At 67.1% G+C, this 227,672-nt stretch carries 200 protein-coding genes, 4 tRNA genes and 3 pseudogenes (1 of these 207 running past the window's edge); 137 read left to right on the top strand and 70 right to left on the bottom strand.

All coding sequences use genetic code 11. The features are described from left to right. Together P7B02_RS16000 and P7B02_RS15995 are read right to left on the bottom strand one after the other, a co-directional pair. A protein-coding gene (locus P7B02_RS16000) for an aminotransferase class V-fold PLP-dependent enzyme (RefSeq protein WP_277787349.1) crosses the window boundary here: on the bottom strand, positions 1-547 show its beginning. The gene continues 698 nt to the left of window position 1, outside the view; 547 of the gene's 1,245 nt are visible here — the first part of the coding sequence; the start codon lies at positions 545-547; its stop codon lies off the left edge, out of view. Positions 548-661: 114 nt separating this feature from the next. Further along, a complete protein-coding gene (locus P7B02_RS15995; protein ID WP_277787348.1) occupies positions 662-1,144 on the bottom strand; it encodes an Lrp/AsnC family transcriptional regulator in 483 nt (160 codons plus the stop codon). 165 nt (positions 1,145-1,309) lie between these two features. Here P7B02_RS15995 and P7B02_RS15990 point away from each other — a divergent pair, with 165 nt between their 5' ends. The 7 genes from P7B02_RS15990 to P7B02_RS15960 all read left to right on the top strand — a co-directional run bounded on the left by P7B02_RS15990 (position 1,310) and on the right by P7B02_RS15960 (position 11,835). Continuing rightward, positions 1,310-2,455: a pyridoxal phosphate-dependent aminotransferase gene (locus P7B02_RS15990; RefSeq protein ID WP_277787347.1), complete on the top strand. Its 1,146-nt coding sequence runs from the start codon at positions 1,310-1,312 to the stop codon at positions 2,453-2,455. A 182-nt stretch (positions 2,456-2,637) separates the two neighbouring features. After that, positions 2,638-5,613, top strand: a complete 2,976-nt coding sequence (locus P7B02_RS15985) for a TonB-dependent receptor domain-containing protein (RefSeq protein ID WP_277787346.1) — start codon at positions 2,638-2,640, stop codon at positions 5,611-5,613. 98 nt (positions 5,614-5,711) lie between these two features. Then, positions 5,712-6,671: an ornithine cyclodeaminase family protein gene (locus tag P7B02_RS15980; RefSeq protein WP_277787345.1), complete on the top strand. Its 960-nt coding sequence runs from the start codon at positions 5,712-5,714 to the stop codon at positions 6,669-6,671. Continuing rightward, entirely contained in the window at positions 6,671-7,618 is a 948-nt protein-coding gene (locus tag P7B02_RS15975) for an ornithine cyclodeaminase family protein (protein ID WP_277787344.1), read from the top strand. The genes P7B02_RS15980 and P7B02_RS15975 overlap by 1 nt, the downstream gene beginning before the upstream one ends. 1 nt (position 7,619) lies before the next feature. After that, positions 7,620-9,035, top strand: coding sequence for an amidohydrolase family protein (locus P7B02_RS15970; RefSeq protein WP_277787343.1), 1,416 nt, complete (start codon positions 7,620-7,622; stop codon positions 9,033-9,035). After that, positions 9,032-10,330, top strand: a complete 1,299-nt coding sequence (locus P7B02_RS15965) for an amidohydrolase family protein (RefSeq protein ID WP_277787342.1) — start codon at positions 9,032-9,034, stop codon at positions 10,328-10,330. Before P7B02_RS15970 ends, P7B02_RS15965 begins: the two co-directional genes overlap by 4 nt. Before the next feature lie 23 nt (positions 10,331-10,353). Further along, the gene (locus P7B02_RS15960) at positions 10,354-11,835 is read left to right on the top strand and encodes a S10 family serine carboxypeptidase-like protein (RefSeq protein WP_277787341.1); all 1,482 of its coding nucleotides are present in this window, start codon (positions 10,354-10,356) and stop codon (positions 11,833-11,835) included. 22 nt (positions 11,836-11,857) lie between these two features. On the opposite strand, the gene P7B02_RS15955 is transcribed toward P7B02_RS15960, so the two are convergent. Then, entirely contained in the window at positions 11,858-13,342 is a 1,485-nt protein-coding gene (locus tag P7B02_RS15955; protein ID WP_277787340.1) for a S10 family peptidase, read from the bottom strand. 235 nt (positions 13,343-13,577) lie between these two features. On the opposite strand from P7B02_RS15955, the gene P7B02_RS15950 reads away from it, so the two are divergent. The 5 genes from P7B02_RS15950 to P7B02_RS15930 are packed head-to-tail and all read left to right on the top strand — an operon-like array spanning position 13,578 to position 21,594. Next, on the top strand, positions 13,578-15,077 hold the full coding sequence (locus tag P7B02_RS15950; protein WP_277787339.1) for a S10 family serine carboxypeptidase-like protein: 1,500 nt from the start codon (positions 13,578-13,580) through the stop codon (positions 15,075-15,077). Further along, positions 15,077-17,104, top strand: a complete 2,028-nt coding sequence (locus P7B02_RS15945) for an amidohydrolase family protein (RefSeq protein ID WP_277787338.1) — start codon at positions 15,077-15,079, stop codon at positions 17,102-17,104. The genes P7B02_RS15950 and P7B02_RS15945 overlap by 1 nt, the downstream gene beginning before the upstream one ends. Beyond that, positions 17,101-18,600: a hypothetical protein gene (locus P7B02_RS15940; protein ID WP_277787337.1), complete on the top strand. Its 1,500-nt coding sequence runs from the start codon at positions 17,101-17,103 to the stop codon at positions 18,598-18,600. The genes P7B02_RS15945 and P7B02_RS15940 overlap by 4 nt, the downstream gene beginning before the upstream one ends. Positions 18,601-18,602: 2 nt before the next feature. Further along, a complete protein-coding gene (locus P7B02_RS15935; protein ID WP_277787336.1) occupies positions 18,603-20,285 on the top strand; it encodes a hypothetical protein in 1,683 nt (560 codons plus the stop codon). Between the two features lie 13 nt (positions 20,286-20,298). Beyond that, the gene (locus tag P7B02_RS15930) at positions 20,299-21,594 is read left to right on the top strand and encodes an APC family permease (RefSeq protein ID WP_277787335.1); all 1,296 of its coding nucleotides are present in this window, start codon (positions 20,299-20,301) and stop codon (positions 21,592-21,594) included. Position 21,595: 1 nt separating this feature from the next. Here the strand turns inward: P7B02_RS15930 and P7B02_RS15925 are convergent, their stop codons facing one another. Together P7B02_RS15925 and P7B02_RS15920 are read right to left on the bottom strand one after the other, a co-directional pair. Beyond that, positions 21,596-21,961, bottom strand: coding sequence for a hypothetical protein (locus tag P7B02_RS15925; protein ID WP_277787334.1), 366 nt, complete (start codon positions 21,959-21,961; stop codon positions 21,596-21,598). Between the two features lie 84 nt (positions 21,962-22,045). Continuing rightward, the gene (locus P7B02_RS15920; RefSeq protein ID WP_277787333.1) at positions 22,046-24,760 is read right to left on the bottom strand and encodes a helix-turn-helix transcriptional regulator; all 2,715 of its coding nucleotides are present in this window, start codon (positions 24,758-24,760) and stop codon (positions 22,046-22,048) included. Between the two features lie 213 nt (positions 24,761-24,973). On the opposite strand from P7B02_RS15920, the gene P7B02_RS15915 reads away from it, so the two are divergent. From P7B02_RS15915 to P7B02_RS15900, 4 genes are read left to right on the top strand one after another with little or no spacing between them, the layout of a single operon-like run. Beyond that, positions 24,974-26,599, top strand: a complete 1,626-nt coding sequence (locus P7B02_RS15915) for a hydantoinase/oxoprolinase family protein (RefSeq protein WP_277787332.1) — start codon at positions 24,974-24,976, stop codon at positions 26,597-26,599. Next, a complete protein-coding gene (locus tag P7B02_RS15910; protein ID WP_277787331.1) occupies positions 26,589-27,692 on the top strand; it encodes a DUF917 domain-containing protein in 1,104 nt (367 codons plus the stop codon). Before P7B02_RS15915 ends, P7B02_RS15910 begins: the two co-directional genes overlap by 11 nt. After that, positions 27,689-28,954, top strand: a complete 1,266-nt coding sequence (locus P7B02_RS15905; protein WP_277787330.1) for a purine-cytosine permease family protein — start codon at positions 27,689-27,691, stop codon at positions 28,952-28,954. The genes P7B02_RS15910 and P7B02_RS15905 overlap by 4 nt, the downstream gene beginning before the upstream one ends. 13 nt (positions 28,955-28,967) lie before the next feature. Then, a complete protein-coding gene (locus tag P7B02_RS15900; protein WP_277787329.1) occupies positions 28,968-29,837 on the top strand; it encodes an alpha/beta hydrolase in 870 nt (289 codons plus the stop codon). 23 nt (positions 29,838-29,860) lie between these two features. On the opposite strand, the gene P7B02_RS15895 is transcribed toward P7B02_RS15900, so the two are convergent. The 5 genes from P7B02_RS15895 to P7B02_RS15875 all read right to left on the bottom strand — a co-directional run bounded on the left by P7B02_RS15895 (position 29,861) and on the right by P7B02_RS15875 (position 37,769). Further along, a complete protein-coding gene (locus P7B02_RS15895; protein WP_277787328.1) occupies positions 29,861-31,612 on the bottom strand; it encodes an amidohydrolase in 1,752 nt (583 codons plus the stop codon). Between the two features lie 55 nt (positions 31,613-31,667). Beyond that, positions 31,668-33,773 (bottom strand): TonB-dependent siderophore receptor, encoded by a 2,106-nt coding sequence (locus tag P7B02_RS15890; RefSeq protein ID WP_277787327.1) that lies wholly within the window; start codon positions 33,771-33,773, stop codon positions 31,668-31,670. Positions 33,774-33,996: 223 nt separating this feature from the next. Further along, positions 33,997-35,457 carry a PLP-dependent aminotransferase family protein gene (locus tag P7B02_RS15885; RefSeq protein WP_277787326.1) on the bottom strand — a complete coding sequence of 487 codons (1,461 nt, stop codon included), beginning with the start codon at positions 35,455-35,457 and terminating at the stop codon, positions 33,997-33,999. A 48-nt stretch (positions 35,458-35,505) separates the two neighbouring features. Beyond that, entirely contained in the window at positions 35,506-36,105 is a 600-nt protein-coding gene (locus P7B02_RS15880; protein WP_277787325.1) for an FMN-binding negative transcriptional regulator, read from the bottom strand. After that, positions 36,102-37,769: an amidohydrolase gene (locus P7B02_RS15875; RefSeq protein ID WP_277787324.1), complete on the bottom strand. Its 1,668-nt coding sequence runs from the start codon at positions 37,767-37,769 to the stop codon at positions 36,102-36,104. The genes P7B02_RS15880 and P7B02_RS15875 overlap by 4 nt, the downstream gene beginning before the upstream one ends. 230 nt (positions 37,770-37,999) lie before the next feature. Here P7B02_RS15875 and P7B02_RS15870 point away from each other — a divergent pair, with 230 nt between their 5' ends. Further along, a complete protein-coding gene (locus tag P7B02_RS15870; RefSeq protein ID WP_277787323.1) occupies positions 38,000-39,307 on the top strand; it encodes an MFS transporter in 1,308 nt (435 codons plus the stop codon). On the opposite strand, the gene P7B02_RS15865 is transcribed toward P7B02_RS15870, so the two are convergent. Continuing rightward, a complete protein-coding gene (locus P7B02_RS15865) occupies positions 39,304-40,044 on the bottom strand; it encodes an IclR family transcriptional regulator (protein WP_277787322.1) in 741 nt (246 codons plus the stop codon). The two genes, P7B02_RS15870 and P7B02_RS15865, sit on opposite strands and share 4 nt — an antisense overlap. A 9-nt stretch (positions 40,045-40,053) precedes the next feature. After that, the gene (locus P7B02_RS15860) at positions 40,054-41,259 is read right to left on the bottom strand and encodes a CaiB/BaiF CoA transferase family protein (protein ID WP_277787321.1); all 1,206 of its coding nucleotides are present in this window, start codon (positions 41,257-41,259) and stop codon (positions 40,054-40,056) included. An 83-nt stretch (positions 41,260-41,342) separates the two neighbouring features. Here P7B02_RS15860 and P7B02_RS15855 point away from each other — a divergent pair, with 83 nt between their 5' ends. Genes P7B02_RS15855 through P7B02_RS15845 form a run of 3 tightly spaced genes read left to right on the top strand, consistent with a single transcriptional unit; the run spans position 41,343 to position 44,370 of the window. Further along, on the top strand, positions 41,343-42,812 hold the full coding sequence (locus P7B02_RS15855; RefSeq protein WP_277787320.1) for an aldehyde dehydrogenase: 1,470 nt from the start codon (positions 41,343-41,345) through the stop codon (positions 42,810-42,812). Between the two features lie 17 nt (positions 42,813-42,829). Then, entirely contained in the window at positions 42,830-43,600 is a 771-nt protein-coding gene (locus P7B02_RS15850; RefSeq protein ID WP_277787319.1) for an SDR family NAD(P)-dependent oxidoreductase, read from the top strand. A gap of 11 nt (positions 43,601-43,611) precedes the next feature. Continuing rightward, a complete protein-coding gene (locus tag P7B02_RS15845; protein WP_277787318.1) occupies positions 43,612-44,370 on the top strand; it encodes an AraC family transcriptional regulator in 759 nt (252 codons plus the stop codon). Here P7B02_RS15845 and P7B02_RS15840 read toward each other — a convergent pair. From P7B02_RS15840 to P7B02_RS15825, 4 genes are all read right to left on the bottom strand, one after another. Continuing rightward, the gene (locus tag P7B02_RS15840) at positions 44,353-45,465 is read right to left on the bottom strand and encodes a PepSY-associated TM helix domain-containing protein (RefSeq protein ID WP_277787317.1); all 1,113 of its coding nucleotides are present in this window, start codon (positions 45,463-45,465) and stop codon (positions 44,353-44,355) included. The two genes, P7B02_RS15845 and P7B02_RS15840, sit on opposite strands and share 18 nt — an antisense overlap. A 2-nt stretch (positions 45,466-45,467) precedes the next feature. Then, entirely contained in the window at positions 45,468-47,816 is a 2,349-nt protein-coding gene (locus P7B02_RS15835; RefSeq protein ID WP_277787316.1) for a TonB-dependent receptor, read from the bottom strand. 77 nt (positions 47,817-47,893) lie between these two features. After that, positions 47,894-48,841: a FecR family protein gene (locus tag P7B02_RS15830; protein ID WP_277787315.1), complete on the bottom strand. Its 948-nt coding sequence runs from the start codon at positions 48,839-48,841 to the stop codon at positions 47,894-47,896. A gap of 4 nt (positions 48,842-48,845) precedes the next feature. Further along, the gene (locus P7B02_RS15825; RefSeq protein ID WP_277787314.1) at positions 48,846-49,358 is read right to left on the bottom strand and encodes a sigma-70 family RNA polymerase sigma factor; all 513 of its coding nucleotides are present in this window, start codon (positions 49,356-49,358) and stop codon (positions 48,846-48,848) included. 189 nt (positions 49,359-49,547) lie between these two features. Between P7B02_RS15825 and pelA the strand changes: the two genes are divergently transcribed. From pelA to dusA, 6 genes are all read left to right on the top strand, one after another. Then, on the top strand, positions 49,548-50,846 hold the full coding sequence (pelA, locus tag P7B02_RS15820) for a pectate lyase (RefSeq protein ID WP_277787313.1): 1,299 nt from the start codon (positions 49,548-49,550) through the stop codon (positions 50,844-50,846). 60 nt (positions 50,847-50,906) lie between these two features. Beyond that, entirely contained in the window at positions 50,907-51,443 is a 537-nt protein-coding gene (locus P7B02_RS15815) for an RNA polymerase sigma factor (protein ID WP_277787312.1), read from the top strand. Further along, on the top strand, positions 51,443-52,414 hold the full coding sequence (locus P7B02_RS15810; protein WP_277787311.1) for a FecR family protein: 972 nt from the start codon (positions 51,443-51,445) through the stop codon (positions 52,412-52,414). Before P7B02_RS15815 ends, P7B02_RS15810 begins: the two co-directional genes overlap by 1 nt. Before the next feature lie 77 nt (positions 52,415-52,491). Next, entirely contained in the window at positions 52,492-55,446 is a 2,955-nt protein-coding gene (locus P7B02_RS15805; RefSeq protein WP_277787310.1) for a TonB-dependent receptor, read from the top strand. 15 nt (positions 55,447-55,461) lie between these two features. Beyond that, positions 55,462-56,418, top strand: a complete 957-nt coding sequence (locus P7B02_RS15800; RefSeq protein WP_277787309.1) for a glycerophosphodiester phosphodiesterase family protein — start codon at positions 55,462-55,464, stop codon at positions 56,416-56,418. A gap of 185 nt (positions 56,419-56,603) precedes the next feature. Continuing rightward, positions 56,604-57,605, top strand: coding sequence for a tRNA dihydrouridine(20/20a) synthase DusA (gene dusA / locus P7B02_RS15795; protein ID WP_277787308.1), 1,002 nt, complete (start codon positions 56,604-56,606; stop codon positions 57,603-57,605). Here the strand turns inward: dusA and P7B02_RS15790 are convergent. After that, a complete protein-coding gene (locus P7B02_RS15790) occupies positions 57,595-58,092 on the bottom strand; it encodes a TIGR02281 family clan AA aspartic protease (protein WP_277787307.1) in 498 nt (165 codons plus the stop codon). The two genes, dusA and P7B02_RS15790, sit on opposite strands and share 11 nt — an antisense overlap. 106 nt (positions 58,093-58,198) lie before the next feature. Next, positions 58,199-58,405: a DUF1289 domain-containing protein gene (locus P7B02_RS15785; protein ID WP_277787306.1), complete on the bottom strand. Its 207-nt coding sequence runs from the start codon at positions 58,403-58,405 to the stop codon at positions 58,199-58,201. Positions 58,406-58,466: 61 nt separating this feature from the next. On the opposite strand from P7B02_RS15785, the gene P7B02_RS15780 reads away from it, so the two are divergent. From P7B02_RS15780 to P7B02_RS15770, 3 genes are all read left to right on the top strand, one after another. Beyond that, positions 58,467-59,303 carry a nicotinate-nucleotide--dimethylbenzimidazole phosphoribosyltransferase gene (locus P7B02_RS15780; RefSeq protein WP_277787305.1) on the top strand — a complete coding sequence of 279 codons (837 nt, stop codon included), beginning with the start codon at positions 58,467-58,469 and terminating at the stop codon, positions 59,301-59,303. 122 nt (positions 59,304-59,425) lie between these two features. Further along, positions 59,426-60,640 (top strand): acyl-CoA dehydrogenase family protein, encoded by a 1,215-nt coding sequence (locus P7B02_RS15775; RefSeq protein WP_277787304.1) that lies wholly within the window; start codon positions 59,426-59,428, stop codon positions 60,638-60,640. Between the two features lie 41 nt (positions 60,641-60,681). Beyond that, on the top strand, positions 60,682-61,827 hold the full coding sequence (locus P7B02_RS15770; protein ID WP_277787303.1) for an acyl-CoA dehydrogenase family protein: 1,146 nt from the start codon (positions 60,682-60,684) through the stop codon (positions 61,825-61,827). A 44-nt stretch (positions 61,828-61,871) separates the two neighbouring features. On the opposite strand, the gene msrB is transcribed toward P7B02_RS15770, so the two are convergent. Then, positions 61,872-62,357: a peptide-methionine (R)-S-oxide reductase MsrB gene (gene msrB / locus P7B02_RS15765; protein ID WP_277787302.1), complete on the bottom strand. Its 486-nt coding sequence runs from the start codon at positions 62,355-62,357 to the stop codon at positions 61,872-61,874. A 53-nt stretch (positions 62,358-62,410) separates the two neighbouring features. Here msrB and P7B02_RS15760 point away from each other — a divergent pair, with 53 nt between their 5' ends. Further along, on the top strand, positions 62,411-62,731 hold the full coding sequence (locus P7B02_RS15760; protein WP_277787301.1) for a heavy metal-binding domain-containing protein: 321 nt from the start codon (positions 62,411-62,413) through the stop codon (positions 62,729-62,731). 4 nt (positions 62,732-62,735) lie between these two features. Here P7B02_RS15760 and P7B02_RS15755 read toward each other — a convergent pair whose 3' ends face one another. Then, complete coding sequence (locus P7B02_RS15755) at positions 62,736-63,209, bottom strand: heme-binding protein (protein ID WP_277787300.1); 474 nt, start codon at positions 63,207-63,209, stop codon at positions 62,736-62,738. Between the two features lie 197 nt (positions 63,210-63,406). On the opposite strand from P7B02_RS15755, the gene P7B02_RS15750 reads away from it, so the two are divergent. The 3 genes from P7B02_RS15750 to P7B02_RS15740 all read left to right on the top strand — a co-directional run bounded on the left by P7B02_RS15750 (position 63,407) and on the right by P7B02_RS15740 (position 66,930). Further along, on the top strand, positions 63,407-65,380 hold the full coding sequence (locus tag P7B02_RS15750; protein ID WP_277787299.1) for an acetyl-CoA carboxylase biotin carboxylase subunit: 1,974 nt from the start codon (positions 63,407-63,409) through the stop codon (positions 65,378-65,380). 810 nt (positions 65,381-66,190) lie between these two features. Beyond that, positions 66,191-66,589, top strand: a complete 399-nt coding sequence (locus P7B02_RS15745) for a DUF805 domain-containing protein (RefSeq protein ID WP_277787298.1) — start codon at positions 66,191-66,193, stop codon at positions 66,587-66,589. Next, positions 66,589-66,930: a DUF805 domain-containing protein gene (locus P7B02_RS15740; protein ID WP_277787297.1), complete on the top strand. Its 342-nt coding sequence runs from the start codon at positions 66,589-66,591 to the stop codon at positions 66,928-66,930. Before P7B02_RS15745 ends, P7B02_RS15740 begins: the two co-directional genes overlap by 1 nt. Here P7B02_RS15740 and lipB read toward each other — a convergent pair. Further along, entirely contained in the window at positions 66,927-67,649 is a 723-nt protein-coding gene (gene lipB, locus P7B02_RS15735; protein WP_277787296.1) for a lipoyl(octanoyl) transferase LipB, read from the bottom strand. The two genes, P7B02_RS15740 and lipB, sit on opposite strands and share 4 nt — an antisense overlap. Positions 67,650-67,713: 64 nt before the next feature. Between lipB and P7B02_RS15730 the strand changes: the two genes are divergently transcribed. The 8 genes and pseudogenes from P7B02_RS15730 to P7B02_RS15695 all read left to right on the top strand — a co-directional run bounded on the left by P7B02_RS15730 (position 67,714) and on the right by P7B02_RS15695 (position 74,495). Beyond that, positions 67,714-67,965 (top strand): FliM/FliN family flagellar motor switch protein, encoded by a 252-nt coding sequence (locus P7B02_RS15730; RefSeq protein WP_431355822.1) that lies wholly within the window; start codon positions 67,714-67,716, stop codon positions 67,963-67,965. Positions 67,966-68,016: 51 nt separating this feature from the next. After that, a tRNA-Leu gene (locus tag P7B02_RS15725) sits at positions 68,017-68,101 on the top strand. A gap of 59 nt (positions 68,102-68,160) precedes the next feature. Then, positions 68,161-69,609 (top strand): magnesium transporter, encoded by a 1,449-nt coding sequence (gene mgtE, locus P7B02_RS15720; protein WP_277787295.1) that lies wholly within the window; start codon positions 68,161-68,163, stop codon positions 69,607-69,609. Between the two features lie 81 nt (positions 69,610-69,690). Then, positions 69,691-70,240 (top strand): annotated as a pseudogene (locus tag P7B02_RS19710) (lysozyme); the annotation flags it as partial. An 885-nt stretch (positions 70,241-71,125) separates the two neighbouring features. Beyond that, positions 71,126-72,286: an acyl-CoA dehydrogenase family protein gene (locus P7B02_RS15710; RefSeq protein ID WP_277787293.1), complete on the top strand. Its 1,161-nt coding sequence runs from the start codon at positions 71,126-71,128 to the stop codon at positions 72,284-72,286. Between the two features lie 107 nt (positions 72,287-72,393). Continuing rightward, on the top strand, positions 72,394-73,035 hold the full coding sequence (locus P7B02_RS15705) for a DUF47 domain-containing protein (RefSeq protein WP_277787292.1): 642 nt from the start codon (positions 72,394-72,396) through the stop codon (positions 73,033-73,035). Between the two features lie 15 nt (positions 73,036-73,050). Then, entirely contained in the window at positions 73,051-74,046 is a 996-nt protein-coding gene (locus P7B02_RS15700) for an inorganic phosphate transporter (RefSeq protein ID WP_277787291.1), read from the top strand. Then, positions 74,046-74,495, top strand: a complete 450-nt coding sequence (locus P7B02_RS15695; RefSeq protein ID WP_277787290.1) for an NUDIX hydrolase — start codon at positions 74,046-74,048, stop codon at positions 74,493-74,495. Before P7B02_RS15700 ends, P7B02_RS15695 begins: the two co-directional genes overlap by 1 nt. Here the strand turns inward: P7B02_RS15695 and P7B02_RS15690 are convergent. Beyond that, positions 74,492-74,824, bottom strand: coding sequence for a hypothetical protein (locus P7B02_RS15690; RefSeq protein WP_277787289.1), 333 nt, complete (start codon positions 74,822-74,824; stop codon positions 74,492-74,494). The genes P7B02_RS15695 and P7B02_RS15690 overlap by 4 nt on opposite strands. Before the next feature lie 80 nt (positions 74,825-74,904). Here P7B02_RS15690 and P7B02_RS15685 point away from each other — a divergent pair, with 80 nt between their 5' ends. Next, on the top strand, positions 74,905-75,885 hold the full coding sequence (locus P7B02_RS15685) for a helix-turn-helix transcriptional regulator (protein ID WP_277787288.1): 981 nt from the start codon (positions 74,905-74,907) through the stop codon (positions 75,883-75,885). Here P7B02_RS15685 and P7B02_RS15680 read toward each other — a convergent pair. Then, positions 75,882-76,907, bottom strand: a complete 1,026-nt coding sequence (locus tag P7B02_RS15680) for a DNA topoisomerase IB (protein ID WP_277787287.1) — start codon at positions 76,905-76,907, stop codon at positions 75,882-75,884. The genes P7B02_RS15685 and P7B02_RS15680 overlap by 4 nt on opposite strands. 66 nt (positions 76,908-76,973) lie before the next feature. On the opposite strand from P7B02_RS15680, the gene rlmJ reads away from it, so the two are divergent. From rlmJ to P7B02_RS15665, 3 genes are all read left to right on the top strand, one after another. Beyond that, positions 76,974-77,798, top strand: a complete 825-nt coding sequence (gene rlmJ, locus P7B02_RS15675) for a 23S rRNA (adenine(2030)-N(6))-methyltransferase RlmJ (protein ID WP_277787286.1) — start codon at positions 76,974-76,976, stop codon at positions 77,796-77,798. A 92-nt stretch (positions 77,799-77,890) separates the two neighbouring features. Beyond that, positions 77,891-78,478 (top strand): helix-hairpin-helix domain-containing protein, encoded by a 588-nt coding sequence (locus tag P7B02_RS15670; protein WP_277787285.1) that lies wholly within the window; start codon positions 77,891-77,893, stop codon positions 78,476-78,478. An 818-nt stretch (positions 78,479-79,296) separates the two neighbouring features. Then, the gene (locus P7B02_RS15665; RefSeq protein ID WP_277787284.1) at positions 79,297-79,731 is read left to right on the top strand and encodes a DUF4112 domain-containing protein; all 435 of its coding nucleotides are present in this window, start codon (positions 79,297-79,299) and stop codon (positions 79,729-79,731) included. On the opposite strand, the gene scpA is transcribed toward P7B02_RS15665, so the two are convergent. Continuing rightward, on the bottom strand, positions 79,679-81,847 hold the full coding sequence (scpA, locus tag P7B02_RS15660; protein ID WP_277787283.1) for a methylmalonyl-CoA mutase: 2,169 nt from the start codon (positions 81,845-81,847) through the stop codon (positions 79,679-79,681). The two genes, P7B02_RS15665 and scpA, sit on opposite strands and share 53 nt — an antisense overlap. Positions 81,848-81,849: 2 nt before the next feature. After that, positions 81,850-83,667: a methylmalonyl-CoA mutase family protein gene (locus P7B02_RS15655; RefSeq protein ID WP_347276657.1), complete on the bottom strand. Its 1,818-nt coding sequence runs from the start codon at positions 83,665-83,667 to the stop codon at positions 81,850-81,852. Between the two features lie 139 nt (positions 83,668-83,806). Here P7B02_RS15655 and P7B02_RS15650 point away from each other — a divergent pair, with 139 nt between their 5' ends. From P7B02_RS15650 to P7B02_RS15630, 5 genes are all read left to right on the top strand, one after another. Continuing rightward, positions 83,807-84,814: an NAD(P)H-dependent flavin oxidoreductase gene (locus P7B02_RS15650; protein ID WP_277787282.1), complete on the top strand. Its 1,008-nt coding sequence runs from the start codon at positions 83,807-83,809 to the stop codon at positions 84,812-84,814. 80 nt (positions 84,815-84,894) lie between these two features. Then, positions 84,895-85,629, top strand: coding sequence for a DUF2793 domain-containing protein (locus P7B02_RS15645; RefSeq protein ID WP_277787281.1), 735 nt, complete (start codon positions 84,895-84,897; stop codon positions 85,627-85,629). Further along, the gene (locus P7B02_RS15640; RefSeq protein WP_277787280.1) at positions 85,626-86,084 is read left to right on the top strand and encodes a lysozyme; all 459 of its coding nucleotides are present in this window, start codon (positions 85,626-85,628) and stop codon (positions 86,082-86,084) included. Before P7B02_RS15645 ends, P7B02_RS15640 begins: the two co-directional genes overlap by 4 nt. A gap of 63 nt (positions 86,085-86,147) precedes the next feature. Continuing rightward, complete coding sequence (locus P7B02_RS15635) at positions 86,148-86,528, top strand: hypothetical protein (RefSeq protein ID WP_277787279.1); 381 nt, start codon at positions 86,148-86,150, stop codon at positions 86,526-86,528. Positions 86,529-86,687: 159 nt separating this feature from the next. Next, positions 86,688-86,987, top strand: a complete 300-nt coding sequence (locus tag P7B02_RS15630; RefSeq protein ID WP_277787278.1) for a hypothetical protein — start codon at positions 86,688-86,690, stop codon at positions 86,985-86,987. A gap of 1 nt (position 86,988) precedes the next feature. On the opposite strand, the gene P7B02_RS15625 is transcribed toward P7B02_RS15630, so the two are convergent. After that, positions 86,989-88,158, bottom strand: coding sequence for a benzoate/H(+) symporter BenE family transporter (locus tag P7B02_RS15625; protein ID WP_277787277.1), 1,170 nt, complete (start codon positions 88,156-88,158; stop codon positions 86,989-86,991). 342 nt (positions 88,159-88,500) lie between these two features. Between P7B02_RS15625 and P7B02_RS15620 the strand changes: the two genes are divergently transcribed. The 3 genes from P7B02_RS15620 (at position 88,501) to P7B02_RS15610 (ending at position 91,443) form a co-directional block, all read left to right on the top strand. Continuing rightward, entirely contained in the window at positions 88,501-89,979 is a 1,479-nt protein-coding gene (locus P7B02_RS15620; RefSeq protein WP_277787276.1) for a tyrosine-type recombinase/integrase, read from the top strand. A 134-nt stretch (positions 89,980-90,113) separates the two neighbouring features. Further along, positions 90,114-90,530, top strand: a complete 417-nt coding sequence (locus tag P7B02_RS15615) for a DUF6088 family protein (RefSeq protein WP_277787275.1) — start codon at positions 90,114-90,116, stop codon at positions 90,528-90,530. Continuing rightward, on the top strand, positions 90,514-91,443 hold the full coding sequence (locus P7B02_RS15610; protein WP_277787274.1) for a nucleotidyl transferase AbiEii/AbiGii toxin family protein: 930 nt from the start codon (positions 90,514-90,516) through the stop codon (positions 91,441-91,443). The genes P7B02_RS15615 and P7B02_RS15610 overlap by 17 nt, the downstream gene beginning before the upstream one ends. A 30-nt stretch (positions 91,444-91,473) precedes the next feature. Here P7B02_RS15610 and P7B02_RS15605 read toward each other — a convergent pair whose 3' ends face one another. Then, positions 91,474-93,342 (bottom strand): ATP-dependent nuclease, encoded by a 1,869-nt coding sequence (locus P7B02_RS15605; protein ID WP_277787273.1) that lies wholly within the window; start codon positions 93,340-93,342, stop codon positions 91,474-91,476. Between the two features lie 245 nt (positions 93,343-93,587). Between P7B02_RS15605 and P7B02_RS15600 the strand changes: the two genes are divergently transcribed. The 4 genes from P7B02_RS15600 to P7B02_RS15585 all read left to right on the top strand — a co-directional run bounded on the left by P7B02_RS15600 (position 93,588) and on the right by P7B02_RS15585 (position 95,618). Beyond that, a complete protein-coding gene (locus P7B02_RS15600) occupies positions 93,588-94,127 on the top strand; it encodes a hypothetical protein (protein ID WP_277787272.1) in 540 nt (179 codons plus the stop codon). An 82-nt stretch (positions 94,128-94,209) separates the two neighbouring features. Next, on the top strand, positions 94,210-94,704 hold the full coding sequence (locus P7B02_RS15595) for a hypothetical protein (protein ID WP_277787271.1): 495 nt from the start codon (positions 94,210-94,212) through the stop codon (positions 94,702-94,704). Positions 94,705-94,759: 55 nt separating this feature from the next. Beyond that, positions 94,760-95,113, top strand: coding sequence for an ArsR/SmtB family transcription factor (locus tag P7B02_RS15590; protein WP_277787270.1), 354 nt, complete (start codon positions 94,760-94,762; stop codon positions 95,111-95,113). Continuing rightward, positions 95,106-95,618: an arsinothricin resistance N-acetyltransferase ArsN1 family A gene (locus tag P7B02_RS15585; RefSeq protein WP_277787269.1), complete on the top strand. Its 513-nt coding sequence runs from the start codon at positions 95,106-95,108 to the stop codon at positions 95,616-95,618. The genes P7B02_RS15590 and P7B02_RS15585 overlap by 8 nt, the downstream gene beginning before the upstream one ends. A gap of 9 nt (positions 95,619-95,627) precedes the next feature. On the opposite strand, the gene arsC is transcribed toward P7B02_RS15585, so the two are convergent. The 4 genes from arsC to P7B02_RS15565 are packed head-to-tail and all read right to left on the bottom strand — an operon-like array spanning position 95,628 to position 98,032. Beyond that, positions 95,628-96,035, bottom strand: coding sequence for an arsenate reductase (glutaredoxin) (arsC, locus tag P7B02_RS15580; protein WP_277787268.1), 408 nt, complete (start codon positions 96,033-96,035; stop codon positions 95,628-95,630). A 5-nt stretch (positions 96,036-96,040) separates the two neighbouring features. Continuing rightward, a complete protein-coding gene (gene arsB, locus P7B02_RS15575; RefSeq protein WP_277787560.1) occupies positions 96,041-97,111 on the bottom strand; it encodes an ACR3 family arsenite efflux transporter in 1,071 nt (356 codons plus the stop codon). Positions 97,112-97,149: 38 nt separating this feature from the next. Further along, positions 97,150-97,668 (bottom strand): arsenate reductase ArsC, encoded by a 519-nt coding sequence (locus P7B02_RS15570; RefSeq protein ID WP_277787267.1) that lies wholly within the window; start codon positions 97,666-97,668, stop codon positions 97,150-97,152. A gap of 10 nt (positions 97,669-97,678) precedes the next feature. Further along, positions 97,679-98,032, bottom strand: a complete 354-nt coding sequence (locus P7B02_RS15565; protein ID WP_277787266.1) for an ArsR/SmtB family transcription factor — start codon at positions 98,030-98,032, stop codon at positions 97,679-97,681. 200 nt (positions 98,033-98,232) lie between these two features. Between P7B02_RS15565 and P7B02_RS15560 the strand changes: the two genes are divergently transcribed. Together P7B02_RS15560 and P7B02_RS15555 are read left to right on the top strand one after the other, a co-directional pair. Continuing rightward, positions 98,233-100,323: an acylase gene (locus P7B02_RS15560; protein ID WP_277787265.1), complete on the top strand. Its 2,091-nt coding sequence runs from the start codon at positions 98,233-98,235 to the stop codon at positions 100,321-100,323. Positions 100,324-100,377: 54 nt separating this feature from the next. Then, a complete protein-coding gene (locus P7B02_RS15555) occupies positions 100,378-101,658 on the top strand; it encodes an MFS transporter (RefSeq protein ID WP_277787264.1) in 1,281 nt (426 codons plus the stop codon). A 28-nt stretch (positions 101,659-101,686) separates the two neighbouring features. On the opposite strand, the gene P7B02_RS15550 is transcribed toward P7B02_RS15555, so the two are convergent. Both P7B02_RS15550 and P7B02_RS15545 read right to left on the bottom strand, forming a co-directional pair. Next, entirely contained in the window at positions 101,687-102,886 is a 1,200-nt protein-coding gene (locus P7B02_RS15550; RefSeq protein WP_277787263.1) for an aromatic amino acid transaminase, read from the bottom strand. After that, the gene (locus P7B02_RS15545) at positions 102,879-103,115 is read right to left on the bottom strand and encodes a DUF6356 family protein (RefSeq protein ID WP_277787262.1); all 237 of its coding nucleotides are present in this window, start codon (positions 103,113-103,115) and stop codon (positions 102,879-102,881) included. The genes P7B02_RS15550 and P7B02_RS15545 overlap by 8 nt, the downstream gene beginning before the upstream one ends. 217 nt (positions 103,116-103,332) lie before the next feature. Here P7B02_RS15545 and P7B02_RS15540 point away from each other — a divergent pair, with 217 nt between their 5' ends. The 3 genes from P7B02_RS15540 to P7B02_RS15530 all read left to right on the top strand — a co-directional run bounded on the left by P7B02_RS15540 (position 103,333) and on the right by P7B02_RS15530 (position 105,243). Continuing rightward, entirely contained in the window at positions 103,333-103,641 is a 309-nt protein-coding gene (locus P7B02_RS15540) for an ArsR/SmtB family transcription factor (RefSeq protein WP_277787261.1), read from the top strand. A 42-nt stretch (positions 103,642-103,683) separates the two neighbouring features. Next, positions 103,684-104,418 (top strand): arsenical resistance protein ArsH, encoded by a 735-nt coding sequence (gene arsH / locus P7B02_RS15535; protein WP_277787260.1) that lies wholly within the window; start codon positions 103,684-103,686, stop codon positions 104,416-104,418. Positions 104,419-104,538: 120 nt separating this feature from the next. After that, a complete protein-coding gene (locus P7B02_RS15530) occupies positions 104,539-105,243 on the top strand; it encodes a hypothetical protein (RefSeq protein WP_277787259.1) in 705 nt (234 codons plus the stop codon). Positions 105,244-105,287: 44 nt separating this feature from the next. Here P7B02_RS15530 and P7B02_RS15525 read toward each other — a convergent pair whose 3' ends face one another. Continuing rightward, entirely contained in the window at positions 105,288-105,752 is a 465-nt protein-coding gene (locus P7B02_RS15525) for a RidA family protein (RefSeq protein WP_277787258.1), read from the bottom strand. A gap of 1 nt (position 105,753) precedes the next feature. Beyond that, entirely contained in the window at positions 105,754-107,019 is a 1,266-nt protein-coding gene (locus P7B02_RS15520) for a dicarboxylate/amino acid:cation symporter (RefSeq protein WP_277787257.1), read from the bottom strand. A 358-nt stretch (positions 107,020-107,377) separates the two neighbouring features. Between P7B02_RS15520 and P7B02_RS15515 the strand changes: the two genes are divergently transcribed. The 10 genes from P7B02_RS15515 (at position 107,378) to P7B02_RS15470 (ending at position 122,953) form a co-directional block, all read left to right on the top strand. Then, the gene (locus P7B02_RS15515) at positions 107,378-109,168 is read left to right on the top strand and encodes a CIA30 family protein (protein WP_277787256.1); all 1,791 of its coding nucleotides are present in this window, start codon (positions 107,378-107,380) and stop codon (positions 109,166-109,168) included. Positions 109,169-109,261: 93 nt separating this feature from the next. Beyond that, positions 109,262-111,991, top strand: a complete 2,730-nt coding sequence (locus P7B02_RS15510) for a M14 family metallopeptidase (RefSeq protein WP_277787255.1) — start codon at positions 109,262-109,264, stop codon at positions 111,989-111,991. Between the two features lie 340 nt (positions 111,992-112,331). Then, the gene (locus tag P7B02_RS15505) at positions 112,332-113,759 is read left to right on the top strand and encodes an amidohydrolase (protein ID WP_277787254.1); all 1,428 of its coding nucleotides are present in this window, start codon (positions 112,332-112,334) and stop codon (positions 113,757-113,759) included. A 1-nt stretch (position 113,760) separates the two neighbouring features. After that, entirely contained in the window at positions 113,761-115,035 is a 1,275-nt protein-coding gene (locus P7B02_RS15500) for an amidohydrolase family protein (RefSeq protein ID WP_277787253.1), read from the top strand. A gap of 151 nt (positions 115,036-115,186) precedes the next feature. Then, a complete protein-coding gene (locus tag P7B02_RS15495; protein ID WP_277787252.1) occupies positions 115,187-118,231 on the top strand; it encodes a TonB-dependent receptor domain-containing protein in 3,045 nt (1,014 codons plus the stop codon). A 369-nt stretch (positions 118,232-118,600) separates the two neighbouring features. Then, entirely contained in the window at positions 118,601-119,716 is a 1,116-nt protein-coding gene (locus P7B02_RS15490) for an amino acid ABC transporter substrate-binding protein (RefSeq protein ID WP_277787251.1), read from the top strand. A gap of 3 nt (positions 119,717-119,719) precedes the next feature. Further along, positions 119,720-120,859 carry an ABC transporter permease subunit gene (locus P7B02_RS15485; RefSeq protein ID WP_277787250.1) on the top strand — a complete coding sequence of 380 codons (1,140 nt, stop codon included), beginning with the start codon at positions 119,720-119,722 and terminating at the stop codon, positions 120,857-120,859. A 41-nt stretch (positions 120,860-120,900) separates the two neighbouring features. Beyond that, positions 120,901-121,923, top strand: coding sequence for an amino acid ABC transporter permease (locus P7B02_RS15480; RefSeq protein WP_277787249.1), 1,023 nt, complete (start codon positions 120,901-120,903; stop codon positions 121,921-121,923). Further along, the gene (locus P7B02_RS15475) at positions 121,920-122,663 is read left to right on the top strand and encodes an amino acid ABC transporter ATP-binding protein (RefSeq protein ID WP_431355821.1); all 744 of its coding nucleotides are present in this window, start codon (positions 121,920-121,922) and stop codon (positions 122,661-122,663) included. The genes P7B02_RS15480 and P7B02_RS15475 overlap by 4 nt, the downstream gene beginning before the upstream one ends. 38 nt (positions 122,664-122,701) lie before the next feature. Beyond that, complete coding sequence (locus P7B02_RS15470) at positions 122,702-122,953, top strand: FecR/PupR family sigma factor regulator (RefSeq protein ID WP_277787248.1); 252 nt, start codon at positions 122,702-122,704, stop codon at positions 122,951-122,953. On the opposite strand, the gene metC is transcribed toward P7B02_RS15470, so the two are convergent. The 5 genes from metC to P7B02_RS15445 form a co-directional block, all read right to left on the bottom strand. Further along, the gene (gene metC, locus P7B02_RS15465; protein ID WP_277787247.1) at positions 122,910-124,076 is read right to left on the bottom strand and encodes a cystathionine beta-lyase; all 1,167 of its coding nucleotides are present in this window, start codon (positions 124,074-124,076) and stop codon (positions 122,910-122,912) included. The genes P7B02_RS15470 and metC overlap by 44 nt on opposite strands. A 30-nt stretch (positions 124,077-124,106) precedes the next feature. Further along, complete coding sequence (locus P7B02_RS15460; RefSeq protein WP_277787246.1) at positions 124,107-124,718, bottom strand: RNA polymerase sigma factor; 612 nt, start codon at positions 124,716-124,718, stop codon at positions 124,107-124,109. A 144-nt stretch (positions 124,719-124,862) separates the two neighbouring features. Beyond that, complete coding sequence (locus P7B02_RS15455; protein WP_277787245.1) at positions 124,863-125,372, bottom strand: Lrp/AsnC family transcriptional regulator; 510 nt, start codon at positions 125,370-125,372, stop codon at positions 124,863-124,865. A 7-nt stretch (positions 125,373-125,379) separates the two neighbouring features. Beyond that, positions 125,380-125,769, bottom strand: a complete 390-nt coding sequence (locus tag P7B02_RS15450; protein ID WP_277787244.1) for an ArsR/SmtB family transcription factor — start codon at positions 125,767-125,769, stop codon at positions 125,380-125,382. After that, positions 125,766-126,392 carry a peroxiredoxin gene (locus tag P7B02_RS15445; protein WP_277787243.1) on the bottom strand — a complete coding sequence of 209 codons (627 nt, stop codon included), beginning with the start codon at positions 126,390-126,392 and terminating at the stop codon, positions 125,766-125,768. Before P7B02_RS15445 ends, P7B02_RS15450 begins: the two co-directional genes overlap by 4 nt. Before the next feature lie 91 nt (positions 126,393-126,483). On the opposite strand from P7B02_RS15445, the gene P7B02_RS15440 reads away from it, so the two are divergent. The 9 genes from P7B02_RS15440 (at position 126,484) to P7B02_RS15400 (ending at position 139,099) form a co-directional block, all read left to right on the top strand. Beyond that, positions 126,484-127,398, top strand: coding sequence for an MBL fold metallo-hydrolase (locus tag P7B02_RS15440; RefSeq protein ID WP_277787242.1), 915 nt, complete (start codon positions 126,484-126,486; stop codon positions 127,396-127,398). Positions 127,399-127,405: 7 nt separating this feature from the next. Continuing rightward, positions 127,406-128,644 carry an NAD(P)/FAD-dependent oxidoreductase gene (locus tag P7B02_RS15435; protein ID WP_277787241.1) on the top strand — a complete coding sequence of 413 codons (1,239 nt, stop codon included), beginning with the start codon at positions 127,406-127,408 and terminating at the stop codon, positions 128,642-128,644. After that, positions 128,611-129,423, top strand: coding sequence for a sulfite exporter TauE/SafE family protein (locus P7B02_RS15430; protein WP_277787240.1), 813 nt, complete (start codon positions 128,611-128,613; stop codon positions 129,421-129,423). The genes P7B02_RS15435 and P7B02_RS15430 overlap by 34 nt, the downstream gene beginning before the upstream one ends. A 145-nt stretch (positions 129,424-129,568) precedes the next feature. Next, positions 129,569-130,636, top strand: a complete 1,068-nt coding sequence (locus P7B02_RS15425) for a PLP-dependent cysteine synthase family protein (protein WP_277787239.1) — start codon at positions 129,569-129,571, stop codon at positions 130,634-130,636. Positions 130,637-130,736: 100 nt separating this feature from the next. After that, positions 130,737-132,215, top strand: coding sequence for an amidohydrolase (locus P7B02_RS15420; RefSeq protein WP_277787238.1), 1,479 nt, complete (start codon positions 130,737-130,739; stop codon positions 132,213-132,215). Further along, positions 132,212-133,699, top strand: coding sequence for an FG-GAP repeat domain-containing protein (locus tag P7B02_RS15415; RefSeq protein ID WP_277787237.1), 1,488 nt, complete (start codon positions 132,212-132,214; stop codon positions 133,697-133,699). Before P7B02_RS15420 ends, P7B02_RS15415 begins: the two co-directional genes overlap by 4 nt. Before the next feature lie 40 nt (positions 133,700-133,739). Beyond that, positions 133,740-135,179 carry an amidohydrolase family protein gene (locus tag P7B02_RS15410; RefSeq protein ID WP_277787236.1) on the top strand — a complete coding sequence of 480 codons (1,440 nt, stop codon included), beginning with the start codon at positions 133,740-133,742 and terminating at the stop codon, positions 135,177-135,179. Positions 135,180-135,190: 11 nt separating this feature from the next. Continuing rightward, on the top strand, positions 135,191-136,486 hold the full coding sequence (locus P7B02_RS15405; RefSeq protein ID WP_277787235.1) for an MFS transporter: 1,296 nt from the start codon (positions 135,191-135,193) through the stop codon (positions 136,484-136,486). Positions 136,487-136,657: 171 nt separating this feature from the next. Next, the gene (locus tag P7B02_RS15400) at positions 136,658-139,099 is read left to right on the top strand and encodes a TonB-dependent receptor plug domain-containing protein (protein WP_277787234.1); all 2,442 of its coding nucleotides are present in this window, start codon (positions 136,658-136,660) and stop codon (positions 139,097-139,099) included. A gap of 107 nt (positions 139,100-139,206) precedes the next feature. Here the strand turns inward: P7B02_RS15400 and P7B02_RS15395 are convergent, their stop codons facing one another. The 4 genes from P7B02_RS15395 to P7B02_RS15380 are packed head-to-tail and all read right to left on the bottom strand — an operon-like array spanning position 139,207 to position 142,590. Next, the gene (locus P7B02_RS15395; protein WP_277787233.1) at positions 139,207-140,136 is read right to left on the bottom strand and encodes an alpha/beta fold hydrolase; all 930 of its coding nucleotides are present in this window, start codon (positions 140,134-140,136) and stop codon (positions 139,207-139,209) included. Next, entirely contained in the window at positions 140,133-141,047 is a 915-nt protein-coding gene (locus P7B02_RS15390; RefSeq protein WP_277787232.1) for a polysaccharide deacetylase family protein, read from the bottom strand. The genes P7B02_RS15395 and P7B02_RS15390 overlap by 4 nt, the downstream gene beginning before the upstream one ends. Beyond that, positions 141,044-141,802: an SDR family NAD(P)-dependent oxidoreductase gene (locus P7B02_RS15385; RefSeq protein WP_277787231.1), complete on the bottom strand. Its 759-nt coding sequence runs from the start codon at positions 141,800-141,802 to the stop codon at positions 141,044-141,046. The genes P7B02_RS15390 and P7B02_RS15385 overlap by 4 nt, the downstream gene beginning before the upstream one ends. Beyond that, entirely contained in the window at positions 141,799-142,590 is a 792-nt protein-coding gene (locus tag P7B02_RS15380) for an IclR family transcriptional regulator (RefSeq protein ID WP_277787230.1), read from the bottom strand. The genes P7B02_RS15385 and P7B02_RS15380 overlap by 4 nt, the downstream gene beginning before the upstream one ends. Positions 142,591-142,694: 104 nt before the next feature. On the opposite strand from P7B02_RS15380, the gene P7B02_RS15375 reads away from it, so the two are divergent. Next, positions 142,695-143,804 (top strand): M20 family metallopeptidase, encoded by a 1,110-nt coding sequence (locus P7B02_RS15375; RefSeq protein ID WP_277787229.1) that lies wholly within the window; start codon positions 142,695-142,697, stop codon positions 143,802-143,804. A gap of 14 nt (positions 143,805-143,818) precedes the next feature. On the opposite strand, the gene P7B02_RS15370 is transcribed toward P7B02_RS15375, so the two are convergent. After that, complete coding sequence (locus P7B02_RS15370) at positions 143,819-144,769, bottom strand: YeiH family protein (RefSeq protein WP_277787228.1); 951 nt, start codon at positions 144,767-144,769, stop codon at positions 143,819-143,821. Positions 144,770-145,198: 429 nt separating this feature from the next. Here P7B02_RS15370 and P7B02_RS15365 point away from each other — a divergent pair, with 429 nt between their 5' ends. Both P7B02_RS15365 and ggt read left to right on the top strand, forming a co-directional pair. Then, positions 145,199-148,207: a TonB-dependent receptor plug domain-containing protein gene (locus P7B02_RS15365; RefSeq protein ID WP_277787227.1), complete on the top strand. Its 3,009-nt coding sequence runs from the start codon at positions 145,199-145,201 to the stop codon at positions 148,205-148,207. A 58-nt stretch (positions 148,208-148,265) separates the two neighbouring features. Continuing rightward, the gene (gene ggt / locus P7B02_RS15360; protein WP_277787226.1) at positions 148,266-150,029 is read left to right on the top strand and encodes a gamma-glutamyltransferase; all 1,764 of its coding nucleotides are present in this window, start codon (positions 148,266-148,268) and stop codon (positions 150,027-150,029) included. Between the two features lie 33 nt (positions 150,030-150,062). Here ggt and P7B02_RS15355 read toward each other — a convergent pair whose 3' ends face one another. From P7B02_RS15355 to P7B02_RS15345, 3 genes are all read right to left on the bottom strand, one after another. Continuing rightward, positions 150,063-150,983 (bottom strand): LysR substrate-binding domain-containing protein, encoded by a 921-nt coding sequence (locus P7B02_RS15355; RefSeq protein ID WP_277787225.1) that lies wholly within the window; start codon positions 150,981-150,983, stop codon positions 150,063-150,065. A gap of 181 nt (positions 150,984-151,164) precedes the next feature. After that, entirely contained in the window at positions 151,165-151,914 is a 750-nt protein-coding gene (locus P7B02_RS15350; RefSeq protein ID WP_277787224.1) for an aspartate/glutamate racemase family protein, read from the bottom strand. Further along, entirely contained in the window at positions 151,914-152,906 is a 993-nt protein-coding gene (locus P7B02_RS15345) for a D-cysteine desulfhydrase (protein ID WP_277787223.1), read from the bottom strand. Before P7B02_RS15345 ends, P7B02_RS15350 begins: the two co-directional genes overlap by 1 nt. Positions 152,907-153,087: 181 nt before the next feature. Here P7B02_RS15345 and P7B02_RS15340 point away from each other — a divergent pair, with 181 nt between their 5' ends. Genes P7B02_RS15340 through P7B02_RS15330 form a run of 3 tightly spaced genes read left to right on the top strand, consistent with a single transcriptional unit; the run spans position 153,088 to position 157,709 of the window. Then, complete coding sequence (locus P7B02_RS15340; RefSeq protein ID WP_277787222.1) at positions 153,088-153,852, top strand: SDR family NAD(P)-dependent oxidoreductase; 765 nt, start codon at positions 153,088-153,090, stop codon at positions 153,850-153,852. 9 nt (positions 153,853-153,861) lie between these two features. Next, positions 153,862-155,178: an MFS transporter gene (locus tag P7B02_RS15335; RefSeq protein WP_277787221.1), complete on the top strand. Its 1,317-nt coding sequence runs from the start codon at positions 153,862-153,864 to the stop codon at positions 155,176-155,178. 53 nt (positions 155,179-155,231) lie between these two features. Beyond that, positions 155,232-157,709 carry a zinc-dependent metalloprotease gene (locus tag P7B02_RS15330; RefSeq protein WP_277787220.1) on the top strand — a complete coding sequence of 826 codons (2,478 nt, stop codon included), beginning with the start codon at positions 155,232-155,234 and terminating at the stop codon, positions 157,707-157,709. A 49-nt stretch (positions 157,710-157,758) separates the two neighbouring features. On the opposite strand, the gene P7B02_RS15325 is transcribed toward P7B02_RS15330, so the two are convergent. Next, positions 157,759-158,826, bottom strand: coding sequence for an aspartate-semialdehyde dehydrogenase (locus P7B02_RS15325; RefSeq protein ID WP_277787219.1), 1,068 nt, complete (start codon positions 158,824-158,826; stop codon positions 157,759-157,761). A gap of 324 nt (positions 158,827-159,150) precedes the next feature. Here P7B02_RS15325 and P7B02_RS15320 point away from each other — a divergent pair, with 324 nt between their 5' ends. Then, positions 159,151-159,561, top strand: coding sequence for a hypothetical protein (locus tag P7B02_RS15320; RefSeq protein WP_277787218.1), 411 nt, complete (start codon positions 159,151-159,153; stop codon positions 159,559-159,561). Between the two features lie 53 nt (positions 159,562-159,614). Here the strand turns inward: P7B02_RS15320 and P7B02_RS15315 are convergent, their stop codons facing one another. After that, complete coding sequence (locus P7B02_RS15315; protein WP_277787217.1) at positions 159,615-159,974, bottom strand: hypothetical protein; 360 nt, start codon at positions 159,972-159,974, stop codon at positions 159,615-159,617. Positions 159,975-160,129: 155 nt separating this feature from the next. On the opposite strand from P7B02_RS15315, the gene P7B02_RS15310 reads away from it, so the two are divergent. Next, a complete protein-coding gene (locus tag P7B02_RS15310) occupies positions 160,130-160,321 on the top strand; it encodes a hypothetical protein (protein WP_277787216.1) in 192 nt (63 codons plus the stop codon). A 167-nt stretch (positions 160,322-160,488) separates the two neighbouring features. On the opposite strand, the gene P7B02_RS15305 is transcribed toward P7B02_RS15310, so the two are convergent. Further along, positions 160,489-162,048: a hypothetical protein gene (locus P7B02_RS15305; protein ID WP_277787570.1), complete on the bottom strand. Its 1,560-nt coding sequence runs from the start codon at positions 162,046-162,048 to the stop codon at positions 160,489-160,491. Here P7B02_RS15305 and P7B02_RS15300 point away from each other — a divergent pair. From P7B02_RS15300 to P7B02_RS15230, 15 genes and pseudogenes are all read left to right on the top strand, one after another. Then, positions 161,978-163,003 (top strand): annotated as a pseudogene (locus P7B02_RS15300) (type IV secretory system conjugative DNA transfer family protein); the annotation flags it as partial. The gene P7B02_RS15305 and the pseudogene P7B02_RS15300 sit on opposite strands and share 71 nt — an antisense overlap. A gap of 9 nt (positions 163,004-163,012) precedes the next feature. Further along, entirely contained in the window at positions 163,013-163,435 is a 423-nt protein-coding gene (locus tag P7B02_RS15295; protein ID WP_277787215.1) for a CopG family transcriptional regulator, read from the top strand. Positions 163,436-163,755: 320 nt separating this feature from the next. Beyond that, positions 163,756-164,301 (top strand): hypothetical protein, encoded by a 546-nt coding sequence (locus tag P7B02_RS15290; RefSeq protein ID WP_277787214.1) that lies wholly within the window; start codon positions 163,756-163,758, stop codon positions 164,299-164,301. An 87-nt stretch (positions 164,302-164,388) separates the two neighbouring features. Then, on the top strand, positions 164,389-165,252 hold the full coding sequence (locus P7B02_RS15285) for a hypothetical protein (RefSeq protein WP_277787213.1): 864 nt from the start codon (positions 164,389-164,391) through the stop codon (positions 165,250-165,252). A gap of 209 nt (positions 165,253-165,461) precedes the next feature. Then, positions 165,462-166,448 carry a P-type conjugative transfer ATPase TrbB gene (gene trbB / locus P7B02_RS15280; RefSeq protein WP_277787212.1) on the top strand — a complete coding sequence of 329 codons (987 nt, stop codon included), beginning with the start codon at positions 165,462-165,464 and terminating at the stop codon, positions 166,446-166,448. Next, positions 166,445-166,765: a TrbC/VirB2 family protein gene (locus P7B02_RS15275; protein ID WP_277787211.1), complete on the top strand. Its 321-nt coding sequence runs from the start codon at positions 166,445-166,447 to the stop codon at positions 166,763-166,765. Before trbB ends, P7B02_RS15275 begins: the two co-directional genes overlap by 4 nt. Beyond that, positions 166,762-167,031, top strand: coding sequence for a VirB3 family type IV secretion system protein (locus tag P7B02_RS15270; protein ID WP_277787210.1), 270 nt, complete (start codon positions 166,762-166,764; stop codon positions 167,029-167,031). The genes P7B02_RS15275 and P7B02_RS15270 overlap by 4 nt, the downstream gene beginning before the upstream one ends. Position 167,032: 1 nt before the next feature. Further along, complete coding sequence (gene trbE, locus P7B02_RS15265) at positions 167,033-169,453, top strand: conjugal transfer protein TrbE (protein WP_277787209.1); 2,421 nt, start codon at positions 167,033-167,035, stop codon at positions 169,451-169,453. Then, entirely contained in the window at positions 169,453-170,121 is a 669-nt protein-coding gene (gene trbJ / locus P7B02_RS15260; protein WP_277787208.1) for a P-type conjugative transfer protein TrbJ, read from the top strand. The genes trbE and trbJ overlap by 1 nt, the downstream gene beginning before the upstream one ends. After that, a complete protein-coding gene (locus P7B02_RS15255; protein ID WP_277787207.1) occupies positions 170,118-170,312 on the top strand; it encodes a hypothetical protein in 195 nt (64 codons plus the stop codon). Before trbJ ends, P7B02_RS15255 begins: the two co-directional genes overlap by 4 nt. Before the next feature lie 64 nt (positions 170,313-170,376). Then, positions 170,377-171,525 (top strand): P-type conjugative transfer protein TrbL, encoded by a 1,149-nt coding sequence (trbL, locus tag P7B02_RS15250; RefSeq protein ID WP_277787206.1) that lies wholly within the window; start codon positions 170,377-170,379, stop codon positions 171,523-171,525. After that, a complete protein-coding gene (gene trbF / locus P7B02_RS15245) occupies positions 171,522-172,208 on the top strand; it encodes a conjugal transfer protein TrbF (RefSeq protein WP_277787205.1) in 687 nt (228 codons plus the stop codon). Before trbL ends, trbF begins: the two co-directional genes overlap by 4 nt. Next, positions 172,205-172,992 (top strand): annotated as a pseudogene (trbG, locus tag P7B02_RS15240) (P-type conjugative transfer protein TrbG). Before trbF ends, trbG begins: the two are co-directional and overlap by 4 nt. Then, positions 172,982-174,010, top strand: a complete 1,029-nt coding sequence (locus tag P7B02_RS15235; RefSeq protein WP_277787204.1) for a TrbI/VirB10 family protein — start codon at positions 172,982-172,984, stop codon at positions 174,008-174,010. Before trbG ends, P7B02_RS15235 begins: the two are co-directional and overlap by 11 nt. Further along, positions 173,979-174,203 (top strand): DUF2274 domain-containing protein, encoded by a 225-nt coding sequence (locus tag P7B02_RS15230; RefSeq protein ID WP_277787203.1) that lies wholly within the window; start codon positions 173,979-173,981, stop codon positions 174,201-174,203. Before P7B02_RS15235 ends, P7B02_RS15230 begins: the two co-directional genes overlap by 32 nt. Here P7B02_RS15230 and P7B02_RS15225 read toward each other — a convergent pair. From P7B02_RS15225 to P7B02_RS15195, 7 genes are all read right to left on the bottom strand, one after another. Further along, positions 174,200-175,051, bottom strand: a complete 852-nt coding sequence (locus tag P7B02_RS15225) for a hypothetical protein (RefSeq protein ID WP_277787202.1) — start codon at positions 175,049-175,051, stop codon at positions 174,200-174,202. The two genes, P7B02_RS15230 and P7B02_RS15225, sit on opposite strands and share 4 nt — an antisense overlap. Before the next feature lie 48 nt (positions 175,052-175,099). Beyond that, positions 175,100-175,480 (bottom strand): hypothetical protein, encoded by a 381-nt coding sequence (locus tag P7B02_RS15220; protein ID WP_277787201.1) that lies wholly within the window; start codon positions 175,478-175,480, stop codon positions 175,100-175,102. Next, complete coding sequence (locus tag P7B02_RS15215; protein ID WP_277787200.1) at positions 175,477-176,304, bottom strand: hypothetical protein; 828 nt, start codon at positions 176,302-176,304, stop codon at positions 175,477-175,479. Before P7B02_RS15215 ends, P7B02_RS15220 begins: the two co-directional genes overlap by 4 nt. Positions 176,305-176,388: 84 nt before the next feature. Beyond that, the gene (locus tag P7B02_RS15210) at positions 176,389-177,258 is read right to left on the bottom strand and encodes a hypothetical protein (RefSeq protein WP_277787199.1); all 870 of its coding nucleotides are present in this window, start codon (positions 177,256-177,258) and stop codon (positions 176,389-176,391) included. Positions 177,259-177,700: 442 nt separating this feature from the next. Beyond that, positions 177,701-178,702, bottom strand: a complete 1,002-nt coding sequence (locus tag P7B02_RS15205) for a hypothetical protein (protein WP_277787198.1) — start codon at positions 178,700-178,702, stop codon at positions 177,701-177,703. A gap of 286 nt (positions 178,703-178,988) precedes the next feature. Then, entirely contained in the window at positions 178,989-180,032 is a 1,044-nt protein-coding gene (locus tag P7B02_RS15200) for a hypothetical protein (RefSeq protein ID WP_277787197.1), read from the bottom strand. Between the two features lie 192 nt (positions 180,033-180,224). Continuing rightward, a tRNA-Thr gene (locus P7B02_RS15195) sits at positions 180,225-180,299 on the bottom strand. 101 nt (positions 180,300-180,400) lie between these two features. Between P7B02_RS15195 and P7B02_RS15190 the strand changes: the two genes are divergently transcribed. The 14 genes from P7B02_RS15190 (at position 180,401) to P7B02_RS15125 (ending at position 189,324) form a co-directional block, all read left to right on the top strand. Next, positions 180,401-180,538, top strand: a complete 138-nt coding sequence (locus P7B02_RS15190; protein WP_277787196.1) for a hypothetical protein — start codon at positions 180,401-180,403, stop codon at positions 180,536-180,538. Between the two features lie 115 nt (positions 180,539-180,653). Further along, complete coding sequence (murA, locus tag P7B02_RS15185; protein WP_277787195.1) at positions 180,654-181,940, top strand: UDP-N-acetylglucosamine 1-carboxyvinyltransferase; 1,287 nt, start codon at positions 180,654-180,656, stop codon at positions 181,938-181,940. A 2-nt stretch (positions 181,941-181,942) separates the two neighbouring features. Continuing rightward, positions 181,943-182,377 (top strand): DUF2948 family protein, encoded by a 435-nt coding sequence (locus P7B02_RS15180; RefSeq protein WP_277787194.1) that lies wholly within the window; start codon positions 181,943-181,945, stop codon positions 182,375-182,377. A gap of 43 nt (positions 182,378-182,420) precedes the next feature. Further along, entirely contained in the window at positions 182,421-183,701 is a 1,281-nt protein-coding gene (gene hisD / locus P7B02_RS15175) for a histidinol dehydrogenase (RefSeq protein ID WP_277787193.1), read from the top strand. Beyond that, positions 183,701-184,168: a UPF0262 family protein gene (locus tag P7B02_RS15170; RefSeq protein ID WP_277787192.1), complete on the top strand. Its 468-nt coding sequence runs from the start codon at positions 183,701-183,703 to the stop codon at positions 184,166-184,168. The genes hisD and P7B02_RS15170 overlap by 1 nt, the downstream gene beginning before the upstream one ends. Positions 184,169-184,172: 4 nt before the next feature. Further along, positions 184,173-184,628 carry a low molecular weight phosphatase family protein gene (locus P7B02_RS15165; RefSeq protein WP_277787191.1) on the top strand — a complete coding sequence of 152 codons (456 nt, stop codon included), beginning with the start codon at positions 184,173-184,175 and terminating at the stop codon, positions 184,626-184,628. Positions 184,629-184,664: 36 nt separating this feature from the next. Then, entirely contained in the window at positions 184,665-185,258 is a 594-nt protein-coding gene (locus tag P7B02_RS15160) for a Maf family nucleotide pyrophosphatase (protein ID WP_277787190.1), read from the top strand. Next, positions 185,255-186,301 carry a ribonuclease E/G gene (locus P7B02_RS15155; RefSeq protein ID WP_277787189.1) on the top strand — a complete coding sequence of 349 codons (1,047 nt, stop codon included), beginning with the start codon at positions 185,255-185,257 and terminating at the stop codon, positions 186,299-186,301. Before P7B02_RS15160 ends, P7B02_RS15155 begins: the two co-directional genes overlap by 4 nt. Beyond that, a complete protein-coding gene (locus P7B02_RS15150) occupies positions 186,298-186,480 on the top strand; it encodes a DNA gyrase inhibitor YacG (protein ID WP_277787188.1) in 183 nt (60 codons plus the stop codon). Before P7B02_RS15155 ends, P7B02_RS15150 begins: the two co-directional genes overlap by 4 nt. 105 nt (positions 186,481-186,585) lie before the next feature. After that, a tRNA-Phe gene (locus tag P7B02_RS15145) sits at positions 186,586-186,661 on the top strand. Positions 186,662-187,131: 470 nt separating this feature from the next. Beyond that, positions 187,132-187,926, top strand: coding sequence for a tonB-system energizer ExbB (gene exbB / locus P7B02_RS15140; protein ID WP_277787558.1), 795 nt, complete (start codon positions 187,132-187,134; stop codon positions 187,924-187,926). Between the two features lie 5 nt (positions 187,927-187,931). Next, a complete protein-coding gene (locus tag P7B02_RS15135) occupies positions 187,932-188,369 on the top strand; it encodes a biopolymer transporter ExbD (RefSeq protein WP_277787187.1) in 438 nt (145 codons plus the stop codon). A gap of 14 nt (positions 188,370-188,383) precedes the next feature. Continuing rightward, the gene (locus tag P7B02_RS15130; protein ID WP_277787186.1) at positions 188,384-189,109 is read left to right on the top strand and encodes an energy transducer TonB; all 726 of its coding nucleotides are present in this window, start codon (positions 188,384-188,386) and stop codon (positions 189,107-189,109) included. Positions 189,110-189,247: 138 nt separating this feature from the next. Beyond that, positions 189,248-189,324: transfer RNA gene (locus tag P7B02_RS15125), tRNA-His, on the top strand. Between the two features lie 236 nt (positions 189,325-189,560). Here the strand turns inward: P7B02_RS15125 and P7B02_RS15120 are convergent. The 3 genes from P7B02_RS15120 to P7B02_RS15110 are packed head-to-tail and all read right to left on the bottom strand — an operon-like array spanning position 189,561 to position 195,334. Further along, entirely contained in the window at positions 189,561-190,967 is a 1,407-nt protein-coding gene (locus P7B02_RS15120) for an efflux transporter outer membrane subunit (protein WP_277787185.1), read from the bottom strand. Next, entirely contained in the window at positions 190,967-194,182 is a 3,216-nt protein-coding gene (locus tag P7B02_RS15115) for an efflux RND transporter permease subunit (protein ID WP_277787184.1), read from the bottom strand. The genes P7B02_RS15120 and P7B02_RS15115 overlap by 1 nt, the downstream gene beginning before the upstream one ends. A 12-nt stretch (positions 194,183-194,194) precedes the next feature. Beyond that, complete coding sequence (locus P7B02_RS15110) at positions 194,195-195,334, bottom strand: efflux RND transporter periplasmic adaptor subunit (protein WP_277787183.1); 1,140 nt, start codon at positions 195,332-195,334, stop codon at positions 194,195-194,197. A gap of 134 nt (positions 195,335-195,468) precedes the next feature. Here P7B02_RS15110 and P7B02_RS15105 point away from each other — a divergent pair, with 134 nt between their 5' ends. Then, positions 195,469-196,026 carry a TetR/AcrR family transcriptional regulator gene (locus P7B02_RS15105; RefSeq protein ID WP_277787182.1) on the top strand — a complete coding sequence of 186 codons (558 nt, stop codon included), beginning with the start codon at positions 195,469-195,471 and terminating at the stop codon, positions 196,024-196,026. Here P7B02_RS15105 and P7B02_RS15100 read toward each other — a convergent pair. Beyond that, positions 196,023-196,592: a HutD/Ves family protein gene (locus P7B02_RS15100; RefSeq protein WP_277787181.1), complete on the bottom strand. Its 570-nt coding sequence runs from the start codon at positions 196,590-196,592 to the stop codon at positions 196,023-196,025. The genes P7B02_RS15105 and P7B02_RS15100 overlap by 4 nt on opposite strands. Positions 196,593-196,690: 98 nt before the next feature. Between P7B02_RS15100 and P7B02_RS15095 the strand changes: the two genes are divergently transcribed. Continuing rightward, positions 196,691-197,740, top strand: a complete 1,050-nt coding sequence (locus tag P7B02_RS15095) for an NAD(P)/FAD-dependent oxidoreductase (protein WP_277787180.1) — start codon at positions 196,691-196,693, stop codon at positions 197,738-197,740. A gap of 25 nt (positions 197,741-197,765) precedes the next feature. Beyond that, on the top strand, positions 197,766-198,929 hold the full coding sequence (locus tag P7B02_RS15090) for an acyl-CoA dehydrogenase family protein (RefSeq protein WP_277787179.1): 1,164 nt from the start codon (positions 197,766-197,768) through the stop codon (positions 198,927-198,929). A gap of 14 nt (positions 198,930-198,943) precedes the next feature. Here the strand turns inward: P7B02_RS15090 and P7B02_RS15085 are convergent, their stop codons facing one another. Next, a complete protein-coding gene (locus P7B02_RS15085) occupies positions 198,944-199,657 on the bottom strand; it encodes an energy transducer TonB family protein (RefSeq protein WP_277787178.1) in 714 nt (237 codons plus the stop codon). A 162-nt stretch (positions 199,658-199,819) separates the two neighbouring features. Between P7B02_RS15085 and P7B02_RS15080 the strand changes: the two genes are divergently transcribed. Beyond that, the gene (locus P7B02_RS15080) at positions 199,820-200,662 is read left to right on the top strand and encodes a transglycosylase SLT domain-containing protein (protein ID WP_277787177.1); all 843 of its coding nucleotides are present in this window, start codon (positions 199,820-199,822) and stop codon (positions 200,660-200,662) included. Here the strand turns inward: P7B02_RS15080 and P7B02_RS15075 are convergent. From P7B02_RS15075 to P7B02_RS15060, 4 genes are all read right to left on the bottom strand, one after another. Then, positions 200,659-201,852, bottom strand: a complete 1,194-nt coding sequence (locus tag P7B02_RS15075) for a CaiB/BaiF CoA transferase family protein (protein ID WP_277787176.1) — start codon at positions 201,850-201,852, stop codon at positions 200,659-200,661. The genes P7B02_RS15080 and P7B02_RS15075 overlap by 4 nt on opposite strands. Positions 201,853-201,917: 65 nt before the next feature. Beyond that, a complete protein-coding gene (locus P7B02_RS15070) occupies positions 201,918-202,892 on the bottom strand; it encodes a transglutaminase family protein (RefSeq protein WP_277787175.1) in 975 nt (324 codons plus the stop codon). Then, positions 202,892-203,839: an alpha-E domain-containing protein gene (locus tag P7B02_RS15065; protein WP_277787174.1), complete on the bottom strand. Its 948-nt coding sequence runs from the start codon at positions 203,837-203,839 to the stop codon at positions 202,892-202,894. Before P7B02_RS15065 ends, P7B02_RS15070 begins: the two co-directional genes overlap by 1 nt. After that, the gene (locus tag P7B02_RS15060) at positions 203,836-205,293 is read right to left on the bottom strand and encodes a circularly permuted type 2 ATP-grasp protein (protein WP_277787557.1); all 1,458 of its coding nucleotides are present in this window, start codon (positions 205,291-205,293) and stop codon (positions 203,836-203,838) included. The genes P7B02_RS15065 and P7B02_RS15060 overlap by 4 nt, the downstream gene beginning before the upstream one ends. 257 nt (positions 205,294-205,550) lie before the next feature. Between P7B02_RS15060 and P7B02_RS15055 the strand changes: the two genes are divergently transcribed. The 5 genes from P7B02_RS15055 (at position 205,551) to astD (ending at position 215,347) form a co-directional block, all read left to right on the top strand. Then, complete coding sequence (locus P7B02_RS15055; RefSeq protein ID WP_347276656.1) at positions 205,551-207,341, top strand: autotransporter assembly complex protein TamA; 1,791 nt, start codon at positions 205,551-205,553, stop codon at positions 207,339-207,341. Next, complete coding sequence (locus P7B02_RS15050; RefSeq protein WP_277787173.1) at positions 207,338-211,525, top strand: translocation/assembly module TamB domain-containing protein; 4,188 nt, start codon at positions 207,338-207,340, stop codon at positions 211,523-211,525. Before P7B02_RS15055 ends, P7B02_RS15050 begins: the two co-directional genes overlap by 4 nt. A 157-nt stretch (positions 211,526-211,682) precedes the next feature. Further along, a complete protein-coding gene (locus P7B02_RS15045; protein WP_277787172.1) occupies positions 211,683-212,933 on the top strand; it encodes a hydrolase in 1,251 nt (416 codons plus the stop codon). 3 nt (positions 212,934-212,936) lie between these two features. After that, a complete protein-coding gene (locus P7B02_RS15040) occupies positions 212,937-213,941 on the top strand; it encodes an arginine N-succinyltransferase (RefSeq protein ID WP_277787171.1) in 1,005 nt (334 codons plus the stop codon). Further along, positions 213,938-215,347: a succinylglutamate-semialdehyde dehydrogenase gene (astD, locus tag P7B02_RS15035; protein WP_277787170.1), complete on the top strand. Its 1,410-nt coding sequence runs from the start codon at positions 213,938-213,940 to the stop codon at positions 215,345-215,347. The genes P7B02_RS15040 and astD overlap by 4 nt, the downstream gene beginning before the upstream one ends. Here the strand turns inward: astD and P7B02_RS15030 are convergent. Beyond that, positions 215,344-216,087, bottom strand: coding sequence for a LytTR family DNA-binding domain-containing protein (locus P7B02_RS15030; RefSeq protein WP_277787169.1), 744 nt, complete (start codon positions 216,085-216,087; stop codon positions 215,344-215,346). The genes astD and P7B02_RS15030 overlap by 4 nt on opposite strands. A gap of 176 nt (positions 216,088-216,263) precedes the next feature. On the opposite strand from P7B02_RS15030, the gene P7B02_RS15025 reads away from it, so the two are divergent. Continuing rightward, complete coding sequence (locus P7B02_RS15025; protein WP_277787168.1) at positions 216,264-217,475, top strand: acyltransferase family protein; 1,212 nt, start codon at positions 216,264-216,266, stop codon at positions 217,473-217,475. On the opposite strand, the gene hspQ is transcribed toward P7B02_RS15025, so the two are convergent. Continuing rightward, the gene (gene hspQ / locus P7B02_RS15020; protein WP_277787167.1) at positions 217,465-217,794 is read right to left on the bottom strand and encodes a heat shock protein HspQ; all 330 of its coding nucleotides are present in this window, start codon (positions 217,792-217,794) and stop codon (positions 217,465-217,467) included. The two genes, P7B02_RS15025 and hspQ, sit on opposite strands and share 11 nt — an antisense overlap. Positions 217,795-217,954: 160 nt before the next feature. On the opposite strand from hspQ, the gene P7B02_RS15015 reads away from it, so the two are divergent. Together P7B02_RS15015 and P7B02_RS15010 are read left to right on the top strand one after the other, a co-directional pair. Further along, positions 217,955-219,085 carry a Ppx/GppA phosphatase family protein gene (locus tag P7B02_RS15015; protein WP_277787166.1) on the top strand — a complete coding sequence of 377 codons (1,131 nt, stop codon included), beginning with the start codon at positions 217,955-217,957 and terminating at the stop codon, positions 219,083-219,085. Next, positions 219,082-219,786: an RlmE family RNA methyltransferase gene (locus P7B02_RS15010; protein ID WP_277787165.1), complete on the top strand. Its 705-nt coding sequence runs from the start codon at positions 219,082-219,084 to the stop codon at positions 219,784-219,786. Before P7B02_RS15015 ends, P7B02_RS15010 begins: the two co-directional genes overlap by 4 nt. A gap of 106 nt (positions 219,787-219,892) precedes the next feature. Here the strand turns inward: P7B02_RS15010 and P7B02_RS15005 are convergent, their stop codons facing one another. Continuing rightward, positions 219,893-220,603 carry a cysteine hydrolase family protein gene (locus tag P7B02_RS15005; RefSeq protein ID WP_277787164.1) on the bottom strand — a complete coding sequence of 237 codons (711 nt, stop codon included), beginning with the start codon at positions 220,601-220,603 and terminating at the stop codon, positions 219,893-219,895. A gap of 95 nt (positions 220,604-220,698) precedes the next feature. Here P7B02_RS15005 and P7B02_RS15000 point away from each other — a divergent pair, with 95 nt between their 5' ends. The 7 genes from P7B02_RS15000 to P7B02_RS14970 all read left to right on the top strand — a co-directional run bounded on the left by P7B02_RS15000 (position 220,699) and on the right by P7B02_RS14970 (position 227,599). Further along, positions 220,699-221,568, top strand: coding sequence for a LysR family transcriptional regulator (locus P7B02_RS15000; protein ID WP_277787163.1), 870 nt, complete (start codon positions 220,699-220,701; stop codon positions 221,566-221,568). 56 nt (positions 221,569-221,624) lie between these two features. Beyond that, positions 221,625-223,088 (top strand): IMP dehydrogenase, encoded by a 1,464-nt coding sequence (gene guaB / locus P7B02_RS14995; RefSeq protein WP_277787162.1) that lies wholly within the window; start codon positions 221,625-221,627, stop codon positions 223,086-223,088. Positions 223,089-223,091: 3 nt separating this feature from the next. Then, complete coding sequence (locus P7B02_RS14990) at positions 223,092-223,487, top strand: MAPEG family protein (protein ID WP_277787161.1); 396 nt, start codon at positions 223,092-223,094, stop codon at positions 223,485-223,487. Then, the gene (locus P7B02_RS14985; RefSeq protein ID WP_277787160.1) at positions 223,488-224,759 is read left to right on the top strand and encodes an RsmB/NOP family class I SAM-dependent RNA methyltransferase; all 1,272 of its coding nucleotides are present in this window, start codon (positions 223,488-223,490) and stop codon (positions 224,757-224,759) included. A 16-nt stretch (positions 224,760-224,775) separates the two neighbouring features. After that, the gene (gene guaA / locus P7B02_RS14980; protein ID WP_277787159.1) at positions 224,776-226,338 is read left to right on the top strand and encodes a glutamine-hydrolyzing GMP synthase; all 1,563 of its coding nucleotides are present in this window, start codon (positions 224,776-224,778) and stop codon (positions 226,336-226,338) included. 48 nt (positions 226,339-226,386) lie between these two features. Further along, complete coding sequence (locus tag P7B02_RS14975; protein ID WP_277787158.1) at positions 226,387-226,827, top strand: SRPBCC domain-containing protein; 441 nt, start codon at positions 226,387-226,389, stop codon at positions 226,825-226,827. 67 nt (positions 226,828-226,894) lie between these two features. After that, positions 226,895-227,599 (top strand): glutathione S-transferase family protein, encoded by a 705-nt coding sequence (locus tag P7B02_RS14970; RefSeq protein WP_277787157.1) that lies wholly within the window; start codon positions 226,895-226,897, stop codon positions 227,597-227,599. The last annotated feature ends 73 nt before the right edge of the window (positions 227,600-227,672 follow it).

The following is a 227,672-nucleotide window of genomic DNA, read 5'->3' as shown; positions in this document are numbered from 1 at the left end:
CGCTGATCGACACTAGGCGCGTGCCGGTGGTCACGGCGGCGGCCATCTGGTCCATGTCGATCCGTCCGTCACGCGTCATGCGCAGGGTCACGACGTCGACGCCGAGGCGCTTCATCTCGCCATAGGTGTAGAACGAGCCGAAGAAGTGCAGGGCGTCGGTGACGATGCGTGCTTTCTCGTCCGGGTAGCCGAGGGCCTGCAGGACGAGGTTCTCGCCCATGGTCGTCGACTGCACGATGCTGAGTTCGTCCGGCGCCGCGCCGACCAGCGCGCCGAAAGTCGCCAGGACGTTGCGTTCCTTGGCTCCCATGTCGAGTTCGGGCGCGTCGGCGGCGCGGGTCTTGTAGCGCAGGTAGCCTTCAAGGGCCGCGCGGGCGCCCAGCGGCATGGGGTGGGTCGAGCCGGCGTCCAGATAGACATAGGGCATGGCTGCGAAGGCGGCCTTGGCCGGCAAGGGCGAGGCCGCGGGCGCCAGGGCGGCGGCCTTTTCGGCGACCATAGGGCCTGCGGCGGCTGCCGCGATCAGGGCGCGTCGGGTGAACGTCATCAGGCCTCCTAGCGCCGAAAGCCTATCGGCGGCGCCTCGAATTGTCCTTTCGTTGAGAGCGCGGCCGCGCGTCCTCAGCGAATGATTTATGCAGTTCGGCGAAGCTCCGCCGTGTCAGCGGAATTGACGCGCCTTGAGCGGCACGGCCGTGGTGCTCTTGGATTCGGCGAGGGTGACGATGGATCTTACATCCACCACCCCAGGCAGCTTCAGCAGCACCGCGAAGACGAAATCCTGGTACCAGACCACGTCGGGGGCCAGAATCTTCATCATGGCGTCCATCTCGCCGAAGACCGTCCAGCACTCGAGAATCTCGGGGATGTTCTCGACCTGACGGTAGAAGTCGGCCCGCTCCTTCTCGGTCAGGGTCGTCATCTTCACCTGAGCGAAGATCTGCATGGTGAAGCCGAGCTTCCGTGGATCGACGATGGCGACCACGGAGGTGATGTAGCCATCCTCGCGCAGGCGCTGAATCCGCCGCCAGCAGGGTGACTGCGAAAGGCCTACACGTTCGGCCAGCTCCGCCGTCGACATGGAGGCGTCGCGCTGCATGAGGGTGAGGATGCGCAGGTCGATGGCGTCGAGTTTCGCCGACATAGCTTATGTCCGTTTCTTGTTACTCGTGCATAGCGGATGCGCAATCGCTCCGCGTCAAGCAGGACAAAGACAAGAAAATCCAGTCCGACGGATTACGATCGCTGTGGTGTCGTGACGAGCGTTCTTTGGTCGCCACACAGGCAGTGAGCATAGGGGGCGGCGGCTTTGACAGTCTCGAACGTGCGGGCGCAACGCGCCGCGACCGCGCCTGGACAAAGCTACCCTCGGTGGGTCCGCACCGCCCTGACGCGCGCCGCTGAAGAGTCCGAAGCAATCATCCTCTTCGACTCCACGATCCGCGAGCCCACGGAATTGCTGGCGGGCGTGGTCCGTCGCGCCTTCGCCCAGCCGATCACGGATCGCTATGAGAGCGTCTTCTCGTCGGGCAACAGCTTCGTCACCGCGGCCGTCGCCAAGCGTTATGGCGTCGAGCCGGATCAAGTCATCAGCGCAAGCAGCGCCACCAGCGCCATCGCCATGGCGATCCGCGCCTTCGTCCGTCCGGGCGAGCGCGTTCTCGTCGAGACGCCGGGTTTTGATCTTCTTTCCACGCTGGTCCGTGAGGCCGGAGCGATCGTCGACGATCTGCCGCGACGCGCACCGGATTTCTCGGTCGATCCGGATGCGCTGGCGGCGGCCATTCGCCGGGACACCCGCCTGATCCTTCTGACCCAGCTGCACAATCCGTCAGGCGTCGCCTTGCAGCCGGAGGTTCTCGCCAGGATCGGCGAGGTGGCCGAACGGGCAGGGGTCCCGGTTGTCGTCGACGCCGTCTATGCTGACTTCATCGGTTCGCAGGCGTTCCTGCCCATGGGGCGACAGTTCATCGTCGCCAACAGTCTTTCCAAGGTTCACGGGCTTTTCACGCTGCGCTGCGGTTGGCTGACGGCCTCGCGGGAGAACATCGCGCGTATCGAGGCGGCGAATTCTCAGGGCGACCTGGCGGTCTCCAAGCTGACTCATGCGGTCGCCGCGCTGGTTCTGGAGGATCTGGCGCCGTTCGACGCGCATTGGCGATCAGCCTTGGGCGCGGCGCGATCGGTTGTGGAGCGCCATGCGCGCGACATGATCTCAGCCGGGCTGATCGAGGGCGATCTGCCGCCGTATGGCTGCATGTATTTCCCGCGCGTGATCGACGTTGACGACACCCTGGCCCTGTCGGAGCGGCTGTGGGATGAGCATCGCCTGCTCGTGGCGCCGGGGGAGTTCTTCGGCCTGCCGGGGCACATCCGCATCGGCATGGGCGGCGACGTTGAAGCCTTGGATCGAGGGCTGGCGCGATTGGCGCAAGCCCTAAGCGGTCGGGGCTGAGGAATGCGCATAGGTCATGCGTCTCGGGCCATCCGCTTGCATGACCAATTTGCGACGGTGAGGAGAGAGCGGCCACAACGCAAAGAAAATCCGTGGTCGTTGGACTAGTCTAGTTGAAGGCCAAAAACCGCACAGACGGGGGTCTGGGGTAGTCGCGGTTCTGTAGCTTTGGGGGATAAAGCATGAAGCGTTTTTCTATGCGCGGTTGGCTCTGCGCTTCTACGATGATGGTCGGCGCCGGCGTGCTTTCCGCCGTGCCGGTTCAATCCGCCTTCGCTCAGGCGGCGGATGATGTGGCGATCGAAGAAATCGTCGTCACCGGCTCGCGCATTCGTCGCGCCGAAACCACGACCGAGGCTCCGGTCGCGGTGATCGACGCACAGGCGATGCAGGACCGTGGTTTCATCCAGGTCGGCCAGGCGCTCAACGAACTGACGGCCAACATGCCGCAATTCGCCATGGCCGCCGGCAGCGGCTCGGCGGCGGGCAACGGCCAGCAGTTTCCAAACCTCTTCGGTCTCGGCGCCGGGCGCACCCTGACCCTGGTCAACGGCCGCCGCATGGTGACCTCGTCCTCGGGCCTGGGCGACCAGACGGTCGACACCAACGTCATCCCGGCGGGCCTTATCGCCCGCGTCGAAGTCGCCCAGGCGGGCGGCGCCGCCGTCTACGGCTCGGACGCCATCGCCGGGGTGGTCAACTACATCCTGCGTGACGACTTCGAAGGTCTGGAGGTCGACCTCCAGTACGGCATCTCTTCGCGCAACGATTATGAGACGCCGAGCGTGCGCGTCACCGGCGGCCGCAACTTCGCCGACGATCGCGGCAACGTGGCGTTCAATTTCGAGTGGTCCAAGACGGACTCGCTGCTCGACTATGACCGTCCGCGCTCCAACCTGGGCCGCGTGAACGTCAACAATCCGGCCAACACGAGCAATTCGGACGGCATTCCTTCGCTGATCGAGAACCTGAACTCGCGCTTTGTGAGCTTCAACGCCAACGGCGTGCTGTTCAATCCGGGCCCGCCGTTCGCCAGCTCGATCTATCGCGTCAACGGGATTCCGCAGCAGTTCAACGCCGCCGGCACGGGCCTGATCGCCTATGACATCGGCACCCTGAAAAACCCGAACGTCCCGCCTTTCACCAGCGGCGGCGACGGCAATCCCTACCAGGAGCTCGCTGCGCTGTTCACCGGCGTCGAGCGCTGGAACGGCACGGCGATCGGCCACTACGACCTCACCGACCGCGTCAAGCTGTCGGGCGAGTTCTTCGTGTCGCGCGTCGAAGGCCGTGATCCCTACGGCAATCAGGCCAGCAACACGGTCCTGAACAACGCCGCCAGCGGTTCGGGCGCCATCAGCGTCTCGCGCACAAACCCTTACCTGTCTCCGGCCGTGACCGCGGTGCTTGGCCCAGCAGGCGCGCCGCTGACCCTGTCCAAGTTCTGGACCGACCTTCTGCCGACCCGTGAGGTCATCTCGCGCACCGACACGGTGCGGGCGGCGCTCTCGCTGGAAGGCGACTTCGACTACGCTGATCGCAACTTCTACTGGAGCCTGTCCTACAGCCTCGCCCAGACGGCGGGCGAGGAAGAGGGCTACGGCGTCTATACCGCGCGCTTCAACAACGCGATCAACGCCGTTCGCAACAGCGCGGGCGCCATCGTCTGCGGCATCAACGCTGACGCGACGACCGCCAACGACGACCCCAACTGCGCCCCGATCAATCCGTTCGGCGTGGGCAACGTGTCGCCGGAAGCGCGCGCTTACTCGACGATCCGAGCTGGGGAGGAATACCTCAACACCCAAGGCGATTTCCTGGCCACCATCGGCGGCGACCTCTTCAACCTGCCGGCCGGCGCCGTGCAGTTCAGCGCCGCTTACGAGCACCGCTCGGAAGAGGCTAAGTTCAAGCCCATGACCGCCAACCGGTTGGGCCTGATCGGCTCGCAGGTGCCTACGGCGGCCACGAGCGGCAAGTACAACACCGACGAGCTCTCGGGCGAAATCCTGGTGCCCGTCCTGGGCGGCGACTTCAGCCTGCCGTTCGCCCGCTCGGTTGAACTGAACGGCGCCTTCCGCCGTGTCGATCACTCGATCGCCGGCACGGAGGACATCTGGGGCCTGGGCGGCCGCTGGGAGATTTTCCAGGGCCTGACCGCTCGCGTCTCGCGCAGCCGCAACTTCCGCGCTCCCACGCTGGAGCAATTGTTCGCGCCGCAACGCACAGCTCTCAGCAACACCGGCTTTGACCCCTGCGACGCGGACCGGATCGCCAACGGCCCGAACCCGTCGGTGCGTCTGGCTAACTGCCAGGCCCTGTTCGCCGCCAACCCCGGCTACGGTCCGCTGTCGACGTTCCAGAATCAGGCGGAGAACTTCAGCGTCGCCAACGTGACGACGGGCGGCAATCCCGACCTGCGCAACGAGGTCTCCAAGACCTGGACGTTCGGGTTCGTGTTCCAGCCGACCTTCATCCCGGGCCTGAGCATTGTCGCCGACCGCATCGAGGTGGACCTGACGGATGGCCTTTCGGCCTTCTCGCCGGAAAGCTTCATGTCGACCTGCTACGACAGCTCGCCGCAGCCGGCCGACATCTGCAGCACCTTCACGCGTGACGCCCAGGGCAACACGCTGACGGCCCTGCGGACCACCTTCAATGCGGGCAGCATCACGTTCCGCGGCGAGGTCTACAACGTCAACTACGCCTTCCCGATCGGCCGCTACTTCGGCGACCGCGATCTGGGCGAACTGGAGTTGAATCTCGAAGCCACGCGCATCGAGAAGTATGAGATGTCGGTGACCGGCGTCGACCGCACGCGGATCGACAATACGTCCTCGACCACCGACTTTGGCCCGTCTCCGGACCTGTCGGCCAAGTTCGACATGCGCTACCGCAAGGGGCCGTTCCGCTTCACCTATACGGCCAACTATCTGTCGGCGGTGAAGTTCAACGCCACCTCGACCATCGAGAACTGGCCGACCCCGAACGTGAAGGAAAACCTGCGCCACAACGTGGCCGCTTCCTACGACTTCCGGAACTATACGATCCGGGGCGGGGTCACCAACCTGACTGACGAGGAGCCGTCGTTCCCGACGCGCAGCTACGGCGACATCCTGGGCCGCCGCTACTTCGTCGGCCTGAAAGCCAGCTTCTAAGCTTGCTACGGGTCGGGCTACGGTCCGGCCCGGACTATCCGGCGACGGCGCGTCAAAGGGCGCGCCGTCCGTCTGGTTGATTAAGGGATAAGTTCAAGATGGATGCGACCATCGCCGGCCTTCGGGTTCTGGATGTCGCCGCGGTGCGGTCGGCCCTGACCTATGAGGCGGCGATGCCCCTGGTGCGCGAGGCAATGATCGCCCTGTCCACCGGCCGCGTCCGCCAAGAGTTGCGGTCCTTCATCGGCCTGGGCCCTGGGCGCACCTTCGCCATCATGCCGGCCGCCTTCGAAAGCCCCGGGGCGTTCGGCGCCAAGCTTGTCAGCGTTTTCAACGATGGTCGGGGCCGCAAGGCTCATGAGGGCCTCGTTGTCCTTTTCGACGGCGCTGACGGCGCGCCTGTCTGCCTGGCCGACGCCGGCGAGGTCACCGCTATCCGCACAGCCGCCGCCAGCGCGGTCGCCACCGACGCCCTGGCGCGGCCCGATGCGCGGCGTCTGGCGGTTCTGGGCATGGGACGTCAGGCCGAAACCCATATTCAAGCCATCGCCCTGGTGCGCGATCTCGAAAGCGTTGTGGTGTGGGGGCGTGAAGCCGGCCGAACCACGGAGTTCGCAGCGCGCATGACTCGTCTGACCGGCGTCGCTTGCATGGCCGTCTGCGACGCCCGACGGGCGGTCGAGGGGGCGGACATCATCTGCACCGTGACGGCGGCCGCCGAGCCAATCCTGCTGGGCGGCTGGGTGTCGCCGGGCGCACATGTGAACCTCGTGGGCTCCAGCGGCCCCGCCCAGGCCGAGACGGACGGCGCCCTCGTCGCGCGCAGCCGTTATGTGGTCGATCACCGCGAGCACGTCCTGGTTCACGGGGGAGAGTTCCTGCGCGCCAAGGCGGCGGGTCTGGTCGGCGACGACCACATCGCCGCCGAGATCGGCCAGATACTGTCTGGCGAAATCCCCGGCCGAACGGGGGACGAGCAAGTCACTGTCTACAAGTCGCTGGGTCATGCGGTGCAGGACATCGCCTGCGTCGCCTGGCTGAACGGGAGGGCCGCCTGATGCGTGTCATCGACCGTGAGGAAGTCGCTCGCCGCCTGACCTATGAAGTCTGCATCCCGCTGGTCCGGGACGCGATGATCGCCTTCTCCAGGGGCGAGACGCGGCAACTGCTGCGCTCGATCCTTCCGCTCGGGGCAGGGCGCATGTTCGGCATCATGCCCGGCGCGCTCGGCGAGCGGGCGGTGTTTGGCGCCAAGCTGGTCAGCGTATTCCCCGAGAACTTCGAGAAGGGCCTCCAATCCCATCAGGGCGTCGTGGTCCTGTTTGATGGCGAAAGCGGCGCGCCGGTCTGCGTCGCCCATGCCGGCGAGATCACCGCCATCCGCACCGCCGCCGCCAGCGCGGTGGCCACCGACACCCTGGCGAGGCCCGACGCTTCGCGCCTCGCCATCCTCGGCTATGGCGAACAGGCGCTGACCCACGCGCGGGCGATCAGCAAGGTGCGGGCCCTGTCGTCCATCACCGTCTGGGGCCGCTCGACCGAGCGCGCCGCCAGCCTGGCTGACAAGCTGAAAACCGAGCTTGGGATTGAGGTTGCGGCCGCGTCTTCATCTCAGGCCGCGGTCGAGAACGCGGAGATCATCTGCACCGTCAGCGCCGCGCGTGAGCCGATACTGCGGGGCGCGTGGCTGGCGCCGGGGACGCACGTCAATCTCGTAGGCTCCAGCTATGCCGGGCCGACCGAGGCGGATCACGATGTGGTCGTCGGCTCCCGCTTCATCGCCGACAGCCGCGAGGGCGTTCTGGCCCAGGGGGCGGAATTCCTGCTCGCCAAGGCGGCGGGCCTCGTGACCGATGATCATTTAGTCGGCGAGATCGGCCAGGTTCTGGCAGGCGACCTTGAAGGCCGCCAGTCGCCGGATCAGATCACCGTCTACAAGTCGCTGGGCCATGTCGTGCAGGACCTCGCCGCCGCCCAGGCGCTCTACACCCAAGGAGTTGCGTAGGATGACCATGCGTCGATGGCGGCGGGCCGCCTTGCTGGCGGGCGCGGTGCTTGCCGGATGTGCGGGCGGGGCGCTGGCCCAGCCTTCAGCGCCGCGCGCGGGTCTCGATCCCAGCTTCGGCGTCGATGCGTTTCCGTCCACCTACCGTCCGGCGCCGTCCGTGCCGACGGCGATCATCAACGCGACCATCCTGACCGCAGCCGGCCCGCGCATCGACAACGGCGTGCTGCTGCTTCGTGACGGCAAGGTGGCGGCCGTGGGTCGCGATGTGGCGGTCCCCGCGGGCGTGCAGGTCATCGACGCCAAGGGGCGCTGGGTGACCCCGGGCATCATCGATCCGCACTCGCACATCGGTGTCGGCTCCAGCCCGGGCGAGGCCAATGGCGACGGCTCCAACGAGTCCGGTCCCAACGCCGCCGGCATCTGGGTCGAGCACGCCGTCTGGCCGCAGGACCCGATGTTCGAGCGGGCTCTGGCGGCGGGCGTCACCACCACCATGATCCTTCCCGGATCGGCCAACCTGTTCAACGGCCGCACCGTGACCCTGAAGACCACCCCAGCGCTTTCGCCGCAGGGCATGAAGATGCCGGGCGCGCCCTATGGCCTGAAGATCGCCTGCGGCGAGAACCCCACGGGCGGCGGTCCCGGCAAGCCCGGCACCCGCGCGGGCGGCATGCTCGGCTATCGCACCACCTTCGCCGCTGCAGCCGCCTATGCCGATCAGGTTCGCGAGTATCGCCGCAAGGTCGCGGCCGACCAGCCCGCCCAGGCGCCGCGCCGCGACTTGGCCCTGGAGACCGTGGCCGCCGCGCTGGAAGGCCAGGTCAAGGTCCAGATCCACTGCTACCGCGCCGACGAGATGCTGCAGATGATCGATCTGTCGCATGAGTTCGGCTTCAAGATCGCCGCCTTCCACCACGCGCTGGAGGCCTTCAAGATCGCGCCGGTCCTGGCGCGTGAAGGCATCCCGGTCGCCACCTGGGCCGGCGACTGGTCCGGCTACAAGATGGAGGCCTACGACTCCATCATGGAGAACGCGGGCATCCTCGAGGCCGCGGGCGGCGTGGTCGCCATGCACTCCGACAACGTCATGATCATGCAGCACCTCAATCAGGAGGCGTCGCGGGCCATGACCGCCGCGCGCGAGGCGGGTCTGAACGTGACCTACGAGGACGCCATCCGCTGGCTGACCCTCAACCCGGCGAAAATCCTGGGCATCGAAGCGCGCTCCGGCTCGCTGGAGGTGGGCAAGGACGCTGACGTGGTGGTGTGGAGCGCCGATCCGTTCAGCGTCTACAGCCTGCCCGATCTCGTGCTCGTCGATGGTGCGGTCATGCACGACCGGAGCAAGCCGCCGTCGCAGCCGCGCTCCGATTTCGAACTGGGACTTCAGAAGCGTCCGGAGGCGTCGAAATGATCCGCCGCAAGTCCATCCTCGCCGCTCTGCTGGTCCTGGCCGCCGCATCACCTGCGGCCGCCGAAACCCTGGCCATCGTCAACGCCCGTGTCGTCAGCCTCGGCGCGGCCGGGGACCTGCCGCGCGGCGCCGTTCTCGTGCGGGACGGCAAGATCGTCGACGTCGGGGCATCCGTCCGCATCCCGTCTGACGCCCGTGTGATCGACGCGGCGGGACAGACCCTGACGCCTGGTCTGGTGGCGACCATCTCGCCGCTCGGCCTAAATGACACCATCGGCAGCGGATGGCCCGGCCGCGGCTCCACCGATCCTCGCCTGAGCGCCGGGTTCGACGTGGCCTATGACGTTGATCCGAACTCGCCGCAGATTCCCGAGGCGCGAGTGGAAGGCGTCACCGCCGCCGTGCTCGCGCCCACTCCCGCTTCGGCGGCGGCAGGCGCGCCGCGCAAGGTGTTCGGTGGTCAGCTGGGGGTGATCCAGCTTTCCGACAGCGGCGACTATCTGGTGGCTCCGCACGTGGCTGTACTGACGGCGCTGGGTGAAGGTTCGACCTCGACCGCCGGAGGCGGGCGAGGGGCCTGGCGCGGCCTGATCAAGCAATCCCTGGCCCTGGCCCGCGACTACCGCGCAGGCCGTGTGGACGAGGGCAAGCTGGAGGCCCTGTCGCTGTCCCGCGCCGACATGGAGGCCCTGGCGCCGATCGTGGACCGCCGCCAGCCGCTGGTCGTCGAGGCGAACCGCGCCTCTGACATCCGTCTCGCCCTGGCGACGGCGCGCGAGGAGAACATCCGCATCGTCATCTCGGGCGGGGCCGAGGCGTGGCTGTTGGCGAAGGAGATCGCCGCGGCCAAGGTTCCGGTGATCCTCGACGCCGAGGACAACCAGGCCTTCACCTTCGACAGCCTGAACGCCACCTATCGCAACGCCGCGATCCTCAATCAGGCGGGCGTACTGGTCGCCTTCAAGCCAGGCATCGCTCGGATCGTCTTCCTGATCCGCACGCCGCGCTATCTGGCCGGCCGCACGGTGCCCTACGGCCTGCCGTGGGAGGCCGCCTTGGCGGCGATCACCGTCAATCCGGCGCGCATCTTCGGCTTCGACGGGGCGAAAGGCTCCATCGCGCCAGGCAAGGACGCCGACCTCGTGCTGTGGAGCGGTGATCCGCTGGAGACCACCACGGTGGCCCGCAGGGTGCTGATCGGCGGCGTCGAGCAACCCATGACCTCGCGCAGCCGCCAGCTTCGCGACCGCTACATCGACGCGGTGCGTCCGGCCAAGGCCGCGCCCGAGTCCTGACCGTTCCAGACAAGGAGACCGCCATGTCCCGACCCACGCGAAGGGCGTTCGGCGCCGCCGCCTCGATCTTCTGGCTCGGCGCCGGAAGCCTTTCGCCGGCGGCGGCTCAGGCGGCCGGCGTTCCGGTCCCCGCCACCATGCGCGGGACGGTCAAGATCCGGGGACGCTCCATCGCCTATCGGGGCGTGGCGTCGGAGATCGCGCTGCCCAACGCCGTCGGCGCGCCGGGCACGACCATCTTCTCGGCGGCTTATCTGGAGGAGGGGGCGGACCCGGCCAAGCGGCCGGTGACCTTCCTGTTCAACGGCGGCCCCGGCGGCGCCACCATCGCCCTGCGCGAGGGCCTGGGACCGCGCATCACGGTCAACGCCGACAGCGCCGACGGTTTCGCCTTTGTCGATAACCCGCACAGCCTGCTGGACCAGAGCGACCTGGTGTTCGTGGACCCGCCGGGCGTCGGCTACAGCCGCTTCCTGACGCCAGGGTCCGAGCGCGAGTTCTGGGGCGTGGAGGAGGACGCGCGTGCCGTCGCCGCCTTCATCCGGACCTGGCTCGCCGAAAACGGCCGCACGGCCTCTCCGAAGTTCCTGGTGGGCGAGAGCTATGCCGGCGTGCGCGTCGGCTTTGTCACCGAGCTGCTGGCGCAGGGCGCGCAGCCGATCAAGATGAACGGCGTGGTGCTGGTCTCGCCTTCCACATCGACGCGGGGCCGCGCGCCGCTGGCGGGGCCGGCCGACCCGGCCGTACGCGCCTTGCCCAGCCAAGCGGCCGCCGCATGGTTCCATAAGAAGGGCGCTTACGGCGACCGCACCGTCGAGGCGGTGGCCGGCGACGCACATCGCTTCGCGTCTGGTCCCTATGCCGAAGCCCTGGCCAAGGGCGCCGCTCTGCCGCCAGCCGAAGCCTCGAAGATCGCCGCGCAAGTGGCCGCTTTCACGGGCTTTTCCGTCGAGGCGGTTCAGGCGGGCGGGTTGAAAGTTCCTGGCGATCGTTTCGTCCGCGAGCTGCTGTCCGACACCGGGGAGCGCATCGGCGGCTCCGACGCGCGGGCCAAGGCGCCGCGCAGCATCACGGATACGCGCAAGGCGCCCTATGACGATCCGTCCACCTCGCCCTACACGCTGAAGTACGACCTGACCAAGGCGGTGGAGGGGCTGTTCCGGAACGAGTTCGGCTATCGCCCGGCCAGCGGCTACATCCGCCTGTCCTATCCGGCCAACGAGCAGTGGAACCACAAGGTGGCGCGTGGGCCGGTGGCCATGCCGCTGATGTTCAAGGATCTGATGGCGGGTGATCCGGGCCTGAAGGTGACCCTGATGCTCGGCTACTACGACCTGACGATACCCTATGCGGGGCCGCTGGAGGAGTATCTGGCCGCCGACCTGCCCAAGGGGCGGTTCACGCACCGGGTCTATCGGGCGGGACACGCGGTGTTCTCGGACGCCGCCAGCCGCAGCCAGGCGACGGACGATCTTCGCGCCTTCTACCGCGCGGCCCTCGGCTGAGCGCCGCGCGTCGGCGGGTGGTTCAGAACCGCCCGCCGGTGACGAAGGTGCGCACGTCGTCGTTGAAGGCCTTCAAGGTCGGCTCGTTGGTGTAGGCCATGTGGCCGCCCACGTACTGACGCTGGATGACCCGGTCGCGCGGATAGTCGCTCTGGGTCACCAGATAGCGCGCCGGCCCGACCGTGGTGGTCAGGTCGAAGATGCCGGTCCCGACCATCAGGCGGAACTTCGGATTGGCCTCGAAGGCCGTGGTGATCTGCGACGGATAGTCGAAGTCGTAGAACGGCCCGCCCGGGCCCAGCGTCGGCGCCCAGGTCCAGCCGCCCGTCTGCGGGGCGGAGGAGCGGTAGTCGGACGCCGGCCAGGTCACGCCCAGGTTCTTGGCGTAGTGCTCCAGCATCATCGGGCCGATGGCCGCCATGGGCTTGAACGACGGGTCGGGCAGGCGCTCGCCCGGCTTGGGCAGCGGGCCCACATAGCGGGCGTCGTACATGCCCAGCATCAGGCCGTCGGCCTTCAGCAGTTCACGCTGGAAGGCCATCTTGGTGATCACCAGGCCGTTGGCGAGATAGTATTCTGCGCTGATCCCGGTGATGGCCTGCAGCTTCTTGGCCAGGGCCTGACGCTCGGCGGCCGGCAGGTCGTTTCCGCGAACCAGGGCCTGCAGATACTCGTCCATGCCGAAGGCGTAGGCCTCGTCGATGATCTGGTTCATCGGCCGGTCGCTGCGCTCGGCCTTGCCGTGATAGGCGGCGATGGCGGCGAGGGCGGTGATGTTGGTGGCGTAGGAGACCGCGTTCTTCGCCCGCTGGCTGGTCTCGATCATGTTCACCGCCTGGCCGAAGATGAACACGCCGTCCAGCGGCATGGTCTTGGCCAGTTGTCCCGCCATGAAGGCGGCGCGCAGGGTGCCGTAGCTTTCACCCAGCACGTACTTCGGCGAGGCCTCGCGGCCGTTCGCCTTGCACCAGGCGGTCACGAAGTCCGACACCGATTGGGAGTCGCCCTCGACGGAATAGAAGTACTCCCGCTTGCCGCCGGGCAGGACGCGGCTGAAGCCCGTCTCGGCCGGGTCGACCATGACGATGTCGGCGGCGTCGAGGACGCTGTAGGTGTTGTCGATCAGGCTCGGCGTCGGCTCAGGCGTGCGCGGGTCCTGCGCCACCGGCGGACGCTTCGGGCCCAGGGCCATCATGTGCAGGGTCTGGGAGGAACTGCTCGGGCCGCCGTTGAAGGCGAAGATGACAGGGCGCGCGGCATCGACCTTGTCGCGAACATAGGACGTGCTGACGAACCGCGCGGTCGGCGTTCCGGCGGCGTCGTGCAGGATCGTCGCGCCGACCGTGGCCGTGTAGTTGAGCTTGCGGCCGTTGAAGACGCCGCTGTGCCGGGTGACGAAGGGGCCGCCGGCCTCTGCGCTAGATTGCGCGAAAGCTCCGCTCGCCGCCGTCAGTCCCACGACCGAAGCCGCGCCCGCCAGCCATTGACGCTTGGTGATCGAAGTCATCCCGTCCCCCATTTCATCGCTTCACAATCAGCCTAGCCAAGGCGCGACGGATTTTCTTTTCGAATGGCAGGTTTGGCTGAGGGGCGTCGGCATAGGCTATGCGCGCCGACGCCTCGTTTCTGCATTGAATTTGTCACATCCACCCGGCGACGATCGTACTTCGAATAGAAATGCCGAGGCCTACGGGTAGGATGATGCAGACTCCGTGTTCACTCACGGATCGGGGGAATTTCAGATGGTGCTACGACCCGCCGTTCTCGCCGCTCTGCTGCTTTTGGGCTCTGCCGGACCCCTTCATGCGCAGGTCTCGCAGACTTCGCCGGCCGCCTCGGCCGAGCGTCGCCCTTTGTCGGCGGAGACGCGACATACGGGCCGCTTCAACGATCAGAAGGTGGCCTATCGGGCGGTGGTCGCCGAGACCTTCGTCCCGAGCGCTTCGGGCGCGGCCAAGGGCTCCATCGTCACCACCTCCTACATCCGCACGGATGTTAAGGGCGCCGCGCGGCCGGTGATGTTCATCTTCAACGGCGGGCCTGGGGCTTCGACGACCCCGCTGCACTTCGGCGCCTTCGGACCGAAGCGACGGGTGGGCGAGGGGGCCGAGCAGACGCTGATCGATAATCCGGTCAGCCCGCTCGACGCCACGGACTTGGTCTTCATCGACCCCATCGGCACCGGCTACAGCCGCCCCTTCACGCCGGAAGACGGCAAGGCCTTCTGGAGCCGCACGGGCGACGCGGCCTCGGTCCGCTATGTGATCGAGCAGTGGCTGAAGGCCCACGGCCGCGAGGCTTCGCCGCGCTATATCCTGGGCCAGAGCTATGGCACCACGCGGGCGGCCCTGATCGCCAAGGACGCGGCGGCGCTCAAGCTGGACGGGGTGCTGCTGTTCGCTCTGGTGGGCGCGAGCGAGGGGCGAGAGATGCCTTTCGTCACCAGCCTGCCCAGCTTCGCCACGGTGGCGTGGTGGCACCAGCGCATCGACCGTGGTGGACGCTCGGTCGAGCAGACCTACGACGAAGCGGTCCGCTATGCGCGCACCGACTATGTGGCCGCGCTGATCCAGGGCTCCAGCCTGCCCGCCGACGAGAAGCGCAAGGTCGCCGCGAAGATGTCGGCGATGATCGGCCTGCCCGCCGACTACATCCTGTCCAAGGATCTGCGGCTGTCGAACCGCGACTTCATGTTCGAGCTGCTGAAGGATCAGGGGCTGCGCACCGGCCAGCTGGACGGCCGCGCCACGCGCCGCCTCGACGCCCCGGCGCAGCGTCCGCCCTATGACGATCCGGGCCTGTCCTTCTCGCTGGAGAAGGCGCCGCCCGCGCCCAAGCTGGTCCGCCCCGACATCGCCGTGCCTGTGGGCAAAGGCGAGTCCACGGCGGTGGAGATCTACTTCCGCAAGACCCTCGGCTTCGAGAGCCCCGAGACCTACAACTCGCTGAACCTCGAGGTGAACGCCGCCTGGAACCATGAGGGCATGGGCGACGCCAATGTCTTCCTCGGCCAGGCCATGCAGGCTGATCCGAAGCTGCGGCTGTTCTGGGCCTCGGGCCTCTACGACATCACCACGCCCGCCTATCGCGGGCGCTACGCCCTGGATCAGGCCGGCGTGCCCGCCGACCGCCTGACCGCGGCTCAGTTTCCGGGCGGCCATTCGGTCTTCACGGAAGAAGGTAATCGCGCAGCCCTGGCCGAGGCCGTGCGCAAGTTTGTTCGGCCGCAGGGGGACCACTGATGACCTTCCGTTCCATCGCACTCGCCGGCGTCGCCGTTCTCGCCCTCGCGGGCCAGGCCTTCGCCGCCACGGAACGCTATGTGGTGATCGCCAACGGCGAGAAGGTCGGCCATCTGACCGCAGAGGTGGACGGGACGAACGTGTCCATCGACTACGCCGTCAGCAACAACGGCCGCGGCCCCAAGGCCAAGGAGAACATCACCCTGTCACCGGACGGCCGTCCGGTGAAGTGGACGATCGAGGGCTCCTCCCTGTTCGGCAATCCGGTTAACGAGACCTTCGACTGGAGCGCGGGGACCGCCAAGTGGGTCAGCGCGCCCGATCAGGGGACGGTCAAGGCGGCTCAGCCGATCTTCTACGCGCCAGCCGACGCCAGCCCGTGGATGGACGGCCAGTTCGCCCGGGCGCTGCTGAAGGCCCCGAACCGGACGCTTCCGGTTTTGCCGTCCGGCACGGCGCGCCTGGATGAACTGCGCAAGCTGACCCTGGGCGAGGGCGCCAAGGCCGTGAAGCTCACGGTCTACGAGCTCAGCGGTCTCGACCTTCAGCCCGGCATCGTCGTGCTGGACGACAAGGGCGAGCTGTTCTCGCTCGGGGGCCTTGTCCGCGAAGGCTACGAGGAAGAGTTCAAGGTCCTGCAGAAGATGAGCCAGGAGCTCGCCCTACAGAGCGCCAAGGCCGCCAGCGCCAAGCTGGCTCACAAGTTCACCGGCCCGGTCCGGATCAAGAACGCCCGCATCTTCGACCCCAAGGCCATGAAGGTCGGCGAGTTGTCGGAGGTGGTGATCTACGAGGACCGCGTCGTCAGCATCGAGGCGGCCCGCACAGGTCCCGCGATCAAGGGCGAGACGATCATCGACGCCCAGGGCGGGGTTCTGGTCCCCGGCCTGCACGACATGCACCATCACGCGTCGCTGTCGTCGAACCTGTTCAACCTCGCGGCGGGCGTCACCTCCATCCGCGACCAGGGCAATGACAACGACGAGCTGCTGGCCCGCATCAAGATGCTGGAGGCGGGCGAGATCGCAGGGCCGCGCATCGTCCGCAACGGTTTCCTGGAAGGCCGCAGCCCCTATTCGGCGCGCAACGGCTTCATCGCCGACAGCCTTGAGGACGCGTTGAACGACGTCCGCTGGTACGCCGACCACGGCTATTGGCAGATCAAGATCTACAACAGCTTCAACCCCGATTGGGTCGCGCCCGTCGCCGCCGAGGCGCATCGCCTGGGCATGGGCGTCAGCGGCCACGTGCCGGCCTTCTCCTCGCCCGACCGGGTGATCAAGGACGGATACAACGATATCGCCCACGTGAACCAGCTCATGCTCGGCTGGATCCTGTCGCCGGAAGAGGACACCCGCACGCCGCTGCGCCTGACCGGCATGGCGCGGGGGACCGATCTCGACCTGAAGTCGCCCAAGGTGCAGGCCACCGTGGCGCTGATGCAGCAGAAGGGCGTCGCGCTCGACACCACGGCCGTGATCCTGGAGCGCCTGATGCTCAGCCGCGCCGGCCAGGTGAACGCTGGCGACGCGCCGTATCTCGACCACGTGCCGATCGGTTACCAGCGCTACCGCAAGCGCGGGTTCGTCACCCTTGCCCACCCGCACGACGATGAGCGCTACCAAGGCGGTTTCGAGCGGGTGCTGGAGGTGCTGAAGCTGCTCGACGACAAGGGCGTCCAGCTTCTGCCGGGCACCGACGACGGCACGGGCTTCACCCTGCATCGTGAGCTGGAGCTCTATGTGAAGGCGGGCATCCCAGCGGCCAAGGCCCTGCGCCTCGCCACCCTGGACAGCGAGACCTACTTCGGCCGGGACCAGCAGCTCGGTTCGATCGAGCGGGGTAAACTAGCCGACTTCCTGCTGGTGTCGGGTGATCCGACTAAGGACATCTCGAACATCCGCAACGTACGCATGACCATGGTCGGCGGCGTCGCCTACTACCCGTCCGAGATCTACCAACACTTCAGCATCAAGCCGTTCGCGCCGCCGCCGCCGGTGACGCCCGCCGCCGGTGAAGCCAAATGATCCGAAACGCGATCCTGCTGGGCGCGAGTCTGGCCGCGCTTTCCGCCGCCGCCGAGGCTCAGACTTTCGAGGCTGTCTTCAAGCCGGTCCGCAAGGACGGCGAGGTCACGGCGATCGAGGTCCGCTCGACCCTGAGCGACGCGCCCGGGGCAGGGGCCTTCAGCCTGTCGGCGCCGGTGGTCTATGCCGGCGTCCCCGGCATCGCTGACCGCGTGGAGGACCTGATTGTCACCGACGCACAGGGGCAGGTGCCGCTGACTTCGTCCGACGATCCGGCGGCGCCCGGCGGCTTTCCCTACTTCCGTCATTGGAAGGCGGGCCGCGAGGTCAGCTATCCGGTGAGCATCAGCTACCGCTCGTTGGTTCAGCCGGTGGGTTCGCGCCAGGGGCCGCCCTTCGGCATCCGTCCGTCCGGCGGCGGCGTCAGCGGCGCGGGTTCGGGCTTCCTGGTGATCCCTACCCACATCCGCGGCGGCGTCTCCAAGGTCCGCTGGGACCTCAGCGACATGCCCGCCGGTTCGACCGGCATCGCCTCCTTCGGCGAGGGCGCGGCCGAGGTGAAGGGACCGCCGTCGCGGCTGATGCAGTCCTGGTACATCGCCGGTCCGGTGGGCCGTTACCCGGCCAAGGGGCAGGACCACGGCTTCAGCGCCGCCTGGCTCGGCACGTCGCCCTTCGATCCGGCGGCGGAGTCCGCCTGGGCGGCGAAGCTCTACACCTACATCGCCAAAGACCTGCGCTACCTGCAGCCGCCTCCGCCATATCGGGTGTTCATGCGCTTTCTCGACACGCCGCCGGTGGGCGGGGGCACGGCGCTGCCGAACTCCTTCATGCTGTCCCAGGCTTCCGCCCCGCGCGACCCGAAGGCGAGCGGCCCGCGCCAGACCCTGGCGCACGAGATGATGCACCAGTGGACCGGCGGCGTCGAAGCGCCACAGGGGGTCTCCAGTTGGTTCAGCGAGGGTCTCAACACGTATCTGACCGCCGTGGTGCCCAAGCGCGGCGGCTTCAGGTCCATCGCCGACTATGCGGATGAATTGAACCAGATCGCCGAGGGCTATTACGGGGTCGCCGCACGCACCTGGTCGGCCGAGAAGATCGCCAAGGCCGGCTTCGGCGACGAGCACATCCGCCACGTGCCCTATAATCGTGGCGCGCTGTACTTCGCCGACCTGGACGCCCGCATCCGCGCCAAGTCTGGCGGCAAGCGCCGGCTGGAGGACGCGCTGCAACCCCTATTCAAAGCGCGCGAAGCCGGGCAGCGGTTCGATCACGCCGCCTGGAAAGCCTTCGTGGTCCGAGAGATCGGCCCCGGCGCCGACAAGGAATTCGAAGAGCGCATTCTGGAGGGTGTTTTGTTCAAGCCGAACTCTAACGCCTTCGGTCCCTGCTTCAGCCTGACGCCGAAGACCTACACCCAGGCCGGCGAGACGCTGGAGGGCTACGCCTTCATCCGCAAACCCGGTGTCTCTGATGCCGCCTGCAAGGCCTGGTGATCATGCGCCGTCTGGTCCTCTCCGCGTTCGCCGCCCTGACATTCGCGCTTCCGGCCCAGGCGGCCGGGCCGCAGCCGCTGGAGATCGTGTTCACGCCCAAACCGGCGGCCAGCCGCATGGACGTGCGCATGACGGTGACCAGCCCGGACCTGAAGGCCGGCGAGGGCCTGGTGCGACTGCCGCTGATCCTCGTCGGCATTCCCAGCGCCCGCTATGACGGCGACACCCTGACCGCTTCGGACGAGGCCGGCCCCATCCCGCTGACCCAATCGGAGGAGCCGCCGACGCCGCAGGGCGTCTATCGCCGCTGGAATGTCGGCCGTCCCACCAAGGGCGACGTGGTGGTTCGCTACTCGGCGCCGCCGCGCGCCGTGACCGCCGCAACCAACAATGGGCCCCTGTTCGACCTGCGTCAGGAGGGGGAGGGCTTCATCGGCGCCGGCGTCGGTTTTCTGGCGACGCCCGTCGCTTCGGGTCCGTGGAAGGTGAAGCTGCGTTGGGACCTGTCGGCGGCGCCGGCTGGTTCGCGCGGGGCGTGGACCTACGGCGAAGGCGCGGTGGACACCATCCTTCCGTCCGAGGCTCTGTCCTTCAGCTACTACGCCGCTGGCGCCCTGAAGAGCCACCCGGCCGAGGCGAAGGGTTTCTCGCTTTACTGGCTGGGCGAGCCTCCGTTTGACGCCGCCGTGCTCGGTGAGCGCACCGAGGCGCTCTTTGAATCCATGTCCGCCTTCTTCAACGATCAGGGCGGCGACTATCGCGTCTTCATGCGCCAGAACCCGTACAAGGGCATGGGCGGCAGCGCGCTCGGCCGCTCCTTCATGTTCGGCTACCACCCGCCAGCCAAGCCGGGCGTGGATGACTTGCAGGGCCTGATCGCCCACGAGATGGCGCACAACTGGCCTCGCATGCAGGGCGAGCACGGCGACACCGCCTGGTACAGCGAGGGCATGGCCGAGTACTATTCAGTGATGCTGTCGCATCGCGCCGGAGTGCTGCCGGCTGACCGGCTGTTCGAGACCCTCAACGACAAGGCCGCCGCCTACTACTCGAACCCCTATCGCGGGCTCAGCAATGCCGAGGGGGCCAAGCTGTTCTGGACCGATCCTATCGCCCAGACGATCCCCTACGGACGGGGCTTCTTCTACCTGCTGAACACCGACGCGGCGATCCGCCAGGCTTCCGGCGGACGCCGCAGTCTCGATGACATCGCCAAGGCCATGCGCGCCCGTGACGTGGCGGGGCAGAGCTTCGGCCTCGCCGAATGGCTCGCCCTGGTCGGGGCCGAGATCGGCGCCGATCGCGCTCGCGCCGACTACGACCACATGGCCGCCGGCGGCCTGCTGAAGCCTGCCGATCGGTTCGCCTCGTGCTTCACGGTCGTTCCGAAATCCAGCCGCCCGTTTGAACTCGGCTTCGCGCGGGCCTCGCTGAACGATGCCCGTGTGGTCCGTGATCTCATCGCCGGTTCGACGGCCGCCGCCGCTGGCGTCCAGAACGGCGACGTGATCGTCGAGACGGATCCCGTCGATGAAGTCCGCAAGGACGAGACCCGCACGCTTCGCCTTGTGGTGCGGCGTGGGACCGAGTTGAAGACCATCACCTATCTGCCCCGGGGCGCGGCGCGCGAGGGCTACGCCTTCACGCGGGTTCCCGCGGCCCCGGCTTCGGCCTGCCAGTTCTGACAACGGACCTTCGATGACCGCAAACCTCCGCCACAGCGTCCGCCTGATCGATCTCGTCATGCTGGGGGCGGGGACCGCCATCGGCGCGGCGATCTTCACCGTCCTCGGGCCGGCGGCGAAGGTCGGCGGCTACGGCGTGCTGATCGCCACCATCCTGGCGGCCCTGCCCATGGGCCTGTTCGCGGTGGTCTATGCCTATCTGGCCTCCACCGCGCCCCGGACGGCGGCGTCCTTCGAGTGGCAGCGGCAGTTCACCAGCCCGGCTCTGGCCTTCGCCATCGTCTGGATGCGCGTGTTGTCCAACGCGGTGGTGATGATCGTCCTGGCGCGGGTGCTGATCAGCTATCTGTCGATGGTGCTGCCCCTGCCGGCGACGCCGACCATTCTCGGCTTCTTCGCCCTGATTTTCGCGCTGAACTACATCGGCGTGGCGGTGGCGGCGCGGGCGCAGACGATCCTGATGATCCTGCTGCTCGGCGCCTTGAGCATCTTCGTCTTCGCGGCGGCGCCGAAGTTTGATCCGCAGCTCTTCGTCAAGGCGACGGAGGGCGGAATCCTGCCGATCCTGGCGGCGCTGCCGCTGATGATCCAACTTTTCCTAGGCATCGAGACCGCGACCGAGGTCGGCGAGGAAGTCGCGGACGCTGAACGCAAGATTCCGCTCGGCATGGCCGGCGCGCTGACCCTGACTGTCGTCGTCTATCTGGCGGTGACCTTCGCCGCCATGAGCGCCGTGGGGCCGGAGGTGCTGGCCGTCAGCAAGGCCCCGCTGCTCGACGCCGCCAAGGCGGTGCTCGGCCCGGTGGCCACGCCGCTGATCGTCACGGCCGCGGTCTTCGCCCTGGCCAAGTCGATGAATGCGGTCTTCCTCGTCTATGCGCGCTTCCTCTTCGCCATGGGACGGGCAGGGGTCCTGCCGGCCGCCCTGGGCCGTGTGCATCCGAAGTTCGGCACGCCGCATGTGGCCAGCATCGTCGCCCTGTGCGGCTGTGTGACGGCCGTGTTCCTGCCGTCCAGCCTGCTGTTCCTGCTGCTGGCGGTGAACGTGCCGACCATGATGAAGTACTTCGGCACCTGCCTGGCGGCTTTCAATGTCGCCAAGTCGCATCCGGAGGTCCACGCAGCGGCTCGGCTGAAGTTCAGCCAGGGCACGGTGAAAGTGCTGGCCGCCTTGGGCTGCGTGGCCGCGGTTGTGATCGCCGCGCTTGGGTTCGGGACCGATTGGCGGCCGTACGGCATGCTGCTGATCTGGCTGGCCCTTGGCATGGCCTGGTATGCCTGGGGTGCGGGGAGGCGCGCGGCGGCCTGATCTACTGCACGGTTCTTGAGGGCTCGGCCACGAGCGCCATCATGATCCGTGTCGAGCAGATCGCGCAGTTCAGCGCCGTCGCGGCGCCTTGCGCGCAATCAATGCAGGCGTCGCGGCGACGCGAGCCATCTAGCAGGCCCAGCAGAAGCGCCTCGTCGGTTGACGGGCCGGCGGCGTCGCCGACCTTGAACGGGCGGTCCATGGCGCTCTCACACAGCGTCATCAGGCTGTCGAAGACGGGCGCGAGCAGTTCGGCATCCAAAGGCTGCAGAAGCGCATAGAGGCTGCGTTGAGTCGGCTGGCGCTCGTCGCGCGCCATGCGCCAGCAGCGCGCGGCGGCCGTCACGAGGCCGGCTTGATCAAGCATCACAGGCTCCATCGCGCCGAAACGATCCGGCGGGCCCGCAGTATCAAAGTTGATAATGATTCGCAACTAAGGTTGCGTAATCACCTAGCCGTGCGCAGGCGGCTCCGGCGCCGTGACAGAAGGGATCAGGCCGCGCTCGGCCGAAATGCGCACCGCGTCCCGGCGCTTGCTGACGCCGATCTTCCGGAAGACGGCCTTGAGGCGGTACTTCACCGTATCCGGCGACATGCCGATGATCCGGGCGATCTCCTTGTTGGAGTGACCGAGGCTCAGATAGTAGAGCACGTCGCTCTCGGCCTCGCTGAGCACGCTGTGGGATGCGCCGTTGCTCCGAGCGGTCGGCATGGATCTGGACAGCGCCTTCAGAAACTGGTCCCGGAAGCGGTCGATGCTTGTCCCAGAGGCCAAGGCCTCCTCCAGCAGCGGCTGAACGAAATGGCGGGCGTCGACGAACGGCCGCGACAAGTTCTGGAACATCGCGATGCCGACAGCTTCGTCAAAGGCGGCCTTGGCTTGGGCCGCCGCGCCCATGCTGCGGAAGCATGAGGCGAGCAGGATGTTGACGTCGATCAGCAGCCGTCCGGCCCCGCGCTGTTCCGCCCAGCTCTTGAGGAGCTTCAGTTCGTCCAGCGCGGCGGCGTCCTCGCCTTCATGAAGACGCAGCTGGACGCGGCATAGGGAGGCGGCCACCGCGACGGGCCGGTACTGCGGCGAGTCTTCGGCCATCCCATCGGCCAGGGCGTCCAGATCAATGGCTTCCGCGCGTTCGAGCGCCGCTTCCAGCGACGCGCCATGCAGCAGATGAAGCTCCACCCTGCAGACATCCGCCAGCAGTTCGAGCTGACGATGTCGTCGCCGCATCGCCGTCCGGCGCGCCCGCTCGATGACCTCCATTGCCTCCTCAAAAGCGCCGCCGCCGGCGAGGGCGCGCGCTTCGGTCAGGTAGGCGGCGGCATATACATCCACCCAGCCGTCGGAGCGCTCCATGTGCGGCAGGGCCCAGGCAAGCAGAGCGCGGGCCTCATCGGGCCGGTTCTGCTCGTAGAACTGCACGGCTTGAAAGGCGGCGCAGTTGGCGGCCAGGTCGGACTGCGTGCCGAAGTTGGTCAGGATCCGGCCCCAGGACTGGTCCAGGATCGTGGTCGCTTCAATCGACCGCCCCTGGGCCCGCTTGATCCGCGACTCAAGAAAGCGGGTGAAGAGGTCGCTATAGATCGACCCGAACGCCTGATAATGGTCACGCGCGGCCAGAGTGGGTTGCAAGGCGCGCTCCAGCCAGCCGCCCTCGAAGTATTTGGCGCCGAGGGTTTCGCTGATGTTCGCCAGCACCAGATGATCGTTGGCGGGCAGCTTACGCAGCAAGGCCTCGCGCGCCAGCAGATCCTCCAGCGTCACCGGCTGGTTCTCATAATCGTTCAGGGTGTCGCCCACGACCTGAACTTCCGTCTGGAGGTCGGCGGAAAAGCCGTCCTTTGGCGCATTGGCCAGGAAGCTGTCGAAGGAGGCCCGGGCTAGGCCGAGCTCGCCCACCTTGATCTGCAGATAGACCTGAGCGAGGGCGAGGCGGGGGCGCGCGGCGATCACCGACTTGGACAAGTCTGCCAGGCCGCGTTCGACGACGCCCTGAAGCCCGCGCGGGATCAGCCGCCAGCCGCCGGCCTCTTCCAGGAGCTCGGCCACCAGCATCTGGTCAGAGGCGAGAAGAGCGTGATTGATCGCATCCGCGACGCGGTCGCGCATGGCGAACCAGTGCGCGGCCCGGCGCTGAAGCTCGGCGTAGCGGTCCCGGTTCACCCGCAGCAGCCGGTCGCGCAGGTATTCCGCGAACAGTTGGTGGTAGCGATATTCTTCGCGCCCGGGCGTCACCGGCGTCAGGAACACGCCCTGCTGCTCCAACTGTTCCAGCAGCAGTCCCCCATCTGCGCGATCGCAGAGGAAGTTGACCAACTCGCCCGTCAGGCGGTCAAGGAGGGCTGTCTCCAGAACCACCTGCCGGGTCTCGTCCGGCAAGGTCATGAAGACCTGCTCGGAGAGATAGCGTGCAAGCTCGACGCTGGGTCCGGAGAAGCGGGCCATGGCCTCGTCCTGCGGCATGCCCCGCTTGAGCGACAGGCCGGTGAGCTGCACCGCGATGGGCCAGCCCTCGGTGCGTTCCAGGATCTTGTCGATGTCGTCGGCTTGCAGGCTCCGGCCGGCCCGGGCCAGCAGGGTTTCGGCCTCATGGTCCGTGAAGCGGAGGTCGGCGGCGCCGATCTCCAGAAGCTGCTCCTCGGCGGCGAGGATCGACTGGCCGATGGAGGGATAGTCACGCGAGGCGAACACGAAGTGGCAGTTGGCTGGCGCCAGCCGGACCATAGACTGCAGGAAGCTCGTCACGGCCTCGCTGTCGGCGTGGTGCAGATCGTCGAGGATCAGGATGAACGGTTGATCGACCCGGCCCAGGTCGTTGAGCAGCGCCGACAGAGCGGCGCGCAAAGGCAGGTCGCCGGTATGTCCCCTGCGAGGCCGGCTGGGATCGCTGCCGTGCACCGCCATGAGCAGGTAGCGGACCAGCCGCTTCACATCCCGGTCGTCGCGTTCGAGCGTCAGCCACGCGGTCCGAACGGCGGACTTGGGCAGACTGTCCCGCCACTGCGCCAGGAGGCTGGTCTTACCGTATCCGGCGGGGGCGTGGATGATGGTCAGGCGATGCTTCAGCGCGTCATCCAGACGCTCGAGCAAAGGGTCACGGCGGATCTGGTCCCCAATCCAGATCGGCGGGTCGAACTTCGCGGCCAATACGTCGTTCAAACGGCCCAACGGTCGCCTCGAACCTTGCCTCGTTCCAAGACAGAGAGACTACGGTCATGTGACGCCAGACGCAAAACGCCGGGCGCCGTTCAAGCGAACGTCTTACCCGTCGTGGTCATTTCATTACCCCTCCAGGCGGATTTCGCACCCGTTTTACTCATTGCACCCTTCCGTAGCGGCGGCCTCTAATTCGAGACGGGGCGAGGCCATCAGGGGGTTGGAGTGCGTATTGGTGTCGATGTAGGCGGAACGAACACCGACGCCGTACTGATTGACGGGGCCCGCATCCTGGCCTCGACGAAACAGCCGACCTCCAGCGACGTGCGCACCGGCGTGGCCGGCGCGATCGCCGCGGTTCTGGCGCAGGCTGGCGTGGCCTCTCAGGCCGTCCGCTCCGTGATGATCGGCACTACCCATTTCACCAACGCCCTGGTCGAGCGAAACAGCCTGGATCGCGTCGGGATCATCCGCCTGGCCTCGCCGTCGGGCGAGGCGCTTCCGCCGCTCACCGGTTGGCCTGAGGCGCTGGTCGAGCGCATCGGTCGCCGCCTGTTCCTCCTTCCCGGCGGCTATGAGGTCGATGGGCGCGAAATCTCCCCGCTGGATGAAGCGGCTGTTCGCGCCGCCGCCCGCGCCCTGCGCGAAGAAGGCGTCACCTCCATCGCGGTCAGCAGCGCCTTCGCGCCGATGAACGGCGCCATGGAGGAGCGCGCGGCCGAACTGATTCTCAGCGAACATCCCGAAGCAAGGATCAGCTCGTCTCACGCCATCGGCCGTCTGGGCATCATCGAGCGGGAGAACGGGACCATCCTGAACGCGGCGCTGTCCACCCTGGCGCGGCAGGTGATGGCGTCCTTCGTCGAGGCCCTTGTCGATCTGGGCGTGCGCGCACCGCTCTATATCTCGCAGAACGACGGGACCCTGACTTCGTCTGACAGCGCCGCCCGCTATCCGGTCATGACCATCGGGTCGGGACCGACGAACAGCATGCGCGGAGCCGCTTTCCTGACCGGCCTGCAGAACGCGATCGTCATGGATGTCGGCGGCACGACCTGCGACATCGGTGTCCTGGCGAAGGGCTTCCCAAGGGAGTCCTCCATCGCTGTCGACATCGGCGGGGTGCGCACCAATTTCCGCATGCCGGACATCCTGGCGATCGGCCTTGGTGGCGGCACGCGCATCCACCTCGATCCGGCGCTCTATACGGCGGATCGTCTTGATGAAGGGGCGCTTCGGATCGGCCCGGACTCAACGGGCTATCGGATCACCAGCGAGAGCCGGGTGTTCGGCGGCGACACCCTGACCGCCAGCGACGTCGCGGTCGGGTCGGGATACGCCAGCTTTGGCGACCCGCTGGCTCTGCCGGAAATGAGCGACGCCGTTCGCCGGACGATCTGGAGCCAGATGCAGGCGGTCCTGGCCAACGGTCTCGATGTGATGAAGACCGCGCCCGGCGACGCGACGATCATCGCCGTCGGCGGCGGCCACTTCCTCGTCGCCGACGACATGCCGGGCGCGAGCACTGTTGTCCGCCCGCCCCATGCGGAGGTCGCCAACGCCGTGGGGGCGGCCATCGCCCAGGTCGGCGTGCAGCTGGAGCAGATCGTGGACTACGACCACGCCCCCCGAGACGAGGCGCTGGCCCGTCTGCGCGGAGAGGCGAAGGCGGCGCTCATCGAGGCCGGCGGTGCGCCGTCCAGTTTTGAAGTCGTGGATGTGGACGAGATCTTCCTCAGCTATCTGCCGGGACGATCCGCGCAGGTCCGGCTGAAGGCGGTCTGCGATCTTGAAGAGGCGGCGGGCGGTGAAGCGCCAGCGGCTATGGCGGACATTCATCATGCGTATTGAACGGTCGGCTCTGCCGGACCTCGCATTCGGCGCGGCCTTTCTGGGCTCGGGCGGCGGCGGCGATCCCTATTACAGCCTGTTGCTGGCCGAGGCGGCGTTCGAGCGCTCGGACGGCTTTGAGTTGGTTTCTCTGGACGACGTGGCGGACGATGCGCTGCTGGCGCCGTGCGGATGGGTCGGTGCGCCGACCGTCTCCGTCGAGAAGCTGCCGAACGGTCGCGAGGCCGTGGACGGCCTGCGCCGGCTGGAGACCCTGATGGGCCGGCGCATCGACGCCGTCCTGCCCATCGAGATCGGCGGCTCCAACGGCTTGGCGCCCTTCATCGCCGCGGCGGAGATGGGTGTTCCAGTCGTGGACTGCGACGGCATGGGCCGGGCCTTCCCAGAGTCCCAGATGGCGATCTTCAACATCCGCGGCCTGTCGGCTTGTCCGTCGGTGGTCACCGCGGCCTGCGGGGCGCTGTCGGTGATCGAGACCGACGACAACAACAAGCACGAACGCATCGCCCGGGCGCTGTCCGTGGCCCTGGGCGGCATCGCCCACATGGTGGAGTATCCCTTGTCGGGCGCTCAGGCCAAGGCGACCGCCATCCCCGGCAGCATCAGCACCGCCATCGCCATCGGCAAGGCGGTCCGCGAGGCGAGGGCGGCTCAAGGTGATCCCTTCGAGGCCTTGGCGGCGGCGGTGGAGGCCACCGGCCTCTATCCTCATTGCCGCGTGCTGTTTGATGGCAAGATCGTCGACCTGGAGCGCGAGACGCGCGGCGGCTTCTCCGTCGGCAAGGTCACCGTCGAGGGGCTGAAGTCGCCCGGCCACATGACCATCGAATTCCAGAATGAAAATCTGGTCGCCTGGCATGACGGTGTCCTGCGGGCGATGGTGCCTGACCTGATCACGATCATGGACAGCGAGACCGCCGACACCATCACCACGGAACGCTTGAAGTACGGGCAAAGGGTGAAGGTGGTCGCCGCCGCCGCGCCGGCGCAGTTGCGTGACGCGGTGGCCCTGTCATTCGTGGGTCCGGAAGCCTTCGGCTACGAGACCAGCTTCATCCCGGTCGAACACCTGAACCCAGAGACCCGTTCATGAGTGCGCACGCGCCCAACGACGCCTATGCCAGCGCACCTCTGCCGGAGAGCATGACCATCCCAGGGTGGCGGGTCGCGCTGATCCTCGCCAGCTTCACCCTGTCCCTGCCGGGGTTTCTCAACTCCGCCCAGACTGGTCTGGCCTTGGGCTTCTGGCCGTCGGTCCTGGCGGCGTTCCTGTCGGGCGTGGTCCTGTGCGTGGGTGCGGCCTTCACCGCCATCGTCAGCGTCCGCACGCGGTTGACCACCTACATGCTGGTTCAGCGGTCGTTCGGGGTGAAGGGCGCGGCCCTGGTCAACTTGGTCATGGCGGTGATCCATTACTGCTGGTTCGGGGTGAACGTCTCCTTCCTGGGTGACGCGCTGGTCGCGGCCCAGACCCAGGGCTACGGCGTGCCGGGCGACTTCAACCTGTTCGTCATCGCCGGCAGCATCGTCATCGCCATCTCGACCATCTACGGCTTCAAGACGCTCGATCGTCTGGCGATGATCGCGGTGCCGCTGGTGATCGCCATCCTGTTCCTGGTCTGCGGTCTGGCCCTGCACGCGGGCGGCGTTCCCAATCTGGCGCCGGCGGCCAAGCCGCCCGTGCCCATGAGCTTCGGGGTCGCCCTGTCGGCTCTGGTCGGCAGCAACATGCTCGCCGTCGCCACCATGCCGGACCTGTCGCGCTTCATCCGCAGCGAGCGCGGGGCCGTCGCCGGAATGGTGCTGTCCTATCCCATCGCCACGCCGCTGCTGATGGTGATCTCCGCAGTGATCGCGCTGGCGACCCTGCAGACGGACATCATGCAGCTGGTGGTCGGCTATGGCCTGGGCGCGCCGGCGCTGGCCATGCTGCTGTTCTCGGTCTGGACGATGAACTCGCTGAATCTCTATTCGGCGGGGCTGTCCATGGCGGCGACGTTCCCGAAAATCCCGCAGTGGGCGTTCACGATCGGCGGCGGGGCCATCGGGTGCGCCTTCGCCCTGATGGGGATCATCAACGCCTTCATCCCGTTCCTGGTCACGCTTGGTCTGATCATTCCGCCCATCGCGGCGATCTATGTGATCGACGGCTTCACCATCTTCGGCCGCAAGGGCTCGGCGCCGGTGTTCCAAGCCTTTCGCTGGGAAGCGATCGCCGTCTGGCTGGGGTCGCTGGTGATCACCCTGCCGGCCACCGCCTATGGGGTGACCCTGACCACGGTTCCGACGCTGGACGCCACGCTGCTGGCCGCCGCCGGTTACCTGACGCTGCTGAGGTTCAAGAAACTGATCTGACCGGAGACGGCCGATGAAACGCACCCTGCTGCTGCTATGCGCCGCGGCCCTGATCGGGGCGCCGGCCGCGGCGGCGTCGCCAGCGCTCGAAGCCGGCTACGTCATGCCGGAAACCGAATGGTGGGACCTGACTGCAGACGAAGGTCAGGTCTATCGCATCTACATCTCCCGGCCGCAGGGCGAGGCGCCGAAGGAGGGGTATCCCGTCCTCTACGTACTCGACGGCAACGCCATGTTCGGCGGCTTCGCCGAGGGGCGGCGCATCCAAAGCGTCTATGCCGGCGGTGCGGACAAGATGATCATCGTCGGCGTCGGCTATCCGGGCGGGCGGCTTTATGAGGGGCGGCGTGTCGGCGATTTCACGCCCCCGATCAAGAATGCGGCCCTGGCCAGTTTTCACGCCAAGGACCCGCAAGGCGGACGCGACCGCTTCGAGAGTTTCCTGATCGACAAGCTTCGACCGGAGCTGGCCCGCCGTTATCCCGTCAACGCCGCGCGCCAGTCTCTGTTCGGCCATTCGCTGGGCGGGCTGTTCGCCATGCACATGCTGTATGCGCGGCCGGAGGCGTTTCACACCATCATCGCCACAAGCGCTGCGCTCTGGTGGGACGACCAGATGATCCTTCAGGAGGAGGAGGCGTTCCGCGCCAAGCTCGCCGCCGGCAAGGGCGCGATCCGTCCCGCACGCGTCCTGCTCGCCGTGGGCGAGAACGAGGAGATGCCGGTGATGGTGACGGAGAACCGTCTGCTCGCCCAGCGGCTGGCCGAGCTTTCACGGTACGGGCTGCGCAGCGAGTTCATGGTGCTGGACGACGAAGGGCACCTGACGGTCCCTCATCGTTCGATCACAGCCGCCCTGCGTTGGGCGAAGCAGTGGCCGTAAGCCCCGCTTCGCCCGCCGCATCGTCAGGGGCGCGCGGGCGCTAGGCCGCCGAGCTCGCCATGGACGGGGGCGCCCTTGAACAGGGTCAGCAGCACCTTGGTCTTGCCGATCTGCATTGGGTCGATCTTGAAGATGTCCTGATCCAGAACGACCAGATCGGCGCTCTTGCCGGTCTGCACCGAGCCAGTGATGTCAGCCGTCCCGTTGGCCAGGGCGGCGTTCAGGGTGTGAGCCTTCACCGCCTGGGGCAGGGTGATCGCTTCGTCGGCCAGGAGGGGTGGGGTCTCCGTCGCCTCGTAGTTCACGCGTGTCACGGCGACTTGCAGGCCCTCCAGCGGGTTGGCGGTCGCCACGGGCCAGTCGGCGCCGAAGGCGATGATCCCGCCGCCGCGCAGGATGCTGCCGGTGGGATAGATGTACTCCGAACGCTTCGCGCCGATCGCCTGCTTGGTCAGGTCCATGTACGGGTAGTTGGACGACCAGGTAGGCTGGAACTGCGCTATCACGCCCAGCTTGCCGAAGCGCGGCTGGTCCTGTGGATCGATGACATTCAGGTGGGTGATCATCGGCCGGTCCAGAGAGCCGTTGGCCTTGATCGCCGCCTCGAACGCATCCAGCCCGACACGCACGGCGCCGTCGCCGATGGCGTGGACATAGGGCTGGAAGCCGGCGGCGCCGAGGCGCGTCACGGCGGTCTTCAGCACCTCGGGATCGATCTGCAGCACACCGCGCGAGGTGGTTCCCTCATAGGGGGCGATCATCGCCGCGGTCTGTTGCGGGATGACCCCGTCCACGTAGAACTTCACGGTCTTGGCGCGCAGGCCTTGTTGAGCGGCCGCGCGGGAGGCGGCGATGATGGTGTCGACCTGCTCCAGGCCGCGCTCGTTCTCCCACTTGAAGGCCAGGGTGATGTGCGCGGGCAGGGCGCCCTTGTCGTGCAGCGCCTTGTACGCCGCCAGCATCTCGCTGCCGCCCTCGGCCGAAAGGTCGATCCCGGCGTCGTGCCAGCCCGTCAGGCCCAGGCTGTTGAACAGTTTTCCCACGTAGAGGATCGAGGCCTGCATGTCCTCGGACGACGGCTTGGGCACCAGGGGGGCGACCAGATCCATGGCCGACTCCTGGAGAGAGCCGACCGGTTCGCCCGTGGTCGGATCGCGGTTGATCTCGCCATTGGGCGGATTGGGCGTGTCGCGGGTGATGTTGGCCAGGGCCAGCGCCTTGGAGTTCACCCAGAAGGTGTGGCCGCCGACAGATCCGAAGACCAGCGGCCGGTCGGTGGAGATGGCGTCCAGCACTTCCTTGCGGGGCACGCCATTGGGCGGAAACAGGGAATCCTCCCAGCCCACGCCATGGATGGTTCCGGTTCCCGGGGCTGCAGCCACACAGCCCTTGATGATCTTCTGATAGTCCTCGACGCTGCGTCCGGCGTGGAGCGAGCAGCGGGTGAAGGCCATGCCGCCAAAGACCGGGTGGACGTGGGCGTCGCCGAAGGCCGGCAGCACCAGCCGCCCGCCCAGATCGACCACCTTCGCGCCGCGCTTCACATAGCTGTCGACCGAGGCCTTGGGGCCGACGGCGACGATCTTGCCGCCGCTGATCGCAACGGCTTCGGCCCAGGGCTGCTTGTCGTCGACCGTGTAGATCCGCGCATTGGTGAGCACGAGATCGGCCTTGGGCGCAGCCAGGGCGCCGCCTGCCGCGAAAACAAAAAACGCGGACGCCGCAGCGACCGCGCGAGAATGCTGGAACGGAACCGAGCCAGGCTTGGACTTCATTCGAAATACTCCGAGGTGGCGCCGGAGACGCCTGAGCGCCTCCGGCTTACCGTTATCAGAACCGGCGGCGCACCGAGGCGAGGACGGTACGGTCCTTCGCCGCGACGCAGGTGCCGGAGTTCGGCCCGTAGACATTGCAGATGTCGTAGTACTGCTTGTTGAACAGGTTGCTCGACGTCACCGAGAACTCCCAGTCCTGGTAGAAGGCGGTGAACATGGCGTCGAACAGCGTCACTGAAGGCTGCTTCAGGAGCATGCCGGCGTCGATCCGATCGCCCACATGGCGCACGCCGCCGCCGGCGCGGATCGTCCACTCGTTGCCGAGCTTGAACGTCTTGGTGCCCCACAGCGAAGCGAGCTCGCGGGGCTGAGCCGCGATGCGGTTGCCTGCGGTCAGGGTGGTGCTGGACTCCAGCACCTTGGCGTCGATGTAGCTGTAGGACGCGGTGACGTCGAAGTCCCTGGGCATGCGGATGACCGCTTCGGCTTCAAAGCCCTTCGAGCCGACCACGCCGCCCTGGATGAAGTTTTGAACGTTGGTCGGGTCCTGGGAGATGAAGTTGCTCTCCTCGATGTCGAAATAGGAGGCCGTGAACAGCGCGCCGCGCACCGGCTCCCATTTGACGCCCCCTTCGTACTGGCGTGCGGTCCGCGGCGTGTAGGGATTGCCGAAGAAGTCGCCGCCCGGCACGGGCAGGAAGGATTCCGCGTAGTTGAAGTAGGGGGACAGACCCTTCACCACCTCGGCGATGATCCCGCCGCGGAAAGACCACTTCACCTGATCGGCTTCATCCACGCCGTTGCGGCGCGAACCCGCTTCATCCCGGCGCAGGCCGAGGACGATATGGACGCGGTCCGCGAAGCTCATCTGGTCCTGCACGTAAAGGCCCAGCTGCGTGCTGCGATAGTCGAGGAAGTTGAACGCGCCGAACGGGAAGGGCCCGGTCGGTTGCGGGTTGTAGGCGTTGATCGGCGGCGGCGAAGGGAACGGGTAGAAGTTCAGGTACGAAAAGCCCTCGTCCTTGTTCTGCTTGAACCAGAGGTAGTCCAGGCCGACCAGGACCTTGTGCGAGATGGGACCGGTCTTGAAGGCCACATTGACGTTGTTGTCGGTGTTGAGGACCTGGCTGTTCTCGTAGTTCACATAGAACTCGCGGCGCAGCAGGGTCTCGGCGGCGTCCGCCCACGGCTCGGCCGTGTAGTTTGTGTAGACCTCCTGGTAGTCCGTGTTCATGTCGCTGTAGCGCGTGGCGCTGCGGAACGAGATGTTGTCGCTGAATCGGTGGTTGAAGATCGCGCCGATGGACGTGAACTCGGTGTCCATCTTGTTGAAATCCTTCTCGCCCTGCCAGAAGTTGAAGGGCAGCTTCTCGGCGTCGTTGTCCGCCAGGAAGGACTTGAACAGCGGCACGTAGCCGAGCGAGCCCTGCTTGTCCTTCTGGTACAGGCCGATCAGCGTGATGTCGGTCTTCGGTGTGATCTCGAACTTCACGGACGGGTTCAGGACCAAGCGGTCGTCCGGCGTGCCCCATTGGGTCTTGCCGTCGCGCCAGACGCTGACCATGCGGACGGCCAGCTTGTCGTTGAGGGGCGTGGTGTAGTCGAGCTGGCCCTGGATGCGGTCATCTGTGCCGACGACAACGCCGACTTCACCGGCGGTCTCGAAGCGCGGCGTCTTGCTGACGCCGTTCAGGACGCCGCCCGGGCCGCCGGCGCCGTAAAGCACCGAGGAGGGACCGCGCAGGACTTCCACGCTCTGGACGGTGAAGGGTTCGAGGCGCGCGCCGTAGATGAAGTCCGGCATGCGCTTCAGGCCGTCGAGGTATTGCGCCGCGTCGAAGCCGCGCGAAACCACGAAGTCGCCGCGCGAGTCCACGCTGGTCGCGGCGGCCACACCGGCCGTGTAGCGGAACACGTCCTGGAAATCGACGACGCTTCGGCTTTGAATTTCGTCGGCTGTGACGACGCTGATTCCCTGCGGCACCTCTGTCAGCGCAGCGTCGGTCTTGGTGGCGGCGGCGGCCCGTTCGCCGGTGACGACGATTTCGTCGATCTCATTGCTCTGCGCCATGGCCGCGACTGGCGCGGTCAGCGCACAGGTCGTCATAAGCGCCGCCAGCAGGCGTCCGGAAGACGTACGTCGATGGACGGTCTTAAGCATCACGATACCCCCTTTGGTCTCGATCTTGGCAATTCGCCGCATTGGCGCGCCACGTTCCCCGGAGGTATTCAACACAAGCTCTGAAGGGGCTTGTTCCTGTATTCAGGGTAACGTCGTTCAAAGATGGGTAAGTGCGTCTCACTGTCATGACGCCGCAATACCCAGTTGGATACGACCCTTTCGAGCGGCGGGGCCTACCCACCTTCAGACGATCCTACTCAGTTCAGGTCTGGCCAGCGGCGACCTTGATTCGAGCCAGGCCATCGGCGGCTTCCTCATCGGTGAGACTGGCGAAACCCAGGCGCAATCCCCGCTCTCCTTTGGAGTTGAGCGAATAGGCGTTGGACGGCGCGAACCGCACGCCCGCCGCCGCGCCGTTCGCGTCGATGCGATCCAGAACCGCGGGGTCGGGAAAGGTCAGCCAGAAGGCCAGGCCGCCGTCGGGCGTTTGATACTGGACCGTCTCGCCGAAGGTCCGCGCCAGCGCCGTATCGAAAGCCCTGCGTCGGGTGTCGTAAATGACCTGCGTCTTGCGGATGTGTCGGCGCAGTTCGCCCGAGTCCATCAGTTCGGCGACGGCTTCCTCGGTCACCAAATTGCCTTGGCGGTCCAGGGACATGACGGCATGCGCCATGGCGTCGATCACGGCTTCCGGAGCCACTACATAACCCACCCGCAGGCTGGGCAGGGTGAGCTTGGACAGTGACCCCACATAGATCACCCGGTTAGGGGCATAGCTGGCCATGGGCAGCAGAGGCTGGGACTCGAAATGGTACTCGTGGTCGTAGTCGTCCTCGATCACAGCGAAGGCGAACTGCCGCGCCAGCTCCAGCAATCGAAGCCGTCGTTCCGGGCGCAGGGCGACGGTGGTCGGGAACTGGTGGTGGGGCGTCAGGAACACCGCCCGCACCGGGTGAGCGCGGCAGGCCTTCTCGACCGCATCGACATCGATGCCGTCGGCGTCGAGCGGCAAGCCGATCACCTGCGCGCCGGCGGCCCGGAACGCCTGCGCCGCCGGAGCGTAGGTCAGGGCCTCCATCAGCACCACGTCGCCCGGTTTCAGCAGGGCGCGCGCCGCCAAGGCGACGCCCATCTGCGAACCACGGGTGAGGCAGATGTTGTTCACGCCCACCTGCAGACCACGCTGCGCCGCCAGCATGTCGGCCAGGGCTTGGCGCAGGATCAGCGAGCCGCGCGGGTCGCCGTAGCGCAGGCGGTTGCGCCGGTTCGCCTGGACGATGGCGTCGCGATAGGCGCGGGCGAGAAGGTCGGTCGGGAAAAGCCGCGCGTCCGGTGTCCCCTGATCAAAGGTCAGGGCGTCGCCGCCTGAAAGCACGAAGGGCGGTCCGTCCACGGCGTTGAAGCGGTACTCGGCGGCTCCCGGCGCCCCGGCGCCCGGCTGTTCGAAGGGCTGGTCGGGAAGGTTGGAGGCCACGCGGGTCCCGCGCGTGGCGTCGGATTGAAGCCAGCCCTGAGCGATCAGGTCCTCATAGGCGAGTACGATGGTCTTGCGGTTGACCTGCAGGGTGCGGGCCAGTTCGCGGCTGCTGGGCAGGAATGCGCCAGGCATCAGGCGCCCGCGCTGAATCTCGTGGATCAGCGCATAGACGATCTGCAGATACAGCGGCATGTCGCGCGTGGCGTCGATCCGCTCGGAAAGCGAAATGCTCCAGGGTCGCAGCACGCTGGTCTCAGCCTCTCAAATCGAGGCGCAGCTTAGGCTGCCGCTCGTCTAGGGAACAGCCGGCTCGCGCGTCTTGCGCATCAGTTCGGCCAGGGGAGAGGACTTCCCCAGATGATCCAGGATCTCGCCGAACGTGGTCGGCGTCTCGTCCTGACCGAGCTTGAACTTGGCGGTCTGGCGGACGACCCGCGCCCTGAACGCCAGGATGTGCGGCGCCAGCTCGTCGTAGCGCTCCTCCAGCCGATCAGGCGTCCAGCGGCCATGCTCCAAAGCGTCCGCCAGATCGGCCAGGGCCTTGTCGTTCTCCTCTGGAACGAAGCGGATCTCGACCTCGAAGTAGGCGAGGGCGTAGTTCCAGGTCGGTCCCCACTTCGGTTTGCTGATCCAGGACGGGGAGATGTAGGCCTGTGGTCCCATGAAGACGACTACGGCGCGCGGATCGGCCTCCAGCGCCTGGATCTGCGGGTTCGAGCGGCCGAAGTGACCGAAGAACTCCACGACCTCACCGTCGGCGTTGCGGACCGCCAGCAGGGGCAGGGGGGTGACATGCGCGGCCTCGCCGCTGCTCATCACCAGGCCGAGAATCTGTTGCTCGACGAAATCTCCGACATCGGTGGGGCGGGCCGGGACGAAAGGCGACGGCCTCATGCGCCATACCTCTGTCGGCCATTAACAATCGTCCGCAGAACTTTGATTTTTCGGAGTTTATCGACCGGCGCGGAGAGCGGGTCGGCATCGAGCACGACGATGTCCGCCAGATAGCCAACGGTCAGCTGCCCCAACCGGTCTTCCTGGAATCCGGCGTGGGCGTTGGCGGTGGTGTAGGCGGTCATGGCCTGCTCGACCGTGATCTTTTCATTGGGCAGCCAGCCGCCCGGATTAGCGTCGTCCAGGGTCTGGCGGGCGACGGCGGCATGGATGCCGGTGATGGGATCAAGCGGTCCCACGGGCCAGTCGGAGCCGAAGGTCATGCGGGCGCCGGCCTTGAGGAAGGAGCCGAAGGCATAGGTGCCGTTAAGGCGGGCCTCGCCGATCCGCTTCACCGCCCATCGGCCGTCGTCGATGGCGTGGAACGGCTGCACCGAGGCGATCACCTGCTGGCGCGCGAACCGGGGAATGGCGGCCGGCCGCACATGCTGGGCGTGTTCGATGCGGAAGCGGCGATCACGCTGCCCGTTGATACGCACGGCTTCATCGAAGACGTCGAGGACGTCGTCATTGGCCCGGTCGCCAATGGCGTGGACCGTGACCTGCAGCCCGCGTTTATCGGCGGCCAGAACCGCCCCGCGCAGATCGTCCAGCGCCATCACTCGCGTGCCGTACTGGCCCGGCGCATCCGAATAAGCTTCATGGAACAGGGCGGTGCGAGAGCCGAGCGAGCCGTCGGACAGCCCCTTCACCCCGCCCCAGCGCACCCAGTCGTCGCCGCGCCCGTGGCTGTCCACGAAGGCCGCCATCTTCTCCCAGTCCTGCAAAGGGACGAAGGAGTAGAAGCGCATGTCCGTCCCGCCGCGTTGGCGCAGGCGAAGCAGGGTGTCCTGGACGCTCCAGTTGATCTCCGGGACGTGGACCTGGGCGACCCCGTGGCTCAGGCCGTGGGCGATGCCGGCGCGCATCGCTTCTTCGTTCTCCGCCTCCGTGACGGCGGGGATGACCCGCTCCACCAAAGCCTTGGCGTTGTCGCGCAGGATGCCCGTGGGCTCACCCTTGGCGTCCCGGTCGATCACCCCGCCGGCCGGGTCGGGCGTGTCGCGGGTGATCCCGGCCAGCCGCAGAGCCAGGCTGTTGACCAGATACATGTGCAGGTCTGTGCGCGGGGCCACGAACGGCGTCTGCGGGGTCACGGCGTCGATCCAATGGCGGTCCGGCAAGGCGCCGCCCAGGCGCTGCTCATCCCATGATCCGCCATGCAGCCAGCGGCCCGCCTTCAGACGCGAGGCCGCGGCGCCGACGCGCGAGACGAACTCTGGCCGGTCCTTGGCGCTGAGCAGGTCGGGCTGGGCCAGCATGTTGGAGGCCAGCAGGAAGTGGGTGTGGTTGTCGATGAAGGCCGGCATGACGAAGGCGCCGGCCAAGTCGATCACCTCCGTCCGGGCGGTGGTCAGGGACCCAACAGCGCCTGCGCCGATGGCGGCGATCCGCCCCGCTGTGATCCCGACCGCATCGGACAGCGGCGCGCCCGGGCGGCCCGTCCAGACGCGTCCGTTGATGAGCGCGAGGTCGAGACCCGTCTCCGCCGCCCACGCGGCGACAGAGTTCGCGGAGGCGAGGGCCAAGGCGCCCGCGCCCATCAGTCGGCGACGATCGATCATGTCCAGAGATCCTTCTCCATCCACGCTGAGATGACGGATTCAACTGGTAACCTGAAACATCCAAGAATGACCATCTCAAGGGGACCAATGCCCGCGCGTCGCGTGACGTCAGTCCAGAGGTGGCCCGCCCGCGATGCAGAAAGGCGGCTGCGGGTATTGCGAGACGGGGGCTCGGTTCCGCCTCATCCTTCATTCACAAGAGGACGGCGCGAAGCCGCCGGGAGGATTCGATGGCGGGCGATCCGCGAACGGCCATCGCGCAACGGCCCATGCGCGCCCTACAGATCGTGGCGGTGGCGCTGTGCGTCACGCTCAACGCCCTCGACGGCTTCGACGTGCTGGCGATCAGTTTCGCCGCGCCGGGGATCGCGGCGGAGTGGGGCATCGAGCGCGTCGCCCTAGGCGTGGTCCTGTCCATGGAGCTGATCGGCATGGCCGTGGGGTCGGTTCTGCTGGGCGGTCTGTCTGACAGGCTGGGGCGGCGGCCGGTGATCCTGGCCTGCCTTCTGGTCATGGCGTCGGGCATGTTGCTGGCGGCGCTGTCCGGCGACGTGCTGATGCTGGCGATCACCCGGCTCTACACCGGCCTGGGCATTGGCGGCATGTTGGCGGCGACCAGCGCCATGGTGGCGGAATACTCCAATGACCGCCGCCGGGACCTCAATGTCATGCTCAATATCGCGGGCTATTCGGCGGGCGCGATCATAGGCGGACTGATCGCCTCGACCCTGTTGGCGGCCACGGGTGACTGGCGGGCGGTGTTTCTGCTGGGCGCGGGCATGACCGCAGCCCTGATCCCTTTCGCGTGGTTCTGGCTGCCGGAGTCGATCGAGTTCCTCATCGCCCGCCGCCCCTCCAACGCGCTGGTGCGGGTGAACCGCACCCTGGCGCGGTTGAAGATCGAGCCGGCGACGGAACTGCCGGCGCCGTCCGGACCGGTGCAGAAGGCTTCGTTCACGGCTCTGTTTTCGCCCGCCTATCGGCGCGTCACGATCCTGCTGACCTTGGCCTACTTCGCCCAGATCCTCAGCTTCTACTATCTGCAGAAGTGGACGGCGAAGCTGGTGGTGGACATGGGCTTCGACGCGGCTACGGCCGCCCGTGTTCTGGTCTGCGTCAGCGTCGGGGGGCTGCTGGGGGCGGTGATCCTCGGCCTGATCGCCCAACGCGCGCCGCTGAAGCCCATCGTCATCGGCTCCATGCTCATCGCCTTCGCCAGCATCACCGTCTTTGGCATGGGGCACAGCGAGATCGGCGTGCTGGCGGTCATCGTCGCCATCGCCGGCTTCTTCACCAACGGCGGGGTGGTGGGCATGTATCCCATCATGGCGCGCACCTTCCCGGCGGCGTTGCGAGCCGGCGGCACGGGCTTTGTCATCGGGGTGGGGCGAGGCGGATCGGCGGTTGGCCCGATTCTGGCTGGCGGCCTGTTCAGCGCGGGCGCGGGAACGCCGCTGGTCTCGATGGTGATGGGGGGCGGCGCGGTGGCGGCCGCCTTGTTCATCGCCCTGCTGCCGCGCCCGACGACGTCCGACTAGCTGCCCAGTTCGGCGCTGAAACGGGCCAGTGTCTCCCGCAGGATGACGGCGGTCTGCTCGCGCCGCTCCAGGCAGCGCGTGGCCGGGCCGGCGACCACCATGGACAGTCGGCGTTGCGCCAGCGGAATAGGCAGGGCGACGCCCACCAGATCCGGCACGAACTCCGCCTCGCTCTGGTGATAGCCGCGCGCCTCGGCCCGCCGCAGCTTGGCCTCGACCTCTTCGCTGCGCATCGGGGTGGTGGAGCCGTACTGTTCAAAGTCGATCTTGCGATAGATCGCCTCCCGCTCGGCCAGCGAGAATTGGGCGAGCAGGGCGCGGCCCGCCGCGCTGGCGTGGATCGGCACCCGGTCGCCGACCTTGGCGAAGTATCGGATGGGGTGGGACGATTCCGCCACGTCGATGAACATCACATGCGACCCGGCCACGGTCCCCACCGCCGTGGTCTCGCCGGTGCGGGCGCAGACCTCGGCCGCCGCGGCGCGCAGGGCCGGGGGCAGGGGTTCCGCCTCCGCGATGGCGCTGGACAGGGTCAGCCACAGGGGTGTCGGGTAATAGCCGCCCCGCGCCCGGGTCTCGTACAGGAAGCCCTTGTCGGCCAGGGTGCCGACGATGTTGAAGGTGCTCGACCGGGGCCAGCCGAGGTCATCGGCGATCTCCGCCAGGGTGGCCGGTTCACGGCGCTCGGCGAAGTACGTCAACAGATCGACGACGTTGGCGGCTTGTTTGACGTGCATGCGCTGGGCTTAGCACGATGGCCTGGCGCGCACGACGCCGTCGTCGAGCAGGCCCTGGATCGTTTCGTCGTCCAGGCCGGCCTCGCCTAGAACCTCGGCGGAATGCTCGCCCAGCATGGGGGCCTGACGGCTGATCCCCGCCGCCGTCCGCGACCACCGCGTGGGCGGCGCGGTCGTCTTCATCGGCCCTTCGCTGGGGTGGATCACATCGCTGAAGAAGCCCGTAGCGGCGAGGTGAGGATCGTCCAGCAGCGACTTCAGGTCATGCATCGGCGTCACCGGCACGCCGGCCGGGCCGAGGGTCGTCAGCCATTCCTGGGTGGTGCGGGTGCGGAAGGTCTCGGCCAGGAAGCCGTAGACGTGGTCGATATTCCGGGTGCGGTTGGCGAAGCCGTCGAAGCGTCCGTCGCGCTGGGGCAGGTCCGACATGCCGACCTCCTTCAGGAAGGCGGCCCATTGGGCGTCGTTGTAGACCACGGCGCAGATCCGCCCGTCCGCGGTCTCGAACGGCCTTCGGTCCTTCGAAAGCAGGCGCTGATAGCCGCCCTCGTCCAACGGCGGGTCGAAGCTCTGGCCGCCCAGATGATCGCCCAGCACGAAGCTGGCCATGGTCTCGAACATCGGGACTTCGACCCGCTGGCCTTTGCCCGATGACGCCCGCTCATGAAGCGCCGCGCCGATGGCCGCCGCCGCATAGAGGCCGCAGACGCGGTCCGCCAGGGCGAGGGGGGCATAGCGCGGCATGTCCTGACCCTGGCGCTCTCCCAGGGCCGCGATTCCCGTCGCTCCTTGGATCAGGTCGTCATAGGCCGGCTGGCCAGCATAGGGGCCGCCTGAGCCAAAGCCTGTCAGGGCCACCTGGATCAGGCGCGGGTTGGCGGCCTCGAGAACTTCTGGCCCCAGCCCGAGCCGCTGCAGCGCCTGGGGGCGCACGTTCGACACGAACACGTCGGCCTTGATGATCAGCGCCAGAAAGGCATCCCGCCCACGCGGCTCGCGCAGGTCCAAGCACAGGCTGCGCTTGTTGCGGTTGGCGTTGAGGAAGAGGGAGCCCATGCCCGCGTTCCGGCCGGGCCCGATAGCGCGCACCACGTCGCCTTCCGGCGGCTCCACCTTGATGACGTCCGCCCCCCAGTCACCCAGCACCTGGGTGGCGTAGGGGCCCATCACCACGCTGGTCAGGTCGACGATCCGAACGCCGGCGAGCGCGCCCATCTCGGCTTCTCCTTGAAAGCTTCGATTTGACGAAGTCACATATATGTACAAATTATTCATGTGAATGAATAGTGAGGTGGCGCATGGAACGGTTCGATCGACTGTTCATCGGCGGCGAATGGCTTGCCCCGGTGGATGGCGGCTTGGTGGAGAGCATCGACCCATCGACCGGCAAGCCGTGGGCTGTCGTGGCCATGGGCGGTCCCAAGGACATCGACGCCGCCGTCGCCGCCGCGCGTGAGGCGTTCGAGGGATGGCGGCGCACGCCGGGTCACGAACGGGCGGCGATCCTGCGCCGGTTCGCGGAGCTCTATCGCGACAATGTCGAGATGCTGGCGAGCCTGGAGACCCGCGACAACGGGCGGGCGATCCGCGAGTCGCGCATGGATGTGGGCGGTCACCCGCAGACCTGGCACTGGTTCGCCTCCTTGGCTGACAAGGCGTCGGGCCGCACCATCCCGTTCGACGACACGGTCCATGTGTTCACGACCCGCGAACCGCTGGGCGTGGTCGGGGCCATCACGCCGTGGAACGTGCCGCTGATGAGCGCCACCTGGAAGCTGGCGCCGGCCCTGGCCGCCGGCTGCACCGTGGTGCTGAAGCCGGCCGAGCAGACCCCTGTCTCCAGCCTGGCCCTGGCGCGAGTGATCGAGCAGGCTGGCTTTCCGCCCGGCGTGGTCAATGTCGTACCCGGCGACGGCGCCACGGCCGGCGCGGCCCTGGTGGCCCATCCCGGCGTCGCCAAGATCAGCTTCACGGGCGAGGGCGAGACGGCCAAGACCATTTTGCGCAACGGCGCGGACACCCTGAAGCGCTTCTCCTTCGAACTGGGCGGCAAGGCGCCGCACATCATCTTCGCCGACGCCGACGTGGAGCAGGCGCTCAACGCCGCCACGGGCTCGGCCTTCGCCCTCTGCGGCCAGAGCTGCGCCCTCGGCTCCCGCGTCCTGGTGGAGCGCTCGATCTATGAGCGGGTGGTGGAGGAGTTCACGCGCCGGGTGGGTCGCGTCCGTGTCGGGCCGCCGCTCGATCCCGCCAACCACATGGGTCCGCAGGCGCACGCCGCCCAGCTCGAAAAGACCATGTCCTATGTCGGCGTCGGCCAGGACCAGGGCGCGCGTCTGGTGGCCGGCGGCCAACGTCTGCAAGGCTCCTGTTTCGGGGACGGCTACTACGTCGCGCCCACTGTCTTCGCCGACGTGGCGCCGGAGATGCGGATCGCGCAGGAGGAGATCTTCGGTCCCGTCGCCGCCCTGATCCCGTTCACCGGCGAAGACGAGGCGGTCGCCATCGCCAACGGCACCCCCTACGGCCTGGCCGCCGGCCTGTGGACCCAGGATGTCGGCCGCGCCCATCGCGTCTCGCAGCGGATCGAGGCGGGCATCGTCTGGGTGAACACCTATCGCTTCATCCGCTGGTCCACGCCCTACGGCGGCTTCAAATCCAGCGGCTGGGGCCGCGAGAACGGGCTGGAGGCTTTCGATGAGCACTTCGAGACCCGCACCACCGTCATCAGCACCACGGGGCGGTTCGCCGACCCCTTCGCGTCCTAAGAACAGGGAGAAACCTCATGCGCCTTCAAGGCAAACTCGCGGTGGTCACCGCCGGGGCATCGGGCATGGGCAAGGCGGGCGTTCTGCGCTTCGCCCGCGAAGGCGCGCGGGTCGCCGCTATCGACATCGACATAGGCGCGCTCAACGCCCTGGCCGAGGAAGCCAAGGCCGAGGGGCTGGATGTCTTCGTGATCCAGGCGGACCTCTCCGACGAGGCGCAGGCCAAGGGCAGCATCGACAACGCCGCTGAACGTCTGGGCGGCATCGACCTGCTGTGGGCCCACGCGGGCATCCCCGGGCCAGCCTCCACCGAGGATCTGGACATGGCCGCCTATCAGAAGGCGGTGACGCTCAATGTCACCTCGGCCGTGCTCGCCTCCGGCCAGGTGGCGCGCCACATGCGCAAACGCGGCGGCGGCTCCATCCTCTTCACCGCTTCGGTTTCGGGACTGGTAGGCTCGATGTTCAGCCCGATCTACTCGTCCTGCAAGTTCGCGGTGGTGGGCCTGACCAAGTCCCTGGCCCAGCGGTTCGCGCCGGACGGCATCCGCGTGAACGTGGTCTGCCCGGGCCTGAGCGACACGCCGATGATGGCCGGCTTCGTGGGCCGCAGCGGCGATCCCGCGGAGCAGGCCGCCAACGAACAGAAGATGCTGGCCTCCGTCCCCCTGGGTCGGCTGGGCAAGGCCGACGAGATCGCCAACGCCGCCCTGTGGCTGCTGTCTGACGAAGCCTCCTTCGTCACCGGCGTCGCCCTGCCGGTGGACGGCGGCTACACCTGCCGCTGATCGGGATGGCCATGAGCGGCTTCGAACTGGCGCCGGTGCTGGCCTTCGAGGACGGATTGCCCGCCCGGCATGTCGGTCCCTCGCAGACACACGATTGCGGCCGCCTGATCCTGGCGCTGGAAGGCGTGATGACGGTGTCCGCCGAGGAGGCGAGCTGCCTTCTGCCGCCTCATCGCGCGGCTTGGATTCCGGCGGGTGTTCCGCACGACATCTCGACCCGCGAGAAGGTCCGCTTCCAGACGCTGAGCTTGAAGTTGGGTCTCGACCGTCTTCCCGCCACGACGCGGGTGTTCGAGGTCTCGCCCCTGGTGCGGGCCTTGATCGGCGAGGTCGTCTGTTTCACCGTCCGCCACGAGTTCGGCGCGCGAGAGGCGGCTCTGACCGAGCTTCTCGTAGGCGAGATGGAGCGCATGCCGCGCGTCGGCGCGACGACCAGCCTGCCGGCTGACCGAAGGCTGCGCAGGGTGTGCGAGGCGATCATCGCCGATCCCTCCGACAACCGGCCCATCGACGACTGGGCCCTGCTGGCGGGCATGGGGCGGCGCACCTTCACCCGGACGTTCCGCACGGACATGGGCATGAGCCTAGCCGCGTGGCGCCGGCAGGTGAGGGTGATGGAGGCCGCCTCGCGCATCGCCGCCGGCGAGACGATCAACGTGGTCGCCTATGAGGTCGGCTATGAGAGCCCCAGCGCCTTCATCGCCATGTTCCACCGGGTCCTCGGCGCCCCGCCGGCCGCCTATTGCCGGGAGCTACGCGCGGCGGGGTGAACTGCGGCTGCGGCGGCGCCACAGGATCAGGCCGGACACACACAGCAGCAGGGTGACGATCCCGCCGGCCAGCACGGCGATCCGTCCGGCCAGGCCGAACGCCTTGCCGGAGTGCAGGGGATACTGCCAGGCGAACACCGCGTCGCCGACCGTCTCGCCGTTGTCGTGGCGGCGGGCGACCACCCGGCCGTCAGCCATGTCAACATAGGTCCAGAGGCGTCCGATGTCGTCGAGGTCGCGCCGGTCGAACGAGCGCACGGCGTACAGGCCTTGGCGCGGCAGCAGCTGCAGGCTGTCGACCTCACCCTCGGGCGCGGCGGCGATGATCGCCTGATCGGGAGTCACCGCATCCTTCGGCGGTCCCTTGGCCGGCATCTCGTAGTGCAGGCGCTCATTCACCGGCGAGAACCGTCGCATGGCGTCGCGCGTGCTCTCGGGCCAGGCGAGCAGGACTCCGGTCAGCGCCAACATCAGGGTCACCGGCCACAGCCAAAGACCCGGAGCCCGGTGCAGGTCGAACAGGCGGCGGGTGTTGAACCCCTTGCCGCCGATCTTCAGCGCCTCCAACGAACGGCCGATGCGCGGCGCCGCGAGCATGGCGGCGGGGACATGGTCGATGGCCCAGAGGAGGGCGACCAGCCCGAGGAACCAGGCTATGACCGGTCCCGCCATCAGGTCCATGTGCAACGCGTAAAGCGTGTCCATCAGGCGCCGTCGGTCGAAATGCGCGCCGTCAGTGATCCGAAAGCCCAACAGCGCCCCGTCGCGCGGATCCACGAAGACCTGCGCGGGGAACGACTTCTGGCCGCGCTCGATGGCACCCACCAGCATGAAGCTGTCGCCCGGCCTGTTCGGCAGGTCGACGATGCGCGGCGTGAAGCCGGGAACCGAGACCTGCGACGTCTCAACGACGGTCTTGATCGAGGCCGCCGCCGGACCCGCGGCGACGGCTCGCAGGTCCGGGTTCAGCCAGCGGTCCAGCTCGTCATAGAAGACGATGGCCGAACCGGTGGCCGACAGCAGGACGAGCCATAGCGCGGCGCCCAGACCGAACACCTTGTGCCACAGCCGAAGCGCCCGTCGCGCGCGGGCCATGGTCAGAAGCGGACCGCAGCGCTCACGCGGATGTCGCGTCCCGGTTCGCGCACCCCGACCACGCCGGCGAAGTCCGGGATGGCGGTGTAGTCGGCGACGCTGGCATGGGCGCGATAGGTGACGTCGAGCAGGTTGTAGACCCCGGCCAACAGAGTCAGGCGGTCATTCCCGAACGGACGCCAGCGGCCGAACACGTCCACCACCGTATAGCCGGGCTTGTCGACGAAATAGGTCTGGGTGGCCCAGCCGATGGCGACGTTGCGCTGCAGAACCTCGATATTGTTGAGATCCTCATAGCGCGTGACGCTGGCCTCGATCCCGAAGGTGTCCGACGGCTTGTAGCCGAAGGTCAGGTTCCAGTTGTCGCCGACCGAATTGCCCAGCCCGATGTGCTCGTAGCCCTCGATCTGGTCGCCGTTCAGGTGAGACCGGTAGTGGTTGTAGTAGGCGTCCGCCGACCAGGGGCCGTAGGCGTAGCCGGCGCGCAGCTCGACCCCCTCGGCCCGGAAGCGTCCGACATTCTCGTAGTAATTGGTGGCCTGCGGAGCAGGGCCGCCGCCGACCTGATCAAGGATCACGTCGTCGATCTTCATGTCGTAATAGACCGCCGAGAAGCGCAGCCCGTCACGCTCCCAGGCCGCGCCCACCTCGAAGTTGTCGACCCGCTCGGGCTGAAGGTCCGGCGCGATGGAGATGCGCCCGGGACGCATTTCCAGGGTGAAGGCGTCGCCGATCTCCTTGCCGCGGAAGGCTTCGGCGAAGCTGGCGTTCAGGGTCAGGCCGTCGATCAGCTCATAGCGCGCGCCGGCGTTGAAGCTGACGCCGTCGCTTTTCGTCCCATTGCGATAGGTGATCTGGCTGACATCGTAGCTGTCGTAACGCGCGCCGTAGCTGAGGGTCAGGTTCGGAAGCACCGTCCAGTGATCCTGCGCATAGAGGCCCAGCACGTCGCCCTTCTCGGCGAAGCGGCCGACAGTGGGATCCCAGGCCCAGTCGCCCCAGACGCTCGGATCATCAAGGTAACGGCTGACCACGCGGTCCTGGCGGTACTCGACGCCGGCCACCAGGTCGTGATCCCCACGAACGAAGCGGCCGCGGGCGTCAAAGCCGATGCTGCGGATGGTGGCGCCATAGTGGCCCCAGCGGTCGCTGCGGTTCTGGACAAAGCGCGAGCGGGTCCAGTAGGCGGTGGCCTCCAGGTCGAGGTCCGGGGTTACGCTCCAGCCGTAGTTGGCGACCGCCGTCTGACGGCGGCCTTCGGCGTCGAACAACGGGTTGCCGGCCAGGACCGGCCAGTTCGGGCGCTGGGCGAACGCGGCTTCCTCGTCGCGCTGCTCATAGCTGACCGACAGGCGATGCCCGCCGCCCAGCTCCCCGCCGACCTTCACGAAGCCGAGCTTCTGGGTCGCCGCCGTGCCCAGCAGGGTCTCCCCCGAGCCGTCTTTCACATCGTCGCGGTTCACATAGGTGTAGGAGCCGACAATCCCGATGTCGCCGAACAGGCGCGCATAGGCCATGCCGGTGAACTTGTAGCCGTCATTGGAGAACCAGCCGGCCTTGGCCATGCCGCCGATGTCCTGACCCGGATCGAGCAGGTCGTCTGCGTCGCGGGTGCGAAAGCGGATGGAGCCGCCCACCGCGCCGAAGCCGGAGGTGGCTTCGCCCGCGCCGGCCTTCACATCGACGGTCTTCAGTAGTTCCGGTTCGATGGAGACGCGGCCGATGTGGTGGAACAGCGTTCCGCGCTGAGGCGCGCCGTCCACGGTCACGTTCAGCATGCTGTCTTCAAGGCCGCGGACATAGATCTTCTGGGCGATGCCCACGCCGCCGCCGACGATGACCGAAGGCGTCTGGCGAAACAGGTCGGCCAGGTCGTTGGCTTGGCGGAACTCGACCTGGTCTTCGTTCAGCTCCACGTCGGTGAGGGCGCCGACGACGACCAGCTGATCGACCGCGCTGTCTTCGGCCGGGGCGACCGGCGCGCCCAGGGGCGCGGAGGCCGGGCGGCGGACAACGCCGCTTTCACTTCGGACGACGCGATAGCCGCCTTCGCCGTCGGCCTGGGCCTGGAGGCCGGTGGAGGCCAGCAGGCGGTCCAGGGCGGCTCCGGTGGTGTAGGCGCCGGAAAGGGCGTTCACGCGTTGGCCGCGGACCAGGGCGGGATCGACAGCGACCACCACGCCGGCCTGGCGGCCGAGACGCGCCAGGGCCGCGCCCAGGGAGCCGGCGGGAATGTCGAAGCGGCGCTCCGCTGAAGCGCTCTGGGCGTAAGCGACCTGCGGAATGGCCGCTGTTGAGGCCAGAAGGGCCAGGGCGAAGGCGGCGGCCGTCGGCCGTGCGAAGTTGGTCATGTCGATCCCCGAGGAGTGTGTTTCGACAGGGGGACGGACGAGCCGGGCGAAAAGGGACAGGTCGCCGACAAAAATTTTCAGCGGGCGCTCAGTTCGATCTGGCGGGGCGTCTGCTCGAACCGCAGGCCGTGCGTCTTGGCGATCGCCCGCAGGGTGCGGCTGGGATCGCGCAACTGATAGCTGCCCGTGACCGTGATCTGGCCAGTAGGTTCGTCCGCCAGACGGATTGTCCGGTCGCTGTAGCGGCCCAGTTCGTGGGCGATCTCGGCCAGCGGGGTCTCATCCGCTTCCAGCCAGCCATGGGTCCAGGCCTGGGCCCGTCCGATGCTGACCCGTTGAAGCGGTTCAATCCTGTCGCTGAGAATCCGCGCGCGCTCGCCGGGACGCAGAATCCGGCAGGCGCGCGCGTCGCCGTGTGCGGGACAGACCCGCACCTGCGATTTAAGAACCGTGACCAGCGCGCCGTTCGACTGCCGCTGCACGCTGAAGATGGTGCCGAGCGCCATGGCCGTGCCTTCGGGCACACGCACCACGAAGGGCTTGCCGGCGGAGGGGGCGACCGTGGCCATCACCTGGCCGCGGTACAGGTCGATTGTCCGGCCCTGCACCCCGACCGCAGTCTCCGTGTCGAGGACCAGGCGCGAGCCGTCGGCCAGGGCCACGTTGCGGATTTCGCCCCGCGATGTGGCGTGATCAGGGAAATGCTGGCGGACGGTGAAGCTCTGAGCGGCGAACCAGGCCGCGCCTGCGCCGAGAACAAGCATGGCGACTGGCAGCACCCGCAGCCGCCGCGTCGGCCTCGTTCTGGCGGCGGACGAAATGACCTGCCTTTGCGCGTCGCCGAGATCGTCGAAGGGCCGGTTGGCGGCGCGCATCCGCTCGAAGGCCAGACGCTGCAGCGGATCGGCGGCGCACCATGCCTCGCAAGCCGCGCGCAGCTTGGCGGACGGCCGGTCCGCGTCCAGTTCAGCCGCCCACTGGGCCGCCTCCAGAACCATCTGCGGGGTAGGGCGGGCGCTGGCCATGTCCTTAGTCTTCTGGATAGGCGAACGCGTAGCAGACCGCGAAGGCGCGGGCCACGTGACGCTTCACCGTGCGCTCGTTGACGCCGAGGCGCTGGGCGATCTCCTCGTGGCCGAGGCCGTCAATCCGGCGCAGCAGGAAGGCTTCGCGCGCCTGCGGACTGAGCTGAGCCAGGATGTCCATCACGCCAGCCAATGTCTGGGCGGCTTCGGCCACGGCTTCCGGCGTGATGGTGTCGATCTCGCCGCGAAGGTCGGCCCACGCGCGGGCGACGACCGCCTCCAGATCACGCCGGCGAACGTCGTCGATCAGGAGTCGGCGGGCGACTACGGCAAGGTAGGGACGGGGATCGAGGATCGGGGCTGACGGCCGGCGGTCCAGAAGTCGGCAGAAGGTGTCCTGGACAAGATCGGATGCGCGGTCAGGGCAGCGGGTCCGCGCCCTCAGCCAGTTGCGCAGCCAAGGGCCGTGCTCTGTGTACAGGTTGGCGATGTCCAGGGCCGCGCTCTCGCCGCTCATCATGGATTCCTCAAGGCCCTGAAGGATGGCTAGCGCAATTGCGAGTCGTTAGCAACTGAGGTGAAATCGGAGACCGCCGATAGGTTGTTGCTGCCGGCTCATCCTGCTTGAGCACTCGCTTCCATCATGTAAGAAGCTTGTCGATATAATGGGAGCGGAATGAGCCGCTACTTAGTCGGGAAACGCATCATGAGACACGTCCTGAATATCGCAGCGCTCACCGCCGCCGCTCTCCTCGCCAATGCAGGCGCGGCGCAGGCGGAGGTCATCCGCCTGAATACGCCGGCGCTCGGCCTCAGCGCCGACCGCATCACCGCCCTGCCGGATGCGGAGCAGAAGCCGTGGCTCGACTATCTTGCGCGCTCCAAGGCGCAGATGGCGGCCGACCGTGCGGCCCTGGCGGCTGAATTGCCCAAGGGCGCGACCCCGCCGCCGGCCCCCAAGGCCGTGGGCGGCAACAGCTATAACATGCCGCTGGATCGTCCGGCGGAGTGGTACGCTACTGCGGAAGCGCGCGCGGTGGCCGACGCCATCGTCAGCTTCCAGACCCCGGCCGGCGGCTGGAGCAAGAACCAGGACCGCCGCATCGCCCGCCTGAAGGGCCAACGCTTCTCGAACGACGCCGAGACGATGGAGCAGAACCCGGCCAATTTCGATGCGCCGGCTGACCGCTTCTGGACCTTCGTGGGCACGCTGGACAACGACGCGACCACCACCGAGATGCGTTTCCTCGCCAAGGTCGCGGCCCACGCGCCGGGCCGCGAAGGCGACGCGTGGCGCGCCAGCGTCGTCAAGGGCGTCCACTACCTGCTGAACGCCCAGTACCCGAACGGCGGCTGGCCGCAGATCTGGCCGCTGGAAGGCGGCTTCCACGACTCGGTGACCTTCAACGACAACGCCGTCGCCAAGGCCGCCATGATCCTGCGCGACGTCGCCAACGGGACCAACGGCTTCGCCTTTGTGCCGGTGGAGCTGGAAGGCCGCGCGGCCGAAGCCACCAAGCGCGCCATCGAGGTCATCCTGGCCGCTCAGGTCCGCTACGGCGGCAAGGTCGCCGGCTGGCCCCAGCAGGTCGAGCCCTTGCGACTGGTCCCCACCAGCGCCCGCAACTACGAGCCGCGCTCGGTCGCCAGCGGTGAGACCACTGACATCCTCATCTTCCTGATGGGCGAGCCGAAGCCGTCGCCGGAAGTCCGCGCCGCGATCCGCTCCGGCGCCGCCTGGCTGGAGGCGACCCGCGTCTATGACAAGTCGTTCGAAATGACCGACCAGGGCCGCAAGCTGATCGACAAGAAGGGTGCGGGCCCGATCTGGTCGCGCAACTACGACATCGTCACCGGCAAGCCGATTTTCGGCGACAAGGACCAGACTATCCACGACGACGTGAACGGCATCTCGATCGGCCGCCGCAACGGCTATTCCTGGTGGATCAGCTCGCCCCAGGAGGCCCTGGACGCCTTCGCCAAGTGGTCGGCCGCCAACCCGTAAATTCTGCGGCGAGTTTCCATGCGTCTGCAATCCTGCCGGGTTGCACTCTAAAAGCGTCACATGCGCCTGCTAAGCGCCCGTCCCGACTTTTCGGAGGCGGGCGTGTCGCAGGACGGGATCATGGCGGCGGGATACAGGGACGCGTTGCTGCGTCTCATCCGCCGTCGTGTCCGGGACGCCTCCGTCAGCGAGGACATCGCGCAGGACACCTATGTCCGCTACCTGGGCCGCGAAGGTCCGCCCGCCGAAGAAGGCTGGGCGCTGATCCGCACCATCGCTCTCAATCTGATCCGCGATCATTTCCGGGCCGGCGCCAGACGATCGTTCGAGCCCATCGACGAGGAGCACCCTGCCGATGGACACACGCCGGAGAGCGCGGTGATGTTGCGCGAGCGCGTCGAATGGTTCAGCCGCGCCGTGGAGGCCATGCCGCCCTTGCAGCGTGATGTGTTCATACGCCGTCGCCTGCACGGTCAAAGCGCCAAGGAGGCCGCCGCCGAGCTCGGCATCACGCCCGCCGCCGTCGACGCCCATGTGGCGCGTGCGCTGGTCGCCCTGCAGAAGGGGCGCGGGCGCTCCGGGCGGGGAGGTCGATGATGGGCTTCCTGCAAAAGCTCGCCCGCAACCGCCGGGACCGTGAAGCCGCGCGTTGGCTGGCGTCCCGCAAGGGCGGCGAACCGACGGGCGACTTCGACGCCTGGATGGCAGATCCGGTCAATCGCGGCCGCTATGACCGTCTGGAATCCACCTGGGAGGACGAGGCTCTGACCCTGGCCCTGCGCCGGGTTGAGCATCGCGCCAAACCCAGCCGCCGCGCCGCGCCGCTGTCCTGGCTGGCCGTGCCGGCGGGGGCGGCGGCCATGGCCGCGCTGGTCTTCTTCGCCGGCCCGCAGGTCGAGCTCTGGACCGCCGAGGTTCAGGAAAAGACGACCCTGCCGGGACAGACGGCGCACCTCGACCTGGCCGACGGTTCGCGCATCGACTTGGCCGGGGACAGCCAGGTCCGTGTCCGCATGACGGGTCGTCGCCGTCAGGTGGAGCTGCTGCATGGTCAGGCGTTCTTCACGGTCAGCTCCGGCGTCGACCGCCCGTTCCAGGTGATCACCCACGACAGCCGCGTCGTCGTTGTCGGCACCCGTTTCGACGTGGCCGCCCTCAGCGCCGGCACGGAGTTGGCGGTGGAGGAGGGGCGTGTCCGCTTCGGCGGCCGCGGCATGTTCGACAGCAACCGCCTCGTCGAAGGCGGGCAGGGGTCTCGCGTCGCGCATGGCGAGACAGCCGCTCCAGCCAGCCTCCAACAGAAGCCGGCCGGCGGGTGGCGCAGCGGCTGGATCGAGACTGAGGACACGCCGCTGGCCGACGTGGTCGAGACCCTGAACCTGTGGTCGCCGCGCAAGGTGGCCCTGGCCGACGAGAGCCTCGGGGGCCTGACGATCACCGGCCGCTTCCGCGTGTCCCGGCCGGAGCGGATCCTGGAGAACATCGCCCGCCTGCATGGCCTGCAACTGCGCCGCGAAGGTGATGTGCTGCTTCTCGAGCGTCACGCAACTGTCGGAAAAAATTCGTGAAATCTTGTCGTCAGATTTCGACCTGACGGACGTCTTCCCCGACGAGCAGGCACGACCTGCCCCACAGGGGGATCATCATGAAACCGCATCTCTTCGGCGCCACCGCCATCGTTCTGGCCATCGCCGCGCCGGCCTACGCTCAATCCGAGCGCGTCAATTTCCAGATCCCGGCAGGTGATCTGGCCGGCGCTCTGAACGCCTTCTCCCGCGCCACCGGCATCGAGATCGTCGGCGGCTCGCATCTGCGCGGCAAGCGCACCGGGGGCGTCTCCGGCGCCATGCCGGCCCATGAAGGCCTGCGCCGTCTGCTCGCCGGCGCCGGCCTGACCTTCGAGATGCGCGACGGCTCGGTGGTGATCCTGCCTGAAACGGCGCCGAGCGCGGTGAAGACTTCCGCTCCGGCCGCGGACTTCGAGATCGACAGCCTGGTCATCACTGGTCAGCGTCGCGCCCAGGCGCAGGCCGTGGCCATCAAACGCAACGCCGAGGGCGTGGTGGACGCCATCAGCGCCGACGACATGCAGCGCCTGCCGGACCTCACCGTGATCAACGCCCTGCGCCGCGTGCCCGGCGTGTCGGTCCTGCCGGTCAGCGACAACGAACACCCCCGTGACGAGGCGATCAGCCCCGTCCTGCGCGGCCTGAACCAGGCCTATAACAACGTCACCATCAACGGCCTGCCGGTAGCCTCGGTGGGCGTGCCGCTGTCGGGCTCCGGTTCGGCTGGGCGGGGCGTGCGCCTGGACATCCTGCCGACCTCGTTCGTCAGCGACATCATCGTCAACAAGACCTTCAGCGCCGATCTCGATCCCAACGCCGTGGGCGGGGCCATCGACCTGCGCACCCGCAGCGCCTTCGACGCCAAGGGCCGCTTCTTCGCCTTCGAGGTCGGCGGGGCCCACACCAGCGACAAGAGCAAGCCGCAGCCGCAGTCGGACTTCGGCTTTCGCAGCACCGCCACGGGCTCCTTCACCTTCGGCGACGAACCCCAGTTCGGCGTCGTCGTCTCGGCCAACTATCAGAAGGTGGAGAGCAGCACCGACGCCCACATGACGTCGGACAGCACCTTCTACAATGTCTACACCGACGCCGGCGTGCGGGTGACGGACGGCTCCCTCGGCAACGGCCGCCTCGTCGCCCAGCAGGACAAGTACTGGTACAACCAGAACAACCGCGAGCGCTGGAGCGTGACCGGCAAGTTCGAGGCGAAGTTCGGCGACAGCCTGGACCTGTCGACCATGTTCGGCCGCTACACGTTCAACGACGCCTACCGCCGTAACGAAATCCTGCTGAACGGCCGCAACGCCGCCGTCGCCGCCCAGACCCCCACCAGCGGCCGCTACAGCTCCGCCTCGCTCGAGGTCGGCTATCGCGACGGCGAGACCAAGAGCATCACCGACATCGCCCAGTTCGCCGCCGACTGGCGACCGGACGCTGACAGCCTCCTGTCCGTGCGCGCCAGCGCCTCGCGGGCGAAGTCCAGCGAGCCGCACGCCATGATCAAGTACTCGGCGGGCGCGGACACCTTCGGGGTGGTGGGGGCGCTGAAGGACCTGGCCTTCACCTACGACTCCCGCCCGTTCCACTTCAGCTTCAATCTCGACAATCCGGGTGTCTATCGGAACTTGGCCCTGTACCGGGCTGACTACTGGCGCACCAACGCCCGTGACATCGAGGCCGATGTGGACGGCGTGCGCGTGGACTATCGCCGCAACTTCGAGCCCGACGATCTGGGCCTCGGCTTCGCGGTCGGTGGTCAGATGCTCAAGAACACCATGGCCTACGATTTCGAGCGCGCGCAGTACAAGCCGAACGGCCGCGACTTCAACCTCGCGGAGATCGGCCAGATCAGCAATGTGCGCCTACCGTACCACCAGCAGGGCCACCACCTGATCACCATCGACCCCAGCCTGGGGTGGAAGGTTTTCAACACCCACCGCGCCAGCATCGTCGAGAGCGACAGCCTGGGCTCCAACAACCAGGACGACTTCGAGCACGAAGAGAAGAACTACGGCGTCTACGGCATGGCCCGCTACGCCACGGCCAAGGCCAGCTTCAGCGCGGGCCTGCGCTATGACGAGACCGACCTCGACACCACCAGCCGCATCCGCGTCGGCACGGCCTGGCGTCCTTTCGAGACCGGCTCAAAGTACGACAAGCTGCTGCCGTTCGCTCAGGGCGCCTACGACTTCACCAACGATCTGCGTTTGCGCGCCGCTGTCGGCCAGACCCTCGGCCGTCCGTCGTATGAGGCCTACGCCGCCCGCGCCTCGATCACCTTCGAGCGGCCGTCGGACGAGGGCAACGCCAACGCCCTCAACGTCTCGGTCAGCCTGGGCAACCCGGAGATCCAGCCGCGTCTGTCCACCAACTACGACCTGTCGCTGGAGTGGTACCCGTCCAACGACCGCGGCGGCATCGTGGCGGCCGGCCTGTTCTATAAGGACATCGAGAACGAGATCTTCGACGGCATCTCCCAGGGCTACACCTACCAGGGCGTGACCTATGTGAACGCCACCGTGGTCCAGCCCAAGAACGCCGCCGGCGCCCGCGCTTCCGGCATCGAGACTCAGGCCAGCTTCAACTCGCTCGAGTTCATCCATCCCTGGCTGCATGACTTCGGCGTCTCGGGGAACTTCTCGGTCCTCGACGGCCAGATCAAGCTGCCCCTGCGCACCGGCACCCGCGAGATCGGAGGCCTGGTCGGCCAGCCGAAGAAGATCGCCAACGCCTCGGCCTTCTGGGCGCGGGGGCCGTTCGAACTCCGCGCCGCCTGGAACTGGACAGACCAAGCCCTGCGCGCGGTGACGCCGGATATCGCCTGGCAGGACGTCTATTGGGACGACCGTCACCAGTTCGACGTTCAGGCGCGCTACGCCGTCACCCCGAACCTCACCCTCGTGGCCGAGGTCAGCAACCTGACCCGCAGCCGTCTGACCAGCGTCACCGGCCCCGACCGCAACATGCTCAAGGACAGCTACAGCACGCCTCGCGTCGCCTGGCTGACCCTGACCTGGACGCCGGGTCTCTAAGGAAGAATCACAACCATGATGCTCGGCAAATTTCTCGGGACCGTCGCTTCAGGCGTCCTGCTCCTGACCGCGAGTTCGGCCTTCGCCGCGTCCGCTGACACAGAGCGGACCAAGGTGCTCGAACGCCGGCTGGCCGGGCCGGACGGCGAGGTCATGGTCGTGGCTCACCGGGCCTGCTGGCGCGGCGTCTCGGAGAACACCCTGGATGCGGTCAGCGCCTGCATCGCCTTCGGGGTGGACATGGTCGAGCTCGATGTGCGCCGCACGGCGGATGGCGCGCTGGTCCTCATCCACGACGAGACCCTCGACCGCACCACCAACGGCAGCGGCCCCGTCTCGGCCCACACCCTGGCGCAAATCCGGGCGCTGAAGGTGAAGGCGGAGAAGGGCGGTCCCAGCGCCCCGCTGACCGACCGCCAAGTCCCGACCTATGCCGAGGCGCTCGACCTCGCCAAGGGCCGCATCCTGATCAATGTCGACGCCAAGGCCGACGTCTATGAGGAGGCCTACAAGATGGCCGTCGAGCGGAGCGTGGGCGGCCAGGTGCTGTTGAAATCGGGAGCAGAGGCGGAACTGGTCCGTGCTCAGCCGTGGTGGAGCAAGAAGATCCGCTACAATCCCAATATCCGTCCCGATCGGCTGGGCGCCGATCCCTTGGCGGTGATCGACACCTACGCCGACCTCGATCCGGTGGGTTACGAGATCAACGTCAAGTCGATCCCGGCGGCCAAGCCTCTGGCCGACCACCTGAACAAGAGCTGCGCCCGTCTGTGGGTGAACAGCCTGAACACCGCCGAAGCCGCCTTCGACGACCGGGCCCTGGTCGATCCGAACGCCGTCTGGGGCGCGATGGTCGAGGCTGGGGTCGGCGCGATCCAGACCGACAACCCCCTCGCTCTGAAAGCCTGGCTGGCGGTCAACAAGCCGAACCTGAAGTCCTGCCGGCGGGCAGGGCGGCGCGACGCCGACTAAGGCGTCGCCGCCGTCACGGGCGCGCGTCCCCTCGTAGCGCCCGACGCGCCGCCGCCCGCAGCCCCGCGGGCGGCGGCTTCCTTACACCGCGTTTCTCCACCCTCGCGGCGAGGGGGCTGTTCGACTATATAGCGGCCCTCGCAACGAACCTTGGCGTTTCGAAGGTGGAGGAGGGCGGTTTGAACATGTCGGAAAAGCAGCCGCTCACCCTGTCCGTGGCGCCTATGATGGATTGGACTGATCGGCACTGTCGGGCGTTCCACCGCGCGCTGAGCAAGCGGGCGCTGCTCTATACGGAGATGGTCACCACGGGCGCTGTGCTGAACGGCGACCGGGATCATCTGCTGGGCTACGACGCCGTGGAGCATCCCGTCGCCCTGCAGCTGGGCGGGTCCGACCCCGCCGACCTCGCCGCCGCCGCGCGGATCGGCGAAGATTACGGCTATGACGAGATCAACCTGAACGTCGGCTGCCCCTCCGATCGGGTGCAAAGTGGCCGGTTCGGCGCCTGCCTGATGCGTGAGCCGCAGCTGGTCGCCGACTGCATGGCCGCCATGGGCGCGGCGGTGAAGGTTCCGGTGACGGTCAAATGCCGCATCGGCGTCGACGACCAGGACCCGGAGGAGAGCCTCTTCACCCTGGTGAACCTGTGCGAGAAGGCCGGCGTCACTCAATTCGTAGTCCACGCCCGCAAGGCCTGGCTCCAGGGCCTGTCGCCCAAGGAGAACCGGGACATTCCGCCCCTGGACTACCCGCTGGTTCATCGACTGAAGGCGGAGCGCCCGCACCTGACCATCGCCATTAACGGCGGGATCGCATCGCTGGACGCGGCGCAGGAGCATCTGGCCGCCGGCATGGACGGGGTGATGCTGGGCCGGGCCGCCTATCACGAGCCGGGGCTGCTGGGCGAAGTGGATGCTCGCATCTTCGGCGAGGGCGAGCCGGTCGATCCCTTCGACGCGGTTGAGGCCTACAAGCCCTACATGGCCGCGCGCCTGGGCGAGGGCGTGAAGCTGTCGGCCATGACCCGCCACATGCTGGGCTTGTTCCACGGCCAGTCGGGCGCGCGGACGTGGCGTCGCATCATGACGGTGGAGAGCGTCAAGCCCGGCGCGGGTCTGGACGTGGTGGACGCCGCCCTCGACGCCGTGCGTCCGAAGGCGGACGCGGAACGCCTTACGGCTTGAGGATCAGGCTCTGGGGCGTCGCCTCGAAGCCCGACAGCCGGCCCAGATAGCTCATGCCCAGCAAGGACGAACCGGTCCCGTTCTCGATGACCAGGGCGTCCACGTCATTGACCACGGCGCCGGCGATGGAGACCTGAGCCAGCTTCACGGCCGCCGCGCGGGTGCGGCCGTCGGCGGTGGCGACGTTGTAGTCATATGCCAGTTGGGTGGTGTCGATGCCCAGGGTCTGGGCGTCGGCGCTGGTCAGGGAGACGGCGGTGGCGCCGGTGTCGACCAGGAAGCGGACCTGACGGCCGTTGACGTCGGCCTCGGCCCAGTAGTGGCCGTCCTTGCCCTTGCGCACGGCGGCCCGCTGGCTTTCCGGGGTTGCGTTCAAGGTCGCCACAGCGGCCTTGGGATGACGAAGCTGGTCCACGGACACCACCGCCTGCGCGGCCCCCAGGGCCGTCAGTGCGCCGATCGCCGCGGTCGCCAGGTACTTGAACATCCAACGCTCCCTCTCGGCCGCTTCTGCGGCTCAAGGTGGCGGATGCTAGAGGCGGAGCGGTTTTCAAGCCGTGAACAAGGCGTTGCCGAGACCTTAACAAACGTGGTTAGGCGAGGCCGAGCTTCTCCGGTGCTATACGGCTGCGGCGGGCCGGCAGCTCGGCCATGATCGCGGCGCGCTCGTCGTCGCCCAGCCGACCCCACTGGGCGATCTCCGGCAGGGTGCGATGGCAGCCCAGGCACAGGCCGCTCTCGCCGTCGACGGCGCAGACCTTGATGCAGGGGGTGACGATCGGGCGGGGCGGGGCGTTCACAAACCCTATCTGAGGGCGCCTGCGGCGGACTGCAAGTTTGCTTCACGCGGCGGCGCGCCCTATGTCCGCGCCCATGACCGCTACGCCCTTCGACGACATCCGCGCCCTGATCTCCTCCTTCGACCCCCCGCGCTCGGACCTGGCCGAGGCGCTGGAGGCCGGGCTCGGCCGCTTCAGCGACACCGCCGCCTGGATCGCGGCCTGGACGGGCAGGGCGCGTCCCGCCGTCAACCGTCCGGTGGTGGCGCTCTACGCCGCCGCCTATGCGCCGTCGGAGACCGCCGCCGTCCGCGCGCGGCTGGAGGCCTGCTCGGCCGGCGGCGCGGTGATCAACCGCATCGCCCAGGGCAACGGCGCGGGGCTAGAAGCCTTCGATCTGGCCATCGACCGCCCGGGCGGCGACGGCGTGACCAAGCCGGCCATGAGCGAGAAGGAATGCGCCGCCACCATGGCCTTCGGCATGGAGGCGCTCGCCAAGCAGCCGGACCTGCTGATCCTCGGCGCGCTCAGCGGCCAGGCGGGCGCTGCGGCGGCCGGGCGTCTGCTTGCAGCGCTGGAGGAGGGGGCGCCTCCGCTGGAAGCTCTGCGCGACAAGGGCGGCCGCGACATGGCCGCCATCGCCGGCGCCATCCTGGCCGCCCGCAGCCAGCAGACCCCGGTGCTGCTCGACGGCGCCTGCGCCCTGGCCGCGGCGGCGGCCCTGCACGACTTGCATCCCGGCATCATCGCCCACTGCCGTCTGGCCGAGCTGCCGAAAGGGGAGGCTGCCGCCCGCACGGCCGAACGTCTGCGCCTGACCCCGCTGCTGACCATCGGCCTGGACGACGGCGAGGCCGGCGCGGCGGGTGTGGCGGCGGTGGACTTCATCCGCGCCGCCTGCCTTTCGGTGGTGCGCTGAGGTCACGTAACGTCGATCTTACGTTGACGCTAACGTCATCTAGGCAAACGATCGTTTGACCCCTATCATCGCTTCCATGACACGGCCCCCGAATGAGAGCGGCCGGCCGACGGGAGTGCATGATGAATCTCGACTTCTCGCCCGAGGACCTCGCATTTCGTGAGGAGGTCCGCGCCTTCATCGCCGAAAACTATCCGGCCAGCCTGAGGGCGGTTCAGGAAGAGGGCGAGGAGATGGCCAAGGAGGATTTCCTCTCCTGGCACCGCATCCTGGCCAAGAAGGGCTGGGTCGCTCCCGCCTGGCCGACCGAGTACGGCGGTCCGGGCTGGTCGTCCGTCCAGCGCTACATCTGGTCGGAAGAATTGGCCCGCGCCGACGCCGTGCCGATCCTGCCCTTCGGCATCAACATGGTCGGGCCGGTGATCTACACCTTCGCCACGCCGGAGCAGAAGGCGCGCTTCCTGCCGCCGACCCTGTCGGGCGACATCTGGTGGGCCCAGGGCTATTCCGAGCCGGGCGCAGGCTCCGACCTCGCCAGCCTCAAGACCAAGGCCGAGCGCTTCACCGGCGATGACGGCAAGGAATACTACCTGGTCAACGGCCAGAAGACCTGGACCACCCTGGCCCAGCACGGCGACTGGATCTTCTGCCTGGTCCGCACCGACCCCACCGCCAAGATCCAGGAGGGCATCTCCTTCCTGCTGATCGACATGAAGTCGCCCGGCGTCACCGTCCGTCCGATCATCACCCTGGGCGGCGAGCACGAGGTCAACGAGGTCTGGTTCGAGAATGTGAAGGTGCCGGTCGAGAACCGCATCTACGAGGAGAACAAGGGCTGGACCTGCGCCAAGTTTCTGCTGGCGCACGAGCGCTCCGGCATCGCCGGCGTCGCCCGCTCCAAGCGCGGCATCGAGCGCATTCGCCAGATCGCCGCTGAGGAACTGGCCGATGACGGAAACCCGCTGATCCAGGATCCGCTGTTCCGCCGCAAGATCGCCGAGCTGGAGATCGACCTGACAGCCCTGGAGTTCACCGAGCTGCGCACCCTGGCGTCCGAGCACGCCGGCAAGGGTCCTGGGCCGGAATCCTCGGTCCTGAAGATCAAGGGCACCGAGATCCAGCAGCGCATCACCGAGCTGGTGCTGGAGGCCTCGGGCAACTACGGCGCGCCGTACTTCCGGGGCTTCCCGAAGGAGGGCGGCAACGCCCTGCCGATCGGACCCGATCACGCCCGTCGCGCCGCGCCGACCTATTTCAATGTCCGCAAGACGTCGATTTACGGCGGGTCCAACGAGATCCAGCGCAACATCATCGCCAAAATGGTTCTCGGGCTCTGAGCCCGGTCCTGCACAAGAACACTCGCGTTTAGGGAAGCCTCATGGACTTCAACTTCTCCGAAGAGCAGTCGATGCTGCGCGATACGATCGCCAGCTATCTGCAGGACAAGTACGACTTTGAAACCCGCCGCAAGATCGTCTCCTCCGAGAGCGGCTGGCGGGCGGACTACTGGAAGGCCTTTGCCGAAGAGCTCGGCATCCTCGGCGCCCCGTTCTCTGAAGAACTGGGCGGCCTGGGCGGCGGCGCGCTCGACAACATGATCGTCATGGAGGAGTTCGGCAAAGCCCTGGTCATCGAGCCCTATCTGGGCACGGTGGTCATCGGCGGCGGCTTCCTCAAGCATTCCGGCCACGCCAGCGCCGCTGATCACATCGCCAGCATCGTCGCCGGCGAGATGGTCGTCGCCTTCGCCTATGCCGAGCCGCAGGGCCGCTACACTTGGTCCGACCTGAAGACCACGGCGACTAAGGACGGCTCTGGCTGGGTGCTCAACGGCCACAAGGCGGTCGTGGTCGGCGCGCCCTTCGCCAGCCACCTGATCGTCACCGCCCGCACCGGCGGCTCGCAGCGCGAGGCCTCGGGCGTGTCGGTGTTCCTGGTGGACAAGCACGCCAAGGGCGTCACCACCCGCGACTATCCCACCGTCGACGGCGGTCGTGCTTCGGAGGTCTATTTCGAGAACGTCTCGATCCCCGCCGACGCCCTGATCGGGGCCGAGGGCGCGGGCCTGCCCCTGGTCGAGAAGGTGCTGGACGAAGCCACCGCCGCTGTCTGCGCGGAAGGCGTGGGCGTCATGCGCAAGCTGCATGAGGGCACCCTGGACTACGCCAAGCAGCGCAAGCAGTTCGGCACCGCCATCAGCAACTTCCAGGTGCTTCAGCACCGCATGGTCGACATGTTCATCGAGCTCGAACAGTCGGTCTCCATGACCTACATGGCGACCCTGAAGCTGGACGAGAGCGACGCCGAGCGCGCCAAGGCCGTCTCCTCGGCCAAGGTCCGTATCGGCCGGGCCCTGAAGTTCTGCGGCCAGAACGCCATCCAGATCCATGGCGGCATGGGCATGACGGATGAGTTGGCCATCGGCCACTACTTCAAGCGCGGCACGATCATCGAGGGCCTGTTCGGCTCCGTCGATCACCACCTGACCCGCTACGAGCGCCTGAGCTTCGGCAAGGCGGCGTAAGCTGGAAATGAAAAGGGCTCGCTGAGAAGCGAGCCCTTTTTGCTTTAGAACCTATCCCCGCGCCCCAGCCTGTCCGGCAACGGCTCGCCCGCTGGGACGAACTCCAGCGACACCGAGTTGATACAGTAGCGCAGCCGCGTGGGCGGCGGGCCGTCGGGGAAGACGTGGCCCTGGTGGCTGCCGCAGCGGGCGCAGGTCGTCTCGATCCGCACCATGCCGTAGCTGGTGTCCTTGATCCCCTTCACATGGGTCTCGTCGATCGGGGCGTAGAAGCTGGGCCAGCCGGTGCCGCTCTCGAACTTGGTCTCGTGCTTGAACAGCGGCAGGCCGCACAGGCGGCAGCAATAGGCGCCGGGGTTCTTCTCGCCCAGCAGGCCGCCGCAGAACGGGGCCTCTGTGCCGTGGTGGAGCAGGACCTCGCGCTCCTCGCGGGTCAGGTCCGCCTCCAGCCGCTGGCGCTCGGCGGGGGAGGGCGGGGTCAGGTCGAAGCCCGAAGGCGAAATCGTGGGGGTGCTGGCGGTGTCTGTCATGGCATCCAATGTAGGATCGACGAGTCGACTATAGAACGAGGAAGCCATCTCAAATGATCACCGCCACCACGCCGACCATCGCTGAACGCACCATCGTCCAGACCCTGGGCGTCGTCACCGGCGAGGCGATCCTCGGCGCCAACGTCTTCCGCGACCTGTTCGCCAGCGTCCGCGACATCGTCGGCGGCCGCTCGGGCAGCTACGAAACCGTCTTGCGCCAGGCGCGCGAAACGGCCCTGCGCGAGATGCAGGACGAGGCCCGCAAGCTGGGCGGCGACGCCGTCGTGGGCGTGGATCTCGACTACGAGACCCTGGGCGCCCAGAACGGCATGCTGATGGTCACCGCCAGCGGGACCGCCGTGAAGCTGGGCTGAGCCCTTACTTGACCGCTTTCGTGCCGGCGCGGGCGATCTGCCCGTCCTGCACGGGGGTGCCGCCGCTGACGCCCAGGGCGCCGACGATCTTGCCGCCCATGACGATCGGCTCGCCGCCCTCGATGGCCACGGCCTGGGCGAAGATGGCGTTCAGGGTGCCGCCCTTGACCGCCTCATAGAAGGCCAGGGTGGGGCGCTTGAAGTGGGCCGAGGTCACAGCCTTGCGGCCAGCCACGTCCAGGGCGGAATAAGCCGCGCCGTCCATTTTCTCGCTGAGCACCACCTGGCCGTTGGGCTCGACGATGGTGGTGACGATCAGCCAGCCGTTGGCGGCGGCTTCCGCCTGGGCCGCGGCGGCGACCTTGCGCGCGTCCGCCAGGCTGATGGGCGCGCCATAGGGCAGGTTGATGGTGGACGGTGCTGCGGCGGGCGCGCCCGACTGCGCGGCGGCCTCCGTGGCCATCAGGATGGAAGCCATGGCGAATCCTAGAACAAGAGGTTTGGCGAAAAGGCTCATGGTGCGTCTCCCTTTGTTTTGTCCACCGGTGTCATGATGCTTGCCCTTGCGCAACCCTCCGCGAACCCGTCCGGGCGACGTTGGGTTAGCGTTGCAAAGGCGAAAGCCTGCCTCTACTCGACAGGACAACGAGACACCGCGCGGGAGACGGTCGGCTGATGTTTTCGAAGATTCTGATCGCCAACCGGGGCGAGATCGCGGTGCGGGTCATCAAGACCTGCCGTCGCCTGGGCATCAAGACGGTGGTGGTCTACTCGGAAGCCGACGCCGACAGTCTGGCGGTGGAGATGGCGGACGAGAGCGTCTTCATCGGCGCCGCCCCGGCCAGCGAATCCTACCTCGTCGCCGACAAGATCATCGCCGCCTGCAAGCAGACGGGCGCCCAGGCGGTCCACCCAGGCTTCGGCTTCCTGTCGGAAAAGGCCGAGTTCGCCCAGCGCTGCGCCGACGAAGACATCGTCTTCATCGGCCCCAACCCCGGCGCCATCAGCGCCATGGGCGACAAGATCGAGTCCAAGAAGTTCGCCCAGGCAGCCGGCGTCTCCTGCGTCCCCGGCCACATCGGCGAGATCGACGACACCGCCCACGCCGTCCGCATCTCCGAGGAGATCGGCTATCCCGTGATGATCAAGGCTTCGGCCGGCGGCGGCGGCAAGGGCATCCGCGTCGCCTGGACCCGCAAGGACGTGGAGGAGGGCTTCCCCGCCGTCCGCGCCGAGGCCAAGGGCGCCTTCGGCGACGACCGCATCTTCATCGAGAAGTTCATCGAAAGCCCGCGCCACATTGAAATCCAAGTGCTGGGCGACAAGCACGGCAATGTCGTCCACCTGTTCGAGCGCGAATGCTCGATCCAGCGCCGCAACCAGAAGGTCATCGAGGAGGCGCCGTCCCCCCTGCTGGACGAGGCCACCCGCAACGCCATGGGCGCCCAGGCCGTGGCCCTGGCCAAGGCCGTGAATTACGACAGCGCCGGCACCGTCGAGTTCGTCGCCGGCCAGGACAAGAGCTTCTACTTCCTGGAGATGAACACCCGCCTGCAGGTGGAGCACCCGGTGACCGAGCTGATCACCGGCCTCGACCTGGTGGAGCAGATGATCCGCTCCGCCGCCGGCGAGAAACTGAACGTCAGCCAGGACACGCTGAAGATCAACGGCTGGGCCATCGAGAGCCGCATCTACGCCGAAGACCCGTACCGCAAGTTCCTGCCCTCCATCGGCCGCCTGGTCCGCTATGACCCGCCGAAAGAAGGCGAGATGGGCGCCTATCTCGTCCGCAACGACGCCGGGGTGCGCGAGGGCGACGAGATCTCGATGTTCTACGATCCGATGATCTCAAAGCTCTGCACCTGGGCCACGGACCGCGAGATCGCCATCGAGGGCATGGCCCGCGCGCTGGAGGACTTCCATATCGAGGGCCTGGGCCAGAACATCCCGTTCCTGGCCGCCGTCATGGACCAGCCGCGCTTCCGCTCGGGCAAGCTGGCCACCGGCTACATCGCCGACGAATTCCCCGAAGGCTTCAACGGGGCCGAGCCGACCGCCTTCCAGAAGGACGTCCTGACCGCCGTGGGCTGCGCCATGCAGCGTCTGCTGGCCCTGCGCGCCGGCTCGCCAGGACGCGCCGACTGGATCGTCTTCGTCGGCCACGACGCCCGCCCGGTCCGCCTGCGCGGCGATGCGCCCCTCAGCGTCGAACTGACCGAGGAGGGCCGGGCCCTGACGCTCGAGATCGTCGACTGGCGTCCGGGCAAGCCGCTGTTCCGCGGCCGCCTGAACGGAACCGCCTTCACCGTCTCCGTCGCCCCCGCCGCCGAGGGCTTCGTCATCCGCCACCGCGCCGCCAAGGCCAAGGTGCTGGTCCTCACCCCGCGCTCGGCCGAACTGCACGGCAAGTTGCCGCCCAAGCAGGCGGCCGACACCTCCAAGATGATCATCTCCCCCATGCCGGGCCTGGTGGTCTCCATGGACGTGGCCGTAGGCCAGGAGGTGAAGGAAGGCGAGGTGGTCTGCGTGATCGAGGCCATGAAGATGCAGAACATCATCCGCGCCGAGCGGGACGGGACGGTGAAGACTGTCTCCGCCAAGGCCGGCGACCCCGTCGCCGCCGACGAGGTGCTGGTCGAGTTCGGGTGAGGGTGACCGCTGAATTTCCAAATCTCCGTCACCTAGGCCTTGTGCGTAGGCCCAGAAACGGCTGAGCTGCCTGGTGGAGTGCGGCGTTGGTTTCTGCCCTGACGGAGTTTCGGGGTCCTAGGCACAAGGCTTAGGAAGACGGATGTGGTGCGGGGAGATCACCACTCTTATCCACCCCCGTCACTCCTCCGGTACTCTCATCCCATCCCGTCGCAGGGGAGGGCGCTAGGCCGGCGATCCGAAGCGCGGCGGGATGTGGTCGAGCGGGGTAGTCGCCGGCGGTCAAGGGCCGTCGGGGGTGAGGATGAGGAACGTAAGCTCATCCATCGGACGGCGTCGTCGCGCCTCCGCCCGTCCAGGGCCTTCGGGAGTGAAGGGCCTAAGACGTCCGCGCGCTCCCCCCTCTGGAATAACGGCTACGCGCAGCGTGCGACTTCGTCGAAACGGTATCTGCTCTATCAATTCCGGGCGAAGCCCCGGACGCTCCGCCGCCCTTCCAGCCTTCATGGGGTTTCCCGTGGGGATGCGGAGCTGTGTCTAATTCAGCCCAAACGCCGTCACCCTAGGCCTTGTGCCTAAGGCCCAGAAACTCCGCCTAAACCGCGCTAACTCCGCACCCTCAGCCGCGTCCGGATCCTCGCCACAAGGGCGAGGAAAACGGAGAAAAGTTCACGCAACCCCGCTCCAAACTCCCGTCGCCCGACAAAAATTCATATGTACATATATACCAATCGCCAGCCGCAAACCCCTCCGCTTCCCCCGCTCCAGCTTCGCCCTTAAATTCCCCACGATGACTCGGAGGCGGCGCGCATGAACATCGACTGGACGGACCTTTTCCTGTCCTCCACCGGCCGTCTGGCGCGTGGGCCGTTCCTGCTGGCGATCGGGCTGCTGATCGGCGCGACGGCGATCTACGAGGCCGTGGTCGGTCCGACCCTGCACTGGCTCACCGGCTGGTTCATTTATCCGGGCCTGCTGTTCTGCGGCGCGTGCGTACTGTCCAAGCGTCTGCACGACCGGGGGCGCTCGGGCTGGTGGGCGGCGCTGATCCTCATCGCCTTCGTCGCCGCGTGGCCGTATCCGACCCGCTTCTTCGACTTCCTGTTCTGCCTGGTGCTGTTGTGGAGCGTGATCGAACTCGGCGTCATGCCGGGCGAGCAAGGCGCCAACCGCTTCGGCCCCAATCCGCTGAAGACGCAGATCGCTTGATGATCCGCTTTCTGTTCAGCTCGGACGGGAGGATGAGCAGATTGGGCTACCTAGGAGCGCTTGTGGTCTGTGGCGTCGTGATCCAGGGCGCGCTCTTCCTTTACCTCTGGTCCGGTCTTGGTAATGCCGTCGGGGGGAAGATCGCGGTCGCGTTGGCGTGTCTGATCAGCCTTTGGGTTTGGACCGTCACCACCATCAAGCGGCTGCACGATGCGGGCTTCAGGGCGTTCTGGGCGCTCCCCGGCCTATTTGGCCTAGGCTGGATCATCTCGACGATGATGCTCTTCTGGCCGGGCGAGAGGGTTGAAAATCGTTTCGGAACGAACCCTCGCTCTACCTAAACCGGCGGTTCGGCGTCCTCGACGGCCCCGAACACTTGGCGGAAGCTCGACTTCAGGGCCTCGTCGGCCTCATCCATGGTCACCGGCAGGCCCAGGTCCACTAGGCTGGTGACCCCGTGCTGCCGCTGGCCGCAGGGCACGATGCCGTCGAAGTGACTCAGTTCGGGCTCCACGTTCAGGCTGATGCCGTGGAACGACACCCATTTACGCAGTTTCACGCCCACGGCGGCGATCTTGTCCTCGCGCGACCAACCGGCGCCCTTGCGCTCGACCCAGACGCCCACGCGGCCGTCGCGCAGTTCGCCAACCACGTTGAAACGGGCCAGGGCGCCGATCACCCAGTCCTCCAGGGCCGCGACGAAGGCGCGCACGTCGCGTTCGCGTTCCTTCAGGTCCAGCATGACATAGGCCACCCGCTGGCCGGGGCCGTGATAGGTGAACTGCCCGCCGCGTCCGCTCTCGAACACGGGGAATCGGTCGGGGCTCAGCAGGTCGTCGCCCTTGGCGCTGATTCCCGCCGTGTAGAGGGGCGGGTGCTCCAGCAGCCAGATCAGTTCGCCGGCCGTTCCGTCCGCGATGGCCGCCGCCCGGGCCTCCATGGCCGCCACGGCCTCGGGGTAGGGGACCGGCCGTGTGGAGACCGCCCAGCCCACCGGCGAGCCGTCCGCGCGCCCGAATGCGGCCTTTTCCGTTAACGGCTTTAACTTCTGATCAAGCATGACGCCCGCACTCTAGCCCCTGCCGGAGGTCAAAACGACCCGAGGGATTCTTCAGGGTGAGTTGGTGAGTCAGGTCAGCGCCGTCAATGTCGAGATCTCGGTGGTTCTCGGCCGTTCGATCCTGCCTATGCAGCAGCTGCTGCGCATGGGCCGGGGCGCGGTGATTCCCCTGGACGCCCGCGCCACGGACGAGGTCTGGATTCTGGCCAACAACCACCCGGTGGCCCGCGGAGAGATCCAGATCATGGACGATCGGATCTCGATTCAGGTCACTCGCGCGGCGAATGTTTACGACTTCATGGCCGGAGCGACGTAACTCCGCTTCACAAACCAAAATCAATTTGCTACGCCCCGCGCCTCACCACGAGCGGTCGTGGCGGAATTGGTAGACGCGCAGCGTTGAGGTCGCTGTGGGGCAACCCGTGGAAGTTCGAGTCTTCTCGACCGCACCAGTGAAAAACGTAAGGAACGGCGCGTAGGGTCAAACCTAAGTTCGGATCAGGAGGTCCCCATGAAAAGGGAAGAAGCCGACCTGACCGAGGCCGAGATGCAGAAGTCCGGCATCGCCATTCCTGAGCCAGACGTCGCCGAGGATCTTGAAGACCTCGCCCTCGGCGACGACTACGCTCTCAACCCCGAATACGTCGAAATGGTCATCGACGCCGCCGACCGCGGCGACGGCGAGCGCTTGCGCGAACTGGTCGGCGCCCTGCACCCGGCCGACGTCGCCGACCTGATGGGCTTCCTCACCGCCGACTACCGCGAGGAGGTGATTCCCCACCTCGCGCCCGAATCGCTGGCCGAGGTGATCTCCGAGCTCGAGGACAACCTGCGCGAAGAGGTGCTGGAGGCGACGCCGTCCGCGACCCTGGCCCGTGCGCTGGAGGAGCTTGATTCGGACGACGCCGCCGACGTGGTCGACTATCTCGAGGACGAGAAGCGCGAGCAGGTGCTCGCCGCCATGGACGAAAGCGACCGGGCGGCCATCGAGACCAGCCTCTCCTACGCCGAGGAGACCGCCGGCCGTCTGATGCAGCGCGAGGTCTTGGCCGCGCCGCAATTCTGGACCGTGGGCCAGACCATCGACCACATCCGCTCGGCTGGCGACGAACTGCCCGAGCTGTTCTTCGACATCTACGTGATCGATCCGTCGTTCAAGCCGGTGGGCGCCATCCCGGCCTCGACCCTGTTGCGCGCCAAGCGCGGCGCCAATCTGGTCGAGATCATGGAGCCGGTGACCGAAATCACCACCGACATGGACCAGGAAGAGGTCGCCTACATCTTCGACAAGTACCACCTGATCAGCGCCCCGGTGATCGACCCCGGCGGCCGCCTGGTGGGCCAGATCACCGTGGACGACATCGTCGGCGTCATCCAGGAAGAGAGCGAGGAGGACATCCTCGCCCTTGCCGGCGTGGGCGATGCCGGCCGGGACGCGGGCGTGCTGGACGCCGCCCGCTCGCGTCTGCCATGGCTGGTGGTCAACACCATCACCGCCGCCCTGGCCGCCAGCGTCATCGGCGCCTTCCAGGCGGAGATCGGCAAGCTGGTCACCCTGGCCATCCTCATGCCGGTGGTCGCCTCCCTGGGCGGCAACGCCGGCACCCAGACCCTGGCGGTCGCGGTGCGGGCCCTGGCGAGCCGCGAGCTGAACGCCGCCAACGCCGTGCGCATCGTCATGCGCGAGATGAGCGTCGGACTTATCAACGGTGTGGCGCTGGCGGCTATCATGGCTCTTGCGGTCTTCGCGGTGTTCCACGACGGCATGCTGTGTCTGACCATCGCCCTGGCGCTGGTCATCAACCTGTTCATGGCCTCGCTGGCGGGGATTTTGGTGCCGCTGGCGCTCGACAGGTTGGGTCGGGACCCGGCGGTTTCTTCGTCGGTCTTCGTCACCTTCGTGACCGACTTCATGGGGTTCCTGTCGTTCCTGGGCCTGGCGGCCATCATCCTTCTATAATCTCAGGCGTTTAGGCCTCGTTCTTGCGACGAGGAGCCGAAACCCACCGGCTCCTGTGCCAAACTGGATCAAGTTCACCGGATGAAACCGCGTCATCAGGTCTCCCGAACCGCCATCGATCTCATCAAGGGATTCGAAGGGTGCCGTCGAAAGGCCGTCCAACTGCCCGACGGCCGCTGGACGATCGGCTACGGCCACACCCTGACCGCGCGTGAAGGCGCCGAGGTTTCCGAGCAGGACGCCGAAGCCCTGCTGATGTACGACCTGATCGCCGTATCGCACGTGCTGAACGAGCAGGTCTTCACGCCGCTCAACCAGAATCAGTTCGACGCCCTGGCGTGCTTCGCGTTCAACATCGGCGTGGACGCCTTCCGCCGCTCGGCGGTCCTGCGTCGCATCAACGAGGGCGCGTTGATCCAGGCCGCCTGCGCCATGGAGATGTGGCGCAAGGCCGACTTCGAGGGCGAGCGGATCGTCATCGACGCCCTGGTCCGCCGCCGTGCGGCCGAGAAGACCCTGTTCCTGACGCCCCAGGGCGGCAAGTGGGTGGCCGCACCGTCGCCGCTGCTGCAGCCCAAGGTGGATTACGATGCGGCCCTGACCGTGCCGGTCCAGACGCCTACCGCCGTCACCGCGATCTTCGAGAACGGCAAGGCCCGGGTGGAGCGCGACACCGCCGAGCAGCCGGTCCCCGCGCCGGAACCCCAGCCTGCCAGCGCCAGCGAGCGCGCGGTTGAAGACGTCGGCGCGCGTCTTTCCGCGATCTTTGCTGAAGAGGCGGAGCAGCCGGCGCCCGAGCCTCAGCCGGAAGCCGCCGCGGCTGTGGCGTCCGAAGCGCCCCGCAAGCCTTTCCTGTGGTCCCCCGGCGTGGCCGCCAACGCTCCGGTCGAGGATGAGCCGGAGGTCGTGCTCGCGCCCGAACCGCATCTCGACCATCCGGCCGAGGACGCGTCCGACGAGCCGATCTTCACCCTGCCGGGCATGTCCTCCTTCGATCCGCATCATGACGAGGAGCCGGACGCAGCCCGCGCCCTCACGCCGGAGGGCGAGGACGCTCAGGTCGATGTCGCCGCGCCGCATGCCTTCGAAGGGACCGAGCAGGAGCTCAAGCCGGCCGAGACCGTGGCCTATTCAGAGCCTCCGCCGCGCATCCTTCAGGTCGAGGCTGCGCCGCCGCCGGAGCATCAGGATGAGCAGCCGTTCTCCTGGATCACGCCCCAGCGCCGTGGCCGTCGGGGCAAGGACGGTGCGCCTGCCAAGGTCGGGCTGGCCATGCCGGTGATCGCTGGTGTCACCGGCGCCGTGTCCTTCGCCTTCAGCGTGCTGATGATTCCCAACGCCGCGCCGGATCCCAACGGTGATCCGACCATCGGTCTGATGATTCTGTGGGGCTTTGGGGCGGTGGGCATCGGCTTGTTCGGTTGGGCCGCCTATCGTCTTCTGACCCTGCTTGGCGGGGCCGAGAAGGACGACGACAAGGCATGATCTTGCGCGGGGCTCATGATATCCGGGTTCCATGATCCCGAATTCCGGCCCCGCACTCGATTTCGCTCTCGGTGAGACCGCCGACGCGATCCGTGAAACCACCGCCCGCTTCGCGGCGGACAAGATCGCGCCCCTGGCGGCGAAGATCGACGAGACCAACACCTTCCCGCGAGAGTTGTGGCCCCAGATGGGCGAGCTCGGCCTGCACGGGATCACGGTGGAGGAAGCCGACGGCGGCCTCGGCCTCGGCTATCTGGAGCATGTGGTGGCGATGGAGGAGGTCTCCCGCGCCTCCGCTTCGGTGGGCCTCAGCTACGGCGCGCACTCGAACCTTTGCGTCAATCAGATCCGCCGCTGGGCCACGCCGGACCAGAAGGCCCGCTACCTGCCGAAACTGATCAGCGGCGAGCATGTCGGCTCCCTGGCCATGAGCGAGGCCGGCGCCGGCTCCGACGTAGTCTCCATGAAGCTGAAGGCTGAGAAGGTCGGCGACCGCTACACCCTGAACGGCACGAAGTTCTGGATCACCAACGCACCGCACGCCGACACTCTGGTCGTCTACGCCAAGACGGGCGAGGGGAGCGGCGGCATCACCGCCTTCCTGATCGAAAAGGGCTTCAAGGGCTTCAGCGTCTCCAAGAAGCTCGACAAGATGGGCATGCGCGGTTCGGACACCGCCGAACTGGTCTTCGAAGACTGTGAAGTCCCGGAAGAGAACGTCATGGGCCCCGTCGGCGGCGGCGTCGGCGTGTTGATGAGCGGCCTGGACTATGAGCGCGCCGTGCTCTCGGCCGGCCCGCTCGGCATCATGCAGGCCTGCCTCGACGTTGTTCTGCCCTACGTCCGCGACCGCAAGCAGTTCGGCAAGGCCATCGGCTCCTTCCAGCTGATGCAGGCCAAGGTAGCGGACATGTACGTGGCTCTCAGCTCGGCCCGCGCCTACGTCTATGCCGTGGCCCGCGCCTGCGACGCCGGCAAGACCACTCGTTACGATGCTGCCGGCGCGATCCTGCTGGCGTCTGAAAACGCCGTGAAGGTCAGCCTGGAGGCCGTTCAGGCCCTGGGCGGCGCCGGCTACACCAAGGAGTGGCCGGTGGAGCGCCTAGTTCGCGACGCCAAGCTCTACGACATCGGGGCGGGGACCAATGAGATCCGCCGCTTCCTGATCGGCCGCGAACTGATCGGGGCCTGAGGCGCCTAAATGCGGCGGATGCGCTCCGCCGCATTTACATTCGGGGCGCGTGCGCCTAGAGGCTCCAGCCTTTATGACAGGTATGTGACACCTGCGGGGCTCGACTGATGATCAAGATGTTCCAGGCGCTGATGCCGAAGGAAGAGCGCTTCTTCGACCTCTTCAACCGCCATGCCCAGACCCTGGCGCTCGGCGCCCGCGCCCTGCGTGAGCTGCTCGACGGCGGTCCCGGTCTGGAAGCCGCCTGCGCCCGCGTCATCCAGCACGAGAACGAGGCCGACGATGTGGCCCGCGAAGTGCTGCAGGCCGTGCGCCGCACCTTCATCACCCCCTTCGACCGCAGCGACATCAAGGGCCTGACCGCCTCCCTCGATGACGCCATCGACCAGATGCAGAAGACGGCGAAGACCATCGCCTTGTTCGAGGTGAAGACCTTCGAGCCGAAGATGCGCGAGATGGCCGACCTGATCATCGACGCCGCCGACCGCACCGTGGCCGGCGTGGCCCTGCTGTCGAAGATGCGCGAGAACAGCGCCTCCCTGAACGCCTTCGCCGAGGCGATCATCAATCTCGAGGAGAAGGGCGACACGCTGCACGACGAGGGTCTGAAGGCCCTGTTCCTGGCCAACCAGGACCAGGCCATGAACTTCATCATCGGCCGCGAGATCTACAGCCACCTGGAGAAGGTGCTCGACCGGTTTGAGGACGTGGCCAACCGCGTCAGCGGCATCCTGATCGAACACCTCTAGGCCGGACGCGCCGTGGTGGAGCTGCTTCCTTTCGTCATCGTGCTGATCGGCATCGCGCTGCTGTTCGACTTCCTGAACGGTCTGCATGACGCCGCCAACTCCATCGCCACCATCGTGGCGACGCGCGTCCTGCCGCCGAACTGGGCGGTGTTCTGGGCGGCGTTCTTCAACTTCATCGCCTTCCTGGTGTTCGGCCTGCATGTGGCGAACACGGTGGGGACGGGGATCATCTCGCCCGATCTGATCGACAACCGGGTGATCTTCGGGGCGCTGATGGGCGCCATCTCCTGGAACGTCATCACCTGGATGCTCGGCATTCCGTCCTCCAGCTCCCACGCCCTGATCGGCGGCTTGCTGGGCGCGGGGATCAGCAAGGCGGGATTCTCCGCCGTGGTGCTGAAAGGCGTGCTGAAGACGACCTTCGCCATCGTTCTGTCGCCGACCGTTGGTTTTCTGCTCGCCCTCGTGCTGGTCCTGATCGTTTCCTGGGCCTTCCTGAAAACTTCCCCTGCACGGGCGGATGGAATCTCGCGCAAGCTGCAGTTCGTTTCGGCTTCGCTCTATTCCCTCGGCCACGGCGGCAACGATGCGCAAAAGACGATGGGGATCATCGCGGTGCTCATGTACTCGAACGGCATGATGCAGGGCGGCTTTCACGTGCCGTTCTGGGTGGTGATCACCTGCCAGAGCATGATGGCCCTTGGCACGCTCATGGGCGGCTGGAAGATCGTCCACACCATGGGCTCGAAGATCACGCGCCTGTCGCCGATGCAGGGCTTCTGCGCCGAGACGGGCGGGGCGATCACCCTGTTCGGGGCGACCTATCTGGGCATTCCTGTTTCGACCACCCATACGATCACCGGCGCCATCGTCGGCGTGGGCGCGGCGCGGCGCGTGTCGGCCGTCCGCTGGAACGTAGCCAAGAGCATCGTCACCGCCTGGGTCATCACCATGCCGGCGGCGGGCGCAATCGGCGCGGCGTTCTATTTCATCTCGGGACTGTTCGCCTGATGAAGCAGACCATGGTCATCGACGACGACGGGCAGGAGGTGGGCCAGCAGTACGGCGCGCTGCCTTTCCGTGTGCGCGATGGCCTGGAGATCCTGCTGATCACCTCGCGCGAAACCCAGCGCTGGGTCATCCCGAAGGGCTGGCCGATGGAGCGCAAGACCGCCGCCGGGGCCGCTTCGACCGAAGCCTGGGAGGAAGCGGGAGTGAAGGGCGAGGTCTTCGAAACCGCCGTCGGCGCCTATCGCTACGACAAGGTGCTCAAGAAGGGCGAGGCCATCCGCTGCCGCGTGGATGTCTTCCCCCTGCGCGTCCTGGTCCAGACGATCTCCTGGCCGGAAAGCGACCAGCGCACCCTGCGCTGGTTCACGCCGGAGGAGGCGGCCGCATCTGTCGCTGAGCCGGAGCTGGCCCAGCTGATCCGCGCCTTCACGCCGCCCGTCAGGGCCTAGGCCGCGCGACGAGCCGGTTCTTCGTCGAACAGGTCGAAATAGGCTTCCCAGGGTTCCGGCTGGCTGCGGCGCAGCTGGGCGTCGTCGATGACCCGGACCACCTGACCTTCCCGCTCGTTCCAGACGACCGTGATGTCCGCCACCCGGGAGACGCCGCCGCCCAGGGCTTCCAGCACGTCCGGCTGGGCGAGGCGCTCGGGACTGATGCGCAGCTTGGTGCGGTCGGCGCCGGCCGGCTCCTGCACGTCGGCGAAGGCCAGGACGGCGGTGATCATGTCCGAGGACAGCGGCGAGGTGGTGAAGGGACGGAAGGCGAAGAGGGCGGTCATCGGCGGCGATCCAGCTCTGCGGTTTTGCTGAGAATGAATTTGAACAGGCGCTGCGACAAAATCGGACGTATGGTGTCGACATGCGTCACGACAAGGCAGCACTACTCCTCGACCTCGCGCGCCGGCTTGCAGGATCCGCCGAAGGTTTGACCCTGGATGAGATGGCGGAGGGCCTGGGCGTCGGCCGTCGGACGGCGGAACGGATGCGCGACGCGGTCTGGGCCGTCTTCCCGCAGATGGAGGCGGTGGAGGACCCGCCGACCAAGCGTTTCCGTATCCCGTCGGGTCTCGACAGCCTGTTCCAGGCGCCGACGGCGGACGAGATGGTCGCCCTGCGCACCGCGGCCGATTCTCTGAAGGTCAGCGGCGGCACAGCACGGGCGGAAGCGCTCTACAGCCTGGAGCGCAAGCTGCTGGCCGCCATGCGCGCCCAGGCCCGCCGCCGGCTGGCCCCCGACATGGAGGCCCTGGTCCAGGCCGAGACCATCGCTGTCCACGCGGGAGCCCGTCCCATGGAAGACGCGGCCGTCCTGAGCGCCATCCGCACGGCGATCACCGGCCTGACCGCCCTGCGCTTCAAATACGACGGCGGGTCGAAGCCGGGGCGCGAGCGGGAAGTGACGCCCTTCGGCGTCATGTTCGGCCGCAGCAACTATCTGGTGGCGGGGGAGGGCAAGTCGCCCGAGCCGCGCACCTGGCGTCTGGACAAGATTCGCGACGTGGAGGTCATGCCCTGGCACGCCGCGCCGCCGGAGGGATTTTCGCTGCAGGCCTTCGCCGACCAGAGCTTCGGCATCTACCAGGGGGCGGTGGAGGATGTGGTGCTCCACATCACGCCCGAAGGCGCCGAGGATGCTTTGCGCTGGCGCTTCCACGCCAACCAGTCGGTGGAGAAGCAGGCGGACGGTTCGGTGATCGTCGCCTTCCGCGCCAGCGGCATGCTCGAGCTGGCCTGGCACCTGTTCACCTGGCAGGACAAGGTGCGGGTCGTCTCGCCGCCCGCGCTTAAGACGATGCTGGTGCAGGAGCTGGAAAAGGCGCTGGCGGCGCACCGGGCCTAGGCTGGGTCGAGCAGCTTCAGCAGTTTCAGCTCCCGATCGCGGCGCTGACCCACGGGACGGATGTCCAGGTCGCCGCGCTCGAATGCGTCGAAGACGGCCGGGTGGATGTAGCACTTGCGGCAGACGGCGGCGGTGTTGCCCAGGATGCCGGCCACGGCCTTCACACAAGTGTTGAGGGTGCTTTTCGCTTCGGTCTTGCTCTCGGGCTCAGGCTGCATCGACAGGGCTTCCGCCATGGCCAGGGTGCCGGCCCAGGTGCGGAAGTCCTTGGCGGTGAAATCCTCGCCCATGGCTTCGCGCAGATAGGCGTTCACGTCGGCGGACTCGACAGGCCGCCTCTGGCCGTCATCGTCCACGTACTGGAACAGGCGCTGGCCGGGCAGGTCCTGGCAGGCGCGGACGATGCGGGCCAGGCGACGATCCTGGAAGCCGGTCTTGTGTGGAACGCCGCTCTTGCCCCGGAACTCGAAGATCGCGCCGGTCCCGGTCAGCTTCACATGCCGGTTGCGCATGGTGGTCAGGCCGAAGCTCTTGTTGGTCTTGGCGTATTCGTCGTTGCCGATCCGGATCAGGGTCTGCTCCAGCAGGCTGACCACGGCGGCCAGGACCTTTTCGCGGGGCAGACCGCGCTTGGCGAGGTCTTCCTCAAGCCGGCGGCGCAGCTTCGGCAAGGCGCGGCCGAAGGCGGCGGTGCGGCCATACTTGTGGTCGTCGCGGATGGCGCGCCAGTCGGCATGATAGCGGTATTGCTTGCGTCCCCGTGCGTCGCGGCCCACGGCCTGGATGTGGCCATCGGCGGTGGGGGCGATCCAGACGTCGGTCCAGGCGGGGGGAATGGCCAGCCTGTTGATGCGGTCGATGACGGCGGCGTCGCGGATGACCTTGCCGTCCTTCTCCCTATAGCTGAAGCCCTTGGCCGTCCTCATCCGGCTGAAGCCGGGGTCGCCGTCATTGACGTAGGTGAGGCCCGCGGCGGCGGCGAACTCCTCCGGACAGGCGGGTGTCTTGGTTTTGCGCGGCAAGCGGGCGTCCCTTCGCCGCCGGAACGTGGTAGGCGAGGGGGCAGTTCCGCTTCCGAGACCGCCGCCTTGAACTACCGCCACGCCTTTCACGCCGGCAATTTCGCCGACCTCGTCAAACACGGCGTGCTGACCGCACTGATGAGCGCCCTGACGCGCGAGGGCGCGCCGCTGACGGTGGTCGACACCCATTCCGGCGCCGGGGCCTATGACCTGACGGGCGAGATGTCCCGCCGTTCGGGCGAGGCGGCGGCGGGTATCTTCCGCTTGATGGCGGCGGCTGACAGTCCGCCAGCCTTCCAGCCGCTGAAAGACGCCGTGGCGGCTATGAACCGGGGCGGGGAGGTCGTGCTCTATCCCGGCTCGCCGCTGCTGGTGTCCCAGGCGCTTCGCAAGGCCGACCGCTATTTCGCCTGCGAGCTGCGGGAGGACGATTGGGCGACCCTGCGTGACACGCTGAAGCCGTTCCCGAACGCCGAGGCCCTGAACACAGACGGCTATGCGGCGGCGGTCGAGCGCATTCCGGCCAAGGGGCGTGCCTTTGTCCTGATCGACCCGCCGTTCGAGCGGGGCGACGACTATGCCCAGATCGCTCGTGCCGCCGGTGCGGTCCGCCGCAAGAATCCCGAAGCGTCCCTGGCCGTTTGGGTCCCGCTGAAGGACCTGGAGACCCTCGACCGTTTCCTGCGCGAGATGGAGGACGCCGCCGATGCGTCCCTGTTGGTGGCGGAATCGCGGCTGCGGCCGCTGAACAACCCCATGAAGATGAACGGCTGCGCCATGGTCATGCTGGGCGCGCCGGAGGCCGTAGTGGAGCCGGCGACGAGCATCTGTCATTGGGTCGCCGAACGCCTTGGTGATGCGGGCGGGGAGGCGCGGATCTGGCGAACCTGACATCGCGAATCTGTCACCGTTTGGCGCCTTTTCGCATTTGCTAACTGTGTTACGCTGCGTTGCAACATGTCGGGTCTTTGGAGATCGAGACAATGGCCAGCGAATTTCCCAAGCTTTCCCCGGACGCCGAGCGCGCCCTGCATTTTCCGCTCGGGGTGGTGTCGCCCCTGTGGTGGACCTTCGGAACCGCGGCGGCTGCCGGGGCCGCCTGGTGGTGGATGACCCGATGGACGCAGGTCTCCAGCCTGTCGGCCATGCTTGAGCCGACCAATCTGGAAGCCCTGATGTCGCCCCAGGTGGAGGCGGCCGAGGCTGTGGTCGAAGCAGCGCAAGAGATCGTTGAGACCGCCGCGGCTCCGGTCGCTTCGGCTTTCGAACCCGTCGAGGAAGTCACGCTGGAGGCCCTGGAGCAGGGCGATCTGGCGGTGGAGACCGGTGCGCCGCCGCCGATCGCCGCTGAATCCACCGAACTGGCCGATGACCTGACCCGCCTGGTGGGCGTCGGGCCGAAGCTTGCTGAGGCTCTGGTCGCCCGAGGCGTCCGCACCTTCGCCGAGATCGCCGCCTGGACCGAGGAAGACCTGGAGGCGGTGGACCGCGACCTGGACCTCAAGGGCCGCGCGGTTCGTGACGCCTGGGTGGCTCAAGCCAAGCGCTTCGCCGAGGCTGTGACACACTAGGGCAAAGTCCGGTCCTTCCCCCTTGATAGGGGAAGGGCAGGGATGGGGGATGCGGCGGTTGATTCAGCGCGGCTGAGCTTCAGCAATCACCCTCACCCTCGATCCCTCTCCCATCGAGGGAGAGGGAGGCAGACATGGCTTCGCGTTCTCACGGATCAGAACCCGCAAGGTTGGAAGGGCGGCGGAGCGGCCTGACCTTTGTCAGGCGGTGGAGTTTTTGCAGTGCCGGGTTCGACGCAGGTCGTTCCGCTCCGCGCGAGCCGTTATCCGGGAGCTGTCGGTAGGCAGCGCTCTTAGCGCTTAGCCGACGAAGCCTCCGACGGGCGGGCTCCCCCAGCGTGGGATGCCCCGGTCCGCGTGAGTAACCCCCTCACGCCTGCTGCGCGCCGCCGATGTCACGTCGCTTTGGGACGTGAGCAGTGTCCGGACAGGGATCGCTCCCCTCCTTCCCACCACCGACGGTCGCGCTTCCCGCTCGACCGCATCCCCCTCACGACACAGCGCTGGCCGCGCGCCCTTCCCGTGATGGGGACGGTCAGGAGCTTACGGGAGGTGGAATGGGGGCGGATAAGTTCGCTGATCTCCCCGCCCCACATTCGTCTTCCTAGGCCTTGTGCCTAGGACCCAGAGACTCCGTAGCGGCAGGACTTGGCGCGGCGACCATCGCCGCACTCCACCAATAAGCTCAGCCGTTTCTGGGCCCTAGGCACAAGGCCTAGGGTGACGGAGTTTGGGAACCGCAGCAGTCACCGTCCCCCGGATGGGGCGAAGGATAGGTGCGTAGTGGAGCTTCCTTCCCCAATCCGCGTTCCATCAGCATGAGCAAGGAACACGCCCATCAGGCCTGGCGGCATGCGGAGACGATCAAGCGGTTGTCCGACCGTCTGGTCGGCGTCGGACCGATCGGCATCGGACTGGACGGGGTGATCGCCTGGATACCGGGCGCCAACGCCGCCTACAGCCTGGGCGTGGGCGGTCTGCTTATGGCGCATGCGGTGCGCTCACAGGCAGGTGGGGCGACCATCGCGCGGATGGCGGCCTATCTGATCGCCGACACCGCCAGTTCGGGCGTGCCGATCGTCGGCTGGGCGGTGGACACCCTGTTCCCGGGCCACCTGATGGCGGCCCGCGCGCTGCAGAAGGACATCGAGGCGCGCCACGGCAAGCCCGCGGACGCGGCCACGACCAAGCGCTGGCCGTTCAGCCGGCGGGGGAAGTCACCTCCGGCTGCTCATAGCCCAGCTGCCGGTTGAGCTGCTCCAGCAGCTCCACGGCGGCTTCAGCCACGACTGTGCCCGGCGGGAAGATGGCGGCGGCGCCGGCGTCGCGCAGGGCCTGGAAGTCCTGCGGCGGGATGACACCGCCGACCACCACGATGATGTCCTCTCTACCCAGACGGGCGAGCTCTTTCTTCAGCTCCGGCACCAGGGTCAGGTGGCCGGCGGCCAGGGAGCTGGCGCCCACCACCTGGACGTCATTCTCCACCGCCTCCTGAGCCGCTTCGGCGGGAGTCTGGAAGAGGGGGCCGATCTCCACGTCGAAGCCGAAGTCGGCGAAGGCGGTGGCGACCACCTTCTGGCCCCGGTCGTGGCCATCCTGGCCCATCTTGGCGACCATGATGCGGGGCTTGGAGCCGTGGGCCTCCTCGAAGGCGCGGGCCATGCCCCGGGCGCGCTGGGCGACGGGGTCGTCGCCGGCTTCGCGGAGGAAGACGCCCTCAATGGCCTTGATCTGGGCGCGGTGGCGGCCGAACACCTTTTCCAGCGCCATGCTGATCTCGCCCACCGTGGCCTTGGCGCGGGCGGCGTCCACGGCCAGGGCCAGCAGGTTGGCGTCGCCGCGCGCGCCGTCCTCCAGCGCCTTGAGCGCCGCTTCCAGCGCCTTTGGGTCACGCTCGGCCTTCAGGCGGGCCAGTTTTTCGAGCTGCTGGTTGCGGACCGAGGTGTTGTCGACCTTGAGCACCGGGATGTCGTCCTCGACCTCCGGCTTGTAACGGTTGACGCCGACCACGGTCTGGCGACCGCTGTCTATGCGGGCCTGGGTCTTGGCGGCGGCTTCCTCGATGCGCAGCTTGGGCAGGCCCTGGTCGATGGCCTTGGCCATGCCGCCGAGGGCCTCGACCTCCTCGATGTGCTTGAGGGCGCGGGCGGCGAGGTCGTGGGTCAGGCGCTCCACATACCAGCTGCCGCCCCAAGGGTCGGCCACCCGGGTCGTGCCGCTTTCCATCTGGAGGAACAGCTGGGTGTTGCGGGCGATGCGGGCGGAGAAGTCCGTGGGCAGAGCCAGGGCTTCGTCAAGGCTGTTGGTGTGCAGGCTCTGGGTCTGGCCGTTCACGGCGGCCATGGCCTCAACGCAGGTGCGCGCGACGTTGTTGAACACGTCCTGGGCGGCCAGGGACCAGCCGGAGGTCTGGCTGTGGGTGCGCAGGGACAGGCTGCGCGGATCCTTGGGATTGAACTCCCGCTTCACCAGGCGGGCCCAGAGCAGGCGGGCGGCCCGCATCTTCGCCACCTCCATGAAGTAGTTCATGCCGATGGCCCAGAAGAAAGACAGGCGCGGCGCGAACTGGTCCACGTCCATGCCGGCGGCGACGCCGGCGCGGATGTACTCGATGCCGTCGGCCAGGGTGTAGGCCAGCTCCAGGTCGGCGGAAGCGCCGGCCTCCTGCATGTGGTAGCCGCTGATCGAGATCGAGTTGAACTTCGGCATTTCGCGCGAAGTATATGAAAAGATGTCGGAAATGATCCGCATCGAAGGTTGGGGCGGATAGATGTAGGTGTTCCGCACCATGAACTCTTTGAGGATGTCGTTCTGGATCGTGCCGCTCAGCTTGGCGGCGGGCACGCCCTGTTCCTCGGCCGCGACGATGTAGAGCGCCAGGATCGGCAGCACGGCGCCGTTCATGGTCATGGACACGCTCATCTTGTCGAGCGGGATGCCGCTGAACAGGGTGCGCATGTCGAGTATGGAGTCGATGGCCACGCCGGCCATGCCGACGTCGCCCGTGACCCGCTCGTGGTCCGAGTCGTAGCCCCGGTGGGTGGCCAGGTCGAAGGCCACCGACAGGCCCATCTGACCGGCCGCCAGGTTGCGGCGGTAGAAGGCGTTCGACTCCTCGGCCGTGGAGAAGCCGGCGTACTGCCGGATGGTCCACGGGTTGGTCACATACATGGTCGGGTAGGGGCCGCGGCCGAAGGGCGCTAGGCCGGGGTAGCCGGAAAGGAAGTCCAGCCCCTCCACGTCGTCGGCGGTGTAGGCGGCCTTGATGTCGACGCCTTCCGGCGTGGCCCAGGCGTCGCCGTTGGTGGAGTGAGCGACGGTTTCGCCCGTGGTCCAGGGCAGGGTCGCGAAGTCGGGGAACTGGCTCATGATCAGGCTCCCGTCATCGAGAGGGCGCGGTCGAGGACCGCCACGGCGTCCATGCCGGCGAAGACGAACTCGTCCACCCCATCGGCCTTCAGTTCGCGCTCCAGGTCGCCGGGCTTGCCGGCGAGGTAGAGGTGCTTCACACCCGCGGCCTTGAGCGTCTTGGCGGCGCGGCCGGCCTCTTCGGCATACTTCTCATCGGAGGAGCAGAGGATGGCCAGGGCGGCCTTGGCGGGATCGTACTCGTCCATTGTCCCGACCTCGGCGGCGACCCCGCCGGCGGCGAACAGGTTGCGGGCGAAGGTCAGGCGAGCGGTGTAGTCCGTGGGTGCGCCGAGGGTGGCCAGGAAGACCGCCGGCTTCGATGCGGCGGCCCGGTCGCGCAGCGCTTCGAAAGGCTCTGACAGCCGCATGGGGGGCAGAGGGCGGCACTTGCTGTCCGGGCCAGGCAGGCGGACGTCGGGGTGCTCGGCGGCGGGAGTCGGCGCGGCGGATTCGGTCTCCACCACGGTCTCCGAGATGTTCGGGAACTCGGAGGCGCCGACCAGGCCGTCCTTGCGCGAGACCACGGCGGCGAGGCGGGCGGCGCGGGCCTTGTCGACCTCGTCCTGAATGGCCCCGGCCTCAAGGGCGGCGATGATCCCGCCGGCCTGCTCGATGGCCTGGAAGGCGGCCCAGCCGGCCTGGGCCAGCTGGTCGGTGAGGGTGTCGAGATACCAGGCGCCGCCGGCCGGGTCGGCCACGCGGCCCAGGGCGCTCTCCTCCATGAGGACAAGCTGTGTGTTGCGGGCCTGGCGGCGGGCGAAGGCGGTGGGCAGGCCGATGGCGTCGGTGAAGCAGCCGATGCGCACGGCGTCGGCCCCGCCCACGGCGCCCGCGAAGCCGGCGGCGGTGAGGCGCAGCAGGTTGGTCCACGGGTCCAGCCTGCTGAGCATGCGCTGCGAGGAGCGGGCCTCGATGCGGACCGGGACATCCGCGCCGCAGGCGGCGGTGATGCGCGCCCAGATGGCCTTGGCGGCGCGGACCTTGGCGACGCCGGTGAAGTATTCGCCGTCCAGGCTGACGCCCAGGGTGATCCCGGCCAAGGCCTTGTCCATGGGCAGGCCGGCGCGGACCAGGGCCTTGGCGTAGGCGATGGCGGCGGCGGCCATGACCCCTAGCTCCTGGGAGTCGGCGGCCCCGGCCTCATGCGCGGCGCGGCCGGAGGCCAGGAACAGCTCGGCCTTGGGATAGGACTGGACCAGCCGCGCCGCGACGGTGGCGGCGCTGACGATGTGGCTTTCGATCGGCCCGGGGCTGATCCCGGCCTGCGCCCAGGCGGTCAGAGGATCGAGATGGAAGGCGAGGGGGGCGGCGGGGGCGTTCTTGGCCAGGGGCGCGAGCCAGTCGGCGGCCCTGGGGCCGAGAAAGCCGGCCTCCAGCGCCACGGGAGCCATGTCCACATAGACGCCGTCCAGCACGCGGGCGAGGTCGGAGGCGGCGCCCACGGCGATCCCGTCCTGGCCGGTCGGATCCAGGCGCAGGGTGACGGAGACAGCGCCGTTCTCCAGATCCTTCAGAGCCTCGGCGTTGGCGCGGGCGGGATCGGGATGGGCGACGGCGACGCGGATGTCCCAGGGGACCCGCGGATCGCGCGGGCGGAGGTCGCGGACCACGTCCGGCGCCTCGGTGTAGAGTGGCTGGATCGAAAGGCCGTCATAGGTGCGGCGGACCAGCCGCTTGCCGAAGTCGGCGCCCTTCAAGGTCTTGTCGACCAGACCCATCCAATCGGCGTGGGAGGGCGGGGTGAAATCGTCCGCCAGCTTGAGGGTTTCGTCAGCCAACCTGCTTGCTCCCGCCGCGATGCAGCATTTTTTCTTCGGTCATGCGCCCCGTCCCCAAGGTCAGTCAAGCGGTGCTTGCGCGCTTGGAACAGACGTTTTACTTACATCGTACATCAATAAGCCGTCGGGAGAGACGACCATGGCCCTGCCGCCCATTCTGCGTGACCGCCTGCGCCTGCCGATCATCTGCTCGCCCATGTTCATCGTTTCCGGGCCGGAGCTGGTGCTGGCCCAGTGCAAGGCGGGGGTGGTGGGTTCGTTCCCGTCGCTGAACGCGCGGCCGATCTCGCAACTGGACGAATGGCTGCACCAGATCACCGAAGAGCTGGCGGCCTATGACAAGGCCAATCCCGACGCGCCGAGTGCGCCCTTCGCGGTGAACCAGATCGTCCACAAGTCCAACAGCCGCCTGGAGGAGGATGTGGAGCTGTGCGTGAAGCACAAGGTTCCGATCATCATCACCTCGCTCGGCGCACGTGAGGACCTCAACCACGCGGTCCATTCCTATGGCGGGATCACCCTGCACGACGTGATCAACAACCGCTTCGCCCACAAGGCCATCGAGAAGGGCGCCGACGGCCTGATCCCGGTGGCGGCGGGCGCGGGCGGCCATGCGGGGGTGCTGTCGCCCTTCGCCCTGCTGCAGGAGATCCGCGAGTGGTTCGACGGGCCGGTCGCCCTGTCCGGCGCTATCGCCCACGGCCGCTCGATCCTGGCGGCGCAGGCGGCGGGCGCGGACCTGGGCTATGTGGGCTCGGCCTTCATCGCCACCAAGGAAGCCAATGCGGTCGAGGGTTACAAGCAGATGATCGTCGACAGCGGCGCGGACGACATCGTCTATTCGAACCTGTTCACCGGGGTGCACGGCAACTATCTGGCGCCGTCGATCGTGGCGGCCGGCCTGGACCCCGCCAACCTGCCGGTCAGCGACCCGTCGGCCATGAATTTCGGCTCGGGCGGCAACTCGGCGAAGAAGGCCTGGAAGGATATCTGGGGCGCCGGCCAGGGCGTGGGGGCGGTGAAAGACGTGCTGTCCGCCGGCGACCTGATCGCCCGCATGTCGGCCGAGTACGAGGCCGCCAAGGCCGAACTGGCCGCCAAGACCGCTCTGACTGGCGGCCGCTCTTTGGCTTTCGCCGCCGAATAAGGCGGGGATAGCCGACGACAAATCCGCCCCCGCCGGGGCGGCCTGATGCTGGGCGTCTTTTCCGGAACGGAGAGACGCCCTTGTCCGATGACGCGACGCCCCGCCTGGGGCTGCCCTACCTGGCGGCCGGCCAGGCCCAGAAGCATGTCACCCTCAACGAGGCCCTGAGCCGTCTGGACGGGCTGGTGCAGCCGGCCGTGGCCAGCCGCGCGACGGCGGCTCAGCCGGCGAGCCCGGCTGACGGAGTTCTGCATATCCTGCCCGCCGGCGCCACGGGGTCGGACTGGTCCGGCCGCCCGGCTGGAACCCTGATGCGGTTCGAGACGGGGGCGTGGGAGGTGCTGCCGGTCCAGCCGGGCTTCCTGGCCTGGATCGCCGACGAGCAGGTGCTGGCCGTTCGTACGGAAGCCGGCTGGACCGCGCTGTCCTCCACCTTCCGCAACCTGACCGCCGCCCTCTCGCCCAGAGGCGCGGCGACGCGGTTCGAGATTCGCGAGCAGGAACTGACCTTGGCGGGCGGCAGCGTGGTCAGCACGGTGGTCATTCCGTCGCGCGCCATCGTCCTGGGCGTCTCCACCCGCACGACCCAGACAGTGACTGGGGCGAGCAGCTATAGCTGCGGCGTGGCGGGGGAGGCGGGCAAGTTCGGCTCGCTGCTCGGCGCGGCCCTTGGCAGCACGAACATCGGGGTGGTGGGGCCGACCGCATTCTATGCCGACACGCCGGTGGTGCTGACCGCCGCGGGCGGCGCCTTCACCGGCGGCAAGGTAAGGCTGTCGATCCACCTGATGACCTTCGATGGGGCGGCGGCATGAGCGTGTCACCCCGCGAAGTCCCCGTTGCCGCCTATAAGCTGGTCATGGCCTGGGAGGGGCTGCGGCTGGAGGCCTATCGCGACTCCGGCGGCGTCTGGACCGTGGGGTACGGCCATACGGGGCAGGGCTTTGGCCAGGGCTTCAGGATCAATCCCGCGATCGCCCGGGCCTGGCTGGTCGAGGATGTGCTGACGGCTGGCGAACGCCTGGAGAGGCGCATCGGCCGGGAGGCGGTCGACCGCCTGAACGACAACCAGTACGCGGCCCTGCTGTCCTTCGTCTTCAACCTGGGCGCCGGAGCGGAGTGGACGATCTGGAGGCTGCTGTGTGAGGGGCGGCTAGACGAGGTCCCCAATCAGATGGCGCGTTTCGTCCATGCGGGAGGCGTCCGCCTGAAGGGGCTGGTCAATCGGCGGGCGGCCGAGATCAAGCTTTGGCGATCTGAGGCGGCGTAACCATACCTGCCGCTGGCGCTAACGCATTTATGGCCTACATTGATCTCAGACGAGGAGGCCGAGATGGGCGTGAATGTGCGCAATGCGGTGGTTCAGAACGAAGGGCGGACGGTCGCGTCTGCGCATTTCGTCGCCGCCCAGGGCCTCAGCCAGACCGACAAGGTCGCGGCCCTGTCTGCGCTCGTGAACGACGCCGCCGCCACCCTGGGCCTGCCCTTCCAGGGACCTGAGGCGGCGGAGGTTCTCTATCAGATCGCCGATGAGCGTGCGGGGGCCACCAGCATCGCCTTCGAGAACAATCCGACGCCTGAGGTCGAGCCTGAGCCGGCCGATCAGCCGCTGCACCAGCGTCTATGGAATACGGTTCACACCCGCACTGTGATCATCGCGGCCAGCGCCCTGGTGTTCGGCGCACTGGTCGGGGCCGTGCTGCGCGGCGCCTAGTCGCGAAATCGCTGAGAAACTTTGCTGTAGATCAAAGTGTTGTCTCTCCGATTTACTAGGAGAGGTGTATGTATTTTGAATTGTGCAAATATAGTTTGTGCAACTTAAAGTTGATGCCTGTAGCCTTCACTAGCATTTCCACGACGTGGCGTAGTTGAAATGGCGGAAGATGTTCAGGGGCTGCTTTCCCGCATCAATCAGCCGAACCTGCGTTATTTGACTTTCTCGGATCCGGAGGATGGCCCCGAGACGCGGCCTGCGTCGGTTGAAAGCCTGAAAGGCGGTGAGACCGATCTTCAGGCCTCGCCGCCGCCGAACAAAGGCGGACTTCTGAGGAAGTATCGCGACACGCCGCCCCGAGGTCCCGTTGCGGTTCCGGGGAGCGATGCGATCCCGCTGAAGCCCTTGTTTGCGCACTATGCCCGGTTGATGCAGCAGAAGACGCGGCGGCGCGGCTGAACTATTTGCTCCGCCGAAGCAGCGCCTTGGCGCCGAGGGCTGCAAAGCCCGCAAGCAGGCCCCAGAAGGCGGCGCCGAGGCCGAAGAGCGCCAGACCCGAACCTGTGGCCAGGAAGGTGATGGTCGCGGCGTCGCGATCCTCCGGCGTCGCCAGCATGGTCTCCATGGCGCCGATCAGGGCGGGGACCAGAGCGATGCCCGTCAAAGACAGAATCACCGACGAGGGCAGGGCCAGGAACAGCCGAACCAGGGCCGGGGCGAAGAAGGCCAGCACAAGATAGAAGCCGGCGTAGATGAGGCCCACCGTCCAGCGCTTGGTCTTGTCCGGATGAGCGTCCTGGCTGGTGCAGATGGCGGCGGTGATGGCCGCCAGGTTGACCGCATGAGCTCCGAACGGTGCGGCGATCATAGTGGCGACGCCGGTCCCCACCAGCAGCGGTCCAGGCTTGGGCTCGTAACCGGCCGTGCGGAGAACGACGAGGCCGGGAAGGTTCTGCGACACCAGCGTCACCAGGAACAACGGCAGGGCGATGCTGATGATCGCCCGGGCGTCGACAGCCGGAACCACGGGCGCCAAGGCGCCGAAAGTTGCGCCCGGAGCGAGCTGGCCGATGTCGCCGCGGAAAAGGGTGAGGCCGACGCCCACGACGAGAACCAGCGGCAGGGCGTAAAGCGGCGCGCGTTGCCGGGCCGCGAGGAACACCGCCACCAACAGGGTGACCAGCAGCGGATCGACCGCCGCGACCTTGAACAGGCCCAGGCAGAAGGGCAGCAGGACGCCTGCCAGCATGGCGGAGGCGACGGACGCCGGAATTTTCGCCGCCAGACGTCCGAGGGCAGGCACCAAGCCCAGCACCGCCATGAAGAGGCCGGCCGCCAGAAACGCCCCGACCGCCGACGGCCAGGCGAGGCCAGAGGCTGTGGCGGCCAGAAGCGCGGCGCCGGGCGTGGACCACGCCAGAACGATGGGCATTCTCACGCGGAAAGACAGCAGCCCGCCGGCGATGGCGATTCCCAGGCAAAGCGCGGTGACCGCTGACCCGGCCTGCTCCACCGAAGCGCCGAGGGTGCGCATGGCCTGGACCACCAGCGCCACGGTTCCGCCGAATCCGATCAGGGCGGCGATGAGGGCCGAGGACCAGGCGGGAATCGGGGGCAGGCGGCGAAGCATGATTCACCTATCCCATTTTTCGCACGGGGCATCAGTCCGGGCGCTGAGCGCGCAGGGGAATCCGCGTCTCTGAGAGCGATTTGATCAGATTGTCTGGAAAGTGGCGGGGGCCCAGATCGATGATCTGGGCCCCCGTGGTGCCGCCGGGCAGGATTGAACTGCCGACCTCAGCCTTACCAAGCCGTCCTAAGGCTACGCTAAAGTGCGAAAAAGCACGATAAATCATTGACTTAGGTTTTTCGTGTGCGAAGCTATTCGCGCTTACTAGCCGCCGCGCGCTTACTATGTGCTTACTGGAAGGGCGCGGGCTGGGGTCGCAAGTTCAATAGCCTGGAGGCCCTCATGGGCGCCCGCGTCAAACTCACCAAGCGGCTCGTGGACGCCGCCACCGCCCGGTCCCAAGATTATTTCATCTGGGATAGCGAAGTCGTCGGCTTCGGCCTCAAGGTCACCCCCGCGGGACGTCGCACATACGTGGTGCAATATCGGGTGGAGGGACGGTCGCGCCGCTTCAACATCGGCCTGCATGGCTCACCCTGGACCGTCGAGACCGCCCGGGGGCGGGCGCTGGCCTTGCAGGGCAAGGTTGTCGAAGGCTCGGATCCTCAGGCCAAGAAGGCCGTAGATCGCAAGGCGATCACCATCGCCCAGATGTGCGAGCTATACCTGACCGAAGGACTGGCGACGCGTAAGCCAGGATCGGTGGCGACGGCCCGGTCGGATTTGGACAATCACATCAAGCCGATGATCGGAGCGGTCCGGGCCGCCTCTGTCACACCCGAAGATGTCGACAAGCTTCTTCTGGACATCGCCGCAGGGAAGTCCGCCGTCCGTCGGCGGACGGGCAAGCGGCGCGGCGTGTCGCGGGTGAGGGGCGGCAAGGGCGCCGCCAACTCAGCGATCGCGACCTTGGGCGCCGCCTTCACCTTCGCCATTCGGCGTGGCGTGCGGCCTGACAATCCCGTGCGGGGCGTCCGCAAATTTCCGGAGAAGAAGCTGGAGCGGTTCCTGTCGCCCCGGGAGCTGGCGCGCCTAGGCGAGGCCCTAGCGGCCGCCGAGGCGCTTGGGGTCGAAAACCCCTTCGCCGTCTACGCCATCCGTTTGTTGGTGCTCACCGGCTGCCGCAAGAACGAAATCCTAGGGCTTCACCGCGTCTGGATCGACACTCATAACCGCTGCCTGCGTCTGCCCGACAGCAAGACTGGCTCCAAGGTCGTCCATCTCGGGGCCGCCGCGCTTGAGGTGATCCAAGGAATTCCTGAGGTGGTCGGCAATCCGTATCTTCTGCCCGGTCGCGGAGAGGTAGGGCGTCTCGCCGATCTGCAGTCGGCCTGGGAGCGCATCCGGGCCGCCGCCGGGCTGCAGGATGTCCGCATTCACGACCTGCGGCATGCCTTCGCAAGCTTGGGTGTCGCAGGCGGCGACAGCTTGGTGATCGTCGGAGCCTTGCTTGGCCATCGCACGGCCTCCACGACCCAGCGCTATTCCCACCTGGCCGATCATCCCCTGAAAGCCGCCGCCGACCGCATCTCCCATGAGGCGGCGACGATGATGGGGCTTAAGGCGGCCGCTGAGCCCAAGCCGCTTCGCGCGGTAGCGGCGGCCCCGGCGCCGGGGCAGGGTGGTCTGCTGGGTGCTGTGGTGGAGACCAAGTGGCTCGATACGCCAGCCGCGGCGGCCTATCTGGGTCACACCGTGGGAACGCTGCAGACCTATCGGTGGATGGGCACCGGGCCGCGGTTCAGGAAAATCGGACGGCGGGTGGTCTATGCGCAGGGGGATCTCGATGCGTGGCGAAACCTCGCTGCGAATGCGGCCTGATATCTTTGAGATGTGAATTCCAAAAAGGAATTATCCAACAATTAGATGAGCGATATGAATGTCGGGTTTTTGCATATCCATTTTGTCGGGTTTTTGATAATATGATTGTCGGGTTTTTGCAGAGAGGTCTTTGCATGGCTTCACAATCTTTGAAGCAGAAAATGGCTAGCAGGATCGCCAAGGCGCACCGCGACGTCTTTCTGCCGCGCGATTTTCAAGCCTTCGCCGGCGAGGATCAGGTGTTGAGAGCCCTTCGTCAGTTGGTCGCCGACGGACGCCTGTTTCGTATGGGTTATGGCGTTTATGTGCGAGCCACCGTGTCGAGCCTGAGCGGCAGGCCCATGATTGACAGCCCCAACGGTTTTGCAGGCGCGGCGCGTCAAGCCTTGACGAGGCTGAAGGTGGATTGGGAGCCGAGCGATAACGAGCGGGCCTACAACGAAGGCCGCAGCACCCAAATCCCCGTCAATCCGACGGTGAAGATCAAAGGTCGGTTCAGTCGAAAGCTGTCCGATGGACGTCGGGAGCTGCGCCTTGAAAGATCGGCCTGACGAGCGTCTCCTTCGCGAAGTCCAGGAGTTCCATGGCCTTCCTTCGGCGGCCTTGGTCGAGAAGGACTGGCACGTCGTTCGAGCGTTGAGCGCAATCCACGACGTATCTCTGGAAGGCATGGGGCTGGCCTTCGGCGGCGGCACGGCATTGGGTCGCGCTCATCGGCTGATCAAGCGGATGTCGGAGGATATCGACTTTCGGATCGTGGGAGCCGAGGGGAAGGGCGGGAGGGCTCTGACGCGTTTCCGCCAAGAGGTGACCCGGCGGCTGGAAGCGGCCGGCTTCGACGCCGAGCGGCGGCATGTCGATCATCGCGACACCTATGTTCGTTACGACCTGCCTTACGCGCCGATCATCAAGGGCGACGGCGTCCTGCGCCCAGAGATTAAGATCGAGCTGTCGGCGGGCTTTCCTGTTCGGAGGCCGACGATCGAGCTTGCAGTCAGCTCATTCGTCGCCGAGGCCCGCAGAGCCGGGCCAGAGCTCGTGTCTGTGCGATGCGTTTCGCTGGTCGATACGGGAGCGGACAAGTTTGTTGGTCTGGCGCGCAGAGCGGGGAAGGCCTACAGCCGCGGTGAGGAGCTTGATCCTACCTTGGTGCGGCACGTGTATGACCTGCACTGCTTGCGAGGCGCCTGCGATCTAAACGATCTCGTGGCGCTGGCCGTCGAAGTCATGGATGCGGAAAAAGCGCGCGGCGCCGAAGCCTATCAAGCTGACCCCATGGCCGAGACCTTAGCGGTGATCGCAAAGCTGTCCGAGGACAAGCTCTTCGTGGATGGGTATGGCCGGCTCATGGACGACATGGTCTTTGGCGACAAGCCGTCCTTCGGTGCAGCCTGGGGCGTGGTGACCGAAATCTGCTCCGCCGTGGTCGGCCTCAAAGCGGAGCCGGCGAAGTGCCACGTCTGAGAAGTGCGGCGCGCGTAGAATTCCCCCAATTCAAGCCCTTGCCGGAAGGACGGTTCGGACCTTTTCATTGAGGTTTTCGTCCTCTCCGATCACGAAGGGGAAGGTGGGTTGGTCAAACAGCGGCGAAGCCATGGAGACCTCCACCTTCCGCAGCGTTTCAGTGGACCGATTGGCGATGCCGAAGACCACAGCATCCTGGCCGAGGTGCCCGCGCGCGACGGCGAGCAGCTCTGCGTCGGGCGACGTCACCGTCATGGATTGGAACACTGCGCCCAAGACAGCCGCCAACTTAGGTCGCAAAAGCAGGTTCTCGTCGACCGCGCGAGTAGGCGAGATGAAGGTGAGCGCTGCATCGACGTCTTGAAAGCCTGCCTTGAGGGTAGCCTTGTCGGACTGGGAAAAGGAAGCCGCTTCCAATGTGGCTGCGTCCAGCTTGGATTGATCTGCCTGCGGCGTAACGAAGTAGTTTTCGATCGCGCCAGCGCGAAGGATGTAGCACCCCAGCTCACCGAGAATTCCGAGGAGTGCTTGGTATCGCAGGCTGAGGGCCTCGGCAGGGGCCGCCGCAGCGCCGCCAAAGCTCTTGGGCGATGTCAGAACGCGCGCGAGCGTCAGTCGCTTCTTGCCTGTCTCCTCAGCGGCGTCTTTGAACCAGGCCGGATAGGCCGCAGCCGCTTCGTCAACCGCATCTTTGTGCTTGCCCATGAAGGCCACGAGGTCGGTCCGCAGGTCCCGATCGAGCTTTGCGACGCTGCCATGTCCGGCTTTGCCTGCCACCGTCTCCGCACTGGGCAGGTTGCTGAAGAAGTTCACCAGCGTGTTGTCATCAGCCAGCGCATCGAGGTCGGCCAGCACGGCGACGGTCTTGCCCATTAGGGTGAAAAGCTTGGCGACCTCGGGAAACTGCCCCTTCCCACCCACGGGTAGAATTTGAACGTTTCGAGCCATAAGCGGCGTACCCAGGGAACGGGCAAGTTCGGCGGCCACGATCTCATCACTGGGGCCTTCCACCAACAGCACCCGCTGCGCGAACATGGCCATGCGGTGGGTTGCGCCGAGACGCGCGACCGTGGCCGCCACCTTCTTGTTTCGCAGCAACGCTTCACCGGCTTCGACCTGCTTGGGAGGGGAGGCAATGTCGTTGAAGAAGACAAGTCCCGGCAGATCGTCAGCAGCCCGGAGGGACAGCAGGCCTGGGGCGTGGGTGGCGATGATGATCAGCTTCTTGTTCGGCTCGGCCGGATCGCCCGCCACGGTCGCCATCTCTTCGAGAAGGAAGGCTTGGTGCTGTGGGTGGAGCGAAATCTCGGGCTCATCGATGAGCAGCGCCCCGATCTCGTCGTTGTGGATGGCCGCAAGAAGAGCCACCAGCTGTAAGATGCCGCTCGCCTCGACGTTGGCGGGGTATGGGCCGCCGCCTTTCAAAGGGCTGAACCGCGGGCTAAGCCCGGACTGTGACCATTGAAGCTCGATGCTTCGATCCAGCAATTGCTGCAGTCGAGCCTCGACCTTGAGCTTTAGATCTGCACGACGGCTGAGCGCCATGATGTCGCCGGTGACGCTTTCGATCTCCGACCATTGGTTGAGGTAGCTCGCATTCCCGACGGCGGCATCATCTCTCTCCAGATGGCCAGGGTGCATCATGGCTGACCTGTACTGCTCAAAGGGGCTGGCGCGCCCCGCCGATAGAAAACGGCGCTTTTTCCCGGCGAGCACGGGCGTGGCGGAAAGAATGGAGCTGATTGACCGCAACGCCCTGGTTTTGCCGCTCCCATTGGGGCCCACCAAGGTGGTGATGCCAGGGCGTAGCTTGATGTGGCCGTGAATTGCGCCGCTAACCCCTAGGAGGGGAACGCCGAGCGGCCACTCGAGGGTCTTTGGTGGGGGCGTAGAAGTCATCGGCGCAGTCCATGCTCAGAAGCTTGGCCATTGGGGGCTTGACCGTAGCCCGTCAACAACCAAGCCGCGACCTCAGTGGATTCACACACGCTGCGGCATATTCTCCACGGGGCGACCTCGCGGTCATGTTCTAGTCTGCGTCAATGAGCAGAAGATCATCCGCCCCGACCGCCGACGCGGTCCATCACACCGCGATCATCGGGAGTGCTGTGGCCCAGTGGTCAAAGCTGGCCTGGGACGCTCAGGTGTTCCACGACATCCAAGTCAACTATCCAGATGAGCCTGAACCGCTTTGCTATGCCGCGATCAATGTGTGCATCGCCGCGCAGAGCTTACCGGATTGGGTCGAGGCTACGCTGGTCAAGCGCCAACGCAGAGGTGGTCCCAAATTCAACAAGGCCGCCTTCAAAGCGCTCGTCGCTCAAGAACTGCCGACCCAAGCGGTATGTGAGGCCATCGCCAATACGGCCAAGCATGCCAATCTAAGACAGAGCGGGTGGCCGGGCGGAGAAGTGCGTCTGATTTGGTACGAAGGCGATGAGGATATCCCGCCAGGCTATGTGCTCGAGCATTTCAGCAAAGACCCCGATAGGTGCTCAGTCGCTGTGAGCAGCTTCGACGCCTTGTGCAGCGGCTGGTGGAGAGTGCTTGAGAAGATGCAAATGACCGAGGACGCTCCAGCCATGCCAAAATGGCGGCAACGGCAGGTCCGTCGCACTTTTGGGCAAGCGCTGGACGATGCTCTCGCTGGCAATCTCGCCAGCGAAGCCGCGTTCGCGACCTAAAGGCCGGAGCGGCGTCGCGCACAGGCGCGCTCACAGCCGAAATCTACTGCTTTGGCCCCGTTGTCGTCGCGTGCGCTGTGTCATGAGCGGCATTCTGCCAAGCGGGTTCGCAGTGGGCTTCACGCACTTCATCGCGCGATCTGCCGATTTTCCGCTATCAATATTCGAAGATTCCGATATCGTCGAAATACCGAAATCAACGGGGAGTTGTTCGATGAAGGGCTGGGTAATGGCGGCGGTTTTGGCCGCAATGGCGTCGAGTGCGCAGGCCGCGGACGCGGTCGGGGCGACGCCTGGCGTTGCAGTAAAGGGGGAGGGCCGCTGGCAGATGCAGTGCCGCATGGTCGTCGATGGACTGAACCAGACCGTTATCCTGTCGGCGCAGCGGGCCAGCTTCGCAAATAGCAAGCTGACCCAGTCGGAATGCACCTACCGTGGCGCATCAGACTCGGCGCTCGAGATTGCTGTGGTGGGTGCTGAAGCCTGCCCGTTTGGCGAAGCTGCTGGAGGCGCCTGCACATTGACGACCTCCAAAGGTTCTGGATCGTTCAAATTCCGGGTGCCAAGGGCGCATTAGGCCTCCATCGAGAGAGCATGATTGTGGGGCGGCTCATTTCCGCTATGGATGAACTATGGAAATGAAGCCTGCGGTCACTGCTCTCTCCGCCCTCGCGCACCAAGGGAGGCTTTCGACCTTCCGGATGTTGGTGCAGGCGGGACGCGAAGGCATCGCGGCCGGCGAGATCGCCCGCCGCCTTGAGGTTCCCCCCAACACCTTGTCGTCCAATCTGACGATCCTGGCCAATGCCGGACTGATCGACAGCCGTCGAGAGGGCCGCTCGGTGATCTACTCGGCCCACTTCGAGGCGATGACCGCGCTGCTGGAGTACCTGATGCAGGATTGCTGCGCAGGCTCGCCGGAAATCTGCGCCTCCCTCGCCGACATCGTCTTGCGCAGCCAATGCCGGCCTGAAGCCAATGCTTAGCGCTCAGGCTGGCGTGCGCTTGCGGACGGCGACGCGCGTCGACGCTGCTGCTATGGCCGAAATCTACAATCAGGGCATTGAGGATAGGGTCGCCACCTTCGAGACCTCTGCGCGATCAACGGAGCAGATGGCCGGCTGGTTCGAGGCGGGGGCGCCTATCGTGGTCGCCGAGGTCGACGGGGAAGTGGCCGGCTTCGCCGCCGCCTTCGCCTACTCAGATCGCTGCTGCTACGCCGGAATCTACGAGTTCAGCGTCTATGTTCACCGCAACTGGCGAGGCCAAAAGGTGGGCGAGGCGGCCATGGGCGCGTTGATCGACGCCGTTCACTCCGCCGGCGGCTGGAAGCTTCTCTCGCGGATTTTCGTGGAGAACAGCGCCAGCCGCGCCTTGATGGCCAAGGTCGGCTTCAAGGAGATCGGCGTGCATGAAAAGCACGGCAAACTCGACGGTGTCTGGCGCGACTGCGTGATCGTCGAGCGCCTGATCGCCGAGAACATCTCCTAGACCTTTAGGTCACAGCCGGACCAGCTCGCCATCTTCCTTCGTGAAGCTGTCGGGCCTGCGGTCGAGCAGATCCAGCACCGCCTCGGATGGCCGGCACAGCTTCACGCCCCTCGGCGTGACGACAATCGGCCGGTTCACAAGGATCGGATGGGCGATCATCGCCTCAAGAATGGCCTCGTCAGAGACGGTGGGATCGAGCAAGCCAAGTTCGGCGGCAGGCGTCCCCTTGTCGCGCAGGATGTCGCGCGGTCTTGCGTTCATAGCCGTCAGCAGCTCGTCGAGCTGTTCGCGCGACCACCCCGTCTGAAGATACTCGATCACCTGTGGCCGGTAGCCGGCGGCTTGGACCATGGCGACGGTGTTGCGCGACGTGCCGCAGGCGGGGTTATGGAAGATGGTGATGGGAAAATCAGTCATGGGGCTCACCTCGTGATCGGCGGGGCGCAACGCGCCGCCACCCGTTGGACCGCAGCGCCGCGCTCGTACCATCCCTTGGAGCGGTTCACGATGGCCACCACGGTCAGCATGACCGGCACCTCGATCAGCACGCCGACCACGGTCGCCAAAGCCGCGCCCGAGGAGAACCCGAACAGACTGATGGCGGCGGCCACGGCCAGTTCGAAGAAGTTGCTGGCGCCGATCAGGGCCGAAGGCCCCGCCACGCAATGGGCCTCGCCGGTGGCACGATTGAGAAAGTAGGCAAGGCCAGCGTTGAAATAGACTTGGATCAGGATCGGCACGGCCAGAAGGGCGATGATCGCCGGCTGCGAAATGATCTGCTCGCCCTGGAATCCGAACAGCAGAACCAGTGTCGCCAGTAGAGCAGTCAGGGACACCGGCCCTATGCGGCCAAGCACACGTTGAAGCGCGGCGTCGCCGCCTTGCTTGAGCAGCATCGTACGCAGCACCTGGGCCAGCACGACCGGAACGACGATGTAGAGGCCCACCGACAGCATCAAAGTCGCCCAAGGCACCGTGATGGCCGATAGGCCCAGCAGTAGGCCGACGATTGGCGCGAAGGCGACGATCATGATGGCGTCGTTCACCGCCACTTGGCTAAGCGTGAAGTGCGGCTCGCCACGGGTAAGGTTGCTCCAGACGAAAACCATGGCCGTACACGGAGCCGCCGCCAGCAGGATCAGGCCGGCGATGTAGCTGTTGATCTCGCCGGCCGGCAGATAGGGCCGAAAGAGGTAGCCGATGAAGACGGCGCCCAGGGCCGCCATGGAGAACGGCTTCACCGCCCAGTTGATGAAGAGCGTGACGCCGATCCCGCGCCAGTGACGGCCGACCTGACGCATAGCGCCAAAATCGACCTTCATCAGCATGGGGATGATCATCAGCCAGATCAGCGCCGCCACCGGCAGATTCACATTGGCGACTTCAGCCCCGCCGACGGCCTGGAAGACTCCGGGGAACAGGTGCCCAAGGCCAACGCCAGCGACGATGCAAAGGGCGACCCAGACCGTCAGGAAGCGCTCGAAGCGCGACATGGCCTGTTTGCCTTCGGCGGGGGAGGGCGGCTCGATGCTCATTGGGCAGCCTCGTCGGCGCGAGTCTGATCGGCGATTTCGCGCAGCTTGGTCTGGAGCGACATGCGGTCGATGGAGGCCAGCGGCAGGTTGAGGAAGAGGCGGATGCGGTTGCCCAGCATGCGCGCCGTATCGGAGAACGCTGCGGCGATCTCGGCCTCGCTGCCTTCGACGGCGGCCGGATCGGGCAGGCCCCAGTGCGCGGTCATCGGCTGGCCCGGCCATATGGGGCAGACTTCGCCGGCGGCGTTGTCGCAGACGGTGAAGATGAAATCGAGTTGCGGCGCGTCCGGCCCGGAGAACTCGTCCCAAGCCTTCGAGCGGAAATCGTCGAAGTTGAAGCCGAGACCTTCGACGATAGGACGGGTGTGTGGATTGACCCGTCCGTTTGGCATCGAGCCCGCCGAATAGGCTTTGAAGCGGCCCTGGCCCTCGGCGTTCATCAGCGCCTCGGCGAGGATCGAGCGCGCCGAGTTGCCGGTGCAAAGGAAGAGGACGTTATAGACCTTGTCGCTCATGGTTCTTTCCTCAGGCGCAGGCGCCTTCGCCCGCGCAGCTTTTGCTGGCGATGGCGAGGAGTGGGGCGCAGATTTCGGGGGAGCCCCCACAGCAGTCCTCCATGAGGAAAGCCAGCAGCTCCCTCATGGCGTCGTACTGGGCGGTGTAGATGATGGATCGGCCGTCGCGCCTGGACTGGACCAGACCGGCGTGGCTCAGCACGTTCAGGTTTGCCGACAGGGTGTTGGACAGAACGCCAAGCCGGCGTGCGATCTCGCCCGCCGCCATACCTTCTGGTCCGGTCTGGACAAGGAGGCGGAAGGTCGAAAGGCGGCCCTCGTGAGCGAGGGCGGCAAGGCCGGACGCGGCGCTACTGATTTCCATATTTCCGGTGTAGTGGAAATATAAGACGAATTGAAGTCGCCTTTTGCGATTTCGCTCTCCAGTTCACCATTCAGTTCCTGCAACGCTTGGGCTCAAATGAGGAAAAGGTCCGCGCTTCCGTCACTGAGATAGCCGGTGGCGATGGCTGCCGATCCTCTGCTGAAGCGGGTGCGCCCGCGCGCCGACCAAGGAGCCCGATGATGGCGTGGACGAGAAGGCTTACGACTGCGGCCCTGGCGGGCGTCGCGATCTTGTCTGCGTCGGCGGCCATGGCCGAGGCGCCCAGCCGCGGCGAAATCCTTTGGGATCGCTACGGGGTGCCTCACGTCTACGCCAAGGACGAGGCGGGCGCCTTCTACGGGTTCGGATACGCCCAGGCGCAGAACCACGCCGACATCATCATCCGCCTCTATGGCGAGGCCCGGGGAAGGGCGGCCGAATATTGGGGAGAGAGCGGCGTCGAATCCGACAAGTGGATGCTGGCCAACGACGTGCCCGAGCGGGCGGTCAAGTGGCGCGAGCAGCAAACCCCGCAGTTTCGCAAGAATCTCGACGCCTTCGCCCAAGGCATCAACGACTACGCCCGCGCGCACCCCGACAAGATCAGCCCCGAGGTGAAGGCGGTTCTGCCCGTGAGCGGCGTGGACGTGATGGCCCACGCCCACCGACTGATGAACTTCATCTACATCGCGCCCCAGGCCGCCACGATGGGCAGCGATGCGTCCAGCAACAACGGCTCCAACGCCTGGGCGGTGGCGCCCTCCAAATCCGCCAGCGGCGCAACGATGTTGCTGGCCAATCCGCATCTTCCCTGGCCGACCAGCTACTTCACCTATTTCGAAGCGGACCTGAACGGGCCGGGCTTCAAGATGTATGGGGCCACCCAGGTCGGCTTGCCGGTGCTGCGCTTCGCCTTCAACGACCGCATGGGGTTCACCAACACCGTCAACACCCTCGTCGGCTCGACGAACTACCAGCTGACGCCCAAGGATGGCGGCTACCTGTTCGACGGCGAGGTTCTCCCCTTCGAGACACGCAGCAAGACCTTCAAGGTCAAACAGGCCGACGGCGGCCTTCGCACGCAGACGCTGGAGTTACGAAGCTCCGTCCACGGGCCGGTCTTCGAGCGCAAGGATGGCGCGCTGGTGGCCTTGAGGGTCGCTGGCCTCGATCGGCCAGGCGGGCTCGCCCAGTACTGGGACATGGGCAAGTCGAAGAGCTTCGCCGAGTTCGAGACGATCCTCAAACGCCTGCAAGTGCCCAAGTTCAACATCATCTATGGCGACCGCGAGGGCCACATCCAGTTTCTGGACAACGGCATCTTGCCCAAGCACGCCCAAGGCGACTTGAAGTACTGGTCGGGACTGGTGCCGGGCGACACCTCAGCGACCCTGTGGAGCGACGTCCACGGCTATGAGGATCTGCCCAAGGTCACAGACCCCGCGACGGGCTTCGTCCAGAACGCCAATGATCCGCCGTGGCTTGCGACCTATCCGCAGGCGATCAAGCACGGCGACTTTGCGCCCTACGTCGCTAACAACGGACCCATGTCGCTGCGCGCCCAATGGTCGGTCAAACTGCTGGACCAGCCGGGCAAGATCAGCTTCGACGACTTCGTCAGCCGTAAGCTGTCCACCCATACGCTGATGGCCGACCGCGTCCTGCCGGATTTGCTCGAGGCGGCGCGGTCCGATCCGGATCCGCAGGTGCAGGAGGCCGTCCGCCTGCTGACGGCCTGGGACCGCAAGACCGAAGCGGCCAGTCGCGCGGCGCTGCTGTTCGAGACCTGGGCGGCGCGCTTTGCGCCCAACAATTTCGCCAGCCAGGCCAACTACAAGGTCAAGTGGTCGGCTGACGCGCCCATCGACACGCCACGCGGCATCGCCGACCCGGCGGCCGCCGTGCAGATGCTCAAAGCGGCGATCGCCGAGACCAAGGAAAAATATGGCGCCCTCGACCGTCCGTTCGGCGAGGTCTCGCGCTTTCATATCGACGACGTGAACCTGCCGGCCAGTGGAGGCTTCGGCAATACGGGCCTGTTCCACACCTTCACCTGGGGGCCGCTGAAAGACGGCCAGCGCACGCCCAACCACGGCGAGACCTGGATTTCCCTGGTTGAGTTCTCGCGGCCCATCAAGGCTGTGGGCCTGATGGCCTACGGCAACGCCAGCCAGCCCGGCTCCCCGCATCGCAGCGACCAGCTTAAGCACCTGTCGGATGGGACATTCCGCACGCTTTGGACGACCCGCAAGGCCGTTGAAGCCAACCTTGAGGAGCGGACGGCCTACTAGGGCCGTCCCAGGCGCCGGCCTTTCAGGCCGCGGCCGCTGCGGAGACATCACATCATGCAAGACGACCGCAAGCGGCGGCTGAAGTCGATCATCGGCGGCGCCACGGGCAATCTGGTCGAATGGTACGACTGGTACGTCTATTCGGCCTTCACCCTTTATTTTGCGCCGATCTTCTTTCCCAAGGGCGACAGTACAGCGCAGCTGTTGAACGCCGCGGCCGTGTTTGCGGTGGGCTTCCTCATGCGACCGATCGGCGCCTGGGTTATGGGTGTCTATTCGGACCGCAAGGGGCGCAAGGCGGGCCTGACCCTTTCGGTCTCCTTGATGTGCGGCGGCTCTTTGCTGATCGCGGTCACCCCCGGCTACGCCCAGATCGGCTGGGTTGCTCCGGCTTTGCTGATTTTCGCCCGTCTCATGCAGGGCCTGAGCGTGGGCGGGGAGTATGGGGCGAGCGCCACCTATCTAAGCGAGATGGCCGGACGCGATCGGCGCGGGTTCTTCTCGTCGTTCCAGTACGTCACCTTGATCAGCGGCCAGCTTCTGGCCCTGTCGGTGCTGCTCATCTTGCAGGCCATCCTGCCCGAGCCCGACCTGGAAGCCTGGGGCTGGCGCATTCCCTTCGTCCTTGGCGGGGCCCTGGCGGTGGTGGTCTTTGTTCTCCGGCGCGGCCTGGCCGAGACCACGGCCTTCCAGAATGCTCAGGCCCAAGGCGCGCCCAAGTCCAGCGGTCTGACCCTGTTTCGGCTCTATCCGCGAGAGGCGCTCGTGGTGGTGGCCCTCACCGCCGGCGGCACCTTGGCCTTCTATGCCTACTCCACCTACATGCAGAAGTTCCTGGTCAACACCTCTGGCTTCAGCCGCGAGGCCGCCACCGCGATCACCGCCGCGGCGCTTTTCGCCTACATGCTGATCCAGCCCCTGGCCGGCGCCTTGTCAGACCGGATCGGCCGCAAGCCGCTCATGGTGGCCTTCGGCGTTCTTGGGGTCGCCTTCACCTGGCTGATCTTCACCACACTGTCGCGCACCAACGATCCCTTCGTCGCCTTCGCCATCGTGCTGGGCGCCCTGGTCATCGTCACCGGCTATACGTCGATCAATGCGGTGGTGAAGGCCGAGCTCTTTCCCGCGCACATTCGCGCCCTGGGCGTGGCCCTGCCGTACGCCCTGGCCAACACCATCTTCGGCGGCACGGCCGAGTATGTGGCCCTGTGGTTCAAGGGCAGGGGGCTGGAGAGTGGATTCTACTGGTACGTGACCGCGATGATCGCCGTCTCGCTGGTGACCTATCTGCGCATGCGCGATACGCGCAAACACAGCCAGATCCTCGAGGACTGACGCCAGGCGCGCCAGTCCTCGCCAGGATCTAGGCCGAAGCGGCCTGCGGCTCGTAAGCCAGGGCCCGCAGACCCGTTACGAAGGCGTCGATATTGGCCGCGTTTAGGCCGGCGACATTGATGCGTCCCGAAGCGTCCATGTAGACGGCGTGGTCTTGGCGCATGCGCACGACCTCGTGGTGCTCAAGCGGCAACATGGCGAACATGCCGCGCTGGGCTTCCAACGGGCCAAGGTCGATGCGGCCCAGGTCCAGCGCCGCCAACTGCGCGCGAAGCCCGTTCACCCGCTCGCGCATGTCGGCGATCTCCAGGCGCCAGTCGGCGGTCAGGCCTTCATCCGACAGCACGGTCTTGACGATGGCGGCGCCATGGTCCGGCGGGTTGGACCACAGGAGCCTGGCCTGGCTGGCGGCGACCGCGCCGAAATTGGCCGCGGCCTTGGCCGATTGGGCGACGCCCAGAAGCATGCCGGCCCGGTCACGATAAAGGCCGAAGGTCTTGGAGCAGGACACCGCCATCAGGAGGTTCGGGCACTGGTCGAGGAGCGTGCGAGCGCCCTGGACGTCCTCTTCCAGCCCATCGCCCAGACCCGGATAGGCCAGATCCACAAGCGGCGTCACTCCAGCCTGAGAGGCGGCCGCGGCGACGGCCCCCCACATCTCAGGGTCAAGATCGACGCCTGTGGGGTTGTGGCAGCAGCCATGGATCAGGATGACGTCCCCCGGCGCGGCCTTGGACAGGGCCTGCGCCATAGCGCTCGCGTCGAAACGGCCGGACGCGTCCAGATGCGGGTAGGTCTCCACGCGAAGGCCGCAGGCCTGGACGAGCGGGATATGGGCCGGCCAGGTTGGCGTGCCGATCCAGACCGCGGCCGACGGCGAAGCCTCGGCGGCGATCTGCAAGGCAAGGCGCAGGGCGCCGGTGCCGCCAGGGGTCTGAATTCTCGCCACACGATCGTCCCTCTGCGCCGACAGATCGGGGAAGAAGGCGTCTTGCAGCATTCGGCAGAAATCGGCGTCGCCGGATGGCCCGAGGTAGCCCTTGGAGGTCTGCGTCTCGAGGATCGACCGCTCGGCGGTCTTGACCACGCGCATGATCGGGATCGTCCCAGCTTCATCGCGATAGGTGCCGACGCCCAGATCAACCTTCATCGGCCGCGGATCGGCTTTCATCAGGCGGCCCAGCTCCATGAGCGAGTCCGTCTTGGCCACAGGCAGGCGATCAAGCATTGGCCGCCTCGCGGGGGGTCTCTTCGTGGCGATGGGTCACCATTCGCCTGTGCAGCTTGGTGACGACGCCGCTGCCTGTGCGGGTGCAAAGTCCCGGGATCAGCGCGTGCACGAAACAGGCGATCGAGCCCACCAGCATCGCCGAACCGAACGACACCGCCACACCCATGTGCTCGAAATAGGTCTCACCCACCGACGCGGGGTGATCGCGAAAAAGCCTGTTGAACATGGCGCCTCCTGATCCGGAAAGATTAGCAAATGGCCTCGGGAGGGACGTTCTGAACTTGCATGCAAAATGCGGGTTGCGTGTGATGAACATCCCGCCGGACGCGTCAAACCAATGAGCTGATCCCAAGGCTGCTGCGTGACTGGGATGATGGGCGAGCCAGGGTGAGGTGGGTTGATTTTCTAATTTTCTAGAATAATAGTAAGATATGAGCGCTGAGATGAACGAAGACCAGGCGGCGGCCGGGCTAGCGGCCTTGGGCAGTCCCGTGCGTCTGAGGATATTTCGTCTGCTGGTCCGCGCTGGGCTGGACGGGGCGAGCGTCAGCGACATCGTTCGGCTGATGGACATGCCGGCCTCGACCCTGGGTCATCACCTCGGCGCCTTGGCCAAGGCCGAGTTGGTGCTGCAGCAAAAGCGCGGGCGCGAATTGATCTGCACGGCCAACTTCGGCCGCGTCACGGCGCTCCAGAGCTTCTTGACCGAGGCTTGCTGCACCGGACTGGCGGCGGCCGATTGCGCCGCCTGACAGCCCCCAATCTGAAATCACGACTTTCCAGGACATGAGTACATGAACGCCAGTGATCTGCCCGCCCTCGACGCCGACTTCGCCGATCGTCCGACCTGGGCGAAGCTGAACGAGGGGCCGGCCGTCGAGCACCCGCCGCGCATCCTCATTCTTTATGGATCCCTGCGCGATCGCTCCTACAGCCGCTTTCTTGCGCTTGAGTCTCAGCGGCTGTTGGAGCGCATGGGCGCCGAGGTGAAGCTGTTCGACCCCAGCGGCCTGCCGCTGCCGGACGACGCGCCCGTCGATCATCCCAAGGTCGCCGAGCTGCGGGCGCTTTCCATGTGGTCGGAAGGTCAGGTCTGGATCAGTCCCGAGCGGCATGGCGCCATGACCGGCATCATGAAGGCGCAGATCGACTGGATACCCCTGGAGATCGGCAGCGTGCGCCCCACCCAGGGCAAGACCTTGGCGGTCATGCAGGTCAGCGGCGGCTCGCAGTCCTTCAACGCCGTCAACGCCATGCGGGTGCTCGGGCGGTGGATGCGGATGATCACCATTCCCAACCAATCCTCGGTGGCCAAGGCCTATCAGGAGTTCGATGAGGCCGGCCGCATGAAGCCCTCGGCCTATTACGAGCGGGTCGTCGACGTGCTCGAGGAGCTTTTCAAGTTCACGCTGCTGATCCGCGACCGCGCCGATTATCTGGTCGATCGCTACAGCGAGCGCAAAGCGGCCGGTCGCAGGATTTCAGGCGTCGAAGAAGACGCCGAGATCTTGGCCATGCGCTCGGCCTGAGGCACGAGAGGCGGTTGTCGATTCCATAGTTCGGCGATAGCAGAAGTTGTTGCGGCCAAGGAGGATGCGATGGCTGACTGCCGACGCGGAGGCGGGCGATCCGCCGGGAATGGATCATCGATGAGGAGGCTTCGGGCTCGCCTCATTGGGGCTGGCGTCCTCTCAGCCGGCGCCCTGGCCGCATCGATCGCGCAGGCCGCCTGCGTGTTCGAGGTCGGCTCCTACAACGATCCGCAGCGCACGGCCCAAGGCGATCTGGCGGCGCGGGTGGTGTTGTCGGACGTCCCCACCAGCGCCCTCGCCATCGGCTATGGCGCCGCCGCCTTTCGGCGCGATGAGATCACGATCGCCGATGGCGCGCTCTATCTGGTGCGGCCCGACGGAGCGGGCGGTGTAAGCCTGCGACGCCATGCTGATCCCGGTGAGGGCGCGCTCATGTTGCAGACCGTGCCCGTCGAAGCCTGGTCTGTCGCGCGCAGCCTGGAGAGCATGGACGGTCTCGACGATCTTAGCCGGGTGCTCGACGAGGCGGTCGCGGCGGCGGGATGCGCGGACGGCGCCAGGCTCGCCTTCAGGCTCGAGGGTCGATTGCTGGACGCAGAGTACAGTCTCGACACCGCGCCCGAGCGCGCCGACCGCACGGTCCGAAACCGGGCCGCGATCATCGTCGGCCTCTACGCCTCCACGCCGGACGCCGCACGCTACGCCTTGCCGGCTGGGCGGCGCTTCCATCCGCATGTCGTCTTGCCCGCGAGCGGCGAGGCGGGACATCTGCGGAGCGTCCGGCTTGCTCCCGGCGGCAAACTGCAACTACAGACCCGCTAACGAAGGGGCGACATCGCCGAGCCGACGATGTCGCCGTCGACACCCTAGTCTTCCAGCTCGACCACCGCATCGACCTCGACGGCGAAGCCGAGCGGCAGGCGGAACACGCCCACGGCCGAGCGAGCGTGGCGTCCGGCGTCCCCAAGCACCTCGACCATCAGATCGGAACAGCCGTTGACCACGGCGGGGATGTCGATGAACGCCGGTCCGGCTTGCACGAAGGCGCCCAACTTGACGACCCGTTTGATCCGCGACAGGTCGCCGTCGGCCGCCAGACGCATCTGGGCCAGCAGATTGATGGCGCAAAGGCGGGCGGCGGCCTGACCCTGGGCGATGTCCAGATCGACGCCGACCGTGCCCTTGATGCCGCCGTCGGCGGCGCTGGAGACCTGGCCGGAGATGTGCACGAGCGCGCCGGTCCGCACGGACGGCACATAGTTGGCGACCGGGGCGGGCGGCGTGGGCAAGATGACGCCCATTCGGGTCAGGCGCTCTTCAATCGCGGACATTTCAGTCTCCTTGTTTGGACATAGGGGGGATGGAGGTGGTGAGGGGCGGGCCAAGCTGCTTCTCCCACTTGCCGACGACCGCCGCGGCGACCGAGTTGCCGACGACGTTGGTGCCGCTGCGGCCCATGTCCAGCAGGTGGTCCACCGCCACGATCAGCAGCAGGCCTGCTTCCGGAAGCTTGAAGTAGGTGAGGGTGGCGCTGATCACGACCAGCGAGGCGCGAGGCACGCCTGCCATGCCTTTGGACGTCACCATCAGCAGCAGCAGCATGGTGATCTGCTGGGCGATGGACAGCTCGACCCCATAGACCTGAGCGATGAACAGCACCGCGAAGGTGCAGTACATCATTGAGCCGTCGAGGTTGAACGAGTAGCCCAGCGGCAGGACGAAGCTGACGATCCGGCGATTGACGCCGAAACGCTCCAGCATCTCCATGGTGCGCGGGTAGGCGGCTTCCGAGGAGGCGACCGAGAAGGCCAGCAGGGCCGGGTCGCGGATTTCCTTGAATAGGCCCACGGCGCGCGCGCCGATGAAGGCGAAGCAGGCCAGGAACAGCACGCCCCACAGCACGCCCAGCGACAGGTAAAACCCGCCGACGAACTTGGCGTAGGTCAGCAGCACTCCCAGCCCCTGGGTGGCGATGGTCGATGCCAGGGCGGCGAAGATGGCGATCGGCGCCAGCTTCATCACATAGCCCGTCACCTTCAGCATGATCGCGGTGATCTGCTCGACCAGGGTCAGGACGGCCGGAGCCTTGTTGTCGAGGGCGGCCACGGCCGTACCCACGAAGATCGAGAACACCACGATCTGCAGGATCTCGTTCTTGGCCATGGCGTCGATGGCGGAGGCCGGCACCAGGTGGGTGACGAAACTCGACAGGGTGAACGCCGTGGTCTCGATGCCCGAGGCCTCGGTCACCGCCGGCGGCGTCAGGGACAGGCCCGAACCCGGCTGGATGATGTGGACCATGATCAGGCCGATGGTCAGCGACACCAGCGAGGCGCCGATGAACCAGCCCATGGTCTTGACGCCCACGCGGCCAATGGCCCCGGCGTCCTCCATGTGGGCGATGCCCGACACCAGGGTGGCGAAGACCAGCGGCGCGATGATCATCTTGATCAGCCGCAGGAAGAGATCGGTCAGAACCTTGAGGCCGGTGGCCACCTGTTCGATCTGCTCAGGCTGGAGCGTGATGTTGCAGATCCAGCCGACCAGGATCCCGAGGACCATGGATCCGATGATGAGATAAGCGAACAGACGGTTCATGCGGCGCGCGTCCTCCCTTGGGCGTGGCGAAGTTGGGCCGCTTGCGCGCGGACTTGGACTTCTGGGACGGAAGCGCAGACGAAATCCGCATCCGGCGCGCCTTGTCGTCCTGTCAAATCGGGGTTTGTCGCCGGTCGCCCGTTTGCGTCAATGCTCATCAGAGAGACTTGTTGATCGCATCACTCCAAGTAATGCGATCAGTCAATTCAGGGCTATTGTCGGCTGCTGAAATATTCCTGCAATAAACCAACGCCTGCCTTGTGCGCCATGCGACAGGGGCGTCCAGGTGCGGGTTCGGCGCGCGCTTCCGTCCAAGACAAGGTCGCATAAGGCGTATCGGTTTTTCAGGAGGGGTGACGTGAAGCTTCGTTCGAAGGGCGTGTTGATCGGCGCGGCGTTGATCGTGTTGAGCGCGGGGCAGGCCAGCGCCGCCGCCAAGGGCGGCGTGGTGGCCATTACCGACGCCATGGTGTTCGACGCGACGGGGGCGGCGGCCCGCAAGGCCACGGTCATCATCCGCGACGGCCGCATCGCCGAAGTCGGCCCGGGTCTGAAGGCGCCGGCCGGCGCCACGGTGATCAAGGCCGACGGCAAGGCCTTGCTGCCGGGCTTCTTCGATCTGCACACCCACTGGACCCCTGGCGGCGCGCCGGCCATCTCGCCGCAGATCGCCCGCGCCTACGTCTCCACCGGCGTGACCACCGTCAACGACTTCCACCAGCCGCCGGAATCCTACGAGCCGCGCCGCCGTTGGCTGAGCAGCTTGACGACGCCCCACGTCAACTTCACGGCGCGGATGAGCACGCCCGGCGGCCACGGCGCCGACTGGGGCGACGTGTCGACCACCAAGTGGGTGGATACGCCCGAGGCCGCCCGCGCCGAGGTCCGCGCGCTCATTCCCTACAAGCCAGACGCCATCAAGGCCTTCGCCGACGGCTGGCGTTACGGCTCGGCGCCGGACAACACCAGCATGGACTACTGGACCCTGTCGGCGCTGGTCGACGAGGCCCACAAGAACGACCTGAAGGTCCTGACCCACACCGTCACCGTCGAGCGCGGCAAGGTCGCCGCTCGCGCCAAGGTCGATGTGATCGCTCACAGCCTGCAGGACCGCGAAGTGGACGACGAAGTCGTTCAGCTGATGAAGGCCAACGGCACAACCTACGCGCCGACCCTTGCGGTCTACGAGCCGGTCAAGCCCGGCCAAGCCCAGCCGGACCGCAACGACCCCCGTGTGCAGCAGTCGTTCCGCAAGTTCGGCTACGCCATGAAGAACGTCAAAGCCCTGAGCGACGCCGGCGTGCAGATCGCCGTCGGGACCGATGCGGGCATGCCGGGCACGCCGCACGGGGTCGCCACCTTGCGTGAGATGGAGCTGCTGGTGGAGGCGGGGCTGACCCCCGTCCAGGCGCTTTTGGCCGGCACCGCCAACAGCGCCCGAGTCATGGGCGAACTCTCCGACCGAGGGACCATCGAACCGGGCAAGCGCGCCGACCTTGTGCTCATCGACGGCGCGCCCTGGAGCAACATCACCGACATCCGCAAGACCGATCAGGTGTTCATCGACGGCCGCCCCGTGTTCGGTCCTCTGGCCAAGCCCACGGTGGCCGACGGCCAGACCTCGATGCCGGCCATCAAGGTCGCTGCGCTGATCGATAATGTTGAAGGCGCGCCTGGCCGCACCAGCCTCGACACCCTGCGCCTGGACGACATGGACGGCGGTCACGACCGAACCATCCAGATCAACCAGGTCGTCGTGCGCGACGGCGCTGATCACGCCCTGCTGCTGACCGCCCGCATGGCGACCAAGGAGCAGCCGCAGGCCGGCGTGCGCCTCCCGCTGAGCCGTGGTTCGGTCGAGCCGGTGGACGCGCGGCAGTACAAGGGCGTGCGTTTCGATGTGAAGGGCGACGGCGGCGCCTACGAGTTCACCGTCAACACCCAAACCGGCCAGTGGCAGGCGCCGATCAAGGCCGGGACCGCCTGGACTACGGTCGAGGTGCCCTTCGCCTCCATGACGCGCACCCCTGGCCGCCGGCCTTCGACCGCACCCTGGAGCGGAGCTGATCTGCTCGACGTGGGCTTCAACGGCGAGCGCAAGGCCGGCGAGAAGCTCTGGCTGCAGATCGACAACGTCACCTTCTACTGAGCTCAGGTCCTGCTGAGCCCAAATCCGCGCGCCGAAGGGCGCGCGGGTTCCCTTCAAACCGGCCGCCGCATGCCGCGGCGACGAGGACATCCGATGAAACTCAATCGCGCACTCACCGGAGCGGCGGCCGCCCTGGCGCTCTATTGCTCTGTCGCTCCAGCGGCGCTCGCCGCCTCGATCACCTCGCCCAAGGAGGCCTTCGGCAAGGACATCGGCGACGACTACTTCCTGGCCAATTACACCCAGCTGGAATCGTACTTCAAAACGATCGCCCAGCAGACCGACCGGATGAAGCTGGTGGATATCGGCGCTACGGAGGAGGGGCGTCGCGAGTACATGGCGATCGTCTCCTCGCCGGCCAATCTGGCCAAGCTCGACCGCTATCGCGAGATCGCCCGCAAGCTGGCCAAGGCTGAAGGCGTGAGCGAGGCCGAGGCCAAGGCCCTGGCCGCCGAGGGCAAGGCGGTGATCTGGATCGACGGCGGGCTTCACGCCACCGAGGTGGTGCCGCCCCAGGCGCTGATCGCCGCCGTCCATGAGATGGTCAGCAAGGACGACCCCGAGACCAAGCGCATCTTGGATGACGTCATCATCCTCTTTGGCCAGGTGAACCCCGACGGCATGGAGCTGGTGTCCAACTGGTACATGCGCAACGCCGACGAAAAGAAGCGCGAGTTCGGAAGCCTGCCGCGCCTCTACCAGAAGTACGTCGGTCACGATAACAACCGCGACTACTACATGTCGGCCATGAAGGAGACCACCAACGTCAACCGGATCTTCTTCCGGGAATGGTATCCTCAGGTGATCTATAATCACCACCAGACCGCCCCGGGCGGCACGGTGGTGTTCATGCCGCCCTTCCGCGACCCCTTCAACTACAACTACGACCCCCTGGTGATGACCACCCTCAGCGAGGTGGGATCGGCCATGCACAGCCGCCTGGTCAGTGAAAACAAGCCGGGCTCGACCATGCGCAGCGGCGCGACCTACTCCACCTGGAACAACGGCATGGAGCGGTCGATCACCTACTTCCACAACGCCGTGGGTCTGCTGACCGAGATCACCGGCCATCCCACCCCGATGACCATCCCGCTGGTGGCGCGCAACCAGATCGCCCGTAACGATCTTCCGGCCCCGGTGGCGCCGCAGACCTGGCGCTTCCGCCAATCGATCGACTACTCGCTCAGCCTCAATCGCGCCGTCCTCGACTACGCCTCGCGCAATCGAGAGCGCCTGCTGATGAACATCTGGCGCATGGGCGACAACTCCATCCGCCGGGGCCGTCAGGACAGCTGGACGATCACGCCCAAGCGCATCGAGGCGCTCGAGGCGGCGGCCAAGGGCCAGCCGCTCGTGGGCTCGGGCCGCACCCAGGGGCTCGATCCGGCCCTCTACGACAAGGTGCTCAAGGACCCCGCCAAGCGGGACGCGCGCGCCTATGTTCTGCCCGCCGACCAGGCCGACCTGCCCACCGCCGTGAAGTTCCTCAACGCCCTGATGAAGACCGGGGTCGATGTCGAGCGCGCGACCAAGGCCTTCAGCCTCGGCGGCAAGACCTATCCGGCCGGCTCCTTTGTGGTGCGCGCCGACCAGGCCTACCGTCCTCACGTCCTCGACATGTTCGAGCCGCAGGATCACCCCCACGACTTCGCCTATCCTGGCGGCCCGCCGATCCCGCCTTACGACAGCACCGGCTACACCCTGGCCATGCAGATGGGGATCAAGTTCGATCGCGTGCTGGAGTCGGCTCAAGGCCCGTTCGAGCGCGTGAGCGACGTGATGGCGCCGCCGCCGGGCCGCATCGTCGGTTCGGGCCGCGCCGGCTATCTGGTCAGCCACGAAGCCAATGACAGCTTCATCCTGTCCAATCGGCTGCTCAAAGCCGGCGCCGAGGTGCGTTGGGTGAAGGCCGCCGCCAAGGCCGGCGGCCGGAACCTGGCGCCGGGCGCCTTGTGGATTCCCGCCACCGAACAAAGTCGCGCCATCGTCGAGGCGGCGGCCCGGGAGCTGGGCCTGGACGCCTATGCGGTGGCCAAGGCGCCGGCCGGCGATACCTTGCGCCTCAAGCCGGTGCGGGTCGGCATCGTCGACGTCTACGGCGGCAACATGCCGGCCGGCTGGACGCGGTGGCTGATGGAGCAGTACGAGTTCGACTACAAGGTGGTCTATCCCCAGCGCCTGGACGCCGGGAACATCGCCGCAGACTTCGACGTCCTGGTCTTCGCCAACAACCTATTCTCGGGCGAAGAAGGCGAGGGGGGCGGCGGCCGCCAGCCGAAGCCGGAAGATATCCCCGCGGAGTTTCGTCCGTGGCTTGGCCAGATCACCCGCGACAAGACTGCACCGCAAATCGCCTCGTTCCTGCAGGGCGGTGGATCGGTGGTGGCGATCGGCTCTTCGACGCGCTTGGCCGAGATGGTCGGCGCGCCGGCGGCGAGCGCCCTGGAAGGAAACGACGGCAAGCCATTGCCGCGAAACAGTTTCTACATTCCAGGCTCGCTGCTCGAGGTCGCGGTCGACAACACCCGGCCCCTGGCCTACGGCGCGCCGCCAAGCCTCAATGTCTTCTTTGACCGCAGTCCGGCCTTCAAGGCCGAAGGCGCCAAACCCGTGGCGTGGTACCCGCAAGGCGACGTGCTGCGCAGCGGCTGGGCCGTGGGGCAAGAAAAGCTCAGCGGCACCGGCGCCATCGTCGAAAAGGACGTCGGCAAGGGCAAGCTGTTCTTGATGGGCCCGGAGGTCGCTCAGCGCGCCCAGTCGCACGCCGCCTTCAAGTTCCTGTTCAATGGGCTGCAGTACGGCCCCATCGCCGGCCAGCCCTAAGGTTCGCATGCGCCGGCGGGCTCGCCCGCCAACGCAAGCGGCCGGTGTCCAGCCGCCCTACTGGACGCCGCATGATCCAGCCCCGCCTCCTCCAGGCGGGGCTGGACTGCGTTTGAGGACGCCGTCAAACGCCGGGCGCCCGATCGAGGGCAGGGCGGCGCCTCTTTATGCAGCGAGGACGCCACCATCGGCGGTGGCTGAGCGCGACGGCGATTTTTAGCGATTCCCGAATGCGGATTACCGCAGGCCTTCCGTCACAGAATCCTGTGCCGGCCCTTCGCCGAGCGACAGGAGCCCAGGCCATGCGGCCTTGAGCAGGGGTAGAGGAGACCGTCTTGCGATGACTAGAAGGCTTGCCAAAGGCGCCGCCCTCATCGGTCTTTTCCTGGCGGCCAGCTCAGGCGCGCTGGCGCAGGCGGCCAAGCCCGCGCCGACGGAGACCGCGCTGGCGCTGAAGCTTCGGCCCGGCCTCGACCCGCGCGGCGCCGACTTCTATCCCAGCACCTACAAGCCCATCGCCTCGCGGCCCGTGGCGATCGTCAACGCCAACATCCTCACCGGCACAGGGGCGGAGATTCGCGGCGGGACCATCGTGCTGTCTGGCGGCAAGATCGCCGCTGTCGGCCAGGGCGTGACGCCGCCGGCGGGCGCGCAGATCGTCGATGCGGCCGGACGCTGGGTCACGCCAGGCGTGATCGACGCCCACTCGCACCTCGGCGCTTTCTCGTCGCCGGGCGTCGACGGCACACGGGACGGCAATGAGAATGTCGATCCTGTCACGCCCCAGGTTTGGGTGGAGCATTCGGTTTGGCCGCAAGATCCAGGCTTCGACCGCGCCCGCGCCGGCGGCGTCACCAGCCTGATGATCCTGCCCGGATCGGCCAACCTGTTTGGCGGGCGCAGCGTTGCTCTCAAGAACGTTCCGGCCACCACCGTGCAGGCCATGAAGTTTCCGGGCGCGCCCTACGGTCTGAAGATGGCCTGCGGTGAGAACCCCAAGGAGCGCTACGGCTCGCGCGGCCGCTCGCCAGCCACCCGCATGGGCAATCTGGCGGTGACCCGACGCACCTGGATCGAGGCGGGAGACTACGCCCGGCGCTGGGAGGCCTTCGGCCGCAGAGGCACAGGCGACGCACCCAAGCGCGATGTGGGCCTGGACACCCTGTCCGGCGTCCTGAATGGCGACATCTCGGTGCAGAACCACTGCTACCGCGCCGACGAAATGGGCGTCGTCCTCGATCTGGCTAAGGAGTTCGGTTACCGCGTCACCGCCTTCCACCACGCCGTGGAGGCCTACAAGATCGCCGACCTGCTCAAGGCCAACAATGTCTGCGCCGCCGTCTGGGCCAACCGTCTGGTGGGCAAGATGGAAGGCAACGACGCCATCGAGGAGAACGCCGGCATCCTTCAGCAAGCCGGCGTCTGCGTAGCGATCCATTCGGACAGCGCCACCGTCATCCAGAGGCTGAACATCGAGTCCTCCATCGCCCTGGCTGCGGCCCGCCGCGCCGGCATCCAGATCAGCGACGCCGAAGCCGTCAAATGGTTCACCGCCAATCCGGCCAAGATCATGGGCGTGCTCGACCAGACCGGCACCCTGGAGGTCGGCAAGATGGGGGACGTGGTCCTTTGGAGCCATAACCCCTTCGACATCTATGCGGTGGCCAAGAAGGTCTACATCGATGGCGCCCAGGTCTACGACGACGATGATCCGGCCCAGCAGCACCGCTCCGACTTCGAGCTGATCCAACCCAAGGAAGTGAACTGACATGAGGCTTCTCGCCCTTTGCGCGGCGGGCGCCTGCCTGCTGGCTTCATCGGCTCTGGCTCAGCCTGTGGCGATCACCAACGCCCGCCTGATCACCGTCGGCCCCAAGGGGGTCGTCGAGGACGGCGTGCTCGTCTTCGAGGACGGGGTCATCAAGGCGGTGGGCGATGCGCGCACCCCGATCCCCGCCGACGCCCGCCGCATCGACGTCAAGGGCTCGGTGGTCACGCCGGGGATCATCTCGGCGGACGGCTCGCTGGGGCTCTCCGAGGTCGGTTCGGTGGACGGGGCGGCGGACAATCGCACGCGCACCCCCGGCCTGGGCGCCGCCTTCGATATCCAGTACGCCCTCAATCCAGAGTCCCTGCTCATCCCCCTGGCCCGTTCGGGCGGCGTCACGCGCGCCGTGGTCAGCGGACATGCGGGCGGGCCGGGCCTGGACGGCCGGCCGCAGCTCTTTTCCGGCCAGGCGGCGCTGATCAGCCTCGATCCGGCCACGCGCCTGGACGTGCGCCCCAAGGTCGCCATGTCGCTCGATATCGGCGAGGCGGGCGCGGCGGCCTCGGGGGGCTCTCGCGCCGCCGAGCTGATCGCCCTTCGCGCCGCTTTCGAGGATGTGCGCCTGTTCCAGAAGAACCGCGCCGCCTATGAGCGCGGCGAGCTTCGCAGCCTGGCGCTGTCGCAAGCCGATCTTGAGGCGCTCATTCCGGTTCTCGACGGCCGCCAGCGGCTGGTGATCGGCGTCTCGCGCGCCTCCGACATCGAGCAGGCCCTGCGTTTGGCCGCCGAGTATCGGCTGAAGATCGTCCTGTCCGGGGCAGAGGAGGGCTGGCAGGTCGCCCGCCAGATCGCCGCCGCCAAGGTCCCGGTCATCGTCGATCCCTTGGCCAATCTGCCGGGCAGCTTCGAGCAGCTGGGCGCAACCTTGTACAACGCCGCCCGATTGCAGGCGGCGGGGGTCGAGGTGGTCGTGGGCGGCGGCGGCAGCGCCGGGGGCGTGCGCGACCTTCGCTACAACGCCGGCATCGCCGTCGCTCGAGGCCTGTCCTACGACAAGGCGATCGAGGGCCTGACCCTGGCCACCGCCCGCACCTTCGGCGTGGCCGACAAGCTTGGCTCGCTCGAGCCCGGCAAGATCGCCGACATCGTCGTGTGGAGCGGCGACCCGTTCCAGCCGGCGAGCGCGGCGACGGCGGTGTTCATCGCCGGCCGCGAGCAGTCCCAGCAAAGCCGCGTCCGCGCCCTGCGCGACCGCTATCTCAAACCACAGCCATAAGGAGACAGGCCAGGAGGGCCACAGGAGAACCAAGCTCGAGGTGATCTGGGGGAAACCGATCGCTTCAAGTCATCCGCAGGCGGCTAGGGCGAAAGGCCCGGGGTTCGGCCGCCGACGCTTTCTACTCTCTCGAAAAAAATGGGGATCATCGATGCAAGCGATCACTGGGCGGTCACGCCTTCTCCTGTGCGCAAGCGCAGCCGCACTTTTGTCCACGGGCGCGCTCGCCCAGACCTCGGACGCCCCGCAGACGGACGTCGAGGAGATCGTGGTCGTCGGCAGCCAGATCGTCGGCTCCAAGATCACCGCCGCTTCTCCGGTGACGGTGATCAGCGCCGAGCAGATCGGGACCACCGGCACCTTGTCGGGGGATGACCTGTTTCGAACCATCCCGCAGATGGGGGATGTGAGCTTCAACCCGACCAACGGCGCCACCAGCAGCAACTTCGCGCGCGGCGACGTCGGCTCCATCAACCTGCGCAATTTGGGCGTCGGCAACACCTTGGTGCTGCTCAATGGCCGCCGCCTTGTGGCCCACCCCACCAGCCAGGCCGAGAACCTCACCCCGGCGGTGACCTACAACAGCAACGCCATTCCCGTGGCCGGCCTCGCGCGACTGGAGATTCTGCGCGACGGCGCCGCGGCCCTTTACGGCTCTGACGCTGTCGCCGGCGTGGTCAACAACGTCCTGCAAAGCGACTTCGACGGCCTCACCGTGGAGGCGCGCTACGGCGGCGCCGAGGGGACCAACCTCAACGAGACCGAGTTCAACGTCTTCGCCGGCAAGAACTTCCACGACGGCCGCGGCAACGTCTCGGTGTTCGTCAACTACGTGGACCGCAGCGAGCTGAGCCAGTTCGACCAGCCTTATTCGTCGCGCTCCGACAAGCGCCCGCTGTTCGTGGGCACGCGGATGGAAGGTCTTGCGGGCCTCGACGGCGGAAACAACCTGAGCGCCTGGGCCAATCTTCGCACGCCCCAGTCGTTCGGCACGGTGCGGCAGGGCGCCACCGCCCTGACCACGGCCGGCGGGCAGTTCCACATTCAGCCGACCGCCAATGGCGGATGCCAGGTGGTGCTGGCCAACGGCATCTGCATCGATGACGGCACACGCGCGACCGCCACCGGCGGCGCCGACCGCAACACGCGCCTGGGCCTGGAAAGCTATGACAGCTACCTGATCCCTCAGCTGGAGCGGGTGAACGTCTTCTTGACCGGCAGCTACGAACTCACCGAGGACGTCGAGCTCTATGGGGAGCTGGGCTACTACCGCGCCGTGACCCACAATCTGGCCGATCCGGCGTTCACCATCGGCTCGACCAAGATCACCATTCCGGCGACCAACTACTACAACCCCTTCGGCCCGATCGGCTCGCCCAACCGTCTGGCGAACCTGAACGTTCCCGCCGCCGGCCTGCCGGTGACGCTGTTCGACTATCGCTTCGTCGACATGGGGCCGACGAACGTGGACGTCACCAACGACCAGGCGCGCTACCTGGTGGGGGCCCGCGGCAAGAAGTTCGGCTTCAACTGGGACAGCGCCATCGTCTACTCCACCGCTTCGGTCAACGACGTGCAGGACGGGGTCAGCTCGACGGCGCTGCAACGCCAGCTAGGGCTGGCGACGCCGGACGCCTACAACCCCTTTAACGGCGGCGATCCGGCCAACCCCATGATCGGGGACACGACGCGCAGCAGCCAGGCGGCCATTGACGCGATCCGCATCAAGTCAAGCCGGCGCGGCGAAACCAGCATGTTCCTGTGGGACTTCAAGATCTCGCGTCCGGACCTGTTCCAGATCTGGGGCGGCGACGTGGGGGTCGCCACCGGCGTCGAGTACCGTCGCGAAACCGCCAGCGACGATCGGGACGACCGGGTCGACGGCACGATCAAGTTCACCGACGTGGTCACCGGCGAAGTGCAGGACGCCGATCTGTTCGGCGTCAGCCCGTCGCCCGACACCAAGGGTAAGCGCGAAGTGGCGGCCGCCTTCCTGGAATTCGCCATCCCGCTCGTCTCTCCGGAGATGAGCATCCCCTTCGTCCGTTCGCTCGAGGCGCAGGTGGCGGGGCGCTATGAGCACTACAGCGACTTCGGCAGCGTGGCCAAGCCGCGCGTGGCGGCGGCCTGGGACATCGTCGACGGGCTGCGCATCCGCGGCTCCTGGGCCCAGGGCTTCCGGGCCCCCAACCTGGAGACCATCAACGCCTCGATCGTGACGCGCGGCAACAGCCGCACCGACTGGGTCTATTGCGAAGCCGACCTGCGAGCCGGGCGCATCAGCTCCTTCGCCGCCTGTTCCGGCCGTGCCGCCGTGACGACCGCCCGCCGGGCCGGCAACCCCGATCTTGATGCTGAAACTTCTGAGAGCTGGACGGTCGGCGTGGTGCTGCAGCCGCGCTTTATTCCCGAACAGTATGGCGACTTCACCATCACCGCCGACTGGTGGGATGTGCAGCAAAAAGGCATCGTCGGCGTGTTCGGCGAAGGCAATGCGCTGATCGTCGACTACCTGGAGCGGGTCCAGGGTCGGGTCAACCCGGCCGTGGTGCGTCGTGAGCCGACCCCTGAGGAGGTGGCGCTCTTCGCCGGTACCGGCCTGGCCCCTGCAGGCCAAGTCATCTACGCCGACGACATGTACCAGAACCTGGAGCCTCAGTTCGCTTCAGGGGCCGACTTCAGCTTCAACTGGCGCAAGCAGACCGAGCGCTTCGGCCGCTTCAACCTCAGCGTCAACGCCGCCTACCTTCATCAGCTCTACCGCCGTCCTTCGGCCCAAATCCAGGCCTTGATCGACGCCAGGGCGGCCGGCGTGATCAATCCGGGCATCACCATCACCGAGGGCGGAAGCCTGGTGGGCGAGGGCGGTCGTCCTGAGTGGAAGGGTTCAGCCTCGTTGAACTGGACCTACAAGGACCTGGGACTTGGCTGGTTCACCCAGTACACCGACGCCGTTCGCGCCGGTTTGACCGATGCTCAAGGCGTTCAGTGGGTGGTGGCCTCCCAGGTCACCCACAACGCCACCATCGACTACCAATTCCGCGATGGGTGGAAGAACAACACCCGCCTGCGGCTGGGCGTGCGCAACGTCTTCGACAAGGATCCGCCTCTGGCGACCGGGGACGCGGGCTATCTGGGCGCGCTCTACCAGCCCTATGGCCGCTATTGGTACGCGAGCATCCGCAAGACCTTCTGAGGTCGTCGGGCCGCGGCCTTGGTCGCGGCCCGACGCCTGCAGATATTCAACGACGGCGGGGCGGCGAGAGGAGACTCTCGCCGCCCTTGCTTTTGAGCCGATCTGCAGATCACGCACCGCGACGCCCTGTGCGGGCGGGCCGCAGCGGCGATGGGCGACGGTCTGCCGAAAACCCCCTTCGACGAAGGTGCGGGTTTCTGGCCGCGGTCCGTCTAAGCCTCGTACAGAAGACGTCGGGAACCGCACTCGCATGCACCAAACTCAAAGCGCCCCACGGTTCTCGCACGCCGGCACGACCCAGGCTGCCAGGGCGTTGTGGACCAGCGGCCAAGCCCGCCGCGACGACCGCTGCTTAAAAGAGGCCGCCCAGTGAGGGCTCGACGCCTTTGGTCTCCGCTCGCCGCCGCCATCGCGGCCGTATCGATGGGGCTGCAGGCTTGCGGCGATCCGGGCAGCGCCGTGGACGAGCCGCCGCCTCTAGCGGCCGGCGTCGAGGGCGCGCCGACGGCGCAGCCGGGGCAGGCGCCCGCCGCGGGCCAGACCCTGCGCGCGGTCAAGGCCAGAGGCTATCTGCTCTGCGGCGTCCACCAAGGTCTGCTGGGCTTCGCCTATGCTGACAATAATGGCCGGTGGCGCGGCTTCGACGTGGACTTTTGCCGCGCCACCGCTGCGGCGGTTCTAGGCGACGGCAACGCCGTCCGGTTCATTCCGACCTCGTCGACCGACCGGTTCAGCGCGCTTCAGTCGGGAGAGGTCGATGTCCTGTGGCGCAACACCTCCGGGACCTTCTCGCGCGACGCCACGCTGAACCTGGCCGGCGTGAACTATTACGACGGCCAGGGCTTCATGGCGCCGCGGGCCAGCGGCGTGCGCTCAGCCAAGGACCTGGACGGGGCGCGCATCTGCATCCAGACCGGCTCCACCAACGAGCTGAACCTGACCGATTGGTTCAGGGCTCACGGGCTTCGCTACCAGCCGGTGGTCTTCGACACCGAGGACAAGGCGCGCTCGGCCTATGATCGCGAGCAGTGCGACGCCCTCACCGCCGACATGTCCAACCTGGCCGCCGCGCGGGTGGCGATGAAGCGCCCCGACGATCATGTCCTGCTGCCCGAGATCATCTCCAAGGAGCCACTGGGGCCGGTGGTGCGCCACGGCGACGACCAATGGACCGACGTGGTCCGCTGGACGCTCAACGCCACGATTTTGGCCGAAGAGCTTGGGATCACGTCTCAGAACCTCCAGGCGCAACGCCAAAGCCAGAGCCCTGAGGTGCGGCGCCTGCTCGGCGCCGAGGGCGGTCTTGGCCGTATGATCGGCCTGCAGGACGATTGGGCGGTCAAGGTGATCGCCACGAGCGGCAACTACGGGGAGATCTTCGAGCGCAACCTCGGCGCCCAGACCCCCTTGAAGCTCGCCCGGGGCCTCAACGCCCCTTGGAACGGCGCGCCGAGCGGCTTGCTCTTCGCCGCCCCCATGAGGTGAGCGATGCGCCGGCCTTCTAAGCGCGCAAGCTTCACCAAAGGCGAGCTGATCATCCAGGCGGTCATGCTGGCCGCAGCGGTCCTGGTCATCTGGGCGCTCGCCGCCACCGCCCTGGCCAATCTGCGGGCTCGCGGCATGGCTTCAGGATTTGAGTTCCTCGAGCGGCCGGCCGGCTTCCAGATCGCCCAGTCCTGGATCGCCTACGACCCCGTCGACAGCCATGCCCGGGTCTTCCTGGTCGGCGCGCTCAACACGCTGTCCGTGGCCGCCGCCGGCATCGTCCTGGCCACCGTGATCGGCGTCGTCGCCGGCGTCGCAAGACGCGCCCGCTCCCTGGTCGCCCGGGGGGCGGCGAGCGTCTATGTGGAGGTGGCGCGCAACACGCCCCTGCCGATCCAGCTTCTGGTCTGGTACGCCCTGATCACCGCAGCCCCGCCGCCTAGGGCCGCCCTGGCCTTGGGCGATGCGATCTTCCTCACCAACCGCGGCCTCCACCTGCCGTCCCTGACGACCGCCGCTCCGGCTTGGGTGCTGTTTTTCATCCTCGGCGCGCTTGGCGTCGGCAGCGCCCTGGTCCTGTGGGCTTTGACGGCGCGCGGGGCGACCAGGCATCGCCGGTTCGTCCTTAAGGGCGCCGTCGTGCTTGGCCTGGCCATCCTGGGCCTGGCGATCCGCGGCGTCAGCCTGCCGCATCGAACCGGCTTTGGGTTCGAGGGCGGGCTGGAGGTGTCGCCGCCGCTGCTCAGCCTGCTGGCGGCCCTGACCTTCTATACCGGCGGCTACATCGCCGAGATCGTCCGCGGGGGCCTGGCGTCCGTCGACCGAGGGCAGGGCGAAGCGGCGGCCGCCCTGGGCTTGAGCCCGCTGCAGACAGTGCGGCTGGTCACACTGCCTCAGGCGCTTCGCGTCATGGCGCCGCCCATGGTCAGCCAGTACCTAAACCTTCTGAAGAACTCCTCCTTGGCGGTGGTCGTGGGCTATCCCGACCTCGTCGCCGTCTTTGGCGGGACATCCCTCAACCAGACCGGACAGGCGATCGAGACACTTGGCCTGGTGCTCGTCTTCTTTGTGGCCGTCAGCCTGACCCTCAGCTGGGCGGTCAACAGCTGGAGCCGCCGTCAGCAGCGATGGAGCGTCCGATGAGCCCACCGCGTCCACGTCCGCGCCAACCGCTGGCGCAGCGCATGATCGACGCTCTGCGCCGACGTCCCCTCGACGCCGCCGCCGCCTTGGCGGTCCTGATCATGGCGGCCTGGATCGCGCCGGGACTCATGCGCTGGGCGATCATCGACGCCACCTGGACCGGCGAGACGAAGGCCGCCTGCACCGAGGGGGGCGCTTGCTGGGCCATCGTCACGTCGCGCTGGCGCCAGGTGCTGGCCGGCTTCTATCCCAAGGATCATCTATGGCGCGTCGCAGCCGCCGCGCTGGTCCTTTTGGCCGGCGTCGCGCCGCTCCTGCGCCGGCGCACCAGCGGCCTGGCCCTGGCCACGGCGCCGGCGGCCGTGCTGCTCGCCTATGGCGTCATGGAAGGCGCGGGCGTCCTGCCGCGCGCGCCCACTGACTACTGGGGCGGCTTCTTCCTCAATCTCTTCATCGGGCTGGGCGCCTCGATCTTCGCGCTTCCGCTGGGCATCGCGCTGGCGCTTGGACGAACCTCGCGCCTGCCCGTGGTCAAGGGCTTGTGCGTCGCGTTCATCGAGGTGATCCGGGGCTCGCCGCTGATCGTGCTGCTGTTCGCCGCGGCGGTGGTGGCGCCCCTCTTCACCCCGGCCGGCATGACCCTCGACAAGCTGACGCGCGCCATGATCGTCATCATCCTGTTCGAGGCGGCCTACATGGCCGAGGCGGTGCGCGGCGGGCTGGCGGGCGTGCCGGCCGGCCAGGTCGAAGCCGCGCGCGCCCTGGGCCTGGACCGGTGGCGCACGCTTGTCTTCGTGGTGCTGCCTCAGGCCTTGAGGATCGCCACGCCCGCCCTGGTCAACAGCTTCATCGGCCTCTTCAAGGACACCACGCTCATCTATGTGATCGGGGTGCTCGACATCACCGGCGTGCTGCGCAACGCCGTCACCGATTTCGCCTGGCAGGGCCTTGAGACGGAGGCCTATGTCTTTGTCGCGGCCGTGTTCTGGGTGTTCTGCTTTGGGCTGTCGCGCTGGTCGGCCAGCCTGGAGCGTCGCCTCTCCATCCCTGGGAAATCCGCATGAGCAACGCCGATTGCGCAATGGTCGCCATCCGCGGCCTGAACAAATGGTACGGCGATCATCACGTGCTGCGGGGCGTCGATCTTGATGTCGCCGCAGGAGAACGCGTGGTGGTGCTGGGGCCTTCCGGCTCGGGCAAGTCCACGCTCATCCGCTGCATCAATGGGCTGGAGGCCTATGAGGAGGGCGAGCTGGACATCGCCGGCGTCGGCCGCCTGGCTGGCGCCAAGGCCGTTGAGCAGTCGCGACGCCTCACCGGCATGGTGTTCCAGGGCTTCAATCTCTTTCCGCACCTGACCATTTTGGAAAACTGCGTCCTGGCGCCGGTGCAGGTGGCCAAGCGCGATCCCAACGTCGTCCGGGAAGAGGCCATGGCGCTGTTGGCGAAGGTGCGCATCAGCGACCAGGCCCACAAATACCCGGCCCAGCTTTCGGGCGGTCAGCAGCAGCGCGCCGCCATCGCACGCGCCTTGGCCATGCAGCCCAAGGTCATGCTTTTCGACGAGCCGACCTCGGCCCTCGATCCGGAAATGGTCGGCGAGGTGCTGGATGTGATGACCGCGCTGGCCGCCAGCGGCATGACCATGGTGGTGGTCACCCATGAAATGGGGTTCGCTCGCGAGGTGGCCGACCGGGTGGTGTTCATGGACGCCGGCGAAATCGTCGAAATCGCGCCGCCGGCGGCCTTCTTCGATGCGCCACGTCAAACGCGCGCCCGCGATTTCGTGCGAAGGGTTCGCTAGTGCGCACGCAACATGTGCGGCGAGGAGGCCGCCCGGTGATGAATGGGGAAACGGACGCCGACAAACGCGGCCTGGAGGCCGCCCTGCGTTGGCTCGTGCGGGTCAACGACGATCCAAGCCCCGAGGTGGTCGCCGGCCTGCGCGCCTGGCGCGCCGAGGCGCCGCAGAACCAAGCGGCGTGGAAAGAGGCCACCATGCTGTGGGATCTCGCCGGCGCGGCCTTAGCCGCGCTCGACGAGACACAGTCTACGCTGTCAGGCTATCCAAGCCGCGGCGAAGATCCGCAATAAGGTCATCGGCGCCTTCCAGGCCGATGTGCAGGCGAAGCAGAGGGCCGTCGAGACGGCCGCTGGCGAGACGGGGGACCAGTTGCGGGTCGCACGGCAAGGCGAGGCTCTCGAAGCCGCCCCACGAATAGCCCAATCCAAAGAGCTGAAGACTCTCGACCATGGCGTCGACCCGCGACCGATCGACAGGCTTCAAGATCGCCCCGAAAAGTCCGCATAGGCCGGTGAAGTCGCGACGCCACAGGTCGTGGCCGGCGAAGCTGGGCAGGGCGGGGCAAAGCACGCTCGCCACTTCCGGCTGATCTTGCAGCCATTGCGCCACCTTCAAGGCCGAAGCCCCGTGGTGGGTCAGGCGCGAATGCAAGGTGCGAAGACCCCGCAAGGCCAGATAGGCGTCGTCCGGCGACACGGCCCAGCCGATTTCGTAGCTGGAGCGCGCCAGGCGCTCGACGACGCGGCCGCTGGCCGCCGCGGAGCCCATGAAGACATCGGAGTGGCCGCAGACGTACTTGGTGAGGGCTTGGATGGAGACATCCACCCCGTGGTCGAGCGGCTTGAAGAGGACGCCGGCCGCCCAGGTGTTGTCGACCACGGTGATGAGGTTGCGCGCCCGCGCCATGGCGGCGATGGCCGGGATGTCCTGCATCTCAAAGGTCAGGGAGGCTGGGGACTCCATGTAGATCAGCCGGGTCTCCGGCTCGATCAGCGCCGCGATCTCCTCGGCCGTGGCGGTCGGATCGTAATAGGTGGCGCGAACGCCGAAACGGGCGAGCGTGCCGTCCAAGAAACGGCGTGTGGGATTATAGGCCGCGTCGCTGACCAGGATGTGGTCGCCGGCCCCGGTCAGAGCCTGAAGGACGCCGGTGATGGCCGCAAGGCCCGACGGATAGATGAACGTCCGCTCGGCGTGCTCCAGCTCGCTGAGCGTCTCGCAAAGCGCCTTGTGGGTGGCCAGCCCGCCGCGTCCGTAGGTGGTCTGGGTGGCGTCATAGAGCGCTTCGGCGGTGGGCATCAGGACCGTCGAGCCCCTTTGCACGACCGGGCCAGGGGTCTTGAGAAGCTTGGCTGAGGTGGCCCCGGCGTGAAGCGTGCGGGTGCATTCCCCGAATTCGGCCAGTTCAGTCATGAGGATACTCTGAGGCTACGGAAGGTGAGGTCAGGAGGCGAGGGCGGCGGGCGCCGTCCCAGCGGGCTCGCAGGCTTGGCGCAGGGCCTTCAGCGCCTTGATCAGGTGCTTCTCCACCGCGCTGACGCTGATGCCCATCTCCTCGGCCACCGCCTTGATGCGCTGACCATCGATGCGTACGGCGATCAGCACGGCGCGGGTGCGTTCGGGAAGGGCGCTGAGGACCTTTCGGGCGATCTGGATTTCTTCGCGGGCCAGGATCACCCGATCGGGCGACAGCTCTTCGAGCACCTGGTCGGCCTCTTCCAGATCGCAATGCAGATTGGAGCAGCGGCTGCGCTCGGTGCGGCTGCGGTCGATCAGGATGGCCACGGCCGTCTGATAGAGGTAGCGCCGCGGGAAGGTCACGTCGCCGCCGCCGCGATGGAGCAGGCGAACCAGGACGTCCTGAACGACATCCTCAACGTCATTGGCCGGAAGTCTGCGCCGCAGATAGCCGCGAAGTTCAGGCACGAAAGGCATCAGTTCAGCCAGGAAGCGGGCCGTCTCGGGGTCGGCGCCGTTGCCGGCCCGAAGCTCCCCTCGCGCCCAGACCTTGCCGGTCTTGACGGCTTCAGCCGTCTCCAAAACGCCCGTCACCATGCCGTTCAACGCGTTCTCCCCCTGCGTTAACGCAATCAATCTGTCACGGGGGGTGGTGAGAAATCCTCACCTTACTTCACGCGCATAGGGGGTATTTTGGGATGAACATCCACGAAACTGGCGCGATCTTGTGATCAACAAGTTTTAGTCATCATACCGATTAGACGCTCTGGCGGTCGGTAGGGGCAGGGCGGTGGTGTGCTTCATCTCCTCCATGGCGAAGGCGGAGCTGACATCGGTCAGTTTCACCGCCGAGGTCAGGCGGCGGTAGACGGCGTCATAGTCGGCGATGCTGGCCACCTGGACCTTGAGCAAATAGTCCACCTCGCCGCTCATCCGGTAGAACTCGACCACCTCGGGCATGGCGTCGACGGCGGCCTGAAAGGTCCGCGTCCACTCATCGCTGTGCTCGCTGGTGCGCACGTTCACAAAGACCGTGACCCCGACACCCAGGGCGCCGGCGTCCAAAAGGGCGACGCGGCGCCGGATGACGCCGTCGTCCTCCAGCCGCTTGATGCGGCGCCAGCAGGCGTTGGTGGACAGATTGACCCGCTCGGCCACGGCCGCGACCGACAAGGTGCCGTCCTCCTGCAGGGCGGCGAGAATGCGGATGTCGGCGGGGTCGAGGGCGACGGGACGGGCGCGGCTGGTCATGGAAGCCTCAAGCAGCTTTGCCGACGCGCGCGAAGACCGCCGCCTGGCTTGGAGAAGGGGCGTCGGCGGATGCGGCGGGGCGCATCGGAAGCGCCGCGGCGTCGAGCGAGGCGTCGAACAGCCTGGCCAGCGAGCCGACCAGGGCGCCGACCCGATCGTCGGCCAGGCTGTAGACGATGTTGCGCGCCGAGCGACGCGTCGACACCCAGCCGGCCGCGCGCAGCTCGGCCAACTGTTGCGACAGGCCGGGCTGCTTCAATTGGGTGAGGCGCTCAAGGTCGCCCACCGACTGCTCGCCGGCGATCAGGTGGCCGAGAATCTGGAGGCGGGCGGGTGTCGCCAGGCTGCGCATGCGCTCGGCGACGTCCTCGGCGGTTTGACGAACGGACAGGTTCATCGGCCGCCTCCGGAGCGGGCGCTCTGCGCCAGCTGGCGCGCCGCCTCCAGGGTCACCGGCGCGGGCGAGATCAGCGCCTCGCCCGGCCGCCAGCCCTCAGGGGTGAGGCCGCCTTCCTTGTCGGTGGCCTGAAGCGCCGCCAGCAGGCGCAGCATCTCCTCCACCGAGCGGCCGTTGGTCATGGGATACCAGGTCAGGGCCCGGATGATCCCCTTGGGGTCGATGAAATAGGTCGCCCGCACCGAGGCGCTATCGGTGTCGCCCGGGGCGGTCATGCCATAGGCCTGGGCGATCGCCATGGAAGGGTCCTCGACGATGGGGAACGGGACGGTCGTGCCCGAAGTCTCCTCGATGCTCAGCAGCCAGGCCAGATGCGAAAACAGGCTGTCCACCGACAGGCCCAGCAGCTCGCAGTCCAGCTTGGCGAAGCGGTCGGCCGCGCGCGCCAGGCTGATGAATTCGGTGGTGCAGACCGGCGTGAAATCAGCGGGATGGGAAAAGAAGATCAGCCAGCGGCCCCGATAGCCCTCCAGCGCGCGCTCGCCGTGCGTGGTCCTGGCCCGAAAAGCGGGTGCGGCGTCGCCGGGCCGCAGGCCCCGCTGAAAAGTCGTCGTCTGATCCATGGCGTCTCACGCATCGCAGGCGGCCGCTTGACCGCGTCCCAAGAGTCTAATTACACAATTACGGAAAATACGTAATAAAGGGTTTACCGCCATGGAGGATGTCGCCCTGGAGGCGGCGCGCGACTGCGTGCTGGCCGCCGCCGATGAAAACCTCAGGCCGCAAATCCACGCCCTGTTCGACGAGGCGACCGCGTCGGTGACCTATGTGGTGGCCGACCCGAGGTCGCGGGCCTGCGCGATCATCGACAGTGTGGCCGACTTCGATGCGGCGGCTGGACGGGTCTCCCATCGCGGGGTCGCCGATCTGGAGGCCTTGATCGAGCGCGAAGGCCTGAGCGTCGCCTGGATCTTGGAGACCCACGTCCACGCCGATCACCTGTCCGCGGCTGCCTATCTGGCCGAACGGTACGGCGCGCCGATCGGCATCGGGGCGGGGATCGGCGAGGTCCAGGCCTTGTTTGGACCGATCTTCGGGGCGCCGCCGCCGACCTCTGCGCCCTTCGACCGCCTCTTTGAGGATGGCGAGCGCCTGTCGATCGGCCAGCTGGAGTGCCGCATCCTGGCCTGCCCAGGTCATACGCCGGCCGACGTCGCCTATGTGGTGGGCGACGCCGTCTTCATCGGCGACAGCCTGTTCATGCCCGACTTTGGAACCGCGCGGGCTGATTTCCCAGGCGGGGACGCTCGACGGCTCTACCGGTCCATCCGCCGGCTGCTGTCGCTTCCGCCCAAGACGCGGCTGTTCTGCGGCCACGACTACAAGGCCCCCGGGCGCGATCAGTACGCCTGGGAGACCACCGTCGCCGCCCAGAACGCCGACAACGTCCATGTGGGCGGCGAGCGCGATGAGGCCGCCTTCGTGGCCATGCGCAACGCGCGCGATGCGGCCCTGCCGGTCCCCAAGCTCCTTTGGCCCGCGCTCCAGGTGAACCTGAACGCCGGGCGCCTGCCTGCGCCAGGCGTCGACGGACGTCGACGCCTCATCCTTCCTCTCGACGCCATCTGAGGCCGCCATGACAAGTCCCTCCATCCGCAAGCACAAGGTCGTGGTCATCGGCGGCGGCGCCGCCGGACTGGCCGCCGCCGCCAGCCTCCTCAAGCGCCGCCCGGGTCTGGACCTGGCGGTCGTCGAGCCCAAGCAAGTCCACGACTATCAGCCGGGCTGGACCCTGGTGGGGGCGGGGGTCTTCGACCGTGCGGCCACGCAGCGACCCATGGCCAAGTGCATCCCCGTCGGCGCGGCGTGGATCCAGGACGCCATGGCGGCCGTCGATCCGCAGCAACGCCGCATAACCCTGGGGAGCGGCGGGGTGGTCGAATACGAGGCCTTGGTCGTGGCCCCAGGCCTGCGTCTGGCCTGGGAGGAGATCGCCGGCCTCGAGGAGGCGCTGGGCCAGTACGGGGTCACCTCCAACTACCGGGCTGATCTTGCCCCCTACACCTGGAGCCTCGTGCGGTCCCTGACCAAGGGCCAGGCGCTCTTCACCCAGCCGACCATGCCCATCAAATGCGCGGGCGCGCCGCAAAAGGCGGTCTATCTGAGCGCCGATTATTGGCGACGACGCGGCGGCGGCCCCAAGATCGCCTTCCATGCGGCGACGCCCGCCCTCTTTGGGGTGGCGCACTATGTGCCGGCGCTGATGCGCTACATCGAGCGCTACGGCGTCGATCTTCAGCTGCAAAGCCAGCTGATCGCCGTCGACGGCCCGGGCCGCAGGGCGACCTTCCGCACCCAGGGCCCGCAAGGCGAGAGCATCGTTCATCGCAGCTTCGACATGCTGCACGTGTGTCCCCCCCAACGCCCCTTGCCCGCCTTCGCGGGCAGCGTGCTGGCCGGTCAGGACGGCTGGATCGAGGTCGATCCGCAAACCCTGCAGCACCCCCGGTTTGCGGCCGTTTTTGCTCTGGGCGACGGGGTGGCGACGACCAACGCCAAGACCGCGGCGGCGGCGCGCAAGCAGGCGCCGGTGGTGGCCGAAAACCTCCTGGCCTATCTGGACGGCAAGGCGCCCGCCTTCGCCTATGACGGCTACGGTTCGTGCCCCCTGACCGTGGAGCGCGGCCGCATCGTCCTGGCCGAGTTCGGCTATGGCGGCCGGCTGCTGCCGACCTTGCCGCGCCGGGTCCTCGATGGGGATCGCGCCACGCGGCGCGCCTGGTGGCTTAAGACCCGGCTTTTGCCGTTCATCTACTGGCACGGCATGCTGCGCGGCCGTGAATGGCTGGTCGCGCCCAAGCCCTCGGCGGGCTGACCATGGCCGCTCTGGATCTGGCCCAATACGCGCTGGGCGGAGGGGCTGGCGCGCTCGTGGGCTTCACCCTGGGCCTGGTGGGGGGCGGCGGATCGATCCTGGCCGTGCCGCTGCTGGTCTATGTGGTCGGCGTGCCCAACCCCCATCTGGCGATCGGCACCAGCGCCTGCGCCGTCGCCCTGAACGCCGGCTCCAACCTTGTCCGCCACGCGCGGCTGGGCAACGTCAAATGGCGCTGCGCGCTGCTCTTCGCCGCCGCCGGGGTGCTGGGCGCCGCCGCCGGCTCAAGCGTGGGCAAGCTCGTCCCGGGCGAGCGGCTCCTGGCCCTGTTCGCCCTCGTCATGCTCGCGGCGAGCATCTTGATGTTCCGCCGCCGACATGACGACGGCGACCTGAAGGTGGAGCTGGATCGCAAGAACGCCCCGCGTCTGGCGGCCGCCGGCGGCGCGGCGGGTCTGGTCTCGGGCTTCTTCGGGATCGGCGGCGGATTTCTTGTCGTTCCGGGCCTCGTAGCGGCGACGCGGATGCCGATGATGGCCGCCATCGGCTCGTCCCTCGTGGCCGTGACCGCCTTTGGCCTGACGACGGCGTTCAACTACGCCTTGAGCGGATGGGTCGACTGGCTGCTGGCCGGCGCCTTTGTGGCGGGCGGCGTGTTCGGCGGCGCCCTGGGCGCCCGCGCCGGGGTGCGGCTGTCGCAGAGGCGCGGGGCGTTGAACATGCTTTTTGCGGGCCTGCTCGTGGTCGTGGCCCTGGCGATGCTGGCCCAGACGCTCTGAGCGGCGCCGCTTCAGGCGGCGCCGGCGCCCATCGGAACGGCATTTTTTTGCACCGCACAGATGAGGGCTTTGGATTTGCTTCCGTCAAAGCCCCACGACCCCCGCTTGCGTCACGCGGGCGATGGGTCGTCACCAGGATTGCGTTGTGATCGATTCCCCCCCGTCGCTCCCGTCAACCAGATCGCCTTCCGCCAGGCACGCGCCGCGCTCCCCCGCCGGCTGCGACCGCCTCAGCGCCCTGTCGGGGCTGGTGGGCGACACCCCGCTCCTGGCCATCCAGGCCAAGCTCGATCGGCGCCGCTTCACCATCTACGCCAAGGCCGAGTTCTATAACCTCACCGGCAGCATCAAGGACCGCATGGCGCTGGGCGTCATCGCCGCCGCCTATGGCCGCGGCGCGCTCGTTGCGGGACAGGAGATCGTCGAGGCCACCAGCGGCAACGCCGGCATCGCCCTGGCTGCGGTCGGACGGGCGCTGGGCCACCCGGTCACCATCTTCATGCCCGACTGGATGAGCGCCGAGCGCCGGGCCCTACTGCGCAGCCACGGCGCGGAGATCCGCCTCGTCTCGGCCGAGGAGGGCGGCTTCCTCGGCTCCATCGCCCGGGCCGAACAGCACGCCGCCCAGGTGGGCGGCTTCTTGTCCCAGCAGTTCGCCAATCCCGACAATTGGCGGGCCCATTACGCCGGCACCGCGCCGGAGCTCCTGGCCCAGATGGAGGCGGTCGGCGCCACGCCCGACGCCTTTGTGGCCGGGGTCGGCACCGGCGGCACGGTGATGGGGGTGGCGCGGCATTTTCGCGACGTCGGTCTGGCCGCCTCGGTTCATCCCGTCGAGCCGGCGGAATCGCCCACCTTGTCCACCGGCCACAAGGTCGGCCGCCACCGCATCCAGGGCGTGTCGGACGAGTTCATCCCCGAAATCGTCAAGCTCGACGAACTGTCGGCGGTGATCGGGGTCTGCGATGGCGACGCCATCTTGATGGCCCAGCGGCTCGCCGTGGAGCTGGGGCTGGGCGTCGGCATCTCCAGCGGCGCCAATATGGTGGCGGCCTTGAAGATCGCCATGACCCTTCCGGGCACGCCGGCGGTGGCGACCGTCTTCGCCGACAACAGCGCTCGGTATCTATCCACCGACCTGGCCCGCGAAGAGCGCGTGCGCGACTGCTATGTGGCGCCTCGGGTCGAGCTGGTCGATCTTCGGGTCATTTAAGACGGCGGGCTTGGGGCGAGGTGAGGGTTTTGGCTGGCCTTCCGTCAACGCAATAGCGCCTGGTCATTCTAGGCCGCATTTGCAGCGCCTGGAGGACCCGATGCCCGCTCGCCTTCTGCCTGGACGCCTCTTTGCGCCCGCCCTGGCGCTCGCCATCGCCGCCGGCGCCGCCCAGGCGCAGGCCCCCTCGGCGCAGCGGCGTGAAATCCTGGCGGCCGTGGACGCCGGGACGCCCAGGATGGGCGAGGTGGCCAAACGCATCTGGACCCTGGCCGAGGTCGGCTATCAGGAGACCCAAAGCTCGGCCCTCCTGCAGGGCGAGCTCGCCGCCGCCGGCTTTAAGATCCAGTCCGGCGTCGCCGGCATGCCCACCGCCTTCGTCGCCAGCTTCAAGAACGGCGACGGACCGGTGATCGCCATCCTGGCTGAGTACGACGCTCTGCCGGGCTTGTCGCAAAAGGCCGAACCCCAGCGCGGGGCGGCCGGCCAGGACGCCGGGCACGCCTGCGGGCACCATATTTTCGGGGCCGCCTCCGTGGCGGCCGCCCAGGCTGTGAAAGCCTGGATGACGGCCCACGACGTCAAAGGCGAGGTGAGGGTCTACGGCACGCCGGCCGAGGAGGGGGGCTCGGGCAAGGTCTATCTAGTGCGCGCCGGCCTGTTCGAAGATGTGTCGGCGACCCTGCACTGGCATCCGTCGGACATTAACAGCGCCGCCCAGACCGTCTCCTTGGCCAATGTCAGCGGCAAGTTCCGGTTCAGCGGCGTCGCCGCCCACGCATCGGCCGCCCCAGAGAAGGGCCGCTCGGCCCTCGACGGCGTCGAGGTCCTGAACGTCGCTGCCAACTACATGCGCGAGCATGTGCCGGCCGGCACCCGCATCCACTACGTGACCACCGACGGCGGGCAGGCCCCCAACGTCGTCCCCGACAGCGCCGAGGTCTATTACTATGTGCGCCACACCGACCCGCAGGTGGTGCGAGACGTGATCGGCCGCATCCGCAAGGCCGCCGACGGCGCGGCCATGGCCACCGAGACCAAGGTGGCCTTCGAGCAGACCGGCGGGGTCTACAACATGCTGCCCAACGACGCCCTGGGACGGTTGATGGATCGCAATCTGCGCGAGGTCGGCGGGGTCAAGTGGGACGCCGCCGACACCGCCTTCGCCGAAGCGATGGCGCCGCAGCTGCCCGCCACCAAACTGACCTTCGCCAGCGCCGCCCAGGTCGAGGCCTACGCCGTGGGCGGGGGCGGGGCCGGCTCGACGGACGTGGCCGACGTCAGCTGGGTGACGCCGACGGCGGGCATCACCACAGCCACCTGGGTGCCGGGAACGCCGGCGCACAGCTGGCAAGCCGTGGCCGCGGGCGGCACGCCCATGGCCACCAAGGCCGGGGCTGTCGCCGCCAAGACTTTGGCGCTCACCGCCGCCGACCTGATGCGCGATCCCAAGCGGATCGCGCGCGCCCGCGCCGAACTGGACGAGCGGCGCGGACCCGATTTCAAATACCAGGCGATGGTCGGCGATCGGCCGCCGCCCCTGGATTATCGTCACAAGCGCACGGAGGCGGGCCAATGAAGCTTCGATCGGCACTGATCGCGGGAGCGGCGCTGCTGGCGCCCATGACGGCGTGGGCGCAGGCTGGCGGCGGCGAGGTCTTCAAGTTCGAGCCGGTGGCCAATGCGGCGCTGGATCGTCCCGGCGCCCTGGCCAACGCCTGGGGCGACTACGACGGCGACGGTGATCTCGACCTGGTCACCGGCTTCAAGGACGGCACGGTCCTTCTGCTGGAGAACGACAAGGGTGTTTTGACGCCCGTCGACCGAGGCCTGACGCTCAACGGCAAGGACGCCCGCGGCCTGGCCTGGGGCGACTATGACGGAGACGGCGACCTTGATCTCTATGTGGGGGTCTCCGCCACGCCGCGTGAGCGCAACCGGCTGTTTCGCAATGACGGCCCCAAGGGTTTTGTCGAGGTCGGCGAGGCGCTCGGCGTCTCGCCCCCCGACGCCTCCACCCGTCAGGTCACCTGGATCGACATCGATCTGGACGGCGACCTTGACCTCTTCGTCGCCCAGCGCGCCGCGCCCAACCAGCTGTTCATCAACGAGGGCGGGCGCTTCCGTGAGGCGGCGGCCCAATGGGGCTTGGCCGATCCGCGCAAGAGCGTCGGCGCTTGCTTCTTCGACGCCGATCAGGACGGCGATCTGGACCTCTTCGTGGCCAACCAGGCCGGCGACCGCGACGGCTTCTTCCGCAATGTCGGCGGCCGCTACGAAGATGTCGCCGTCGAACTGGGCGTGACGCCCTTGCAGCGTCCGGCCGACGAAGGCTCGGTCGGCTGCACGGTGGCCGACTATGACAACGACGGCGATTTCGATCTGTTCGTGGCCGCCTATGGCGTCAACCGGCTCTATCGCAACGATGGCGGGCGCTTCGTCGAGGTCGCTCAGTCCGTAGGCATCGTCGGCGACGAGCACCATGTGGCCGGGGCCTTCGCCGATATCGACCAGGACGGCTGGCTCGACCTCTATGTGACGACCTTCCGCACCCCCAATCCAAACCTGCCCGATAAGCTCTATCGCAATGTCGGCGGTCGATTTGTGGAGGCGCTGCCAGCAAATCTGAATCGTGCGCCGGCTGATCATGGCGTCCAGTGGGCCGACTTCGACGGCGATGGGGATTTGGATCTGGCGCTGACCCACAATGACGACAAGGTTGGCGGCGGCCGCCTGTTCAAGAACATCTCGCCGCCGCCAGCGCAGCGCAACGCCCTGTTGGTGGAGGCGCTCGATCCCACCGGCAAGCGCGTGGTCCCCGGAGCCGAGGTGCGCGCCTACGACGCCAAGGGCAAGCTCCTGGGCGCTCGGCTCATGGACACCGGCGGCGGCTACGACTCTCAAAGCGCCCAGCCCGTGCACCTCCCGACCCTGTCGGCCGGCAAGGTGCGTCTCGAAGCCACGTTCCTGACGCCCCAGGGGCGGCGCACGGTGACGCTCGACAAGGTCGATCCCAAGCGCTGGCGCGGCAAGGTCGTCAAACTGCGCCAGCCGTCGAACTGATCAGAGGCCGGACCCGCGGCCCATTGTGGAGAATTGCTTGATGTCCATTCGCCTTGCGACCCTGCGCCCCTCCGTGCGGCGCGCCCTGGGGTGCGCCGTGTCGCTCGCCGCGCTTTGGACGTCGGTCGGAGCCTCCGCCCAGGCGCCGGCGCTCAATGACCGCAAGGACGTTCTGCCGCCCTCGGTCCTGACCTCGGACGATCCGCAGCGCATTCCGCGCCGCCCGCCGCAGGCGGCTCCCAAAAAGCAGGTCGTGCTCAAGGGCGGCCGGGTGTTCGACGCCGTCTCCGAGCGCGCCTATGCGGGCACGGTGGTGATCGAGGGGCGCACGATCAAGGCGGTTCTGCCCGCGGATTCCTCGGATTTCGCCGTCGACGCCGAGATCGTCGATGTGACCGGCAAGACCGTCATGCCCGGCCTGATCGACATGCACGTCCACATGACCTATCCGGACCCGGACACGCCCATCGACGAGCAGGACACCGAAGGCTCCGGCGTGCTGCGCGGATCGCGCAACCTGCGCTACTTCCTGGAGTCGGGCTTCACCTCGGTGCGCGACCTGGGCGGGGTGCTCAACGCACCGCATCAGCTGGCCCAGTGGAGCGCCTCGGGGCAGATTGCGGCCCCGCGCGTCTTCGCCGCCGGCCACATCATCACCGGCACGGGCGGCCACGCCACCGAGCGGCCGATCACCCCCAACCACGGCCCCACCTATCAGTGGGAACGCGACGGCGCCGACGCCTGGCGCGCCGCCGTGCGCCTAGCGTTCAAGCAGGGCGCATCGGTGATCAAGATCGCCAGCCATTTCACCGCCGACGAGGTCAACGCCGCGGTGGACGAGGCCCACACCCTGGGCCTGCCGGTGACCTGTGATTGCGAAACCCTCTACATCGAGCGGGCCGTGGCCGCCGGCGTCGACATGATCGAGCATCCCCTGCCGCGCACCGATGCGGTGATCGCGACCATGGGCCGCCGCAAGGTCGCCTCGATCCCGACCTTGCAGGTTTACCAGAACGTCCTGGACACCTCCGGCGGCTTCTACGGCTCGACCTCGCGCCGCTTCACCATGACCAGCCAATCCAACTTCGACGTCTTCAAGAAACTGAAGGCGCAAGGGGTGGTGATGGGGGTGGGCACCGACACCATCGGGCGGGTCAACACCATGATCCCCAACCCGTACATCGCCGAGCTGAAATGGTTCGTCAAAGGCGGCTACACCGCGCCCCAGGCCCTGATCGCCGCCACCCGCACCAACGCCCAGCTGCTGGCCATGGGCGACAAGCTGGGCACCCTTCAGGCGGGCAAGCTGGCCGATGTGATCGTCGTCGACGGCAAGCCTGACGAGACCCTGGAGGACCTGGCCAAGATCGATCAGGTCTACAAGGACGGTCGTCGCTGGGTGGCCGAGGGCCAAGTGGTGCTGCCGCGTCATGTCTCGGCGCCCCTGGCCAAGCCCTCGCCGCCGGCCGAGACCCGCTGAGCCGACACGCCATGCAGACCGCCGCTCCGCCAACGCCCGCCGCACCCGCCAGTCCCCGGCAGATCGCCCGCGCCTTGGGCTCGGTGATGATCGGCAACTGGTTCGAGCTGTTCGACTTCATCGTCTACGGCTACTTCGCCGCCCAGATCGGGCAGGCGATGTTCCCCAAGGCCGACCCGCTGACCGCCATCTTGGCCAGCTTCGCGACCTACGGGGTCGGGTTCGTCATGCGGCCCGTCGGCGCGGTGGTCCTGGGCAGTTTCGGCGACCGTCGTGGACGCAAGGCGGCGCTGGTGCTGACGATGTTGCTGATGGCTGTCGCCACCGGCCTGACAGGCCTGATCCCGTCCTATGCGACCATCGGCCTGGCCGCGCCGCTGCTGTTGGTCGCCTGCCGTCTTGTTCAGGGCTTCGCCACGGGCGGGGAGTGGGGCGGGGCGACGACATTCCTGGTGGAATACGCGCCGCCGCACCGCCGCGGCTTCTTTGGCAGCCTGCAGCAGCTGAGCACGAGCCTGGCGATCGTCTCGGCGATCGGCACGGCGCTTCTGCTCAACGCGATCCTGTCGCCGCAGGACCTGGCGGCCTGGGGATGGCGCGTGCCGTTCGTCCTGGGCTTCCTGGTGGCGCCCGTGGGCTTTTGGTTGCGCGCCCACGTCTCGGAGACCCCCGCCTTCGAGGCCGAGGCGGCCGTGCCCGCCGCCCCCGTCCGGGAGGCGCTGACTGTCCATCGCGCCGCAGTGGCGCGGGTATTCGGCATCACCATTGTCTGGACTGTGGGCAGCTACATCTTCACCACCTTCACCGCCACCTTCGCCTCCCAGACCCTCAAGATACCCGCCTCCGAGGTGCTGGCCGCCACCTTGCTGGGCGTGCTCGTCAACATCGCCACCATTCCCATCGTCGGCTGGCTGTCGGACCGCTATGGGCGCTGGCCGTTCCTGATCGCCAGCGCGGTGGGATGCCTGCTGCTGTCTTTGCCGCTCTACTGGCAGCTGGCGACCTTCGCCACGGCCTGGAACGTGGCCATTCTAACCTCGGTCGCCGGGGTCCTCACCGGCCTCTATAGCGGTGCTGCGCCCACCTTCCTGTGCGAGCTCTTGCCCACGCGCATCCGCTATACGGCCATGTCGATCGGCTACAACGGCGCGGTGATGATCTTTGGCGGCTTTGGCCCGTTCATCGCCACCTTGCTGGTCCAGCAGACCGGAACGGCCATCGCGCCGGGGTTCTATGTGACCGGCGCGGCCGCCCTTTCGGCCATCGCGCTGCTGCTGACGCCGCGCCGTCCCGCCCTGCACGGATAGGCGTCGTCATGAATGTCGTCACAAAAAGTGAGGATATCGCGCGCGCTTCCGTCAACGCCTTACGGACGGGGACGTCACGGCGCCCGCCGTTCCCGCCGACGGTTCGTTCAAAGCTCCCCCAGCCGACGAACAACGTCTCCGTCCAACACCGTGGCCTCACAGAGGATCGTCATGTCTAAAGCCGCACTGCTTCTCTACACCAGCTTGGCGACGGTCCTCACCGCCGTCCCGGCGATCGCCCAATCCGACAGCGAGCTCACCGAGGTCGTGGTCACCGGCAGCCGCGGCCAGGCCCGCACCGTCGTCTCCAGCCCCGCGCCGATCGACGTGATCGGCGGCGAGACCCTGGAGCGCATGGGCGGCGCCGCGCCGCTGCGCGATGCGCTCACCCAACTCATCCCGTCCTTCCAGGCCCAGACCGTGGCGTCCTCTTCCTGGGACAGCCTGGCGCGCCCCGCGGGTCTTCGCGGCCTGGGCGGCGTCCATGTACTGGTCCTGGTGGACGGCAAGCGTCGTCACAACAGCTCGCTGACCAACCTCAACACCGGCAACCTGTCCAACGGCGGCAACCCCGTCGATCTGGACCTGATCCCTTCCAGCGCCATCGCCCGCATCGAGGTGCTGCGCGACGGCGCCGCCGCCCAGTACGGCTCGGACGCCATCGCCGGGGTGATCAACGTCATCCTCAAGAAGAACACCGACGGCGGACGCCTCAACGTCAACGCCGGTCAGCGTTTCTCCTATAACGGCGTCACCGACGGCGAGACCGTCCAGGCCGATATCTGGCATGGCTTCAAGCTGGGCGACGACGGCTACCTGACCCTTGCGCTCGACGCCAAGGTCCAGAACGACGCCCTTCGCGGCGTCGACATGCCCGGCCAGCTTTACTTCACCTTGCCAGGCGGCGTCGCAGACCCGCGTGAGGCCACCGCCCACCGCTACCAGCTCTATCGCGGCGGCCTGCCCAAGACCAAGTCGGCGACCATGTCGGCCAATGCCGGCCATAGCCTCGGCGAGGCGGAAGTCTACGCTTCTGCGACCCTGGGCTTCCGTGACGCGGTGGTGGGGCAGGGCTTCCGTCGCCCCAACAGCAACCAAAACCTGATCCAGATCTTCCCGGACGGCTTTGCGCCCAACTACACCCTGGACGAAGTCGACTTCCAGACCAGCGGCGGTCTGCGGTGGATGGCGGGCGGCTGGAACCTGGATCTTTCGACCACCTTCGGCAAGAACGAGGTCGATCACGGCTCGAGCAATACGCTGAACGCCTCGCTTGGCCCGTCCAGCCCGACCTCCTTCCACACCTTCACCTCGTCCTTCGAGCAATGGACCACCAACTTCGATCTGAACCGTCAGTTCGACGTCTTGGGCGGTCTGTCGGTGGCGACGGGGCTGGAGTATCGCTGGGAGCGCTATCGCACGCGGGTCGGCGATCCCCTGGCCTATGCGGCGGGCGGCTATGTCTATCCGACGGGCTACGGCAACCTGGCCGGACGCGCCGCCAGCGTCGGCGCGCAAGGGGCGGTCGTCCTGTCGCCGGCCGACGAGGCCGACATCTCGCGCAGCAACTACGCGGCCTATATCGACCTTGGCCTCGACGTGACCGACAAGCTCTTCGTGGCCGCCGCGGCGCGTTATGAGGAATATGACGACGCCGCCGGCGACGTGCTCAGCGGCAAGGTCTCGGCGCGCTACGAGCTCAATGACGCCGTCGCCGTTCGGGCCACCGTCAGCAACGGCTTCCGTGCGCCGTCCCTGTCGCAGCAGGGCTACGCCCAGACCTCCAACCAGGCCAACATCGTCAATGGCGTCTTCACCTTCGTGGAGTCCAAGACCGTGCGCCCCGAAAGCCCGGTGGGCCAAGCCCTCGGCGCCCAGCCTCTGGAGCCTGAGACCTCCACCAACTACAGCCTGGGCCTGGCGCTCACCCCGCTGCGCGGCTTGTCGGTGACGGTGGACGCCTATCGGATCGAGCTTCGCGACCGCATCGCCCTGACCGGACTTCTGTCCGGCGCCGGCGTGGCCCGCGTCCTGACCCAGAACGGTTTCCCGTCGAACCTTTCGGTCCGCTACTTCGCCAACGCCATCGACACCAACACCACCGGTCTCGATATCGTCAGCGCCTATTCGCGCGACCTGGACGAACTTGGCCGCCTGCGCCTGACCGCCGGCTTCAACTGGAACAAGACCCGCATCGCCGGCATCGCCGCCGATCCGACCCAGCTGGCCGGCCTTGGCCTGACCCTGTTCGACCGTCAGCAGCAGGGGGCGGTGACCTTGTCAACCCCGCGCACCAAGCTGCTGCTCGGCGCCGAATGGACCAAGGACCGCTGGCGGGTGAACCTGCGTGAGAACCGCTATGGCGCGTTCGACAACATCAACAACATCCCCACCTCCGACCAGCATTACGGGGCCAAGTGGATCACCGACCTTGAGGTCGGCTACGAGGTCAACGAGAAGGTCAGCGTCGCCGTCGGCGCCAACAACCTGTTCGACGTCTATCCGGACCGCAACACCGTGCCCGACACCAACGGCTTTGCGCCGTTTGGCGGCAACTCGCCGTTCGGCGTGTTCGGCGGCTACTACTATGGCCGTCTGACGGTGAACTTCTAAGGAGCTCAAGCCCGCCGGCTTGGCCGGCGGGCTTCGCAAAGCAAGCGGGGCGGACCTTGGCGGGTCCGCCCCGTTTTTTGTGTTCGAAGCTCCAGGCCGTGCGAAGGCTAGGCGCGCTCGGTCAGGAAGGTGGTGACCTCGCGCAGGGCCACCGGCCCGGGCACGCCGTGATTGCTGTTGGGCACGATGACCAGCTTGGAGCCTGCAATCTTGGAAGCGATCAGGCGCGACTGCTCGGGCGGGCAGATCCAGTCGCTGTCGCCGCACATGACCATGGTCGGCGTCTTGATGTCCGAAAGCTTGTCGACCACATCGTAGGAGTGATCGGCGAACAGGTCGTTGTGGACCTTGGCGCGGTAGACCGTGCGCTGGCTGTTGGCGAGGATGCGGTCCAGATCAGCCGTCTCCCCATCCTCCACATACATGGGCGCCATGGCGAACATGATCAGGCGAAACTCTTCGTCGCTGACGATGGTCGGCGTGAAGACCTTGTGCAGCATCGCCTTGGTAGCCATCGGGGCCTTGCGCGCGGCGCGCTCCTCGAAATTGACCAGCGCCTCCTCCTCATGGCGCCAGCTTGGCGCGGTGCCGCGCAGCACCAGATGGCTGAGACCCTGCGGATGCTTGAGGGCGTAGGACAGGGCGATCATCCCGCCAAAGGAGCCGCCCAGCAGCACCATGGGACGGCCGCCGCCCAACTGCTGGCGAAGCGCATCCACGTCCTGGACCATCTGGTCGAAGGTGAAGGGGCCGTCCACTGACGAGCCGCCGTGGCCGCGCATGTCGAAGCCGATGACCCGGTACTTGCCAGCCAGGGACTTGTAGGTCTCAAAGACGCCGCCATGGGTTCCATAGCCGCGCCCGCCGTGCAGGACGATCAGGGGATGGGCGTCGGCCGGCCCGGCCGCCGAGTAGTTGAGCGTCGCGCCATTGATGGCGATCTTGCCGTTGCGGACCTCGGAGGCGGGCTGGGCGAGCGCGCCGCCGCCCGAGGCGAGGGCGAGGCCGCCGGCGGCGAGAAGCTGGCGTCGGTTCATGCGGCGCTTTCTTCGGTCTTGAGGATGAGGCCGTCGCAGGCGGCGGCGTGCCGGACGACGTCGGCGTGCGTGCCGAACCAGGCGCCTTCGGCCAGGCCCAGGCGGATGATCTCTTCGAGGATCCAGATCCGCGACCGCGCGCCGATGATGTGGGGATGCAGGGTCAGCTGGAAGAGCCCGCCTTCGTCACGGGCCCCTTCGAGCTCTCGCCGGAAGATGTCGAACACCTCGCGCGGCGGCGTGTAGGGGCGAAGACCGGAGAAGCGGTGCATGCCGAAATAGACCGCATCGTCGCGGATCCATTCGACCGGCAGCTCGACCACCCCGGTGGGGCGTCCATCCATCTCCAGCTCGTAACAGTCCTCGTCGGCCATCAGCGAGCTGTCATAGGCCAGACCCATCTCGCAGATGATGCGCAAGGTGTGCGGGCTGAAGTCCCAGCTTGGCGTGCGCACGCCGATCGGCCGCTGGCCCGAGACCTGCTCGAGCGTGTCGCGTGCCCGCAGCATCAGGTCGCGCTCGGCCTCGTAGGGTAGGGCGGAGTTGAGTTCATGGATCCAGCCGTGGATGCCGATCTCATGGCCCTCGGCCACCAGGCGGCGCTGTTCTTCGGGGTGCAGCAGGGCCGAGACCGCCGGGACATAGAAGGAGGCGCGCACGTCGTGCCGCTGCAGGATGTCCATGATCCGCGGCGCGCCCACCCGCGCCCCGTACTGGCCCCAGCTTTGTCGGCTGATGGAGCCGCCGCCGTCGCGCAGGTCGTTGGTCTCGTGATCGCTGTCGAAGGACAGGGCGATGGCGAAGGGCGCGCCGTCGGGCCAGGCCCTGGGCGCCAATCTGCGGCCGGCGCGGACCCGATCGACCAGGCCGCGCCAACGGGGTTCGGGCCAGCGCCACGGCTCGTCGGTCATCGGCTGCCTCCGTTCACGGAAAGGATTTCTCCTGAGATGAAGCTCGCCTCGTCGGAGGCCAGGAAGGCTACGGCGTTGGCGATGTCCTCTGCGCGGCCAAGCCGCCGCAGGGCGATGGCGTCGATGATCGCCGCCTGTCGCTCTTGGCTGTATCCGGCCCACTGGCGCTCGGTCGCTGCGTTGGTGCGCACGAACCCGGGCGCAACGGCGTTCACCCGCACGCCGAAAGGACCCAGCTCCTGGGCCAGCTGCCGCGTCAGGCCAAGCAGGCCGTGCTTGGCGGCGCAATAGGCCTGCACGCCGGTCAGGGAGGCCTTCAAGGCCGCTCCGGAGGCGACATTGACGATCGCCCCGGCTCCCTTGGTCTTCATGCCGCGCGCGCAGGCGCGGCTCAGCGCCATGGCCGCTCCAAGATTGATTTCGATGACCGCATCCCAGGCGGCGTCGCTGACCTCCTCAATCGGGACGTTCGACTGGCCGGCGACCCCGCCGGCGTTGTTGACCAGCACATCCACCGCCTGGCCGGCGTCGGCCTCGACCTGCGCGATCCAGGCCGCGGCGGCGGCCCGGTCGGTCAGATCGACCCTGGTGGCCAAAACGCCCAGCTGCTCATGAAGCGTGTTAAGTTCGTCCTGGCGGATATCGCACCCGTAGACGCGGGCGCCGCCGGCGACAAAGGCCTGGCTGATGGCGCGGCCAAAGCCGATCGCCGCGCCGGTGACCACGACCACCCGGTCCTTGAAGTTGTGGCTCATGCCGTAGCGGCCAGGGGCGAGGCGTTGCGGGCCCTCAGCTGCTCGCTGAGGGCGGCGGCGGCCGTGGTGACCGCGACGATGACCCGCTCGCGCTTTTCCTCGAAACGGTTGGTCACGCAGCCCATGTTGAGCGCCGCCACCGAGCGGCCGTCGGCGTCGACGATCGGAGCCGCCACGCCCGTTCCGCCCAGGGCGAACTCCTCCATGACCACCGCGTAGCCCTGCTCCCGGGTCTGGCCGACGATGTCGAGGATGGCCTGCCGGTCGGTGACCGTGTGGCGGGTGAGGGCGGGGAAGGGGCCTTCGCCGATCAGGCGCGACCAGTCCGCCTCCGGTTGGCGAGACACCAACACCCGTCCCATGGCCGTGCAGTAGAGGGGGATGGGCCTTTGGATATTGGCGGCGTAACGCACCTCCACATCGGCCACCACCTGGGTGATCGCCTTGGCGTGGCCGGGCTTGTCGAAGACGGCGAAGGTCATCGACTCGCCAAGCGCCTGCGAGAGGCTCTCCATGACCGGACGCGCGGCGGCGATCAGGCGGGCGTGCGGATCGGCGATCCAGCCGAAGGCGCCGGCCCGATACTGTTCGCTGAGCCGATAGCGGTCGGTCAGCGGGTCACGATAGAGATAGCCGCGATTGACCAGGGTGCGCAGCAGCATGAGGGTGCTGCTCTTGGGCGCGTTGAGGCGCAAGGTCGCCTCGCGCAACAGCACGCCTTCCTCGGCGGCGGCGACAAGCTCCAGCAGGTCCAGGACCCGGGCGGCGGAGAGAACCGTGTCGGTCATGTATGTGAATGTCGTTCCGGTGGTTGAACGCATTGTCGGCCTTGGCCTAAGCTCCCGTCAACCGTTCCCGCCCCGACGCGGTGACAAATCCGGAGACGTCCCGAATGTCGAGCACCTCGGATGCGCAGCTCCTGGCCCAATGGCTGGCCGTGGAGAGCCCCAGCCATGAAGCCGCCGCGGTCAACGCCATGGTCGAGGTGGTGGCGCTCTACGCCGCGCACCCCGGCATCGGGATCGAGCGCCTGGCGGGGCGCGACGGGTTGGGCGACCTTTTGATCCTTCGGGCGGGCCCCGACAACGGCCGCCGCAGCGCGCTGGTGATCGGCCATCTGGACACCGTGCATCCCCTGGGCGTCGTGCAGGACGCCCTGCCGATCCGACAGGAAGGCGATCGGCTCTATGGGCCGGGCGTCTACGACATGAAGGGCGGAGTGCTGATCGCGCTGCAGGCCATGCTGGCGGCCGCGCAGGCCGGACGGCTGCAGCGGCCGGTGGTCTTTGCGCTGTCGCCGGACGAGGAGATCGGCAGTCCCACCAGCCGGCCGGTCATCGAGACCCTGGCCCGCGAGGCGGACTTCGCCCTGGTCATGGAGCCGGCCCGCGAAGGCGGCGGCTGCGTCACCGCGCGCAAGGCGGTGGGGCGATACAAGATCAGCTTCGAGGGGCGCGCGGCGCACGCCGGCATGCGCCATCAGGACGGGCGCAGCGCGATCCTCGAGGCGGCCCGCCAGATCGTCGAGATCGAGGCGCTCACCGACTATGCGGCCGGCGTGACCGCCTCGGTCGGGGTGATCAGCGGCGGGACAGGGGTCAATGTGGTGCCCCAGTTCAGCTGCATCGAGGTGGACTTGCGCGCGCCCAGCGACCTCTTGGCCTGCGGCTGCGATCGGCGCCTCTATGGCTTGCGCGCCTTCGACCCGGATGTCTCGGTTAAGGTCGAAGGCGGCCTCAACCGCCCGGCCTATGAGCGAAACCCGGGCAGCATCGCATTGTACGAGCGCGCCCGCGGCCTGGCCGAGGGCCTTGGCATGGCGCTGCCCGAGGCGCCGATGACGGGCGGGGGCTCGGACGGCAACTTCACCGCCGCCCTTGGCGTGCCCACCCTGGACGGACTGGGCATCGAAGGCGCCGGGGCGCACACCTTGTCCGAATACGGCCTCACCGCCTCCATCGCGCCGAGGCGGGCCTTGATCGGGGCTTTGCTGGAAGGCTGACCAGGACGTCTTCGTCAGAGCCCTTTGATGAGCGCAAGGGTCACAAGGCTGATGAAGGCTGTTCCCAGGACGCCGACGGCGAGGGGCTTTGGGCCTCGCCGCACAAGCGCGCGAAGATCGGTCGACAGACCCATGGCCGCCAGGGCCGTGGTCATCAAGAAAGTGGTCGCCGTCACCAACGCCGCCTTCAAGGCCGCAGGCGGGGGCGCATAGGAATTGATCGCAATGGCGAAGGCGAACCCGATCAGATACCAGGGCGTCGGCGCCCGCTCGGCCCCGCGATGCCGCAGCGCCAGGATGACGACGAGAGGGCCGAGCAGGCCCACCCTTAGGAGCTTGGCCACGACCCCGGCGTGACCGGCCGCCTCGCCGGCCTGGAAGGCGGCGCCGACCGCCTGGGCCACTTCGTGAAGCGACGCGCCGCTCCATAGTCCAAAGTCCGCGCCCGCCAGACCCGCCAAGGGCGCCGCCGCCGGATAGAGGAACATCCCGGCGGTGCCTAAGAGCGTGATCACCGCGATGGCGTAGGCGGCGTCCTCGTCCTTGGCCTGAACCACCGAATTGGCCGCCATGATGGCCGACGCGCCGCAGATCGAGGTCCCCGCCGCGATAAGCGCCCCAAGGCGCGCGTCGACGCCAAGCATCCGCGCGCATAGCGCGATGAACAGGTAGGTGGCCGGCGTGGCGACCGCCACCAAGACGATCCCATGCGCGCCGAGGGAGACGATCTGCGAGACGCTGATCTGGAAGCCGAGCAGGATGATGGCCAGGCGCAAAAGGCGCCGAAGCACGAAGGCCTGGCCAGGGCGCCGCCGCTCGCCGCCGCCAAGCATCGTCCCAACCGCAACCCCCAGCGCCGTCGCCAGGATCGGCGGGCTCAGAAGGCCAAGGACCGGAAGCTGGTGCAGGGCCAGGGCGGCCGTCGCCGTGAACAGGGCGGCGGCGGCGCCCGGGGCGATCGACACAAGCGGTCTGGTGAGGCGTAAGATCACGTCGGGCGTCCGCCAGTGGCGCCGGTCGGCCCGGCCGACACGCCAAATATCCAAAGCGGCCCTTCGCCAGAAACGGCTTTTAGTGATGGTTTCGATCAGCTCAGCTGGTGATCTGCTTGGCGTTCGGTTTCAGACAACTTGCTGCACTGCAAGCGACGCCGTCGCGGCCCTAGTGTTCGGCGGTGTTTGCTGATAGGCGCTGCACCGAGCGGCGCTTGTCTGGGTACAAACCGGGCGCCGGTTATTTGATCCATTACTTTCGGTTATTGGACAATAAAGAACAGTTGTTGGACGCGCCTCGCGCCGCCTGCTCACATCCCCTCGGGACCACGCGCCTCGCGCCGTGGAGCAAGAAGAGGGGAATCTGTAATGAGAGTAACCGCTTTACGGCGCCGATCGGTCATGTTGGCGAGCAGCGCGCTTTGCGCCGCTGTCATCGCCGCACCGGCCATGGCTCAACAGTCCGGCGAGGCCGAGATCGAGGAGATCGTGGTCGTCGGCTCGCAGATCCAAGGGGCCAAGGTGACCGCCGCCCTGCCGGTGACCATGGTCAACGCCGAGCAGATCCAGGCTGTGGCCGCCGGCTCGGGCGATGAGCTCTTCCGCACCATTCCCCAGGCCGGCAACGTCCAGTTCAACTCCAGCTTCCTGCCCGGCTCCAGCAACTCGGCCCGCGGCGACGTCAATTCCATCAGCCTGCGCAACCTGGGCACCGGCAACACGCTGGTCCTGCTCAACGGCCGACGCACCGTCGTCCATCCGACCACTCAGGCCGAGTCCCTGGTGCCGGTCTTCACCTACAACACCAACGCCATCCCCGTGGCGGGCCTGCGGCGGGTCGAAGTCCTTCGCGACGGCGCAGCAGCCATCTACGGCTCGGACGCGGTGGCCGGGGTGATCAACACCGTTTTGGCCGACGACTTCGATGGGGCGCAGTTCGAGGTCCAGTACGGCGGGGCCGAAGGCACCAGCATGCGCGAAGGCCGCTTCACGGGGCTGGTGGGCAAGGATTTCGAGCGGGGCAACATCACCGCCTTCTTCTCCACCGAGCAGCGCTCGGCCCTGCTGGATTCGGATCAGGAATACACCCGCTACGCCGACAAGCGCCCGCTGTTCGCCGGCACGGAGTTTGAGACCGCCACCAGCCTGGATGGTCGCAGCGCGAGCACGCCCTGGGGCCAGTTCACGGCTCGCACGACCACCGCTATCCGCTCCAACGGCGTGGCCGTGACCGGCGCCACCGGCATCTTCAAGATCGTGCCGACCGCCAACGGCTGCGCCTTGAGCCTGAGCCCTGGCCTGTGCATCGCCAGCGGCGCGCTCAACGTCACCACCGATCGTAATCTTCGCCAGGAGACGGCGGCGGTGAAGACCTACACCATGCCCGATGTGGAGCGGTACAACTTCTTCGGCACCGCCCACTACGACCTGACCGACGACATCGAGTTTTTCTCGGAGCTCGGCTACTACCATGCCAAGACGCACGGCCTGCAGGGGCCAAGCAACGTGGCCACCGCCGCGTCGATCACCGTGCCGGCCACCGGCTACTACAATCCCTTCGGCGCCGCCGTCCTGCCGAACGGTCAGGTCAATCCCAACCGCCTGCCGGGGCTGAACATCCCCGCCGCCGGCGTGCCGGTGACCATCAACACCTATAGCCTGGTGGACGTGGGCGCCACGCCGGTGGACGTGACCAACGACCAGCTGCGCATCCTGGGCGGCCTCAAGGGCCAGAAGTGGGGCTGGAACTGGGAGAGCGCGGCGCTCTACTCGATGGCCAAGGTCAAGGACGTCTCCGAGGCGGTGAGCTCGACCAAGCTGCAGCAGGCGCTGTCGCTCAGCACCCCCGACGCCTACAATCCCTTCAACGGCGGTGACCTAGGCAACGTCAACTACGGCGACGGCACGCCGTCGGCGGCCGCGACCCTGGCCAGCCTGAGGGTTCCCATCATCCGGGAGAACCGCACCGAACTCGCCCTTTGGGATTTCAAGGTCAACAAGGCCGACCTTTTGGCCATCTGGGGCGGCGACATCGGCGCGGCGATGGGCGTGGAGGTGCGGCACGAGACCTATCGCGACGATCGCGACCAGCGCATCGACGGCACGCTGGTCTACACCGATCCCGTGACCGGCACCGTGACCGGCTCGGACATTCCCGGCACCAGCACCTCGCCGGACGTGCGCGGCAAGCGCACGGTGGTGTCAGGCTTCGCCGAACTGGCCGTGCCGCTGGTCTCGCCGGAGATGAACATTCCCTTCGTCGACCGCCTGGAGCTGCAGTTGGCGGGACGCGCCGAGCACTATGACGACGTGGGCAGCGTGGCCAAACCCAAGATCGCGGGGGCCTGGGACATCGTGCCGGGCCTGCGCATCCGCAGCTCCTATTCGGAAGGCTTCCGGGCGCCCAATCTGGAGCAGATCAACGTCACCCAGGTCAGCCGCTCCAACAACCGCCAGGACTACATCTTCTGCGAGGCGGACCTGCGCGCCGGACGCATCACCAGCTTCAACGCCTGCGCCCGCTCCAAGGCCACCCGCGCCATCCGCGCCGGCAATCCCGACCTGAAGCCGGAAACCTCGACCAGCTTCTCCTGGGGCGTGGTGCTCGAGCCGCAGTTCATTCCCGAGAAGTTCGGCCGCGTGACGCTGACCGCCGATGTTTGGAAGATCAAGCAGCAGGGCATCATCGGCGTGTTCGGCGAGGGCAACGGCGTCATCCTCGACTACTACCTGCGTCTGCAAGGCAGCTCGAACCCCAAGGTTCACCGCGCCGCGCCGACGCCCGAAGAAATCCAGGCTTTCGCCGGCACGGGCCTGACCCCGGTGGGCGAAGTGATCTCGGTTGACGACCAATACGTAAATCAACTCCCGCAAGTGGCGCAGGGCGTCGATGTCGGGGTGATGTATCGCCTCAACACCGAACGCCTGGGCGACTTCAGCTTCAACTTCGACCTGGCGCGGATCGACAAGCTCTATACGCGTCCCACCGCCCAGATTCAGGAGCTGCTGAACGCGCGTGAGGCCGGCCAGATCAATTCGGGCACCATCATCACCGGCGCTTCCGATCTGGTGGGGCAGGGCGGCACCCCCGAATGGCGCTGGTCCGGTTCGCTGAACTGGAAGTACGGCGCCTTCAGCGCCGACTGGTTCGCCTCCTATGTGGGCGAGTTCTACAGCACGGCCCTGACCTACGCGGCCACCGGCGAGTTCTTCAACGTGCCGTCGACGACGCTGCACAATGTCGGCGTCGCCTACCAGTTCGAGGAGGGCCGCTTCGCCGGAACCCGCGTCCGGGTCGGCGCGCGCAACGTCTTCGACAAGGAGCCGCCGCTGACGCCGGGCGGCTATGCGGGCACCGTCTACAACCCCTACGCCCGCTACTTGTACGTCAACGTCCGCAAGACCTTCTGATCCGTCATCAGGACGACGCCTCGCGCCTCTTGGCGCGGGACGTCGCACGGGGAAATCAATGAACAGAAAAACGCATACGAACACGGTCTCGCGCTTCGCCCTGGCGACGATGCTCAGCCTCAGCCTGGTCGGAACCACGCCGGCGTGGGCCCAGGAAGAAGCGCCCGCCGCCGCCCTGTCGCGCACCGGCGGGGATTTGATCGGCTACGGCTCCATCCACCATCCCACCGTCGGCCGCGACGGCATGGTGGTGGCCCAGAACAAGCTGGCGGCCAAGGTCGGCGCCGACATCTTGGCCAAGGGCGGCAATGCGGTGGACGCCGCGGTCGCGGTGGGCATCGCCGAGACCCTGACCCTGCCGCGGGCGGGCAATATCGGCGGCGGCGGCTACATGCTCATCCACGATGCGGCCAGCAAGAAGACCATCGCCATCGAGTACTACGGCCAAGCGCCCCTGGGCGTGACGCCCGGCTTCCTGCTCGGACCCGACCAGAAGGTGGCGCCCGACAAGGTCCAGTCGTTCAAGGGGGTGACGGTGCCCGGCACGGTCGCGGGGCTATTTGAGGCGCACAAGCGCTTTGGCAAGTTGCCCTGGAAGGATCTGATCCAGCCGAGCATCGATCTGGCCGTCAAAGGCATCGTCATGAGCGACGACGAGGCCGACGCCCTGGCGCGCCGAAAGAGCGCCATGTCGAAGGATCCCGGCGCCTACAAACTTTTCTTCAAGGCCGACGGCTCGCCCTACCGGCCAGGGGATGTGTTCAAAAGCCCGGACCTGGCCTGGACGCTGCGCCACATCCAGGCGCGGGGGGCGGACGGCTTCTATAAGGGACCGGTCGCCGAGCGGCTGGTCGCCGGGATCAAGGCCGGCGGCGGGATCATCACCCTGGAGGATTTGTCCGCCTACAAGGCTAACGTCCTGGAGCCGATCTGGTCGGACTACCGGGGCATGAAGATCGCCTACATGCCGCCGACCTCCGCCGCCTCCAGCGTCGCCGAGGCCATGAACATCATCGAGCAGTTCCCGATCGCCCAGATGGGGCAGGGCAATGTGGCCTCCATGCACCTGATCGCCGAGGCTTTGAAGATCGCCACGGTGGACCGCCGCTATAGCGGCGGCGGACCGCAATGGCGCACCCCCGCCGAGGGCATCGCCAGCAAGGCCTTCGCCCAGGAGCGCGCCAAGCTGATCTCCATGGACCGCTCCTTGGACTCGCGCAGCCTGCCGGGTCTGGACCCGCATAGCTTCGAGAGCCCCGACACAACCCATTACTCGGTGGCCGACAAGGACGGCAATGTGGTGTCCAACACCTACACCCTGACCGCCTCCTTCGGCGCGCACGTGGTGGCCCCGGGCACTGGCTTCCTGCTCAATAACTCGCTGGGCAATTTCGATTGGAATCCAAGGCCGACCAGCCTTGGCAACAAGATCGAGCCGGGCAAACGCGCCCAGTCGACCATCTCGCCGATCATCGTCTTCAAGGACGACAAGCCGTGGGTGGCCACCGGCACGCCGGGCGGCGGCACCATCGTCGGCACCATGGTGCAGATGCTGGTCAACCTCATCGACTTCAAGCTCAACATCGCAGAAGCCGCCCAGCGCCCGCGCATCTATCAGTCGGGCGTGGACGGTCCGCTTCAGCTGGAGGAGGCGATCCCGCAGGACCTGGTGGCCGGCCTGGAGGCCAAGGGCCACAAGGTCGAGCGCTCGCAGATCATCGGCAGCACCCAGTCGATCATGATCGGACCGGACGGCGTCTTCTACGGCGCCGCCGACACCCGCCGGCCAGATTCGGCGGCGATCGGGGTCAAGCAATACTAGGCAAGATGCGGGGCCGCTTCGGCGGCCCCGTGATCAGCCCGCCGCCACCAGGCGAAGGGCGCCAAACTCGGCGAAGCGCGGCTGAGGAAGGCCCTTGAGGAACATCTCTGCGGCGCGGCTGAGCTTGCGGTCGTGATGGCGCAGCATGCTGAAGGCCCGCCGGGGCAGGTCGATCGCCACACGCACCAAGGCGCCGGAGGCCTCGGCGTCCTGGACCACAAGCTCCGACAAGGCGCCGGCCCCGACCCCCGCCAGGACGGCGGCGCGGACGGCTTCATTGGTCGGCAGCTCCAGGCGGACCTTGAGTTGGCTCATATCCACCCCAAGGCGCTTCAGGGCGCCCACGAACTCGGACCGGGTGCCCGAGCCGGATTCTCGCAGCACCCATGAACCGCGCGCCAGGGCGTCGAGGCTTGGCGCGCGATGAGCCCAAGGATGGTCCGGGCGCACGAAGATGCCCAGGCGGTCGCCGTCGATGTCAAAGCCGGTGAGGCCGGAGTCGCCATAGGCGCCTTCGACAAAGCCCAGCTCGGCGTCGCCGTCCTGCACCATGCGCGCCACGCCGGCGGTGTTGGAGATGTGCAGGTCTATGGACAGGTGCGGGAAGCCGGCGTTGAACTCGGCGATGATCGGCGGCAGCCAGTAATTGCCGATGGTCTGGCTGGCGCAGATCGACACGGTGCCGCGGCGCAGATTGCTCAGATCGGACAAGGTGCGCTGGGCGTCGCGCACCTGATTGAGCACCTTCTCGGCCTCGACCAGGAAGGCCTGGCCGGCCACTGAGAGCTCAATGCGTCGACCCACGCGGTCGAACAGGGTGGTGCCGTAGGCGTTCTCAAGGGCGCTGATGGAGGCGCTCACCCCCGACTGGGTAATGTGCAAGACCTCGGCGGCGCGCGTCATGTTGAGACGCTCGGCCACGCACACGAAAATCCTGAGCTGCTCCAGCGTCATCGCCAACCTCTCGAGGTTCCGAGGTCAAAGCGTACGCACAAGGTTCATCGTTCAGCAACGAGAATGTCGTTCAGCCCGTCGAACGCTACTCGCTGTGCCATTTATGACGTTTCTGCCGCAACGACCTGAACGCGGCGCCTGCCTCTTGGGCGCCGCGGCTGCGGCCGGCGGTCGCAGACCCTTAGGCGCGACCGACTTCGGTCTCGCTGAAAGGGGGCGGCAGGGGCCTGTCATGGCGAGCGTAATCGACGATCGCGCGCGCCAGGGCGCCGGTGGAATCGATCAGGGGCGCGTCGGTCATGCCTTCGTGGAGGACGAGTGGCGCTTCGGTGCAGGCGGCGATGATCACCTGGGCGCCGCATTGACGCAGGCGTTCGGCCAAGGCGGCCATAGCGTCGGATACGCCCAGACTGAGGTCGCCGCGCTTGATCGCATAGACCAGCTGCATGAACCGCGCCTGGTCTGGCGCCTCGAGGGTCACGCACGACAGGCCGCGCCGGGCCAGTTGCGGCCCGTAGAGATCGGCCTGCAGGCAGCCGTCGGCGGCCAGGAGCCCGACCGCCGCGCCCGGATCGGCCGCCGCTGCGGCGGCGGCCACGGCCTCCTCGATCATGCTGACGAAGGGGATGCGGACGGCGCGCTCGATATCGTACTGGAAGGCGTGGGCGGTGTTGCACGACATGACGAGGAAGTCGGCGCCGGCGGTCTCCAAACCTCGCGCCATGGCCGCCAGCGTCGGTCCCGGCGACGGGCCGCCGCGCAAAAGGGCTTCATTGCGGTCGGGGACCGCCGGATTGCTGTCGACCAGCAAGCGCAAACCGTCCTGCTCCACTGCGCCCTTGGACAGACGCAGCACCGCGCCCATCAGATCGATGGTCGCCGCCGGCCCCATTCCGCCGAGCACGCCGACCCTCAAGGCGGCGCGGCTCATCAGAAGATCGACTGGTAGGCGTAGAGCGCCGGCGCGCCGCCGGTGTGCACGAAGAGCACGTTGTCGGTCTTCTTGAAGTGGCCGGCGCGGCAAAGGCCGATCAGGCCCGCCATCGCCTTGCCGGTATAGACCGGGTCCAGCAAGATCCCCTCAAGGCTGGCCAGCAGCCGCACCGCCTCGATCATCTCCTCGGTGGGCAGCGAATAGCCAGGGCCGACCCAGTCATCGAGGCAGGTGACCGCTTCAGCCTTGATCGGGGTTGCGACGCCGGCCAGGGCGGCGGTCCGCTGGGCCAGGTCAAGCACATTACCTTCCTGTTCGGCGCGCGGCCGACGCACATTGATCCCAGTGATCGGCAGGCCGGCATTGACCCCCACGGCGCCGGCCAGGAGGCCGGCATGGGTGCCGGCGCTGCCGCTGGCGCAGACCAGGTGGTCGAGCGCCAACCCCATGTCGAAGCACTGGGACAGGGTCTCCTCCAGGCAGGCCACATAGCCCATCGATCCCAGGGGATTGGAGCCGCCGCCGGGGATCAGATAGGCCTTGCGGCCAAGGCTTTCGACCTCGTCGGCGACCTTGGCCATGGCTTCGGACAGATCAGCGCCGGCGTCGACCACGGTGATGGCCTCCGCCCCGATCAGGTCGAACAGGAAGTTGTTGCCGCTGGCCTTGGGGTCGTAGCTGCCGGCCACGCGCTGCTCCAGCACCAGGCGGCATTTGAGGCCTTCCTTGGCCGCGGCCGCCAGGGTGAGGCGGCAGTGATTGGATTGAACCGCCCCCACTGTGACCAGGGTGTCGCAGCCCTTGGCCAGCGCCTCCGCCACCAGGAACTCCAGCTTGCGGGTCTTGTTGCCGCCGCTGGCCAGGCCCGTCAGGTCGTCGCGCTTGATGAAGAGGTTGGGTCCGCCCAGGGCCGCCGACAGGCGCGGCATCGCCTCGAGCGGGGTGGGGGCGGGCGTGTAGCGGCGTCGGGCGAACTTGGCGAGATTCATGGGGCGGTCTCCGAGACGATGCGCGTTTGGGACTACCGTCAGCCTGTCCTGTCAACAATCATCAGTAAAACTTGTTGATTGCAAAATCTCTACTCATCAATAAACGGCTAATTCAGATCATTGCGCGATAAGTAAAAATCCTCCAATCATTCTGTATTGTGTAATCGTGATTGGAGTTGAGATGCGCATTGTGGACAGGGCGAAGGTGGCGATCGTCACCGGCGGCGCACGCGGGATCGGCCGAGGCTGCGCTCTGGCCCTGGCTGAGGCCGGCTTCGACATCGTCCTGGTCGATCTGCTCGAAAAAGAGATGACCTCGACCATGCGCGAGATCGAGGCGCTCGGCCGCCGCGCCATCTGGCGGCGGGCCGATGTGGCCGATCATGCGGCCGCCAAGACGGTGGTCGAGGCGGCGCGCTCGGAGTTCGGCGCCGTGGACGTGCTGGTCAACAACGCCGGCCGCTCGGCGCCCCAGGGAATCCTGGAGATCACCGAGGACGAGTTCGACGCGGCCATCGCCGTCAATCTGAAGAGCTGCTTCAACTACATCCAGGCGGCGGCGCCGATCATGCTGCAGCAGGGCGGCGGTCGCATCATCAGCATCTCTTCCCTCAACGCCCATTCGGGCGGGGTCACCGCCGCCGTCAGCCGCTTCGCCTACGCCGCCGCCAAGGCGGGCATCCTCGGCATGACCCGCGCCCTGGCCAAGGAGCTGGGGCCGGACATCCTGATCAACGCCGTGTGCCCCGGCCTCATCCAGACCGAGATCAACGGCAACAGCGTCATCCGCGAGCGGGGCGACAAGATCGCCCGCGACGGCATCGCCCTTCGCCGCGTCGGCACGCCGGCCGACGTCGCCCAACTGGTGCGCTTCTTGGCCGCCAGCGAGCCTTGCTTCATCACCGGCCAGGACTTCGTGGTCGACGGCTTGCAGTATCAGGTCTGAGGCGCGGCCGTGACGCTGCCCACCGAGACGCTTGGATCCGTCCCCGCCGCCGAGCCGCTCAGCGCGGCGACGCGGCGCAAGGCGATCACGGCCTGTCTGCTGGGCAATCTCTTCGAGCTCTTCGACTTTGGCGTCTACGGCTACTTCGCCGTGCAGATCGGTCGGGCGATCTTCCCGTCCACGGACCCGGTGGTGTCGATCCTCGCCAGCTTCGCCACCTACGGCGTCGGCTTTTTGATGCGGCCGGTGGGGGCGATGGTCCTGGGCAGCTATGGCGACCGCCATGGCCGCAAGGCGGCGCTGGCCCTGACCATCACCTTGATGGCCGTGGCCACCGGCCTGACCGGCCTGGTGCCGTCCTATGGCGCCATCGGCGTGTGGGCGCCGATCCTCCTGGTGATCTTCCGGCTTTTGCAGGGCTTCTCCACCGGCGGCGAGTGGGGCGGGGCGACCACCTTCCTCGTGGAGCACGCGCCGCCGGGACGGCGCGGCTTCTATGGCAGCCTGCAGCAGGTCAGCACGGGCCTGGCCCAAATCCTGGCGATCAGCTCGGCGCTCTTGCTCAATTCGGTGCTGTCGCCGGAAGACTTACAGGCCTGGGGCTGGCGCCTGCCGTTCCTCGTCGGCTTCATCCTGGCGCCCATCGGCTACTACCTGCGCTCGCGGGTGGAGGAATCCCCCGAGTATCTGGCTGCGGCGCGCGAAAAGCGCATCCCCGCCGCGCCGCTTCGCGTCGCCCTGACCACTCATCGCGAGGCGGTGCTCGTCTGCTTTGGGCTGACGATGATCTGGACGGTGGCCAGCTACGTGTTCATCACCTTCTTGCCGACGTTTGCGGCCCAGTCTCTGGGCATGGCGCCGACCCTAGCCCTGACCGGCACCATCTGCGCCTCCCTGGCCAATCTGGCGATCGTGCCCCTGTCGGGACTGGCGCTGGACCGCTGGGGCGGCCGCTGGCCCCTGATCGCGTCTGCAAGCGGCTTCGCCCTCTTCAGCATTCCGCTCTTCATGCTGTTGGCGCAGGCCCAGAGCTTGCCGGCACTGGCGACGGTCGCCATCGTGGCGGGGGCGCTCTACGGCCTCTACAACGGCGCTGCGCCCACCGTGCTTTGCACGCTCTTTCCCACCACCGTGCGCTACACGGCGCTGTCGGTGGGCTACAATGGCGCGGTTATGATCTTCGGCGGCTTCGCCCCGTTCATCTCCACCTTCCTCGTGCGTCAGACCGGCGCGGCCATCGCGCCCAGCTTCTACGTCACCGCCTGCGCCGTCGCGACCTTGGCCGTGCTGCTGTGGTCGCGGCGCAGAGGCGCATTCATCCACTAGGTTCATCGCAGCATTTGGGGGCGATCATGCAGGCTAGGAGCCTTCGTCGATTTTTGATCATCGGCGCAGCCATAGGCGCGCTCGGCGCGAGCGCGGCGGCGCAGGCCGCCGAGCCCGCCGACGACTGGCGCAAGGCCGCCGCCTCGGCTCAGGTCCAAAAGGGCCTGCTTGAGACCTATGTGGACGTCAAGGCCGGCAAGGTTTTGATCGCCGTGCCCAAGGCGGGCCCCGACGGGGTGTCGGCCCGCTTCCTCTATCAGGCCGGCCTGTCGACCGGCCTGGGCTCCACCCCCATCGGCCTGGACCGGGCCGAAAGCGGCCGCACCCAGGTGGTGGTCCTGCGCCGCGTCGGCAAGAAGGTCCTCCTGCAGGCGGAGAACTACGGCTTTCGGGCCGACGGCGGCACCGCCGATGAGGTGACCGCCGTGCGAAACTCCTTCGCCGTCTCGACCCTGTGGAGCGGCGACGTCATCGCTGAACAGGCGGATGGCGCGGTGCTCGTCGATTTCTCCAGCTTCCTGGCCCAGGACGCCCTGGACGTCGCCGCGCGCCTCAAGGCCCGCCGGCAAGGCGGCTATCGCCTGGCGCCGGCGCTCAGCTACCTCGACCTGCAAAAGGTCGGGGTCTTTGCGCAAAACCTGGAGTTCGACGCGGTCCAGACCTTCACCGCCGACGATCCCGGCCCCGAGGTGCGCGCTGTGGCGCCCGACGCCCGCGCCGTGACGCTCACCGTGCACCACTCGTTCGTCAAACTGCCCGAGCCCGGGTTCGAGCCGCGCATCCACGATCCGCGCACCGGCACCTCGGTGCAGGTTTTGTTCAACAACTACGCCGCGCCGCTGGACGCGCCGGTGGTCAATCGCCTGGCCCGGCGTTTTCGGCTGGAGAAGGTCAATCCATCGGCCGCCCGCTCCAGGGTCAAGAAGCCGATCGTCTTCTATGTGGACCGCGCCGCGCCCGAGCCAATCCGCGGCGCGCTGGTGGAAGGGGCCAACTGGTGGAGCCAGGCCTTCGAGGCGGCCGGCTTCATCGACGCCTTCCGCGTCGAGGTCCTCCCCGAAGGGGTCGATCCCATGGACGCCCGCTACAATGTCATCCACTGGATCCATCGCCAGACCCGCGGCTGGTCGACGGGCCAGACCATCGTCGATCCCCGAACCGGCGAGATCGTCCGCGGCGTCGTCCAGCTGGGCTCGCTTCGCGTGCGGCAAGACAAGTTGATCTTCGAGGGCCTGCTCGGCGCAGGACAGTCAGGCAAGGGTGGTCCGAACGACCCTGTGACCATCGCCCTGGCGCGCATCCGCCAACTGGGCATGCACGAGACCGGCCACGCCCTGGGCTTTTCGCACAATTTCGCCGGCAGCACCTTCGCCGGCCGGGCCTCCTCCATGGACTATCCGGGCCCGCTGATCCGCGTGCGCGACGGGCGCCTGGACCTCTCCGACGCTTACGTCCGCGGGGCCGGCGCCTGGGACAAGTTCTCGGTGCGCTGGCTCTATAGCCAGTTCGCCCCGGGCGTGGACGCTCCCAAGGCCCTCGACGCCATCGCCCGCGAGGCGGGGCAGGGCGGCATGCGCTTCATCGCCGACGCCGAGCATCCGGCCAGCACCCAATGGGACAATGGGTCGGATCCCGTCGAGGAGCTCGCCAATGTGCTGGCGGTGCGCAAGATCGCCCTGTCGCGCTTTGGCCTTGGGAACATTCCCGCTGGGGCGCCCGTGGCCGATCTTCGTCGCGTCTTCGTGCCGATCTATCTGTTCCATCGCTATCAGATCGACGCGGTCGCCAAGCAGGTGGGCGGGGTCGACTACCGCTACGCGGTCGCGGGCGAGGGCCAGGAGGCGGCGAGCGTCATCGACGCGGCGGCGCAACGGCGCGCCCTGGCGGCCTTGCGTCAAAGCCTCGATCCGGCCCTGCTCGACACCCGCGATGAGCTGATCGGCCTGTTATCCCAGGCCCAGTCCGGAACTATGGACCGACAGTTCGAGATCGAACTCCTCGACACCCTTGGCGGACCGGTCTTCGATCCGGTGGGCGCAGCGCTGGTGGCCTCGGAGATGGTGTTTGGCCAACTGCTCGAGGTCGACCGCATCAACCGCGTCCAGGAGCAGGCCCGGCGCGACGCAGGTCAGCTGGGTCTCGACGAGCTGGCGGCGGCGCTCTTTGATCAGGTCAAGGCGCGTCCCGAGGCGCCGCGCCTGGCCGAGCTTCGTCGTCGCCAACAGGCGCGCCTGATCGGCGATCTGGCGGACCTGCTGGGTGACAAGGCGTTGAGCCCAACGGCGGCGGCGTCGCTGGAGGCCGTCCTGGCCAGGACCGGAGCGGCTCTGAGCGCCGAGGCGCCGCAGGGCGAGGCCGGCGCCTACGGCCGCCAGCTTGGACAGATGCTGGCCAAGGGCGACCGGGCGGCGCTCTCGCGCTTCGCCTCGGAGAAGGCCCCGCGTCCCAAGACCCCGCCTGGAAGCCCGATCGGTGAGGATTGCTGGTTCTGCGCGCCCGTTAGCGGGGCCGCCCAAGCGCTCGACCAGTAGCAGGCGGGACCGCCGCGCCGTCGACTTACGGCGGCGCGGCGGCCGTCTGTCAGGCCGCGCTGCGGGCCAGACCAATCTGCAGCAGGACCTCGGCCACCTGCACGGCGTTCAAGGCCGCGCCCTTGCGCAGATTGTCGGCGGCCACGAACAGGGCCAGGCCGTGCGCTACGGTGGGGTCCTTGCGGATGCGGCCAACAAAGACCGGGTCCTGTCCGGTGGCGGCCAGCGGGTTTGGCGCTTCATCGAGCACGACCCCCGGGGCGCCTTGCAGCAGCGCAACCGCCGCCTGCACGTCGATGGCTCGGTCGAACTCGGCGTTGATCGACAGGGCGTGGCCGGTGAAGACAGGCACGCGCACGCAGGTGCCGACCACCGGTAGGTCGGGGAGGTCGAGAATCTTGCGCGACTCGTCGCGCAGCTTCAGCTCCTCTTCGGTGTAGCCGTCTTCTGTCAGCTCGTAGTTCAAGGGCACGACGTTGAAAGCCAACGGCGAGACCCACTTGCGCGGCTGGGGCAGGGCGACCGCGTCGGGCGACACGGCAAGCGCGCCCACATCGCCGGCCAGACCGGCGGCCAGCTGCTCGGTCAGCACCTCGATGCCCTCGACCCCGGCTCCCGAAGCGGCCTGGTAGGTGCTCACCGTCAAGCGCTTGAGGCCGGCCGCCTGGTGCAGGGGGCCAAGCACCGGCATGGCGGCCATTGTGGTGCAGTTGGGATTGGCGACGATGCCCTTGGGGATCGTGCGCAGAGCTTGCGGATTGACCTCGGCGACCACCAGCGGGACCTGAGGGTCCGAGCGCCAGGCCGAGGAGTTGTCGATGACGACGGCGCCGGCCGCGGCCGCCTTGGGCGCCAGCGCCCTGGACGTCTCGCCGCCGGCCGAGAAGAACACGATGTCGAGGCTGGTGAAATCGGCGGTCGCCGCATCCTCCACCAGGACCTCTTGGCCGCGCCAGGCGATGGGCTTGCCCGCCGAGCGGGCCGAAGCGAACAGGCGCAGCTGCGCGATCGGGAAACCGCGCTCCTCCAGCAGCTTCAGCATCATGCCGCCGACCAGGCCGGTGGCGCCGACGACGCCGACACGCGGCGGATGGGATGGCGAAAACTCAAGGCTCATTCTTCGTCTCCTAGGGTGCGGAGGCGCGGGAGCTTCAGGTCTCTGGAAATGAGAACCGCCCCGCGCATCGGCGGGGCTGGTTGCGGATGCTCGCTGTCGTCAGACCACGCGCGCACCCGCCCACGCCCCGCCGAGGCGGGTCGTTTTGCGGGTAATCGCTTTGGTCGTCGCAAAAGTCATCGGCGAGGCTTCTAGCGACGCCGTCGGCAAAGGTAAAGCGCTCGCCGCCCGTTGAAGGTGCGCGCCGCCTCCTTGGCGCTCAGGATCGGCGCTCGTGGATCGTCTCAACTATGGCGGACGTCGCGCGAGGGCCAGGGAGCGATCGTGAGCAGACGCAAGACGAGCGGCCAGAGCCGCCAGACGGAGGCCTCAGAGTCATTCGAGGTGGTGCTTGCACGGGCGCGGGCGAAGTACGACCGCCAGTGTGAGCGCAATGAGCGCGAAGACGCCTTCGAGCGCATCGCCCAACAGTTGGAGGAGGTTCTCAAAATGGAGCGCCTGATCGACGCCGTCGCGGCGGCGTCCAAGGCGACCAGCGATGCCGGGCTGCGGCGTTGGCTGCGCTGGGCGCGCATCTATGTGCGTGAGCAGAATCCTGTCTCCCAGGAGGGGCTGGCTGTCCTCAGCGCCTTTGGCCACCGATATGCGCCGCGCCTGGAGGCGCAAAGCGGTCTTGACGACGAGGAGATGCAGCTCTTCGACGAGGGCTTCCTGGACGGGCCGCTGCGCGGCTGAACGGTCGTCCGGTCTTCAGCGTCTATGGGCGTCCGAGCGGCTAGCCGCCGCGGCTAAAAGTGGGGTGCGGCCATCTCAGCGATGATCGTCTCAGGGTCCGAAGCGACCTTGCGCCAGAGCGCCTCGGCGAGTGCGGCCTGGTAGGCGGCCATCTGCGCGATGGCGGGGTCTATCTCGATCGCGTCCAGGAGGGCGGCGCGCGGTCGCTCCAAGGCGGCGAGATGCGGATCGGCGCCGACCAGTTTGTCGAGCTCGATGGCCGCGAACGCCGACCGCAGGACGCTGGGCGCCAGGCGTTGCTGGCCCGCCTCGGCGATCAACTGCGGCGGCTTGCCTTGCAGACGCAGGACCTGAAAGCCCAGCGCCTCGACGCCGTTTCGGATGTTCTCACGCCACATGTCGGTCAGGGTCATTTGAAAAGCACGCTTGTGAAATCGAGCGCGAAGCCGGTGAGGCCGAGCTCCACGCAGGTTCTGCTGGCATAGATGAGGCCTCGATCTTCGTCGTCTAGGCCGGCCATGACTACATCAGGCCCGCGTGAGGCGTGTCGTACTGCGAGAAATTGCGGATGGATCGCAACGACGCCGGTCTCCCCGTCTATCAACTGGTTCAGGTCTATCAGGGCGACACCGTCGGCGCCGACCGCAAACCGGGCTCGGCCAATGGCGGCGCCGGACGGCTGCGCTTCATGGCCTTCGACACCGATAAGCGGAAGATTCGCTTCTACACCTACTCGACCCTGAGGGACCGCTACGCGTGACAGGGCGGGGAGGCGACCTTCGGCGCCAAGCCAGAGAATTCAGAGTTCGAACCGGATTTTCCGCCGCAGCTGAAGTGAGGCGAGAGCTGTTCGGCTCCTCCGCTTGGACGGTGCGGCGCGTTAGTTGAACAGCCTCGGCTATCGCCGCCTCAATTGCCAGTCGGAGTTTAGCGCGATGACAGCGGGCCGACCGGGTCGCCCGCGCGCCGTGCGCGGTGGATGACCACGCCGTGCCTCGTTGGTGCATCCAAGTCGGCCGCGGTCTCCAGCAATAGACCCCAAACTGGAGCGTCGGTGGCCGCCCCGATAATGAAAACACCCTTTTCGCCAGCGGCGAGCTTCCTACCGTAGACATTGGCGAATGGAAGCCGACTAGCGAGACGCTCGCCATGTTGGCCCCAGACGTTGTCTTCGGCGATTATCAGGAACGTCTGACCACGTCCCTCGTCAAAGGCTAGGTGTGGAGCAGTCCTGATCAGGTCCAGCACTGGATCTTGCGGCGACGACGCTGCGCCGAACAGATGGAGCGGGAGCCGTCGTCGCTGATCAACAGCAAGCAGGGGATTCTGAAATGCCCGCACTTCGCTAGGTGGCCCCGCCGATGCGATCCGGCCAAGCAGGGTCGGCGCATAGTCGTCGAGCGCCCGGCGCGAGCGATGCGGCGGGGGGATGGGATGGACGCCGAGCGACGGGGTCTCTGGCGCGCCGTCGAAGGATATCCAGGCGATGTCGATATGCTGCAGCGAGAACTCTTCTAGGGCCCGCTTTGTCGGCTCCTTCATGGATCGAGATGGCGGCGCCTGGACAAACAGCATGCCGGCCGCCTCAGAATTGCTCTTCAATTCTTCAGCCAGAATTTGCGCCATGCGCAGTTCGAGTGGGGACTCAATGCGCACGAAAGCGGCCAGCCCGCGCTGCCGGAGTACCGTCTCGCGGATGGCGGCCCGGGACCTGTGATGGTCGGCGTCGTTCCAAGACACCGCCCCGTGCATCAGTTGGGCTTCAAGAAAGCGGTTGCGGCGGAACGAACCGCCCAATTGCCGCGAAATGCGTTCCACCGCTTGAGGCGCGATCGGCGACAGGCTCGCCCACTCGAAGGGCTGGTCCGGGCGGGCCTGGCTTCGGATCGGCGTTTGCTGGTCATCAAACAGCGCGCCTTCAGTTATGGCGCCTTGTAGATCGAAGGCCGTGATGTCTTGCCCTCGAAAATCGACGCCCGTCAGATCGGCGGCCCTGAAATCCCTGGAGGGGTCGAGCGACGTGCGCCTGACCAGATCGACGAAGCCGACAGTGGGCGGTGCGGTCGCCAGGGCCCGCAACTCGTTGGCCAGGCCCGCTGTGGTGTGTGCGGGTGGCGCAACCTGCTGCGGCCAAAGCTGAATTGGCGCTTGCAGTCGCGATAGAAGCAGTTCGGCCAGGACCCGTCGATTGGCGTCGGAGAACTGCGCCCAGGCGCCATTTGCCTCGGTGATCCTCAGGTGGTGCATGGCCGCGCCGTCGTTCGGCACACGCAGGCTGACCACCATCGCCGGCGTGGACGACGGGTCGCCGCCCTCGCTCACCTCAAGGAGGCTTGCAGCGGCGAATACGGTGTTCAGCTCCATCAGGTCGGTGCCCGGCGCGGCCATCAGGTCGAGGTGCAGTCCTTCCGGATTGGTGCATCCGGTGGTCGCCGCAGCGGCCCGCGAGGTCCTCAACAAGTCGGAGAACGAACGTTCAGGGGTCATATCGACCGCCGTGTCCTTCCTGGGCCTCTACAAGGAGCCGGTGGTCGCCAAGGTGACGAGCCGCAGCGACTTCTCGATCATCGACCTGATCGAAGCGGACAAGCCGATCAGCCTCTACTTGGTGGTGCCGCCGTCCGACCTGTCCCGCACGCGACCGCTGATGCGCCTGGTTCTGAACCAGATCCTTCGTCGACTGACCGAGAAGATGAGTACGACGCGCAAGCGTGACGTGCTCTTCATGCTGGACGAGTTTCCAGCCCTGGGCCGGATGGAGTTCTTCGAAAGCGCTCTGGCCTTCATGGCGGGCTACGGCCTTCGCGCCTTCCTGATCGCGCAAAGCCTCAACCAGATCGAGAAAGCTTACGGCGCCAACAACGCCATTCTCGACAACTGTCACCTGAGGATCGCTTTCGCGACCAACGACGAGCGCACCGCCAAGCGGATCTCCGACGCCCTGGGCACGACCACGGAGCGGCGCTCCATGCAAAACTTCGCGGGCCATCGCCTCAGTCCTTGGCTAGGCCATGTCATGGTCAGCCGCCAGGAGACGGCGAGGGCGCTGCTCACCCCTGGCGAGGTGATGCAACTCCCCGCTGACAAGGCCTTGGTGATGGTGGCGGGTTCGCCGCCGATCATGGCGCGCAAGGCGCGCTACTACGCCGACCCAAATCTGCAGGCGAGGATCTTCAAGCCGCCCACGACCCAAGTCTTGCCGGTGATCGCCAATCCGTGGGCGAACATCGCCCCGCCCGAGGTTCCGAGCGAGATGGCGGAGGAGGAGGGCGGAGTACGCCAAAGCCTGGAGCCAGAGGCGCCCGATGTGGCGACGACAGAGGTGGAGATAGTCGACGAGTTCAACTTCGACGGCGACGAGCAGAACGTGGAAGCGCCGGACTGGGCGGCGCGCCTGGCGCGTCAGGCGGGGCTCGATCGTGATGACGGCATCGAGCTTTAGGAGGAGGCCATGCGAAAGGCGCGCCTTTCGGTCTATCTCGAGACCCAAACCCTATCGGCTCTGACCGCCTTCGCCGAGGACAAGGGGCGCTCGCTATCGCTCGTGGCCGAGGCGGCGATCGCGGCCTATGTGGCGCCGGCAGTTGACGAGGCACGCGACGCCGCCCTGTTGCGGCGGTTGGACCGGTTGGGCCGCCAAATGGACCGCGGCGAGCGGGACGCCGCCATCGTCCTGGAGACCCTGGCGCTGTTCATTCGTCACTGGCTTCAGGCCTCGCCGCCAATCGCCGAAGACGCCAAGCCCGCCGCCCGCGCTCGCGGCGCGGCGCGCTACGACGCCTTTGTGGAAGCCTTGGGCCGTCGCCTAGCCAGTGGTCGCAGGCTGTCGCGAGAACTACCTTTGGAGGAGCCGCAGAATCGTGAAACCGCTTGATCAAAGACGTTTCGGCAGAGGGTCATGCGCCTCTGTGAACGTTGAAACCGCAACTCGGATCGCCCATACTCAGACCATGACTGCCAAGGCCAAGAACTCGTCGGACACCCGCCGTTCCAATTGGGACGACGCCGTGACGTACCGCGGGATCAAGATCATGCCGGTGCGCGGTCATCGTTCGGAGTTGTCGAAGGCCCTTAGGGACGAGTTACGACAGCAAGCCGAGCAGAAGCGTGGCGAAGCCGCCAAGTCTTAATCCCGCCAAGTCCGTCTTCATCAACTGCCCGTTCGACGACGCTTACCAGCCCATCTTGCGGGCCATGGTGTTCGCCGTCATTGCGTCCGGCTATCAGCCGCGCTGCGCTTTGGACTCCACCGATGGGGCCGAGGTGCGCATCGCCAAGATCGCCAGGATGATTGGAGAATGCGCCTGGGGCATTCACGACCTGTCGCGGGTCGAGGTGGTCGATGGCGATCTGCCGCGCTTCAACATGCCGATGGAGTTGGGCATCCATCTGGGTGCGCGCCTGCTGGGTGAGAAGGCCCATCGGACCAAGCGCGCCCTTATCCTCGACGCGGAGCGCCACAGGTATGATCGGGCCCTTTCCGACATTAGCGGGCAGGATATCGAGCATCACCGCAATGACCCCGAGCAGGCCATTCGCTGCGTTCGCAACTGGCTGTCCGATCACCGGCCCCACAACGCTGCGCCGCTGCCGAGCGCCAACGTCATGAGCGACGACTATCGTCGTTTCCAGGCCGAGATCGCCCAGTTGGTGGCGGGCCATCGGCTGGATCCGGACGATCTTTCACACAGTGATTATCTGTTCGTCGTCCGCGACTGGATCACGGCGCAGGCGCTGTGATCGCCCCGAAGGGGCCAGCAATGGGAAACCGTCGCGCATACAGAGCGGCGTCTCGTCGACACGAAGACAGAAAGGCCAGGTGAGACCATGGGAAGCGGCGAGCCAAGGCGCAAAGCGCATACCAAGGAGGTCATCCGTGAGATCTTCGCCAAGTCCGGTAATCTTTGCGCGATGCCCGGGTGCAACACCCTTATGGTCACGGCCAAGGGCGAATTTATCGGCCAGATTTGCCACATAGAGGGGGTCAAGGGCGAACGTCGGCGAGAGGGTATGGATGAGGACGAGCTTGCCGCCGTCCCCAACCTCGTCCTGCTTTGCTATCCCCATCATGTTGAGACCAACAACGAGGTGGAATGGCCTGTCGCACGCATGCGGCAGATGAAGGCTGATCACGAGGGGCTGTTCACCGACGCTACGACGAGAATGCTCGAGGTCTATATCGATGGCACCGCCCGGGGCGGCCAGACCAAGGCTGTCACGGTGGAGCGGTTCTGTAAGGTCCTCGACTGGCCCCCCGAGGAAGAGCATCGCCTCGAGACCGCCGACGAAATCAACCACCTGTTCGATCAGGTCGCCAAGTTGGACCTGAAGACCCGAGGCTTTATCTGCGCCGTTGTCGAACGGGCCGAGAAGGTTCGAGAGACTGACAATGTCCAAGAGGAGCGGGGGACCTTGTTGCTCAGGTGGGACGATTTCACCGCTGCCTACAACGTCGCTGATGAGCACGTGAAGCGGCGGGTCGAGGCGCTTTCGGCGCATCGCCTCGGTGGACCTGACCAAATGGAGATCGACGAGAGGACAACGGACGCCATCGCGCTCTATGGTACGAAAAATGGCTGGAGCTTCTGGTCGGCACTCGGTCAGTTCTGCGCGCTCGAGCGCGAAAGCGTGCAGTCGATTGTCGTAGAGCTCGACCTCTCCCGGCTCGATGAGTTGCCTGCCGCTCAGTGACCCTTACGCTCATACCTGATAGCGCGGTGTAGAAGGCTGCCGAGACGAGGCGCAGCGGCTGCGCATCGGCGAGGCTCGCCCTTGGACCTACGCCATCGTCAGTGTTTGCGCGCCAAGGTGCGCCGGCCTCCATAGGGTTGTTGTCCATCCGCAATGGCCGGTCTTCTTAGTCGGCCCGTAGATCGCATAGCGATCCCTCGGAGCGGACCATGCACCAGACCCTTGTTTCAGCCAGCGCCGAGCGCGGCGCCGTGATGCTCTCGACAGCACTTGGCCTGGAGATCGGACGATGGCTCGAAGATGATCAGATCGCCGACATCCTTCTTAATCCGGATGGTCGGCTGTGGCTCGATCGGCTGGATGGCGGACTGATCGATACGGGACGGCGGATCGAGGCGGCTGACGCCGAGCGGATCATTCGCCTCGTCGCCGATCACGTGCGGCTCAAGGCCGACGCGGCACATCCAAGACTGTCGGCGGTGCTACCGGGCGGAGGCGAGCGCTTCGAAGGGTTGCTGCCGCCTCTCGCCGCCGCACCGTGTTTCTCGATCCGCAAACCTGCCGGACAGGTCTGGCGGCTGGACCGCTACGTCGCCGACGGGGTCATGGGCAAAGCGGCCGCCGCCTGCCTCGTGGCGGCGGTTCGCGAGCGCCGCAACATTCTGGTCGCCGGGCCGACGGCGTCGGGCAAGACGACCCTAGCCAATGCGTTGTTGGCGGAGATCGAAGTCGTAAACGAGCGCGTGGTGCTGATCGAAGACACGCCGGAGCTCCAGTGTCCGGCCCCCAACCTCGTCGCCATGCGGACAAGGGAGGGGATCGCCAGCCTGCGCGATCTAGTGCGCTCCACCTTACGGATGCGCCCAGACCGGATCATCGTCGGCGAGGTCCGAGGCGCCGAGGCGCTGGAGATGATCAAGGCCTGGGGAACCGGCCATCCGGGTGGGATCGCGACAATCCATGCCGGCGACACGCCGGGCGCCCTGCGGCGAATGGAGCAACTGGTCCAAGAGGCGGTGGTCCGCGTTTCGCGCGACCAGATCGCCGACGCCGTCGATCTGGTGGTGGTGATCGAGGGGCGGGGCAGGGCGCGCCGCCTCCGCGAGATCGTTGAGGTGAAGGGCCTGGAGGTCGACGGCGGCTATCGCCTCGTCTCGGCGTTGGCGGCCAACGCGATCGAGGAGGTCGCCGCATGACAAAGACCGCCTTCCGCATGGTCCGGATCGGCAGTGGTCTGGTCCTGGCGTTCGTGCTCGTGTCCCAAGCCCAGGCCGCTGGCTCCGGCATGCCTTGGGAGAACCCGTTCGACACGATCCTTCGCAGCGTCGAAGGGCCCGTCTTCAAGATCATCGCCACGCTGGCGATCCTGGTGGTCGGCACGGCCCTGGCCTTCGGAGAGGCCACCGGCGCTGTGCGGCGTGCTTTGCAGGTTGTTATGGGCCTTTGCATAGGGGCGAACGCCAGCAGCTTCTTCCTGACCTTCATCGGCTACGGCGGTGGAGCCCTATTATGAGCGGCGAGTCTACCGTCCCCGGATACTTCGCACCGGTCCATCAGTCGCTGATCACACCGATCCTGATCGGTGGTGCGCCGCGCAACTTGGCTCTGTTCAACGGTACGCTCGCGGCGGCCGTAGGCCTTGGACTTCGCCTGTGGTTGGCGGGCTTGGCAATTTGGCTGGTCGGGCATGCGCTTTGCGCCCTGGCCGCCGCCTACGATCCGCAGTTCGTCGGTGTGGTTCGCCGCCACCTTCGCCATCCCGTCTGGCTGGAGGTGTAGAATGTGGAACCTGCGCGAGTACCGCCGCGGGGGCGCCAAGCTGGCCGACCACCTGTCCTGGGCGGCTCTGGTGGCGCCGGGTGTGATCCTCAACAAGGATGGATCTTTCCAGCGCACGGCCGCCTTTCGCGGCGGCGATCTGGACTCAGTCACCGACGCTGAACTCGTCGGCGTCGCCGGCCAGATGAACAATGTGCTGCGCCGCCTTGGCCTTGGCTGGGGGCTCTTCGTCGAGGCCCGCCGGGTTGCAGTGGCGAGCTACCCGCAAGGCGGCTTTCCCGATGCGGCGTCGGCCCTCGTCGAGGAAGAGCGGCGGGCCGCCTTTGAGGCCGCCGGCGCCTGCTTTGAAAGCCGCTATGCCCTGACCTTTGTTTGGCTGCCCCCGCAGGACCAGCAGCAGCGCACCACGCGCCTGCTCTACGAGAACGTCGAGCGGATCGGCGCCGATTGGCGGGATCGGCTGGAAGCCTTCATCGAGCAGACCGACCGGCTCGTCGGGCTCATAGACGGCTTTGCGCCGCTGCTGCGCTGGCTGGACGATGAGGAGACCCTGACCTGGCTTCATGCGGCGGTGTCGCGTGACGACCATGCCGTAGTCCCTCCGCAGACGCCTATGCATCTGGACGCCCTCTTGGCGGACACACCGTTGGCCGGCGAAGTGCGACCGCGCCTTGGCGACCGACACTTGCGCGTCCTCACGGTCGTCGGCCTGCCGTCGGCCACCTGGCCGGGCCTGCTCGACGACCTGAACGGTTTGGCCTTTCCCTATCGTTGGACGACCCGGGCCCTCTTTCTCGACAAGACCGAGGCGACCACACTCCTGTCCCGCATCCGCCGCCAATGGTTCGCCAAGCGCAAATCAGTCTTCGTGCTGCTGCGCGAGGCCTTGACCCAGGAGCCGGCGGCGCTCGTCGACACCGACGCGACCAACAAGGCCGCCGACGCCGACGAAGCCCTGCAGGTGCTGGGCGGCGACGGGGCGGGCATGGCTCTGGTCACCGCCACCCTGACCATCGCCGACGAGGACGCCTCTGTGGCGGACGACCATTTGCGCTTGGCCGAAAAGATCATCCAGGGACGCGGTTTCACCTGCCGCGTGGAGACCCTGAACGCGGTGGAGGCCTGGCTTGGCGGCCTGCCGGGCCATTGCTACGCCAATGTCCGCCAGCTGCCGCTCTCGACCCAGAATCTCGCCCACATGCTGCCGTTGTCGGCGGTGTGGGCGGGGCCGGCTTCGGATCGCCACCTGGAAGGGCCGCCGCTGTTCTTCGCTCTGGCCGACGGCGCGACGCCGTTCCGCTTTGCGCTGCACGTGGGCGATGTGGGCCACACCTTCGTCGTCGGCCCCACCGGCGCTGGCAAGAGCGTGCTTCTGGCCTTCATGGCCCTGCAGTTTCGGCGCTATGGCGCATCCCAAGTCTTCGCCTTCGACTTTGGCCGCAGCATGCGGGCCGCCGCCCTGGCCATGGGCGGCGCCTGGCGCGACCTCGACCCGGCCGCAGGCCAAGCCGCATTGCAGCCCCTGGCGCGGATCGACGATCCAGGCGAGCGCAACTGGGCGGCGGAGTGGCTGGCCATGCTGCTGGCGCGTGAAGGCGTCGCCCAGTCCTCCGAGGTGCGCGCCGTGCTTTGGTCGGCGCTGGAGAGCCTCGCCTCGGCGCCTGTGGCGCAAAGGACGCTGACCGGTCTTCGGGCGCTGGTGTCCGATCCCGCCCTAAAGGAGGCCTTGTCGCCCTTCACCCTGGACGGTCCATGGGGCGCGCTGCTCGATGGCGACGGCGAGGCGGCCGGGACGCCGTCCGTCGAAGTGTTCGAAATCGAAGGGCTGGTCGGGACGGCGGCCGCGCCGGCCGTCCTGACCTATCTCTTCCACCGGCTGGAGCGTCGGCTCGACGGCCGGCCGACCCTGGTCGTGGTGGACGAGGGCTGGCTGGTGCTCGACGACCCGCTCTTCGCCCAGCAGCTGAAGACCTGGCTGAAGACGCTGCGCAAGAAGAACGCTTCGGTGATCTTCGCCACCCAGTCGCTAGCAGACCTTGATGAAAGCCCGGTGGCGGCCGCCGTCATCGAAAGCTGCCTGACACGGGTTTTCCTGCCCAACGCCCGCGCCGCCGAGCCTGTCATCGGCCGCGCCTATCAGGCCTTCGGCCTCAATCACCGCCAGGTCGAACTGATCAGTCAGGCCGCGCCCAAGCGCGACTACTACGTCCAGTCGCCGGAAGGCTCGCGCCTTTTCGATCTGCAGCTGGGGCCAGTGGCGCTGGCCCTGTGCGCGACTTCGGCCAAGTCGGATCAGGCCCTGATCGACAAGGTGCTGGCCAAATCCAGCCCCGGCGGTTTCGCCGCCGACTGGTTGGCGGCGCGCGGGCTCGCCTGGGCGGGTCAGTTGATCACCGGCATGACCTTGATGGAGTGCGCCTGATGTTACGCCGCCGCTTTCTCCTCGCGGGTCTCCTGGGCCTGGCCGCGGGCGCGGCCCATGCGCAGATCGCTGTCCACGATCCAGCCAACTATGCGCAGAACCTTCTGCAGGCCGCCCGCTCGCTGGAGACCATCAACAAGCAGATCCAGTCCCTGCAGAACGAGGCCCGCAATCTGGCGGCGCAGCCCTATTCGTCGCTTCAGCGGCTGAAGGGGCAGGTGGATCGCACACGCACCCTGCTGTCGCAGACCCGGCGGATCGCGCTCGATGTGCGTGCCGTCGATCTGGCCTTCGAACGCGGCGCCTATGGGGCTCCTGCCGGCGATGATGCGGCGCTCGTTGAGCGGGCGCGGTCCAGATGGGCCGATCAGGTCGGTGCGCTCCAGGACTCGCTGCGCGTCCAAGCCCAGGCCTTCGAGGGTGTCGGCATGACTGGAGACGAGGCCCTGGCCCTGGTGACCGCCTCCCAGGATGCGCAAGGGGCCCTAAGCGCCACGCAGGCCGGCAATCAGCTGCTCGCCTTACAGGCGCGGCAGCTGGCCGACCTCACAGCGGTGATCAGCGCCCAGGCGCGGGCCGAGGCGCTCGCTGAGGCGGACCGCGCGGCGGCCAAGGAGGAGTCTCGCCTGCGGTTTGAGCGGTTCATGAACAGGGAGAAGCGCAAATGAACATCGGCCCAACAGCGCGCGGCGCCATCATCGGGCTGGCCGTCGGCGTCACGGCCTTCGTAGGCCTGCGGGCCGTCGATCGACCCGCGCCGACCCGCGACTGCGTTCTCATCGAAGCCCCAATCGCCGCCGACAAGGCGGCTGCCGATGCCCGCTGGCGCAAGTTCATGGGCGAGGACAGGAAGCCATGACTGTCGTGTCGGCCCGGAGCCGTGTGCTGAGCGAAACTCCAGCTCTAGGGGCAGGGGTGTCGCTATGAATGACGTCGGCGTCATCGACGTCTTCTTCCAGACCTATACGCGCTATCTCGACAGCGGCTTTGGCCTGGTGCGGGGCGATGTGGCTTCGCTGGCCAATATCCTCGTGGTCCTCGACGTCACCCTGGCGGCTCTGTTCTGGAGCCTGTCGGCCGGCGAGGACATTCTCGCGCGCCTGATCCGCAAGACCCTCTATGTGGGCTTCTTCGCCTTCCTCATCGGCAACTTCGGCATGCTGGCCGATGTCATCTTCCAGTCTTTCGCCGGCCTTGGCCTAAAGGCGGGCGGGGGAGATCTCTCGGCCGGTGATCTGCTGCGTCCCGGCCGTATCGCCAGCGCAGGCGTCGAGGCCGGGGCGCCGCTTTTAGACGCCGCCAAGCAGTTGGGCGGCTTTCCCGAGGTGTTCAACAATCTGATCGAGATTGCGCTGCTGCTCGGCTGCTTTGGCGTGGTGGTCGTCGCCTTCTTCGTCATGGCGGTGCAGCTTTTCGTCGTGCTTATCGAGTTCAAGCTGACGACCTTGGGCGCCTTCGTGCTCGTGCCCTTTGGGCTATTTGGGCACACGGCCTTCCTTGCCGAACGGGCGCTAGGCGCCGTGGTCGCAAGCGGCGTCAAGGTGATGGCGCTTGGGGTGATCACCGGCATCGGCGCGGGCCTGTTCGACGAGTTCGTGCGCCAGGTCGACGGTCAGCCTTCCATCGACGAGGTCATGGCCATGTCGGTCGCCGCCATGACCTTGCTCGGCCTTTGTCTCTTCGCCCCCAGCATCGCAACCGGCCTCGCCAGCGGCGCGCCACAATTGGGCGCAGGCTCTGTCGCAGGGACCGGCGCCCTTGTGGCCGGCGGCGTACTGGCGGGTGCGGCGGGCATCGGCGCCTTGCGAGCCGGCGCTGCAGGAGCGAGCGCGGCCTTTGGGGCGCGTCGAGCCGCACCTGCTGCGGCGTCCGCGGCTTCGACCGGTTCGGCCAGATCAGCGTCGGCAAGCGCCGGCGGCGGCGGCAAGTCCGAAGCCGCGCCCGCCTGGGCCCAGCAATTGCGCCGCCGCCATGCTGCAGGCGAGGCCGCTTCGGCTGCCATGCACGCCGCGCGCTCCGGTGACAGTGGCGGCGGGTCCACCCAAGTCAGTCTGAAGGAGAATGACCGATGATCTTTCGGCGACCCAGCGTGCGGTACGGCGACAGCGGACCGGCGCAAAGCCCTTATGATCGCGCCGGTGCGGTCTGGGACGCGCGCATCGGTTCAGCGCGGCAGCAGGCGTTCCATTGGCGTCTGGTTGCACTGGGCGGACTGGCGGTCATCGCCGCGCAGGCCGGAGGGATGATCTGGCTGGCCAGCAGGGACACAGTCACCCCTTGGGTGGTCGAGGTCGATCGCCTCGGCCGCGTGCAGGCCTCGGGGCCGGCCAGAGCCGACTGGCGGCCGAGCGATCCCCAGATCGGCTGGCGCTTGGGCGAATGGGTGCGCCAGGTGCGCAGCCTGCCTAACGATCCGGTGGTGATGCGGGAGAACTGGCTCCAGGCCTACACTCTGGTCACCACGCGCGGAGCCCAGGCCCTGAACCTCTATGCACGGCAGGCAGATCCTTTCTCGAAGGTCGGCCAGACGCAGGTGTCGATCGCCATCGACAGCGTCGTGCGCGCCTCCGCAGACAGCTTCCGTGTTTCGTGGACGGAGAGGCGGTTCGCCAACGGCGACCTGGAGGAAGAGCGCGCCTGGGTCGCCATCGTCCGCGTTGTCGAGCAACCTTCCAAAGACGCTGAAGCCCTCAAGCGCAATCCTATGGGCGTTTATGTGGACGCCTTTGACTGGACGCCGGAGGGCCGGTCATGACCCGCGTCATCGCCGCTATCGTCGCAAGTCTTCTCCTCTCCGACATGGCCGCGGCCGCAGATCGCCAGCCGGTCACAGGGGCCGACAGGCTGGTGGGCGCTCAGTCCGCCGCCAGGGTTGAGCCGCAGGGGCAGGGGTGGCGCGGCGCCATCCAGGAGTACGCCTATGCGCCGGGTTCGGTGTTCGTCGTCTATGCCGCGCCGGGACAGGTGACCGACATCGTCCTCCAGGAGGGTGAGCAACTGACGGCGGAGGGACCCATCGCCGCCGGGGACACCGCTCAGTGGATCATCGGCGATACGGTCAGCGGGGCTGGCGAGCAGCGCCGGGTGCATATCCTGGTCAAACCCCTCAGGGCGGGCCTGCGCACCAGCGCCGTGATCAACACCGACCGGCGCACCTATTACCTGGAGCTGGCCTCGACGCCGCGCCAGTGGATGACTGCCGTGACCTGGCGTCATCCCGAGCAACCAAGGCCGCCGACTTGGGCTCCCCCACGGCGACCCGCACGCGGTATCGCATCGAGGGCTCGGCGGCCTGGCGGCCGATACGGGTCTGGGACGACGGCCGCCAAGTGGTGATCGAGTTTGATCCGACCGCCGCCGCTGGAGAGCTGCCGCCGCTCGTCGTGCTTGACGGGCGGCGCAAGCCGCGGCTCGTCAATTACCGTGTCCGTGACCGCTGGATGATCGTCGATCGTTTGTTCACCGAGGCGCAGCTGCGTCTCGGCGGTAAGGATGGCGAGACGGTGCGGCTCGTGCGGGAGGACGTCGATGCCGGATGACGCCGATCAAGACATCCGCGAAGCCATGCGGCTGCGCGAGACACCTTCTGGGATCCCCCGCCTCAACCGCAAACTGATGATCACCCTGGTCAGCGGCGGCATGCTCGCCTGCGCCGGTCTCGTGGGCTACGGCCTGACGACGCAGCGCAAGGCCTCCGCGCAGGCGAAGGCGGATATCCCCGTGCAGGCCGCAGCGCCCGCCGAGGCAGTGAGCGGCCTTCCATCCTCCTATGCCAAGCCCAATCTGGGACCGCCCTTGCCCGGGGACGTTGGCGTGGCCATGCATGCGATGCAGACCGATGCTGCGGCAATGACTCGCGTTTCGACGCCGTCGACCTACGAACTGCCGGCGGTGAGCTTGGAATCCGAGGGGCTCTTCTTCAAAGGCGTCGGATTATCGGACCAGAAGGCTTCAACGCCCAGTGCTTCGGGGGTGCTGCTAGTGGCCGGCTCGGTCATTCCTGCGGCCTTAGTCACCGCCGTTCAGGCGGACATGGCCGGGCCAGTGGTGGCTCAGACTGTGGAGCCCGTGTTCGACAGCGCCACGGGCCGCATCCTGTTGATTCCAGCGGGAACCCGACTGCTTGGGGACTATGCTAAGGTCACCGGTTACGGCCAGAGTCGGATCGGCCTTGTCTGGCGTCGGCTGCTCTTCGCGGATGGCAAGAGCGTCGAACTCGACGCCGCCGGTGGCGACCGGGAAGGGCGTGGCGGCTTGACGGACCAAGTCGATCGCCACTGGGGCAGACTGCTCGCCACTACGGCAGTCTCAACATTGCTCGGCGTCGGCGGAGAGGCGCGGTGGCGCGACGCCAGCGATGATGCGGCACTGGTGGGACGCGCATTTGCGGCCGTGGTCAACGACTCCGGCCAGCAGCTGGTGGCCCGAGAACTCGACGTGAAGCCGACCTTGCGGCTGCGCGTCGGTTTGCGGGTCAACGCTGTGCTGAACAAAGATCTTCACATCCAACCTAAGGAGCTCGTCCATGGCGAAGCTGAAGCTCTCCAACATCCTTGACGACAGTCCAGTGAAGCTGACCGTCGAGCTACCTGCAGACGTCAGCCGCGATCTATCTGTCTATGCCGAGCTTGTTTCACGAGAGTCGGGGCGTGCGGTCGAACCGGCGAAACTGATCGTGCCGATGGTTCAACGCTTTATGGCGACGGATCGAGCGTTCGGCAGGCTCAAAGCCGGCGTGCCGCAGGCCTAATCTGACGGCGAGGCGGCCCGTGGCTGCGCTAGATTGTGGGCCTCCTCGACTTCCCGCGTATCCGGCGTGAGGCGCACCGCATAGCGCGACGCCCCCGATGAACGGTAATCCGACGGCGGCGCCTCAAAGCGCATGGTGATGATCTCGTTGTACCGAACGGCGGGGCCCAGTCGATCGGCTACGGGCCTTAGCAATGCCTTGAAGGGTGAAAGGGGCAGGCCCTGGCCATGGAGGCTGCTCACGTTCAGCAGATAGGCCATGCAGTCCACGATCGCGCCGTGGACCGAGCGTTTGGTCGAGTAGAGGACTTCGCCCAGATTGGCTCCGTCTCGAGACAGGATGGCTGCCCCAAGGTGTGATTCAATATGGTCTGCATATTGGATTTGCCCAGCAAACGCCTGATCCTGCTCGTTTGTCCGATCCGTCTCCATCACTGGCCAGATTTGGTTTTCGAGGAGTTCGGGCTCGAGGACATGCAGCAGCTGGGCAAACACGAAGCCTGCGATACCGCGATCTGTTTTGAGTATCTGGAGCAGCTCGCGCGATCGCGCGTAGCCGATGCGGTAAATCCGCAGATCGAACTCCAGCACGATCTCCACCAAGCGGTTGAGAAAAGCGACGCGCTCCTCGTCTGTGCAATCTGGCAACAAAGCCGCCGCGTGGATCTCAGCCAAGGGCGGGACGGTGCTCGGTGTTCGTTTGGTGGCGGTGGCGACCGCATCATAAAACTGCGTGCGAACTTCGCGGTGTCGTTTAGCCGGCACAAGCATGCCTGTCAGGGCGACTGACCAAGCCGATTTTGGCAGGGTGAAGTCGGGATAGGTCTCATCCATGTAGAGGAGGTTCATCGCATCAACCTTCATTTCCTGCAGACGTGGAGAGAGGGCTGACGCCGCCTAGGCTTTTGCATTGCCGCGACTAGTCGCCTCGGCGCCATCCCCTGCGGCGTGCGCATCCACCTGCGCGATGGCGTCGAGAAAATGGTCGATGTCTACGCCCGTCTGCCTCATCTCCAGCCCGCCCTTCATCTTGAAATGCAGGACGCTGTTGATCTCATAGATGGACGCCAGAAGATTTGGATTGATGGCCGTTTCGCCGGCCATGAGATTGAGGCCTTTCAGGCGTTTGCGGAGGTCTTCAACGGTATGTTCCACCTCAAATCCGTCACCAGTGCTGGCCAGATTTATGACTGTGCCCCAGACGGACGGCTGGGCGGCGACGACATCTTCCGGGTTCACGGCAATGCGGCCTCCGGCTGCCAAGCGTAGTACGATCACTTCCTTGGCTCCTGAGGTGCTGGCGCCCAATGACGAGGCGACGTTGGTGGGGGCACATCCACAACGCTGTGTCCCTGGCCGGCATGGTCCAGCGCCCAGAGTAGGGGGCGCAGTGGTACACATGCCGAGGCTGGTAGCCTGATTTCAGCCTGTCTCCAGTCAGGTGTCCACGCCCGAACAAGCGCCTCGAACTTGTGAGTGGTTATGCCCAGCAGCTCGATCGTGTTGGCGGTGATATTGAGCACCGGGCCGCCCGAGTAGCCCTCGAAACATTCCGGCAAATAGGTCGGCATCCAAGGCTGAATGATCGTTGGCATGGGCGCCAATCGAACGCCACGATGCGTAACAGGGACCAAGCTTCCCGCTGGAAATCCTTGAAAGAAAACCTCGCCTGCAGGTTTCAGGATGACATGGGCTTCAGTGGGCGGGGGCGCTCGAAGTTCGACGGTTTCGACCGGCGTTACGTTATCCAAATGGATGACCACGGACGTCTCGAAGCTTGGAACCGGAGGCCATTCGCTCGGGAGAAGTTCGATGGCGGCGCAGTCAGGAATAAATCCGTCGACGCATATGCCCACCACCCGTCTGGAAGAGTCGATATGGATCGGTTCGTCTCCGCCGATCGAGAGTAAAGACAGGTCGACGGCGCCCGTGAAGTCGAACTGTCGGTCTTCGACATTGTGGCGGCATGTCATCAGCCACGTGCCGCCCTTATGCCCAACGCAAAAGCCCGTTCCCCAGTGGCCTTCGCCGCTACGCATCACGCATTCGAGCTTTACCGAGAACGGCTCGATTTCGATCGTTTGTTGTGGAACGTTCGACACCTACAGCCCGCCATCGTGGTGAAGAAAGGCCATTCTTGCATATCCACTGTGCGAGGGAAAAACCGAGAGGCAGCAATCGTCTGGCTAAGATTGTTCATGTGGTGGCCGTGGCGGTCGGGCAGGCTCAGAATGGCGGGCAAGGATCCATCTTGTCCTGTTGACCTCGCCGCAGGTGCTGCACGGGAAGTTCATGATGTCATGGCGACGCATTGAAATTAAAGGCATTTCCTGAAACTCGTGATCAGTTTGGCAGGCATGGCAAGGGATCGTCAGAATTCGGCGAACAAAGCCAATCGAGCCGCCTTCAATCTCTACCGTCCAACGTTCCTGACAGTTGGGATTGATGCAGGAGACGATCTGACCGTTTTCCAGCGGAGCAGCTCGCCGAGCGTTCTCACGACCGCAAACGCAAGTGACCTTCACAACCTCGCCGAAGCCGCCGGTGACAAGCGTTCCCTTCTCAAGATCGCGAAGGAGCGTAAGGGCCTCTTGCACCTTCTTGCCGATCGCGCTGGGCGATCCAAAAGTCTCGATTGGGTCCTGACTGTCGCGCGGCAGACGCACATGCAGGAAACTGCCGAGCGACTGCCAGATTTTGGCGATTTTTTCGCTATCGAAGCCAATCTGTCGTCCCACTTCAAAATACTCCTCGGCCTCAAAGTCCTCCCTTGTGAAGGGTGGTGCGTCTGGTTCGACGGGGCGGTTTGAGATCGACAGTGTGAAGCTGGCTGTGATCTTTGGGTCGATCTCACGCATCAGCTGCTTGACCACCTTGCCAGGCTGCCAGCCTTGGATGTCTTTGGCGGCAATGTAGTCGTGGGCGACCTGGAGGCGATGGTAGCAGACCGCCTCGAGGGCCAGACGACAGCGAAGCGCCGCGTAAGTGAAGCTTTCCGGCGTTCCTTCGTCGATCAAGGCCTGAATCTGATCGGTGTGCTTCTTAAGCCAGATCATAGGCAGCCTCCGTCAGATCTTAAGACCAGCTGCGCGAGACGAAATGATCAGTCGATCAGCAGCTTCTGCGAGGCGCAGTCTATCAGCTTGACCTTGGCGAGGTGAATCACCCAGCGTCCGCTACGGAACGTCTTGGGGGAGACGCATGCGACACACATTGCCAGCGGCCGCTCGCCGCGTGCGCGCGCTTTCGCGACCTTCGAGGTTTTCGGGCTCGATTCGCTACGCAGGCGTGATTTGTGTTTGGGTCGGACTGATGATTCTGCGGCCGCGGCTGGCGTGGCGGATTTTCGCCGACCGCAGGCCCGATTCGCCCATTCCCCGTTTGAGCAACCTTAGGGCGCGGCGAGGCCTGAGGGCTAACGCCCCAATGTGGGGCGCCGGCGTTCTTCGCGGCTGACCGAATCATCGCCGCAGTGCGTGACCCGTGATGTTGGGCGGGTCAGCATCGCGCCAAGTAGCCGATCATGAACGGAACCGGGATTTTGCAGAGCCAGGCGATGAGCGCGGCCCCAAAGAGCAGCGTGGGCAGGGCCATGTCGATCAATCGGATTCGCAGCGACGCGTATCGGTCCTCGATCTGAATGGCGTTGTGAAGCCCTGCCAGCACGCCGGTGGCTTTCCCTAGCTCCGTGCGAGTTTGATCCATGCCGCCAAGGACTTGGCGCCTGACTTCGCGTAGTCCACCTGCATTCAGATAGAGATGAGGGCATTCGCGCTCCAGAGTGCGTATGGCCTGCTTGAGGTGCCTTGTCAGCGGAGCTCGAAGCTGAGCGGGCAGGTGCTGTTGCGTCAGCGCCGATTTCAAGGTCTGCGCCAGAGCTTTAATCTCGGTGGTTTGGGGGATGGAACTGGCCATCAAGGCGTTTTCGAACGCCACATCGAACAAGACGTCGATCTCGTCGTCGCTGAATGAAGCCTCTCGCGCGATCTGATTGATGATCACGCTGAGGGTTTGTTCTTCAATCATCTCGGCGTCCGAGCCGTGATGGATGAGGGACGAACTGGGAGGCGCATCAAGCCGAGCGATGACCCGTTTGACGGCGACTTTTATCTCGTCGGAGGCTTGTGCGATCTGAAGGCCGTGCTGGTCGAGGGCCTCCACCCGCTGCTTCATGACTGCGAGCAGGTCAGTCTGGTCGTGGCGCAGATGTAGCGAGTACCGGCTCGCTTCCGTGCGCCAAATGAGCCAGTGCTGCGCGAAATAGTAGATCGCAGCGGCCAGCAGCATCCAAAGTATGACATCGGCGGAGAGTCCGCCGATTTCAACGCCGCCAAAGTCGATCTTGTCCATGCGGACACCCGGCAAGCTGAGGATGAGCAGCACTGTGGAGGCTAGCAGGCTGGCGCGCTTGTGATCGTAATAGGTCGAGCTGTGATCCATACCTGTGGAGCGTCCGTGGCTCGGCTCCTGGGGCATCAACACGTTCGAATCTGTGTTCATCGCAACCCTCCCGCGAGGAGCCTATCGAAAACAGCTGGACGTCGCACGATGGGAGCGTCGGGGCGAAAGGCGGCAGACTGTCCTGCCGTCAGGGGGCCGAGCAGTGCGGCCAAGGTCAACGTCGCCGTCGAAAAGCCCAAACTAGAGAGGCTAGAGAGGAAATGAGAGCGGCAAGCGCTGCGATGGTGTCGTTGGTCATGAGGTAGATTCTCGATCCGTTTGAGTGATCACCTCCGCTAGTCCGTTGCCGAAACGTCGCCAGGCCACGACCGGCGTTCATCCCCCTCTAACCGCTGTTCAATCCCTCCCGCGACCTGCGTCGAATCGGACGGAACTCGCCGTTCTTGCCCCTGGGCTCGAAGAGGGCCTCCTTGAGATGCCGGGCAAACCACTTGGGGTCTTTTCCGTGCTTCCAGGTTGGGTCAGCCGCTAGCGCGTCGGCCACCAAGCGAGAGCACTTGGATAAAGAAATGTCGCCATCGTGAGTAATGATCTTTGCGGCCTGGGCGATGATGCGATCTTTGATCGCTTGGCTAGCAGCCTTGCGGCCGCTGACCGCCTTTCTTTGGGAAGCCTTGGCATCGCGCCCGCGATTCGCCGATTCGAGCAGTTGCTCCTGAGCCTCGGCCTTCGCCATCATGTAGCCGAAGGCCACATAGGCGGCGTCGGTGTCGATCGAGGTCAATCGTTTGGCTTTCGTGAGGGTGTACAAGGCCCTGCTATAAGCTTCAGGCATGGGTCGAGGCTTGGAGGGCCACGCGTCGAAGGGCAAATCCGCCAGATCGTCGAGTTCCACCAAGCCGGAGAGACGCTCCAGGCGCTTGATTAGGCCACGGTACGCTGCGCCATAGTCCTCGTAGTCGATTAGTGTTTCGGTCGCCGCTTCGGTGAGCAGGACCATCGGACGCTTGACCGGAATGACTTCCTTGTCGGGCGTCAACACCACAAGGTGGGCCACCTTCGCCTGAACTTGTTCGCCGTCGGCAAAGTCAGCGAAGGCCGATTTGAAGGTACGGTCTTCGACGTACGCAATGGTGACGAGTGATCCCCGCGCAACGTCGATCGGTTCGATCACCTCTGCCAAATAGCTCCTGATGCTAGGCTGGGTCCATGGGAACACCAGCTCGGGCCCCTGGAACGCCGCTCGACTCGTATGAAACCCTAGGAAGGCGAGTGGGTGCCATTCGGCCTTGTCGACGTCGCAGGTTAGATCGAACACCACCCCATCGACGACCTCGGGACCATCTGTGATCCAAGCCATCATCAGACCGTGGACGAGACTGAACCGCTCTTCCTGATCCGGGGTGAGTTTGTGGCCAGCTTCGTCCATCGCTGAAGCTTACCGCCGCCGATGTCTGCGATCAAAGAGCGGCGTTCTATGCATCCGCAGCCGCCGATTGCGCGCATGGCTAGCCGGCAGCGAGGGGTGAACTGCTTACTATGTGCTTACTAGCACTTTTATCCGGAGAATTTTGGGAGGTGTGGTGACCCTCCCAACCCTTTGCAGGGATTGGGAGGGTCGTGGTGCCGCCGGGCAGGATTGAACTGCCGACCTCAGCCTTACCAAGGATGCGCTCTACCACTGAGCTACGGCGGCGAAGAGGTGCGGCGTATAGCGAAGACCGGCGGGGAGGTGAAGCCCGAAATCGATCAAAAATGATATTGACCGAAAAGACTCACCGCGAGACCGCTTCAGGCATGACCGAGAACAAGGAAAAACCCGATCCGAAAGCCGAGCGCGACGCCAAGCTGGCGCAGGCGCTTCGAGCGAATCTGCGCCGCCGGAAGGCGGGCGCCGCCGTGACGCCGAAAAAGTCGGGGGCCGACGAGGCCTGAACAGCGATTTTCAATGTGAAGGACTTGTGGGGGCGCCCCTTGCGTAGGGTAGAACCGCTCCTCACATCGGCCGAACCGCAGCTTTAGGCGGCGGTTTCTGGGCTAGGGGACGAATTTGGATCGAATCGCCATCACCGGCGGCGCTCAACTGAACGGGGAGATCCCGATCAGCGGCGCCAAGAACTCGGCAATCAAGCTCATGGCCGCCAGCCTGCTCACCGACGAGCCGCTGCGCCTGACCAACATGCCGCGTCTGGCCGACACGCGATTCCTCGGCAAGCTGCTGACCCGCCTGGGCGCGTCCGTGGACGAGAAGACCGGCGATCAGGGCGCCGAGACCGTCCTGCATGTGCCGGAGATCGTCAGCGCCATCGCGCCTTATGATCTGGTCCGCCAGATGCGCGCCTCCTTCAACGTTCTGGGTCCGCTGGTGGCCCGCACGGGCCAGGCCAAGGTGTCGCTGCCGGGCGGCTGCACCATCGGCGCGCGTCCCGTGGATCTGCACCTGCAGGCGCTGGAGGCCCTGGGCGCGAAGATCGACCTGCATGAAGGCTATGTCTTCGCCCAGGCCCCCCGAGGCCTGAAGGGCGCGGAGATCACCTTCCCGTTCGTTTCGGTCGGCGCGACCGAGCATGCCCTGTTGGCGGCCGTCCTCGCGAAGGGCGTCACGGTCCTGCACAACTGCGCCTGCGAGCCGGAGATCGGCGATCTCGCCGAGTGCTTGAACAAGATGGGCGCCAAGGTGGAGGGGGCCGGCACGCCGACCATCACCATCACCGGCGTGGCCAAGCTGGGCGGCGCGACCCATTCGGTCATTCCCGACCGCATCGAGATGGGAACCTATGCCGTGGCGGCCGCCATGGCCGGCGGTGAAGTGCGCCTGACCAATTCGCGTCCGGGTCTGATCGACGCGCTGCTGAAGAAGATCGAGGAAGCCGGCGCCGGCGTCACCGAGACGGCCGACGGCGTCATCATCAAGCGCAATGGCTCGCGCCTGAACGCGGTGGATGTGGAGACCGGCGTCTATCCGGGCTTCGCCACCGACCTGCAGGCCCAGTTCATGTCGCTGATGACCACGGCCAAGGGCGAGAGCCGCATCCGCGAGACCATCTTCGAGAACCGCTTCATGCACGTGCCGGAGCTGGCGCGCCTGGGCGCCGACATTTCGGTGTCTGGCGGCGAGGCGGTGGTCCGCGGCGTCGAGCAGCTGGAAGGGGCGGAGGTGATGGCCACCGATCTGCGCGCGTCTGTCAGCCTGGTGATCGCCGGGCTGGTGGCGCGCGGCGAGACGGTGGTCAGCCGCATCTATCACCTGGATCGCGGGTTCGAGCGCCTGGAGGAAAAGCTGGGCAATTGCGGCGCCCAGGTGCGCCGCATCCACGGCGAGCCGGACGAGCTTTAGCCATGGCTTCCGCACCCCTTCGACTTCTGGCTCATGACGACGGCGATCTGGCCGTGATCTCCGCCGCGCTTCAGGACGCCCTGTCCAAGATCGGCGACATCACCTGGGAGCCGTCGGCCAAGCGTCTGACCCTGGCCTTCAACCGCTACCGCTGGGAAGCCGGCGGCAAGGGTAAGGGCGGAGAGCGCGTGCGGTCCGCCCTGCAACTGGCGCACGTTCAGTCTGTCCAGGCCCGCAAGCTGCGCCGCGACGCCAAGGGCGCGGTGGTCGAACTGCTGTCGATCAGCTTTGAGGCCGGGGCGGCGCCGGGCGGGACGATCCTGTTCAATTTCGCGGGCGGCGGCGATCTGCGCGCCGAGGTGGAATGCATCGACGCCATCCTGGCGGACGTGTCGGAGCCGTGGCGCACGAGCCGCACTCCGGGCCACGACGTCTGAGGCCGCCTTCGCCAGCCGGGCTTGATGTTGTATAGCCCGGCTCATGCGCCGGTTCCGATCTTCCGACCCCGACTTTGAAACCCGCTTCCAGGCCTTCGTGGGCGAGCAGCGTGGTTCGCCTGACGATGTGGGTGCGGCGGTCCGCTACGTGCTGCAGAACGTGCAGAACGAGGGCCTGCCCGCCGTACTGCGCTTCGCGCGCCAGTTCGACAAGGTCGAGCTGACCGAGGAGACCATCCGGGTCACGCCGGAGGAGATCGCCGCCGGCGCCGCCGAATGCGATCCGGAAGTCCGCGAGGCGATCCGCATCGCCGCCGCGCGCATCAAGGCTTTTCACGAACGCCAGAAACCCGCCGACCAGCGCTTCATCGACGAAGCCGGGGTGGAGCTGGGCTGGCGCTGGACGCCGCTGGAGGCCGTGGGCGTCTATGTGCCCGGCGGCCGTGCGGCCTATCCGTCGACCGTGCTCATGAACTGTGTCCCGGCCCAGGTGGCGGGCGTCGACCGCATCGCCATGGTCACGCCCCCGGGCAAGCTGCAGCCAGCGGTTCTCGCCGCCGCCCAGGAAGCCGGCGTCACCGAGATCTGGCGCGTGGGCGGGGCCCAGGCGGTGGCCGCCCTGGCCTTTGGGGCGGGGCCGATCGCTCCCGTGGACAAGATCGTCGGTCCGGGCAACGCCTTCGTCACCGCCGCCAAGCGCCAGATCTACGGCGTGGTGGGCATCGACGCCCTGGCCGGGCCGTCGGAGATCGTCGTGGTGGCTGATGGAAAGAACGATCCCAGCTGGATCGCCGCCGACCTGTTGTCCCAGGCCGAGCACGACCCGGCCGCGCAATCCATCCTGATCACCGACGATGAGGCCTTCGCCGACAAGGTGGAGCAGGCTATCGCCGCCGAGCTGGAGACCCTGGCCACCGCCGAGGACGCGCACGAATCCTGGAAGAACCATGGCGCCATCATCATCGCGCCCCTGGCCGACAGTCCGCGCCTGGTGAACATCCTGGCGCCGGAGCACGTTGAGTTCGCCCTCGACGAACCGGAAACCCTGTCCAACCAGGTGCGCCACGCCGGCGCGATCTTCCTGGGTCGGCATACGCCCGAAGCCATCGGCGACTACATCGCCGGCTCCAACCACGTTCTGCCCACCAGCAGGGCCGCGCGGTTCCAGTCAGGCCTGTCGATCTACGACTTCCTCAAGCGCACCTCGATCGTCAAATGCGATCCCGCGTCCTTCGCGCGGCTCGGTCCGCCGACGGTGGCCCTGGCCACGGCCGAGGGGCTGCCGGCGCATGCGCGTTCGGCGGCGGTGCGGCTGAAGAGCTGATGAGCGGACCGCATGCGCTAAAGACCGTCGAGATCGACGAGGAATCCCTGGCCGCCGCCTCGCGCGACCAGGAGCAGGAGCGCCAGGTCGCGATCTATGACTTGCTGGAGGCCAACAGCTTCCAGCCGGAGGGGGCGGACGGCGGGCCCTATGACCTGAAGATCTCGTTGGTGGAGAACCGCCTGGCCCTGGACATCGCGGGGCCGGACTTCGCCTATCGACACCTGCTGTCGCTCTCGCCGTTCCGGACGGTGATCAAGGACTACTTCATGGTCTGCGAGAGCTATTACCACGCCATCCGCAATTCGACGCCGCAGCAGATCGAGGCCTTGGACATGGGGCGGCGGGGTCTGCACAACGAAGGCTCGTCGCTGTTGCGCGAAAGGCTGGACGGCAAGGTGCAGCTCGATTTCGACACCGCCCGCCGCCTGTTCACCCTGATCTGCGCCCTGCACTGGCGGGGCTGAGCCCGTGGTGGAGCTCCCCGGGGCGGTCCTGTTCGCCTGCAACTTCAACCGCGTGCGTTCCCCCATGGCCGAAGGCCTGCTGCGCCTGCGGTTCGGGGATCGAATCTTTGTTGATTCGTGCGGGCTGAAGGCCGACCCGGCGGGACGGACGGCGGATCCCTTCGCTCAGGCGGTGATGGATGAGGTCGGATTCGACCTTTCCACCCACCGGGCCAAGACCTTCGGCGAGCTGGAGGACGAGTCCTTCGATATGGTCATCTCGCTCACGCCGGAAGCACATCACCGGGCCGTGGAGATGACGCGGGGACGAGCGGTGGAGATTCTCTACTGGCCTACCGTAGATCCCACCCTCGCCGAGGGTTCACGTGAGGGCGTGATCGAAGCCTACCGCAGGGTGCGCGACGACCTCTCCGCCGCGATTCATCGCCGCTTCGGCACGACATCGACGTTCGGCGGCTGAGCAAGCTATATGGCGGCGCCCGCCGTCCGAGGATTCATGAGCAAGACTGACAAACCCCGCCCTGAGCTGGTCCTGGCCAGCGCCAGCCCGCGCCGCCTGGATCTGCTGCGTCAGGCGGGCATCGAGCCTGACCGCGTGGCCCCGGCGGATATCGACGAGAGCCCGCTGCGTGACGAGACGCCCCGTCGCCTGGCTCTTCGCCTGGCGGTGGAGAAGGCGGCGGCCGCAGCGGTTCACGCCCCCGAGGCCGTGGTCCTGGGCGCCGATACGGTGGTCTGCGTCGGCCGCCGCGTCCTGCCCAAGGCGGAGACAGAGGCGGAGGCGCGTCAGTGTCTGACTCTATTGTCCGGCCGGGCGCACAAGGTCCTGACCGGAATCGCCGCCGTGGCGCCGGACGGCCGCAAGGCCTCGCGCCTGGTGGAGACACGTCTGCACGTCAAACGCCTGACCAAGGCCGAGATCGAAGCCTACGTCGCCAGCGGCGAATGGAAGGGCAAGGCCGGCGGCTATGGCATCCAGGGACGGGCCGGGGCGTTCATCCTGAGCCTGGAAGGCTCTTATACGGGCGTGGTCGGCCTGCCGCTTTATGAGACCGTGAATCTGCTTTCCGGACTGGGGTGGCGCGCATGAGCGAAGATCGTTGGCTTTTTCTGGATCGCGGGATTGGCGAGACGCGCGGCCTGATCGTTCATGACGGCCGGCCGGAACGTCTGGTCATCCAGCGCGACGGCGATGATCCGATCCTCACCGAGGGCGCGCGCTCCGTCGCCCGCGTGCGCAAGATAGAGAAGGTGATGTCTTCCGCGTTCCTGGAGCTGCCGGGCGGCGCGGAGGCCATCCTGGCGCTCAAGTCCGACATGCCGCCGCTGGTTCAGGGCGGTTCGGTGGAGATCGAGATCAAGAGCGAGCCGCGCAACGGCAAGCTGGCTGTCGCCCGCTTCATCGCCGAGGCCCAGGGCGCGCCGCGCGTCACCGCCGCGCCAGGCGACCTGGCCGAGCAGTTGATGCTGTGGGCGGGCACGGACGAGGTGTTCGAGGGGCCCGAAGCCCGTGCCGCCATCGACGAGGCGGAAGAAGAAGTGCTGCTGACCGTCCACGATCTTCCCGGCGGCGGCACGATCAGCATCGAGCCGACCCGGGCGCTGATCGCGGTCGATGTCGACCTGGGTGATCGCGGCGGACAGGATTCCAAGAAAGTGACCCGCCAAGCCAATATGACGGCTCTGACCGTCGGCGCGCGGCTGATGCGGCTCAAGGGGCTGGGCGGACTGGTGGTCTATGATCTCGTCGGACGGGGCCATGACGGGCATGCTCTGCTGGGTGTGGCGCGCAAGGCGTTCGCTGCGGACAATCCGGGCGTGGCCATCGGCGCCATCAGCCGCTTCGGCACCATGGAGATGACGATCCCGCGCCGGAGGCGTTCGGTGCTGGAAATCTTGCGCGGGCCGGATGGGCGGCTGACGAACCAAACCCTCGCCCTTCGTCTCGTGAGAATGATCGAGCGGGAAGGGGCCTCGTCCCCCGGCGGGCAACTTCGCGTCTTCTGTTCGCCCGCCGTGGCCAAGGCGGTGGAGCCCTATTTGCCCGCGTTGCGGAACAAGCTGGGGGCGCGTTTCGAGGTCCAGGCCTCCGATCGAGGCGGCCCTGAGCACCTTGAGGTGTTCAGCAAATGAGCAAGGGCTGCCCAATCTGCTCCAAGCCGACCAATCCGGCCTTCAAGCCGTTCTGCTCGAAACGCTGCGCGGACGTCGATCTGCAGCGTTGGTTGGTGGGAAGCTACGCCGTCCCCGGGGCCGGCCGAGAGGACGAGGAAGAAGGGGCGTCAGCACCTTTTTCGCGAGACGAAGAATAAGATGCCGGACCGGCTGGACAGGCCGGATCGTCTCTTCTATAGACGCGGCTCCCGCGAACGCGGGAACGCCTTTGGGGCCTGATTTCACGGCCTCGAAGGGGATAAGCCTGGGTAGCTCAGTTGGTAGAGCAGCGGATTGAAAATCCGCGTGTCGCTGGTTCGATTCCGGCCCCAGGCACCACCTCCCGCAAAAAATAGATTCAACCCGCCAGTGCGGCTTTTCGCCCGCGTTGCGTCTTACGCGGCCGCAATGCGGATCATGCCGATCGGGGGGAATTTTTGCTGTTTTACGACAGTTTTGTTTTGTGCAGCGCAATGAACCTAACGTCGTTAGGTCGCTCTCGATGAAATATCTATCGTTCGAGACCCTTGACGATGGGGCAATGGTTCGCCAAAGGACCAAGACCGCAATTCTGACATTGCGGTAATTCTCGGATGGCCCTCGGGCCGTTCGGGGCCCTCGCGCCTTCGAAACGCGGTTCCGGCCTTCTGGTTCGGCTCAGCGTTGCGGGTCGGGCGCAGCGAAGCGGTGTTGGGAGTAGAGCTCAAACTAACGAAGTGACGCTTCTCAACATGTTCGTAGGGTGGAGACGCTTTCGCGCGACGACCCTTGTGTCCAAACGTGCTAGACCAATCAGGAACTGGCGACAGATGCTCAACAAACGACTGACTACCATTCTTGGCCTCGCCGGCGCTGCGGCGCTCATGGCGGCCGCCCCGGCTCTCGCTCAGGACGCTCCTGCGCAGATCGCCCACGCCGGCAAGCTCACGCCTGTCCAGATGTTCCTTGACGCCGAACCGGTCGTTAAGGTCGTCATGATCGGCCTGGTGCTCGCTTCGGTGTTCTCGTGGGTGCTGCTGATCAGCAAGCTCTTCGAGTTCGGTGGCCTCAACAAGCAATCCGACAAGTACCTGGAAGCTTTCCGCGGTGCGAAGTCGATCGCCGACATCGGCCGTCTCTCTTCCTCGGAAGAGTTCGAAGGCAACCCGATGGCCGACATGGCCGCCGCCGCCTCGTCTGAAATCGAACTGTCCCGTCAAGCGGGTCTGCAGGTTTCGGGCGCTCACCGTGACTCGACGCTGGTTCGTGTCCAAACCGCCATCAACGCCGTGCAAGCCAACCTGGCTAAGCGTCTCGGCGGCGGGATGACCTTCCTGGCTTCGGTCGGTTCGGCTGGTCCGTTCATCGGCCTGTTCGGCACCGTGTACGGGATCATGAACTCGTTCATCGGCATCGCGAACACCAACACGACCAACCTGGCCGTCGTGGCCCCGGGTATCGCTGAAGCGCTGCTCGCCACCGGCATCGGTCTGTTCGCCGCTATCCCGGCGGTTATCTTCTACAACTACTTCCAGACCCGCATCTCGGCCTACGGGACGCGCGCTGAAGGTTTCGTGGCTGAACTGACCAACGCACTGTCGCGTCAGCTCGACAAGGGGGCCTAAGACCTATGGGCGCCAAACTCTCAGGAGGGGGCGGCGGTAGGTTCAACGTCGAACAGAACAGCGAGATCAACGTCACGCCGTTCGTCGATGTGATGCTGGTTCTCCTGATCATCTTCATGGTGGCGGCTCCGCTAGCCACCGTGTCGGTGGAAGTGGACCTCCCGCCTGCGGTCGCGAAAGCGTCGCAGAACCCGCCGAAACCGGTCTACATCTCGATCCAGTCCAATGGGGCGATCTACATCGGGGACTTCGAAACCTCGGTGGACACCATGGGCGAGGATCTGAAGAAGAACGTGGGCCGTCGCGACCCGACCAAGGAGCGCATTTACATCCGTGCTGACAAGCAAACCCGCTACGGGGCTTTCATGCAGGTGATGAATACGCTTCAGGACAACGGGTTCTATAGCGTGGCGCTGATCGGCGCTGACGCGGCTGCTTCGTAGGGGTGCATGGTTGAATGGCTGAAGAACAGCAAGAACCCAGGCGTCACTACGATCCGCTGACGGCGGACGGGGGCCCGAAAAAGAAGGGCCTCGGCGCCTTCGGTATCGGTGTGCTCGTCGCTTTCGGGCTTCACGCCCTCCTCGGGGTCTACCTGTGGAAGGTGAAGTTCGAGCCGAAGTACAAGGAGTACTCGGACGAAGCGGTGAAGGTGGACGTTATCAAACCGCCGCCGCCGCCGCCTCCGCCGCCTCCGCCGCCGCCGCCGACCAACGAACCGCCGCCGCCGGCTAAGGTTCAGCCGCGTCCGCCGGCAAACGTCCCCCCGGACGTTACGCCGCCGCCGCCGCTGCCGATCCCGCCGGTGAAGGAACGGGTCGAAAGCCCGGCTCCGCCGGTGATCTCGACGGCTCCGCCGGCCCCGGCGGCTCCGCCGCGGCCTTCGGTGATCACGAACCCGGACTGGCTGCGCAAGCCGAGCGGTGACGACCTGGCTCGTTACTACCCGGACCGCGCGCAGCGGATGGAAATGAACGGTCGCGCGACCATCTCGTGCCAGGTGACCTCCAAGGGCACCCTGGAGAGCTGCTCGATCGTTTCGGAAGACCCGGCCGATTACGGCTTCGGCGACGCCGCCATCAAGCTGTCCCGCATCTTCCGGATGCGTCCGAAGACTAACGACGGCGCGCCCGTCGAAGGTGGCACGGTTCGGATCCCGATCGTCTTCCGCGTGCCCACCTAGGGTCCGCGAGAGCGAACAAAAAGAACGCCCCGGAGAGCAATCTCCGGGGCGTTTTTCTTGGTATAATCCGGCCTTGAAAGGCGCCTTCGTGCTTGATCCGAAGCGCCCAGGAGACTAAAGGACACCCCTCGCGAATGCGCCGCCTTAGCTCAGTTGGTTAGAGCGCTAGATTGTGGCTCTAGAGGTCCTCAGTTCGAACCTGAGAGGTGGTACCATTCGCTTGATGAGGCCCGGCGGCGACGCCGGGCCTTTCTCGTTTTAAGGCCTACGGAGGGGCTGTGGGCTGATAGGGCTCCCCCGGAGGGGGCAGAGGCGTTCAAGCCGCTTCGGCGCGCCACGGCCAGCCTCTGACGCGTGCAAACCGAGCTCATGCTGCTTCGGGCATAGAAAAAGGCGGGCGCCCTGTGGACGCCCGCCTCCATTCAGAGCGGCTAGAGGATTGAGCGGCTTCTTATTCCGCCGCCGGGGTTTCCCAGCCGCCGCCCAGGGCCTTGAACAGGACGATCTGGTTGGTGGTCACGGCGGCCTCCGACTGGGCCAGCTGCGCCTCCAAGGAGGCGAGGGTGCGCTGGGCGTCCAGGACGGTCAGGAAGCTGTCCACGCCGGCGTCGTAGCGCATGCGCGCCAGACGCAGGGCCTCGCGGCTCTGATCCCTGCCGCGGCGCAGGGCCGAGCGGCGGTCCAGTTCACGCGCGTAGGCGGACAAGGCCGTCTCCGTCTCCTGCAGGGCCACGAGGTTGGCTTGCTCGAAGGTCGCCAAGGCAGCGTCAGCTGCCGCGCCGGCCTGCTTGATGCGGGCGCGGGTGGCGAGGATGTTCGGGAAGCTCCAAGAGATCAGCGGCCCGACGCTGAAGGTGTAGTCGTCCAGCAGGTCGCCAGCCTTGAGCGCGGTCGAGCCGATGTTCCCGCCCAGGGTCACCTGCGGATAGAGCGCGGCGGTGGCCACGCCGATGCGGGCGGTGGCGGCGGCCAGGCGGCGTTCGGCCTGGCGCACGTCCGGGCGGCGGACCAGCAGGCCGGCGCCGTCGCCCACCGGAATGGCCGAGGCCACTTGCGGGATGGTCGTGCAGTCGCGGGCGCTGACCGGGATCTGGGCCGGCGGCTGGCCGGTCAGGACCGCCAGGCGGAACAGGGCGGCATCCTTGGCCGCCAGCAGGGGCGGCAGGGTGGCGCGGGTGTTCTCCACCTGGGTGGCCGCGCGGGAGACGTCGAGGCCCGTGCCGCGTCCGTTGTCGAACTGGCTGCGGGTCAGGCCCAGGGTCTCCTGCTGCAGGCCGAGGGTGCGGTTGGCCACCTCGATCTGCACATTGGCGGCGCAGGCGTCGGCGAAGGCCCGGGCGGTTTCGGCCGCCACGGTCAGGCGGGTGGCGTCGAGCGCCGCCTGGGCTGCGTCGCGATCGGCGCGGACGGCTTCGATGTTGCGGCTGACGCGGCCGAAGATGTCGACCTCGTAGTTCATGTCGAAGCCGGCGTTATAGACGTCCGCCTCGAAGGGCGGCGTCCCGGGCTGGACCTGCTGGCGCACGCTGCGGACAGAGGCCGAGGCGGTCGTGGTCGGCAGGCGGCCGGCGCGGGCCTCGCTGAGCGAGGCGCGCACCTGGGCCAGGTTCGCCGAGGCCACGGCGATGTCCTTGTTGGCCTCCAGCGCCTGGGCGACCAGGGCGTCGAGGGCCGGGGCCTGGAACAGCCGCCACCAGTCGCCAGCCGGAGCCGCCTGGGTGAAGGCGGGATTGGCTGCGCTGACGAAAGCGGCCTGGGTGGGGATGCTCTCGGGCTTCACGTAGTCCGGGCCGACCGCGCAGGCGGTCAGGACAGTGGCGGAGGCGCTCATGATGAGCACGCGGGAGAGGCGGCGCATCAGTGGGCTCCGTCGTTGTCGGTGACCGGGTCGTGCGGCGTGGAGCCGCCCGTGGTCGGGTAGGTCCGCTCCTTGGCCGCCGGCTTGGGCAGGCGCTGGGCGATCCAGCGGCAGAGCACGTAGAACACCGGGGTGAAGATCAGGCCGAAGAAGGTCACGCCCAGCATCCCCGAGAACACCGAGGTGCCCAGCGATTGGCGCATCTCCTGCCCCGGACCCGTCGCCAGCATCAGGGGCACGACGCCCAGGATGAAGGCGAAGGACGTCATCAGGATCGGACGCAGGCGCGTGCGGGCGGCGGTCACGGCCGCCTCGAAGCGGTCCTGGCCATCCTGCTCCTCGGCCTGCTTGGCGAACTCCACGATGAGGATGGCGTTCTTGGCGGCGAGGCCGACGAGCACCACGAAGCCGATCTGGACCAGGATGTTGTTGTCCAGGCCGCGGATGTTGACCCCTATGATGGCCGCGAGAATGCACATCGGCACGATCAGGATCACCGCCAGGGGCAGGGTGAAGGCTTCGTACTGGGCGGCCAGCACGAGGAACACGAACACAACGGCCAGGCCGAAGATCAGGGCGGCGGTGTTGCCGGCCGCCTTTTCCTGGAAGGCCAGTTCCGTCCACTCGTAGCTGAACCCCTTGGGCAGGGTCTGGGCGGCCATGGCCTCCATCTTCTCGATGGCCTGAGCCGACGAGACGCCGGGCGCAGCCTGGCCCTGCAGCTCAGCCGCCGGGAACAGGTTGAAGCGCACCACGCGCACCGGACCGGTGTCGTCGCGCAGGTTGGCCACTGAGCCGAGCGGGACCATGCCGCCCGAGGTCGAGCGGACCTTGAGGTCGCCGATGTCGGCCACGTCGTCGCGCTGGGTGGGTTCGGCCTGGGCGGTCACGCGGAAGGTGCGGCCCAGCATGTTGAAGTCGTTGACGTAGTTCGAACCCAGATAGGTGCCGAGCGTGGAATAGACCTCGCTGGGCTGGACGCCGAGCAGCAGAGCCTTGTCGCGGTCGATGTCGGCCGCGATGCGGGGCGAGCGGGTGTTGAATTGGGTGAAGACCTGCTGCAGTTCCGGGTCCTGAGCCGCGGCGCCCATCATGGCGAAGGCGGCGCCTTCCAGGGCCGGATAGCCGGCGCCGGAGCGGTCCTGCACCATCATCTTGAAGCCGCCGCCGTTGCCCAGACCCTGGACGGGCGGGGGCGACAGGACGAAGACGCTGGCTTCCTGCACGGCGCCCATCTTCTGCATGATGGCGCCGGCGAGGTTGTCGGCCGACAGGTCGGAGCCGCGCTCTTCCCAATCCTTCAGGCGGACGAACATGGTGCCCGCGTTGGAGGCCTGCGAGAAGCTGGCGCCGTCGAGGCCCGCGAAGGAGGCGACGCTCTCCACGCCCGGCATTTCCGAAACGGCCTTGGCCGTCTGGGCGAGCAGGGCGTCGGTGCGTTCCAGCGAGGCGCCGGGAGGCATCTGGACGACGCCGATCAGCACGCCCTGGTCCTGCTGCGGGATGAAGCCGGCGGGGGTGGCGCCCAGGCGCCAGCCGGTGACCAGCAGCAGGCCGCCATAGACGATGAGCACGATCATGCTGGCGCGGATCAGGCGGCCGGTGAGGCGGCCGTAGCGGTCGCTCAGCCAGTCGAAGCCGTCGTTGAAGCGCTTGCCGGCATACTGCAGCGGGCGCAGCCAGCGGGGGCCCTGGTTCTCGTGGCCTTCCTTGTGCGGCTTGAGCAGCAGGGCGGCGAGGGCGGGCGACAGGGTCAGCGACACCAGCAGGGAGATCAGCGAGGCCGCGGTGATGGTCACCGCGAACTGGCGATAGAACTGCCCTGGGATGCCGGAGACGAAGGCGGTCGGCACGAACACCGCCGTCAACACGAGGCCGATGGCGATCAGGGCGCCGGACACTTCGTCCATGGTCCGGTAGGCGGCCTCCCTGGGGGTCATGCCCATCCTGAGATTCCGCTCCACGTTCTCGACCACGACGATGGCGTCGTCGACGACGATGCCGACGGCGAGCACGAGGGCGAACAGCGACAGGGAGTTGATCGAGAAGCCCAGCGCCAGCTGCACCGCGAAGGTGCCGACCAGGGCGACCGGGATGGCGATGATGGGAATGATCGCGGCGCGCCAGGTCTGCAGGAAGACCAGCACCACGATGACCACCAGCACGATGGCTTCCACCAGGGTGTGCTGCACAGACTCCACCGAGGCGGCGACGTATTCGGTGGGGTTGTAGGGGATCGAGTAGCTGACACCCTGAGGGAAGGTCGCCTTGGCTTGCTCGACCGTGGCGAGCACGCGGTCAGCCGTGGCCAGGGCGTTGGAGCCCGGCTGCTGGATGATCGCCATGCCGATGCCGCGGTTGCCGCTGAAGTAGCCGCGGATGCCGTAGTCCTGGGAGCCGAGCTCCACACGGGCCACGTCGCGGACGCGGGTCACGCGGCCGTTGGCGTCGGTCTTGATGACGACGTCGGCGAACTCTTCCGGATCGGACAGGCGGCCTTCCACCTGGACCGGCATCTCCATGGCGGTGTTCCCGCCGAAAGGAGGCTGGCCGACCGAGCCGGCGGCCACCTGCACGTTCTGGGTGCGCAGGGCCGTGACGATCTCGCTGGCGGTCAGATCACGCGCGGCGGCGCGGCTGGGATCGATCCAGACACGCATGGAATAGAGGCCGCCGCCGAACACCTGCACACCGCCCACGCCCTCAATGCGCAGCAGTTGGTCGCGCAGCGTCGCGTTGGCGTAGTTGCCGATGTAGTCGATGTCGGTGTTGGGATCCTTGCTGGTCAGGGCGACCAGCATCAGGAAGCCCGTGGACTGCTTGTTCACCTGCACGCCGATCTGGCGCACCTGCTCGGGCAGGCGCGGCTCGGCGAGGGCGACGCGGTTCTGCACCAGCACCTGGGCGGCGTCGAGATCCGTTCCCGGCTTGAAGGTGACGGTGATCTGCGCCAGGCCGTTGGCCGACGACGAGGTCATGTAGAGCATGTCCTCGACGCCGTTGATCTCCTGTTCGATGGGAGCGGCGACGGTCTCGGCCAGGATCTCGGCGGAGGCGCCCGGATAGGTGGCGGCGACCGCGATCGTGGGCGGCGCGATCTCGGGATACTGGGCGAGCGGCAGCAGCGGATAGGCGAAGGCGCCGATCAGGCTGATGAACACCGAAATGACGACCGCGAAGATCGGTCGGTCGATGAAGAAGTGCGAAAGGCGCATGGGTCGCGGGCTCTACTGGACCGGCGTCGCGGTTGCGGCGGGCGTGGGCGCGGCGAGTTGCGGCGGGGCTTCGCCGCCGGCCTTGCGCGAGATCGTCGAATTGACGGCGGTGACCTTCTGGCCCGGCTGGGCGCGCTGGATGCCGTTGACGATCACGCGGTCATCCGGACGAAGGCCGGTCTTGACCACGCGCAGGCCGCCGCTGAGCGGGCCGAGCTGGATGGGCTTCACCGTGACGGCACCGTCGCCGGCCACCACATAGGCGACCTTCCGGGCGCCGTCGGCGACCACGGCTTCTTGCGGGATCAGCATGGCGTTGTAGGCGCCGGAGCCTTCCACGCGGGCGCGGCCGAACATGCCGGGCTTCAGGAAGCCGTTGGGGTTGTTGACGACGGCGCGCATGCGGAACGAGCCGGAGCTGGCGTCCACCGCGTTGTCGGAGAAGTCGACCGTGCCGTTCCAGCGGTACTCCGCCTCGTCCTGCAGACGAACCTTCACCTGTCCCCCGGCGCGGCCGGACTGGCGTTGCTGGGTCAGGAGCTGGGCTTCCGAGGATTCGAAGACGAAGTGGATGGGGTTGGTGGAGACGATGGTGGTCAGCACGTCGGCGTTGGACGTGCCGCCCGAGATGACGTTGCCGGCGTCCACGCGGCGATCGGAGATCGTGCCGGACACCGGCGCGGTCACGCGGGTGAACTCCAGGTCCAGCTCGCGGGCGCGCAGGGCGGCGTCGGCCACCTGGGCGGCGGCGCGGCGGGTTTCGAACTCCTCGCGGGAGATGGCCGTGGCGGCCAGCAGGCTTTCGGCGCGCTTCAGGTCGTTGCGGGCCTGGTCAGCCTGGGCCTTGGCGGAGGCGACGGCGGCCTGGGCGGGGCGGGGGTCCAGGGTGAAGAGCAACTGGCCCGCCTTCACCTGCTGGCCGTCGCGGAAATGGATGGCCTGGATGTAGCCGCCCGCGCGGGCGCGGACCTGGACCGACTGCGGCGCCTCGAAGCGGCCGACGAAGTCGTTCCAGTCGACGACGCGCTCCTGAAGGGGCGTTGCGACAGACACCTGGGGCGGACCGCCTTGAGGCTGAGCAGCCTTCGGACCGCAGGCGGTCAGGACGATTCCGGTCGCGCCGATGGCGGCGACGGCGAGGATCTTGCGCATTCTATTCCCCAGTTTGAGCTTCCGTAAGGGAAGCCCATGTCAACAGGCGGTGACTTCTAGCCCGACTTGGGGTATGTAAGTCAACAGTCGTTGACGCGAATGACAGACAATTTAGGAAAGAGCCTTTGACGGACGTGGGTGCTTCTCCCCGAACGCGCAATGCCGCGGCTACCCGAGCCGCCATTTTAGGCGCCGCTCGTGCGCGATTCTCACGTGAGGCCTATGACAGTGTCGGCGTCAGGGACGTGGCGTCGGACGCCGGCGTCGATCCGGCGCTGATCTCCCGCTACTTCGGCTCGAAGGAAGATTTGTTCGTCGAGGTCTGCAACACGGGCGACCCCAGCGACCTGTTCGACGTGGAGCGCGATCAGTTCGGCGCCCACGTGGCGCACATGATGCTTCACGAGCCGCAGGACAGCGAGAAGCTCGACTGCTTCCTGATCATGCTGCGGTCGTCCGCCTCGCCCAAGGCCTCGGAGGCCATCCGCGTCATGGGCCGTGATCGCTTCTACGACCGGCTGGACGCCTATATCGGCGGCGACAGCGCCAGGGTGTGCGCGCGGATCGTCGGCGCGATCATCATGGGGCTGAGCATCTCCCGCGCCCTGGTCGCCGACTTCGATCTCGATGAAGCGCAATTGACGGACATGGAGCGCCGGCTGGCCGACATCATCCAGCGCTGCATCGACTAGGCGATCGGGAACAGTCTCACCACGACGGAGCGCGCCGAAGGACCCGGCGCGGAGAGACGCAGCTCGGCCGGCGTCTTCAGAAGGATGGCGTCGCCGGCGTGCAGGGCCTTGGCCGTATCGCCGACGCGCACGCTGAGATCATCCACGGCATAGACCAGGGCAGGGGGATCCACCGGGAATGAACGGGGCGCCGAGACTGTCAGGCGTTCCGCAGTGGCGCGCCAGTGACCCCGGCGGACGAAGATGTTCAGCACGCTGGCGCCGGAAGAGGTGCGCGCCTGGATTGATGTCTCGCCCGGAAAGGACAATGGAGAGGTCGCGGCGTCGATTTTGACGGCCGGCCCTTCATTGAGCCTCAGGCTCATGTCGCCGTCGACGACGGTGAGCACGCGATCAACCCCCGGAAATGAGGAGAAAGGTCCATCCTGCTCCACCCGGGCCAAGCTTGCGCGCCAGTCCATGTCCTCGAAGTTCGCGCCCTGGGGACTGACGACGATCTCAGCGGTCACACCGCCGCCGTTCCGCCAGGGACTGACGATTCGATCCGAATTACGAAAAATCTGCACGGCGCCTCCAACTCACTCGCGCGCGTAACGGCGTTGTCCGAATCGTGATGCGCTGGGCAAGGCTTGACGCAGGGGGGCCTGATCGTTGCTTTGCCGGCATGGACCAACGAGTCGTAATCGCCGGCGGCGGAGCCGTCGGACTCGCCACGGCGGCGATCTTCGCACGCCATGGCGTCAAAGTCGTCCTCTGTGACGCCGCCGCCCTGGGGGACAATGCATCCGGCGTCGCTGCCGGGATGCTGGCTCCCGCCATGGAGACGGCCTTTGACGTCGCCTCCGCCGGGCATTTCCGGATGCTGGCCGAGGCGCGCGATCTGTGGCCAGCCTTCGCACAGGTCCATGGTGTCGAACTTGATTTTTCCGGGGCAGTCGCGGTCGGCGCGCCCGACGTCGTGGAGACGTGGGCTGCGCGGCTGACGGAGGCTGGCGCGCCGTTCGAGCGGCTCACCGCCGAGGAAGCCGCGGGCCTGGTTCCGGGAATTGCGCCTGGGCTGGGCGGCCTGAGGTCGCGGGAAGATCTGCGCCTAAGGTCATTGCAGGCCCTAGCGGCCTTGCGGGATTCCGCCGGGGCCCACGGCGCCGAGTTCATCGCCGCTCAGGTCGTCGGCTGGGACGGGCGCGAGGCGTTGCTCGACGACGGTCGGAAGATCGCAGCTGACAAGCTGGTCATCGCTACCGGCGGCGGGCACGGGCTGGAGGCCGTCGCGCCGGAACTGAGCACCGTCCTGCCGATCAAGGGCCAGATCGCCCAGGCGCGGGATGTGATCGTCGACGGACCCGTGCTGCGCGGGGAAGGCATCTATATCTGCCCGTCGCCTGATGGTCTGATCGTCGGCGCGACCATGGAGCAGGGCCGCGCGGACCGGGATGTGGACCCGGAGGTGATCGACGCCCTGACCGCGCGGGCGACACGTCTGTTGCCAGCGCTTGACGGCGCAAAGTTCGAGGCGTCGGCCGCAGTACGCGGGGCGACGGCGGATGGTCTGCCGCTGGTGGGACCGGTGGTGGCTCCGGGCGTCATCCTGGCGGTCGGCGCGCGTCGCAACGGCTGGCTTCTGGCGCCGGTCATCGCCAATATGATCGCTGCTTATGTGAACAACGAAGACGCCGGCCCCTTGGCCGCCCGGTTCGACCCGAGGCGGTTCTAGGAGACCGGCCGCGCAAGGGGGATGCATGACCGGTTTCGGGCTGACAGAAGAACAGGAAGCCATTCGCGACGGCGTCGCCCGGGTCTGCGAGCGTTTCGACGACGAGTACTGGCGCAAGACCGACGAGACCGGCGCCTTTCCCGAAGCCTTCGTCGCCGCCATCGCCGAGGGCGGTTGGCTGGGTGTCGCCATGCCGGAGAGCGTCGGCGGGGCGGGCCTCGGCCTGACCGAGGCGGCGATCATGATGCAGACCGTGGCCCAGTCGGGCGCGGGCTTTTCCGGCGCCTCGGCGATCCACCTGAACATCTTCGGGCCCATGCCGATCGTGAAGTTCGGCACGGCCGCGCAGCGCGACCGCCATCTGCCGCGCCTGATCAGCGGCGAGGACAAGATGTGCTTCGCGGTGACGGAGCCGAACTCCGGCCTCGACACCTCCAGCCTGGAAACCCGGGCCGAGCGTACGAGCGACGGCTATGTCCTGAACGGGCGGAAGATCTGGACCACGGGCGCCCAGAGAGCCAACAAGATCCTGATCATCGCCCGCACCACGCCGAAGGATCAGGTCGCCAAGCCGACCCAGGGGCTCAGTCTTTTCTACACCGATCGCGAGAAGATCGAGGCCAAGCCGATCCCGAAGATGGGCCGAAAAGCCGTTGAATGTAATATGCTTTTCATCGAGGACCTGCATGTCCCCGCGGAGGATTTGATCGGCGATGAGGGCAAGGGGTTCTCCTACCTGCTGCACGGCCTGAACCCGGAACGGGTGCTGTTCGCGGTGGAGGCGGTGGGGCTGGGACGGGCCGCCCTGGCCAAGGCCGCGACCTACGCCAAGGAGCGCGTGGTGTTCGGCCGGCCCATCGGCCAGAACCAGGGGGTGGCGCACCCGCTGGCCAAGTCCTGGGCCGAGCTGGAGGCAGCCAGCCTGATGGCCTTCAAGGCCGCCGCGCTCTACGACGCCGGCCAGGAATGCGGGGCCGAGGCGAACGCCGCCAAATACCTGGGGGCGGAGGCTGGATTCCACGCTTGCGAGGCGTCGGTCCTCGCGCATGGCGGCATGGGCTACGCCAAGGAATACGACGTGGAGCGCTATTTCCGCGAGGCGATGATCGCCCGCATCGCGCCGGTCAGCCGCGAGATGATCCTGAACTACATCGCCGAGCGCGTGCTGGGCCTGCCCAAGAGCTATTGAGCAGGCCCCCGCGTCTAGTCAGCCGCGTTGAAGCGGATCGGGATGCGGACCTGACCGCCGTCCACCGTGCGGCCGTCCTCGGTCTGAGGCTTCATCTTGAAGAAGCGGGACAGCTTCACCGCCGCCGCGCCGAAGCCTTCGCCGGCGGGGGATTCGTCGACCACGGCGCAGTCGGCGACCGCGCCCGCCGCTGTCACGCGGCAACTGATCGTGGCGCCGCCGGACACGCCGCGCCGCTGAGCGGATTCCGGATAGAAGCGTGACATCTCGGCCGCGCCGGGACGCTTCAGCCAGGTCGGCCGGATGATGACCGGCGGGGCGGGCGGAGCGGGGGGCGCGACCGTCGGGATGGGCGGTTGGAGAAGAGTGGTGACCGGGCCCAGGTCGATCGGTCCCGGCGGGGCGATGATGGCCGGCGTGGTGATGTCCGGAATGATCGGGTTCGGCGCGGCTTGATGCAGGTTGACCGTCCTGGGCGGCGTCACCTGCGGCGTTGAGGGCGGGGGAGGCGGCGGGGCGGGGATGTACCGCTCCAGGCTGATGATCTGTTCCGGCGGGCTGAGCCGCGCCTCGGGCAGGACGAACTTTCGATAGTAGAGATAGACGCCCAGCGCCGCGTGGACCGCGAGCGAGGCGCTCAGGGCGATCACCGCTCCACGGGACAGGCGAGGGCGGGCATGCTCGGCGCGCTCCCACGGTGGGACGGAGAAGGCGGGTTGGACGACCATGGCGAACCTCCCTGTCGTTGTGGCCGTCTTCACGCTCTCACGGAAAACTACATTCGTAAATCAATAAATCTACATTTGTAATCCGGTGAATGCGGCAATATCTGCCGGGCAAGCTCGGCATGGTTAAGTTGGCGTTAACCATATTGGCCTGATCCAAGGTCCATGACCGTGCAGTCCATCCGGGGAGTCGTCGAGACCGCCATCCAGCGCGCATCCAGCGCGACGGGGGTCGACTTCTCGTTCCTGATGAAGACCGCCAAGCGCGAGAGCGGCTACAACCCGACCGCCAAGGCCGGGACGTCCTCGGCGGCGGGCTTGTTTCAGTTCGTCGACCAGACCTGGCTCTCGACCCTGAAGAAGCACGGCTCCAAGTACGGCTACGCCCGCTACGCCGACCTGATCAGCCAGGACAATTCTGGCCGCTTCCACGTGGCCGGCGGGGGAGAGGCTCGCAAGGCGGTGATGGGCCTGAAGCTCGATCCGCACGCCGCCTCGCTGATGGCGGGAGAGCTGGCGTCCGATCATGCCTCCTACCTACGCGGCCGCACCGGCCGCACGCCGACATCGGGCGAGCTCTATGCGGCCCACTTTCTTGGTCCCAAGGGCTCGGCCAAGCTGATCGAGGCGATGGACAGCCGGCCGGAAGCCAGCGCCGCCGCTCTGTTTCCGGAAGCCGCCCAGGCGAACCGCTCGATCTTCTACCGCAACGGCCGCGCCGCCACGGTGGGCGAGGTCTATGCAAACCTGACCCGTACCGGCGGCCCAGAGCAGGCCCTGGGCGAGCGGGAGCCGACCGGATTCATTCAGTACGCCTCGGCCCGACGGGACGACCGGGTCCAGCAACAGCAGGCCCTGGTGGAGTTCATCCTGCGCGGCTCGCAGAAGAGCAACGATCCGTTCGATCTGGCCATGGGCGATCAGGGTTCGACCCGCGGCCTGGGCGGATCCCTGTTCACCTCCGAGATGCTCCGTGTGCTGGCGGAAGCGAACAAGACCAAGACCTAGGCCGCGGCCTTTCCGGCGATCATCGCCGTGATTTCATCCTCGCCGTAGCCGAGCTCTGACAGAACCTCGCGCGTGTGTTGGCCGAGCTTTGGCGCGGGGCCTTTCGGTCCGTCATCAGCGCCCGGGAAACGCGCGGGGCCTCCGGGCGCCGTGAAGGCGCCGCCCGATCCGTCGGGCGTCTGAACGAAGCAGCCGGCGGCGTGTGCCTGAGGGTCCTGCACCAGTTCGGCCGGCGTCTGATAAGGGCCCCAGGTGATGTCCGCCTCATCCAGCGCCCTGGCGGCGTCGGCATAGGGCAGGGCGGCGAAGGCTTCATCCATAGCGGCGACCAGGGCCGCGCCGTTTTCACGCCGGGAACGTGCGTTGGTGAAGCGCGGGTCGTCCACAAGATCGGCGCGTCCCGCCGCCGCGGCGATGCGCGGCCAGTCGGTGGAGCCCTGGCGCGGCAGCAGGCAGATCCACTTGCCGTCCGCCGTTCGGAAGAAGTTGGCCAGGGGCTGCACCGCCTGCTCGCGCGGCCGGGTGGACGCGATGCGGCCCATCTTCAGTTGGATCGCCATGTCGGAGCCGATGGCGTAGACGCCCGCCCGCAGGAGCGAGGTCTCCACCAGCCGCCCGACACCCGTTCGCCCTCGCTCGATCACCGCCGCCAGAATCGCCGAGGTGGTGGCGAGGGAGCAGACATGGTCACCCATGCCTGTGCGGATGGGGAAAGGCTCGGACCCCTTGGGCGCGGTGAGGGAGCCGACGCCGGCCCGGGACCAGAAGGCCGCCACGTCCATGCCTGGCTTGTCGGCGTCCGCGCCCTCCAGGCCGTAGCCGGTCAGGCTGCAGTAGATCAGGCGCGGATTCTCGGCCCGCAGGGTCTCGTGATCCAGCCGGGCGCGTTTCAGGGCGCCGGGCCGGACATTGGTGAGGAAGATATCGGCCTGCTTCGCCAGGCGGACCAGCACCTCGCGCCCCGCCTCGGTGCGGATGTCCAGGGCGATGCCGCGCTTGCCGCGGTTATCCAGGTCGAAGACCGGATTGTCCGGATTGTCGGAGCCGATGGTGTCGAAGAACCGGCGCATGGGATCGCCGTCCATCGCCTCGACCTTGATCACCTCGGCGCCCCAGTCGGCCATGATCCCCGCCGCGCCGGGGGCGGCGATATAGGTGGCGAATTCGACGACCTTCAGACCTTCCAGCACGCGAGCCTCCCTTATGTTTTGGAGGCATAGTGGCATGGCGGCGGGCGATGGAAACCCGCCAGAGCCTATTGCTGCTGTTGCTGCTGCTGGTCGTGGCGATAGGCCTCGCCGTCGGTGCGGCGGCGGACGCCGGCGAAGGCGGGGCGGGCGACGCGCATGAACTCCGGCTCGGCCAGGGCGGCGCGGGCGCGGCGGACGGAGACGCCCACGGCCAGCTGGCTTTCGGCATCGCCCTTGTACACGCCGCGCGACGGCGGCACGTCGGCGTAGTCGCGGCCCACCGCCACGGCGATGTGGCGCTCGCCCGTCAGCATGTTGTTGGTCGGATCGAAGCCGACCCAGCGCAGGGTGGGCAAGAACACCTCGATCCAGGCGTGGGTGGCGTCAGGATCGGAGCGGTCGCCGGCCTCTCGGTCGGTGAACAGGTAGCCTGAAACGTAGCGTGCAGGCACGCCCCATGACCGGCAGATGGCGATCATGATGTGCGCGAAGTCCTGACAGACTCCACGGCCGGCCTCCAGCGCCTCGTCGATCGGACTGTCGGCCTCGGTCACGCCGGGCTCGTAGTCGAAGGCGTCGTAGATCGTCTTGTTCAGCAGACGCAGGGCGGTCAGCGGGTCGCGACGGCGCAGGTCGGCGATGTCGTGCTTCTCCATGAACGCCTGCAGCGCCTCGGTTCGCCGAGCGTAGCCGTGGTCATGCAGGAAGTCGAAGGCCTCGCCTCGGACGAAGTCGCTGCGCAGGCGGTCCCATTCGCCGGCGTCCAACGCCTCGGGCAGGATGAGGTCGGGTTGGGTCTCCACCGCAGAGCGGGCGACGATGGTCAGGCGGTCGTGCGGCTGCGGCACGTCAAAGTGATAGACGGCGTTGCCGAAGGTGTCGCCGTAGGAGAACAGCTGCGCGGCGGGCTCAAGGTCCAGCTCGAAGCTGACCAGCCGCTGGCGGCCGCCCTTCTGGGGCTGCATCCACAGCTCCATGACGCTTTCGCGCACCGGCTGGGCGTAGTGGTACTGGGTGACGTGGCGGACTTCGAGCAGCATCAGGCCGGCAATCTCAGTTCAAGCGGATAGGCGACGAAGGTGTCGTAGATGGCCTGGTGGATGCGGCCGCATTCGGTGACCACCTGGGCCAGCAGGCCGCTGGCGCCCATGGCCTCCAATTCCTCGACGTCGGCAAACTCCAGGCGGGCCTTCAGGCGGCCGGCCAGGCGTTCGGGATGCCCGCCGCCGACGCCGCTTTCCATGTGGCGCGCCACCTTGCTCAGGTGCAGCTCCATCTGGTTGGTGCTGAAGCGGATCGAACGCGGGAAGTCCTCGCTGAACAGCAGGAACTCCAGGATGTGGCGCGGCTCGATCTCGGCCGTATAGGCGCGCAGATAGGGCTCCAGCGCACAGGCCATGCGCAGCAAGCTCATCAGCGCGATGCGGTCAGTGGCGTGAACGGTGCGCGCCTCGCCGAAGCCGACCTCCAGCAGGCGGGCGATCAGCTGCGCCCGCTCCAAGTGCGCGCCCAGCATCAGGAACCGCCAGCCTTCGCCGTGGCTCATGGTGGCGTCGGCGGCGCCCTTGAAGGTGTGCAGGTCGGCGATGACCTCGTGCAGGAAGGCGGACGAACCGCTTTCAAAGGCGCGCTTCGCCTCGCTGCCGGTCATGCGCAGATAGAGCATGTTCAGCCGCTCCCAGGTCTCGGTGGTGATCTGGTCACGGACCTGGCGGGCGTTCTCACGCGCGCGGGCCAGGGACGAGACGACCGAGTTGGGGTCATCGCGGTTCAGCACCAGGCCCAGCGCCGCCTCATAGGGCGAGGCGGTCTTGGAGCCTTCCTCGTCGCCGAGGGCGGCCAGGGCGATGCGCGCCGCCTGCAGGCCGGCGTCGCTCTGGTCCAGGGTGGCGTTGAGCATCACGTCCGACAGGCGCGACAGGTGCTCGGCGCGTTCCAGATAACGGCCGGTCCAGTAGAGGCTGTCAGCCACACGGGCGAGCATCATGGCTGGACGCTCCCGCTGGCGTCGTCCGCCAGCACCCAGGTGTCCTTGGAGCCGCCGCCCTGGCTGGAGTTCACCACCAGCGATCCGCGGCGCAGGGCGACGCGGGTCAGGGCGCCGGGCGTCACAACGATTTTTTCGCCCGACAGGATGAAAGGACGAAGGTCCACGTGGCGCGGTTCGATCCGGCCGTCCACCAGGCAGGGCGCGGTGGAGAGCTGGATGGTCGGCTGGGCGATGTAGTTCTCCGGATCGGCCTTGATCGCCTCGGCGAACTCGGCGCGTTCCTTGGCGGAGGCGTGGGGCCCGATCAGCATGCCGTAGCCGCCCGAAGCGCCCACGGCCTTGACCACCAGCTTGTCGAGGTTCTCCAGCACGTGGCTGAGCTGCGCCGGTTCGCGGCACAGGAAGGTCTCGATGTTAGGCAGGATGGCGTCCTCGCCCAGATAGTAGCGGATGATATCGGGGACGTAGGCATAGACCGCCTTGTCGTCCGCAACCCCGGTTCCGGGGGCGTTGCAGATCACCACCGAGCCGGCGCGATAGGCGTTGAACAGCCCCGCGACGCCCAGCGCCGAATCCCGGCGGAAGGTGAGGGGGTCGATGAAGTCGTCGTCCACCCGACGGTAGATCACGTCGATCCGCCGCAGGCCGGTGGTGGTGCGCATGTAGACGGTGTTGTCATGGACCACGAGATCGCGGCCCTCGACCAGCGGCACGCCCATCAGGCGCGCCAGATAGGCGTGCTCGTAGTAGGCGGAATTATAGACGCCGGGGGTCAGAACCACGACCTGCGGATTTGAGCGCCAGTCCGCCGCCATGCTTTTCAGCGTCGACAGCAGGAGGTCGGGATAGCGCTCCACCGGCCGCACGCCCGCCGCGCGATAGGCGCCGGGGAAGGTGCGTTTGGCGGCGTCGCGGTTGGCCAGCATGTAGGACACGCCCGACGGCACCCGCAGGTTGTCCTCCAGCACCGCGAACTGACCGTCCTGACCGCGGATCAGGTCGGAGCCGCAGACATTGGCGTAGGCCTTGTGCGGCACGAACAGGTGCTGCATTTCGCGACGATAGGACGGGGCGCTGAGCACCAGCTCGCGCGGTACGATCCCGTCCATCAGGATTTTCTGCTCGCCGTAGATGTCGGCCAGGAACATGTTCAGCGCACGCAGGCGCTGGGTCAGGCCGGCCTCGATCCGCGCCCACTCCTGGGCGGGCAGGATGCGGGGAAACAGGTCGGTGGGGATGATCCGCTCGGTGGCGCTGTCGGCTCCATAGACAGTGAAGGTGATCCCCTGCAGCAGGAACGAACGCTCCTGGGTCTGCTGGCGGCCGCCCAACTCCTCGGTGGAGAGGCGCGACATGCGGGTGTGCAGGTGTGCGTAATGTTCGCGCACCTCGCCGCCGTCGGCGAACATCTCGTCATAGGCCGCGCCGGGCAGGTACGCCGCCTGCGTCATGGGCAGAACTGGCGTAGCGTCGATTTCCGACTGTTGGGTCACCGGGCTCAACGCTCTTGTCTCGTATTCAGCATCATCAATCCGACCCTAGCCGTCGCCGCGCCGAAAGAAGCGGCTTTTCGAATCCCCGCTCAGGGCTCAAACGGATTGCCTGCGAATTGGGCGCCGTTCGCTCTTGCGATCAAGCATGACGAGGGGCGTGACAGCCCGCTTTCGCGTCGCTACACCCGGGTCGGGGCGAGACAGGAAGGATTTGCTTGGGACGAACCGTCTTCGCCCTGGCCGCCGCCGGCGCCGCGCTGAATGCAGCTGCTTTCACGGGCGCCCGAGCCGACGAGCCGCGCGCCGCGATTGAAGGTGTGGAGGATCGAGCCCTCCGCGAAGCGATCGTCACCGCCGTGGGCCGGGCCGACACCCCGCCGGCCAGCCGATTCGAGGCTCGCCGCCGGGCGCGTGACGCTGGCGAGAACGCCATCTCCGTCCTGAGATCCGAGGGCTATTACGGTCACGATGTCGAGGCCGACCTGGCTGAAGGCGACCGTCTGGCGCCGCTTGTCCGCATCACGCCCGGCCAGCGCTTCACCTTTGCCGATCCCAAGATCACCTGGGTCGAGACCCCGCCGGCCGACGACGTGGCGACGGCGGCTGAAAAGGCCATGGGTCTTGGGGCCGGCGCGCCTGGCCGATCGGCTGACGTTCTTGGGGCGGAGGGGCGCATCCTCGCGACCATCCAGAAGCGCGGCTACGCTGACGCCCAGGCCCAGCCCCGCGAAGTGATCGTCGATCACGCCGACCATACGGTGCGGCCGGACTTCCGGATCGATGCGGGCGAGCTGGTCCTGCTGGGCGGCCTGGATCTGAGCAGCGAGGGGCGCACCAAGCTCTGGTGGATCCGGAACCTCGCGCCATGGAAGCCGGGCGACGTCTATGACCCCGAGGACGTGGCTGAGCTCGAACGCCGCCTGCGGGACACCGCCGTCTATGATTCCGTGACCGTCGCTCTGTCGCCGGCGGACGCCAAGACGGCGGATGGTCTGCGGCCGGTGGTGGTCAGCGTCGCCGACCGCGCGCGCCGCACCATTGAGCTGGGCGCTGGTTTCTCCACCACTGAAGGCGCGGGCCTGGACGGGCGCTGGACGCGTTACAACCGCTTTGGCCGGGGCGACACCCTGCGCATCACTGGCCGCCTGGCGGAGCTGGAGCAGCGGCTGGACGCCGAAGTCTCCTTGCCCCACTGGCGCAAGCCGCAACGCACCCTGAAGGTCGGCGGCGCCGTGTTCCATGAGGATACGGACGCTTACGAGGACACCGGCGTCGGCGTGCGCTCGGACATCACGCGGCGGTTCGGCCGCATCTCCTTCTTGACGGTCGGCGCCGCGGTGGACGCCAGCCAGATCGCCGACAAGACGGACGTGAACGGCTTCGTGGTGGGGCAGGAGCGCAACCTGCTGACCCTGACCACCCTGGCGGCCCTGAACTGGGACGCCTCGGATGATCCGCTCGACCCCAGGCGCGGCTGGCGGGTGGAGGTGCGTGGCGAGCCGACCTTCGTCACCGGCGATGACAGCATCACCTATCTGAAGACCCAGGCGCAGGTGACCGGCTATCTGCCGATCTCCAAGCAGGAGAAGACGGTTCTGGCCGGGCGGGCGAAGGCGGGCCTGATCGTCGGCGGCCGCATTCCGTCGGTGCCGGGTTCGCGGCGCTTCTTCGCGGGCGGCGGCGGTTCGATCCGCGGCTACGCCTTCCAGGGCGTTGGCCCGCGATTGTCGGACAACACGCCCCAGGGCGGTCTCTCCCTGCTGGAGGCGTCCTTCGAGGTCCGCCAGAAGATCACCGGTCCGTGGGGTGCGGTGGCGTTTATCGACGCCGGCGCCGTCGGGACCAATGAGTTTCCCAAGACGCGCGACTTCAGCGCCGGCGCCGGGGTGGGCATCCGTTACGACCTCGGCTTCGGGCCGATCCGCGCGGACATCGCCGTTCCGCTGGACAAGCGGGAGGGCGATCCCTCCTTCCAAGTTTACCTCAGCATCGGGCAGAGCTTTTGACCGACGCACCGCCCACACCGCCGTCCGAGGAAGTCGTCGCCGAGGTCGTGGAGGCCGCGAAGAAGGTCGGCCGCAGCCCGGCCTTCTGGGCGATGGTCGTCGCCGTCGTGGTCGTGGTCCTGGCCGCCACGGCCAGCCTTGTCGTGCGCTACGGTGTGGTCAGCGAACCCGGCCGCATGTTCATCGAGGCGCGCGCCAACGGCCTGAAGCTTGGCCGCGTCGGTCGCCTGAAGATCGAGGGACTTCAGGGGGATATCTGGAAAAGCTTCACGGTCCGCCGGCTCGCCATCGTCGATGACAAGGGGCCGTGGCTGGAGGCGCGCAATGTCGGCGTCGACTGGACCTATCCCGCCCTGTTCGTGCGGCGGTTCAAGGCCGAGCGGATCACGGCGGAGCAGGTCACGGTCATCCGTCGCCCGACCCTGAGCCCCAAGAGCGGCCAGCCCAGCAAGGGCCTGCCGGTGTCCTTCGACATCGACTCTCTCGCTTTCCGGTTGGAGACCCTGCCGGCCTTCAGTCAGACGCGGGGCCTCTATGACGTTTCGGGGGATCTTGAGATCGAGCGCGCGGGCGACCGCCGGGGCTCTATCCAGGCGCGCAGCCAGCTTCACCAGGGTGATTTCCTGAGGGCGCGTTTCGATCTCGGCGCCAAGGACACCCTTCTGGTGGACGCCCAGGCGAATGAATCCGCCGGCGGCGCCATCGCCGGGGCTCTGGGGCTGCCGGCGGATCGGGCCTTCTTCCTGGACGCCAAGGCCAGCGGCGCCATGCGCCAGGGCCGCTTCGACGTGGTCGCGCGGTCCGGGAACGAGACGCCGCTATCCGCCCAAGGCGCGTGGAATCCGCAGGGCGGCCGCGCCGAGGGGCGGGCGGTGCTGTCGTCTTCGCGTTTGCTGGGCCAGGTGGTCCGCATGTTCGGACCGACCGCTTCCTTCGCCATCGCCGGGCGCAAGGCCGCCGACGGTTTCTATGATCTGGACGGCCGGCTGGAGGCGGAGAACCTGCGCCTGTCGCTGAACGGCGGCGCGGATATCGGCAAGCGCATGACCGACCGCGACGGCGTCGAGGTCAATCTGGATGTCCAGGACATGTCGCGCATCACGCCAGCGCCGGAGCTGGGCCGCACGCGCTATGTCGGACGGCTGCGAGGCGACACCAAGGCCTGGTCGCTGGACGGCGACGCCGTGGCCGAGGGCGGTTCGCTGCTGGGCCTGACACTGGCGCGCATCGAGGGGCCGTTGTCCCTGGCGCGCGAGCGTGGCGAGTTCACGGTCGATGCCGATCTGAAGGGCTCCGGCGGTAGGGGAGCCGGTCTTATCCCGACGCTGATGGGGGCTCGTCCGACCGCCAAGTTCGAGGGCGCGCGTCTGGCCGACGGCCGCCTGTTGATTCGCCGCGTGCGGATCGACGGGGCGGGGATCAAGGTGGACGGCGAGGGGCAGCGCAGCCTGCTGGGCGGCCTGTCGTTCAAGGGCGACGCCGAGGTGACCAACCTTGCGGCTGCGCGCCCTAACGCCTCTGGCCGGGTGAACGCCAAGTGGTCGGCGTCGCAAGCCTCGGGCGGCAAGCCGTGGGTCTTCACCGTCGACGCAAAAGGCGCGGACTTCGCCGCCGGCTTTGGCGAGCTCGACCGCCTGCTGGGAGCCGATCCGCGTTTCACCATGAAGGGCAGCTACTCCGGCGGCCGCGTGGCCGTGGGTGAATCCAAGCTGACCGGCGTGGCGGCCAACGCCTCGGCCGGCGGTCTGATCGGCCCAGCGGGCGCGCTGCAGCTCAAGCTCGATTGGGGGGCGAACGGTCCCTTCCGCGTCGGGCCGTTGGAGCTTGCCGGCAAGGCCAAGGGCGCCGGGGCCATCACCGGCAGCCTGTCGCAGCCCAAGGCGGACCTGACGGCGGACTTCGAGAGCATCGACCTTCCCCGTCTGAAGCTGACTGAGGCACGGGTGGTCCTGACCTTCGCCCGCGGCGCCAACGACACTGACGGCGCGATAGCGATCACGGCGAACAGCGAGTATGGGCCCGCGCGAGCGAAGTCGAACTTCAGCTTCGCGCCAGGAGGCATGGAGTTCAGTGGTCTCGACGCCGACGCGGCCGGGGTGAAGGCCCAGGGCGCCTTGTCTCTTCGCAGCGGCATGCCAGCCTCTGCGGACCTGACCGTCGCGATTGGTCCCGGGGCTCTGCTCCAGGAAGGGACGATCAGCGGCACGGCCCTCGTCACGGACAGCGCCGGTGGGGCGCGGGCCAAGCTCAACCTCAAGGCTGACAACGCCGTGCCCAAGGGTTCGGACGTATGGCTGCGTCGTGCCGAGATTCAGGCGGACGGACCGCTGGAGCGGCTGCCCTTCACCGTTGTGGCCAATGGCGACGCGCGGCCAGGCCGCTGGACCATCAACGGCTCCGGCGTTTTCTCGGAGATTCAGGACGGCTACGGCCTGGCGTTCGACGGCGGCGGCCGCTTGGGGCGGGGCGAGGTCCGAACCTTGGAGACCGCGCAGTTCCGCTTCGGCGGACCGCGCCAGACGGCGCGTCTGCGCCTGTCCGTGGGCGGCGGCCGCGCCGATGTCGACGGGACCTTGTCCGACGCCGGCGCGGAGCTGAAGGCGGTGCTGACCTCCGTCAGCCTCGGCACGCTCAACGAAGATCTGGCCGGAGAGGTGGACGCGCGCGTCTTCCTGCAGGGGCAGGGCGACAATCTCAGCGGCGATGTGGACGCCAATCTGCGCGGCGCCCGCCAGCGCGGGGCGCCAGCGCGCGTCGGCATAGACGGCCAGGTGAAGGCCAACCTGCGCGGGGACCAACTCGTGGTTCAGGCCGCCGCCGCGAACCAGCAAGGTCTGCGTTCGAACGCCGAACTGGTCCTGCCCGTGGACGCTTCGGCCAAGCCGCTGCGTCTGGCGGTGAACCGTCAAAAGCCCGTGCGTGGCAACTTCGCCGCCCAGGGCGAGATCAAGTCCCTGTGGGATCTGCTGATCGGCGGAGAGCGGACCGTGGCCGGCAAGGTGGATGTGAAGGGCACGTTGGGCGGGACCCTGGCTGATCCGCGCCTGGTGGGCGACGCGGCCATGACCGGCGGCGCCTTCGACGACGGCCCCACCGGGCTGAAGCTGCAGAACGTGACCTTGAGGGCCAATCTGGCCGACAACGCCATCGACGTCAGCGAGGCCTCGGCGGCGGACGGACGCGGGGGCTCCATCTCGGGCGGCGGACGCCTCGACCTGCGGCGCGATGCGGCGTCCAGCTTCCGCCTGGCGTTGAAGCGCTTCCGCCTGATCGACAATGACTTGGCCACCGCCACCGCCAGCGGCGAGGCGACGGTGGAGCGCGGCGCGGACGGCAAGGTGCGCCTGGCGGGCGCCCTGACCATTGATGAGGGTGAGATCTCCGCCGACACGGTGACCCCGCCCAGCGTGCCGACGATCGAGGTGGTGGAACGCAACAAGCCGCGCGCCGACAGCCGTGATCTGCAGGTGCGGCGCAGCGCGCCGGGCTTCGCGCTCGACGTGACCTTGAAGGCGCCGAGGCGTGTGTTCGTGCGTGGCCGTGGTCTCGACGTGGAGCTGTCTCTGGACGCTCACATCGGCGGCTTCAGCAACCGGCCGGACCTGACGGGGACGGCGCGCGTGGTGCGCGGCGACTACGACTTCGCCGGCAAGCGGTTCGAGTTCGACACGCGCGGGGTTGTCTATCTGGCCAACTCGCCCGAGCGCATCCGGCTCGACCTGTCGGCGACGCGCGAGGATCCGACCCTGACGGCGGTGGTCCGCATCCTGGGCACGGCCGCAAAGCCGGAGATCACACTGACGTCCACGCCCGAGCTGCCGAACGATGAGGTGCTGTCGCAGGTTCTGTTCGGCGCCTCGGCTTCGCAGCTGTCGCCGTTGGAAGCCGCTCAGTTGGCTTCGGCCCTGGCGGCCCTTTCTGGCGGGGGCGGCTTCGACGTCATCGGCGGCTTGCGCAATCTGGCGGGTCTGGACCGGCTGTCCTTCGCCGGGGACGCGGCGGGCATGACCGTGGCGGGCGGCAAGTACATCACCGACGACGTCTATCTGGAGCTGATCGGCGGCGGCCGCGACGGTCCGGCGGCGCAGGTGGAATGGCGGGTCCGCCGGGCGCTGGCGCTGGTCTCGCGTCTCAGCAGCCAAGGCGACAACAGGCTCTCGGTCCGCTGGCGCAAGGACTACTGATTTCGCACAGCGGCTGCGCGCTGGCGCGGGGTCGACCGCCCGTTCGGGGCAGGCTAGGGTTCACGAGTCGGCGACGTTTCGTCTTGCGCCATTCCGGGCGTCGCCTTGTGCAACACGCGTCGACCTGGTCCGCGGCAATGGCGTTGCAAGGTTCCGCATGCGTTTGTCGTCCGACGAACAGCGCGTTCTGGATTCCATCGCCGACCGAGGCCGCGAGATCGTCGGCCGCGCGGTGGAGTGGTGCGCCATCAATTCCGGCAGTCGGCATCTGAGCGGACTGGAGCGGCAGAGGGCGTTGTTGATGGACGCCTTCTCGGCTCTGCCCACCGCTCCCGTGGACATACCCTTGGCCGCGTCGTCGGATGTCGGCGCTGACGGCGGATTGCGCCAACAGGGTCATCCCGCCGCCATCGCCGTGATCGTGCGGCCGGAGGCGCCGGTGCAGGTGATCCTCACCGGCCACTACGACACCGTCTATCCGGAAGGCTCGCCGTTCCAGACGGTCGCCACGCGACCGGACGGCGCCCTGCATGGCCCCGGCATCGCCGACATGAAGGGCGGCATCAGCGTCATGCTGGCCGCGCTTGAGGCCTTGGAGGCCCATCCCGCCGCCCCCAACCTGGGTTACCGCGTCCTGCTGTCGCCGGATGAAGAGATCGGCTCACTGGCTTCGGCTCCCGTCCTAGCCGAGTTCGCGGCGCTCGGGCACGTGGGCATGACCTATGAGCCGGCCATGTCCGATGGCGCTCTGGCGGGAGCACGGAAGGGCTCGGGCAATTTCCACGTGGTCATCCATGGGCGCGCCGCCCATGCCGGGCGTGACTTCGCCCTGGGCCGCAACGCCATCACCGCCGCGGCCCGCATCGCCGGGGCGCTGGACGCCCTGAACGGCGAGCGTGACGGCGTGACGGTCAATGTCGCCAAGATCGACGGCGGTTCGCCCCTGAACATGGTGCCGGACGTGGCGGTGGTCCGCTTCAACGTCCGCTTCCCCGACGCCGAGGCCGGCGCCTGGGCGGAGGCCGCCATCGGCGAGGCTTTGAAGGCCGGAGAGGGTGATGGCCTGCATGTTCACCTGCACGGCGGTTTCACGCGTCCGGCCAAGCCAATGAACGGCGCGCAGTCGCGCTTGTTCGAGGCCGTGCGCGAGACCGGCGCCCTGCTGGGCCAGGAGATCGCCTGGAAGCCGTCCGGCGGAGTGTGCGAGGGCAACAACCTGTTCGCCTCGGGCCTGCCCAATGTGGACACGCTCGGGGTGCGAGGCGGCGACATCCACAGCGAGAACGAATTCGCCTGGCCCGACAGCTTCGTGGAGCGCGCGCAGCTTTCGGCCCTGATCCTGATGAAGCTCGCCCAAGGCGAGATCGACGGCCCCGCCATCCGCGCGGCCATGCGCGACGGAGTTTGACGGATGCTGGTGGTGCGGCCTGCCGGGCCTTCCGACTACGAGTCCCTGATGGAGCTGGCCGTGCTGTCCGGGCGCGGCTTCACCAGCCTGCCTGAGGACGAACCGACCCTGCGTGAGCGCCTGGACCTGTCCAAGGCCAGCTTCGACGGCGGCGTAGCCCCGGTGGAGGCCTGGTACACCCTGATGCTGGAGGAGACCGACACCGGCCAGGTGGAAGGGGTTGCGGGGGTGAAGGCGGCGGTGGGCCTGAAGCGGCCGTTCTTCTCCTTCCGGGTCGTGACCCTGGCCCAATCGTCGCCGACGCTGGAGATGCGTTTCGACCACAAGGCCCTGGTGCTGGTGAACGAGTGCGCCGGCTGGTCGGAGGTCGGCTCCTTGTTCCTGCGCCCGGAGCGGCGGAAGGGCGGGGCGGGGCGGCTGCTGGCGCAATCGCGCTACATGCTGATCGGCGCCGAGCCGCAGAAGTTCGCCGAGATGGTTCTGGCCGAACTGCGCGGCTGGTTCGACGAGGATGGGGCGTGTCCGTTCTGGGACCACGTGTCGGCGCGGTTCTTCCGCCTGCCGTTTGATCAGGCCGACCTGATGAGCGCCTCCACCAACGGGCAGTTCATCCTCGACCTCTCGCCGAGGCATCCGATCTATACCGAGCTGCTGCCCCGGGCCGCGTGCGAAGCCGTGGGCCGCGTCCATCGGGAGGGCGAGGCGGCCAGGGCCATGCTGGAGCGTGAGGGCTTCCGCTACCAGGGGCTGGTCGATCTGTTCGACGCCGGGCCGACGGTCTCCGCCCCGCGCGATGACATCCGCACGGTGCGCGAGGCCAGGGTGCTCAAGGCCGCCGCGGGTGACGACGATTTCGGCGAAGAGGCGCTGATCTCCACAAGCCGCATCGACGGCTTCCGCGCGGTGCGCGCGCCGGTGCTGATCGACGGCGGCCGGGCCGTTCTGTCGCGAGAGGCTATGGACGCCCTGGGCGTGCGGCAAGGCGACAATGTGCGGGTGAAGGCATGACCACGTTCCAGTCCATTGATCCGGCGACCGGGGCGGTCGTCTGGGAAGGCGCCGCAGCTTCACCGGCGGAGGTCGCCGCCGCCGTCGCCAAGGCGCGCAAGGCGTTCCAGCCCTGGGCGGACCTGCCGCGCGCCGAGCGCATCGCCGCCCTGCGCCGCTACAAGGCCGCGCTCGAAGCCCGCAAGGACGCTTTCGCCGAGGCCCTGTCGCGGGAGACGGGCAAGGCCCTGTGGGAGACCAAAGCCGAACTGGGCTCCATGCTCGCCAAGGTCGACATCTCCATCACCGCCTATGACGAGCGGACGGGGGAGCGCGAGAACGCCATGCCCTTCGGCCGCGCGGTGCTGCGTCACCGGCCGCATGGGGTGATGGCGGTGCTGGGCCCGTTCAACTTCCCCGGCCACCTGCCCAACGGCCACATCGTGCCGGCCCTGCTGGCCGGGGACACGGTGGTGTTCAAGCCGTCGGAGGAGACGCCGCTGGCCGGGCAACTGCTGGTCGAGGCGCTGCACGCCGCCGACATGCCCGAGGGCGTGGTCAATCTGGTCCAGGGCGGGCGCGAGACGGGCCAGACCCTGATCGAGCAGGAGATCGACGGCCTGCTGTTCACCGGCTCCGCTAAAGCTGGCGCGCATTTCCGCCGGGTGTTCGCCGACCGGCCGGACGTGATCCTGGCCCTGGAGCTGGGCGGCAACAATCCGCTGGTCGTATGGGACGCGGCGAATGCTGAGGCTGTCGCCGGCCATGTCATCCAGTCCGCCTTCGTCACCACGGGGCAGCGCTGCTCCTGCACCCGCCGCCTGATCGTGCCGCAAGGCGCGGCGGGGGACGCGGTGGTGGAGGCTGTTCTGGCCCTGACCGAGCGCCTGCGCATCGGCGCCTGGGACGATGCGGACGAGCCGTTCATGGGGCCGCTGATCTCCGCCCGCGCCGCTGACGCCGCTCGGGCCGCCGCCAGCCGCATGGGCGGCGAGGTCATTCGGGCCACCGGAAAGCTGGAGGCGCGAAGCGACGCCTTCATTGCGCCCAGCATCGTCGATGTGACGGGCGTCGAGATCGCGGACGAGGAGATCTTCGCGCCGATCCTGCAGGTCCGCCGTGTGGCGACCTTCGATGAAGCTCTGCATCACGCCAACGACACGCGTTATGGCCTCTCCGCCGGGCTGATCAGCGACGATCCGGCCCGCTGGGAGCATTTCCAGAAGCGCATCCGCGCTGGCGTCGCCAATTGGAACCGCCCGACCACCGGGGCGGCCGGGGCCGCGCCTTTCGGCGGCCTTGGCGCATCCGGCAATCACCGCCCCAGCGCCTACTACGCCGCCGACTACTGCGCCTATCCGGTGGCCAGTTTCGAGGCGGTTCAGGTCGCCGACGTGGTTGGGGAGATCAAGGGTCTGCGGCCCTAGCCGCCGCGCAGCTTCGCCGTCGCTTCCGGGAAGCGGCGGGAGAGAGGAGCTTCCACCGCGCCCATCTCGATGGTGTAGTCGCCAGAGCCGTCAGGGCGCAGGCCGGTGACGCGCGCCGGGTTCACCAGCCATGAGCGGTGTGTGCGGACGAAGCCGAGCTTCTCCTCCAGCGCGGCGAGCGAACTGCGCATCAGGGGGCGACGCCCGTCCGCCAGGATGAACTCGGCATAGTTGCCGGCGGCGGTGACCGCGAGAATGTCGCGGGTCTCCACGCGCAGCAGCCGCGAGCCGTCGAGAATGTCGAAAGTCGTGGTCGATGTCGCAGCAACTGACGGCCGGCGCAGAAGCATCACGCCCCAGAACACCGCGCTCAGGATGGCGTAGCCGATGATGTCCTTGCGGAATTCGTAGATGAACCGCGTCAAAGGGCCGAATTCGTAGTCACGGCCGAGTGCGGCGTAGATCGCCTCGCGCATGGCGACGAACATGGTCACGTGCGGGATCGAGTAGGCCAGAAGCCCGACCGCGTGGACCGCGAGCAGTTGCGGCCAGGTCCGGCCGCGCATCGTCGACCAGCGCACGGCGGCCCAGGGCGCCAGGGTGGCGATCATGTTGCTGACCGCGCTGGTGTATTCCCAGATCGCCGGCCAGATCAGGTCGATCTTGTGGTCGTCCACGGTGGAGAGGACGTTGACCGTGGTGGTGGTCCAGATGATCGCCGCAGCGATCAGCCAACCCATCAGCAGGTTGCGTTTGTCGTCGCCGGTCAGCCCCCAGAAGCCGCCGCTTGTCCCGCAGACGGGTGTTTCCTCACGCCGATCACGCCGCGCAGACGGCCGCTCGTCCCTCGGCGGTTTCGCCCGAGAGGGGATCGCGGCTTGTTCAGCCGACTGCTGCTCAGACCCGGACACTTGAGATGACGACCCCGACCCCACGCCAAGAAGACCTTCGGCGCCGCGCGGACCTCGACTGGATCCGGGTGTGCGCCTTCTTCCTGCTGATTCTGTATCACGTCGGGATGTTCTACGTGCCTTGGGATTGGCACGTGAAGACCCCGCATCCGGTTGAGGCGCTCGAGCCTGTCATGATGCTGACCAACCCTTGGCGGCTGACCCTGCTTTTCCTGGTCTCAGGGGCCGCCACGCGGTTCATGGCCGACAAGCTGACGCCTGGGGTCTTCACCGCCAGGCGGGTCCTGCGTCTGGCGCCGCCGTTGGTCTTCGCCATGTTCGTGATCGTGCCGCCGCAATCCTATTACGAGATCGTGGAGCAGGTTCCGCAGGCGGTGGAGCCCTATGGATCGTTCTGGCTGAAGTACGCCACGGCGTCGGGAAATTGGTGCGACGCCGACGGGTGCCTGATCACGCCGACCTGGAACCACATGTGGTTCGCGGCCTACCTGCTGGTCTACACCCTGGTGCTGGGCGTCCTGCTGCCGCTGAGCGGCGGCACGCTGCGTCCGTTGGGCGACAAGCTGGACGGGATGCTCAAGGGGCCGTGGCTGCTGGTCCTGCCGATCGTGTTCCTGGCCCTGATCCGCGTTTGGCTGCTGCCGATGTTCGAGATCACCCACGCGCTGGTCGATGATTGGTACAATCATGCCCTGTCGTTCAGCGCCTTCCTGTTCGGCTTCCTGACCGCGAAGTCCATCCGCATCCGAGACGGATTCATCCGCTGGCGCTGGGTCGCTCTGGTGCTGGCTGTCGTCAGCTGGGCGGTTTTCGCCAGCTATGCCTGGGTCTACCGCGCTGACGGCGCCACGCCGCCGGAGGCTCTGCGGACGGTGATGCGCTTCGTCTACGCCACGGACCAGTGGTGCTTCATCACCGCGATCCTGGGCTTCGGCGCGCTGCAGCTGACCAAGGGCGGGCCTGTGCTGCGCTACCTGACCCTCGCGGTGTTTCCGTTCTACATCATCCACCAGACCCTGATCGTGGTCGTGGCGCATAACCTGGCCAAGCTGGGTCTGCCGCAGGGCCTGGAGGGCGCGATCCTGATCGCGGCGACCTTCGCCGGTTGTTTTGCGACCTACGAGATCGTGCGGCGGGTTCCAGTTCTGGACGTGCTGTTCGGCTTGCGGCCCGAGCCGCGCAGGAAGGCCGAGCCGGCCGCGGCGCTCAGTGGCTGATGCGCGGGCGCAGCCTGTACATGCCGTGGTCGAAGCTTTCGAAGATCTCGGAAGCCTGCGGGTGGGTCACCGGCTCACCCGTTTCGTCCGCCAGCAGGTTCTGCTCGGAAACATAGGCCACGTAGGAGTTCTGATCGTTCTCGGCCAGCAGATGATAGAACGGCTGGTCCTTGGACGGGCGCACCTCGGGCGGGATGGCCAGCCACCACTCCTCGGTGTTGGCGAATTCGGGATCGACGTCGAAGATCACGCCCCGGAAAGGGAAGATCCGGTGCTTGACCACTTGTCCGATCGCGAATTTGGCGAGGCGCGTGTTCATAATCCCTGTAGTCAACCACGTTTCACCTGACTGAAACCTGAACGTAGGCGCGCTGTCATGCTTCGCAAGCACAGCGCCGCTTTCTGTCGCGGCGATGCATGGTAAGGTCGGTGTTGAAACGAGGCGTCGGCACTGGCGCCTGCAAGACAGGTATTGCTCCATGTCGGAGGCGCCGCGCGCGCCCGGCGAGTCGCGTTCGAGAGGACCGTCTCATCGCCGGAGGCCGCCGGGGGAGACGCCGGCCTATGCCGCGCTCGACCTTGGCACGAACAATTGCCGCCTTCTGGTGGCCACGCCCACGTCAGGCGGATTCCGCGTGGTCGAAGCCTATTCCCGCATCGTGCGTCTGGGCGAAGGTCTGGTGGCCAGCGGCCGCCTGTCGGACGCCGCCATGGAGCGGTCGATGGCGGCGCTCAAGGTCTGCGCCGAGAAGATCCGCCGCCGCCGCACCGTCCGCGTGCGCGCCATCGCCACCCAGGCCTGCCGCATGGCCGACAACGGCCAAGCCTTCGTCGACCGCGTGGCGGAAGAGACGGGCCTGCGTCTGCAGATCATCACGCCGCGCGAGGAAGCCCAGCTTTCGGTCGCTGGCTGCCTGAACCTTCTGGACCGCAGCGCAGAGGCCGCTCTGGTGGTGGACGTGGGCGGCGGCTCAACCGAGCTGTCCTGGGTCGATCTGAAGGGGGAGGGGCTGGACACCCACCCGCGCCAGTTCGCCGCCTGGAAGCTGCCCATCAAGGCCTGGGTCTCCATTCCCATCGGGGTCGTGACCCTGGCCGAGAAGTTTCCGGAGGAGGGGCCGCGCGACGTTTGGTTCCGATCCATGGTCGATGCGGTGAAGGAGCGGATCGCGGACTTCCCCCACGCTGAGGCTCTGCGCCCGGTGTTCGAAGCGGGGCGCGCCCAGTTGGTGGGCACCTCCGGCGCGATCACCAGCCTGGCGGGCCTGCACCTCGATCTGCCGCGTTACGACCGCAACCGGGTCGACGGCCTCTGGATGACTCGCAGCGAGTGTGAGGCCGCGGCGAACCGCCTGCTGGCCTTGACCACCGCCGAACGTGCGCAACAGCCCTGCATCGGGCCGGACCGGGCCGATCTGGTTCTGGCTGGCGCCGCGATCCTTCAGGCCGTGCAGGAGCTATGGCCCTGCGACAGCGTCCGGGTCGCCGACCGTGGCCTGCGCGAAGGCATCCTCATGTCCCTCATGTCCGACCAGCAACCCCGCAAGCCGCGCCGTCGGCGTCGCCGGGGCGGCGCTGGCCGCGCCTCAACAGCCCAGGCCGCAGAATGACCGAAGAACCGCCCCGCCGCCGCATGGTGAAGCTGCCGACCGGCGGCGCTGAAGGCGGCCGCGGCAAGCCCGCCCGCCTGAAGACCGCCATGGGCCGCACCTCGTCCCAGCAGGCCTGGCTCGAGCGCCAGATCAACGACCCGTTCGCCGCCAAGGCGCGGGCGCTGGGCTATCGCAGCCGCGCGGCCTTCAAGATCAGCGAGATCGACGACCGCTTCCACTTCTTCCGCAAGGGCGCGAAGGTCCTCGACCTGGGCTGCGCTCCCGGCGGATGGCTGCAGATCGCGCAGCAGCGCGGGGTGGACAAGATTGTCGGCGTCGACCTGCTCGACGTCGATCCGCTGCCGCCGGCCCAGATCCTGAAGATGGATTTCACCGACCCGGAGTGCCCCGATCTGCTGATCAAGCTGCTCGGCGGGCAGCCGGACGTGGTGCTGTCGGACATGGCGCCCAACACGGTCGGGCACCGGGAGACCGACCACCTGCGGATCGTGGCTCTGATCGAACTGGCGGCGGATTTCGCGGTGAAGGTCCTGAAGCCCGGCGGCGCCTTTGTCGCCAAGGCGTTTCAGGGCGGCGAGACCGCCGAGGTGATCGGCCAGCTGAAGCACCGCTTCGCTAAGGTCCAGAACATCAAGCCCAAGGCGAGCCGCAGCGACAGCTCGGAGGTCTTCCTCGTGGCGACGGGGTTCAAGGGGTAGATGCGTGCTTCGACTGGTCGCTGCGCTCCCGCTCAGCATGACGATGTTGTTGCACTGAGGTCGTCATCCTGAGCTGCCCGCGCAGCGGGCAAGTCGAAGGACGCAATCACTTCGCAGAAGCCTTCACCTCGGCCGCATCCTTCAGCACCCAAGCGAAGCGGTCGTTGAGCGCCGTCAGGGCGACGCGCTTGACCTCCGCCGCCGTCACGACGCCGCCCAGAGGGTCGGGCAGGGCGCGGTCTGCGGTGGCGCTGGCCACGACGTAGTTCTGATAGCCGAGGTCGAAGCCCGCCCGCGTGGTGGCGTCCACGCACATATGGGCCATGAAGCCGGTGACGATCAGCTGATCCTTGCCGGCCGCCTTCAGCGCCTTCTGCAGCGCGGTGGCGTGGAATGAGTTGGGAAGGGCCTTGTCGATCACCAGTTCATCCGTCGTCGGCGTGAGCTGTGCGATGATCTCCGCGCCATGACCGCCGGCGGCGAAGATCGGCGAGGTCGGGCCCGCGATCTGACGGATGTGGATCACCAGCGCGCCGTTCTCGTGCGCCCAGGCGCGCAGGGCCTGAATTTGAACGACGGCCGGATCGAAACCCTCGAGCGGCAGCTTGCCGTCCACATACTCGTTCTGCGCGTCGATGATCAGCAGGGCGGCACGCTTTGGGTCGATGGCGGGGCGCTCGCCGGGGCGCAGGTCCCTCAACGTCGCAGGGCGGCCGTCGGGCATGAGCACGGGGCCGGCGGCCTGGGCCGCGGCGAAGCTGAGGGAGGCGGCGAGGATCGCGGCGGTGAAGCCGCCGAACTGACTGAGCAGGGACATGGGGTGGTTCTCCAAATGCCCGATCATCATGCCCGCTGGCGTGATGTGTGAAAATTCGATATGTGTGCGCAATGTCTGATCGAAAACGCACAGATATGGATTGGGAGGATGTTCGCGTCTTCCTGGCCGTGGCCGAAGCCGGCAGCCTGTCCGGCGCCGCCCGGGCGCTGGGCGTCAATCACGCCACCATCGCGCGGCGACTGACCCGGTTCGATCAGGACCTCGGCGCCCCGGGCCTGCTGGAGAAGCGGCCGGAGGGGTATGTCCTGACCTCCGCCGGTCAGGCCGTGCTGGAGGAGGCGAGGGCCATGGAGGCCGCCGCCCTGGCCATCGGTCGTCGGGCGGAGGCGGGGGAGGCTATCACCGGTCTGGTCCGCGTCAGCACCCTGGCCAGTTTCGCAGAGCATATGCTCGCCGCGCCCTTGGCGCGTCTGACCGCGAGCCACCCGGCGCTGGAGATCGAGTTGGTCGGCGAGGATCGCAACATCAGCATCGCTCGCGGCGATGCAGACCTGGCCCTGCGCTTCGGTCGTCCCACTCGCGGCGAGAGCGTCACGCGCCGTGTCGGCACGGTCGACTACGGGCTCTATGCGGCGCCCGACTACCTGGACCGCACAGCCGAAGCCGAGTGGCGGTTCATCGGCTACAGTGAGGAGTTGGAGCTGGTCGCCCCCGGCGCACGGCGGGTGGCCGAGCTGGCGGCGGGGCGCGGCGTCAGCCTGCGGCTCAGCACCATGGGCGCCCAGCGTGAAGCCGCGGCGGCCGGCGGCGGCGTCGCCCTGTTGCCGCGCTATCTGGCGGGTGAAGACGCTCGTCTTAGGCTGGCCGTCGCCGAGGGGCTGGCGTGGAGCCAGCCAGTCTGGCTGCTGATGCGTCGGGATGTGGCGCGGGTCGGGCGGGTGCGCCTGGTCGCCGACGCCGTCATCGCTGCTCTTGAGCAAGAATCGCGCCGACTGACCTTCTGAGGCCTTCCGTTCGTCGGGCCGTTCCGTTATACGCGGCCCGCAAAATGGAGAATCCGATGGAGATTCGCGAAGGGCTCACCTTCGACGACGTTTTGCTCGAACCCGGCCCGTCCGACGTCATGCCTACCCAGGTGACGACAGAGACCCGGTTCACGCGTGAAATCAGTCTGAACATCCCGCTCGTGTCCGCCGCCATGGACACGGTCACTGAAAGCCGCCTCGCCATCGCCATGGCGCAGGCCGGCGGTCTGGGCATCCTGCACCGCAATCTCAGCAATGAGGAGCAGGCCGACCACGTCCGCGAGGTGAAGCGGTACGAGAGCGGCATGGTCATCAATCCGCTGACCATCCACCCTGACACGACCCTGGCCGAGGTCCGCGAGATCACGGCCCGCCGCAAAATCTCGGGCTTCCCGGTGGTGGAGCGCGGCAGCGGCAAGCTGGTCGGCATCCTGACCAACCGCGACATGCGTTTCGAGGGTGATCCCAGCGTTCCCGCCTCGGCGCTCATGACCCGTGAGAACCTGATCACGGTGGGCGAAGGCGTCGATCATCGCGAGGCGCGGGAGCTTCTGCGCAAGCACAAGATCGAGCGCCTGATCGTGGTCGACGAGGCGTATCACGCCGTCGGCCTGATCACGGTGAAGGACATCGAGAAGGCTCAGGCGCATCCGCTGGCCGCCAAGGACGACAAGGGTCGCCTGCTCGTCGGCGCCGCCTCGACCGTCGGCGACGCGGGTTTCGAGCGTTCGATGGGTCTGGTGGACGCCGGAGTCGACGTCGTCGTCATCGACACCGCCCACGGCCACTCAAGCCAGGTCGCCGCGGCGGTGTCGCGCCTGAAGCGTGAAGCCAACCGCGTGCAGATCGTGGCCGGCAACATCGCCACCTACGACGCCGCCCGCGCCCTGATCGACGCCGGCGCCGACGCGGTGAAGGTCGGCATCGGTCCGGGCTCTATCTGCACCACGCGCATCGTCGCGGGTGTCGGCGTTCCCCAGCTGACCGCGATCATGGAAGCCGTCCGTGCGGGCCGCGAGGCCGGCGTGCCGGTCATCGCCGACGGCGGCATCAAGTACTCGGGCGACCTGGCCAAGGCCATCGCCGCGGGCGCCTCGACCGCCATGATGGGCTCGATGTTCGCTGGCACCGAAGAGTCTCCGGGCGAGGTGTTCCTGTACCAGGGCCGCTCGTACAAGAGCTACCGCGGCATGGGCTCGGTGGGCGCCATGGCCCGGGGTTCAGCCGACCGCTATTTCCAGAAGGAAGTGACGGACAGCTTCAAGCTCGTGCCGGAAGGCATCGAGGGCCAGACCCCGTTCAAGGGCCCGATCGCGCCGGTGCTTCACCAGCTCGTCGGCGGCCTCCGCGCCGCCATGGGTTATGTGGGCGCGCCGACGGTCGAGGAATTCCAGAACCGCGCGCGCTTCGTTCGGATCACCAATGCCGGCCTGCGTGAAAGCCACGTCCATGACGTGATGATCACGCGCGAAGCGCCGAACTATCCGAGCGCGGTCTAAGCCATGGAGCCGGTCCTTGAACTGAAGATGCTGGGGGCGGCGGTGATCGTCGGCCTCGTCCACCTGTTCTGGGGATCGGCCGCGGCCCAGCCGCAGATCGGCCTGAAGTGGAATGTCGGCCCGCGCGATGAACCGCGGCCGCTGACCGGAATGGCGGGGCGCCTGCAACGCGCCTTCGCCAACTTCCGCGAAACCTTCGCCTTCTTTGTCGCCCTGCTCCTGGCGGTGGTGCTGTCGGGCAAGACCGGCGGCCTCAGCGCTGTCGGGACGATGGTTTATGTGGCGGCGCGGGCGGTGTATATCCCGCTCTATGCCTTCGGCGTCCCGGTGGTGCGAAGCATCGTCTGGCTGATTTCGATGGTCGGCCTGCTGATGCTTCTTGCGGCTCTGTTCGTCTGAATGCGCGACAGTGGAAGAATAGGGGCGGCGATCGAGGTTCTGGAAGAGATCGAGGCGCGCCATCGGCCCGTGAAGCTGGCCCTGAAGGGCTGGGGCGAGCGTTCGCGCTTCGCCGGCTCCAAGGACCGCGCCTTCGTCTCCGGCCTCGTGCTCGACGCCCTGCGTCGCAAGCGCTCGCTCGGCTGGATGATGGGCGACGACGGCGCCCGCGCCGTGATCCTGGCGACGCTGCGCTTCTCCTGGTCATGGCCGTTGAACCGCATCGCCGAGGCCTGCGCCGAGGAGCCCTACGGTCCTGGCGCCTTGACCGAGGCCGAAAGCACCGCGCTTGAAACGCCAAAATCCCTCGACGACGCCCCGGCGCCGATCAAGGGCGACTATCCCGATTGGCTGGAGGCCAGCCTGGCCCGTGTTTTCGGCGAGGACAGGGGGGACGAAGCCGCCGCCCTGGCCGCCCGCGCGCCGGTGGACCTGCGGGTCAATACGTTGAAGACCGACCCGGCCCGCGCGCTCAAGGCGCTGCAGCCGCTGGGCGCCGAAGCTGTCGAGTTGCTGGAGACGGCCCTGCGCATTCCCGCGCCGGACCCGAGCGAGCGAACCGGCTCGGTTGAGACCATTCCCGCCTTCTCCAAGGGCTGGTTCGAGGTGCAGGACCTCGGCTCCCAGATCGCCGCCGCCTGCGCGGGCGAGGTGAAGGGCAAGCAGGTCCTGGATTTCTGCGCCGGCGGCGGGGGCAAGACCCTGGCTCTGGCCGCGGCCATGGGCTCGACCGGTCAGATCTACGCTCACGACAGCGACGCCCGCCGGCTGGCCGACACCATCCGCCGCGGTCAGCGCGCCGGGGTGCGCAACCTGCAGATCCGCTCGCCGGTCGAGGCGGATCCGCTGAAGGGCCTGGACGGCAAGATGGACGTGGTCTTCGTGGACGCGCCCTGCACCGGTTCGGGCACCTGGCGTCGCCATCCCGACACCAAATGGCGTCTGACGCCGGAGGCGCTGGAGCGCCGCCAGGGCGAACAGGACACGGTGCTGGACCAGGCCGCCCCCTTCGTGAAGACCGGCGGCAAGCTGGTCTATGTCACCTGCTCGGTCCTGGCCGAGGAGGACGAGGATCGCGTCGAGGCCTTCCTGGCCCGCAATCCCGCCTTCCGTCTGACCACGCCTCCGGCGCCCGCCGACCAATTCGCATCGCCGCAAGGCTATGTGCGCCTCACGCCCCGCTCCGCCGGCACCGACGGCTTCTTCGCCGCCGTGCTGGAGAAGACCGCCTAGATAAGGAACCCGCAGCATGACTACCGAGACGAACCACCAGCGGGTCCTGATCGTCGACTTCGGCAGCCAGGTGACCCAACTCATCGCCCGCCGGGTCCGCGAGGCTGGCGTCTATTGCGAGATCCACCCCTTCGACAAGGTCGAGGCGCTGGTCGACGACTATAAACCGTCGGCGATCATCCTGTCGGGTGGTCCGGCCAGCGTGCTGGAGGCCGACAGCCCCCGCATCGGCCGCAAGCTGTTCGACCTGGGCCTGCCGATGCTGTGCGTCTGCTATGGCGAGCAACTGCTGTGCGACGTGCTGGGCGGCAAGGTCGAAGGCGGTCACGCGGGTGAGTTCGGCCGCGCCGAACTGACCATCGGCAAGACCAGCCCGCTGTTCGCCGGCCTGGCCGGGATTGGCGAGCTTGAGACCGTTTGGATGAGCCACGGCGACCGGGTCACCCAGATTCCGGAAGGCTTTGAGGTGATCGCCACCTCGACGGGCGCGCCCTTCGCCGCCATCGCCGACGACGCCCGCAAGATCTACGGCGTGCAGTTCCACCCGGAGGTGGTCCACACCGTCAACGGCGCGAAGATCTATCGCAACTTCCTCTACAACATCGCCGGTCTTAAGGGCGACTGGACCATGGCGGCCTTCCGCCAGGAGATGGTTCAGAAAATCCGCGACCAGGTGGGCGGCGGCAAGGTGATCTGCGGTTTGTCCGGCGGCGTCGACAGCTCGGTCGCGGCCGTCCTGATCCACGAGGCCATCGGCTCTCAGCTCACCTGCGTCTATGTGGACACCGGCCTGATGCGGAAGGGCGAGAGCGAGCAGGTCGTCGGCCTGTTCCGCGACCATTACAACATCCCGCTGATCCACGTGGACGCTGGGGACATGTTCCTGGGCGAACTGGCCGGCGTCTCGGATCCCGAGACCAAGCGCAAGACCATCGGCAAGCTGTTCATCGACGTCTTCGACCGTGAAGCCGCCAAGATCGAAGGCGCCGAGTTCCTGGCCCAGGGCACGCTCTATCCGGACGTGGTCGAAAGCGTCTCGGCGCGCGGCGGCCCTTCGGCGGTGATCAAGAGTCACCACAACGTCGGCGGCCTGCCGGACTTCATGAAGCTGAAGCTGGTCGAGCCCCTGCGCGAGCTGTTCAAGGACGAGGTCCGCGCCCTGGGCGTCGAGCTTGGCCTGCACCCCGACTTCGTCGGCCGTCACCCGTTTCCCGGACCGGGTCTTGCGATCCGCATCCCCGGCGAGATCACGCCGGAGAAGGTGGCCGTTCTGCAAGACGCCGACGCCATCTATCTGGAGGAGATCCGCAAGGCGGGCCTCTACGACAAGATCTGGCAGGCCTTCGCCGTGCTGCTGCCGGTGAAGACCGTCGGCGTCATGGGCGACGCCCGCACCTACGAGAACGTCCTGGCCCTGCGCGCGGTGACCTCCACCGACGGCATGACCGCCGACTTCTTCGAATTCCCCTGGGACGTCCTCGGCAAGATCGCCACCCGGATCATCAACGAGGTCCGCGGCGTGAACCGCGTCGTCTACGACGTCACCTCGAAGCCCCCCGGCACGATCGAGTGGGAATAATTCGGCTTCGGTAGACGGCGCGTCAGAGAACTGCGGTATGAGTTTCTCATGCCGTTGATCCGCACCGAATGCTTCATCCCCGCCAGCCCGACCGCCGTGTGGGCGGTGCTGGCGGACTTTGATCGCTATTCCGAATGGAACCCGCTGAATGTCGAGGCGCGGGGCGAGGCTCGCCTTGGCGCGCGGATGTTCACGCGCTTCCGCAACCTTGCCGGTGATCCGGACAAGACGGTGGGCCAGACCGTCCGCATCGTCGCCTGCGAGCCTGGGCGGGAGTTGGCTTGGGCCGGGAATGTGCCTCTGCTGTTCAAGGGCCGTCACGGCTTCCTGCTGACGCCGGAGGGGCAGGGGACGCGCGTGGTGCAGACCGAAGCGCTGTCCGGCCTGCTGCCGATGCTGTGGAGCGAAGCGCGGATCGAGCGTGATTTCGTTCCGGCCTATGCCGAGGTGGATCGCGCCTTGGCCGCGCGGGTGGCGGCGTCGGTATAAAGACTGAACCGGGCATGGCGCCGCGCATGCGGGGCGCCTAACTGTGGCTCCCACAGTGGAGCCTCCCATGTCCGATCTCTCCTCGTTTCCGATCACCCAGCGCTGGCCGGCTCAGCATCCCGAGCGCCTGCAGCTCTATTCCTGGCCGACGCCCAACGGCGTGAAGGTCTCGATCGCGCTGGAGGAGTTGGGCCTGCCGTACGAGCCGCATGCGGTGAACATCGGCAAGAACGAGACCTGGGGCCCGGAATTCCTGTCCCTGAACCCCAACGGCAAGATTCCGGCGATCATTGATCCCGACGGTCCGGACGGAAAGCCGCTGGCCCTGTTCGAATCCGGTGCGATCCTGGTCTACCTGGCCGAGAAGACCGCCAAGCTGATCCCCGCCGATCCGGCGGGACGATACGAGACCCTGCAGTGGGTCTTCTTCCAGATGGCGGCCATCGGCCCGATGTTCGGGCAGTTGGGCTTCTTCCACAAGTTCGCCGGCCGCGAGTACGAGGACAAGCGTCCGCTGCAACGCTACGTGGCCGAGTCCAAGCGCCTGCTGGGCGTTCTGGAGACGCGCCTGGAAGGCCGCCAGTGGATCATGGGCGACCAGTTCACCATCGCCGACATCTCCATGCTGGGTTGGGTGCGCAACCTGGTCGGCTTCTACGAGGCTGGCGAACTGGTGGAGTTCGCCAGCTTCAAGAACGTCGCCGCCTGGCTTGAGCGCGGCCTGGCTCGCCCGGCTGTTCAGCGGGGCCTGACCATCCCGTCCGCCGGCTAGGTGTCGTTTCCAAGAAGGTTGTTCACCCGTTGCCAGGGTGTGAGGCCGGCGATGCCTGAGTGTGGTCGTTTGA

It is taken from the genome of Caulobacter segnis (assembly GCF_029543125.1).
In the GTDB taxonomy this organism is placed as follows: Bacteria; Pseudomonadota; Alphaproteobacteria; order Caulobacterales; family Caulobacteraceae; genus Caulobacter; species Caulobacter segnis_D.
The sequence above is the reverse complement of the archived record's forward strand: the minus strand, read 5'-3'. Positions and strand labels throughout refer to the sequence as shown.

Coding starts and splice junctions, on each gene's coding strand:
- P7B02_RS15995 (WP_277787348.1), bottom strand. CDS start 1,144: ATGTCGGCGAAACTCGACGCCATCGACCTGCGCATCCTCACCCTCATG.
- P7B02_RS15985 (WP_277787346.1), top strand. CDS start 2,638: ATGAAGCGTTTTTCTATGCGCGGTTGGCTCTGCGCTTCTACGATGATG.
- P7B02_RS15980 (WP_277787345.1), top strand. CDS start 5,712: ATGGATGCGACCATCGCCGGCCTTCGGGTTCTGGATGTCGCCGCGGTG.
- P7B02_RS15975 (WP_277787344.1), top strand. CDS start 6,671: ATGCGTGTCATCGACCGTGAGGAAGTCGCTCGCCGCCTGACCTATGAA.
- P7B02_RS15970 (WP_277787343.1), top strand. CDS start 7,620: ATGACCATGCGTCGATGGCGGCGGGCCGCCTTGCTGGCGGGCGCGGTG.
- P7B02_RS15965 (WP_277787342.1), top strand. CDS start 9,032: ATGATCCGCCGCAAGTCCATCCTCGCCGCTCTGCTGGTCCTGGCCGCC.
- P7B02_RS15960 (WP_277787341.1), top strand. CDS start 10,354: ATGTCCCGACCCACGCGAAGGGCGTTCGGCGCCGCCGCCTCGATCTTC.
- P7B02_RS15955 (WP_277787340.1), bottom strand. CDS start 13,342: ATGACTTCGATCACCAAGCGTCAATGGCTGGCGGGCGCGGCTTCGGTC.
- P7B02_RS15950 (WP_277787339.1), top strand. CDS start 13,578: ATGGTGCTACGACCCGCCGTTCTCGCCGCTCTGCTGCTTTTGGGCTCT.
- P7B02_RS15945 (WP_277787338.1), top strand. CDS start 15,077: ATGACCTTCCGTTCCATCGCACTCGCCGGCGTCGCCGTTCTCGCCCTC.
- P7B02_RS15940 (WP_277787337.1), top strand. CDS start 17,101: ATGATCCGAAACGCGATCCTGCTGGGCGCGAGTCTGGCCGCGCTTTCC.
- P7B02_RS15935 (WP_277787336.1), top strand. CDS start 18,603: ATGCGCCGTCTGGTCCTCTCCGCGTTCGCCGCCCTGACATTCGCGCTT.
- P7B02_RS15930 (WP_277787335.1), top strand. CDS start 20,299: ATGACCGCAAACCTCCGCCACAGCGTCCGCCTGATCGATCTCGTCATG.
- P7B02_RS15925 (WP_277787334.1), bottom strand. CDS start 21,961: ATGCTTGATCAAGCCGGCCTCGTGACGGCCGCCGCGCGCTGCTGGCGC.
- P7B02_RS15910 (WP_277787331.1), top strand. CDS start 26,589: ATGCGTATTGAACGGTCGGCTCTGCCGGACCTCGCATTCGGCGCGGCC.
- P7B02_RS15905 (WP_277787330.1), top strand. CDS start 27,689: ATGAGTGCGCACGCGCCCAACGACGCCTATGCCAGCGCACCTCTGCCG.
- P7B02_RS15900 (WP_277787329.1), top strand. CDS start 28,968: ATGAAACGCACCCTGCTGCTGCTATGCGCCGCGGCCCTGATCGGGGCG.
- P7B02_RS15895 (WP_277787328.1), bottom strand. CDS start 31,612: ATGAAGTCCAAGCCTGGCTCGGTTCCGTTCCAGCATTCTCGCGCGGTC.
- P7B02_RS15890 (WP_277787327.1), bottom strand. CDS start 33,773: ATGCTTAAGACCGTCCATCGACGTACGTCTTCCGGACGCCTGCTGGCG.
- P7B02_RS15880 (WP_277787325.1), bottom strand. CDS start 36,105: ATGAGGCCGTCGCCTTTCGTCCCGGCCCGCCCCACCGATGTCGGAGAT.
- P7B02_RS15875 (WP_277787324.1), bottom strand. CDS start 37,769: ATGATCGATCGTCGCCGACTGATGGGCGCGGGCGCCTTGGCCCTCGCC.
- P7B02_RS15870 (WP_277787323.1), top strand. CDS start 38,000: ATGGCGGGCGATCCGCGAACGGCCATCGCGCAACGGCCCATGCGCGCC.
- P7B02_RS15865 (WP_277787322.1), bottom strand. CDS start 40,044: ATGCACGTCAAACAAGCCGCCAACGTCGTCGATCTGTTGACGTACTTC.
- P7B02_RS15860 (WP_277787321.1), bottom strand. CDS start 41,259: ATGGGCGCGCTCGCCGGCGTTCGGATCGTCGACCTGACCAGCGTGGTG.
- P7B02_RS15855 (WP_277787320.1), top strand. CDS start 41,343: ATGGAACGGTTCGATCGACTGTTCATCGGCGGCGAATGGCTTGCCCCG.
- P7B02_RS15850 (WP_277787319.1), top strand. CDS start 42,830: ATGCGCCTTCAAGGCAAACTCGCGGTGGTCACCGCCGGGGCATCGGGC.
- P7B02_RS15845 (WP_277787318.1), top strand. CDS start 43,612: ATGAGCGGCTTCGAACTGGCGCCGGTGCTGGCCTTCGAGGACGGATTG.
- P7B02_RS15840 (WP_277787317.1), bottom strand. CDS start 45,465: ATGGCCCGCGCGCGACGGGCGCTTCGGCTGTGGCACAAGGTGTTCGGT.
- P7B02_RS15835 (WP_277787316.1), bottom strand. CDS start 47,816: ATGACCAACTTCGCACGGCCGACGGCCGCCGCCTTCGCCCTGGCCCTT.
- P7B02_RS15830 (WP_277787315.1), bottom strand. CDS start 48,841: ATGGCCAGCGCCCGCCCTACCCCGCAGATGGTTCTGGAGGCGGCCCAG.
- P7B02_RS15825 (WP_277787314.1), bottom strand. CDS start 49,358: ATGAGCGGCGAGAGCGCGGCCCTGGACATCGCCAACCTGTACACAGAG.
- pelA (WP_277787313.1), top strand. CDS start 49,548: ATGAGACACGTCCTGAATATCGCAGCGCTCACCGCCGCCGCTCTCCTC.
- P7B02_RS15815 (WP_277787312.1), top strand. CDS start 50,907: ATGCGCCTGCTAAGCGCCCGTCCCGACTTTTCGGAGGCGGGCGTGTCG.
- P7B02_RS15810 (WP_277787311.1), top strand. CDS start 51,443: ATGGGCTTCCTGCAAAAGCTCGCCCGCAACCGCCGGGACCGTGAAGCC.
- P7B02_RS15805 (WP_277787310.1), top strand. CDS start 52,492: ATGAAACCGCATCTCTTCGGCGCCACCGCCATCGTTCTGGCCATCGCC.
- P7B02_RS15800 (WP_277787309.1), top strand. CDS start 55,462: ATGATGCTCGGCAAATTTCTCGGGACCGTCGCTTCAGGCGTCCTGCTC.
- dusA (WP_277787308.1), top strand. CDS start 56,604: ATGTCGGAAAAGCAGCCGCTCACCCTGTCCGTGGCGCCTATGATGGAT.
- P7B02_RS15790 (WP_277787307.1), bottom strand. CDS start 58,092: ATGTTCAAGTACCTGGCGACCGCGGCGATCGGCGCACTGACGGCCCTG.
- P7B02_RS15780 (WP_277787305.1), top strand. CDS start 58,467: ATGTCCGCGCCCATGACCGCTACGCCCTTCGACGACATCCGCGCCCTG.
- P7B02_RS15775 (WP_277787304.1), top strand. CDS start 59,426: ATGAATCTCGACTTCTCGCCCGAGGACCTCGCATTTCGTGAGGAGGTC.
- P7B02_RS15770 (WP_277787303.1), top strand. CDS start 60,682: ATGGACTTCAACTTCTCCGAAGAGCAGTCGATGCTGCGCGATACGATC.
- msrB (WP_277787302.1), bottom strand. CDS start 62,357: ATGACAGACACCGCCAGCACCCCCACGATTTCGCCTTCGGGCTTCGAC.
- P7B02_RS15760 (WP_277787301.1), top strand. CDS start 62,411: ATGATCACCGCCACCACGCCGACCATCGCTGAACGCACCATCGTCCAG.
- P7B02_RS15755 (WP_277787300.1), bottom strand. CDS start 63,209: ATGGCTTCCATCCTGATGGCCACGGAGGCCGCCGCGCAGTCGGGCGCG.
- P7B02_RS15750 (WP_277787299.1), top strand. CDS start 63,407: ATGTTTTCGAAGATTCTGATCGCCAACCGGGGCGAGATCGCGGTGCGG.
- P7B02_RS15745 (WP_277787298.1), top strand. CDS start 66,191: ATGAACATCGACTGGACGGACCTTTTCCTGTCCTCCACCGGCCGTCTG.
- P7B02_RS15740 (WP_277787297.1), top strand. CDS start 66,589: ATGATCCGCTTTCTGTTCAGCTCGGACGGGAGGATGAGCAGATTGGGC.
- lipB (WP_277787296.1), bottom strand. CDS start 67,649: ATGCTTGATCAGAAGTTAAAGCCGTTAACGGAAAAGGCCGCATTCGGG.
- mgtE (WP_277787295.1), top strand. CDS start 68,161: ATGAAAAGGGAAGAAGCCGACCTGACCGAGGCCGAGATGCAGAAGTCC.
- P7B02_RS15710 (WP_277787293.1), top strand. CDS start 71,126: ATGATCCCGAATTCCGGCCCCGCACTCGATTTCGCTCTCGGTGAGACC.
- P7B02_RS15705 (WP_277787292.1), top strand. CDS start 72,394: ATGATCAAGATGTTCCAGGCGCTGATGCCGAAGGAAGAGCGCTTCTTC.
- P7B02_RS15695 (WP_277787290.1), top strand. CDS start 74,046: ATGAAGCAGACCATGGTCATCGACGACGACGGGCAGGAGGTGGGCCAG.
- P7B02_RS15690 (WP_277787289.1), bottom strand. CDS start 74,824: ATGACCGCCCTCTTCGCCTTCCGTCCCTTCACCACCTCGCCGCTGTCC.
- P7B02_RS15685 (WP_277787288.1), top strand. CDS start 74,905: ATGCGTCACGACAAGGCAGCACTACTCCTCGACCTCGCGCGCCGGCTT.
- P7B02_RS15670 (WP_277787285.1), top strand. CDS start 77,891: ATGGCCAGCGAATTTCCCAAGCTTTCCCCGGACGCCGAGCGCGCCCTG.
- P7B02_RS15665 (WP_277787284.1), top strand. CDS start 79,297: ATGAGCAAGGAACACGCCCATCAGGCCTGGCGGCATGCGGAGACGATC.
- scpA (WP_277787283.1), bottom strand. CDS start 81,847: ATGAGCCAGTTCCCCGACTTCGCGACCCTGCCCTGGACCACGGGCGAA.
- P7B02_RS15650 (WP_277787282.1), top strand. CDS start 83,807: ATGGCCCTGCCGCCCATTCTGCGTGACCGCCTGCGCCTGCCGATCATC.
- P7B02_RS15640 (WP_277787280.1), top strand. CDS start 85,626: ATGAGCGTGTCACCCCGCGAAGTCCCCGTTGCCGCCTATAAGCTGGTC.
- P7B02_RS15635 (WP_277787279.1), top strand. CDS start 86,148: ATGGGCGTGAATGTGCGCAATGCGGTGGTTCAGAACGAAGGGCGGACG.
- P7B02_RS15630 (WP_277787278.1), top strand. CDS start 86,688: ATGGCGGAAGATGTTCAGGGGCTGCTTTCCCGCATCAATCAGCCGAAC.
- P7B02_RS15625 (WP_277787277.1), bottom strand. CDS start 88,158: ATGCTTCGCCGCCTGCCCCCGATTCCCGCCTGGTCCTCGGCCCTCATC.
- P7B02_RS15620 (WP_277787276.1), top strand. CDS start 88,501: ATGGGCGCCCGCGTCAAACTCACCAAGCGGCTCGTGGACGCCGCCACC.
- P7B02_RS15615 (WP_277787275.1), top strand. CDS start 90,114: ATGGCTTCACAATCTTTGAAGCAGAAAATGGCTAGCAGGATCGCCAAG.
- P7B02_RS15605 (WP_277787273.1), bottom strand. CDS start 93,342: ATGACTTCTACGCCCCCACCAAAGACCCTCGAGTGGCCGCTCGGCGTT.
- P7B02_RS15595 (WP_277787271.1), top strand. CDS start 94,210: ATGAGCGGCATTCTGCCAAGCGGGTTCGCAGTGGGCTTCACGCACTTC.
- P7B02_RS15590 (WP_277787270.1), top strand. CDS start 94,760: ATGGAAATGAAGCCTGCGGTCACTGCTCTCTCCGCCCTCGCGCACCAA.
- P7B02_RS15585 (WP_277787269.1), top strand. CDS start 95,106: ATGCTTAGCGCTCAGGCTGGCGTGCGCTTGCGGACGGCGACGCGCGTC.
- arsC (WP_277787268.1), bottom strand. CDS start 96,035: ATGACTGATTTTCCCATCACCATCTTCCATAACCCCGCCTGCGGCACG.
- arsB (WP_277787560.1), bottom strand. CDS start 97,111: ATGTCGCGCTTCGAGCGCTTCCTGACGGTCTGGGTCGCCCTTTGCATC.
- P7B02_RS15570 (WP_277787267.1), bottom strand. CDS start 97,668: ATGAGCGACAAGGTCTATAACGTCCTCTTCCTTTGCACCGGCAACTCG.
- P7B02_RS15565 (WP_277787266.1), bottom strand. CDS start 98,032: ATGGAAATCAGTAGCGCCGCGTCCGGCCTTGCCGCCCTCGCTCACGAG.
- P7B02_RS15560 (WP_277787265.1), top strand. CDS start 98,233: ATGGCGTGGACGAGAAGGCTTACGACTGCGGCCCTGGCGGGCGTCGCG.
- P7B02_RS15555 (WP_277787264.1), top strand. CDS start 100,378: ATGCAAGACGACCGCAAGCGGCGGCTGAAGTCGATCATCGGCGGCGCC.
- P7B02_RS15550 (WP_277787263.1), bottom strand. CDS start 102,886: ATGCTTGATCGCCTGCCTGTGGCCAAGACGGACTCGCTCATGGAGCTG.
- P7B02_RS15545 (WP_277787262.1), bottom strand. CDS start 103,115: ATGTTCAACAGGCTTTTTCGCGATCACCCCGCGTCGGTGGGTGAGACC.
- P7B02_RS15540 (WP_277787261.1), top strand. CDS start 103,333: ATGAACGAAGACCAGGCGGCGGCCGGGCTAGCGGCCTTGGGCAGTCCC.
- arsH (WP_277787260.1), top strand. CDS start 103,684: ATGAACGCCAGTGATCTGCCCGCCCTCGACGCCGACTTCGCCGATCGT.
- P7B02_RS15530 (WP_277787259.1), top strand. CDS start 104,539: ATGAGGAGGCTTCGGGCTCGCCTCATTGGGGCTGGCGTCCTCTCAGCC.
- P7B02_RS15525 (WP_277787258.1), bottom strand. CDS start 105,752: ATGTCCGCGATTGAAGAGCGCCTGACCCGAATGGGCGTCATCTTGCCC.
- P7B02_RS15520 (WP_277787257.1), bottom strand. CDS start 107,019: ATGAACCGTCTGTTCGCTTATCTCATCATCGGATCCATGGTCCTCGGG.
- P7B02_RS15510 (WP_277787255.1), top strand. CDS start 109,262: ATGAAACTCAATCGCGCACTCACCGGAGCGGCGGCCGCCCTGGCGCTC.
- P7B02_RS15505 (WP_277787254.1), top strand. CDS start 112,332: ATGACTAGAAGGCTTGCCAAAGGCGCCGCCCTCATCGGTCTTTTCCTG.
- P7B02_RS15500 (WP_277787253.1), top strand. CDS start 113,761: ATGAGGCTTCTCGCCCTTTGCGCGGCGGGCGCCTGCCTGCTGGCTTCA.
- P7B02_RS15495 (WP_277787252.1), top strand. CDS start 115,187: ATGCAAGCGATCACTGGGCGGTCACGCCTTCTCCTGTGCGCAAGCGCA.
- P7B02_RS15485 (WP_277787250.1), top strand. CDS start 119,720: ATGCGCCGGCCTTCTAAGCGCGCAAGCTTCACCAAAGGCGAGCTGATC.
- P7B02_RS15480 (WP_277787249.1), top strand. CDS start 120,901: ATGATCGACGCTCTGCGCCGACGTCCCCTCGACGCCGCCGCCGCCTTG.
- P7B02_RS15475 (WP_431355821.1), top strand. CDS start 121,920: ATGAGCAACGCCGATTGCGCAATGGTCGCCATCCGCGGCCTGAACAAA.
- P7B02_RS15470 (WP_277787248.1), top strand. CDS start 122,702: ATGAATGGGGAAACGGACGCCGACAAACGCGGCCTGGAGGCCGCCCTG.
- metC (WP_277787247.1), bottom strand. CDS start 124,076: ATGACTGAACTGGCCGAATTCGGGGAATGCACCCGCACGCTTCACGCC.
- P7B02_RS15460 (WP_277787246.1), bottom strand. CDS start 124,718: ATGGTGACGGGCGTTTTGGAGACGGCTGAAGCCGTCAAGACCGGCAAG.
- P7B02_RS15455 (WP_277787245.1), bottom strand. CDS start 125,372: ATGACCAGCCGCGCCCGTCCCGTCGCCCTCGACCCCGCCGACATCCGC.
- P7B02_RS15450 (WP_277787244.1), bottom strand. CDS start 125,769: ATGAACCTGTCCGTTCGTCAAACCGCCGAGGACGTCGCCGAGCGCATG.
- P7B02_RS15445 (WP_277787243.1), bottom strand. CDS start 126,392: ATGGATCAGACGACGACTTTTCAGCGGGGCCTGCGGCCCGGCGACGCC.
- P7B02_RS15440 (WP_277787242.1), top strand. CDS start 126,484: ATGGAGGATGTCGCCCTGGAGGCGGCGCGCGACTGCGTGCTGGCCGCC.
- P7B02_RS15435 (WP_277787241.1), top strand. CDS start 127,406: ATGACAAGTCCCTCCATCCGCAAGCACAAGGTCGTGGTCATCGGCGGC.
- P7B02_RS15430 (WP_277787240.1), top strand. CDS start 128,611: ATGGCTGGTCGCGCCCAAGCCCTCGGCGGGCTGACCATGGCCGCTCTG.
- P7B02_RS15420 (WP_277787238.1), top strand. CDS start 130,737: ATGCCCGCTCGCCTTCTGCCTGGACGCCTCTTTGCGCCCGCCCTGGCG.
- P7B02_RS15415 (WP_277787237.1), top strand. CDS start 132,212: ATGAAGCTTCGATCGGCACTGATCGCGGGAGCGGCGCTGCTGGCGCCC.
- P7B02_RS15410 (WP_277787236.1), top strand. CDS start 133,740: ATGTCCATTCGCCTTGCGACCCTGCGCCCCTCCGTGCGGCGCGCCCTG.
- P7B02_RS15405 (WP_277787235.1), top strand. CDS start 135,191: ATGCAGACCGCCGCTCCGCCAACGCCCGCCGCACCCGCCAGTCCCCGG.
- P7B02_RS15400 (WP_277787234.1), top strand. CDS start 136,658: ATGTCTAAAGCCGCACTGCTTCTCTACACCAGCTTGGCGACGGTCCTC.
- P7B02_RS15395 (WP_277787233.1), bottom strand. CDS start 140,136: ATGAACCGACGCCAGCTTCTCGCCGCCGGCGGCCTCGCCCTCGCCTCG.
- P7B02_RS15390 (WP_277787232.1), bottom strand. CDS start 141,047: ATGACCGACGAGCCGTGGCGCTGGCCCGAACCCCGTTGGCGCGGCCTG.
- P7B02_RS15385 (WP_277787231.1), bottom strand. CDS start 141,802: ATGAGCCACAACTTCAAGGACCGGGTGGTCGTGGTCACCGGCGCGGCG.
- P7B02_RS15380 (WP_277787230.1), bottom strand. CDS start 142,590: ATGACCGACACGGTTCTCTCCGCCGCCCGGGTCCTGGACCTGCTGGAG.
- P7B02_RS15375 (WP_277787229.1), top strand. CDS start 142,695: ATGTCGAGCACCTCGGATGCGCAGCTCCTGGCCCAATGGCTGGCCGTG.
- P7B02_RS15365 (WP_277787227.1), top strand. CDS start 145,199: ATGTTGGCGAGCAGCGCGCTTTGCGCCGCTGTCATCGCCGCACCGGCC.
- ggt (WP_277787226.1), top strand. CDS start 148,266: ATGAACAGAAAAACGCATACGAACACGGTCTCGCGCTTCGCCCTGGCG.
- P7B02_RS15355 (WP_277787225.1), bottom strand. CDS start 150,983: ATGACGCTGGAGCAGCTCAGGATTTTCGTGTGCGTGGCCGAGCGTCTC.
- P7B02_RS15350 (WP_277787224.1), bottom strand. CDS start 151,914: ATGAGCCGCGCCGCCTTGAGGGTCGGCGTGCTCGGCGGAATGGGGCCG.
- P7B02_RS15345 (WP_277787223.1), bottom strand. CDS start 152,906: ATGAATCTCGCCAAGTTCGCCCGACGCCGCTACACGCCCGCCCCCACC.
- P7B02_RS15340 (WP_277787222.1), top strand. CDS start 153,088: ATGCGCATTGTGGACAGGGCGAAGGTGGCGATCGTCACCGGCGGCGCA.
- P7B02_RS15325 (WP_277787219.1), bottom strand. CDS start 158,826: ATGAGCCTTGAGTTTTCGCCATCCCATCCGCCGCGTGTCGGCGTCGTC.
- P7B02_RS15315 (WP_277787217.1), bottom strand. CDS start 159,974: ATGACCCTGACCGACATGTGGCGTGAGAACATCCGAAACGGCGTCGAG.
- P7B02_RS15310 (WP_277787216.1), top strand. CDS start 160,130: ATGGATCGCAACGACGCCGGTCTCCCCGTCTATCAACTGGTTCAGGTC.
- P7B02_RS15305 (WP_277787570.1), bottom strand. CDS start 162,048: ATGACCCCTGAACGTTCGTTCTCCGACTTGTTGAGGACCTCGCGGGCC.
- P7B02_RS15295 (WP_277787215.1), top strand. CDS start 163,013: ATGCGAAAGGCGCGCCTTTCGGTCTATCTCGAGACCCAAACCCTATCG.
- P7B02_RS15290 (WP_277787214.1), top strand. CDS start 163,756: ATGGTGTTCGCCGTCATTGCGTCCGGCTATCAGCCGCGCTGCGCTTTG.
- P7B02_RS15285 (WP_277787213.1), top strand. CDS start 164,389: ATGGGAAGCGGCGAGCCAAGGCGCAAAGCGCATACCAAGGAGGTCATC.
- trbB (WP_277787212.1), top strand. CDS start 165,462: ATGCACCAGACCCTTGTTTCAGCCAGCGCCGAGCGCGGCGCCGTGATG.
- P7B02_RS15275 (WP_277787211.1), top strand. CDS start 166,445: ATGACAAAGACCGCCTTCCGCATGGTCCGGATCGGCAGTGGTCTGGTC.
- P7B02_RS15270 (WP_277787210.1), top strand. CDS start 166,762: ATGAGCGGCGAGTCTACCGTCCCCGGATACTTCGCACCGGTCCATCAG.
- trbE (WP_277787209.1), top strand. CDS start 167,033: ATGTGGAACCTGCGCGAGTACCGCCGCGGGGGCGCCAAGCTGGCCGAC.
- trbJ (WP_277787208.1), top strand. CDS start 169,453: ATGTTACGCCGCCGCTTTCTCCTCGCGGGTCTCCTGGGCCTGGCCGCG.
- P7B02_RS15255 (WP_277787207.1), top strand. CDS start 170,118: ATGAACATCGGCCCAACAGCGCGCGGCGCCATCATCGGGCTGGCCGTC.
- trbL (WP_277787206.1), top strand. CDS start 170,377: ATGAATGACGTCGGCGTCATCGACGTCTTCTTCCAGACCTATACGCGC.
- trbF (WP_277787205.1), top strand. CDS start 171,522: ATGATCTTTCGGCGACCCAGCGTGCGGTACGGCGACAGCGGACCGGCG.
- P7B02_RS15235 (WP_277787204.1), top strand. CDS start 172,982: ATGCCGGATGACGCCGATCAAGACATCCGCGAAGCCATGCGGCTGCGC.
- P7B02_RS15230 (WP_277787203.1), top strand. CDS start 173,979: ATGGCGAAGCTGAAGCTCTCCAACATCCTTGACGACAGTCCAGTGAAG.
- P7B02_RS15225 (WP_277787202.1), bottom strand. CDS start 175,051: ATGAACCTCCTCTACATGGATGAGACCTATCCCGACTTCACCCTGCCA.
- P7B02_RS15210 (WP_277787199.1), bottom strand. CDS start 177,258: ATGATCTGGCTTAAGAAGCACACCGATCAGATTCAGGCCTTGATCGAC.
- P7B02_RS15205 (WP_277787198.1), bottom strand. CDS start 178,702: ATGAACACAGATTCGAACGTGTTGATGCCCCAGGAGCCGAGCCACGGA.
- P7B02_RS15200 (WP_277787197.1), bottom strand. CDS start 180,032: ATGGACGAAGCTGGCCACAAACTCACCCCGGATCAGGAAGAGCGGTTC.
- P7B02_RS15190 (WP_277787196.1), top strand. CDS start 180,401: ATGACCGAGAACAAGGAAAAACCCGATCCGAAAGCCGAGCGCGACGCC.
- P7B02_RS15180 (WP_277787194.1), top strand. CDS start 181,943: ATGGCTTCCGCACCCCTTCGACTTCTGGCTCATGACGACGGCGATCTG.
- hisD (WP_277787193.1), top strand. CDS start 182,421: ATGCGCCGGTTCCGATCTTCCGACCCCGACTTTGAAACCCGCTTCCAG.
- P7B02_RS15170 (WP_277787192.1), top strand. CDS start 183,701: ATGAGCGGACCGCATGCGCTAAAGACCGTCGAGATCGACGAGGAATCC.
- P7B02_RS15160 (WP_277787190.1), top strand. CDS start 184,665: ATGAGCAAGACTGACAAACCCCGCCCTGAGCTGGTCCTGGCCAGCGCC.
- P7B02_RS15155 (WP_277787189.1), top strand. CDS start 185,255: ATGAGCGAAGATCGTTGGCTTTTTCTGGATCGCGGGATTGGCGAGACG.
- P7B02_RS15150 (WP_277787188.1), top strand. CDS start 186,298: ATGAGCAAGGGCTGCCCAATCTGCTCCAAGCCGACCAATCCGGCCTTC.
- exbB (WP_277787558.1), top strand. CDS start 187,132: ATGCTCAACAAACGACTGACTACCATTCTTGGCCTCGCCGGCGCTGCG.
- P7B02_RS15135 (WP_277787187.1), top strand. CDS start 187,932: ATGGGCGCCAAACTCTCAGGAGGGGGCGGCGGTAGGTTCAACGTCGAA.
- P7B02_RS15130 (WP_277787186.1), top strand. CDS start 188,384: ATGGCTGAAGAACAGCAAGAACCCAGGCGTCACTACGATCCGCTGACG.
- P7B02_RS15120 (WP_277787185.1), bottom strand. CDS start 190,967: ATGCGCCGCCTCTCCCGCGTGCTCATCATGAGCGCCTCCGCCACTGTC.
- P7B02_RS15115 (WP_277787184.1), bottom strand. CDS start 194,182: ATGCGCCTTTCGCACTTCTTCATCGACCGACCGATCTTCGCGGTCGTC.
- P7B02_RS15110 (WP_277787183.1), bottom strand. CDS start 195,334: ATGCGCAAGATCCTCGCCGTCGCCGCCATCGGCGCGACCGGAATCGTC.
- P7B02_RS15095 (WP_277787180.1), top strand. CDS start 196,691: ATGGACCAACGAGTCGTAATCGCCGGCGGCGGAGCCGTCGGACTCGCC.
- P7B02_RS15090 (WP_277787179.1), top strand. CDS start 197,766: ATGACCGGTTTCGGGCTGACAGAAGAACAGGAAGCCATTCGCGACGGC.
- P7B02_RS15085 (WP_277787178.1), bottom strand. CDS start 199,657: ATGGTCGTCCAACCCGCCTTCTCCGTCCCACCGTGGGAGCGCGCCGAG.
- P7B02_RS15080 (WP_277787177.1), top strand. CDS start 199,820: ATGACCGTGCAGTCCATCCGGGGAGTCGTCGAGACCGCCATCCAGCGC.
- P7B02_RS15070 (WP_277787175.1), bottom strand. CDS start 202,892: ATGCTGCTCGAAGTCCGCCACGTCACCCAGTACCACTACGCCCAGCCG.
- P7B02_RS15065 (WP_277787174.1), bottom strand. CDS start 203,839: ATGATGCTCGCCCGTGTGGCTGACAGCCTCTACTGGACCGGCCGTTAT.
- P7B02_RS15060 (WP_277787557.1), bottom strand. CDS start 205,293: ATGACGCAGGCGGCGTACCTGCCCGGCGCGGCCTATGACGAGATGTTC.
- P7B02_RS15045 (WP_277787172.1), top strand. CDS start 211,683: ATGCGTTTGTCGTCCGACGAACAGCGCGTTCTGGATTCCATCGCCGAC.
- P7B02_RS15040 (WP_277787171.1), top strand. CDS start 212,937: ATGCTGGTGGTGCGGCCTGCCGGGCCTTCCGACTACGAGTCCCTGATG.
- astD (WP_277787170.1), top strand. CDS start 213,938: ATGACCACGTTCCAGTCCATTGATCCGGCGACCGGGGCGGTCGTCTGG.
- P7B02_RS15030 (WP_277787169.1), bottom strand. CDS start 216,087: ATGGGTTGGCTGATCGCTGCGGCGATCATCTGGACCACCACCACGGTC.
- P7B02_RS15025 (WP_277787168.1), top strand. CDS start 216,264: ATGACGACCCCGACCCCACGCCAAGAAGACCTTCGGCGCCGCGCGGAC.
- hspQ (WP_277787167.1), bottom strand. CDS start 217,794: ATGAACACGCGCCTCGCCAAATTCGCGATCGGACAAGTGGTCAAGCAC.
- P7B02_RS15015 (WP_277787166.1), top strand. CDS start 217,955: ATGTCGGAGGCGCCGCGCGCGCCCGGCGAGTCGCGTTCGAGAGGACCG.
- P7B02_RS15010 (WP_277787165.1), top strand. CDS start 219,082: ATGACCGAAGAACCGCCCCGCCGCCGCATGGTGAAGCTGCCGACCGGC.
- P7B02_RS15005 (WP_277787164.1), bottom strand. CDS start 220,603: ATGTCCCTGCTCAGTCAGTTCGGCGGCTTCACCGCCGCGATCCTCGCC.
- P7B02_RS15000 (WP_277787163.1), top strand. CDS start 220,699: ATGGATTGGGAGGATGTTCGCGTCTTCCTGGCCGTGGCCGAAGCCGGC.
- guaB (WP_277787162.1), top strand. CDS start 221,625: ATGGAGATTCGCGAAGGGCTCACCTTCGACGACGTTTTGCTCGAACCC.
- P7B02_RS14990 (WP_277787161.1), top strand. CDS start 223,092: ATGGAGCCGGTCCTTGAACTGAAGATGCTGGGGGCGGCGGTGATCGTC.
- P7B02_RS14985 (WP_277787160.1), top strand. CDS start 223,488: ATGCGCGACAGTGGAAGAATAGGGGCGGCGATCGAGGTTCTGGAAGAG.
- guaA (WP_277787159.1), top strand. CDS start 224,776: ATGACTACCGAGACGAACCACCAGCGGGTCCTGATCGTCGACTTCGGC.
- P7B02_RS14975 (WP_277787158.1), top strand. CDS start 226,387: ATGCCGTTGATCCGCACCGAATGCTTCATCCCCGCCAGCCCGACCGCC.
- P7B02_RS14970 (WP_277787157.1), top strand. CDS start 226,895: ATGTCCGATCTCTCCTCGTTTCCGATCACCCAGCGCTGGCCGGCTCAG.